Below are 226726 nucleotides of genomic sequence, written 5' to 3'. Positions count from 1 at the left end.
CGTGGAGGCCTGTCCCTTCACCGGCCCGCGCATATTCTTTGAAAACGCCGGTGGCGCGCTGACGCTGAAGTCCGTGGTGGAAACATCCGCCCGCTTCGCCGCCATTCCTGACAATCAGGGCCGCGACAACCCCGCCAGTCATGCTCTGGTCGAGGTGATCGACAAGGCGCGCGCCGATATCCGCCGGTTCTTCAACGCGACCGGCGGCGCGGTGGTCTTTGGTGAGAGCGGCACAGAACTGCTGTTCCGCCTCATCCGCGATGCCTGCCTCGGTGCAGGCCCGGGTGTCGTCCTTGGCTCCACTGTGGAGCACCCCGCCTCCCGCAGTGCCGCGGCGCGCTGGGCGGAGGTTTCTGACCGCAAGCACCTTCTCGTGCCACATGACGACGCCACGGGGCGGGTCACGCCGGAGGCCTACGCTGCAGCGCTCACGCCCGATACGGCGGTGGTCACCATCCTGCATACTTCGCCGGTCACCGGCATGGGCATGGATCTGCCCGCCATCGCCCGCGCGGTGCGGTCTGTGGCGCCCGATGCCCTGATCATCGTCGACGGCATCCAGCACGCCTGCCATGGCGGCATCGACGTGGCTGCGGCTGGCATCGACGGCTACGTGATCTCGCCCTACAAGGTTTTCTCCCGGCATGGCTACGGGGTGGCCTGGGCGTCCGACCGGCTGACGGCGCTGGCGCATGACGCGCTGATCGGTGGACCTGCCGGAAACTGGGAGCTGGGCACCCGCGACACTGGCGCATATGCAACCGTTTCCGACGTCGTGGCCTATTTCGAATGGCTCGGCGGCAAGGTGAGCGAATCCGACGATCCCCGCGCCCGCATCGAGGCGGCCGGGCAGGCGATCCACGCCCATGAGGCGGCGCTGACGCAGGCGATGATTCGCGGAACGGACAACCTGACTGGCCTTGCGGACCTGCCGGGCGTCACCATCGTCGGCGGGGCGGAGAATACGGCGCGCGAAGGGCTCGTCAGTTTCTGGTCCGACCGTCTGGCCGCGCCCGAGATCGTCGCCGCGCTGAACGCCGAGTCCATCCGCACCCACACCCGCAAGGCCGACCATTACTCGGGTAATATCCTGGCGCCCTTGGGGCAGCCACATTGCGTGCGCGTCAGCCTCGCGCATTACAACAGCCTTGACGAAGTGCGGCGGTTCCTGTCGGTCATGGCGGATATCCTTGGGTAGGGCGATGCAGGTCGATCTGAACGCGGACATGGGCGAAAGTTACGGCCCCTGGGTCATGGGGCAGGACGCGGAACTGCTGGAGGTAATCTCTTCGGCCAACGTCGCCTGTGGGTTCCATGCGGGCGATCCGGAGGTGATGGCCCAGACCATGCGGCGGGCTGCCCGAAACGGCGTGGGCATCGGCGCACATCCCGGATTTCCTGATCTGCAGGGCTTTGGCCGGCGGCGGATGCACTTGCCGGAGAAAACCCTGCGACACGCGGTGCAGTATCAGCTGGGCGCGGCTCTGGGCATCGCGCGTGCTTCGGGGGCCGAGGTGCGGCATCTGAAGCTGCACGGCGCGCTGGCCAACATGACTTCTGAGGATGTCGCGCTGGCGGAGGCCTGTTACGGCGCCGCGCTCGAGGTCATGCCGGACATCATCGTGATGGTTCTGGCCGCCACGGCGCAGCAGAGCGCGGCAGAGCGGCTGGCGTGTTCCTGGGCGGGCGAGATATTCGCAGATCGCGCCTACAACGCCGACGCCACACTCGTCGACCGCAGCCTGCCCGGCGCGGTGATCCACGATGCCGAACTGGCGGCTTCGCGGGTGGCGCGCATGGTGCTGGCGGGGGCGATCCTGCCCGAGGAGGGCGCACCGATCCCGGCGCCGGTGGACACGATCTGTCTGCATGGCGACGGACCGACCGCGCTGGCCATCGCCAAGGCGGTGCGTGCGCGGCTGGAGGTCGAAGGCGTGAGGATCGCCCGTTTCGAAGGGCGGCGCGGGGTCTTCGCCGGGTAGCGGCGCTGCTCCCCAACTTCTGCAGAGGTACCAATCCGCAGAGGGTCCTTCAAGCTTATTGGCAGGCGGGCCGCAGCGGTGAATGCGCCGCGGCCCTTTTGGTCTTATTGGTCAGCGCAGTCGGCAATGCGTTGCGCGATGTCCGCGATCAGGCCGGGATAGAGCGCCGGTCCCTGCGGCAGGGTGCCGCCCATGACGTCGATCTCCGCGCGGGGGATCGTTTCGGGTGCGACGGAGGCAAGCAGCGCCGCGTCGGTTCCCGGCTCTGTCAGGATGCAGGCGGGGTGCTGTTCGGCGAGACGATCACGCAGCGCGGCCACTCGTGCCGCCCCCGGTGCCGCATCGTCCCCGTCCGACAGCGCAGCGGTCACATTCAACCCGAAAGCGTGCTCGAAATACTGAAAAGCATCGTGCGAAACCGCGATGGTGCGGCCTTCCAGCGGGGTGAGGCGAGCGCGGGCTTCCTCCGTAGCGGTCGCGATGGCCGCCGCCCCTGTCAGGGCGTTCGCGCGGTATCTGGCAGCGTTGTCCGGGTCGAGGTCCGACAGCGCCTGCGCGATAGCCTCGAGCCAGAGGGTGGCGTTCTTCGGGTCGAGCCAGAGGTGTGGATCGAAAGCGTCGGCTTTGTTTGCGTGGCTGTCCTCTTCCGCGTCGTGGTCATCGGCGTGCTCGTTGCCGTGCTCTGCGTGATCATCGTGCGGCATCAGGCCACCCTCGCGAAACGGCAGGCGAAGGCTGGCTTCCAGATGCGCCAGCGCGATTGTCCCGGCGTCAGGAGCCAGCGCCCGGATCTGCCGGTCAAGCGCGGGCGTAAGCTCTGGCCCGATCCAGACCACCAGCGCCGCCTGCGACAGGCTGCGGGCCTGGCTCGGTTTCAGCGAAAACGTATGCGCCGAAGTGCCGGGCGGAAGCAGCACGACCGCCTCCGATCCACTGACCATCGACACCAGCGAAGCCACAGGGGGGATGTCGGTCACTGTGAGCGGCTCCGCCCAAGCGGGCAGGGCGGGGAGCATCATCAGGGCGGTACGGGCCGCGTTGCGGAGAAAAGCCATGGGGTGTCCTTCTTCGGTCGGTCTCAGGTCTTGTAGTGCGTTATAAGATAACATATCAATCCCCAAAGGCGGCGTGCATCGCATCGCCGGGTCCGGCCGGAGGTGAAGGGTTTGGAAATCAAGGGGTTTGAAGCGCACGACCACAAGGCGTGTATCGTCGACGGTATGGGCGTGGCCGAGGCGGTCTGCGCGGACCAGGGCCTACAGCTGACGCCGGTGCGGCGCCGGGTCCTTGAGATCCTGCTGTCGCATCACCGCGCCCTGGGCGCGTACGAAGTGCTTGATATCCTGCGCGCCGAGGGTTTGGGTTCGCAGCCGCCGGTTGCCTATCGGGCGCTGGATTTTCTTGTGAAGCACGGCTTTGTTCATCGGATCGAACGGCTCAATGCCTTCATCGCCTGCAGCGCCCCGACGGAGGACCACGCGCCCACGTTCCTGATTTGCCGGAAGTGTTCTGCCATCGCCGAAACGCCGGCGCGGCGCGCGGGGCGGGCATTGCGGAATACGGCGACCGAACTAGGCTTCGAAGTGGAACGGGTCGCGATGGAGGCCGAGGGGGTGTGCCCGGCCTGTCAGGAGGGCGCCGCGTGACCAATCTGATCGAGGCGCGGGGCCTGGGCGTGGAGCAGGGCAGCCGCCTTGTCTTGCGCGACGTCGATTTCGCCATACGTGCGGGGGAGATCGTCACCGTGGTGGGGCCGAACGGATCCGGCAAGTCGACGCTGCTGAAGGCGCTGATCGGTGCGCTTCCGCCATCGGCCGGGCGGGTGCGCCGCAAGCCCGGGCTGCGGCTGGGGTATGTCCCGCAGGGGCTGCGGCTGGATGCGTCGATGCCGATGAGCGTGGGGCGCTTTCTGGACCTGCCCAGACGTGTACCCGGTGAGGCGCGCCGCGCCGCGCTGGAGGAGGCAGGCGCCGGCGGGCTGGATGACCGGCCGCTCACGGGGCTTTCGGGTGGGCAGTTCCAGCGCGTGCTACTGGCGCGCGCGCTGCTCGACCGGCCGGAGTTGCTAATTCTCGACGAACCCACCACGGGGCTTGATCAGCCCGGGCAGGCGGCCTTCTACCAGCGGCTGGAAGAGGTGCGAAACGCCATGGGCTGTGCCGTCCTGATGGTCAGTCACGAGTTGCATGTGGTCATGAGCGCCTCCGACAGGGTGATCTGTGTGAACGGTCATATCTGCTGCGAAGGTCACCCGGAGGTGGTCGCACAGGCAGAGGAATACCGGGCACTTTTCGGCACCGGGACGGGGGGCGCGCTGGCGCTTTATCGGCACGAACATTCGCACCGACATGACGCGGGCTGCGACCATGACCACGATCACGCGCACCACGACGAAGGGCAGGCCTGATGCTGGACGATTTCCTCTTGCGCGCTGTTTTGGCCGCGGTTGGCGCGGCGTTGGCTGCAGCCCCCCTGGGGGTTTTCGTCGTCTGGCGACGGATGGCCTATTTCGGCGATGCCACAGCGCATGCGGCGGTGCTGGGTGTGGCGCTGGCACTGGCCTCTTCGCTGCCGATCTTCGCGGGCACCCTGGCGGTGGCTCTGGTCATGGCGCTGACAGTGGCGTGGCTGGCGGGGAGGGGACATGGCGCCGACATGGTCCTGGGCGTCGCTGCACATGGTGCGCTGGCCTTCGGCCTCCTGGCGGTCAGCCTCGTGGAGGGACCGCGACTTGACCTCGAATCCTACCTGTTCGGCGATATTCTCGCGGTGACGAAAGCCGACCTCGCGGTGATCTGGGGCGGCGGAGCGCTGGTGGCGGCCCTAATCCTCACGCGCTGGGGGCGGCTGGTGACGGCGACCGTGTCCGAGGACCTGGCCTGGGCGGCGGGAATAGATCCGCGCCGCGAACGCTTGGTGCTGATGCTGGCGTTGGCCCTTGTGGTGGCCGTGGCGCTGAAGGTGGTGGGCGCGCTGCTTATCGGGGCACTGCTTATCATTCCGGCGGCTGCCGCGCGGCCATGGTCGCGCACGCCCGAAGGAATGCTGGCAGGGGCCGCGACGCTTGGGGTTGCCTCTGCTCTGGGCGGGCTTTGGGCGGCGTGGGTGCTGGACACGCCCGCGGGCCCCAGTGTGGTCTGTGCGGCGGTGGTTCTTTTCGCGCTGAGCGTGGTCACGGGGCGGCGCTGAGCGCTGGCCCTGGAATGCAAGGCGTCGATTAAGCTATTGCGAAAATGATAGAAGCTGAGGGCAACCCTCGCTTCGACACCATCTTTTCAAAGGGAATAAGATGGTGGGCGACCTAGGAATCGAACCTAGCGTGCGTCTCCGCGAGGGAGTTACAGTCCCCTGCCACACCTTGCGGCCTGTCGCCCACCGTGCGCCCCGAACCGTGTCGACCCGTGGCGTGGGGCGCTGATTACAGTCCGAGTCCGGGGGCGTCAACAAGAAAAATTCTTGGAATCGGCGGAAGGCGCAGGCAAGAGGGGGGCCTGTGAAATCCGGTCCGGAAAAGGGTCCAGCAATGGCGAAGAAACCGAAGTGGGTGGTGGAGAAGGAACAGGCAAGGAAGGCTTCGGCGGCAGAGACCGTCTGGCTTTTCGGCCTGCACGCGGTGCGCGACGCGCTCCTGAACCCGAAGCGGGAGAAACTCCGCCTGATCGTGACCCCGAACGCACTGGAGAAACTTTCCGATGCGGTTGCAGAGGCGGGCATCGAACCTGAGGTCAGCGATCCGCGCCGGTTTGCCGCGCCGCTGGACCCGCAGTCCGTGCACCAGGGCGCCGCTCTGGAGGTGAAGCCGCTCGACTGGGGGCCGCTGGAGGATGTGGCCATTGCCGCCGAAGGGGCGCTGCGGCTGGTGTTGCTTGACCGCGTTACCGACCCGCACAACGTCGGCGCCATCCTGCGCTCCGCAGAAGTCTTCGGCGCTCAGGCGGTGATCGGCACCCGCCACCACGCCGCGCCCGAGACCGGCGCCCTTGCCAAGACCGCCTCCGGAGCGCTGGAACGCCAGCCCTACCTGCGTGAACGCAACCTTGCCGACACGATCGTGGCGCTGCAGGGCATGGGCTATCTCGTGCTGGGTCTCGACGGAGAGGCCGAGATGACCATCGAGGAGGCCGTGGCGGATAAACGTCACCTGCCCATTGCACTGGTCCTCGGGGCGGAGGGGCCAGGCCTGCGCCCCAAAACGCGCGAGACGGTGGACGCATTGGTGAAGATCCCCTTCGCCCGCGCGTTCGGGTCTCTCAATGTGTCGAACGCGGCCGCTGTGGCGCTTTACGCCGTCCGAGGTCAGGGCGAGGCGTGAAAAACCGCACGCCGCTCTGTTTCTTCTTGGCGAAAATATTCAATGCTCCCGAGAAGGGCATCGGCGGTGGCCTTGAAGGCACGGGGCGGCGCCCCCTATCTTGACTCCATGCCGAATACCAAAATCGCCACATGCTGCTATTGCGGCACGCGCGCCGCCCTCGTCCTCGACAAGAGGCGGCACGAACTCGCCTGTGCCTCCTGCGGAGCGCCGTTGCATGACCTGAAGAACCTGCGCGCCGGTGCCGTTGACCGCGCGGCCCATGCCCCTGTTCAAGAGGGCCGCAAGGGTAAGAGGCGGGCCGTGCATTCGCCGCTGGACGGGTTCGACGTCCTGCTGCGCGGACAGGAAAAAGGCCGCAAGAAACGCAAGAGGAAGAAAAAAGGGCGCTGGCACGAGGTCTTTGACCTGATCGAGGATATCTTTGACTGACCGCCCCCTGCGTCCCGCGCGCCCCGTTCCGCGCCCCGGCGTCACGGGGGCGGGCGCGGGGCTTTGCGCTCTGGCCTTTGTTGTCGTGCTGGCGTATCCCGCCCTGATGATGCCCAGATGAGAACCGAAGGCACGAGGCCATGACAGATTACGAAATCCCGGGCGAAGTCGAACGCGACTGGCGCGATGCGATCTCCTCGGTGGAGGAGATTATCGAAGACGCGCGCAACGGGCGCATGTTCATCCTTGTCGACCACGAGGACCGCGAGAATGAGGGCGATCTGGTGATCCCCGCGCAATGGGCGACGCCGGATGCGATCAATTTCATGGCGCTCTACGGGCGCGGGCTGATCTGCCTCGCGCTGACGGCGGAACGGGTCGAACACCTTGGGCTGTCGCTGATGTCGACGAATAATTCGTCGCGGCACGAAACCGCCTTCACCACCTCTATCGAGGCGCGCGAAGGCGTCACGACCGGCATTTCCGCCGCCGACCGGGCGCGCACCGTTCAGGTGGCGATCGATGCGTCCAGGGGACCCTCCGATATCGCCACGCCGGGCCACGTCTTTCCGCTGCGCGCAAAGCGCGGTGGCGTGCTGGTCCGCGCGGGCCATACCGAAGCCGCGGTGGACGTCGCCCGACTGGCCGGGCTGACACCCGCGGGTGTGATCTGCGAGATCATCAACGACGACGGCACCATGGCCCGCCTGCCGGAACTGGTGGCCTTCGGTCAGAAGCACGGACTGAAGATCGGCACCATTTCCGACCTCATTAAATATCGCCGCCGCAACGATAACCTCGTGAAGCTGCGCTCCGAAGAGGTCGTCGCCTCGGAATTCGGTGGCGACTGGGCGATGCGGATCTACACCGACGAAACCCATGGCGACGAACACATCGTCCTGACCAAGGGCGACATTTCCGGCGATGACCCGGTGCTGGTGCGAATGCACGCGCTGGACCCGCTGCTTGACATCATCGGCACCGGGCCTGCCGGTCGCGCGGATGAATTCCGCTCCGCGATGCAGGCGGTGGCCGACGAAGGACGCGGCGTGGTCGTGCTGCTGCGCGATACATCGGCCCGGCTGGCGGTGGGCGAGGACGTCTCTCCCCGGACGCTGCGGCAGTACGGGCTAGGCGCGCAGATCCTGTCGTCGCTGGGGCTGTCGAAACTGGTTCTGCTGACCAATTCACCCAAGCCCAAGGTTGTGGGTCTCGAGGCCTACGGGCTTGAAATTGTTGAAACCCGCAAGATTTCGGAGCTGGGCTGATGGCATCCAATGAAACACATTACACGCTTCCCCGGCCGGAGTTCGACAAGACAGTGAAGGTCGCCATCGTTGTGGCGCCCTACTACAAGGATATCGCCGACCAGTTGGTGGCGGGCGCAATTGCAGAGATCGAGGCCGTCGGCGGTTGGCACGAGATCATCGAAGTGCCCGGCGCGCTTGAGATCCCCACCGCCATAGGCATCGCGGAACGGCTGTCCAACTTTGACGGCTACGTAGCGCTGGGCTGCGTTATCCGGGGCGAGACCACGCATTACGACACGGTCTGCAACGACAGTTCGCGCGCGCTGACGCTGCTGGGGCTGCAGGGACTGTGCATCGGTAACGGCATCCTCACGGTGGAAAACTACGATCAGGCCGCAGTGCGCGCCGAATCGTCCGGTCAGAACAAGGGCGGCGGCGCGGCAGCGGCTGCACTGCACCTGATCGCCATCGCCCGCAAGTTCGGCGGCCAGCGCAAGGGCGCGGGTTTCCGGCCGCAGGGGGGCGAATACGAGCTTGCCGAAAGTGGAAAGGGCCCGGTCGCATGAGCGAAGACATGAACGAAGACGCGCCCAGGCGCGAGGCGCCAAAGCCGCTCTCTGGCAATCAGAAGCGCAAGATGCGCTCGGCATCCCGGCTTTATGCGGTGCAGGCGCTTTACCAGATGGAAGTGGGCGAGCAGGGGCTGGACAAGGTCCGCGCCGAATTCGTCAATCATCGGTTCGGCATGGTGACCGACGATGGCGACGAATATGTCGACGGCGATATCGATCTTTTTTCCAAGATCCTGCAGGAAGCCATCAACTGGCAGGCGAAGGTCGACCAGATGACCGACCGGGCGCTGGTGGCGAAATGGCCGATCGCGCGGATCGACTCGGTGCTTCGTGCGCTTTTTCGCGCGGCGGGGGCCGAATTGGTTGCCACCGACACGCCTCCCAAGGTGGTCATTGTTGAATACGTCGACGTTGCGGGCGCCTTTTTTCCCGATGGGAAAGAACCGAAGTTCGTCAACGCGGTCCTTGATCACATGGCCCGCGAGGCAAAGCCGGAGGCTTTCTGAAATCGGCTGGATCTCCAGCCTGTATACGCTAAGCGTGGTGGGGTGACCTGCCGCGCGTTTGCTTTTCAGTGGCGGGGTCCTGTCCGCTGACGCGGTGTCAGATATGGTTAACGCCGGGGTCGTATCCTGCGGCATGACGCGCGCTTGCCATGCGGCTGGGAAAATATATCTTGGTTTCTGAATGCAGGGAGGCACGTCATGCCGAAGCTCATCAGGATGTACATTACACAGGCACTGGCAGGGTTTGGGCTCTCGGCGGTCTTTGTCGCGGCCTTGCTTTATGGCAACGTGGCGAACCTGTGGCACCTCGTCAGCACTTCTCCGGTGGGCTGGATCGCGGTGGGGATGCTGTTCTTCGCCAATGGGATCGTCTTTGCCGGCGTGCAGTTTGCGATTTCCATCATGCGGATGGCCGAGGAGGAGACACCGGGGGGCGGTCGCCGTGTCCCTCAGAAGATGGTGGAGGCGATGCCGATTCCGGTGGCAGAAATCAAGCGCGACGTGTTGCACCGCCGGTAGGGTCGGGGCGGCACTCTTTCCTATGGAAAGTCGCCCGCCCGCCGACCCACAGGCCGCGCGGCGCTGGGGGCCAGGCTCCATTTCGGGAGATAATCAGCGGCGGGAACCATCGCAACCGTGTGGGAACTGCATTCCCGAGGACCTGTATATACAGGTGGGTGCCAGGTAGCATGACCACGGTCAAGCCAGAGCCAGCCCCCTCGGATTTGCTTAAGGCCACCGGAATGTACCCGTTCACGCGAAGGACAGAAGCCCGCCGCTGACTGAGGTAAGGCGCGGTGCTGCCGCTGGCAAGGGGTCAGCCCGCGTCATCTGTCACGAATTTGTAAAGTCGGAGTTCCTCGGGCAGGAGCACGTAGATGTCGCCCGCGGGCGTGGCAAGCGCATGGCGCATCACGCGCACGTCCAGTCCCATGTCGTCAAGGTAGGACATGACCTCGGCCTGGCCGCGCTGGATGTCGTCGATGGCGGTGAAGGCTGGCAGCAGGACGTTTTCGCCAAAGGAATGCTGATGGACGCCGAGGGATGCACCGGCTTCTGCATTCCGCGTTGTGCCGCCCGCAAACAGGTAGGGGCAGGCGGAATAACAGATTTCGCCCGACAGCACGGTGGTCTCTACGGCGCGGCTGCGCAGGTGGCGACCGATTTCGAGCGCATCACGTACCGAGCCGCCCGGGCTTTGCAGCACGAGCGCGTCGATCGGCGGTTCCGCACGGTCGAGCTGCGGGATGACGCGGGCGGCATCCTGCGGCGCGATGGTGCCTTCGAGCCGCCACTGCCCGCCCTCGCGCGTCAGTGTCAGCCGGTCGGGCAGCGTGCCGGGATCACGCGCAGGCTGGACCGACGGCCGGTCGCGGTCCGGCGCGTAGGTGCGCCGCTGGTCGCCGGGGCGGACGGGCTCTGACAGACGTGGCGAGTCGGGCGTGGAGAAGGGTATGGAAAATGGCGTCTCACGCATGTCACCGAGGATGAGGAGCGCGCCGATGCCCAGCTGGAACAGCAGAACGGCGGCAAGCGTGCGTGCGACGGGGCGGGCGGACTGTTCGCTCATGATCTGTCCTTGATGCGGGTGGACGGTGCAACGGGGGCGCTGCCCCCCGGCCTGCGGCCTCCCCCCGCGGTATTTGGCAACCAAAGAAGGAGCCTGCCGGTGATGGGGCCTTGACCAGAGCGATAAAAGCGAGGGGGCGGCGGCTTGTGCCCCATGGCGGTGGGCCAAGTGAGAGCCATCATTCGGCAGCTTCCTTCGGCGCCGCGTCCGGTCGGGGAGCGGGGGGGGGCATCAGCGGGCCTGGCACCGGCGTTTCGGCGGTGGGGGGCGGTACGGGTTGGGCCATCGCCTCCACGTCCCTCAGAGCTATGACGGCGGCGCGCAGTTCGGCCAGCGTCATGGTGTCCTCGATTCCCGCGCCTTCGCGTCCACCCCGGATCGCGCCGTGGGTGATTGCGAGGATGAAGACCAGCACCGCCGGCAGCAGGTCGATGGCGATGGCCCCGGCCCAGGACGGCACAAAATTGCGGGCGTAGAGAATCACCGCATCGGCGGAAGAAATCGGCGTGTAGGTGACATCGGTTGGGTGTTCCAGCGCCTGAACCGCCTGCGCAGCGCGCTCCAGTGTCGCCGCGCGCTGGCCCAGCACCTGCAGTACGGAGGTGATGGTGGCTGATTGGTCAGCGCGCCCCTCGGCTGTCGAACTGTCAAGCTCTGGCAGCACCACCGAAGCCGCGAGGTCCTGCGCGGCGCGCTCAACCAGTTGCGCGACCGAAAGTTGCCTTAACTGAGTGATCAGCCCCTGTAGGCGCACGGCGGCCTCGGAGAACTCCACCGCGCGGGCCTCCACGCTGCCGGGCTCCACCGTCAGGGCGCGCATCCGCGACAGGATCGTGTTTCCTTCGGAGAATGCGCTCTCCACGAGCGGGGTTTGCGACCGGATCTGGCTTTCCAGCGCGGTCAGCTCTGCCGCTTTCTGCCGCAGTACCCGGAAGACCGCGCCGCGTCCCGCCAGCCCGGACAGTGAGCCCTCCGCTTCCTGTTGGGAAAGATCCTCGAAACTCTGCCGCACGCGCGAAACGTCGCGCTCCAGTGCCTGCCCGGTCAACGCGATCTCATGGGCGCGTTCCAGTGACGACTGGTAATCCTGCACCGTCTTGGCGAGGTGCTGTTCCACCGCCGCCGAGCCGGCGAGCGCTGCGGCATTCAGCCAGGACGACATTGCAACGATGGCCAGCGATCCCAGCCCCATTGCCGCCAGCAGCCCGCCGCGCGCACGGTTGGTGCGCACCGCCGGGAAAAGCCGCATCAGGTAGGACCAAAAGACAAAGATTCCCACGGACACGGCGGTTGAATAGGCCACGGCGGCAAAGACCGACATGGCGCCGTCCTCGTCCAGCAGGGATGAAACGCCGAGGTACGTATAGATACCCGAGGCAACCGAGAGCACGCCGAGCGCCGTACCTGAGAAGGTGTCGAGCCATGTGACATGCCCCTCCAACTCGCGGGCGTAGCGGACGCCGCGCTCCATGCTGCGGGTATCTTCGAGGGGGGCGGCATTTGCATCTGGCTGCATCGTGACTCCGGGACTTGTCTCATGGAAGATGTAGACTGGGCGGAACATTGCAACAGTTCCCGCGCGGGGGTTGCGTTTGTTCATGAATTGTTCGTAGATTTGCCCCATGGTTCCATCAGACCCCTTTCAGGCCGACCCGGGCAACCTGTCCCTCATGCCAGGCCAGTTGCTGGCCCGAGGCGTCTGCCGTCACCTCGCCAGCCATGGCTTTGCGGTGATCGAGGAGTTCGTGCCCGATCGCGGCCTGCGCGTCGATGTGATGGGGCTAGGCCCGAAGGGTGAGCTTTGGGTCGTTGAATGCAAGTCCTCGCGCGCCGATTTCACCAGCGATGCGAAATGGGACGGTTACCTGGATTGGTGCGACCGTTTTTTCTGGGCGGTGGATGAGGGTTTTCCTACGGAACTACTCCCGCAGGGTAGCGGGCTGATCATCGCAGACGGTTACGACGCGGAGATCCTGCGCATGGGGCCGGAAACGAAACTCGCCCCTGCGCGCCGCAAGAAGACGATCCAGAAATTCGCCACCCATGCCGCCCGGCGCCTGCAGGCCCTGCGCGATCCCGGCGTCAGGGTCTCCTGGGCCTGACCTGGCGGCCACCCAAACGCCCCGCTTTTCGGCCAAAATGCCGTGGGCAGGTGTCCCGGTCACCTTGGCCGAATACCTTGGGGGGGCGTTAAACGGCGCGAGGTCAACGGTCGCAAGGATCGGCCTGGGGCGGCAGCGCCTGTCCATCTGAGGTTTCGGGCGCAGCCCGAGCGACACAGTCCGGTTCTATTTCTTGCCTTTGGACATGTTGCGCGCGGTCTCTGCGGCAGCGCGCAGTTCCTCTGCGATGTCGTCCGCTTCCTCCGGGTCGAAATCCATCGGGATTTCAAGATCGCCGGCATAGATGAAGAGCCGCACCATCCCCTGATCCGTCGGACCGATCTGGAGGTTTGCCTCGATGTCCTGTTCGTCGTTGATGCCCATGGTATTTCATCCGATGCTGCGAAAGGCGAAGCAAAGGGGTATCCGGGACGGCGCCGGTTTGCAAGGTTCGGCAGGGGGAGGCGCGTTTGATCGAACTGAGACATCTGGGACCGGGGGACGTGGACTGGCTGGTGGAGCGACACGCGCAGGATTACGCGCGCGACGAGGGATTTGACGCTTCCTTTGGCCGGTTGGTGCGCGAGATCCTCGAAGCCTTCGAGGCCGATCATGACCCCGCACGGGAACGGGCCTTCATCGCGTGGGAAGATGGTCAGCGCCTTGGCAGCGTATTTTGCGTCGCGGACGGGGCGCCTGACACGGCGAAGCTTCGGCTTTTCCTGCTGGTGCCCGAGGCACGCGGCAAAGGGCTGGGAAAGCGATTGCTTGCCGCCTGTACCGGCTTTGCCCGCGACGTGGGTTATCGACGCATGGTGCTCTGGACCCATGAAAGCCACCGCGCGGCTTGCGCGCTCTACGCTGCCACCGGGTGGGAACTGGTGCGGTCCGAGGCGACCGTCAGCTTCGGCATCCCGGTGGTGGAGCAGAGCTGGGAACTTGACTTGTCCCCGTGCCAGTGAAAAAATTCCGCTGTAACAGCTTGCATTCCCGCGGCGCAGTTTGTAAATCGCCGCCAGTGCCGCCTTAGCTCAGTTGGTTAGAGCGCCTGATTGTGGATCAGGAGGTCCCCCGTTCGAGCCGGGGAGGTGGTACCATTATCCCTTTGTCGCCGCGATGACGCTGCCACCTCTTGGTGGGGGCGTTTTTCTTATTGGGAACATGGTTTGGCGGGCGCAGCCATGCGTTCAGTCGGTATTTCCAGAGTTGTGGGTCGCGCCGAAGGGACAGGAAGGCCGCGATATGGACGGCGGAAATTTTGGTTGACCACGTTCTGCACATATTGTGCTTGCGCTTTTGCACTGACGCTGAGGCCGGGGTGAAGCGGCTGCGGTCCATGCCGTCTTTGGCGCTGGGTGCACTGGCTGGGGAAACTGAAATTCGGCCGGTGGCTTGTCAGTAAACCAACGGCTTTGCCCGGGCGGCAGAAGAGACCGGGCCGGAACCGGGGTCAAAGTCGGGGGGCAGATTCCTGAGAAAGTTGCTCCAGATCATGGTGGCGGCAGTTCCCGACCCCCATCTTTCAGTCAGGCAAAGGAGATGTCCCATGATCGAACTGATGACCCCGAAGGGCGTGACGCCCATGGAAATCCGCTTGTCGGGCAAGATCACTGACGACGACTACGAGGATGTGCTGGTGCCCGCGCTCGAAGCCGCCATAGAGGCGCACGACCGGGTACGCCTGCTGGTGGAGATCGCGGATTTCAAGGGCTACGAACTTGACGCTCTGGTCGAGGACGCACGCATCGGGCTGAAGCACTGGAACGGGTTCGACCGCGTGGCGGTGGTCAGCGGCGTGACCCTGCTGAATCGCGTCATCAAAGGCTTCTCGCTGCTCTATCCATGTCCCGTCGCCGTTTTCGCGCCCGGTGAAGCCGACGAGGCCCGCCGCTGGCTGCGCGAGAGCCTCGGCGCCATCCATCAGGAGGACCTGGGCGATGGCGTGCTGCGCGTGGCGCTCATGGGCAAACTCGAGGCTTCCGCCTATGAGGGCGAGGCGGAGGATCTGAATGCCTTTGTCCGGGCGCATGATGGCTTCAGGATGCTGCTTGACTTGCGCGAGTTCGACGGCTGGCAGGGACTGGGCGCCATCGGGCGGCACTTCCGGCTGGTGCGCGACCACAAGGCGGCGCTCAGGAAGGCGGCAATTGTGGGCGACGCGGGATGGCAGAAGCTGGCGGTTCGCGCTGGCCGCGAGGTGCTGGGCGTCGACGCGGAATTCTTCGACGCCGACAGCTTTGATGCGGCCGTGGCATGGCTGAAAAGCTGATGCCCCCGGTGCGGGAACTTTCCCGAAGGCGGCGCGGTTCAGTGACAGAGGGTCCGGCCCAGCCGCGCCGCGACCGGCACAGGAGCATGGCAGATGATGTTTACCGACATGATGAAAGCCGCCACCGACTGGCACTTGGCAGCCTTTGCCGGGGGGCGGATGGTCGTCTCGGCAGGGGTGGTGATCCAGACCCGCGTGGCGCAGATGGCGATGGGCGTGATGCGCCCGGAGGAATTTGTGCGCATGGTCATGGAAAAGCCGGCGGCCTTTGCCAGCGCCTCCGAGATGGCCGGGCGCGCGCTGGCAGCGAACAAAGGCTACGCCGCCGCATGGGGCGCGGCTCTTGCCCCGATCGAGGCCAGTGCCAGCGCCAACGCCCGACGGCTTTCACCGCGCAGCCACTTGATGATGGGCTTGCAGCCCCGGGGGCGCCGCCGGTAAGGGATTGAACCATACGGGCGCTATCCGCGTTGCCCCTGTCCAAAAGACGGAGACCCGGATGCGCCCTTATTTCAATGTTTTACCCCTTCTTTTCCCGCTTGCCCTTGCCGCGCCGGTGGGCGCCCAGCAGGCCCTCGACGGGTTTCAGGAGTTGCCCTCCTCAGCGCCGCCCGCCGATCAGGCTGCGGCACCGCCAGAGGCGCCGATCACGCCCGGGATGATACTGGCCGCAACCTACGAGGGTGGCCCGCTGCCCGACGGCCAGTCAGCGGTGACCTTCGTGGTGCAGGTGCTTCTTGACAGGGCTGGCATCTCTCCGGGCGTGATCGACGGTTACAAGGGGGGCATGTCGGAAAGCGCCCTCCGCGGCTTCGAGGAACGTGAGGGGCTGCCGGTGGACGGTGTCATGGATGCGGATGTCTGGGCCCTGCTCGGAACAGCCACGGTCCTGACCGATTACGCGATCACCGAAGAGGATGCCGCCAACCTTACTGATCGCATTCCCGACAACGTCCGCGACAAGGCGGCGATGAAAGAACTGGGTTACACCCGCGTAACCGAACGGCTGGCAGAGCGGTTCCATATGGACGAGGACGTCCTGCAACAGCTGAATCCCGATGCGACCTTCTCTGCCGGAGAGGTCATCATGGTGGCCGATCCGGGTGTCCCGATGCAGGGCGAGGCCGCGCGCATCGAGGTCCGCAAGGGAGCACGCCGTGCGGCAATCTTTGACGCCGCAGGCACGATGATCGCCAACTACCCTGTGGCCATCGGCTCCGATGACACGCCATCGCCCGTGGGTACCGTCGAAGTTACTGCCGTGGCGCTTGATCCGACCTACAGCTATAATCCCAAGGTCAATTTCGAGGCGGATGGCGTGAAGGAGTTCCTGACCCTGCCGCCGGGGCCGAACGGACCGGTGGGCTCTGTCTGGATCGACCTGTCGAAACCCACTTATGGCCTCCATGGCACGGATACGCCCGCGAAGCTGTTTCAACATCGCAGCCATGGATGCGTACGCTTCTCCAACTGGGATGCGCATGAACTGGCGCATATGGTGAAACCCGGCGTGGCAGTGGAGTTCACGGAATGACCTTGCGGCCCTTGGTTCTGGCCCTATCGTTGCTGCCTGCACTGGCGGCGGCCGGGCCGGAGAACTCGCTCCGCCCGCAGGCACGGCAAGAGGCGGCAGTCGCTACGGCACCCGAGGATGGCGATCCGAAGCCCGAGATTGCGTCGGTCGCCAAGGGGGGCGATGCGGCCAACGGCGAGGATGAGGCCACGGGATCGGAGGTCCAATCGGTAAAGGTGTCCGAAGTCCCCCTGCCGCCACCCGTGCGGGAGGAACTCGATCTGTCCGAGGCAGAGCAAGCGGCTTGCCTCGCGGTTCTCGACCTCATGCGGGTGACCTACACTGTTTCTGAACCGGTCATCCCCGGGGATGACCGCGATTGCGGCATCCTGCGCCCCGTCACGGTGACGGAAGTCGCGCCGGGCGTGGCGCTTTCGCCACCCGCGACGCTGCGCTGTCCGGCAGCGCAGGCACTGGCGCTCTGGGTGCGCGACTTCGTTCAGCCCGCTGCGGCGCGTCTTTCAGAACGCGGCGCGCTGACGGCGATCCGCAACGGCTCGGACTATGTCTGCCGCAGACGCAACAATGCCACGGAGGGCAAGCTCTCGGAACACGCCTTCGGCAACGCGCTGGACGTAATGGGTTTCGATTTTTCCGAGGGCCCAAACATCCCGGTAGAGCCGCGCGAGGCTCAGGGCAGCATGGCTGAGGCTTTTCAGGACGCCGTTCGCGCCTCTGCCTGCATGGAGTTCACCACTGTGCTTGGCCCCGGGTCGAACGCGGCACACGACAATCATCTGCATCTCGATGTGATCCGCCGCACGCGGGGCTGGCGGTTGTGCGAACAGGGACCAGGGCCGGAAGGCTGAGGTTCGGAAACTTGGTCAATGAGTAAGGCCCCGGCGGTGCGGTCGGGGCCTCTTGGCTTTCGGCCGCTCGGCATTGCTGGTATGGCTGGGGCAGGCCCCTGATGTGTCGGGGGAGATTGTTCGCACAGCGATCGCGGCGGGTATCGCCGCCGATGAGGGCGGGGCGCGTTTGCCCGGTATCCGAGATTTTTTGCCCGCCCGTCCGCCCTTTCCGAGCGTGCGACAGCCTGTGTCAGGGCGTTGCGTCGTCCCGCGACAGCTGGTCCTGCATGTGCTCGAGAAGATCCAGCAGGGTAGTGATCCGTTCCTTCCCCAGTTCTGTCTCGAGACGCTGATAGATGCGCGCGCTCTCCTGCGCGGCCTCGGTCAGCAATGCGTGGCCTTGTTCTGTCAAGGATACCCGCGTGCGGCGGCGATCCTGCGGGTGCTTTTCCAGGATGATGACCCCCCGCGTCTCCAGCACCTTCAGCACGCGTGTGAGCGAGGGCGCAAGGATTACCGCCTCCTGTGCGAGATGGCTCGGCTCGATTCCCGGTGCCTCCTGCAATACGCGCAAGACCCGCCACTGGGCTTCGGTCAGATCAATCTCGCGTAGCATCGGGCGAAAGCGATCCATGACCGCCTCCCTCGCGCGCAGGAGCGCGATGGGCAGAGTGCGGCGGGGACGCGAGAGGGGGAAGTCGGGCATGGTGTATCCTGCAGCAGGACGACGCAGGCGTCGCTTGACAGGCATGATAAAACTTAACATGTTAAATGTCAAAGGGGAGGATCCGGGATGCCACATCTTCGCTGTGAATATTCCGCCGGGCTGGAGTCACGCGTCGATCTCGCGGCGCTGGGCCACGCGCTGCACGGTGCGATGGTTGGGGCAGGCGTCTTCCCGCTGGCAGGTATCCGGGTGCGCTTCGTGCGCTGCGATCCTTGCGTGGTGGGCGATCCGGAGGGCGGCAATGCCTTCCTCGCCTTGGAACTGCTGATGGCACAGGGGCGCAGCGAAGAGGCGATCCGTGCCGCAGGCGAGCGTGTCTTCGCCGTGGCGAAGGGGGCGCTGGCGGAGGAGATCGCCAACGAGCGTTTCATGCTGTCGCTCGATGTCCGGGAAACCGATCCAAGACGCTCATGGAAGGCGAACGAGATACACGCGCGACTGGCGCGCCGCTGACGGGCGGCGCGTTTGGCATGGTGTGGTTGAGTAGTTGCAAAGAAAAGGCGCGGGGGGCGTGTAAGGGACGATGGCGGATCTGGCGGGAAACCTGAAAAAGGCGGAAGCGGCGCTGGCGCGATTTGCGTGCGGTGTGACGCATCGTATTGGCGGGGCGGATGTGGCGTCGTCCGAGCGGTTCGACACGCTGTCGCCGGTGGATGGAAAGGTATTGGCCACCGTCGCGCGAGGCGGACCGGCGGAGGTCGGTCAGGCGGTGACTGCGGCGCAGGCAGCCTTCGGCGACTGGCGCGCGCTGCCGGGGAAGGACCGTCGCGCGCTGTTGCACCGGGTGGCTGACGGCATCGAGGCGCGTGCGGAGGAAATCGCGCTGGTGGAGTCGATGGACACCGGACAGGCGATCCGGTTCATGTCCAAGGCCGCCGTGCGCGGGGCGGACAATTTCCGTTTCTTCGCGGACAAGGCGCCCGAGGCCTGTGACGGCCAGACTCTGCACGCGCCGGGGCAGGTGAACATGACCTCGCGCCGCCCAATCGGGCCGGTGGCGGTCATCACGCCGTGGAACACGCCGTTCATGTTGTCGACGTGGAAAATTGCCCCGGCGCTGGCGGCTGGCTGTACGGTGGTGCAGAAACCAGCGGAGTTCTCACCCCTGACCGCACGTTTGCTGGTCGAGATCGCGGAGGATGCGGGCCTGCCACCCGGCGTGCTGAATGTGGTAAACGGCTTTGGCGAAGATTGCGGACGGGCGCTGACGGAGCATCCGGGCATCCGGGCGGTGGCCTTCGTCGGCGAGAGTGCGACGGGATCGCAGATCATGCGGCAGGGGGCGGCGACGCTGAAGCGGGTGCATTTCGAACTTGGCGGCAAGAACCCGGTCATCATCTTCGACGACGCCGACATCGACCGCGCCGTGGACGCCGCGGTTTTCATGATATATTCGCTGAACGGCGAGCGCTGCACTTCGTCCTCGCGGCTGCTGGTACAGGATACCATCTACGACGAGGTCTGCGCGCGCGTGGCCGAGCGGGCGAAACGGATCACAGTCGGCCATCCGCTCGATCCGGAAACGGTGGTAGGCCCGCTCATTCACCCGGAGCACGAGGCAAAGGTGCTGTCCTACTTCGACAAGGCGCGCGAGGAGGGCGCGCAGATCGCGGCAGGGGGCGGAAAGGTCGGAACGCAGGGCTGTTACGTCGCGCCGACGCTGTTCACTACGGCGACGAACGGCATGGCCATCGCGCGGGAGGAGATATTCGGTCCGGTTCTGACGGCCATCGCTTTCCGCGACGAGGCCGAGGCGCTCGCCATAGCCAACGACACTGAATACGGGCTGACTGCCTACCTCTGGACGCGCGATCTGGAGCGCGCCTTCCGCATGACGGGCGGGCTGGAGGCCGGGATGATGTGGGTAAACTCCGAGAACCTGCGACATTTGCCGACGCCTTTCGGTGGCGTGAAGGCCAGCGGCATCGGCCGGGACGGAGGCGACTGGTCCTTTGATTTCTACATGGAAACGGTGAACGTCTGCTTTGCAACGACTGAACACCGCATCCCGAAACTCGGAGGGTGAGGAGAAGAGACCATGCCGATACCCGAGCCGACACTCTACCCGCCCTTCAATATCGTGCGCCTGAGCCATGTGGAATTCGGCGTGACCGACCTTGCGGCATCGAAGGCGTTCTACGTCGAAACGCTGGGTTTGCAGGTGACGGAGGAGACGGAGGATCACCTCTGCCTGCGCGCCTTGGAAGAGCGCGGGCATCACTGTCTCGTTCTGCGACGGGCCACGGAGGCGCGAGCACAGTATCTTGCCTACAAGGTCTACTCCGACGAGGATCTCGACCGGGCGCATGACTGGTTTGCCGCCGAGGGGCATCCGGTGAAGTGGGTGGAGCGGTCGCATCAGGGGCGAACGCTGCGGACCACCGACTGCTTCGGCGCCCCGATGGAATTTTATTACCGCATGGAACGTCTGCCCCCGATCCATCAGCAGTACAGACTGTATCACGGCGTGAAGCCGCTGCGGATCGATCACTTCAACTGCTTTGCGCCGGATGTGGATGCGGCGGTGGCCTTTTACGGACGGTTGGGGTTCCGGGTGACGGAATACACCGAGGACGATGCGTCAGGACGGCTTTGGGCGGCGTGGATGCACCGCAAGGGCGGTGTGCACGACGTGGCCTTTACCAGTGGCACAGGGCCACGGTTGCACCACACGGCCTTCTGGGTGCCGACGCCGCTCAATATCATCGACCTTCTGGACCTGATGTCGACCACCGGCTACCTCGCCAATATCGAGCGCGGACCTGGGCGGCACGGGATTTCCAACGCATTCTTTCTGTATGTCCGCGACCCGGACGGGCACCGGATCGAGATCTATTGCTCCGATTATCAGACGGTGGACCCGGATCTGGAACCGATACGGTGGGATCTGAAGGACCCGCAGAGGCAGACGCTTTGGGGAGCGCCCGCGCCGCTGTCATGGTTCGAGGAAGGGTCGCTATTTGCTGATGTGGACCCGCAGGAGGCCGTGCTGAAGGCGACCCCCATCGTGGCGCCGTGACAGGGAATGCCGGTGCGAAGGCGCACGGACCGGTTATCCGGCGGCCGCGCGTCCCGCGCGACAGGCAAGCGCACCGTAGGCGCGCCGCTTGGGGCGCTGCCCCCGCCGCCTGACGGCGGCTCCCCCGAGGTATTTGGAAACCGAGGAAGCAGGGGGCCAGAGGAAACGGGATTTTGACGGAAACGATGGGTGTGACTGATGGATTGGGATGAATTCGAGAGGTGGGGCGCACGGGCGGCGGAATTCGGCGCGGCCTATCATCGCGGGTTGCGGCAGCGCCCGGTGCGGCCCGATGTGCAGCCGGGGGATGCGGCGGATTTGCTGGCCACAGCGCCTCCCGAGACGGGCGAGGCGATGGAGGCGATCTGGTCGGATTTCCTGTCGGTCGTGCCCGATCGTCTGACACATTGGCAGCACCCGCGCTTCTTCGCCTATTTTCCGGCAAATGCCGCGCCGGTGTCGATGCTGGCGGAAATGCTGGCAAGCCAGATGGCACCGCAGTGCATGCTCTGGCAGACGTCTCCCGTGGCAACCGAGATGGAAGGCGTGATGGTCGACTGGCTGCGCCAAGCGCTGGGCCTGCCCAATGGCTGGGCGGGAGTTATCCAGGACTCGGCCTCTTCGGCGACGCTTTCCGCGGTTCTGACCATGCGGGAGCGCGCTTGCGCGTGGCGCGGCAATCGCGAGGGGCTGTCGGGGGCGGGGCAGTTGCGCGTCTATGCCTCGGCGCAGGCGCATTCGTCGATCGACCGGGCGGTCTGGGTCGCGGGGATCGGGCAGGACAATCTGGTGAAATTGCCGGACACGGGCGCGCCGTCGTTTGGCCTCGATGTTGCGGCACTGAAGGCCGCGATTGCCGCTGACCGGGCTGCTGGGCACGTGCCGGCGGGGATCATTGCCATCACCGGTGGCACCGGGGTTGGCGCATGGGACGATCTGGCCGCTGTGGGTGCCGTGGCAGAGGAAGAGAGGCTGTATCTGCATCTTGACGCGGCTTGGGCGGGGTCTGCGATGATCTGCCCGGAGGTCCGCGCCGCGATGTGGCCGGGGGTGGAGTTCTGCGACTCCGTCGTTTTCAACCCGCACAAATGGCTGGGCGCCCAGTTCGATTGTTCCGTGCAGTTCCTGAAGGACCCGGCGCAGCAGATCGATACGTTGAAAATCGAACCGGAGTACCTGAAAACAACGGGGACGGGGGTGGTGAACTATTCGGAATGGACGATCCCGTTGGGGCGGCGGTTCCGTGCTCTCAAGCTGTGGTTCCTGATGCGTTACTATGGTCTGGAAGGGCTGCGGGCGCGTATACGCAATCATGTCGCCTGGGCGCAGGAGGCCTGCGATGCCCTGCGGGCGCAGGGCTTTGAGATCGTCACGGAACCGATCCTGTCGCTGTTCACCTTTCGGGGGGGCGGTGACGACGGTGCGCAGCAGCGGCTGGTGGATGCGATAAACGCCGACGGGCGGATCTATGTGACGCAAGGGGCGCACAGGGGGCGCAAGGTGGTCCGTTTTCAGGTCGGGCAGTTCGACTGCACGCGTGACGATGTGATGCTGGCGGTCGACGTGATCGCGGAGATTTCGGCGAGGGAGGCGGGTGGGATGCACAATGGTTAAGTTCGTGAGCTTCACGCGGGAGGGTGCGGCTGGCTATGGGTTGTGGCAGGAGGATGGTATCCTCGACATGACCGGTTTTGACAACCATGCTGGCCTGCGCGAGGTCATCGCGGCAGGGGCACTGAAGGCGCTGGCGCAGGCCGCCGTCGGGCGCACCGCCTACCTGCCGCATGACGCGGTGACGCTGGAGATCCCGGTACGTGACCCCGAGAAGATCCTGTGCGTCGGCGTCAACTACCCAGATCGAAACGCCGAATACAGGGACGGGCAGGCGGCGGAGCGACCGTCGCTCTTTGTGCGGTTTGCGCGCTCCTTCGTCGGGCATGGCAGTCCGTTGGTGCGGCCGCCCGAGTCCGGGAAACTGGACTATGAAGGCGAGATCGCCATCGTGATTGGCCGGGGCGGACGGCGTATCGCACCCGAGGACGCCTATGACCACATCGTGGGACTCACGCTGTGCAACGAAGGCACGATCCGCGACTGGGTGCGGCACGCGAAATTCAACGTCACGCAGGGCAAGAATTGGGACGCTTCCGGCGCGATGGGGCCATGGATGGTGCCTTTCACGCATCCTTCGCAGTTGGACGACGTGGGACTGGAATGTCGGGTGAACGGCGAGGTGCGGCAGAAGGACCGGACCGGACGGATGCTGTACAATTTCAGGTACATCGTGAACTATGTCAGCACCTTCACAACGCTCGTGCCGGGAGACGTCATTGTCTGCGGCACACCCACCGGTGCGGGCGCGCGCTTCGATCCGCCGGTCTGGCTGAAGCCGGGCGATGTGGTGGAGGTGGAGGCCGAGGGTATAGGCATTCTCAGGAACGGGGTGGTGGACGAATGACCGAAGAAGAGATTCACGCCGCCGCGCGCGCCCTGATCGAAGCGGAAGGGTCCCGCAGCCAGATCGGCCTGCTGTCGCTGCAGCATCCAAAGATGAGCATGGACGACGCCTATGCCGTGCAGGCGGCAGGGATGGCGGCGCGGCTCGTCGCGGGGCGCAAGGTCATCGGCTGGAAGATCGGTCTGACCTCGAAGGCCATGCAGGATGCGCTGAAGATCGATACGCCCGACAGTGGCGTGCTTTTTGACGACATGGCATTCGAAAGCGGGGGGACGGTGCCTGAGGCCCGCTTCATCCAGCCGCGGGTAGAGGCGGAGATCGCCTTTGTCATGAAGGCGCCGCTGGAAGGTCGCGTTACGCGGGAACAGGTGATCGAGGCGACGGATTACGTCTGCCCCGCTCTGGAGATCCTCGACACGCGCATCCGCCGCACAGATCCGGGGACGGGACGCGGGCGGGTGATTACCGACACCATCGCCGACAATGCCGCCAATGCTGGGATCGTGCTGGGACAGGCGCAACACAATCCTCGGCTAATCGACCTGCGCTGGGTCGGTGCCATACTCGGGCGCGACGGCGCGGTGGAAGAGACCGGCCTGGGGGCGGGGGTGCTGAACGATCCCGTCATGGGTATTGTCTGGTTGGCGGAGCGCATGGCCGTCTACGGACAGGCGATCAGGCCGGGTCAGGTGATCCTGTCGGGCAGCTTCATCCGCCCCGTGGAATGCCCGCCGGGCAGCCATGTGCAGGCGGATTTCGGCAGTTTCGGTGCGGTCGAGATCAGCTTCGCCTGAGACACTGATGTCGCCCGCCTTTACCCGGAAGAGAGGAAGCCCCGCTTGCCAAATGCCGGTAGACGTAGAGGGTGGATCGCCACGGCACTCGCGAGGGGCAGTGCATTCAACGACGAGGAATAAGAGAAGGACGATACGGCGGCCCAGGCGAGATGTTGAGCACCAAAAACAGCCCCCCGCAAGCACTCAGGGCTTCGGTGCGGGACCCACAGCGATCGTCTTGCGGAGTTTGCCGGTGGCCCGGTCAAAGATCAGGATCTGGTTGCTTTGCGTCACGACCGCGTACCAGTCGACGCCCTGGGTATAGGCGGTGGCACGTTCGCCCGAGGGCAGCGTGATGACCTCTGGCAGCGGTGCCTGTGCCTTGCTATAGCGGTGCCAGATCAGGCCGAAGATTCCGACGATCCCGGCCATCATCACTACCATGAGCAGCGTCACCATCGCCTGCAGCACACGCAGGCCCCGGGGCTGCCTGAAGTTTTCAGGATCTGGAGCGTCCATGGATCGCCTTTGCGTCATCATCACGGCCAACCCGCCGCCGCGTCTTGATAAGGCGCTCGCGCGCGATGTGCCAGAGGAAGCGTCCCTGTCGCGCACCCGTCTGGCGAAACTCATCACCGAAGGTGCTGTAACCTGCAATGGCGCGGTGCTGCACGACCCAAAGGCGAAGGTCGCGGAGGGTGACGAGATCTGCATCGCGGTGCCGGAGGCGGTGGACTACGATGTCCTTCCGCAGGATATCCCGCTCGATATCGTGTACGAGGACGACGACCTGATCGTGGTGAACAAACCGGCGGGCATGGTGGTGCACCCGGCACCTGGCTCGCCATCGGGTACGCTGGTGAACGCGCTGTTGCACCATTTTGGTGGCAAGCTTTCGGGTGTCGGCGGCGAAAAGAGACCCGGCATCGTGCACCGCATCGACAAGGACACCAGCGGCCTACTGGTGGTGGCAAAGTCCGACCGCGCACATCACGGGCTGGCGAAGCAATTCGAAAAGCACACGGCGCGACGGGCCTATCTGGCGCTGGCGCATGGCGTGCCGGATGTGGGCGATCCGCGGCTGATGGGGACAAAGGGTATTTCCGCGTCGGGCGGCGGCGAGATCACCATCACCTCCGGCCTCGCTCGCCACAAGACGGACAGACAGAGGCAGGCAGTGTTCTTTGACGGGCAGGGGCGGCACGCGATCACCCATGCCCGGATGCTGGAAACCTTTGGCACTCCGCCTTGTCTGACCCTGGTGGAATGCCGACTGGAAACCGGGCGCACGCATCAGATCCGCGTGCACATGGCGCACGCGGGCCACGCTCTTGTCGGCGATCCGGTGTACGGCGGGCGGCGCAAGCTGAAGGAAAGCGCGCTCCCGGCGGCGGGCTTCGCCGCCGCCAATGCCTTTGACCGACAGGCGCTGCATGCCGCCGAACTGGGCTTCATGCATCCGGGGACGGAGGAGGAGATGCTCTTCGAGGCGCCTCTGCCGCCGGACATGGCGGAACTTCTGGACGCTCTCAGAGCCCCTTTGACCTGAGAAGCCAAATGCAAAGCGTGGCCTCCGTCAGGATGCAGAGAAGATAGGCCGGTTCGATGGTGGCGCTCCACCCGGGCGCCATCAGGCGGGTCAGGCTGCCCCCGATGTAGACCAGACCGGAGCCCGCCAGCATCGGAGAGAGCACGAATGGCGCGCGGGTCGGGCAGAGCAGTTGCGCCATGATCAGACAGTTCACGCCGAACAGGATAAGTCCCAGATCGTAGCCATTGGCGTGCAGTTCCACCAGGACCGGCGCAAGATCGCTGCCCATTGTCAACGGGACGCCGGAAAGCAGCACAAGGCCACCGCCGATAAGCCCGGCCTGCATCAGGCGCAGGACCATGGCAGCGAGCGCCTTGCTCTGGTTCACGCAGCGCAGCAGGCGATAGAAAACCACGGCGAGGCCGACGTCCGCCACCAACATCACGAGATCCGCCAGCAGGCTCAACCGCAGCGCCGGGATGTCGGCGGCGGAGAGGCCGTCAGTCAGAGCAGGGCCGCGCAGGGCCAGTTCGGCGCTGAGCCCTGACAGGATGATAATGAGATAAAGGCCGCCCGCTCGCCGCATCAGATTTGTGCGTTCTTGCACCGTGCTGTCGCTGATTTGTGGGGTGTGTGCATCGGTGGGCATCTGTTACTCCGTCCTTGACTGCTTTGGACAATAGACGTGGCGGAGATGCATGGATATTATCGAAATAACGATTTCAGATATGCATTTTCGTATGAAAATCCCAAGTTACGGCGACGGAAATTCCGCACGTATACGTGAAAAGCTATGTCAGGGGATGCACCTTGGCGGGTTCGGGCCTAGACCCGATACGTCAACGAAACCTTAACTGCACGTCAACGTTTGGGTGTTAAGGAACTTGAAACCACGACATGGACTCCCCATCTGGATGTTAAGCCATGTTACATGAAACATGAGAAGGGACAGACATGAGCAACTATGCAAATCTCCCGGCGCCTTCGCCGGAAGCCGGTCTGAGCCGCTACCTCTCTGAAATCCGGAAGTTTCCGTTGCTGGAGCCGGAAGAAGAATACATGCTGGCAAAGCGCTGGGTAGAAGACGAGGACAGCGCCGCCGCTCACAGGCTTGTGACCTCGCACCTGCGTCTGGCGGCAAAGATCGCCATGGGCTACCGGGGCTACGGCCTGCCGCAGGCGGAGGTGATTTCTGAGGCGAACGTGGGCCTGATGCAGGCGGTGAAACGTTTCGATCCCGAAAAGGGCTTCCGCCTCGCGACCTACGCCATGTGGTGGATCCGCGCTTCGATCCAGGAATATATCCTGCGGTCCTGGTCCTTGGTGAAACTCGGCACGACCTCCGCCCAGAAGAAATTGTTCTTCAATCTTCGCAAGGCAAAGGCGCGGATAGGCGCGTTGGAAGACGGCGACCTCCGCCCAGAACACGTGCAGCGGATCGCCACCGACCTCGGTGTGACCGAGGACGAGGTCATCAGCATGAACCGCCGCATGTCGGGCGGCGATGCGTCTCTTAACGCCACGGTGGGTTCCGAGGGCGAGGGGACCATGCAGTGGCAGGACTGGCTGGAGGACGAAGGCGCCGACCAGGCAGGCGATTATGCGGAGCGCGACGAGATGGACGCGCGTCGTGAACTGCTGGTTCAGGCGATGGACGTGCTGAACGACCGGGAGCGCGATATCCTCACCCAGCGCCGTCTGACCGAGGACACCGTCACGCTCGAGGATCTTTCGGGGCAATACGACGTCAGTCGCGAACGCATCCGCCAGATCGAGGTCCGCGCGTTCGAGAAACTGCAGAACCGGATGCGCGAACTGGCCCGCGACCAGGGGATGTTGATCCCGGCCTGATCTGCCGGTGTTCGAAAAGATGTCGGAACCCGCCCCGTAACGGGCGGGTTTCATCTATCCCGACGCCTCCATCGCGGCCGGTGACGAGAAGCGGTCGTCTCCGGATAGCCCGCGCGAACAAGATTTACCTCATGTGTTCGAATGGCCGAGGGTCGACCCTCTCCGGTACGTCCGGGGAGGGTCTTTTTTTGTGGTACATATGATTGCGTTCCTCGCACCCTGACCAATCCAACCCGTCGCGGATACCACTCTGCCGGAAAGGGCGGAGCTGTCGTCCTCCGTCCTTGCGGCGTGGGCATCTTGACCATTCACTCTCGTGACCACCTGCACTAGCGTGAGCGCAAACATAAGGAGGACACCATGGCCGATCACGTGAGATGGGGCATTCTGGGCGCGGCGAAGTTCGCGCGTGACCATATGGGACCGGCGCTGAACGCGGCCCGCCGGGGGCGACTGGCGGCGATCGCCACCTCGTCGGAGGAGAAGGCAGCACCCTTTGCGGCGCTGGCTCCCGGCCTCGCGGTGCATCTGGATTATGATGCGCTGCTTGCGGACCCGGACATCGACGCGGTCTACATTCCGCTGCCGAACCATATGCACGTGGAATGGACGCTGAAGGCGCTTGAGGCAGGCAAGCACGTACTCGTAGAAAAGCCGATGGCGATGCAGGCCGAGCAGTTCGATGAGGTCATCGCAAAGCGCGATGCCACAGGTTTGATCGCGGCGGAGGCCTACATGGTCGTGCATCACCCGCAGTGGGTGAAGGCCAAGGAGCTTTTCGAGGCTGGGGCCATCGGCAAGATCCGCCGCGTTTCGGTGGCTTTCTCCTATGACAACAGCGCCGACGGCGGCAACATCCGCAACCGCCCGGAGACAGGCGGGGGCGCGATCCCCGACATTGGCGTTTACGCCTACGGCACGGTGCGCTTCGTCACCGGGGAGGAGCCGGAGGACATTCTGTCGACCTGCATTGAACGCCAGAACGGCGTCGATGTCTGGTCGCATATCACCGCGCGGTTTCCGTCGTTCCATTACACCGGCGTGGTCTCCATGCGCATGGCGCCTTTTCAGGAGGTGGTGTTCCACGGCGATGGTGGCGTTATGCGGCTGACCGCCCCCTTCAACGCTGCTGTATATGGCGAGGCTGCGGTAGAGGTGCAGGACAACGCTCTTGAGGTGCGCCGGTGGCGTTTCCCTGCCGCGAACCACTACGTGCATCAGGTGGAGGCCTTCAACGCGAGCGTTCTGGACGGGGCGCCCTATCCCTGCCCACTGGAGTTTTCGAAGGGAACGCAGGAGATGATCGACATGATCTGGAAGGCTGATCGCGGCTAGGGGCAGTAGTCTTCAGAGAAAATTCGGACGGGCACTGGCCTTGCAGGGCCGGAAACCGTCGCGGTTTCCGGCTTCCGCCCTGGAGGCGCACGGGATCAGAGATCCTGAACGGTTATCACGACCTTTCCGGTGGAGCGGCGGTCACGCAGCATGTCGAGGCCCTTGTTCGCCTCTTCCAGCGGAAAGGTAGCAGAGACATGGGGCCGCAGCTTTCCTTCGGCGTGCCATTGCATCAGCGTTGCAAGGGAGGCGGTCAGCACATCGGGCCGAAAGGCGAGGTATCCGCCCCAGTAGACGCCCAGCACGGAGAGGTTTTTGACCAGCAAATGGTTGGTCTTGACCTGTGGCACATCACCGGACGCAAACCCGATGGGGATCAGCCGCGCCTCCGGGTTGCAGGCCCGAAAGGCGGCCTCCCATTGCTCACCGCCGACCGGATCGTAGACCACGTCGGCACCGCCAAGCGCCTTCACCTCGGCGCGGATGTCCTGCGTGCTGGCGTCGATCAGGTGGTCGGCCCCGGCAGCATTCGCCGCCTCGAGTTTCGCCGCGCCGCGGGCACAGGCGATGACAGTGGCGCCCATGAGCTTGCCGATTTCCACGGCGGTCAGACCCACGCCGCCTGCGGCCCCCAGTACGAGCAGCGTCTCGCCGGGTTGCAGCCGTGCCCGATGATCGAGAGCAAGGTGACTGGTGCCGTATGCAACCTGAAAGGCCGCGGCCTCGGTAAAGGGCATCGTATCCGGCAGTTTCACCGCCCGTGCGGCATCGAAACAGCCGAACTCCGCCAGCCCGCCCTGGCCGCCGAAAACCGCCACGCGGTCCCCCGGCGCGAAGCCTGTGACACCTTCCCCGAGCGAATCAATTGTCCCCGATACCTCCATCCCGAGGATGAAGGGGAGGGGGGGCGTATCCTGATAGGTGCCTTTGACCATCAACAAATCGGCAAAATTCAGCCCACATGCGGCAATTTTGACACGGATTTCACCCCTGTCCGGGAGCGGAATCGATGTATCCGTTAGCGTCGGCGCTATTCCGGGGCTTGACACTGTCAACGCACGCATGGGGGTCTCCTATCCTTTTGCGCTCGCCTCAAATCCGATTGCGGCGTGCCTTCGGGGGCGAGAATGACCGCGGTACAGCCGCACATCAACAAGGTCGGAATGATTTCAACTTTATGTTGAATCGGAAAATCGTTTACCATTATTAGGCGGTGGTGCGTCTTGATTTTTGGCACGGTTTTGCTGTAGCACATCAGGCCATACACGTGCAGGATGAGGCTGGGTTCGGGCGGTCACCAGATACCGGGTCGCTCATCGGGCCACACCCATAGAACAGGAAAACAAGAAGATGGCGCATCCCGTTGATGTACACGTTGGCAAGCGTATCCGGCACCGTCGCTGGCTGGTCGGCATGACCCAGCAGCAGTTGGCCGAAAAGGTCGGCATCAAGTTCCAGCAGATCCAGAAGTATGAGACCGGTGCCAACCGTGTGAGCGCTTCCCGCCTTTGGGATATTGCCGACGCGCTGGAAGTGCCGGTGTCCTTCTTCTTCGAGGGGATCGAGACAGAGAACGCCGAAGCGCAGTCCACCGACAGCGTCCCGGCTGACATCCTCGGCGACAAGGAAGCGCTGGACCTCGTGCGCTCCTACTACGCCATCCCGGAAAACCAGCGCCGCCGCCTGTTTGAACTGGCGCGCGTGCTCTCCGACGTGGCCTGACCCGGGGCTGACAGGCGTGTCGCCCCAGTCTGGGCCTGCCGCGATGCCGGGCTTGTTCGAGATACTGGCGCAACGGCCGCTTGAGCCCTTCGCCCGCCTGCGGTAGCCGGTGACGGGATCGGATCGGCGGAGAGGGCAGCAGAATGCAGATTGACACGGCGCTGGCGGGCGAGTTGATCGCCACCGCCCATGAACTGGCAGAAGCGGCAGGATCGGCGATCCTGCCGTTCTTTCGTTCCCAGGGGCTTGTGGCGGACAACAAGCTGACGCAGGGTTTCGATCCGGTGACGGCGGCGGACCGTGCCTCCGAACAGGCCATGCGTGCGGTTCTGGCGCGACGGCGACCCCAGGATGCAGTCCTCGGAGAGGAATTCGGGCAGACCGAGGGCACCACCGGCCTGACATGGGTGCTCGACCCGATCGATGGCACGCGGGCCTTCCTGTCCGGCACGGCCACATGGGGCGTGCTCATTGCCGTTTCGGACCAGAACGGCCCCCTGCTGGGCGTGGTCGACCAACCCTACACGAGCGAACGCTTTACCGGCGGTCTGGGACGTGCCGACTGGACCGGGCCGCGCGGCGGCGGCGCGCTGCGCACGCGCGGGACATCGCGGCTGGAGGACGCCATCCTTTTTACCACCTTTCCGGAGGTCGGCAGCGCCATCGAGCGTGCAGGCTTCGAGGCGGTGCGCGACCGGGTGAAACTGACGCGTTACGGCATGGATTGCTACGCCTACGCGCTGCTGGCGGCAGGGCAGATCGACCTCGTGATCGAGGCGGGGCTTCAGGCTTACGACATTCAGGCGCCATTGGCAGTGATCGAGGCGGCGGGCGGTATCGTTACCGACTGGCAGGGCGGGTCGGCACACGACGGCGGTCGCGTGCTGGCCGCCGCCAATACCACGCTGCACGCGCAGGCGCTGGAGATCCTGAAAACCTTCTGAGGTGCCTTCGCATGGCCGAGACCCTGATCCGCAACGCCCGTCACGTGCTGACCATGGACGACGCCGGGTCAGAACCCGAGGGTACCGACATTCTGCTGCGCGACGGAGTCATCGTGGGTATCGCGCCAGGGCTGACCACGTCCGGCGTGATAATCGATGCCGCGACCTGCGTCGTGACGCCGGGGTTGGTGAACACGCACCACCACCTGTACCAGACCCTGACCCGCGCGGTGCCCGGCGCTCAGGACGCTCTGCTCTTCGGCTGGCTGAAGACGCTCTACCCGATCTGGGCCAGGTTCAGCCCGGAGCACATGTTTGTCTCGGCTCTGGCCGGGCTGGCGGAACTGGCGCTTTCGGGCTGCACGATGACGTCCGATCATCTCTACCTCTATCCGAACGGTGCGCGGCTGGACGACACAATCGCGGCCGCGCGCGAGGTGGGGCTGCGGTTTCACCCCACGCGTGGCGCCATGAGCATCGGCGAAAGTGCGGGCGGCCTGCCGCCGGATTCACTGGTGGAGCGGGAGGACGCTATCCTCGAGGATTGTATCCGGGTGATCGACGCCTTTCACGACCCGTCGGAGGGCGCGATGGTGCGTGTGGGCGTGGCGCCCTGTTCGCCGTTCAGCGTCAGCCGGAACCTGATGCGCGACGCCGCGATACTGGCGCGCGACAAGGGCGTGATGCTGCACACGCATCTTGCAGAAAACGACGAGGATATCGCCTATTCCGAGGCGAAATTCGGCTGCCGCCCCGGCCAATACGCAGAGGAACTGGGTTGGACCGGTCCGGACGTCTGGCACGCACATTGCGTGAAACTCGACGGGTCGGAGATCGGCCTCTTTGCCCGCTCGCGGACGGGTGTTGCACATTGCCCTTGTTCCAACTGCCGCCTCGGTTCCGGCGTCGCTCCGGTGCGGGCGATGCGGGATGCGGGCGTGAAGGTAGGCTTGGGCGTCGATGGCTCCGCCTCGAACGACGCCGGCAGCCTGATGGGAGAAGCGCGGCAGGCGATGCTGTTGCAACGGGTGTCGAAGGGTGCCGATGCCATGAGCGCTCGGGAGGCGTTGCGAATTGCCACACGCGGCGGAGCGGAGGTTCTGGGACGCGCGGATTGCGGTCAGATCGCCGTTGGCAAGCGCGCCGATATCGCGCTTTGGGACGTTTCGGGTATCGAGAGTGCGGGAAGCTGGGACGTGGCGGCGCTGGTGCTGGCGGGGCCTGCACGCGTGCGGCACTTGATCGTCGAGGGGCGACAGGTGGTGCGCGACGGCGAGGTGGTGACAGTCGACCTGCGTGAAACTATCGTGAAGCAGAACAGCCTTGCCCGCGCTCTGGTCTGATGCGGGCAAGGCGGCGGAGGGTATGCAATGGGCAATTTGAATGCGGTGGTTTTCGGTCTGGCGCTGGTGGCCTTGCTGCCCGGCGCGGGGTCGGCACAGCCGGTGCGGCAGATGCTGAACGGCCTCCGGGCGGAGCAGGGTCTTGAACCGGTGGTGTCGTCGCCCCGGTTGGAGGAAGCGGCAAAGCGCCACGCACTCGACATGGCACGGCGGGGGTTCTTCGGGCACGAAGGTTCTGACGGGAGCGATGTGATGGCGCGGGCGCGGCGGCAGGGCTATGGCGCCTGCACGATCGCGGAAAATCTGGCGCAAGGCCAAAACACCCTGACGGAGGTGCTGGGCGCATGGGTGCAGTCGCCCGGCCACCGGGCGAACCTGTTGCACCCGAATATCAGGGAATACGGGCTGGTCCGTGCGCCCGGTGACATCTGGGTTCTGGTTCTGGGCGCGGATGGCTGCTGAGCCGCGGTGGCGTCACTTGAGCCGCTCTCCTGCCACCCAGGTGCCACTCATTGCACGGTCATCGCCCATCATGATGGTGGGGAAAAGCGCCTCCCAGATGTCCTCCGCCCGATCCGCACGCTGTGCAATGGCGGGGGTGGAGGCCAGATCAAGCGCGATGAAATCCGCATCCGCCCCCGGTTTCAGGCGGCCGATACGGTCGTCACGCAGAGTGTCGGCGGAACCTTCTGTTGCCAGCCACAGTAGTTCGGCCGGATGCAGGGGGCGGCCACGCAACTGTCCGATCTCGTAAGCCGCCGCCATGGTGCGCAGCATGGAGAAGGACGACCCACCGCCGGTATCCGTGGCGAGCCCGATCCGCTGCCCCTCGGCCATCAGTCCTGCCATGTCGAACAGCCCCGATCCGATGAAGGTGTTCGAGGTCGGACAATGAACCAGCCCGGCGCCAACCTCGCGCAGCCGGTCACGTTCGCGCGGCTCCAGGTGGATGGCATGACCATAAAGCCCGCCCTTGCCCAGCAACCCGTGCATTTCATATGTGTCGAGGTAATCGCGCGCCCGTGGGTAGAGCGATTTAACCCATGCGATCTCCTCCACCTGTTCAGACAGGTGGGTCTGCATGAGGCAATCGGGATGTTCTGCCCAGAGAGCGCCAAGCGCGCCGAGCTGTTCCGGCGTCGAGGTGGGGGAAAAGCGTGGCGTGATGACGTAGGAGGCTCGGCCCCTGCCGTGCCAGCGCGCCAGCAGTGCCTTCGAGTCGTCGTAGGCGGACTGTGCGGTATCCCGTAGCCCATCGGGGGCGTTGCGATCCATGCAGGTCTTGCCCGCAAAGACCCGCATGTTGCGCGCTTCGGCGGCGGAAAAAAGCGCGTCGACCGACTCGGGGTGGATGGTGCAGAAGCTGCAGACGCTCGTCGTGCCGTGGGCGATCAGCAGATCGAGGTAGCGCTCCGCCACCTCCGCCGCGTAGGCGGCATCGTCGAAACGCATCTCCTCGGGGAAGGTATAGCTGTTGAGCCAGTCGATCAGCCGTTTGCCCCAGCTGGCGATCATCCCGGTCTGCGGATAATGCGCGTGGGCATCGACAAAACCCGGCAGCAGAAGCCGCGCGCCGTGGTCGTGGATCCTAGCCTGCGGGTTCGCGTCACGAAGGGCTTCGGTTTCGCCCACCCGCACAATTGTGCCACTTTCGACAAGGATCGCGCCTGAACGCAGGTGCCGCCCCGCCGACACGCCGGAAAGAAACGGGTTTCCGTCGAAAAGGATCAACTGTCCAAGGTGCAGGTCTGCGGTCATGCGGTTCTCCTTCGGATGCAGGATATTTCTGCCAGAACGGAAGAACAATCGACCCTGTTTCTTGCCGTTGCGTTGCCTTAAGTTGCAGGCCAAGAAACGGCGGAGAGCAGGCAAATGGCGGAAACCGGCGAAGCGTCCACTCGGGATGAAATCCTCGACGACGGTTACGAACTCGACCGCAAGGCGGTGGCGCAGATCCTCTATGCGGTGGATCGCGAGGACCGTGAGACGCTTGTCGCGCTCATGGAGCCGCTGCACGCCGCGGACATCGCCGACCTTCTGGAGCAGATCAACGCCTTCGACCGCAGGCGGCTGATCCTGTTATACGGTCAGGAGATGGACGGCGAGATCCTGTCGGAACTCGACGAGACCCTGCGCGAGGACGTCATTGGAATCATGACGCCGCAGGTGCTGGCTGAGGCGGTACGGGAGCTCGACTCGGACGACGTTGTCGACCTGATCGAGGATCTCGACGAGGAGCAGCAGGGCGCGATCCTTGACGTGCTGCCTGAAAGCGAGCGCCTTGCCGTTCAGCAGTCGCTGACCTACCCGGAGTTTTCCGCCGGGCGCCTGATGCAACGCGAATTCGTCATGGCGCCGGAGCACTGGAGCGTCGGCGAGGCCATCGATTTCCTGCGGTCTTCGGAGAACCTGCCGGAGCAGTTCTATCACGTCATCCTTGTCGACCCGAAGCTTCGTCCGGTGGCGAATGTCACACTGGGCCGGATCATGTCATCGCGCCGCGACGTGACGCTCAAATCGATCGGGGAGGAGAGCTTTCACACCATCTCGGTGCTGCGTGAAGAGGGCGAGGTCGCCTATGCCTTCAACCAGTACCACCTGATTTCGGCCCCGGTGGTGGACGAAAACGAGCGGCTGGTGGGGGTCATCACCATCGACGACGCCATGGCGGTGCTGGACGAGGAAAACGAGGAGGACATTCTGCGCCTCGCTGGTGTCGATGGCGAAAGCCGCCTGTCGGACGCGGTGATCGACACCGTGAAACGGCGCATCCCGTGGCTGGCCGTGAACCTGGTGACAGCTGTGATGGCATCGCTGGTGATCGCGCAGTTCGAAGACGCCATTGCCACCGTGGTCGCGTTGGCGGTTCTCATGCCTATCGTCGCTTCCATGGGCGGTAACGCGGGCACGCAATCGCTGACAGTGGCGGTGCGTGCGCTCGCGACGAAGGACCTTACCGGCGCGAACCTCTGGCGTGTCATCCGCCGCGAGGGCGCGGTGGGTCTGATAAACGGGGTGACCTTTGCCGTCGTGATGGGGATCGTCGGGTTGATCTGGTTCGGCTCGCCCGCGCTGGGTGGGGTGATCGCCACGGCGATGATCATCAACCTCGTGGTGGCGGGTCTGGCGGGAATTGTCATTCCCGTGGTTCTGGACAAGGTCGGCGTGGACCCGGCGCTGGCCTCGGGGGCCTTCGTCACGACGGTGACCGATGTGGTGGGCTTCTTTGCGTTCCTCGGACTCGCCGTGGTGGTGTTGCTGTGATGACGCCGGAGGCGCGCAAGGCGGCGGCGCGCAAGGCGGCGGCGCGCAAGGCGGCATTCGCGGCACGAAAGGCCGCGTTTGAAGCCAGAGAACCCGGGCAGGCGGGACGATTGAGTGAGGTTCTCGCGGGCTATCGCGGTGTCCCGCTGAGTGGTTACATGGCAATCCGGACAGAGATCGACCCGTTGGCGGCCATGGCGGAGGCTGCCGCGCATGGCCCCGTCGGCGTGCCGGTGATAGATGGCGCAGGGCAACCGCTGAGTTTCGCTTGCTGGGAACCCGACTGCGCCATGGTCGAGGGGCCGTTCGGTGCCCGCATCCCGCTCTCTGGCGCGCGGATGGAGCCTGAAATTCTGATTGTACCGTTGCTGGCCTTCTCCCGTGGGGGGGGGCGGCTGGGATACGGCGGCGGCTTTTATGACCGGACGCTCGCAGCCCTGCGGGCGAAGCGTCCGACGCTCGCCATCGGTTTTGCCTTTGCTGCACAGGAGATGGACGATCTGCCTTTGGAGGAAACGGACCAACCGCTCGACCTGATCGTGACGGAGGCACAGATCATCGAGCCGGCAGGCTGAGATCTAACCGAAGGGAGGACGTCCATGCGTTTTCTGGTATTCGGGGCCTTTATGGCTTTCACTGGCTGTGCCACGTTGTCGGAGGACGAATGCCGCCTTGGAAACTGGCGTGAGATCGGTCAGCGAGACGGCGCAGACGGGCGGATGGCGGACTACGTCGCCCATCACGCGCGCGCCTGTGAGAAAGTCTCCGTTCTGCCGGATGTCGCGCGTTGGGAGGCGGGGCGGCAAGCTGGGCTAACGATCTATTGCACGCCCACACGGGCCTACCGCGAAGGACGCGAGGGGCGCGCGCTCTCACCTGTCTGCCCGGCGGGGAGCCTGCCCGCGCTGGCGGATGCACACGATCGCGGCACGCGGTACTACGAACTGAGCGAGACTATCTCGGATCTGAAGGACGAGGTGCGCGACCTGCGAACCGAACTCATCGCCGCCGACGATCCTGCGCGCCGGGCCGGAGTGATGCTCAGGATCAACCGCCTCGAGGCGCGGATCAGTCAGCTGAAGGCGCGCCGCATCCTCTACACGTCTTTCTGAAGCAGCGCGCGTCTCTGCAGCGGCTGGTGGTCAGGAGGGTGCGTGTCCGAGCTTCACATCGTTGGGTGCTTGCCGCTCCCCGAATCGGATCACAGGGCCCGCCAGCCGATGTCGCGGCGGCAGAACCCCTCGGGCCAGTCGATGGCATCGACCATGGCATAGGCGCGGTCGCGGGCTTCCTGAAGGGTGGCGCCACGGGCGGTGGCGTTCAGGACCCGGCCCCCGGTGGCGGTGACCGCCCCGTCCTTCGCCGTGGTGCCCGCATGAAACATGACAGTCATCGAGTCGTCGGAGATGGCTTCCAGTCCCTTTATCACGGTGCCTTTTTCGTAGGCATCGGGGTAGCCCTTTGCGGCCATGACGACGGTCATGGCGTGGTCGTCCGCCCAGTTGACACGGGCTTCGGACAGGCGGCCCTCGGCGCAGGCATGGATCAGATCGAGCGCCTGCGCGCCCAGGCGCAGCATCAGGACCTGGCATTCCGGATCACCAAAGCGGGCGTTGTACTCCACCAATCTTGGCTGGCCGTTCTCGATCATCAGCCCGACGTAGAGCACGCCCTGATACGGGGTGCCGCGCCGGACCATTTCCGCCATGCAGGGGCGTACGATGTCATCCAATGCCTTTTGTGTGACGGTATCGGTCATGATGGGGGCAGGCGAGTAAGCTCCCATGCCGCCGGTGTTCGGGCCGGTGTCGCCGTCGCCTACACGCTTGTGGTCCTGCGCGGTCCCGATGGGAAGACAGTCCTCTCCATCGACAAGGACGAAAAACGACGCCTCTTCGCCGGTCATGAACTCCTCGATCACCACCTCCGCGCCTGCGCCGCCGAAGGCACCGCCGAACATGTCGTCAACGGCAGCACAGGCCTCTTCCAGGGTTTCGGCGATGATGACGCCCTTGCCAGCGGCCAGGCCGTCGGCTTTTACCACCACCGGGGCGGTTCCTGCACGGATATAAGCCTTTGCGGCATCGGCCTCGGTGAAGTGGCCATAGGCTGCGGTGGGAGCGTGACAGGCGTCGCAAATTTCCTTGGTGAAGGATTTCGACGCTTCGAGCCGGGCGGCAGCGGCGGAGGGGCCGAAGACCGACAGGCCGGCTTCGCGCAGGCGGTCGGCCACGCCCGCCGCGAGCGGTGCCTCCGGGCCGATGATGACGAGCTCGATGGCGTTCTCTGCGGCGAATTCAGCCACGGTGCCGCCGTCCTCGATGTCGATGGAGGCGCATTCCGCGATCTGCGCGATGCCCGCGTTGCCGGGCGCGACGATGAGCTTGTCGCACTTGGGATTCTGCAGGGCGGCCCATGCGAGGGCGTGCTCGCGGCCGCCGCCGCCGAGGATGAGGATGTTCATGGGCCTGTTTCCTTCACCAGTCTAGGGAGGGGGCGCCGCCCCCCGTGCCTCCGGCGCTCCCCCCGGAGTATTTCTGCCACGAAGAAGCAGGGCGGGCGCTTTCGGATCCTTGAGGGGTGCTTTAAGGTCAGGCCGAGGCAAGGGCAAGGTTTGGCTGATGGACTTGATCGACGAGGCAGGCGAGGGGAACACGCCGGAATTCAGCGTCTCGGAACTCTCTGGGGCGGTGAAACGCACCATCGAGGGCGGTTTCGGACACGTTCGGGTGCGCGGCGAGGTGGGCCGCGTGTCGCGCCCGCGCTCGGGCCATGTCTATCTCGACCTAAAGGATGACAAGGCGGTGATCGCCGGGATCATCTGGAAAGGCGTCGCGGCACGGCTGCCCAATCCGCCCGAGGAGGGTATGGAGGTTGTCGCCACCGGGCGTCTGACCACCTTCCCCGGGCAGTCCAAATACCAGATCGTCATCGAAGACATGGTGCCGGCGGGGGCCGGTGCCCTGATGGCGATGCTGGAAAAGCGCAAGGCGAAACTGGCAGCGGAGGGACTGTTCGATGCGGGGCGCAAGCGGCCCTTGCCCTATCTGCCCGAAATCATCGGCGTCGTGACCTCCCCTTCGGGGGCGGTGATCCGGGACATCCTGCATCGGCTGCGCGACCGCTTTCCGCGCAAGGTGCTGATCTGGCCGGTCGCTGTGCAGGGTGCGAATTGCGCGGCCGAGGTCGCGCGGGCGATCGATGGCTTCAATCAGATGACGCCGGGGGGCGCGCTGCCGCGTCCTGACCTGTTGATCGTGGCACGCGGCGGCGGATCCGTCGAAGATCTCTGGGGCTTCAACGAGGAAGTCGTTGCGCGGGCGGCGGCGGCCTCCGAAATCCCGCTGATCTCCGCCGTGGGGCACGAGACGGATACGACGCTGATCGATTTCGTGTCGGACAAGCGGGCGCCGACACCCACCGCGGCGGCGGAACTGGCGGTGCCGGTGCGCATGGAACTGGCGGCGCAGGCGCGGGACATGGGATTGCGTGCGACGCGGGCCATGGCGCTGCGGCTGGAACATCGCGGCCAGCGGTTGCGTGATCTCGGTCGCGCCCTGCCACGCCCGGAGACCTTGCTGGACGGGCCGCGTCAGCGGCTCGACACGCTGACGGATCGTCTGCCCGCAGGCCTGTCGCGCGCGGTCGGCCTGCAGCGGCTGAAGCTGTCGGAAACCGCCGGTGCGCTGCGTCCGGGGTTGTTGCGAAGGATGCTGGAGAGCGAACGCAAGCGGCTGGAGGATCGCGCTGCGCGGCTGACGCCGCAGGCCATTATGCGGGAGGTCCGTCAGGGACGGGAGCGGCTCGACCGGCTGTCCGCCCGCATGTCCGAGGTCCAGGGTGCGCGGCTGGCGGATCTGAACCGCCGGGCGGAGGCGCTGGGGCGGTTGAATGAAACGCTTGGCTATCGCGCGACGCTGAAGCGCGGTTACGCCGTGGTGCGGGGCGACGGGCAGGTTGTAACAACCACGGCACAGGCGCGGGCAGCTCAGGCGCTGGAGATCGAGTTCGCCGACGGGCGCCTGGCGCTGGAGGGCGACGGTGCTGCAGCGCAGACAAAATCGCCCCGCGCGAAGACAAAGCCGAAGCCGCCCGAGCAGGGCTCTCTTTTCTGATCGCGAATCCTCGGGGAAAATGAATGTCCTAGCGGCAGGCTCTCAGACTCACAGGAGGCTTTTCTTTTGTTCTGCGCTCGCATAGGCTTTTCTGCAATCGCTGCATATGCCGGGGAGGGGAGCCTATGGCCAACCAAGAAAAACCATTGCTCATCAAACGCTACGCCAGCCGGCGGCTGTACAATACCGAGACCTCGGATTACGTGACCCTGGAGGATATCGCCGGTTTCATCCGCGATGGGCGGGATGTGCAGATCGTGGACCTGAAATCAGGCGACGACCTGACGCGGCAATACCTTCTCCAGATCGTGGCCGAACATGAAAGCAAGGGTGAATCGGTCCTGCCCATCAACGTGCTGACCGATCTCGTACGGAGCTATACGACGCAGGCCACCTCCACCGTGCCTCAGTTTCTTGCGCAGACCTTCGACATGTTCCGCGACAGCCAGTCGAAGTGGGTGGAGGGCATGGGGCAGGTGAACCCGAACCTCGCCAAGAGTTTCGAGGCGATGCAGGCGCAGCAGGAGGCGTTCCTCAAGGCGATGACCTCGGGCGTGCCGATGGGTTCCACCGGGCCGATGCCGGACGGGCGTCCCGAGGCGGCTTCCGGGGGTGATGATCTGGACGACATTAAGAAGCAACTCGCCGAATTACAGGCAAAACTTTCGAGAATGGGGAACTAGGCATCTGGCAGGCGCCGGTTCTGAGGGCGCGCAACAGGCGCGCCCTTTGTGTTTTCGCGTCTTTTCTCGCGGGGCGAGTCGGAAATTTCAGGCGCCCGGGGGATTACGTGCCGTAGGCCCGCGTTGGTGCCATGACCACTTCGGCTGCCCGAATCAGGATTTCTGCTACCGCGTCGCAGTCCGCCAGCGTCAGGCGTGCGGGCAGGCGGGTGTCGCAGGCGCACATCAGCATGGCGCGGGTTTGCGGCAGGTCCGGCATCTCGGCCAGGAAACCCCAGTTCCAATAGGCGCGGGCATTGTCCTCGGTCAGGCCGAACACCTGCACCTTCACGCCTTCGCGCGCCGCTTCTGCGACAAAGGCGCGGGTCTGGGTTTCATCCATGCCGCTGAGATTGAACTGCAGCGAGTCGGGTGCGCGTTCCTCCGGCGCGAGACTTGACGGTACCCAGATCCACGGCGAAGCATTGATTGCCGCGGCCACGCGGTCATGGTTGCGCCGGCCATCGGACACTCGGCGCGCAATTTCGGGAATTTGTGGGCGGATCACGGCGGCAGCAAGGTTTGACATGCGCAGGTTATACAGCGGCAGCCGGTTCTGCCAGCGCTGGAAGGCCTGCTCCAGCGCAGCGCCGTTGTCGCCGGGACGGAGGTGTTTGCGCCACATGTGTTCGTAAGCGCCAGAGAGAATCACGGCGCGGGCAACGACCTCCGGATCGTCGGTGATGAGAATGCCGCCTTCGCCGGCGTTCAACAGTTTGTAGGATTGAAAAGAAAAGCAGCCAATTCGCCCCAGCGTGCCGATCTTGCGGCCGTGCCAGGTGGTGCCAAGGCTGTGCGCCGCGTCCTCGATCACCGGGATGCCGCGTGCATCGCAAAGCGCCATGATGGCGTCCATATCCGAAGTATGCCCGCGCATATGGCTGACGATGACGGCCGAAACGGTATCCAGCTTTGCTGCGAAGTCCTCCATCACGATTCGGTAATCCGCCCCGCATTCGCAAAGTACGGGAACGAGGTCCGCGTGCACGATCGACGACGGCACGGCGGCAAAGGTGAAGCCCGGGATCATGACTCGTGCGTCCCGCGGCAGGTCGAGCGCCTTCAGCGAAAGGAACAACGCGGCAGAGCAGGAGGACACCGCAAGGGCATACTTCACCCCCATCTCGGCGGCGAACTCGCGCTCGAGCAGGGACACGGGTGCGTCCTCGGGGGCGGTGTAACGAAAGAGGTCGCCACTTTGCAGCAGGCGGTCGATCTCGGTACGGGCGGCTTCGGGGATCGGCTCTGCGTCATGCATGTTGGGGAGCATGGTTTTCAAAATCCTTAAGATCCGTTTTCGGAAGTCTAAATCGAACCTTGGATCGAGCAAAGCCGCTTTGCGTCGCGGCGGTTATTCTTTCCCTTGCAGTGCGGCGCTAAAGCCCCAGCCGGTCGCGCAGGGAGAACCACGTCATCGCCAGCGCAAGCAGCGGCGAGCGCAGGGCGCGCCCCCCGGGGAAGGCCGGCGCGGGCAGGGATGCGAAGGTGTCAAAGCCGTCAGACTGGCCGCGCACCGCTTCGGCCAGCAGCCGCCCCGCCTGTACGGCATTTCCGACGCCATGGCCGGAGTAGCCGGAGGCAGAAACCACGTTCGGACCGAGCCGCGCGAGGTGCGGCAGGCGCTTCATGGTGATCGCCAGCGTGCCGCCCCAGGCGTAGGGCAGTGCGGTATCCGAGAGATGCGGAAAGATGCGTGACAGCGGTTTACGCACGGTGGCGCGGATATCGGCGGGAAAACGGTAGCCGTAGGATTCGCCGCCACCGAACAGAAGGCGACCGTCCTCCGAGAGGCGGAAGTAATTGACCACAAAGAGATCGTCCGCCACGGCAACGTCCTGCGCAAGCACCTCCCGCGCCGCGTCGCCCAAGGGCTCCGTCGCGACGATGAAATTGTTGATCGGCATGACCCGCGCGGCCACCTGTTCGTTCAAACTACCGAGGTAGCCGCCTGTGGCAAGGATCAGGTGGTCGGCCTCGATCTCGCCCGCCTCGGTCCTGACCCGGACACGGGGGCCTTCGACGATCTCCTTCACGGGGGTGTTCTCGTAAATGCGGGCCCCGGCGCCGCTGGCCGCGCGTGCCAGTCCGAGAGCCAGCTTCAGAGGGTGGAGATGCGCAGCCCCCCGGTCGAGCATCCCGCCGAGGTAGGCGGGCGATGGGCAGACATCGGCAAACTGCGCGGCGTCCATGCCCTCGATCGCATAGCCATAGCGCGTCCCCATGTGCTCCGCGTAGCGGCGCATCCATTCGGCGGAGCCCTGAGAAGTCGCGGCCCAGGCCACACCGGGCTTCAAAGCGCAGTCGATGGCATGCCGCGCGCAGAGGTCCTTCACGAGCGCCTTGGCATCCTCGCCCAGATCCCACAGGATTTTTGCGCGTGCGTCCCCCAGCATCTTCTCCAGCGTCAACTGGTCCTGTCGTTGTCCGGATCCCAGCTGCCCGCCGTTGCGTCCCGAGGCGCCAAAGCCTACGCGGTGTGCCTCCACCAGCGCTACGTCAACGCCCTCTTCCGCCAGATGAAGTGCCGCCGAGAGCCCGGTATAACCGCCGCCCACCACGACTACATCCGCGCGCGCGGTGCCCTCGAGCGGCGCAAAGGGGGGCAGAGCCGGGGCCGTGGCGGCATACAGGCTTGCGGGGTATTCCCCGCGCCGATCATTGGAAAACAAGAGGTTCACCGGGAATCCCCTTCCTGCTTCTTCTTGGTGACAAACTCTCCGGGGTGAGCCGAAGGCGAGGGGCAGGGCCCCGCAGCGCGGCGTGCAATCCGATCAGACGTTGAGCAGAAGGTGCTCGCGTTCCCAGGGGGAAATCACCTGCAGGAACTCTTCGTATTCCGACCGTTTCACGATGCCATAGACGCGGCAGAAGTCCGGTCCAAGCACCTGGTGCAACTCGTGCGCCCCCTCGAAGAGATCGAGCGCGGAACCCAGTACCTGAGGGAAATCGCCGTCTCCCTCATAGGCGTCGCCCTTGAACTCATCCGACGGTTCCAGTTGCGCCATCAGCCCGAGGTAGCCGCAGGCCAGCGATGCCGCGATCCCGAGGTAGGGGTTGCAGTCCATGCCCGCCACGCGGTTCTCGACCCGGCGACTCTCGGGCGAAGCCAGTGGCACACGGATGCCCGTCGTGCGGTTGTCGCGGCCCCATTCGAGGTTGATCGGCGCCGCGTGATCCGGAACATAGCGACGGTAGCTGTTTACGTAGGGCGCCATGACCGCGATCGCCGCCGGCATGTGGCGCTGCATCCCGCCGATGAAATGCCGGAAAGCCGCTGTTTCCTCGCCGTTCTCGTCGGAAAACAGGTTCTTGCCGGTCTCGATATCCAGCACCGAGTGATGGATATGCATGGCCGAACCCGGTTCGTCCGCGATCGGCTTTGCCATGAAGGTGGCAAAGCAGTCGTGCCGCAAGGCGGCCTCGCGGATCAGACGTTTGAAATGGAACACCTCGTCGGCCAGCTTGACCGGCGATCCATGACGCAGGTTGATCTCCAGCTGCCCGGCGCCGCCCTCCTGCGTAATTCCGTCGATCTCGAATCCCTGCGCCTCGGCAAAGTCGTAAATATCGTCGATCACCGGGCCGAATTCGTCCACGGCAGTCATCGAATAAGCCTGCCGCGCGGCCGCGGGGCGGCCCGAGCGGCCGACCATCGGTTTGATGTCATGCGCGGGGTCGAGGTTGCGGGCGATTAGGTAGAATTCCATCTCCGGCGCGACCACCGGCTTCCAGCCTTGCTCGCGGTATAGTTCCACCACCCGTTTCAGTACGTTGCGCGGGGAAAACGGGATCGGCTCTCCGTGGCGGTCGAAGGCGTCGTGGATCACCTGCAGCGTCCAGTCCCCTGTCCATGGCGCGGCAGTGGCCGTGGTCATGTCGGGTCGCAGAATCATGTCCCGCTCGATGAAACCATCGGGGCCGGCTGCCTCCCCCCAGTCGCCTGTGATGGTCTGGTAGAAGATCGAATCCGGCAGGTGAAAGTAGGCCTGTTTGGCGAATTTCGACGCGGGCACGGCCTTGCCGCGGGCGATGCCAGGCAGGTCGGCGACGATGCATTCGACTTCGTCCAGCCGCCGCCCTTCGAGAAAGGCGCGCGCCGCTTCGGGGAGGTCTTGGAGATTGTCGGTCATGAGATTTCCTTCTCGCGGAAGAATTTGGCGAACATCGCCGCCATGGCGTCGCGGTCCAGCGCCTTACCCATGCGCCCTTGCGCCTCTGCCAGAACGTCGTCGGGCACGACCCCCTTTGCGCGGTGGTCCATCAGCCCCTGGATGAAACCGTCATCGAATTCCGGATGCGGCTGCACGGTGAAGGCTTTGCCCGGATAAAGCAGCGCCGCGTGTTCGCACATGTCGGAGTGGGCCAGCGTTACCGCGCCCTCTGGCGGGGCGATGACCTGATCCTGATGCCAGGCCTGGATGACGCGGGGGCCGTCGGGAAAATGGTAGACCTTCGGCCCGATGGCCCATCCGCCTGCGTATTTTTCCACCCGACCGCCAAGCGCCTGTGCGATCACCTGATGGCCAAAACAGACGCCGATCAGAGGCCGCCCCGCCGCAAAGATGTCGCGGATGCACTGTTCCAGCGGCGGCAGCCAGGGGTGGTCCTCGTAAACGCCGTGGCGGGAGCCGGTGATAAGCCAGCCGTCCGCATCCTCCAAGCTCTGGGGGAAGTCGCCATCGACCACGGACCAGACCTGAAAGTCGAAGCCGTAAGGCGCCAGCATCGCCTCGAACATGTCGTGGTATTCGCCGAAATCCGCGATCAGCGCGTCGGGTACGGGGCCGGTTTTGAGGATGCCGATTTTCATGGATGCACCATAGATCGTGTCATAGGTAGCCGCGCCTGCGCGGCGCGGCAAGGGAAAGCCCGAGGGCTTGGTGTCACACCGTATCGAGGTAGATGTCCACGCGCTCCTGCTCTGTCAGTTCTTCCATGTCGCGACATTCCTGACGCTTCAGCATGACAAAGTTTCGGATCATTTCGCGCGGGAAGATGCGCGGCAGGATCGTGCTCTTTTCGAAAGCGTCGATCGCGGACTCCCAGTCCGAGGGGATGCGGGGCAGGTCCTGCACATAGGCATTGCCCGTGATCGCGGGGGGCGGTGTCATGCCGTCCTCGATCCCCACCAGCGCGGCTCCGAGGATTGCCGCCAATGCGAGGTAGGGGTTCACGTCCCCGCCCGATACGCGATGCTCGATCCGTCGCGCCACGGGGCTGCCCGAGGGCACGCGAACTGCCACGGTCCTGTTCTCGTACGCCCAGCAGATCGCGCCGGGGGCATGAGCGCCTGGAACGAAACGTTCGTAACTGTTCATGTGCGGCGCATAGACCAGCGTGGAATCGTGCAGCGCGGCCATGCAACCCGCGATGGCGTGCTGCAGGGTGGTCGTGCCCTCCGCCCCGCCGTTGTCAAATACGTTGACACCGTTTTCATCCAGCACGGAGAAATGTGCGTGCATTCCCGATCCGGCATAATCCTCGTAGGGTTTGGCCATGAACGACGCGGCGAAACCGTGCTTGCGCGCCAGTCCCTTCACCAGCTGCTTGAACAGCCACGCATCGTCCGCCGCCTTCAGCGAATCGTTCTGGTGGAGCAGGTTGACTTCGAACTGCCCCAGACCCGCCTCTGAGATCATGGTATCCGCCGGGATATCCATTTCCTCGCAGTGGTCGTAGAGATCCGTAAAGAAGGTGTCGAAGGCATCCAGCGCGCGAATCGAAAGCACCTCTGCCATGTCGCGCCGCTTTCCGGAGCGCGGCGAGACCGGGACACGCAGCGAGCGACCCGAGTCGTCGATCAGGTAGAATTCCAGTTCTACCGCGCAGACCGGCGTCAGGCCGCGTGCCTTGTATCGATCCAGCACGTAGCTGAGCGCGTGGCGCGGGTCGCCGTCGTAGGGCCGCCCGTCCTCGTGGAACATCCACAGCGGTATAAGGGCCGAAGGCGCTTCCAGCCACGGCATGGGGACAAAGCCGCGTTCTGTTGGGAAGAGGGTGGCATCCCGGTCGCCGGTGTCGAAGACGAGTGGACTGTCCTCGATGTCCTCGCCCCAGATGTCGACCGAAAGAGCCGAGAAGGGAAAGCGGGTGCCGTCGGACAGAAGTTTGATGGCCGAAGGGATGGGCATCCGTTTGCCGCGGGCGACGCCGTTCAGATCACTGGCGGCGGCACGGATGGTGCGGATATGGGGATGCTCATGCAGCCATGTGGCGCTGGGGGCGGGCATGTTGGCCTCGTTATCGATTTTTGATCAAATTCAGAGATAACGAGATGCAGGGCAGAATGGCAAGGCTTGCCTGCTCAGGTAGGTAACAAGTAAGCCAGTGCTGCCAGCACTTCGAGCGGGAGCAGAACGATGGCGATGGCCAGGAAACAAAGCCTGCGCCGGGCCGGACGTGTCATTTCCTGATACGCCGGATGATGGCTGACGGTTGTGTAAGCTGCGGCAATAAGGCCGAGCCGGGCTGCGTAAAATATGACCGGAAGAGTGAATTCCATGGTTCTGTCCGTGTGAAATAGTTTGGGCAGTTGGGAGAAAGGCTTTTAACGGATGGGGGAACTATCTCTGTTTCCAGGATTCGGCGCAACGTTGATCTTTGCCCAAGTCCTCGCCTATCGAAAAGACCGCATCCGCCGCCGGGTGGTAGCGTGGATTTTTTGCACTGGCAGATTGCGGCTCTTCAGGGAGTAATCTTCGCTGGAACCACCCGCCCTGCTTAACGCATCAGGGGTGCCCGCAGTCGCATCCGCATCTTGCGCGCAACGGGCAGGTGACGGTTCAGTCGCCGGTTCACCAACCCGAAGACACCAATGATGACCAGTGTCACAAGGATGAAATAACCCGCGAGGATCGGGTAGGGGATGAAGGGGTTGAAGGTCTTGTCCGCAAAATAATTCGCGTAATAGAGCGCGTCGCCCTTCTGCTGCCGTGCCGGGAAGCCGGAGAAAAATACCAGCGTGGTCGCATGGAAAAGAAAGATCGCCTCATTGGTGTAGGCGGGCCACGCCAGCCGCAGCATGGTGGGCCACGTGATCTTGCGGAACCGCGCCCAGCCGGTGAAGCCATAGGCGTCTGCGGCCTCCATATCGCCCTTCGGCACCGACATCAGAGCGCCATGGAAAATTTCCCCGCTGTAGGCGGCGGTGTTCAGGAACAGCACCACCAGCGCCCCCATCCAGGCGGAGGAAAACGGATCGAACAGCGGCGAGAGCTGCTTTAGCGACAGGAAGGCGAAGTAGGCGAAGAAGAACTGGATAAACAGTGGCGAGCCCCGGAAGACGAAAATGAACCATTGCGCCGGTTTCCTCAGCCACAGCTGCGGAGATGCCTTTCCAAGCGCCAGCGCTGTGGCAAGAAAGAACCCCGCGGCCAGTGCCAGCACGCCGAAGTAGACATTCCACATCATGCCGGAACCGATCAGCGTCACCTGCTGACAGATGGTGAAATCGTCACGCGGCAGCAGCCGTTCGCCGTAGCCAAGCGAGCGCAGCGCGTACATCTGGACGGTGTCCCAGCAGCTCATAGAAACGCCCCTGCTTGCTTGATTCCCATATTCCTCCGGAGCGAGCGCGATAGCGCGGGGGGCCATGACCCCTTGGCGACAATCCTCATGCGGCCTTCCCCACGGTCTTGCGCTGGGCCTCGCCACCCACCGTTGCCTGCCCGTGGGTGAGCCGCGCCATGAGCCGGTTCAGGACCTTTTCCGACACCCAGGTAAAGGCGAGGTAGAAGACCAGCAACGCCAGGAAGTACCACATGCGCCAGTCGCCGTGCGGGTAATCGGTGAACTTCGCAGTCTTCGACCCGCCCAGCTCGCGCGCCCAGTAGACGATATCCTCGACACCCAGAAGGAACAGCAGCGGTGTGGCCTTTATCAGCACCATCCAGAGGTTCGACAGGCCGGGCAGGGCGTAGACCCACATCTGCGGCACGAGGATGCGCCAGAACGTCTGGCGCTGGGTCATGCCATAGGCCTCGGCGGTCTCCAGCTGGGCGCGGGGCACGGCCCGCATCGCGCCATAAAGCACATTGGCCGCGAAGGCGCCGAAGACGATGGCAAAGGTGATCACTGCGAGGCTGAAGCCGTAGGCCTCGTGGACCCATTGGGCGGAATTGTTCAGCGGCAACTTGGCGGCCGAACAGACCACGAAATCGTTGCCCTGCCAGACCGGCTGATCCCAGTCGGGGCATTTTACCTCGTGCCGCAGCCATTCGAAGAACTGATCCAGCGCGATCACGAAGAACAGGAAGAAGGCGATATCCGGCACTCCGCGCACGATCGCAATGTAGCCCCGTCCAAACCACGACAGCGGCCAGATGCGCGAGCGGGCTGCCATGGCCGCGGCAAAGCCGAACCCCAGCGCCACCGGCGCGGTCACCGCCAGCAGCAGCAGCACGGTCCCGAAAGAGCCGTAAAACGCCATGTGCTTGCCCGTGGTCAGGTAGCACACGAGCCAGCTGAGACCCGAAAGGGTCGACGGATCGGCACAGGCGGTGAGGATGGCTGCCTCCATCGAAACGGCAGATGCCGTGAAATACAAAAACACCCCGGCCGCGCAAAGGGGCGGCCGGGGTGCGGTGTCAGGGGATCAGAACTTCGGGCTGTCTTCGCCGAGGTGCTTCACGATCAGGGCATTGAGCGTGCCATCGTCCTTCATGGACTGGATCGCCGTGTCGAACTTTTCACGCAGCTCGGGGTCCGACTTGCGGAAGCCCATCCCGATGCCGCCGCCAAGCGCGACGTCTTCGCCTACAAAGCTCATGTCGCCGCCGGATTCCTCGACCACCGGGATCAGGAAGTCCTTGTCGGCCATGACGGCATCCGCTTCGCCGTTCTTTACCGCGGCGATGGTTTCATCGGGGTTGGCGAACTCCAGCAGTGTGGCACCGCCCATCGACGTGACATGCGCGGCCTGGATGGTGCCGGTCTGCGCCGAGATCACCGCCGACTCGAGATCCAGGTCCGCCGACATGGCGGCAAAGGCGGAGGGCGACGGGGGCGTGTAGTTCTGGGTGAAGTCGATGACGTCCTTGCGTTCGTCGGTGATCGACATGCCCGCGATGATCGCGTCGTAGTTACCAGACGTCAGGTTCGGGATGATCGAATCCCAGTCGTTGGTGGTCCACTCGCAGGTCAGTTCGGCCCGCTTGCACAGTTCGTCGCCCAGTTCGCGCTCGAATCCGTCGACCTCGCCCGCGTCGTTGATGAAGTTGTAGGGAGGGTAGGCGCCCTCCGTACCGAGGCGCACGACGGAGTGGCTCTCGGCCAGCGCGGCTGTGGCCAGCATCGCCAGAGCGGCGGTTCCGATCAGGATGTTCTTCATGCTTGTTACTCCCTGTTTTATGGGCGTTGTGCCCTTTGGACGGCTCCCCGCAGGGATGCGCCGCCTCATGCGTGGACGGTCGACCGCAGGAAGCCCTGCAGGCGTTCCGACTTCGGCGCGCCGAACAGAACGTCCGGCGGGCCCTGTTCCTCGATCTGACCCTGATGCAGAAACACGACGTGGTCGCTGACATCATGCGCCATTTTCATGTCGTGCGTCACAATGATCATGGTGCGGCCTTCCTCGGCCAGCGCCTTGATGACCTTTACCACCTCCTGCTCCAGCTCGGGGTCGAGCGCAGAGGTCGGTTCGTCGAACAACAGCGCTTCGGGCTCCATGCAGAGCGCGCGGGCGATGGCGGCACGCTGTTGCTGACCACCCGACAGTTGCGCGGGCCAGGCGTCGCACTTGTCGCCGATACCGACCTTGTCGAGGTAGCCGCGTGCGGCGGCCTCGACCTCGGCCCGGTCGCGTTTGAGGACGGTCAGCGGTGCCTCCATGACGTTCTGAAGGATCGTCATGTGTGCCCACAGGTTGAACTGCTGAAAGACCATGGAAAGGTTGGTGCGGATGCGCAGGACCTGTCTCGCGTCGGAAGGGCGCCGGTTGTGACCTTCGCCCTTCCAGATCACCGGTTCCCCCTTGAAGACGATCTCGCCCTGCTGGCTGTCCTCCAGCAGGTTGCAACAGCGCAGAAGCGTCGATTTCCCCGAACCCGACGACCCGATAAGCGAGATCACGTGGCCTTTGGGCGCGCTGATGTCCACACCCCTGAGGACTTCGAGGGGACCATACGCCTTGTGAAGATTACGGATTTCGATAACCGGCGTGTCGGTCACGGGCCCTCCGAATGGTTGATCGGTTGTCCAGATTTCGGGCATCAAACGCGCAATTTCTCCGCCAATGCAAGAGGGCAGGCGATTTTTCCATGCGTCGACGTCGGGTCAGGCCCCCGGTGCTGGCGGGATGGGCAACGCATGATAGAGCGTTTCGTCCAGAACGTGAAAGGACAGCGGCCCACCCATCTTTTGCGGATCCTCGGCCCGGAAGGTCCGACAGGCGAGGTCCATCGCCGCACGTAGCGGGGCAGGGTCGTTGCCCTTCGCGGTGATGAGCGCATGGCCGGGCGATGCGGTGCTTTCGCCGCCGACAGTGACGCGCGCGGCGTTCGGATCGAAGCGTTCGAGGATCCGCCATGTGATCGCATCGATCATGGCCACATCGGCACTCCCCTCCACAACGGCGGCCAGAGATGCCGCATGTGACCCGGTTTCAAGGGTTCGTGTTACCTCGGCCAGAGCTGGATGGTTGCGGGTGACCGCCCAGCCCGAATGCGAGAGCGGTTCGCTGTAGGCAAGGGTTACCGGATGCGTGACGTCGGGCCGGCGGATCACCTTCGACAGATAGTAGCCGGGTTGGTCCGTGACCGAATGGCCCAATGTGCCGACGTAGGTCACGCGGTCCTTCAGGACGGACCGAAAAGGCAGCGAACAGGTGGCCGACAGGATCAGGTCCTCCCGCAGCCAGTGGTCGGTCCATGGCTCCGGGATCTGGTCCGGCGGGGTCGGGTCGGGAAGGCCCGGGTGGGCTGTCTGAGCGTGGGCCCAGAACGCGCGCCAGAGGTCGGCGTTCTCCTCCCGCCAATACATTGGAAGGCTTGCGATCATGCCGTTGTTTCAACGCGTTGGCGCGCCAGTGCACTGTCCATGTCGCTGATGCCCAGCAGACTTGCGACCAGCCGCAGCAGGGAATCTTCGTGCTCGTCGCGGTCCGCATCGGCCAGGACCACGGTCCAGAGCGCCTCGATCACGGCGATTCGGTCCTCGAACGGAACGGCATCCTTGATCGCGCGGGTAAAGCGGACGGTATCGGGGGCCTGAGCCTCCAGGTCTTCGGCCTGCGCGCGCAAATCGGCCGTCGTGGTGGGCGAAAGGCCATATCGGGTCGCAATGATGCGGTCGATGCGGGCCTGCTCCGAGGGGGCGTACTCACCATCGGCGCGGGCGACCCGTACCAACAGGGCGGTCAGCGCCAGCCGCGCGTCGGAGTCGGCCATCGGATCGGGTTCGGGCGCCGTGAGGCGGCGGAGGAAATCTGCAAACATGGGGTGGTTATAGCGCCTCCCGACCCGCTGCCAAGCATCACGATTCGGTATTGCGTCTCAGGGGATTACGGCGGCGGCGCGGGCTTCCTCTGAATCCGCAGGCTCCACGCCGAGGTGGGTTTCGATGAGGTCGACCAGAGCCTCTTCGCGGTCGTCGGTGATGCCATCGGCCAGCGCCACTGCCCACAGCGCCTGCGCGGCCTCGAGCCGGTGAGCATAATCGACGTGCTGTCGGATCAGGTCGGCCAGCGCCTCGCTGTCGCCGGCACCCTGCGACAGGCGCTCGCAGGTGGCGCGCATCTTGGCGGCCTCGACCGGGTTGATGTCATTCCACGTCCCGAGGATACGGTCGATCTGCTCAATTTCCTCGAACAGATAGGCGTGATCGACCTGCGCCACCCGCACCAGAAGCGTGCCAAGCGCGTATTTCGCGTCCATGGGCGGCAAGGGCGCCCTGGCCGGCGTCTTTGAATGGAAGAAGTGTGAGAGCCGTTCGAACATGGATTTTACCGCCTGATTTGCCCCGATCATACCTTGCAGACAGTGTGGCCGGGTCAGGATTTCAGGCTTGAAAACAGGGTTTTCGAGAGGTGTTGCAGTTCCGCCTCCAGCCCCCATGGCGGGTTTATGGTGAACAGGCCCGACCCCACCATGCGGTGTCCCTCGCGCGCGGGGGGGAAGCGGACTTCGTGGCGCAAGCCCTCCGGGTGGGCCTGCTGAAGGGCCGCGAGCATGGGGGTGTGGGGGGCGTCAGTAAGGATCGGATACCAGATCATGATGATCCCCACATTCCATTTGCGGGCGATGGAGGCGACGGTCCTTGGCAGGGTCTGGTAGTCGGCCTTGACCTCCCAGCTGGGGTCGATCAGCAGCATCCCGCGGCGTGGTTCGGGCGGCGCGAGGGAGATGGCCATCTCGTAGCCATCCTGCTGATGGACGTGGACTTTCCTGCCGCGCAGATTGGCGCGCAGGGCGGCATTCTCCTGCGGGTGGAGCTCTGCGAGGTGCAGGGTGTCGCTGTCGCGCAGGAGGGTGCGGGCGATCAGGGGAGAGCCGGGGTAGGCATTGGGGCCATGTGTGTTGCGGATGGAATCGACCACCCGAAGATAGGGGTGGTCGGTGGGTAACGCCTTGAGAAGTCTGGAAACTCCCTGTTTCGCCTCGCCAGTCTTCAGTGCCTCGGTGCTGGACAAGTCATAGAGCGCCCGCCCAGCGTGCGTTTCCAGGTAACTGATCGGTTTCGGCTTTTGCGTCAGGTAGTTGAGCGTCCACGCAAGGGCTGCGTGCTTGTGGACGTCGGCCAGATTTCCGGCGTGATAGATGTGCTGATAACTGAGCATGGATGATCGGTAAGGCGGCATGCGGCGGGGGGCAAGAGGCGCGATGCGCATCTGTGTCAGAGGGGCGGCAAACTGTGTTGGCTGGCTTCGTAAAATGCAGGGTCGGCCAATATTTTTGCGCTTTGCCTGCGGCGGACGCCTGTCCTGCACCAGGGCTCCCGGCGTTTCTCCACGGTCTCGAAGAGCACGGCCCGCTGCGCATCGAAGAGGCCTATACAAAGGCTCGACAAATACTCGCAGCTATTCCTGGCGCTGAAAGCCCGGTTCGATCTGCGGCTTCGCCAGACGGCCGACCGTGTGGCGAGCCGCATCCGCATGGCCAGAAGCGACTTACCCGTCCCTGAGTATTCGCCCCCGAGCGCGCCGAGATCGACCCTGTGGGTTGAAGCCGAAGGGGGGTGGGGATACTCAGCCTGATTGCGGATAAGCGCACCAAGGTTTCGCCGACGGGAAAGAAACCGAATTCGCCGGCGATGAGCCATATCGACCCCAGGCCCCCGAGGGGCCGTGGGCGTGGTGGGCATGAGGCGGCACTTCGATAATCAGCAGTATGCCCCGCAGCCGCCGCATTTCAGGCCTGATTCGTAAGCGGTTTTCACCACAATTCGAAGACCTTCAACGGGTGATGCGTCATTGGAATGTGAAATGCAGGCAGTTTTCCCATTGGTTGTGGAGCCCGCGGGACGATCTGTGGCCTTGAAGCCATAGGGTGCGCCGGGTGTTGACTGGACGACCCGATATTCTTGCAACGCGTAAGTTGCCGGCGACGCAGGTGATCTGCCCAGATTTTGCCCTAATAGCCCGTGAAAAACAGGGAAACGGTAAGAAGGGCACTAGAAATGCAAAGCAAGCTCATTGATATCACGGTCTGCGGCGCAATGATCCTGGGCTTCACCGCAGGGGGTGTCCAGTCTCTGACACGTACCGACATGCACAACCTTGGCGCGTACATGATCACTTCGGTGGGCTTCGTCTGCGAGGACGTCGTGGGCATGAAGCCGGGCGGGGCCGAGGATGTCTTCGACGTCAGTTGCACGGCGAACCGGATGAAGATCGCCTACACGATCAATGCCCGTACCGGTGAGGTCTGGCGCGGCTGAGGTTTCATTCGCGCTGTCGGAAACACCCAGATCCGCGCCGCGCAGAGGGTTTGTCAACAGGCGCAACCGATACACATGCCGTCCACAACCCATGCACGCGCGGCATGCGGCGGACCGGACTGAACGCGGATGGGCGCTCGGTCCGGTGGGGAGAGGATTTTCTGAGGTTCCCGTAGGTGGGGAGCTTCGTTGAGCGGGGTCGGAGCGCAAGTCTCTCCAGAGCCGATCCCGCTCGGCGGGGCATTTGTCGCTCGGGAGCGGGACAAGGCCGAAGGATGAGGGGCGAATGGAATCGGTCCGGGGGACCGTTCCGACCTGAAGACTCCGTTCCCGACCTGGGGCGGTTGAACATGGTCCCTCAGGGCGCGGGACAAGGCCGCCGCGCCAGCGTCATGGCGGAGGCATGCCTTCGGCATGACGCCGGGGCGGCGCTTTGGTTGGGCTGGGGGTTGCCTCTGAGGTCCTTCGGATGTGTCGGGATAAAGCGCACCCGTTCAGTGGTCAGAGCGCCCGGGGCTTCGCCCGTTCCGACCTCAAACCGTCCATTGGACAGTTTGCCGCTGCGCGGACCGGTCTTCACCCCCGCGGGTCGGCGCAGACGCGGCTAGGTGGTTTAGGTTTACGTGGTGCATGCGAGCACGCCCCCTACCGCTTTCTGCGCTTTAGGACTTGCACATATCTGCGCTGATGAACTTGGCTGACACTTTAGCCGAGCCGTTGACAATGAAGCTAGCCCCAACGGTTACCTCGACGGTAAATTCGCTTGGTCGAACATTTGTCCCACAGTACTCGTCGTAGGCCGCACGCGCCATGAGCCTGAGATATTCTTGAGCCTGTTTTTGAGCCTCTTGAGAGATTCCAAGACTACGGAAGTTTGCGTCAACTCGACTGATACCGAAGGTATTATTTGGATTAGTCCAATTAGCAGGAGATGCATTCGACGGAACGGTAATCACAGCCGTTTGGCCGTCTTCACCTGTCACGACATAGTCACTATATTCGCCTGTCCCAATCGAATTTAGGATTTGATCGAAGGCACTCACGTGCATCGACGCGCCGCCTTGGTCGACTCGCATGTCTGGCTCCCCAAGCAGCTCTGTCTCTCCGGTTGCCATGGAACTTGTCTCATTGGGGGAAAGTGACACGCTTCCGTCATCATTGAACTGGACATTGAAGTTCAATGTTGGGATCGCTTCATTGATTTTCTCTTGAGAAAATACCGCGACAGGGAGCGAAGCGCTCAATATAATGCTTGCAGACACATGGCCAATTACATTCATTGTGCGCTCCTTCGGTGTTAAGAAAACTTTTGGATTAAACCAACCGCGACACCTCTTTCGCCGCCCGAACAAAGTCCCTGAAAAGCGGGTGCGGGTCAAAGGGTTTCGACTTCAGCTCGGGGTGGAACTGGACGCCGATGAACCAGGGGTGGTCGGGCCATTCGACGATCTCCGGCAGCTTGCCGTCGGGCGACATGCCGGAGAAGGTGAGGCCGCATTTCTCCAGCGGTTCCTTGTACTTGATGTCCACCTCGTAGCGGTGGCGGTGGCGTTCGTCGATGGTGGTCGTGCCGTAGATGCCTGCCACGCGGGAGCCTTCCTTCAGCACGGCGTCATAGGCGCCCAGCCGCATGGTGCCGCCCTTGGCGTCGTCGGGGCGGCGGTTGACCTTCTCGTTGCCCTGCACCCATTCCTTCAGGTGGTAAACGACGGGTTCAAACCGCTTTTCGCCGGCTTCGTGGTCGAATTCCTCGGAGCCGGCGTTCTTCAGCCCGGCGACATTGCGCGCGGCCTCGATCACCGCCATCTGCATGCCGAGGCAGATGCCGAGGTAGGGGATCTTGTGCTCGCGGGCGTATTGCGCGGCCTTGATCTTGCCTTCGGTGCCGCGCTCGCCAAAGCCGCCGGGGACGAGGATCGCGTCGTATTTTTCCAGGTAGGGGCCGGGGTCCTCGCGGTCGAAGAGTTCGGCGTCCACCCATTCGATGTTGACCTTGACGCGGTTGAACATGCCGCCGTGGGTCAGCGCTTCGGCGATGGATTTGTAGGCGTCTTCGAGCTGCGTGTACTTGCCGACGATGGCGACAGTGACGTCGCCCTCGGGGTTGAAGATGCGGTCGGAGACGTCCTCCCACTTTTCGAGGTTGGGGCGCGGCGCGGGGTGGATGCCGAAGGCGTCGAGCACCGCCTGGTCCATGCCTTCGCGGTGGTAGGCGATGGGCGCCTCGTAGATGGATTTGAGGTCCTGCGCGGCGATCACGCTGTCGGGGCGGACGTTGCAGAAAAGCGCCAGCTTCTCGCGCTCCTTCTGGGGGATCGGGCCTTCGGAGCGGCAGACAAGGATGTCGGGCGCGAGGCCGATGGAGCGCAGTTCCTTGACGGAGTGCTGGGTCGGCTTGGTCTTCAGCTCGCCGCTCGCCTTGATGTAGGGCAGCAGGGTCAGGTGCATGAAGATGCATTGGCCGCGCGGCTTGTCCTGGGAGAACTGGCGGATCGCCTCGAAGAAGGGCAGGCCCTCGATGTCGCCGACGGTGCCGCCGATTTCGCAGAGCATGAAGTCGACCTCATCCTCGCCGATAGAGATGAAGTCCTTGATTTCATTAGTGACGTGCGGGATCACCTGGATCGTCTTGCCGAGGTAATCGCCGCGGCGCTCCTTTTCCAGCACATTGGTATAGATACGGCCGGAGGAGATGGAGTCGGTCTTGCGTGCGGGCACGCCTGTAAAGCGTTCGTAGTGGCCGAGGTCCAGGTCGGTTTCCGCGCCGTCGTCGGTGACGAAGACCTCGCCGTGCTCGAAGGGCGACATGGTGCCGGGATCGACGTTCAGGTAGGGATCCAGTTTGCGCAGCCGCACGGAATAGCCGCGTGCCTGAAGAAGCGCGCCGAGCGCTGCGGATGCGAGGCCTTTGCCAAGCGAAGAGACCACACCGCCGGTGATGAAGATGAATCGCGCCATCTGGGAACCCCGTGTTCTTATGCCTGTATTGATCGCCCGGAACGGGCGAGCGCGCCGCCGGACAGGCGGCTTGTACCGCATGTGTCACCGGCTGCAACACGGGATTTGAGCAATAGCGGATTCGAGCCGGAAAGTCCAGTTCGGGCTCCGGGGCATGCCGCCATGGCGGTCTTCACCATCGGGCCATTCGCGGCAAATTTTCAAGGGCACGATTGCGGGAAATGCTCATGACGCCAGGTCAATCCGTCTGGGCGCCGGGTTCGCGCGCGGGCCGGTCGTGGTTCTGGCGGGGACCTACGGCGGGATGGTGGACATGAAAAAGGCGGCCTCGGGGGCCGCCTTCGGATGGTTCTGAGCGGGCTCGCGACCGCGCCTCAGTCCGCCTTCGGTGTGAGGGGCGCGCTGCTGCCGTCCGCTGCGGGCGGGGGCAGAAGGTCGTCGACATTCAGTTCCGTGCCGGGTGTGGTGGGGGCTGCGTCCGATGCCGGTTCTGCAGAGGGTGAGAGACGGTCTAGGATCGAGGTGCCCGCCGCGTTTTCGGCCGCGAAGATCGTCAGCGTGATCGAGGTGATGATGAAGCCTGCAGCCAGTACCCAGGTCACTTTGGCCAGCGGTGTCGTCTGGGCGCGTGCGCCCGCCGGGCCGCCGCCCGAACCCATGCCGAGGCCGCCGCCTTCGTTGCGCTGCAGCAGCACGACGCCGATCAGGCCGAGGGCGAGGAGAAGGTGGATGATGAGGACGACGTTCTGCATGGGACCTGCACGATCTGAGCTAATTCCGCCGCTGTCTAGGGGATGCGGCCCGGAGACGCAAGGCGGCAATGGAGCGGGAGGCGCGGGAGGGCAGGGGGCCCGCCCCGGCGGTAGCGGAAAGTGCGCGCCAGCCCCGTACGTGCCGCGCGCTATTCCTCCACGTCGTCGGTATCGACCTGGCCGGAGATGGCGCGGCGGATGATCGACCAGCTCATGCCGATACCCAAGACCAGCGAGCCCGCGAACAGGCCGAGCCAGGCCAATAAACCCGGGTCCGTAAGCGAGATCAGCCCGAAATCCGTCGCCACCCACAAGAGCGCGGCAAAGAACGCCAGAATGAAGACCGCGCCGCCAAGGCCGATAGAGCGCACCGTTGCGCGCAGGTAGATGACATAGCCCGCAACGAGGAGCAGGCCGGTCAGGGTGATGATCGATGGCACGTCGTTCCAATGGACCTGCGCGGCGCGGGTCCAGTTCCAGACCGTAGGGTTCCAGGTCGCGGCAAGGAGAAGGAAGGCAAAGAGCCAGCGCAGCAGGAAGGACATGAGGGACTCCGTTCGGGTTTGGACCCCTAGGTGGGACTTTGACGCGGAGCTGTCCAGTATTTTGCGGTTTCGCGTGGGCGCCGGGGGCTTTATACGGGCGCGGGTTTGAGGTCACCGAAAGGACTCGAGATATGGCAAACGTCGTGGTTGTCGGCGCCCAGTGGGGCGACGAGGGCAAGGGCAAGATCGTGGACTGGCTGTCGGAACGTGCCGACGTGGTCTGCCGGTTCCAGGGCGGACACAACGCGGGTCATACGCTGGTGATCGACGGAAAGGTCTACAAGCTGCACGCGCTGCCTTCGGGCGTGGTACGCGGCGGCAAGCTGTCGGTGATCGGCAACGGCGTGGTTTTGGACCCCTGGCACCTGCTCAAGGAGATCGAGTCAGTGCGGGCGCAGGGGGTGGAGATCACGCCCGAGACGCTGATGATCGCGGAGAACACGCCGCTGATCCTGCCGATCCACGGCGAACTGGACCGGGCGCGGGAAGAAGCTGCATCGAAGGGCACCAAGATCGGCACCACTGGGCGCGGCATCGGACCTGCGTACGAGGACAAGGTCGGTCGGCGCGCCGTTCGCGTGGCGGACCTGGCCGATGCGGCGACGCTGGAGGCCCGGGTGGACCGTGCGTTGCAGCACCACGACCCGCTGCGGCGGGGGCTGGGAATCGAGCCGGTGGACCGCGAGGCGCTTCTGGAAGCCCTGCGCGGGATCGCGGAGCAGATCCTGCCCTACGCGGCGCCGGTCTGGAAGATGCTGAACGAAAAGCGCAAGGCGGGCTCGCGTATCCTCTTCGAAGGCGCGCAGGGGGCACTGCTGGATATTGATTTCGGCACCTATCCCTTTGTCACCTCGTCGAATGTGATCGCGGGTCAGGCAGCGACGGGGACCGGAATCGGGCCGGGTGCCATCGACTACGTTCTGGGAATCGTGAAAGCCTACACGACCCGCGTTGGCGAAGGCCCGTTTCCGAGCGAGTTGGACGACGCGGACGGCCAGCGGCTGGGCGAACGTGGCCATGAGTTCGGCACCACCACCGGGCGCAAGCGCCGCTGCGGCTGGTTCGACGCGGCGCTGGTGCGGCAGACCTGCGCGACCTCCGGCGTGAACGGGATTTCATTGACGAAGCTCGATGTGCTGGATGGGTTCGAGACGTTGAAGATCTGCGTCGGCTACGATCTGGACGGCAAACGGCTGGACTACCTGCCTTTCGCCTCGGAAGAGCAGGCGCGCTGTGTGCCTGTCTATGAGGAAATGGAAGGCTGGTCGGAATCGACCGAAGGGGCGCGGTCCTGGGCCGACCTGCCGGGGGCGGCGGTGAAATACGTACGCCGTGTCGAAGAGCTGATCGGCTGCCCGGTGGCGCTGCTGTCGACTTCGCCGGAGCGTGACGACACGATCCTCGTCACCGATCCCTTCGCGGACTGATCCGATGGCGCTCAGCTACAAAGTGCGACGGACCCTGTCGCTGCTGGTGCTGGTGGTGGGGCTGCCGCTCTACATCGGGCTGGCGATCTGGGTGGTGAGCCTGTTCGACCGGCCGCCGATCTGGCTGGAATTCATCGTCTACGTCGTACTTGGCGTGCTGTGGATGCTGCCGTTGAAGGCGGTGTTCAAGGGGGTGGGTCAGGCAGATCCGGACGGAGAGCCGATCCGCTACGAGGATGACGGGCTGAAGTGAGAGAGAGGCGGCTCCCGCGGGGGCCGTTTTCCATTCAGACGCGGGGGGCGCAGGGCCGGGACGGTACTGTTCCGGCTGCGCCGGAAGGCGCCCGCCCGCCGGCCCATGGGGTGTGTGACTTTTCGAAAGACCATGTGCAAAGGCGCCCCGTGGGGCGCCTTTTTCGTTCAAATTGCCGTGGTCTGTGTGGGCAGGGCTTCAGCCTGCGGCGCGGTCAGGCTTGAAGCTGATGCGCTCGGAGGCGGTGAAGCGGCCGCCGGCGGTTTTCTTGATCTTGCCCTCGCGCAGGAGCTGGCCAAAGCTGCGCAGTCGGTCCTCGCGCGAGGATTCCTGCGCCTCCGCGAGGCGGACGGTCGACATGAGTTGCGGGCGCGAGAACTGATCGCGGCCCTCGACATAGGCCATGTAGGCGGCGGCGGCTTCGAGAAGTTCGGGCAGCTCGCTGGCACCGACCTGCTCTGCGTAAGCAACGAAGCCGTCGATGGCGGGGTCGACAGCCACCGGGGTCGCGACGCGCGGCGCAATGTCGGCGATACGCTGCACGCGTCGCGGACGCACCGGGACGGTGCGCGGCAGGTCGGACGGGGCCGGCGTGGGGCTGGCCACGCGCTGCGCGGCGACCAGCTTGAGCGGGGCAGGGCGCGATGCGGCGGCGGTCGGGCGTTCCGTGCGGGCCGCGCTGGCGGGGGCCTGGGGGCGGCGCGGGCGCACCACGTTGGCGAGATCCTCGCGGTAGGGTTCCTGTTCCTCGGCGGCGTCGGCCTTCCGGCCCAGCAGGCGGTCGGCCTTCGTCGCGGCTACGGCTGCGCGCAGGTGGGCGATCGCGGTACGGCGGCGGTTGCCCTCCGGTTCGTCCATTTCCGTGTCGGTCTGGTCCATCAGCCGCGAAGTGTCGTCGTCCTTGACCTCGCGCTCCGTCAGAAGGGCGCGGGCGGGGCTCGCCATCTTCACCGTCTTGCGGGCGGAATCGCGGATCATCGCCTCGACCGGGTCGTCGTGGAGGTCCTCGTCGCCGTCGTCCTGCGCAGTGGTCGTGTCGTCCTTTGCCATGGCAGTGTGGGCGGGTACCACCGGGTTATCGAGGCGCAGCGGCATCGGGTCTGCGAGGTCGTCGAAATCTTCGTCGTCGTCAAGGTAGGAGTCCGGGTCGCCCCAGCCGTCCGCGATGGCGCGGGCGCGGGCGTCTTCGGTCTCCCGCTGTTCGGCCGCATCGCTGCGGTCGTGGTCGGCGTCTTCCTCCGCAAGGGCGGTGGCAGGCTGCGGTTCGGAAGCGGACCACGGTTCGCCTGTCTCCTCGTCGGCCCAGGAGTCGAATTCGCCACTCAGCTCCGCCTTCACGGCAGCCAGTTCGCGGGCGAGTTCCTCCTCTTCCTCCGGCGAGAGCGTGCTTTCGTCAGCCAATGGCAGCGGTGCGGTGGCGGTCTGCGCGGCGTCTGCCTCCTCGTCGTCGTCGTACTCCTCAAGCTGCCCTTGTTCCACTGCGCGCAGGAAGTCGGCGCGCTTCACTTTCAACACGCGGGCGCGGGGAGCGGCGGAGGGCTCCGGAGACAGATCGGTTTCGGGTTCGCCGAAGCCGTCTTCGTCGGTCTCCGCGTCCACCGAAGGGGTGCTGCCGGTCACGGCGTCTTCGGCATAGGCAGGCTCGGCGAACATGTTGTCATCGGCGGCGGGGTGCGCCTCGTGATCGTCCTCGGACCCGACCGCGGCTTCGGTGTGCGGGGAGGCCGCTTCGGCAACGCCGTCGAAGCCATCACCCTCCTCACCGTAGAACTCGTCGGCTATGTCGTCTTCATCATCGGTCTCGTCAAAGGCTGCGAGGAGATCGTCCACGGCGTTATCCATGGCCGTATCCGGGGCCGTATCCGGGGCTGTATCGCCCGGGGCGGCGACGTCCTCCGGCGCGTCCTCGCGGGCCATCAGGCTGGCGATGCTGTCGGAAAGCGCGGTGTCGCTGAAGGCTTCGGCGACCGAGGCGCCCTGCGCGGCGGTACGCTCGAAGCCGTGCCCGGTATCTCCGGCCTCAAGCTCGCCCAGGAGGGCGGAGAGAGCTTCGTCGTCCACCTCGTCACCGGGCTCATTGTCAAAAAGCGATTCGCCTGTGGCGGCGATCGCAACCACAGAGGTCGCGGTAGCAGGGCGGGTCTGTGCCGCAGCGGGGGTGTCCATGGCCTTTGCTGCGACAACGGCGCGAATGCGGTCGAGCTTGGCCGCAACGCTATCCGGGTTGGAGGGTCGCGGAGCAGGCGCGACGTCCTCCACGGCGGACGTGCGGTCTGCCGGATCGGGGATGGCGGTCGAAACCGCCGAATTCGGATCGGTGGCCGGGGCCCGAGCGGCGGCGTGCTGAGCCCCCATCGATGCCGCATCAGGTACAGACGCAGGTTCAGGCCGTGCAGCGTCGGGCAGGGCAGAGTCCGCCCGCGCGGGTGCGGCGGGTGCGTCAGTCCGCGCGGGTGCGTCAGTCGCGGTCAGGTCTGCCACGCTCCCGGCCGCGTCCAGATCGACGGGACGTTCTGTGACGATGGCAGTCGCTTCGATCGTATCGTCATCGGGCAGGAGGTCGGAGGTCTCCCCGGCCATCGTGTTTTCGCCTGCGCGGCCCGGACCGGCGGCAAGCGCGGCAGCCAGCGCACCGGACGACGCGGCGTTGGGTTTGCCGGTGCCCAGCGTCAGCTTGCCCTCGTCGCCCTGCGTCCGGGCGAGGTGATTGCGCATCATCTCGGTGGCGAGATCGGCGTCGAACTGCGGCGGTTCCGCACCGAAGAAACGGTCATTGCTGACCACGGACCGAAAGAAGTGCGTCGTCTCCTTGACCACGGCAAGCGGATCCTCGAAACCCTCGGCGGTGCAAGAGAAGGTTCCGTAGGATACGGTAAGGATCTTGCTTGAACTCACCATGGTGCTGCTCACTTTCGTTCGTTATGCAACAGAATGTTTACCATGACCACTCGGACCAAAGCTGACCGAATCTGTGCCACTCAGCGTATCATTTCGTGGCGCGATTGTGGTCTGTTTCCCAAAGCCGCATTAATCTGACATGAATACTAAAATTGTTCAAAGCCGTTCCGAGGTGCTTCTGGTGGGGGGCGGGGCGCTGTCCGATGACGCGCTGGCGTTGGCACTGTCGGCGGCTGGGACGGTCGTCGCAGCCGACGGCGGCGCGGCGCGGGTGCTGGCGGCGGGGCGGATGCCGGATGCGGTATACGGCGACATGGACTCCCTGTCCGAGGCGGTACAGGCGCGGCTGGCACCCGGTGTCCTGCAGCGGGTGGCGGAGCAGGACTCGACCGATTTCGATAAATGTCTGCGCCATATCGAGGCACCTCTGGTGCTGGGCCTTGGTTTTCTCGGGGCGCGGCTGGACCACCAGCTGGCGGCGATGACGGTACTGGCGCGACGTCCGGATCGGCGCTGTGTGCTGGTGGGCGAGAATGACGTGGTCTGCCTGTGCCCGTCAAGGATCGTGCTGGATCTGCCCATGGGGGAGCGGTTCTCGCTCTGGCCGATGGCGGAGGTTCGAGCGCGGTCCGAGGGGTTGCGCTGGCCGCTGGAGGGGCTGGGATTCCGGCCCGACGGGATCACGGGAACCTCCAACGCGGTCATCGGGCCGGTGCGGCTTGAGATGGCTGCGCCTGCGATGCTGCTGATCCTGCCGGTGGCGCATCTGGGCGCGTTGCGGGCGGGGCTGGCGGCGGCACCGCGCTGGCCGGCGCAGGCCGGCGGAGGCGGTGTTCGCGCATGACGATATAGAGACCGGAGGCCATGGTCAGCGCAATCCCGAGGCTGGCCAGCGGTCCCGGCAGGTCGCGCCAGATCAGCCAGCCGATCAGGGTGGCGGCGGGGATCGAGGTATTGCATGGGCGCGAGCGTGCTGGCGGGCGCATATTTCAGCGCCCATGACATCGCCAGGTGCGCGAAAGTGCCTATCACGCTCATCACGGCGACGAGGGGCCAGAGGTCGGCGCCCGGATCGGTCCATGCGGTGGCGGCGGTACCGGCGGGCGCGACGGCCATCGGCGGCAACAGGATCAGCAATGCGATGGGTGCAGCGGCGGCCTGCTGCGCGATCGGGTCCAGGCGTGGCCCGAGCCTGCGGCTTAGCAGCAGGTAGAGAGTGAAGAGCAGCGCCACCCCCAGCGGCAGGAATGCGGCCGGTCCGGTTTCGATAAAGGCGGGTTGCAGCACCATCAGCGTCCCGGCAAAGCCCGCGATGCAGGCACCGATGCGGTGCGGGCCGACCTGCTCCGCCAAAAAGAAGCGTCCCAACAGCAGCGCCATGAAGGGCATGACGTAGATGATGGCGAAAAAGTCCGCCAGCGGCAGGGTGCGCAGGGACACCACGATCAGGCCGATGGCAGCGACATGCAGCACCGTGCGTGCGGTCAGCAGGGCCAGCGTGCCGGGGCTCATCCGCCAGGAGCGGCGCAGGAGGAATACGAGGGGGATCAGGATCAACCCCTGCGCGAGGAAGCGCAGGGTGGTTATTTGTCCGACGGAAAGATGTGCGCCGAGGATCTTGGCCAGCGCATCGGCAAGCGGCGCCGTCAGGCAGACGGCCAGCATCAGGGCGATACCGCGAAGCGGCTGGTCGGTCTGGGTCATGGACATAGGGCGTTAGCATGGTCTGGTCCGGCGGGGCTGTCCATCCACACGGATCAGGCGGGCGGAACGGGGCGCGCTTCCCTCTCGATCCGGCGTTCGCGGGCGATGGTATATAGCCCGGAGGCGATGATGATGGCGATGCCGAGGATGGTCAGCGGGGTGGGGAGGTCCCCGAAGGCGAGGTACCCCACGAGGGTGGCGCCGATGATTTCGAAATACTGCAGGGAGGAGACGAGCCCGGCGGGCGCCATGCGTAGAGCATAGGTCAGCAGAACATGGGACACGGTGGCGATCAGACCGACACCCGCGAGGGTGAAGAGGGCGAAGCCCGAAGGCATCACCGGGTCGAGGAAGGCGTTGCCGCTGCCGTCGGCCAGCATCACGGGGGGCAGGACAAGGACCGTGGCGGCGAGCGACGTGTGCGCTTGCACCACCAGCGGGTGGGCCTTTTGGGACATGGCGCGGGTCAGCAGCATGTACCCGGCAAAGAGCGCTGCGGTGGCAAGCGGCAGCAAGGCGATCGCGCCAAGGTCGCTAAAGCTCGGGCGGATCACCAGCAACGCGCCGCCAAAGCCGACGAGGCTGGCCGTGATGCGACGCCAGCCAATGGGCTCCTTCAGGAAGACCGCGCCCATGAGCGAAACGATGAAGGGCGAGACGAAGAAGATCGCGATGGCATCGGCAAGCGGCATGGCGCGCAGCGCAGTGAAGAAACAGAAAGTGGCGAGGATCAGCGTCAGGGCGCGGGCGGCGTGGAATGCGGCGGCGCGCAGGGTGGTGCGGGCCGGGAGCCGCATGGCCAGAAGCAGCGGGTAGAGCAGCGCCACCTGTATGCCGAAGCGGGCGACGAGGATCTGGGCGACGGGAACCTCGGGCGGCGTCGCCTTCGCAAAGGCGTCCATCACCGGGGCAAGGGCACAGAAGGCCAGCATGAAGAGGATGCCGAAGGTGGTGGAACCGGTCATGGGGCGTCTTTCGTCGTTGGTTGTGTCGGGCCGGGCCCGGTTACGGGCGCGGCGTCAATCCCGTCCGAGGTCTGGTCGCGCGGGTCCGGCGGGGCTGGCAGCGGTGGGCAGAGCCATGCGGTCATGGCAGGAGGGTCAGCCAGCCCCATGCGGTCAGCACGGATATGGTTGTGGCGACCAGCACACCCGAGGCTGCAACCCGCTTTGCCCTGCCGTACATGTTGGCAAAGACATAGGTGTTGATCCCCGGCGCCATGGCGGCGGTCAGCACGACCGACCGCATCGCGCCGGTGGACAGACCGAAAAGGTGGCCCAACGTCCATGCGATGGCCGGGTGCAGCACCAGCGAGACGGCGCAGATCATGGCAATGACGCGGAAGTCGCCTTCGGGCCGGTAGCGGTACAACACACCGCCCATGCCGAAAAGCGCCGCCGGCAAGGCGGTGCGGATCATCAGATCGAGCGCGTGGGCGGCGACGTCGGGCAGGCGCGCGTCGGCGAGGTTCGCCACAGCACCGAGCGCGATGGCGATGACCAGCGCATTGCGGAACATGGCGCGGGTCACCTTGCCCGGCAGATGGCGCGCGGCCAGACCGTCGCGGCGGGCGCGCACGATCTCCATCGCGGTGATGCCGATGGCGTAGCAGATCGGGGAATGCAGCGCGACGATGACGTAATTGAACTGCAGCGCCTCCGGGCCGTAGGCGCGTTCGGTGATTGGCAGGCCCAGCATGACCGTGTTGGCAAAAAGGCAGCAGAAACCGATGGCGACGCAATCCTCCCAGTCCCGGCCGAACAGGACACGCGCGCCCAGGAATCCCGCGGTAAAGCCCACAACGGAACCGGTGTAGAAGGCGACGATCAGCCATGGGTCGAAGGCCGGTCCGAGGTCAAGCTGCCAGATTCCGCGAAACAGAAGGCAGGGCACGGCGAAGTTCTGGGTGAACTGCATCAGCCCGTCGACGGCGCTTTCGGAAAAACCGCCCTTCCAGGCCGCAAGGTATCCCGCGCCGATAACGAGGAAGACCGGCAGGATGACGTCGATGAGCGCCTGCATCGGGGTCAGATGCCTCCGCTCGGGCGATGCCGCCCCGTCAAGGGCAGGATGCCTCCGACGGGAGTATGTGCACCAAGAAGAAACCGGGCACGCGCTTGAGCTTCTTCTTGGTGCAAATACTCTGGGTAGGACGCGCCACAGGCACGGCCGGGGCGGAGCCCCTCAGAGCGCATAGGTCAGCACCATGCCGTCGAAGGCCGGGGTGACATGGGCGGGCGTCTCCGCCGCCACCGTGTCGTGGTCGAGGTCGATATGCATATTGGTCAGTACCGCGCGGCGGGGGCGGGCGCGGTCGATCCATTCCAGCGCGAGATCGAGGTGCGCGTGCGTCGGGTGCGGCTTGCGGCGCAGCGCGTCGAGGATCCAGCAGTCGAGGTCTTCGAGGTGGCTCCATGCCTCCTCGGGGATCTTCGCGACGTCGGGCAGATAGGCGAGGTCGTTGATGCGGAACCCCAGCGCGTCGATGCTGCCATGGTTGACCCGAAAGGGCGTGAGGGTGATGTCGCCGCCCGCGCCGGTGACTGTAAAGGCACCGTCGATGGTGCGCAGGTTCAGGATTGGCGGGTACGGCGAGTCCTCCGGCTGGATGAACGCGTAGCCAAAGCGTGAGATCAGGTCGTTCTGGGTATCGCCGTCGGCCCAGACATCAAGGCGTTCACGGGTGTTGAACACGATCTGTCGCAAATCGTCGAGCCCATGGGTGTGATCGGCGTGGGCGTGGGTCCAGGCCACCGCATCCAGCGCTCCGATCCCGGCGGAGAGCAGCTGATCGCGCATGTCGGGGGTGGTGTCGATCAGCACGCGGGTGGTGCCTTTTACGGAAACGCGCTCGACAAGCAGGGAACAGCGGCGGCGCCGGTTCTTCGGGTTTCCCGGATCGCAGTTGCCCCAATGACCGCCGAGGCGGGGCACCCCGCCGGAGCTGCCGCAGCCGAGGATGGTGAAACGCAATTCGGTCATCCGGCCGCCGCAGCCGGAGGGGCGGGACGCCATGCGGCGGCCTTGGCAAAGAGCCGGTCGAAGTTCGCCTCTGTCGCGGCGGCGAAGTCCTCGTAGGACAGGCCGTAGACCTCGGCACCCTTCTGCGCGGTGTGGACAACGTAACCCGGTTCGTTGCGTTTGCCGCGGTAGGGCGGCGGCGCGAGGTAGGGGCTGTCGGTCTCCACCAGGATGCGGTCGAGCGGCGCGCTGGCAAAGATATCGCGCAGGTCCTGTGACTTTGGGAAGGCGGCGATGCCGGACATGGAGAGATAGAAACCGAGGTCGAGCGCGGTTTTCGCCAACTCGGACCCGGAGGAAAAACAGTGCATCACGCAGGAGTATGGTTTGGCGCGATAGCCTTCGGTCAGGATGCGGGCCATGTCGTCGTCGGCGGCGCGGGCGTGGATCACCAGTGGCAGACCGGTCTCCTGCGCCGCCTCGATGTGGGTGCGCAGCGAGGTCTGCTGAATTTCGGCGCTGTCGGCGGTATAGTGGTAGTCCAGCCCGGTCTCCCCGATGGCGACCATCTTCGGGTGCCGCGCGATCTTCAGCAGATCGTCGACAGAAAGCAGCGGTTGCTCGGCAGCGCTCATCGGGTGGATGCCGAACGCGTAGAAGATGGGGTCGTGGGCCTCCGCGATGGCGCGGACTTTCGGTTCGTTCTCGGACTTTGTGCAGATGGTGACCATGCGATGCACGCCGCTGCCTAGCGCGCGGGCGATGACGTCCTCGCGGCAGTCGTCGAAATCAGGGAAATCGAGGTGGCAATGGCTGTCGGTGATGCGCGTGGTCATGGGGACTCCTTTGTCGCCTTGGTATCTAGAAGGACATGGAAAGGGTCAAGACGACCGCACCCCGGCACGTGGCCTGAACGCCTGCCAAACCCGATGGCGGTCGGGGTGGGGCGTGGGTGCAGGGCAAGCCACTCATTTGGCAGTGATGCCGGAAGAGGGCGGTGAGGGCGTCTAATCGATGAGTACCCCTCCGTCCTCTGGGAGATGCGGACCAGCTTCTTTTCGGGAGGATGGCTGAGAACAGTCCTGTGAAAGAGGAGCAATTCGAGACCCGGATTGATCATCCACGCGGAGGTCTCCATGGCTCTTGGGAAAGAGGGGCCGCAGGCGTGTCTTCTGGCCCTTGGCAGCCTTAAAAGTCGTCCATCACTCAAATCTCATCAGGGAGCTTTGACCACGGTGACAGGTGGCAATCTCTGGGGTCCGATCCCAGTTACCACGCTGGTTTCACGAGATGGATTCCGTACCGCAAATATGTGGCAGAGCACCGGCGATCACATCGGCACGCTGCGATTGCGGTCCGCGCGGCTGGTAGTTGTGTCGAACAGGCGAGTGTTCGGCCGCATCACGCCCGTCGTGACGAAGGTGTCAGGCCTCCAGCCCCAGCGCTGCGCGCAACGGCGCCACGTCGCCCGCCCGGATACGCCCGTCGCGGTCGACGAAGACGCCGCGACGTTCGAACCCTTCGAGCAGCAATCGCTCGTCTTCGGTGACACGAAAATGCACTTCGAAGGTCCGCCCAGCCCAGTCGATCCTGTCCAGGTGGTAGCGGATGCGCTGGCCTTCTTGTCCGGGAGAGCGGAAGGCGACGTTGGTTTCCACCAGCCCGAAACCGCGCGACCCCAGCCGTGCACAGAGCGCCCGATGCCCGCCGTGGCCTTCGAGAAAGGCGTGGAAGGTACGGTCCATCCAGCGGAAGTAGTTCGGGTAGTAGACGATCCCCGCCGGGTCGCAGTCGCCGAAGGAAATCCATTGATCATGGGTGAAGAGTGTCATTCGAGACCTCGGATGTCATGCACTTTGGGCGCCTCCTCGCAGACCGCGCGGGCGATGTCGACCACGTGGCGGTGATGCGTCAGGTAGATCGCCTGACCCTGACGGCCAATCCGCTCCATCAGGCGACAGGCGGCACGGGTGCGGTCCTCGTCGAAGGTCTCGAAGATGTCGTCGCAGAAGAAGGGCAGGCGGCGGCCCTGCTGGACCAGTTGTTCATAGGCGGCGGCGCGCAGCGCGAGGTACAACTGAAAGCGCGTTCCCTTGGACAGGTCGGCGGCCATCTTGGCGGTGCCGGCTGCGTCGATCACCTGCAGGGTTTCGACGCCGTTTTCCACACGCGGCATGAGGCGGGTATAGGCACCATTCGTCAACTCGGAAAAGGCGCGTTCGGTGGCCTCCATCATGCCTGACCGGTGGTTGTCGCGGTAGCGGCGGATGGCCTCTTCGGCCAGCCGCAGGCCGAAATCGCACTCGAGGTAGTCGCGCGCCACGGCCTCCATCTGCAATTCCAGCGTGGTGCGGCGTTCGACCAGCCGGGCAATCGTGGCGTCTCCCGTTATGGCGCGCAGCGCGGTGTGCGCCTCCGCGCGGGCGGCAATGGCTTCGGTCAGGGCGGTCTCTGCGCGGGTGAGGTCGGCGCTGAGGCCTGCCGCCTCGGTGTCCAGCCCGCCGGCAGAGACCGCCTCCAGCCGCGCGCGGGCGGTCGCCAGATCGGGCGCGTCGAGGTCGGTCATCAGTGTCCGGTCGAGGTCGGCGAGGCGCTGGCGTCCGGCGATCACCTCGCGTGCCTCGCTTAGCGCCGCGCGCAGGACGTCGAGCGTTTCAGGCGCGCCGGGGAGCTGGGCGGCGAGGCTGCGTGTCTCCGCGTCGATGGCATCGAGCCGATCCCGCGCCGTGTCCAGTCGGACGGAGAGCGCCTCGCAGCGTGTCTCCAGTCGCTCGCGGGCCTGCTGCGCTTCCGCCGCCTTGCTGGCAAGCGAGTTCAGGGCCGCGTGTTGGTCGAGCGGCTGGGTTTCCGTCAGCGCATGAGCGGTGGCGAGGGGCGCCAGTGCCTCTCGCAGGAGGCGCTGATCCTCGATCATGGACTCCGCCTGATGTTGGGCCTGCGCGCGGCGGGCGTCTTCTTCGCGCAGGCGGCGCAGCGGGTCGAGAGAGGTGTCCAGCGCCTGCGGAGCAACGGCGCCGTCCAGGCATTCGGCAACACGGGCGTGCCACGCGGCGCGCGCCGTCTCGGCGGTGGCGGTCGCCGCGGCAAGGCGTTCGGCGCGGCTGTCGCGCTCCTCCGTAAGGCGCCGCACGTCCTCTTCGGCGGCCGTCAGGCGCTCAGCCTCGGCGCGAGCGAATTCAACCTGCTTTCGCGCGGCGTCGAGGGCTGACTCCAGATCGGGATTTTCCAGCGGCAGAAGCGGCCTCAACGCCTCCAGCAGCCGCGCGGCCCGGTCGAGCGTCGCAGCGTGTTGCGCCTCTGTCTTGTGCAGGGCACGCACGGCCGCTGCGGCTTCGGCATGGCGGTCTAGCCAGTCGCGGAACGCGGGCGGGGGCATCGGCGGCAGGCCCGCGCGGGTGGCAGCTTCCGCCGCTTGCGCCCACAGGGCATCGCGTTCTTCGGTGAGGGCCGCAAGACGGCTGGCAGCCTGCGCTGCGCGGGTCTCCGCTTCGGTGCGGGCGGCCTCCATGCTGCGCAGTTCACCCAACTCCCGGGCATGGGCGAGGCGCGCGGCGGCGATATCGTCGGCCTTGCGCAGCGCCGCTTCAAATGCCGCGGCGCTGGCCGCGTCCAACGCGCCCCGGTGCGCCCGCCAGAGTACGTCTCGTTCGGCCAGTGCGGCGCGGGCGTCGGTGTCGCTGATCGCGCCGGTGGCGCTCAGCCGCTCTGCTTGCGCGGCGTGGGCGGCGGCATCCTCCGCGTGGCGAGTCCGGTCGTCCGTCGTGCGGGCGATACGCTCGGCAAGGTCGGTGAAACGGTCGGCCAGAACCTCCGCAGCGGGCAAGTCCAGTGGAGCCTCCGGCAAAGTGTCGAAGGTCACGGCACCGTGGGCCAGCGTGGCCAGCGCTGTATCCAGCTGCATTCTCGCGCGCTGCACGTCGCTGCGCGCGGCGGCGTATTGCGGCGCGAGACGGTCAGCGTCGTGACGGGTCAGAAGCTCCGCCACCGGCGTGATCGGGGCCTGGCCGGCAATACGGTCGCGGGTGGCGGTGGCGTCCTTGAGGCGGGCGGACAGGGTTTCGATCTCTTCCGCTTCGCGGGCGCGGGCGGAGTCCGCGCTGCGCAAAGTGTCGCGAGCGGCTTCCAATCCGGCTATGTCAGTCAACGGCAGCACCAGTGCCTGCGGATCGGCCTCGGGCGCACCGAGGTCGCGGGCCAGCGCGGCCATCGCGGCGAGTGCCTCGTCCCGCGTCCGCTGGCGTTTCGGCAGATCGGGCACGGCGCTCAGGTAGCGCGTGCGCAGGGACGCGAGCGCGGCCAGCCGTTCTGCGAGAGAAAGGTGTTCCGGCACGTGTTCCAGCGTCTCCAATTCGGTCCGCGCCTCGTCGAGATCCTGCGAAAGCCGGTCGAGGTCGGTCTGCGCGCGGGCCCGGTCGGTGCCGAGGCGCACGAGGTGTTCAGGGTCGATGGAGATGTGCGCGGGCACGTTCTGTGCCGCCGCAAGGCGCGCCGCCAGCGAGTCGCGTTCCGCCAACAGGGGCAGGGCGCGGCGCAGGGTGGTGACCTCCGTCGCGCGGGCCTGCAAGGCGTCGCGCGCGACGCGGGCGCGGGCCTCGGTTTCCTGCGCCTCGGTCAGCGCCTTCTTCAGCGCCTTCAGCGCGGCGGCAGAGGTGTCCTGCGCGCGGATTTCCTCGCGCACATCCTCCAATTCCTTTTTCAGCCGTGCCATGTCCGTCGTGGAGGCGCGTTTCTTGTACAGTTGGGACGCCTCCGTCCGGGCCTGATCGAGCACGGTGGACAGATCGGCGATCCCGGCGGCGGCGGAAAACAGCAGGCGCCCGATATCGCCCTTGGCATTGGCGATGTCCTCGCCGCCGGTCTCGATTGTTTCGTCGTCGAGGCACAAAAGCGCGCGATATTCCGTCTCCGGCATCCCGATCAGCCCCTGCAGGGCGGCCTCCGGCAAGGCATTGCCGCTGGCGTCCTGCAAGGTCGATCCCCGGCCCGGCAGACGGGCAAAGCATTGCGGCGGGCCGTCGACCTCGATCAGACCGGAAACGCGCAGGTTCTTCTTCTGGTGCTGGAAATCGTAGGGCTCCCGGTGGCGGAAGCCGTAAAAGAGGCGCAGCGCGGCCTCCATCGTGGTGGTCTTGCCCGCTTCGTTCGGACCGTAGACGATATGAAAATCGCTTGCCCCCGGCGTCGGGGCGGGGCCGAAGTCATAACGGTGGGCCGTGAAATGGCCAAAGAAGTCGAGTGTCAGTTCCCGCAAACGCATCAGGCGGTGCCCTTCATCCGGGCGATGATCCGCAGGGCGCCGTCCTCCGCCAGACCGGCGGTCAGGCGGTCGGCGGCGGCCTCGTCCGGCAACAGGGCGGCGCGGCGCGCGGGCGGCAGGTCGGAAAGCAGTTGTTCGGCGTCGGCGCGCAGCGCGGAGTGGAACCCCGGCTCGGCGCGAATTTCAGCCATCAGCCGCGCGAGGTCGTCGACCGCAGACTTGGTACTGGTGCCGGCGGGCTCCGACAGATCAAGCGACAGTTTCTCCAGCCAGAGCCGCCCTGTGTCGCGGGCCAGCTGCGCCACGGTCTCTTCCCATGTGTCGCGGTCGCGTAGGATGGCCCAGCGCAACGGCGTGGCGCCCCTCAGGGTGACGCGCAGCAGGGCGGCGTCGCAGCCTGGTACTTCGGCCATGGCCCACAATTCGCGGCGCAGGACGTCGCGCAGCGCTTCGGCTTCTTCCAGCCCGGCGGCGTCGATCTCCACAACCGCGAATTCAACGGCGGCGGTAGGGATCTCGCCCACGCGCGTGATGAAGCGGGCATCGTCGTCGATCTCGATCAGCGTGGCGGAACGTGGTCCGGCCTCGCCGATGTCGCGGCCCTGCGGGCAGCCGGGCATGACGATCCAGGGTGTTTCAGAATGTACCTGTCGGCGGTGGATGTGCCCCAGCGCCCAGTAGTCAAAGCCCAGCGCGGCCAGTTCCGCCACTGTGCAGGGGGCATAGACGTCGTGCCCCTGCGAGCCTGCGAGCGAAGTATGCAGCATCGCCACGTTCACCGCGCCCTCGACGGGGGCGGCGAATTTCGGCAACAGGCTGTCCGGCGCCTGTCGCCCGGAGAAGCTGACGCCGTGCACCTGCACCGCTTCGTTCAGCGCCACGCGGCCACCGTGACCGGTAAAGACGTGCACGTTTTCCGGCAGGTCCAGGTCGCCGGTGATCGGGTTCTCCGCGTCGTGGTTGCCCTTGATGAGGAAAACCCGGATGCCCGCCACGCGCAACCGGTCCAGTTGGGCCAGCAGGAAGGCCGCAGTGCGGGCAGAGCGTTCCTGCCCGTCGAACAGATCGCCCGCGATCAGCACCGCGTCAACCGCCTCGGACAGGGCGGCATCGACAATGCGGGTGAGCGCGGTGCGGGTCGCGGCTATGACACGCTCGCGCAGGTCGGGGTCCTTCAGGGCCAGCGATTTCAGCGGTGAATCGAGGTGCACGTCGGCGGTGTGAATGAGTTTGGTCAAGCAGGGCTCCGCTAGGGTTGCGCGGACTATGGCCCGCGCGCGGCGGCGCTGCAATGGCCCCGGCGCGGCAGCGCTGCAATGGCCCCGGCGCGGCAGCGCTGCAATGGCCCCGGCGCGGCAGCGCTGCAATGGCCCCGGCGCGGCAGGGCGGAACCGGCCTCCACGCAGCCGGCAGGAACGGCGCCATGGCCCTGCGATTCGCGGCGCGGGCCTTGGTCAGGGGCGTATCTGCATTGCCGCAGGGGATGGCAGGGGGGCGGGCGGACTGCCTCATTTTGTGGCGCCGCGCCGCGGAGTGGCGGGACAAGCGCTGATTTATTCGGATACGCGGGGATCGCCGTTGCGCGCTTGCAGCATTACGGCGTACCCCTTTGATCAAGGTGACCGGATACGCCCGGTCCCCGCCGCAACGGCGCGGCATCTTCCGTCGAACGCCCCGACACACGTCGTCCGGGGCTGCAGCAATGGCGCTGCTTGTCCGCTCCCAGAGGGGGCCGTCGAGCGCGGGTCCATCCGCATCTGACCGAATTTGCCGCGACCCGCACCGCCGGTGTCGCTTGATACCGGAGGGACATCATGTCCAAACAGAAACTTGTCATCATCGGAAACGGCATGGCGCCGGGCCGGATGCTGGAGCATCTCTTCGAGGCCACCGAAGCGTTCGATGTGACGATCTTCAACGCCGAGCCAAGGGTGAACTACGACCGCATCATGCTGTCGCCGGTGCTGTCTGGGGAGAAATCCTTTGACGACATCGTGATCCATGACGACGCATGGTACGCGGAGCATGGCATTACCCTGCACAAGGGCGAAAAGATCGTGCACGTGGACCGCGCGGCACGCAGGGTCCGCTCCGAGGGCGGGATCGAGGCGCCTTACGACAAGCTCGTGTTCGCCACCGGCTCGACTCCATTCATCATCCCCGTGCCGGGCCACCAGCTGAAGGGCGTCTGCGCCTACCGCGACCTTGCGGATGTCGACCAGATGAAGGCTGCGGCAACGCAGGGCGGCCGCGCGGTGGTCATCGGCGGTGGCCTGCTGGGCCTCGAGGCTGCGGCGGGGCTGCGAGCGCAGGGCATGGACGTGACCGTCCTGCACCTGATGCCAACACTGATGGAGCGCCAGCTGGACCCGGCGGCGGGCTACCTGCTGGAGAAGGAGCTGGCCGGGCGCGGAATCGAGATCCGCTGCAAGGCCAACACCAAGGCCATCCACGGCGAGGGCCGCGTGGAGGCGGTGGAGCTGGAGGACGGCACCATGCTCGAAGCATCGCTCGTGGTGATGGCCGTGGGCATCCGGCCCAACGTGGCGCTGGCGCAGTGCTGCGGTCTGGAGGTGGGGCGCGGCATCATGGTGGGCGCCGATATGGTGACCTCCGACCCCGATATACTGTCGGTCGGCGAATGCGCCGAGGTCGACGGCATGGTCTACGGTCTCGTGGCGCCGCTCTACCAGATGGCGCGAGTCGCGGCGGCGACGCTGAGCGGCGGGCAGGGGGCCTTCCGCCACAACGAGACACCGACAAAGCTGAAGGTCACCGGCGTGAACCTCTACTCCGTGGGCGAGTTTGGCGAAGACCCGGCGCTGGAGGACATCGTGCTGCGCGATGCCCGGCGCGGCACCTACAAGCGCATCATCCTGCGTGACAACCGGGTCGTCGGCGCCGTGCTCTATGGCGATGTGGCGGACGGGGCGTGGTACAACGAGTTCCTCAAATCCGGCGAGAGTGTCGAGGACATGCGCGAGACCCTGATCTTTGGTCAGGCGCATCAGGGCGGGGTGGCGGCGGACCCTCTGGCGGCCATCGCAAACCTTGGCGACGATGCGGAAATCTGTGGCTGCAACGGTATCTGCAAGGGCCAGATCGCGCAGGCGATAACCTCCAAGGGGCTGACTTCGCTGGGCGAGGTGCGGGCCCATACGAAGGCCTCCGCCTCCTGCGGGACCTGTACCAACCTCGTCGAAGGGGTGATCGCGCTGACATTGGGCGACGCCTTCGAGAAGAAGGTGGAGGGCATGTGCGCCTGCACCGACCTGGGCCACGGCGACGTTCGCATCCTGATCCGGTCGAAGGGGCTGAAGTCCATCCCCGCCGTCATGCAGGAACTCGAATGGAAGACGCCAGAGGGCTGCGCCAAATGCCGCCCCGCGCTGAACTACTACCTCGTGTCCGAGTGGCCCGGCGAATACATCGACGACCAGCAGAGCCGTTTCATCAACGAACGCGTGCACGCCAACATCCAGAAGGACGGGACGTATTCGGTGGTGCCGCGCATGTTCGGTGGTCTGACCACGCCGGACGAACTGCGCGCCATCGCGGATGTGGCGGACCGTTACCAGATCCCCACGGTGAAGGTCACCGGCGGCCAGCGCATCGACCTGCTGGGCGTGAGGAAGGAGGACCTGATCCCGGTGTGGAAGGACCTCAACGAGGCGGGCATGATCTCGGGCGCGGCCTATGCCAAGGGGCTCAGGACGGTGAAGACCTGCGTCGGCACCGACTGGTGCCGCTTCGGCACGCAGGATTCCACCGGCCTCGGCGTGAAGCTGGAAAAATACCTCTGGGGATCGTGGTCTCCGGCAAAGCTGAAGCTGGCCGTCACCGGCTGCCCGCGCAACTGCGCAGAGGCCACCTGCAAGGACATCGGCGTGATCTGCGTCGATAGCGGCTACCAGATCGTCTATGGCGGCGCGGCGGGCCTGCACATCCAGGGCACGACCGAGCTGGGACTTGTCAAGACCGAGGAGGAGTGCATTCGCACCATCGGCGCGCTGACGCAGTACTACCGCGAGACGGGTTTCTACCTCGAACGCATCTACAAGTGGGCCGATCGGCTGGGCTACGACCACATCCGCGCCGTCGTTTTCGACGATCGGCAGCAGCGTAACGCCTATGCCGACCGCTTCGAGCACTCCCAGACCTTTGCGCAGGTCGATCCCTGGGCCGAGCGCGTGCAGGGCGCGGAGGCGCATGAATTCAAACCCATGGCAGACCTGACGCTGGAGGCCGCAGAATGAACGCCGAAGCCATCATCACCTTCGCCAGAGTCGAGTCCGACTGGCGGCTCGTCGGCCGCATCGAGGACATCCCCCGCCAGGGCGCGCGTTGCGTCAAGACCGGCGAAATGACCGTCGCGGTCTTCCGCACCTCCGACGACAGGGTCTTCGCGATGGAGGACCGCTGCCCGCACAAGGCGGGGCCGCTGTCTCAGGGCATCGTGCACGCGGGCTGCGTGACCTGCCCGCTGCACAACTGGGTGATATCGCTGGAAAACGGCAGGGCCCAGGGCGCGGACGAAGGCGCCACGCGGACCTTCCCGGTGAAGGTCGAGGACGGCAGCGTCTACCTGAAACTCTGATCCCCGGCGCGGGTAGAGATCGGATCACCCGCGCCGATCCCCCACGCCGACCACCGGCACTGTCAATGCCCGCCCCCGGCAAGACCTTTGCCGGGGGCCGGGCTCCCCTTGGCCGGGCTTCCGGCTCATCCATGCCCCGAAGGGCACCCAATATCCGAAAGGACCGACCCCATGTCATACGTCATGCCAAAGGAATTCGCGGCCAAGATGGTCGACGCCGGCGAATCCAAGATATTCATGTCCACCAAGGACACGCTCATCCGCGCCTTCATGGCGGGTGCAATTCTCGCGCTGGCCGCCGCCTTTGCCGTCACCATCGCGGTGCAGACGGGCAACTTCCTCGTCGCCTCGCTGCTCTTCCCGGTGGGCTTCTGCCTGCTTTACCTGATGGGGTTCGACCTGCTGACCGGCGTCTTCACCCTCGCGCCGCTGGCGGTCCTCGCCAAGCGTCCCGGCTGCACCTGGAAAGGCGTCTTCCGCAACTGGGGTCTCGTGTTCTGTGGCAACTTTGCGGGTGCCATGACCACCGCGATCCTGATGGCCGTGGTGTTTACCACCGGGTTCTCCGCCGAACCGAACGCGGTCGGGCAAAAGATCGGCTCCATCGGTGAGGCGCGCACGCTGGGCTACGCCGCCGCCGGGGGCGCGGGCCTGCTGACCGTCTTTGTCCGGGCGGTCCTGTGTAACTGGATGGTGTCGACCGGCGTCGTGGCGGCGATGATGTCCACCTCCACCTCCGGCAAGATCATGGCGATGTGGATGCCGATCATCGTCTTCTTCTACCTCGGGTTTGAACATTCCATCGTGAACATGTTCCTGTTCCCGAGCGGGATCATCCTGGGCGGCAACTTCACCTGGTTCGACTACTTCGCCTACAACGAGATCCCCGTCGTTCTGGGCAACCTCGTGGGCGGCCTGACGTTTGTCGGCGGCATGATCTACGCCACGCACTTCCGCGAAAGCCCGAAGCGCAACTCCACGGCGACGGACGCCTCCGCCACCCCGGCCGAATAAGCATGGCACAGGGCCCTGCCGGGCGGCGGCGGGGCCTTCCTCATTTCCGGAGATCAGAAAATGCCGAAGGACACCATGGATACGCTTGCCGTTTCTGTCGGGCAGTATTCTTCGGCCGGGTGCAAACCGGAAAACCAGGATTTCCACGGGGTCACCATCCCCGATGACGGGAGGCTTGCGCTGAAGGGCGTGGTGCTGGCGGTGGCGGATGGCATCTCCTCCAGCCGGGTCAGCCGCGATGCCGCGGAGATCAGCGTGCGCGCCATGATGACCGAGTATTACGACACGCCGGAGGTCTGGACCGTGCGCACCGCCGCCGAGACGGTTCTGAAGGCGACAAATGCCTGGCTGCACGGGCAGAACGCCTCTGTCGGAGACGTGAATCTCGGGCGGGTCTGCACGCTGTCGGCGCTGGTGTTGAAGGGGCGGCAGGGCCATGTGCTGCACGTAGGCGACAGCCGGGTGTCGCAGCTGACCGGTGCCTCGCTGGAGCCGCTGACAGAGGACCACCGCGTGGTCCTATCGGCGCAGGAAACCTACCTTGGCCGGGCCATGGGGGCGGAGGCCGGGGTCGCGATCGACTACCGGCAGATACGGCTGGCGGTCGGCGATGTCTTCGTGCTGACCACGGATGGTGTGCATGAACACGTCACGGGCCGCGTGGTGGCGGAGGCGTTGCGTCTGCCCGGCCTTGATGCGGCGGCCGAAGCAGTAGCGCACGCGGCGCTGGAGAATGGTTCTGACGACAACCTCACGGTGCAGATCGTCCGGGTGGAGGGGTTGCCCCCCGAGGGCGAGGCGCTGGAGACGGAAATGGCCCGCCTGCCGGTGCCGCCCTTGCCGAAAGCGGGCGCCGTGCTGGACGGTTTCAGTATCCTGCGGCCGCTGCACTCGACCGCGCGCAGCCATGTCTTCCTCGCCGAGGGACCAACTGGAAAGGTGGCGCTGAAGGTGCCGAGCCTCGAGATGGCACAGGACGCCGCCTACCTGAGGCGCTTCGCGCTGGAAGAATGGATTGCGCGGCGCGTGCGGTCCAGCCACGTCGTCGGCGCCGTTCCCGCCATCGGGCGCACGGCGCTCTATGTCGTGACGCAGTGGGTGGAAGGCGTGACGCTCCGCCAGTGGATGGTCGATCATCCGCAGCCCTCGCTTGATGCGGTGCGCGGCATCGTGGCGCAGATCGCCAGCGGCCTGCGCGCGCTCCATCGGCGCGAAATGATCCATCAGGATCTGCGCCCCGAGAACGTCATGATCGACGCGGACGGCACGGTGACGATCATCGACCTCGGATCGTGTTACGTTGCCGGGGTGGAGGAGGCCGCGCCCGGCACGCTGCCGCATATGCCCGGAACCTACCAGTACACCGCGCCGGAATACCTCTCGGGCGATGCGGGTTCCGTCCGTTCCGACCAGTTCGCGCTGGGCGTCGTCGCCTACGAAATGCTGACCGGGCGACTGCCTTACGGGGCAGAGGCGGGGCGCATCGCCTCGCGGCGCGATGCCATGCGCCTGACCTACCGGCCCGCGCGGGCCGCCGACAACGCGGTGCCCGACTGGATGGACGCCGCGCTGAAACGGGCGCTCTCGCCCGACCCCATTCTGCGCTACCCGGCGCTTTCGGAATTCGTGGCGGAACTGTCGCGCCCCGGAACCGCATACCGCGCCGACCGTCACGTGCCATTGGCCGAACGCAACCCGCTGCGCTTCTGGAAGGGCGTGGCGGGGCTGCTCGCCGCGCTTTGCATGGTGCTGATTTCGCTTTTGATCCAACCCTGAACAGGAGGCCCCTGACCATGAAAGACCTGATGACGGCTGACTATCTCGAAAAGGAAGACGCAACCGCCCTGATTCTCGCGGCAAAACGCCGGATGGGCCTGAGCTGGGAGAGCATGGCGGAGAAGATCGGCATGTCGCCGGTCTGGACGCATTCCGCCTGCATGGGGATGAATGCCTTTCCGCGGGAAAAGGCGGAGGCGCTGGCTGCGCTTCTCGACCTGCCGGAAACGGCGGTGCCCGCGCTGGTGGAAAGCCCGACCAAGGTTTGGGCGCAGACGGTGCCCACCGATCCCTGCATCTACCGCTTCTACGAGGTGGTGGGCGTCTACGGGCCCACCTTGAAGGCGCTGATCCAGGAAGAGTTCGGCGACGGCATCATGTCCGCCATCGACTTCGACATGTCGGTGACACGCATCGCCAACCCTAAGGGCGACCGGGTGGAGGTGAAGATGTCCGGCAAGTTCCTTGGCTACAATTCCTGGTAACAGGCCGGATCGAGGTAGGTGGCCGGGGCAGGGGCGTTAGCGCTTCCCTGTCCTGTGCGCGAGCCAGACGGTGGCGCCGCCGCAGGCACCATCGTTTTCTATGTGCCGCAGGACGCCGAAACCGTGTGCCAGAAGCAGGCTGCGGTACTCGGCACTGTCGAGGCTGGCGTGATAAAGCGGCTCGCCCCTGAAGTCGCCGATCACCTCGTCACACTCCGTGCCGCTCGTGAACATCAGCGGGGCGCCGGGACGGCAGAGCGCCGCGTAGACGGCGAACATCCGGCGCTGGTCCTCCGGGGGCAGGTGAAAGGCGCTGTGCCATGCCACGATCCCGTCGAAGCGGCCCAGCGGCGGCAAGGCCCGCATATCGGCCTCCACCCATTTGTGCCCGGGGAAACGCTGCCGCGCCGCGCAAAGCATGGCTGGCGCGGCATCCACGCCGCATATCCGACACCCGTTGGCGATCAGATAGTCCGCCACGGGTACGCCGGACCCGCACCCGAGGTCGAGCACCCGCGGGGAGCCGCACGGCAGGACAGCCAGAAACCTGTCGAGCCACGCTCGTTCCAGCACCCCCGCGCCGCGCAGGCCGCCCCAGGCGGAGGCATTCCTCTGGTAAAGGCCGATCACCGCGTTTTTCGCGTCTTCGGGCATCGTCTCTCTGTCGAGGGTCTGATCGAGGCTGGCGCTTCGAGGTTCTGCGCCTAGGCATCGTATCGCGTTGGATCGTTAACCGGAAGTCCGGCCCGAGGGTGGTGCCGGGTGGAGGAACTGAGGGGGGGGGCTGCCCGCACCCGTCTGCGGCGGACTCCCCCGAGGTATTTAAGGAACCACGCAGACAAGTTGGTGGCTTTGCATGGGTCTGATTGCGGATAATTGGACGTGTCGGAGGGTGGCCGGTTCGCTGGGGCCGCTGTGGCCGATTGCGCTCCGCCGCCGGACGGGCAATGGTATACCAGAATGGCAATGCGGGGAGACGGCAATGGGTGAGCGGCATGGCGGGCGGCTGTTGGTGGAATGCCTTGTGGCACTGGGGGCGCGGAAGGCCTTCGGCGTACCGGGAGAGAGTTACCTGGCCGTGCTCGACGCGCTGCACGATACCGGCGGCGCGCTGGACTTCGTGCTTTGCCGCAACGAGGGCGGCGCGGGCTTCATGGCCGCAGCCTGGGGCAAGCTGACGGGACAGCCGGGCATCTGCATGGTCACGCGCGGGCCAGGAGTCACGAATGCCTCCATCGGCATTCATACTGCGATGCAGGATTCCGTACCCATGCTGGTCTTTGTCGGGCAGGTGGGCACCGACATGAAGGGGCGCGAGGCCTTTCAGGAGGTCGACTACCGCGCCGTTTATGGCACCATGGCAAAGTGGGTGACAGAGATCGACCGGGTTGAACGCATCCCCGAGATCGTCAGCCGGGCCTGGACAACGGCGGTCAGCGGTCGCCCCGGGCCGGTGGTCGTCGCTCTGCCGGAGGACATGCTGTCGTCGCTCACCGAGACGCCTGCCATTGCCGGTCCAGTCCGGATCGCACGCCCGGCGCCCGATGCGCAGGCGGTGGTGGAGGCGCGTGACCTGCTGGCGAAGGCGGAGCGGCCGCTGATCTTCTTCGGCGGTTGCAACTGGGCCCCGGAAGGCCGCGCGGCGCTCAGGCGCTTTGCGGAGGAAAACCACGTCCCTGCAGTGGCGGTGTTCCGCTACAACGACATGATGGACAACCGCTCCGCAGCCTTTGCTGGGCACGCAGGGGTGGGGATGTGGCCGTCGACCCGCAAGCTGATCGAGGACGCCGACGTGATCCTCGCTGTCAATGTCCGTTTCGGCGAGAATTCCACCGGCGGATACAGCCTGCTGCAGGTGCCCGACCCGGTGCAGAAGATCATCCACGTTCATGCCAGCGACCTGGAGATCGGCAAGGTCTACCGCCCCGTGCTGGGCGTGCAGGCGGACCCTTCGGCCTTCATGCAGGCGCTTTGCGACACAGACGGGGCGGGTCGTGCCGAAGACAACTGGTTCCGCAGCGCGAAGGCGGCGTTCGAGAAGGGATTCGACCTGCCTGCGCAGCCGTCTCCGGTAGATATGGGCGTCGTGGTCCGCCATCTTGAGGGCGTGCTGCCCGAGGACGCGATCCTGACCAACGGCGCGGGGAATTTCGCAGTCTGGCCGGGGTATTTCTTCCGCTTCGGCGAGGGTCAACGACTGTTGGCGCCGCAGTCGGGGGCCATGGGATACGGCCTCCCCGCGGCGGTGGCGGCGAAGGTGGCCGATCCGGCGCGTACAGTTGTCTGCTTTGCGGGAGACGGCGATTTCCAAATGAATTGTCAGGAACTGGCCACCGCGCGGCAGGCCGGGGCGACGCCGATCGTCCTTGTTCTGAACAACGGCATTTACGGTACGATCCGCGCCCATCAGGAGCGTCACTATCCCGGACGGGTGTCCGGCACTTCCATGGTTTCTCCAGACTTTGCCACCTTTGCCCGTGCCTACGGAATGCACGGAGAACGCGTTGAACGGACGGAGGATTTTGCTGCCGCCTTTGACCGGGCGCTGGCCTCCGAAACCGGCGCGGTGCTGGATCTGGATATCTCCGAAGAGGCGCTTACTCCGCGCGTTACCCTTAGCCAGATGCGCGCGGCGGCACAGAAGACCGGAAAGTGAGCGGTCACTGATCGCGTGAAGGGTGTCCCGCGAAGCAAGTTGATTTTTTCCGCGCGACAATTCACGGTAAAGCCCATGGCAAGGAATGAGGTCGTCACGTCGACGTGGCGCGAAGAACGGATGCGCGCATGAGTGACGTGAAGATAAGAAATATGGAGGAATTCGCGGCGCTTTCCGGCATCTCGCGGCCGACCGTCTCGAAGTACTTCCACGACCCCGAAAGTGTGCGCCCCTCGACCCGCGCCCGGATCGAGGCCGCGCTGGAGCAATACGACTACCGGCCGAACATCTTCGCCATCAACCAGAACCGCAAGCAGACGAAGACGGTGGGCATCCTCGTGCCCTACCTCGCTGATCCGGTGTTTGCCGAATTCGCCCGCAACATCGAACAGCGCTGTGTCGACATGGGCTACCGCCCGACGATCTTCTCCGCCCATGGCGAGCAGGAGACGGAGAACGAGATCCTCGAGAACCTGCGTGCGCAGAAACCGGCTGGTGCGTTGCTGGCGCCTTTGGGGCGGGCTTCGGATGTCGCGGCAGTAAAGGCCTTCTGCAAGGATGTGCCCACGGTGCTTTTCGATTCGATCCTGCCCGACGTGGGCATGGCCTTCATCGGGTCGGACAACCCGCAGTTCACCCGGCTGATCGTTGACTACCTCTGCCGCACCGGAGAACCGCCCTGTTTCTTCGAGATGAAGACCCCGACCAACCCCAATGCCCGCAAGCGCCGACAAAGCTACCTGGACGCGATGCAGGCGCTGGGGCAGGAGCCGCAGGTGTTCAGCGTCGACGGCGCCGACTGGCACTTCGAGGAGATCGGGCGGCAGGGCGGCCACCAGGTGCTGCGCTCCGGCGAGATGAAGACCAACACCGTGCTGTGCTCCAACGACCGGCTCGCAATCGGTTTCCTGACCGCCTGCTACGAACTCGGCCTGAAGGTCGGCCGCACCGAGGATTGCGCGATTCGCGTTGCGGGGCAGGACGATCATCCGTTTTCGCGCTATACCTGTCCGCCCCTCACAACCATCGCGCAAGACTACGACAGCGTTTCACGCGAAGCGGTCGCCACCTTGTTCCGCGCCATCGAAGGCGAGGATTTTCCTTATTCGATTAAGCTGTTCGAGGGAAAACTTGTCATGCGGGAGTCCGCATGATGCCGCACGCTACCAACCGTTTTTTCTGCGAGTGCAAAGTAAGAATTTATCGCGCGTAAAAATTATATTGACGTCGCGACATATCCCCGGCTACGGTCCATTTGTCACATCTGTACCAAAGGGAGGAGCCGGATGTACCTTCGTAACGCACTTCGTGCGGCGACTGCGCTCGCGCTGATAGCAGGCGCCACGCACGCTGAAACCATTACCATTGCCACCGTGAACAACGGGGACATGATCCGCATGCAGGGTCTGTCCGACGAGTTCACGGAAAAGACCGGGATCGAGGTCGAGTGGGTCACACTCGAGGAGAACGTCCTGCGCCAGCGCGTGACGACGGACATCACCACCAAGGGCGGTGCCTTCGACATCATGACCATCGGCATGTACGAAACCCCGATCTGGGGCAAGAACGGCTGGCTGGTTCCGCTGGACGATCTTTCGGAAGAGTACGACGCCGAGGACATCCTGCCCGCGATGGCCGGCGGCCTGTCCTATGACGGCACGCTCTACGCCGCGCCGTTCTACGGCGAAAGCTCGATGATCATGTACCGCACCGACCTGATGGAGCAGGCCGGTCTGGAGATGCCGGCAAGCCCGACCTGGGAATTCATCCGTGAAGCGGCGGCCAAGATGACCGACCGCGACGCCGAGATCAACGGCATCTGCCTACGTGGCAAGGCCGGCTGGGGTGAGGGCGGCGCCTTCATCACCGCGATGTCGAACTCCTTCGGCGCGCGCTGGTTCGACGAGGACTGGAACGCCCAGTTCGATAGCGAGGCGTGGAAGGAAACGCTGACGTTCTTCTCCGAGATGATGAACGAAAGCGGTCCGGCGGGCTATGCCACCAATGGCTTCAACGAGAACCTCTCGCTGTTCCAGCAGGGCAAGTGCGGCATGTGGATCGACGCCACCGTGGCGGCGTCCTTCGTGACCAACCCGAACGACTCCACTGTGGCGGACAAGGTGGGCTTCGCCCTCGCGCCGCACAAGGACGGCGTCGAGAAGAACGGCAACTGGCTCTGGGCATGGGCGCTGGGCATCCCGGCGGGTACCCAGAAGGTCGACGCCGCGAAGCAGTTCGTCGAATGGGCAACCTCGAAGGACTACATCGAACTGGTGGCCGGGAAGGAAGGCTGGGCAAACGTTCCCCCGGGCGCGCGCACCTCGCTTTATGAGAACCCCGAGTACCAGAAGGTGCCCTTCGCGCAGATGACGCTCGACTCGATCCTCTCGGCCGACCCGAAAAACCCGACGGTCGACCCGGTGCCCTACACCGGCGTACAGTTCGCGGCGATCCCGGAATTCGCGGGCATCGCCACCGAAGTGAGCCAGGAGTTCTCGGCCGTCTATGCCGGCCAGCAAACGGTCGACGAGGCGCTGGAGAAGGCGCAGGCGATCACGAACGACGCCATGGAAGCCGCGGGCTACCGCTGATCTTCCTCCCGGGGCCGGGGAGCGGCACGTCTGCCCCCCGGCCTTTCTCAACCCAAAGATACAGATAACCTCGAAGGCGGGCCAAAAGACCCGTCAACAGGAAGGAAGCCTCCGATGGCCACCCAGCATTCCCGCTCGGCCGCCCGGCTGATGATGGCCCCGGCCGTCACCCTGCTGCTCGGCTGGATGCTCGTCCCGCTCGCCATGACACTGTATTTCTCCTTCAAGAAATATCTGCCGCTCCGCGGCGGCGATCTCGGCTGGGTGGGCTTCGAGAACTACGTGCGTTTCGTCACATCCTCCGCCTTCTGGCCCTCGATCCAGACCACTCTGGTCATCGTCGGCGGCGTGCTGGTCATCACCACGGTCCTCGGTGTGGCGCTGGCGCTGCTGCTGGATCAGCCGATGTGGGGGCAGGGGCCCGTACGCATCCTCGTGATCGCGCCCTTCTTCGTGATGCCCACCGTTTCCGCGCTGGTCTGGAAGAACATGTTCATGGACCCGAACTACGGCCTGCTTGCGGATCTCTGGCGCGCCTTCGGGGCGGAGCCGGTGCAATGGCTCAGCCAGGCCTCAGTGCCCTCGATCATCATGATCGTGGCGTGGCAGTGGCTGCCCTTCGCGACGCTCATCCTGCTCACCGCCATCCAGTCGCTCGACAGCGAACAACTGGAGGCGGCAGAGATGGACGGCGCCCCGTCGCCCAAACGTTTCTGGTACATCATCCTGCCGCATCTCGGCCGCGCCATCTCCGTGGTCATCCTGATCCAGACCATCTTCCTGCTGGGCATTTTCGCCGAGATCTTCGTCACCACCGGGGGCGCCTTCGGCACCAAGACGCTAACCTACCTGATCTACCAGCGCGTGCTCGAAAGTCAGAACGTCGGCCTGGGCTCGGCGGGTGGCGTCTACGCGATCATCCTCGCCAACATCCTCGCCATTTTCCTGATGCGTATCGTGGGGAAGAACCTTGACAACTGATCGCCCGAACCGCCCCGCAGAAACCCGCTCCACACCAACGCTCCGCGCTCCCTGCTTCTTTGGTTTCCAAATACCTCGGGGGTGCGGGGGCAGAGCCCCCGCCCGGTCGACGCGCGCCGCGGCATTCCCAACGAATGCCCGCGACGCGCGCCGAAACACCTCAGCCGAAAGGACCTGAGCCATGGCCCGTTCCGTCACCACCAGACGCAAGGCGTTCAACACCGCCGTCGCATGGGCGATCGGCCTGCTGATCTTCTTTCCGATCCTCTGGACCATCCTGACCTCGTTCAAGACCGAGGCGCAGGCCATCGCTGACCCGCCGGTATTCCTGTTCTTCGACTGGACGCTGGAAAACTACGGCGTCGTCATGGAGCGCTCCAACTACGCCAAATTCCTGTGGAACTCGATCGCCATCGCGGGCGGCTCGACGCTGCTTGGGGTGCTGATCGCGGTTCCGGCTGCCTGGTCCATGGCCTTCGTGCCCTCGAAGCGGACCAAGGACATCCTTATGTGGATGCTCTCGACAAAGATGCTCCCGGCGGTCGGCGTGCTTTACCCGATCTACCTCGTGTTCATCAAACTCGGCCTCCTCGACACGAAGTTCGGCCTGATCGTTGTGCTCATGCTCATCAACCTGCCGATCATCGTCTGGATGCTCTACACCTATTTCCGCGAGATCCCCGGCGAAATCCTCGAAGCCGCCCGCATGGACGGCGCAGGCCTGAAGGAAGAGATCATCCACGTGCTCACGCCTATGGCGCTGCCGGGCATCGCCTCAACGGTACTGCTCAACCTGATCCTCGCCTGGAACGAAGCCTTCTGGACGCTGAACCTCACGGCGGCGCAGGCTGCGCCGCTCACGGCTTTCATCGCCTCCTACTCCTCGCCCGAGGGGCTGTTCTTCGCGAAACTCTCGGCGGCCTCCACCATGGCCATCGCGCCGATCCTCATCCTTGGCTGGTTCAGCCAGAAACAACTCGTGCGCGGCCTGACCTTTGGCGCGGTGAAATAACGCCCTCAAGCAGCGCAGCGGCAGGGCACCCAGGACGCCCGCAGGCCGCTGAGTGGCAGGGCATTTAGTGAAGGGAGGTACAGATGGGACGCATCGTACTGGAGAAAGTCGTCAAGCGCTTCGGTCAGGCGGAGGTCATTCCGCCGCTCGACCTGACCATCGAGGACGGCGAATTCACCGTCTTCGTGGGCCCCTCGGGCTGCGGCAAGTCCACGCTGCTTCGCCTGATCGCGGGGCTGGAGGATGTGAGTTCGGGGCGCATTGTCATCGATGGCACCGACGCCACGGAACTGGCGCCCGCGAAACGCGGCCTCGCCATGGTGTTCCAGAGCTACGCGCTCTATCCCCACATGACCGTGCGCAGGAATATCGCCTTCCCGATGAAGATGGCAGGGATGGATCAGGCCGAGCAGGACCGCCGCATCGCCAAGGCGGCGGAGGCGCTGAACCTCACCGACTACCTCGACCGCAAGCCCGGCCAGCTGTCGGGCGGCCAGCGCCAGCGCGTCGCCATCGGCCGCGCCATCGTGCGCGAACCGCAGGCTTTTCTTTTCGACGAACCGCTGTCCAACCTCGACGCGGCACTGCGTGTCGGTATGCGGCTGGAGATCTCCGAACTGCACAAGCGCTTGAACACCACGATGATCTACGTGACCCACGACCAGGTGGAGGCCATGACCATGGCGGACAAGATCGTCGTTCTGCGCGCCGGCCATATCGAGCAGGTGGGCTCCCCGCTGGACCTCTACCGCACACCGCGCAACCTGTTTGTCGCGGGGTTCATCGGCTCGCCCCGGATGAACTTCATCGACGGCGCCGAGGCCGCAAAACATGGCGCGCACACCATCGGCATCCGTCCCGAGCACATGGAGGTCTCCAGTACCTCCGGTCTCTGGAAGGGCCGTGTCGGCGTGGCGGAGCATCTGGGCTCCGACACCTTCATCCATGTACACGACACCGGGCTTGCCGAAACCATGACCATCCGCGTCGATGGCGAGGTCGACCTGCACCATGGCGATACCGTCTACATGACCCCGCGCGAGGAGATGCTGCACCGCTTCGATGCCCAGGGCCTGCGTATGGCCGAGGTCGGCGTGCCCGCATGACACGCCTCGCGGGCAAGACGGCCCTGATCACGGGGGCCGCGCGCGGCATCGGTCGCGCCTTCGCCTCGCGCTACGTCGCCGAGGGCGCCCGTGTGGCCATCGCCGACATCGACATCGCCCGCGCCCGCGCGACGGCGGCAGAGATCGGCGCGGCGGCCATCGCGGTGGAGCTGGACGTCACCCGGCAGGACAGCATCGACGTTGCCGTGGCGGAGGCGGTGCAACGCCTCGGTCAGATCGACATCCTGATCAACAACGCCGCCATCTTCACCGCGGCCCCGATCACGCAGATCACCCGCGAAGACTACGACCGCGCCATGGCGATCAACGTGGCGGGCACGCTCTTTACGCTGCAGGCGGTGGCGAAACACATGATCGAGCGCGGCATAAAGGGCCGCATCATCAACATGGCCAGCCAGGCGGGACGGCGCGGCGAAAGCCTGGTCGCGGTCTACTGCGCGTCGAAGGCGGCGATCATCAGCCTGACGCAATCGGCGGGCCTGAACCTCGTCGCCCATGGCATCAACGTGAACGCAATCGCCCCCGGCGTGGTCGACGGCGAACACTGGGACGGCGTAGACGCCTTCTTTGCCAGGTACGAGAACAAGGCCCCCGGCCAGAAGAAGCGCGAAGTCGGCGCTGCCGTGCCCTACGGCCGCATGGGCCGTGCGGAGGACCTCACCGGCATGGCGGTCTTCCTCGCCTCCGACGACGCCGAATACATCGTCGCCCAGACCTACAACGTCGACGGCGGCAACTGGATGAGCTGACGGGGCCCGTGCGCCCCGCGAAGGACAGGACCATGAAGCTTTCTAACGCAACCCTAGCAGATCTGCCCAAGGGCATCGCGCGTCCGACCTACGACCGGGCGAGCCTGACCCCCGGCATCGTGCACATCGGACTGGGCAATTTCCACCGCGCGCATCAGGCGTGGTACCTGCATCGGCTGATGCAGCAGGGCAGAGCGCTCGACTGGGCGATCCTCGGCGCCGGCGTGCGGCCCTACGATGCCGCCATGCGCGACCGCCTGAAGGCGCAGGACTGCCTGACCACGCTTATCGAGCTGGACCCAAAGGGGCAGTCCGCCGAGGTCACCGGTGCGATGATCGACTATATCGAGATTGCGGAGGGTAACGGCCCGCTGATCGCGGCTATGGGCGACCAGCGCATCCGAATCGTGGCGTTGACCGTGACGGAAGGGGGCTACTTCGTCACCGCTTCGGGGGCATTCGATACCGCCCACGAGGACATTGCCCATGACGCTGCGCACCCGGATACGCCGCGCACGGCCTTCGGTGCCATCGTCGCGGCGCTGAAGGCGCGCCGCGCGGCGGGCACTGGCCCTTTCACACTGCAAAGCTGCGACAACCTTCAGGGCAACGGCGCCATTCTGCGCCAGACGGTCACCGGCCTCGCGCGGCTCTCTGACCCTGAGCTCGCGGACTGGATCGACACGCACTGCAGCTTCCCCAACTCCATGGTCGACTGCATCGTGCCCGCCACCGGAGCGAAGGAGATCGAACTGGCGCAGTCCCTCGGGATCGACGATGCCGCGCCGGTGACGCATGAGAATTTCCGCCAATGGGTGATCGAGGACGCCTTTTGCGCCGGTCGCCCGGACTGGGAACTGGCGGGGGCGACCTTTACCGACGCGGTTCACGCCTTCGAGGCGATGAAGATCCGCACGCTCAACGCGGGCCATCAGGTGCTGGCCAACGCGGGCGAGGTGCTGTCACTGCCGACCATCGCATCCTGCATGATGGACGCGGACGTCGCCGCCTTCTTTGCCAAGGTGGAGGCGGAGTGTATCGTTCCTTACGTCCACGCCGTGCCGGGGATGACGCCTCAGGCCTATGCGGACCTCATCGCGCGGCGTTTCTCCAACCCGATGATCCACGACACCGTGCGGCGCGTCGCCTTTGACGGTTCCTCGCGACATCCGGGCTTCGTGTTGCCGATCCTGCGCGATGCACTGGCTGCGGGCGGCCCGATCGACGGGCTGGCACTGGTCGAGGCGCTCTGGGCCCGCATGTGCATCGGACTGCGTGAGGACGGCACCCGGATCGATCCCAACGACCCTATTTGGCCCATGCTGTCGGAGGCCGCCATGGCCGCGAAGACCGACCCGCAGGCGTGGCTGGCGCAGGCGCAGATCTACGGCACCCTCGGGCAGAACGCGGCCTTTGCCGAGGCATTTGCCCGCTGGCTCGACGCGCTCTGGCAGAATGGTACCCGGGCCACCCTGCGCGCCTACCTCGCCGGGTGATCCGTCCTGACCCTGAGGAGCGCGCTTCGTACGCGCTCCATGGCTCTCCGGTCGCCCCAGGTTGCCGGGGACATGATGCAGTATCGGGCCTGCCACGCCCGCAGTCCCCGGGGGTCAAAGCGCTCCCCCTTCGGCTTCTTCTCGACGAAACCGCCTCACTCCGGGCGTGGCCAGCGGCCTCCGGACAATTCCGTAATCTCGCGGGCGGCCTCTGCCACCGTGGCCCCCAGCGACCACGCCCGATCAGGAGCGAAGCGCGCTGTGGGGCCGGAGACGGAAATACCCGCGCAGGGGTGGCCCTGGTCGTCATAGATCGCCGCTCCGATGCATGACATGCCGGGGTGGCGTTCCTCGCGGTCGTGCGACCAGCCGCGACTTGCGATCTTCTCCAGATCCGCCGCCAGCAGGTCCGGCGTGGCGAGGGTGGAGCCGGTATAGGCCTCGAAGGTGATCCGCGCCATGGCCCGAGCCCGCGCCTCCGGGGCGAGGGCGGCGAGGATCGCCTTGCCCGTCCCGGAGGCGTGCATCGAGGTCCGCGTGCCGGGCGGAAAGAACGCCCGGATCGGGTTCGGCGTCTCCACCTGCCCGATAAAGACCACTTCCGCCCCGGAAACCGTGATGTCCGGCACCGCGAGGTTCGCGGTCTCGCCGGTCTCCGCCATCAGGCGGCGCATCACCGGGCGCCCGACCTCCGCGACCGAGGTGCGGGCGAGGAAGGACAGCCCCGTCCGATAGGCTTCGATGCCAATGCGCCATTCCTGCCGTTCCTCATCAAAGGCGGTGTAGCGGCTGTTCTGCAGCGTGGTCAGGATGCGGTGTGTCGTTGCAGTCGGAATGTCCGTCTCCCGAGCCAGTTCCGACAGCGTGGCAGAGGTGCGCCGAGCCACGGTGGACAACAGCATCAAGGCTCGGTCGAGCGATTGCAGGGAGCCCGCCGAGCTTTCCTTGAACTGCGATTTCGGGCGGCCTCGGGGGCGCTTCTCGGGACTCATCTGCACACTCCTGGACGGGAAAATTGCGGGAAATCCGCGACTAAATCGGGGGAAATCGTCGCTGCGTTGCGGCGCGGATTAAAAGTGAGAAAAGGTTTGTCCAATGTCTTCAATCCATTAATCGCATTTTCCGCTCAGTGGAAACGTTTTTCAAGAAAATTGCAAGCGCGCCGCGAAACGCGCATCCTTGGGGCAACTGGAGGAGCATCCCATGAGCAATCAGAATCCCGTTTTCATTCCCGGCCCCACCAATATGCCCGACCGCCTGCGCACGAAGATGATGGCGCAGACCGTGGACCATCGCGCCCCTGACTTCGCCGGCCTGTTCAAGCCGATGCTGGACGACACGAAGAAGGTCTTCGGCACCACGCTCGGCACCGTGATCACCTTCCCCGGCTCCGGCACCGGCGGCTGGGAGGCGGCGGTGGCCAACACGCTGTCGCCCGGCGACAAGGTGCTGGTGGCGCGCTATGGCATGTTCTCCCACAAGTGGATCGACCTTTGCCAGAAGTTTGGCCTGGAGGTGCAGGTCGTCGAAACGCCCTGGGGCTGCGGCGCCCCGGCGGACCGGTTCGAGGAGATCCTTGCCGCCGACACCGCCCACACAATCAAGGCCGTGCTGGTCACCCATAACGAGACCGCTACCGGCGTGCTGTCCGACGTGGGCAGTGTGCGCCGGGCCATGGATTCGGCGGACCACCCGGCGATGATGTTCGTCGACTGCGTGTCCTCTTTGGCATCCGTGCCCTTCCACTTCGATGACTGGGGCGTGGACGTGGCGATCTCCGGTTCGCAGAAGGGCTTCATGCTGCCTGCGGGCATGGCGATCACCTGCGTCTCGCCCAAGGCATTCGCTGCGATGGAAACGGCGAAACTGCCACGCTGCTACTTCGACTTCCGCGACATGGCGGCCAACAATGGAAAGGGCGGTTTCCCCTACACGCCGCCGCTGCAGCTGATCTACGGGATGCGCGAAGCGCTCGACATGCTCTTTGAAGAGGGGCTGGAGAATGTCTACGCCCGCCACCATCGGCTGGCCGAAGGCGTGCGCCGTGCGGTTTCCGCTTGGGGGCTGGACCTCGTGGCGCAGGAGCCGGCGCTTTACTCCGACACGGTCAGTGCGATCCGCGTGCCGGAGGGCTTCGACTCCAACAGGCTGACCGACCACGCTTACACCGCCTACGGCGTCTCCTTTGGTGTGGGGCTGGGCGAACTGAACGGGAAGGCCTTCCGCATCGGCCACCTGGGCTCCCTCACGGATGTCATGGTGCTTTCGGGCCTTGCCACGATCGAGATGGCCATGGCCGATCTCGACTACCCCATCACCCTGGGCAGCGGCGTGGCGGCGGCGCAGGAGTATTACCGCCAGACTCGCGCGCAGGCCGTGACGCAGGGCAAAGAAAACCTGGCGGCGGAATAAGGAGGATCACCAGATGCTCGACGCAACCACACTGGCCGAAACGCTGACCATCGAGCACGTGCGCGCGGCCTATGACCGGATCAAGGGGCACGTGCGGCAGACGCCGGTCCTGCGGTCGGATTACCTGGACGAACTGACCGGCGCGCAGCTGTTCTTCAAGTGCGAAAACCTGCAGGAGGCCGGCGCCTTCAAGGTACGCGGCGCCTGCAACGCGGTCTTCGGGCTGGATGACGAAAAGGCGCGTCTGGGGGTCTGCACGCATTCCTCCGGCAACCACGCGCTGTCACTCAGCTGGGCGGCGGGGCGGCGGGGCATCCCCTGCAACGTGGTCATGCCACGCACTGCACCCCAGGCCAAGAAGGACGCCGTGCGCCGTTACGGCGGCACCATCACCGAATGCGAGCCTTCGACCTCCTCGCGCGAGGCGGTCTTTGCCGAGGTGCAGGCCGCCACGGGCGGCGAATTCGTGCATCCCTACAACGATCCGCGCGTGATCTGCGGGCAGGCGACCTGTTCCTACGAACTTCTAAAGCAAGTGGAGGGGCTGGACGCGGTGGTGGCGCCCATCGGTGGCGGCGGCATGATCTCCGGCACTTGCCTGACGCTGTCCAACCTCGCGCCCAACGTGGAAATCTACGCGGCCGAACCGGAGATGGCCGACGACGCGGCGCGGTCGTTCAAGGCTGGGCACATCATCGCCGACGACGCGCCGGAGACGGTGGCCGACGGGCTGAAGGTTCCACTGAAGGAGAACACCTGGCATTTCGTGCGCAACTTCGTGACCGACGTGCCGACGGCCTCCGAAGAGGAGATCGTCGACGCGATGAAGATCACCTGGAAGCACCTGCGCGTGGTGATGGAGCCATCCTCGGCCGTACCGCTGGCGGTGATCCTGAAGAACCGTGATCGTTTCGCGGGCAAGCGCGTGGGGATCGTGATTACCGGCGGCAACGTCGACCTCGACCGTCTGCCGTGGATGGCCGTGTAGGGCGGTCACAGCCCGCCCTACCGCCGCCCAGACCCGAATTTCGCCGCGAAACTTTTCGTAAATAACTGTAAATGAATGGAAAAGTTGACTGCTGTCAGCTTTGGGGAGACTGAGATGAAAGACGCAATTCACCTCGACGACTACGAAGTGGGCTTTGACATTCCGGCGCTGCCGGGCATGGACGAGGCGCAGGTCCAGACACCCTGCCTCGTGCTCGACCTCGACGCGCTGGAGCGCAACATCAAGAAAATGGGCGATTACGCCATGGCGCACGGCATGCGCCACCGGGTGCATGGCAAGATGCACAAGTCGGTGGACGTGGCCAAGCTTCAGGTGGAACTCGGCGGCGCCTGCGGTGTCTGCTGTCAGAAGGTATCGGAGGCGGAGGTCTTTGCCCGTGGCGGTATCAAGGACGTGCTGGTGTCGAACCAGGTGCGGGACCCGCTGAAGATCGATCGCCTGGCGCAGATCCCGAAGCTGGGTGCGCGCACGCTCTGCTGCGTCGATGACGTGGCGAACGTGGAGGACCTGAGCGCCGCCGCCCAGCGCCACGGCACCCAGATCGAATGCCTCGTGGAAATCGACTGTGGCGCGGGCCGTTGCGGCGTCACCACCACGCCCGAGGTGGTGGAGATCGCCAAGGCCATCGACGCCGCGCCGGGGCTGAAATTCGCCGGCATCCAGGCCTACCAGGGCGCCATGCAGCACCTCGACAGCTACGACGACCGCAAGGCGAAGCTCGACGTGGCGGTGGCCATGGTGAAGGACGCCGTGGACGGACTGAAGGCCGAGGGGCTGGAGTGCGACATCGTCGGCGGCGGCGGCACCGGCTCGTATTACTTCGAATCGACCTCGGGCGTGTACAACGAGCTCCAGTGCGGCTCCTATGCCTTCATGGATGCCGATTACGGCCGCATTCTGGATCAGGACGGCAAGCGCATCGATCAGGGCGAATGGGAGAACGCGCTGTTCATCCTGACCTCCGTCATGAGCCACGCCAAGGCCGACAAGGCCATCGTCGACGCGGGGTTGAAGGCGCAGTCGGTGGACTCCGGCCTGCCGGTCATCTTTGGCCGCGACGACGTGGAATACGTGAAATGCTCCGACGAGCACGGCGTGGTCATGGACCCCACCGGCGCGCTGAATGTTAACGACAAGCTGAAGCTGGTGCCCGGCCACTGCGACCCGACCTGCAACGTGCACGACTGGTACGTCGGCCTGCGCAAGGGCAAGGTCGAGACGGTCTGGCCGGTCTCGGCCCGCGGCAAGGCCTACTGAACGCGCGGCCCGGTCGGGCCACGGACATGACAGGGGCGGGTCGGAGCGCAAGCCCCGGCCCGCGCAACGCAGAATGGCACGGAGGACGGAGATGAAGGACGTGGAACAGGCACAGGGCATCCTGATCGTTGGCGAAGAGGCCTGCGCGGAACTGGTAGGCCGCAAGGAGGCCTTCGAGGCCGTCGAGGCGGTCTTCGGCGCCATGGCGTCGGGGGAGGCGCGCAACTTCCCCGTGGTGCGCGAGGCAATCGGCCACGCCGACGCGCTTTACGGCTTCAAGTCCGGCTTCGACAAGGCGGGCATGGTGCTGGGCGTGAAGGCGGGCGGCTACTGGCCAGGCAACGCGGACAAGGGGCTGACCAACCACCAGTCCACGGTCTGCCTTTTTGACCCGGACACCGGGCGGCTCTCGGCGCTGGTGGGGGGCAACTACCTGACGGCGGTGCGTACGGCGGCTTCCTCGGCGGTTTCGATTGCGCATCTCGCGCGCAAGGACGCGAAGGTGCTGGGCATGATCGGCGCCGGACACCAGTCCACTTTCCAGCTGCGCGCGGCCGTCGAACAGCGCACCTTCGAGAAGGTCGTCGCCTGGAACCCGCACCCCGACATGCTGCCCCGCCTGGGCGCCGTGGCCGAGGAATTGGGCCTGCCGTTCGAGGCCGTTTCGGCCGAAGAGGTCTGCGCGCAGGCAGATGCGATCATCACGATCACCTCTGCCTTCGAGCCCTTGCTGCTGAAGGACTGGGTCCGCCCCGGCACCCACATCGCCTGCATGGGCACCGACACCAAGGGCAAGATGGAGGTCGACCCCGCGCTGGTCGCCGCTGCCACGGTCTTCACCGACGAGGTGGCGCAGTCGATTTCCCTCGGTGAGGCGCAGCACGCAGTGGCCTCGGGCGCGCTGTCGCCAGACGCGATCACCCCCATCGGCGCGGTGATCAACGGCGCGCATCCGGGGCGGACCTCGGAGACGGAGATCACACTTTTCGACGGCACCGGCGTGGGGCTGCAGGATCTCGCGGTGGCCTCCGTCGCGGCCCGGCTGGCGGAGGAGGGCGGCCGGGCTACGCGCGTGGCGCTGTGAGCCGCGTCCCCCCGGCGGGCGCGCGCCCGGCGCCTGGGGGACGTGAGTATTTCGCAACGAGAAACCCCGGGGGGGGGCGGCGCGGCCGCTCCCCGTCTGGGCAGGGAGGAAAGGTATGGAGCGGGCAAAGGTGCTGGTGACACGGCGGTGGCCGGCGGCGGTGGAACGCCGGCTCGCCGAACGTTTCGATGTCACCTTCAACGAGGCTGACAGGCCAATGGATGTTGCGGCGCTGAGGGCGGCGCTGACGGAGTATGACGCGGTGCTGCCAACAGTGACGGATGCGATGGGTTCGGAGGTTTTCGACGGGCTTGCGACGCCGCGCTGCCGCCTGCTGGCGAATTACGGTGTCGGATTCTCGCATATCGACGTGGCGGCGGCGCAGCGTCTGGGGATCGCCGTGACGAATACGCCCGACGTTCTGAGCGACTGTACGGCGGATATCGCCATGACGCTTCTCCTGATGGCGGCGCGCCGCGCGGGAGAGGGCGAGCGCGAGTTGCGCGCCGGGCAATGGTCAGGCTGGCGGCCCACGCACCTGGTCGGCACCAAAGTCACGGGCAAGGTGCTGGGCATCATAGGCTACGGCCGCATCGGCCGCGAGATGGCGCGCCGTGCGCACCATGGTTTCGGTATGGCAATCACGGTCTACAACCGCTCTCCCATTGCTCCCGACCTTCTGGCACAATGCGGCGCGCGCCAACTGCCATTGGCAGAGACACTGGCCGGCGCTGATTTCGTTTCCCTGCATTGCCCCGGCGGAGCGGAGAACCGCCACCTGATCGATGCGTCCCGATTGGCACAGATGAAGCCCGGCGCCTACCTCATCAACACCGCGCGCGGCGAGGTTGTGGACGAGGCAGCGCTGGTGGCATCCATCCGCAAGGGCCACCTGCGTGGCGCCGGGCTTGATGTCTTCGAGGGCGAACCGCGCGTCAGCCCAGAACTGCTGGAGTGCCCCGGTCTCGTTCTCTTGCCGCACCTTGGCAGCGCCACGACCGAAACGCGCGAGGCGATGGGGCATTGCGCTATCGACAACCTCGCCGTCTTCCTCGACGGAGGCGATCCGCCGAACCGCGTCGCCTGACCGAACCCGCCTCCGCTCCGGCCTCGCCACAACAGTTTCACGCTGGGGGCACCACGCCCCTGCTTCTTTGGTTCAAAAATACCGCGATGGGGGGCCATTGGGCCCGTGGCCCAATGGCGTGGGGGAAGCAGCGCTTCCCCCGATTGCACGCGCCCGTCACGGGCGCGACGGTCGCCGGGGAAACGCCCGTTCCTTCAGCGCGGCATCGCGGGGCAGGGGGGACGCGGATCTCCTCCTTACGGCTTCCTTTACAAGAGACGCGGCGGCAAGGCATTGATTGGCAGACCGATCCCAATTCACAGGACACCCGCATCCCATGGCGATCACCGCGAGCATCCGTCACCTGACGCACTACAAGTACGACCGCCCCGTGCGGCTCGGACCGCAGATCATTCGCCTGCGCCCGGCGCCGCATTCGCGCACACGGGTCATCTCGCACAGCCTGAAGGTCGGGCCGGAACCGCATTTCGTCAATCACCAGCAGGACATCTACGGCAACTGGCTGGCGCGGTTCGTCTTCCCCGAACCCGTGACCGAGTTCCGCATCGAGGTCGACCTCGTCGCGGCCATGACGGTCTACAACCCCTTCGACTTCTTCCTTGAGGAAAGCGCGCGGGAATGGCCCTTCGCCTACCCCGACGAGATTGCCGCGGACCTCGAACAATACCGCACACCCGTGCCCCTCACACCCAAGGTACAGGCCTGGGTCGACTCGATTCCGCGCGACAAGACCGCCACCGTCGATTTCCTCGTCGACCTGAATGCCCGCCTCGAGCAGCAGATCGACTACCTCATCCGCATGGAACCCGGCGTGCAGACCCCGGAGGAGACGCTGGAAAAGGGGTCCGGTTCCTGTCGTGACACGTCGTGGCTGCTGATCAACATTCTGCGTCACCTCGGCTTCGCCTCGCGCTTTGTCTCCGGCTACCTGATCCAGCTGAAACCGGATCTGGAGGCGCTCGACGGTCCGTCGGGCACCGATCACGACTTTACCGACCTGCACGCCTGGTGCGAGGTCTACCTGCCCGGCGCGGGCTGGCTGGGGCTCGACCCGACCTCCGGGCTGCTGACCGGCGAAAGCCACATCCCGCTGGCCGCAACGCCACATTACGCCAATGCGGCGCCTATCGTCGGCGGCTTTACCGGGGATCCGGACACGCAGACCGATTTCGATTTTGCCATGGAGGTGCACCGCATCGCGGAACACCCCCGCATCACCAAACCGTTCAGCGAGGAAAGCTGGCAGGCGCTCGATGCGCTGGGTCGAGAGGTCGACATGGTGATGGAAGCCGAGGACATGCGTCTGACCATGGGCGGCGAGCCGACCTTTGTCTCCATCGACGATTTCGAGAGCGACGAGTGGAACACCGCCGCCGTGGGGCCGACGAAACGCGACCGCGCAGACCAGTTGATCCGTCGCCTGCGGGCGCGCTTTGCCCCGGGCGGTTTCCTGCACTACGGGCAGGGCAAGTGGTACCCTGGCGAGACCCTGCCGCGTTGGACCTTCAGCCTGTTCTGGCGCCGCGACGGGGAGCCGATCTGGAAGAACCCCGACCTTGTGGCGCCGGAAACGCAGACCGGCGCGACCAACGCGGATTCCGAGCGGTTCATGGAGACCTTCGCGGAGACGCTGGGGATCGAGGCCGACTTTGTGCGTCCCGCCTACGAGGACCCCGCCGAATGGGTCCTGAAGGAGGCGGGCCTGCCGATCAACGTCACCCCCGAGGACCCCAAGCTGAAGAACCCGGAGGCGCGCGCCCGCATCGCCCGCGTGTTCAACCGTGGCCTGACAGAGGCCGCTGGCCACATCCTGCCGATCCAGCGCTGGCAGGGGAAGGCGCGCAAGTCCAACTGGATTTCCGAACGCTGGAAGACGCGCCGGGGCCATCTGTTCCTGATCCCCGGCGACAGCCCGGTGGGCTTCCGGCTGCCGCTGGGTACGCTGCCGCATATTCCGGCGTCCTCCTACCCCTATACCTACGACGCCGATCCCAGCAGGCCTGTCACGGCGCTGCCGGATTTCCATCGGGAAATCGAACAGCGCCGGCGCCTGATCCTCGATGAACTGGAACGTATCGCCGCGGAAGAGGCCGAAACCCTGCCCGCCGTCAGCAAGGGGCATGATCAGCCGGTCTCCGGCATCAAGCCCGAGGACAGCGGTGCGCAGGCCCGGCAGAACCCCATGAGCATGGAGGGAAACGATCCGGGTCTGGGCCATGTGCGCACCGCCATAGCCGTGGAGCCGCGCGACGGGCGGCTGTGCCTCTTCATGCCGCCGGTGGGTGAACTGGAGGACTACCTCGAATTGCTCGCCGCCGCCGAAACAACGGCGGAGGAGCTTGGCCTGCCGATCCACATCGAAGGTTACGCTCCGCCGTCGGACCCGCGTCTGAACGTGATCCGCGTTGCTCCTGATCCCGGCGTGATCGAGGTGAACATCCACCCGGCGCAGGACTGGCAGGATTGCGTCGCGATCACCGAAGGCGTCTACGACGAAGCCCGCCAGACCAGGCTGGGCGCCGACAAGTTCATGATCGACGGGCGCCACGTGGGCACGGGGGGCGGCAACCACGTGGTCGTCGGCGGGGCGACCACCTACGATTCCCCCTTCCTGCGGCGCCCGGACCTGATGCGTTCGCTCATCCTGTACTGGCAGCGGCACCCGGCGCTGTCCTACCTCTTCTCCGGCCTCTTCATCGGCCCGACCTCCCAGGCGCCGCGCATCGACGAGGCGCGGCACGATACGCTCTACGAGCTTGAGATCGCGCTGGCGCAGATCCCCGACCCGGACGAGGACACCTCCCAGCCGCAGCCCTGGCTGGTCGACCGGCTGCTGCGCAACATGCTGATCGACGTCACCGGCAACACCCACCGTGCGGAACTGTGCATCGACAAGATGTTCTCGCCCGACGGGCCCACGGGGCGGCTTGGCCTGCTGGAATTCCGCGGTTTCGAGATGCCGCCAGACCCGCGCATGAGCCTCGCCCAGCAACTTCTGGTGCGCGCCATCCTCGCGCGGCTCTGGAAAACCCCGATCAAGGGCAAGCCGGTTCGCTGGGGCACGCAGCTGCACGACCGCTTCATGCTGCCGCATTTCGTCTGGGAGGACTTCATGGACGTGCTGCGCGACCTGCGCCAGCACGGCTTCGACATGCGCCCGGAGTGGTTCGAGGCGCAGCGCGAGTTCCGCTTCCCCTTTGCCGGCGAAGTCACCTACGAGGGCGTCACGCTGGAGGTGCGGCAGGCGCTGGAACCCTGGCACGTGCTGGGTGAACGCGGCGCCATCGGCGGCACCGTGCGCTACACCGACAGCTCGGTGGAACGGATGCAGGTGCAGCTGACCACGCTCAACCCCGACCGCTACATCGTCACCTGCAACAAGCGGCCCGTGCCGCTGGCGGCCACCGCGACCAGCGGCGTGAAGGTCGGCGGAGTCCGTTTCAAGGCCTGGCAACCGGCGGAGGCGCTGCACCCGGTGCTGGGCGTCGACGCCCCGCTGGTCTTTGACGTCTTCGACATCTGGTCGGGGCGGGCGCTTGGCGGTTGCACCTACCACGTGGCGCATCCGGGCGGGCGCAGTTACGACACCTTCCCGGTCAACACCAACGAGGCCGACGCACGGCGGCTGGCGCGGTTCGAGAAGTTCGGTCATACTCCCGGTTCCTACTGGCCCGCGGCGCAGGCCCCGCATCCGGAGTTCCCGATGACGCTGGACCTGCGCCGCTCGCCGGGGATCTGAGGCAGGCACGCGGGACAGGCAGATGGCGGACGGCGGCGGGGAGGACAGGACGGGCGCCGGATCGGCGGAGGGCGGGGGTGAGGACAGCCTCGCCGCGCGGCGCCTGTGCGACCTTCTGAAGGGCTACCGCCCGCCCGAGGGCGTGGCGGACGAACTGCTCTGCCCCGACGGATCTATCCGCCCGGTCTGGCAGCCCATGGTGGACCACCTCGCCGCCCGTGGGCCGGAGGCGCTGGCCGCAGATTTCGCGCGCGGCGACCAGTACCTGCACGACGCGGGTGTCTATTACCGCCAGTACACCGGCTCGGGGTCGGACGTGCGCGACTGGCCGCTCTCGCACCTGCCGGTGATGGTGGCGGAGGCCGAGTGGATCGCGCTGGCAGACGGGCTGCGCCAGCGCGCCGAACTGCTGGAACGCATCATGGCGGACCTCTACGGCCCCGCCGACCTCGTGGCGCAGGGGCTGCTACCGCCGCAGCTGGTGGCGTCGAACCCTGAATGGCTGCGCCCGCTGGTGGGGGTGAAGCCGCGCTCGGGCCATTTCCTGCAGGTTCTGGCCTTCGAGATCGGCCGCTCGCCGGATGGCTCGTGGATCGTGCTGGGCGACCGCACGCAGGCACCTTCGGGGCCGGGCTTTGCCTTGGAAAACCGCATGGCGACCGCGCGGGTCTTTCCGGAGCTTTTCCCGAAGGCTGACGTGCACCGGCTGGCGGGCTTCTTTCGCGGGCTGCGCGAAACGCTGCAGGGGCTGGCGGGTGCCCAGGGCAGGCAGGGGGCGGGACACGCCGCGATCCTGACGCCGGGTCAGCACACGGATACCTACTTTGAACACGCCTATATCGCGCGCTACCTCGGGATGCTGCTGCTGGAGTGCGGCGACCTGACGGTGACGCCGGAGGGGCTGATGGTGCGCACCATCGCCGGGCTGGAGCCGGTCAGCGTGCTCTGGCGGCGTATGGATTCGCGTTTTGCCGACCCGTTGGAACTGGACGAAGGCTCTGCCATCGGGACCCCGGGCATGGTCTCTGCCCTGCGCGCGGGGCAGGTCTCGATGATCAACGCGCTGGGATCGGGCGTGCTGGAGGCGCGGGCGCTCATGGCCTTTCTGCCGCGCATCTGTCAGCGCCTGACCGGCGAACGGCTGATGCTGCCCAATATCGCCACGTGGTGGTGCGGTCAGCCGCGCGAACGGGCGCATGTCCGCGACCACCTCGAACGCATGATGATCGCCCCCGCCATGTCGACCGCACTGCCCTTTGAAATGCACGGCACCACCGCGCTGGGCGTGCGGTCCCGCGATACCGCACGCGGGGCGGTGCGCGACTGGATCGATGCGGCGGGTGATGCGCTGGTGGGACAGGAGGCGGTGACGCTCTCGACCACGCCGGCGTGGATCCACGGGCGGCTGGTACCGCGTCCCATGGTGATCCGCGTCTTTGCCGTGCGCACGCCGCAGGGCTGGGACGTGATGCCCGGCGGCTACGCCCGCATCGGCCGCACCGAAGACCCAACCGCGCTGGCCATGCAATCGGGCGGTTCCGTGGCGGATGTCTGGGTGGTGTCCGAGGCGAAGGTCGCGCCAGACAGCCTTGCCCCGGGCAGCGACACGCCCTTTCTGCGGCACGCTCCGGAACAGCTGCCCGCCCGCGCCGCCGACAACCTCTTTTGGCTGGGTCGCTACGTCGAGAGGGCCGAACATACCGTGCGTACTCTGCGGGCCTACCATCAGCGGGTGGCCGAGGCGGGGACGGCGGCGGGCCTGCCGGAACCGGCGCTTTTGCCGCTGCTGCGCAAGGGGCTGGCCCGGCAGGGCATGGGGGGCGATTTGTACACCGCCACGGTACCGCAGGGGCTGGGCGCGTTGTTCGATGCCGCCCTCAATTGCGTCGGCACCGTGCGCGACCGTTTTTCCGAGGACGGCTGGCACGCTCTGAACGAGTTGCACGCGCTGGCGGACAGGCTGGCGGAGCGGCCGTTCAAACCCGACGACGCCGCCCGTGGCATGGGCGACCTGCTGCGCCATCTGGCGGGGTTCTCCGGCCTCGTGAACGACAATATGTTCCGCGCCTCCGGCTGGCGTTTCATGACCATGGGCCGTTCCGTCGAACGCGGCATCGGCATGGCGGCCCTGCTTGCCGATCTCGCCGACCCGAAGGCCGCGCCCGGCGCGCTCGACCTCGCCATCGAGATCGGCGACAGCGTGATGGCCTACCGGCGGCGGTATTCGTCGGTCACGCGGCGCGCGGCGGTGGTCGATCTGTTGGCGCTCGACCCGGACAACCCGCGCGCCATCGCCTTTCAGGTGGCGCGGCTTCTAAAGGATCAGGGCCGCTTGCCACGCCGCCACGACAGCACGCAGGTCAGCGAACTCGGCCGCGCTCTCTTGCGGCTGAACACCGATCTGACGGTCGCCCTGCCGGACGAACTGGACCGCGTCGCGCTGACCGATACGGGGCGGCGACTGATGGCGGTTTCAGACATGATCGCCCGTCATTACATGAGCTGAGCGATGATCTACGATCTCACCCTCGCGATCCGCTACCGCTACGAAAGCCGCGCCACGGCGGCGCGCACGCTGTTGCGGATGGTGCCGATGGACAACGCCCGCCAGCAGGTGCTGACGGCGCAGGTAAGCTGCGTGCCGGAACCGGCGATGCGCTCCGAAGAGGTCGATTTTTTCGGCAATGCCATGGTCGCAGTCACCTTTGCGGAGCCCCTGTCCGAAGTGACCTTCCGACTGAAGGCGCGGGTACGGCGGCACGAAGGCGAGGAAAGCATGGACCTTTCGCCGTCGCTGTCGCTGCTTGCCAATGACGTGGCGGCGGAGACATCGCTCGGGCCGGAGTCGCCACATCACTTTACCGCTGCGTCCGAACGGGTCAGCCTTGGCGGCGAGATCGGCGTTTTTGCCAGTCGCACCACGCAATCCGCGCCGACCGCGCTGCAGGCGGTGCGGGCGCTGTCCACCGCGCTGCACGACTGGTTCGAATTCGACGCCACCGCGACGGAGGTGACGACGGACCCGGCAGAGGCGTTCGCCCGCAGGCGCGGTGTCTGTCAGGACATCAGCCACGTGATGATTGCCGGACTCAGGTCGGTGGGGGTGCCGGCGGGCTATGTCTCGGGCTTCCTGCGGACCGAGCCGCCGGAGGGAAGGCCCCGGCTGGAGGGCGCCGACGCCATGCACGCCTGGGTGCGCGCCTGGTGCGGTCGAGAAATGGGCTGGATCGAGATCGACCCGACGAACGACATGGCGGTGGGCGAGGATCACGTGGCGGTGGCCATCGGGCGCGACTACGCCGACGTGGCCCCGGTGAAGGGCTCTTTGCGCAGCGCTGGCCCCCACACCACGCGCCACGCGGTGGACATGGTGCCGGAGGTGGAGGGTCGCTAACCGCCGAAGGCACCGCCCTGACGACCCCGCTCGTTGTATTCCATAGCGACTTCGGTCCCGAGTCGGTCCGATCGGTTCGACGCATCCGCCTGCGCCCCCCGCCCCGGACCTCTCGCCACCTAAGATTTCATGCGCGGCTAGTCGCCCAATCCGCTTGACCTTGCGCCCGGTCAGGGAAGCTCTGGCACAAAGTGCCTTTCCTGCCACAAAATCTGCGCCGAATTTGCGCCGGTTCCCGCCGAAATTGCGGAATGGCCCTGTGTTCGGGAACAAACTCCACTAGACTTACCGTCAGGAAAACCACGGCGAACGTGTGAGGGACTGGGGTGCGACGGAACAGGGTGGGGCAGACCTGCATGGCGGCGGCTTTGATGCTGTGGCCGATCACGGCGGGGGCCTTCGACGCGGTGAATTTCACATGGCCGGAGGAAGCGGCGCCGGAGGTGCGCGACAGCGTCAAGGCGGTGTCGGTGCTGGCCGAGCTGGAAACCCGCGAGGACGTGCAGGCGGCTGACGTGCTGGCCGCGGCGCAGGGCGATTACGCCCGCATCGTGGAGGCGCTCTATGCGCAGGGCTACTACGGCCCCGTTGTGCGCATCCTGCTCGACGGGCGAGAGGCGGCGACGATCCCGCCCTTCGAGGCACCCAAAGCCATATCTCGCGCACAGATCGTGGTGGAGCCGGGGCCGCGCTTCCGGTTCGGCACGGCACAGGTGGCGCCGCGCGCCAAGAGTACGCCCGAAACAGAAGGGTTCGACAGCGGCGAACCGGCACGCGCCACGGCGGTGCGGGCGGCGGCACAGGACGCGGTTGACGGCTGGCGGCAGAAGGGCCACGCCACGGCTGCCATCACCGGTCAGCAGATCACGGCGCGCCATGATGCTGCTGAACTGGACGTCGCGGTGCAGGTTGATCCCGGCCCGGTCTATACCTTCGGCGAGGTGCGGGTTGACACGCAAAGCGCGGTCAAACCCGCGCGCATCCGCCAGATCGCGGGCATCCCGCGCGGCGAAACCTTTGACCCGGACGCGGTCGAGAAGGGGGCCGAGCGGCTGCGCGCCACGGGAACCTTCCGCTCTGTCGTGCTGAACGAAGAGCCGAAATCCGACAGTACGCTCGATGTGCTGGTGGAAGTTACCGACCGCAAACCGCGCCGTCTGGGTTTCGGTGCGGAACTGAGTTCCACCGAGGGGCTGACGCTGTCGTCCTTCTGGCTGCACCGCAACCTGCTGGGCGGGGCCGAACGGTTCCGCGTCGACGCCGAAGTGCGCCAGCTTGCCGGAACGGCGGGGATGAATCCTGATTACGAACTTTCCGCCCGGTTCGAGAAACCCGCCGTCTATGGCGCTGACACGCTGTTCTACGCCACGGCGAAACTCGCCTACGAGGAAGAACCCGACTACATCAGCCGCAGCGTCAAGGTGGGGCTGGGCGTGAGCCAGGAATTCACCGACACGATTACCGGTGAATTGGGTTTCACCCTGTCCCGGTCGGAGATCACCGACCTTTACCTGCCCGGCGATCCCGTACGACGGCTGAACGTCTTCGCCATGCCCTCCGCTCTGACTTGGGACACGCGTGACAGCACCACGGATGCGACACTGGGTGCCTATGTCCGGCTCGATACGGAACCCTTTACGCTGCTTTCAGGCGGTAATGCGTCGGGGATGCATTTCACGGCGGATGCGCGCGGCTACAAGTCCTTCGGCAAGGATGACGGCGTCACCATGGCGCTGCGGCTCCAGCTGGGGTCGCTTTACGGCATCGACGCCGCCAATGCCCCGCCGGAATACCTGTTCCATTCAGGTGGCGGCGGCACCGTGCGCGGCCAGCCCTACCAGTCGCTGGATGCCACCTACGCGAACGGCACGCAGCTGGGCGGGCGGTCCTTTGTCGGCGTCTCGGCGGAGGCGCGGGTGGACGTGACGGCAAAGATTGGCGTCGTGGCTTTTGCCGACACCGGCTACATCGGACCGGAGTCTTTCTATGACGACAGCGGGTCGTGGCATTCGGGCGCGGGACTGGGCGTCCGCTACGCCACCCCTGTCGGACCCATCCGGTTCGACGTCGCGGCCCCGGTGGGCGGCGATACCGGCGATGGGGTGCAACTTTATATCGGGATTGGACAATCTTTCTGATGCGCTGGCTCATGCTTTGCCTGACCCTGCTCTGGCCGCTGACGGCGGCGGCGCAGGAGGACGACCGCGGATTCATCCAGGGACTGCTGGAGGACGCGTTGTCGAACGACAACATGACGGTGCGGCTGGAGGGGTTCCAGGGCGCGCTGTCGTCGCGGGCCACGGTCGATCGCATCACCATCGCCGACCCGCAGGGCGTCTGGCTGACGGCGGAGGACGTGGGCCTGCAATGGGACCGTTCCGGGCTGCTGCGGGGGCGGGTCGACATCAGCGAGATCTCCATGAAATCGCTGGACCTGCCGCGCCTGCCACAGGCACCCGCGCAGGCGCCCACGCCGGAGGCGAAGTCCTCCTTTGCCCTGCCGGACCTGCCGGTGGCGCTGGTGCTGGAGGAACTCAGGCTCGACAAGGTGACGCTGGGCGAGGCTGTCATGGGCGAGGCCGCCGTGCTGACGGTCACCGGCTCCGCCGCGTTGGCGGGCGGCGAGGGCGAGGCGAAGCTCCAGATCGAGCGTCAGGACAAGGGCGGAACCATCGCGCTTGACGGCCGGTACTCCAATGCGACGCGGGTGCTGGGTCTGGACCTCACCGTGGCGGAGCCCGAGAATGGCCTCGTGGTGAACGCGCTGGGGGTGCCGGGGCTGCCGTCAATGCAGCTGACCCTGAAGGGGGAGGCTCCGGTCGATGATTTCGAGGCGCAGATGGCGCTGGCGACCGATGGGCAGGAACGGCTTTCGGGTACGGTGGTTCTGCGTGCCGACGGCGCCGAGGGGGAAAAACGCTTCCGGCTCGATGTAGGCGGCGACGTGGCCGCGCTGGTGGCGCCGCAGTACCGCGAGTTCCTCGGCAACGATCTGCAACTGGCGGCCGAAGTGGTGCAGGAGCCGGACGGAACTGTGGAGCTGTCCGAGATGCGGCTTGCCGCGCAGGCGCTGGTGCTGGAAGGCTATGCCCGCGTCGGTGCCGACGGCTGGCCGGAGCGGCTGGACCTTCAGGGCCGCATCACCCCCCCCGAAGGCGATCGCGTGGTGCTGCCGCTGGCGGGTCCTGAAACAAGCGTCGAACGCGTCACCCTGACGGGGATCTTCGACGCGGCGAAGGGCAATGGCTGGCAGCTGCGGGCGCAGGTCGCGGGCTTCGAGAGGGCGGGCAGCCTGCGGATGGAGCAATTGGGATTCACCGGCGGCGGCGAAATCGCGCGCGAAACCGGGCAGGTGTCCGGCGTACTCGATCTTGATGCGCAAGGGCTGGTGCTGGCCGATGACGTGTTGTCGCGCGCTGTGGGCGACAGGCTGTCGGGCAAGCTGGGTTTCGATTGGCGGCAGGGCACACCGCTGACGCTGCGCGAGCTGGACCTTGCCGGCGCGGACTACGGGCTGACGGGTCAGGTCGAGGTTGCCGGTATCGACACGCTCGATATCGTCATCACCCCCGACGTCACCCTGAAGGCCGAGCGACTGGAGCGGTTTGCGGAAATCGCGGGCACGGATCTCGCCGGCGCCGCCGCGCTGGGGATCACCGGCCGGGCGGAGCCGCTGACCGGCGCCTTCGACATTGCGCTCGACGGGCGCACGGTGGACTTGCGCACGGGTATCGCGGCGGTCGATCCGCTGCTGACCGGCGTCGGCACGCTGCGGGCAGAGGCGCGGCGCGATGCGACCGGGTTTCATGCGGACCTCCTGCGGGTCGCCACCGGTGCCGCCCGGATCGAGGGAACGGCGGCGCTGGCCTCCGGGCAGGGGCGTGCCGATCTGGACGTGAAACTGCTGGACACGGCGTTGGTCCTGCCGGGGGTGGCGGGCGAAAGCGACCTGACCGTGAAAGCCCGACAGCAGGGTACGGCATGGACCGTGGACCTGAACGCCGCGATCCCTGATGTGGCGACGCTGGCCTTCGCGGGCACAGTCGACACGGCACGGCTGGACGGGCCGGACGTGTCCGGGCGGCTGGATGCGCAGGTCTCGCGGCTCTCGCCCTTTTCGCGTGTGGCGGGACGGGCGTTGTCAGGCGCGGCCAACCTGACGGTGACCGGGGAGGGGCGCGTCGGCGCGCGACTTTTCAACATCGCGGCAGAGGCGCGAACGGTCAACATGACGCTCGACGTGGCGGCGGTTGACCCGCTGCTGGACGGCGTGTCCGACCTGAGCTTCAAGGCGCGGCGCGGGCAGGATGAACGCTTTGTCCTGGAGGACCTCAACTTCCAGGGGCAGGGCACGGTTCGACTGGATGGCACGCTTTCGGGAACGGCACTGTCCGACCTTGCGGTGGACGGCCACCTGCGCGCCGATCTGCCAAAGCTTTCGCTGTTCTCCGGGGTCGCCGGGCACGACCTTTCGGGTGCGGTGGTTGCCGATGTGACCGCACGCGGCACGGTGATGCAGGGGCCGCTGGATCTGCGCGGCGAAGTGCGCACGCAGGACGTAGTCCTTTCCATGCCCGCCATCGACCCGCTTCTGGCAGGGCAAAGCCGCGTAGTGCTGGATGCGACGCGCGAAGAGGGCGGGCGCTACGTGCTGTCGTCCTTCGACTATCGCGGTGTCGGGCGGGTGACGCTGGATGGCACGGCCTCGGGCACGGGCCTCGACGATCTGGAAATCGACGGGCGCGTGCAGGCGCAACTGTCCGACCTCGCGCCGCTTTCGGGGCTGGCGGGGCGGTCGCTGTCGGGGTCGGCGCAGGCGGATGTGACCCTGTACGGCACGCTCATGCAGGGGCCTCTGGCGGTCTCCGGCTCGGCCTCCTCCCAGCAGGTGTCGGTTTTGATGCCCGCCGTGGATCCGCTGTTTGCCGGCGCGCTCGACCTCAGGATTTCCGCCGAACGCGACGCGCTGGGGCTGATCCGCGTGGACCGCCTCGCCCTCACCGGGCCGGTGCAGGCGGGTTTCACCGGAACCGTGGCGGGACTGACCAAGGGCCAGTTGCAGGTGCAGGGCCGCCTGACCGGGGAGGCGCCGAACCTTGGCGCGCTGCGACGGCTGAGCGGGCAGAACCTCTCCGGCTCGCTGCAATTCGACGCAGACATCGATGTGATGCAGCCTGATGGGCCGGTGGCGGTGAATGGTCAGCTGACGGCGGTGAACCTCGGGATCGGTAATCCGACACTGGACCCCTTCCTGCGCGGCACCACGCGGGTCGACCTCGATGTGCAACGCTCCGCCGGGGGCGCCCTCAGGATCGAGCGGTTGACCGTGGACGGCGCCAGCATCAACGGTGCCGTAAGCGGATCGCTGGCGTCGGACTCCGCCGCCCTCACGCTGAATGCCAGCGTGTCGGGCGTCGAACGGCTGATGCCTGACCTTCCGGGCACAGTCAGCCTGCGCGGTACGGCGGGGCATTCGGGCGGCGACTGGCGTGTGGACCTCGAAGGTTCCGGGCCGGGCGGCATCGGCGCGCGGGTCAACGGCACCATCGCGCAGAGCTTTGGCACCATGAACCTCGATATCACCGGCTCCGCCCCGCTGGCGCTGGCCAACGCGCGGCTCGCGCCACAGGTGGTGTCCGGCGTGCTGACCATCGACCTGGCAGTGCGCGGGGCGCCCGCCCTGTCGTCTGTCAGCGGGCGGGTTTCGACCTCGGGGGCGCGCTTTGCCGCCCCGGCCTATGACATCTCGGTCGAGGATCTGTCCGGCGGCGTCACCCTCGCCGGCGGGCGGGCGGACCTCGACCTTTCCGGACGGCTCTCTACCGGCGGGACGCTGCGCATTTCCGGCCCGGTCGGGCTTTCTGCGCCGTTCCCCGCGCAGCTGGTGGTTGACCTGGGCGACGCGGGCCTGCGCAAGGCCGACCTCTTCGAGACCACCGCCAACGGCCGCATCACAATCGACGGCGGGCTGACCGGCGGAGCCCGCATTGCCGGGCGCATCGATCTGGGTCAGGTGGAGGTCCGCGTGCCTTCCCTCGGGCCAAGCTACCGGTCGCTCGACGGGCTGCGCCACGAGGACATGCCGCAGGACGTGCAGCGCACGCTGCTCTTCGCCGGGCTGTCGAAAACGCAGAAAAGCACCAGTGCGCCGCTGCCGCCCTTCCCGCTGGACGTGACGGTCAGCGCCCCCAACCGGATCTTTGTCCGGGGGCGGGGCCTCGATGCGGAACTCGGTGGTTCGCTGCGGCTGCGCGGGACCACGGCGGATATCGTGCCGGTGGGCCAGTTCGACCTGATCCGCGGGCGGCTCGATCTGCTGGGGCGCAGGCTCGACCTGACCACAGGCGAGGTATCCATGCGCGGCAGCTTCACGCCCTATGTCAACTTTGCCGCGACCACGGTGGTGGAGGATACCGAGATCACCATCGCGCTCAGGGGGGAGGTCTCGCAGCCGGAATTGACGGTTTCCTCCTCGCCGGATCTGCCGCAGGACGAGGCGCTGGCCTTCTTCCTCTTCGGGCGCGGCGTGGACACGCTGTCGCCGTTGCAGGCGGTCCAGCTGGCTGCCGCCATCCGCACGCTTTCGGGCGAGGGGGGGCTGGGCCTGCAGGACAGCATCCGTTCCGGGCTCGGCGTCGACAATCTCGACCTCGGCACGGCGGATGATGGCACCGTGCAGGCCAGCGTCGGCAAATACATCTCCGAGAAGATCTATACCGAGGCGACGGTGGACGCGGACGGCAACAGCACGGTGAACCTGAACCTGACCCTGACTCCCAGCGTGACGGTGCGCGGGCGCGTGGGGTCAGACGGAACAAGCGGCCTCGGCGTGTTCTTCGAACGCGATTACTGAGGCCGGAGCGCATCGTCGAGGAAGGTCAGGAGCGCGCGACGCATGGCGGGTGTCTCCCGGTGCCCGCCTGCCTCGCGGTGCAGGTGCAGCCGGTCGGGCCGCGCGGCATAGGCGGTCCGAAGCGCGCGCAGGGCAGGGACCGTGGCCGCTGGCGGGGTCAGAGGGTCGGCGTCACCCAGTGCCACGAACTGCGGCCGGGGCGCGATCAGCCCGGCAATCGCGCCATTGGAGGCGACGTCGGGCAGGCCCGGAACCAGCATGTACAGTCCGTGCCGGTCATGCGCGCCGCTGGCGATGAGCGGCGCCAGATCCGCGAAACAGCACAGGTGCGCGACGGCGGCGGCGCGCGGCTCAACCGCGCCCAGCCAATAGGCGAGCGTCGCCCCCATCGACAGCCCGAAAAGCCCGACACGCGCCCCGTTCACCTGCGGGTGCCCCGCAAGCCAGTCAAAGGCGCTCGAAAGCTCCCCGATCATCTGCCCGGCAAGGCTCCGCCCCCGCCAGAGCGCCGCCTTGGCCCGCGCGCTCTCCGGCTCGTCGGCGCGCAGGCCGAAACCCGGCAGGTCGATGCAGAGCACAGCGAAACCCCGCGCGCACAACTTGGTTCCCAGCGGCGCCACCAGCGCCGGTCGCCCCTCGGTCAGCTCTGCCGCGCCAATATCGGGTCGGTTGCCGTGGGCGTGGATATACAGCACTCCGGGGTGCGGTCCGCGCCCCTCCGGCAACATCAGGCGCCCGCGTACCGGCTCGCCGCTTGCGGTGCCAAAGCTCATCTCGTGCAGGCCGGTCCCTTCCGGCACGGCCCCCCGGAGCGTCAGCGGGTGCCGGTCGCGCTCGAACAACGCCACCAGACGCCGGGGAAGGTCGCGCGTCATGGCGCGTTGCGCCTCGCTGCGAACCGACCTCGCGCGGGCCGGGGGAATTGGCCCCCGAACTCTTCACAAAAGGCAGGCTCAAGGGAAACGCTCTCGCGCCCGGCGTCCTCTTGGCACAAATACGCCCGGGGGGTCGGAGGCAGCGCCCTCAAGGCGTCCGCCCTCATTCCGCGTCCGGCTGCCGGGGCGGGGCGGCGCTGGCAAAGGCCTCTACCCCCTGCAGTGCGGCAAGGATGCGCGCGATGGTCGGCCAGCGGTCCGGCGCGATGTCGAAACGGCGGTTGTTCCAGCCCTGTGCATAGAGGCAACAATCAGCAAGGCCCGGTGCCTCTCCCGTGCAGAAGGTCCCGGTCTCCGGTGCCTGCGCCAGAGTGAGCTCCAGCGCGTCAAAGGTCTCCGTGATCCAATGGGCGACCCAAGCCTTCTGCGCCGCCTCATCGGCGCCGAACTGCGCGTTCAGCCGTTGCAGGACACGCAGATTGTTCAGGGGGTGGATCTCGCAGGCGATCATGTATCCCAGGGCACGGGCCTTTGCCCGCGCCACCGGGCCTTCGGGCAGAAGCGGCGGCTCGGGCTGGACCTCGTCGAGGTACTCGATGATCGCGAGCGACTGCGGCAGCATGGTGCCATCCTCAAGTTCCAGCACCGGAACCAGCCCCGCCGGGTTCTTCGCGAGGAACCCGGGGTCGCGATGCGCCTTCTCCTTCAGCGCATAGGCGGCGTACTCCGCCGTGATCCCCTTGAGGTTCAGCGCGCAGCGCAGCCGGGTGGAGGTCGACGAGCGGAAGTAGTTGTGCAGGATCACGCTGCCCCTCCCGCACGCGGGCCGATGGTGGTGGTCAGGTCCGGAAGGCCCGCGATGGAGATCACCATCACATCGCCGGGCGTGACGGCGCCGACGCCCGCCGGGGTGCCTGTCATGATCAGGTCGCCGGGCCGCAATGCCATTGAGCGCGACAGGATCGAAATGACCTCCGGGATGGACCAGATCAGGTCCTTGAGGTCGCCGTCCTGCCGCAGCGCGCCGTTCACCGTCAGCCGGATCGGCCCCGCGCAAAGGTGTCCGACCGCCCCGACCGGGTGCACAGGTCCCACCACGGCGGAGTGGTCGAACGCCTTGCCCCAATCCCAGGGCCGCCCCATGTCCTTTGCCACCTGCTGGAGGTCGCGGCGGGTGAGGTCGTTGCCCGTGGCATAGCCCCAGACGTGGTACAGCGCGTCTGCCTCCGCGATATCCACCCCGCCTCGTCCGATGGCGACCACCAGTTCGGCTTCGTAATGCAGGTTCTCCGTCTGGGGCGGGTAGGGGACCGTGGCGCCATTCTCCATGATCGCGTCGGCGGGCTTGGTAAAGAAGAAGGGCGGTTCGCGATCCGGGTCCTTGCCCATCTCGCGCGCGTGGGCGGCGTAGTTGCGCCCGACGCAAAAGATGCGGCGCACGGGAAAGCGCGCCTCGCTGTTGACAACGGGGAGCGAAGGCTGCGCGGGCGGATCGATTACGTATGACATGGTGGGGTCCCTGTATCTGCGCGGCGCAAGGGGCCGCGTTCTGGTTGACGCTTCGCCCTCCTGCGGGGCGACTCGCCCCGCACCTTAGGACGAGGACCCGAGGCTGTCGCGTGCTTCTACGCCCCCCAAATGACAAAGGGCGGGGCGGTCCCCGCCCTTGCCATCACTTTGCCCCGCAGGGCTCAGATCGCAGCGAGTTCGCCGGCGAGGTCCTTCATCTCCGTCCCGCCAGCCATCAGGCGCCGGATCTCGTCGTGGCTGAGTTCCCCCGCCTTGCCTGCGCCGATGACTTCCCCCAGCGCGAGGAAGGTGAAGCGGTCGCCCACCAACTGGCTGTGGATCTCGTTGTGGGTGATGAAGATGATGGCAATGTCGCCGCGCTTCTTCACCCGCTGAATGGTCTTCAGCACTTCCATCTGCTGCTTCTGTCCCAGCGCGGAGGTCGGTTCGTCGAGGATCAGAACCTTTGCGCCAAAGTAGATGGCGCGGGCGATGGCCAGCGTCTGGCGCTGGCCGCCGGACATGGTGCCGACCGCCTGCGTCGGGTCGCTGAAGTTGATGCCGATCTTTGCCATTTCGTCATGCGCGATCCGGTCCATTTCCGCCATCCGCAGGATCCCGAGCGGCCCTTTCAGCTCCCGTCCCATGAAGAAGTTGCGCGTGACGCTCATCAGCTGGTTCAGCGCGAGATCCTGATAGACGGTGCCGATCCCCGCCGCCGTGGCATCGCGGGGGCTGCGGAAATTCACCGGCTTGCCTTCGATGTACAGCTGGCCGGAGGTGGGGCGATGCACGCCGGCCAGCGTCTTGATCAGAGTCGATTTGCCCGCCCCGTTGTCGCCAAGAAGCGCGTGAACCTCGCCGGGGTAGACCGCGAGATTGACGCCGTTCAGCGCGGTGAAGGGGCCGAACTTCTTCACGAGGTTCTCGACCTTGAGATACGGAACAGCCACCTCAGATTCCTCCCGTGATGCGTTTGCGGATGCGTTCGTTGGCAAAGACCGCCGCCAGAAGGATGGTGCCGACGAAAACCCGGAACCACGACCCGTCGATCCACGGGATGAAGAACACCGCGTTGGCCACCAGCCCGACGGTGATGGCACCGAAGGCCACGCCGAGGATGGACCCGAAACCACCCGTCATCAGCGTACCGCCCACCACCGCGATGGCGATGGCGAAAAGCTCCAGCAGGTTGCCCTTGGCCGCGTCGGCTGTGTTGGTGTCGAACACCTGGCAGGCGGCGAACATGCAGGCGCAGAAGGCGGTGAACATGAAAAGCCCGATCTTGACCTTGTTCACCGGAACGCCGTTTGCGCGCGCGGCGTCCTTGTCATCGCCGGTGGCGTAGATCCAGTTGCCTATCTGGGTGCGCGACAGCACGAACCACGCCGCGCCCGCGATCACCAGCCACCACAGGAAGCGCGCGTCAAAGCCACTTACCCATTGTTCGCCCTTGCGGTTCAGGTTGCCCCCCAACGTGAACCAGATGTCATAGATCCAGCCAAAGACCTCGCCGCCCAGCATTTCGGCGAACCAGCTTTCCTGCTTGAAGTCCGGCAGGCCGGAGATCTGCGTCGACTGGTTGATGATGCGGAACGATGCCTCTGTCGCGCCGCGCAGGAAGAACAGGAAGGCGAGCGACACGATGAAGGACGACAGCCCCGACCGCACCACGATGGTGCCGATCAGCCAGCCGAGGCACAGCGCAGCCGTCATGGCGATCATGAAGGCGGCGACGGGCAGGCCCGGCGGGATGCCCAGCGGCGTGAAGCCGTATTTCAGCACCATCGCCATGATCATGCCGGTAAAGCCGATCATGGAGCCGATGGAGAGGTCGAATTCCCCCGCGATCATCAGCGCCGCCGCCCCGGTGGCGATAATGCCGTACTGCGCGATGATGGCGATGTTGTTTTTCAGACCCAGCGGGTTGAAGGCCTTGAAATCCGAGGCGAAGGCCAGCGCGACCACAATGACCACCATCACCGAGAAGGCGCCGATCTCGGGCCTGCGCAGAAGCCTCTGCAGAGTGCTTTCCTGCCTCAGCCTGTCCGCTTCGCTGCGATCAGACATGGGTTTCCCCCCTTTGTGTCCTGACGTGCGCCCCATGAAGGGCGGGTAATGCCTGTTAAAAAGGGGGACAGGCGTATCCGTCTGTCCCCCCGGCCTTGCCAGCCTGCGGTCCGCGCCTTTCGGGGACGAACCGGGGCGGTTGTCAGCGGTTCACGCCGGCCTGCTCGGCCACTGCAGAGGCATTCGAGCTATCCACGAAGCCCGGACCCGACGGCACGTTGACACCCGGCAGCATCCCTGCGTTGGTGTTGTAAAGATGCAGGAAGATGACCGGCAGATAACCCTGCAGGCGCTGCTGCTGGTCGATGGTGTACTGCACGGCACCGTCGTTGATCAGGTTGATCACGCCCGGACTCATGTCAAAGCAGGAGAGGTGCACGTCGGCACCGACCTCGGCCACCGCGGCGGCGGCAGCTTCGCAGACGTGCGGGCCGGTGGCCAGCAGACCGTCGATGCTTTCGTCCGCCTGCAGGGCCGCAGCGGTCCGTGTCTTGATCTGGGCCACGTCGTTCGAGACGTCGATCATGTTCAGCTCGGCACCCAGGCCGTCGAAGTAGCCCTGGCAGCGGTCGGCCAGCGCGGTGTTATAGGCCTCCTGGTTAAGGCAGAGCCCGTGGGTCACGCCCTCGGCTTTGGCACGCTCGCCGGCAGAGGTGCCCGCCAGCTTCTCCGGCTGACCGATGTGCATCAACGCGCCCACGTCCTTGGAGGCTTCGAGACCGGAGTTGATGGTGATGACGGGAATTCCCGCATCTACCGCGCCGCGAATGGCGCCGCCCAGCGCATCGGCGTCGGGCAGGGAGACGATGATGCCATCGGGCTGCGTGGCGGCGGCGGCCTCGATCAGCTTCGCCATACCGGACATGTCACCGGACGCATCATAGTTGTATTCCAGCTCCGCACCCACGGCGCTGGCGGCATCCTTGCCGCCCTTTTCCACGACGGGCCAAAAGGGGTCGGTGCCCTGAGTGTGGGTAATCATAACATAACGCTCTGCAAAAGCAGGCATTGCAAGCGCCGCGATCGCGGTCGCCGCCAAAAGCGCCTTTTTCATATTATCTCCTCCAAGTTGGACCGGCCCGTTGGTTCGGACCGGTTCCGTCCGCCCCTCCCCGGGCGGTCTGCGAAACGTTAGCCTCGCTGCGACACTCTGTCACCAGCGAATATGCTAACGCTAACGTGGCGCCTGCCACCCGTCGAGCCGCGCGAAAACCGCGCATGCAAGAATCTTTCATACCTGAGGGTATTTCCGTCCGCCATGATGGCGTCCCTCATAGATTGACCGGGCAAGGGTCGCGCGCGGGAAAGCCTTTCAAACCGGGGGCTTCTGGTATACCAGATCGACAAAGACCCGTACTGCGGGCAATCAACTTCGGGAGGATCCATGGCGGACCTGAAACTGGCGGCCGGCATGTCGCGGCTGGGAACGGAATCGGCCTTTGTCGTTCTGGCGCGGGCCGGGGCGCTCGCGGCAGAGGGGCGGGACATCATCAACCTCGGCATCGGGCAACCGGACTTCCGCACGCCCGATCACATCGTCGAGGCCGCCGTGAAGGCGCTGCACGACGGGGCCCATGGCTACACCCCCGCCAACGGCCTGCCGCAGCTGCGCGCGGCGGTGGCCGCCGACCTGCACCGCCGCCACGGCACGGAGGTGAACCCGGATCGTGTCGTCGTCGTCCCGGGCGGCAAGCCCACCATGTTCTTTGCCGCGCTGATGTTCGGCGAGCCGGGGGCGGAGATCATCTATCCCAACCCCGGTTTCCCGATCTACGAGAGCGTCATCAACTACACCAGTGCCACGCCCGTACCGATGGCCCTGAAGGAGGAGAACGGCTTTGCCTTCTCCGCCGAGGAGGTGCTGGCGCAGATCACGCCCGCAACGCGGCTCATCATCATCAATTCGCCCGCCAACCCCACCGGCGGCGTGACGCCCAAGGCGGAGATCGACAAACTGGTGGCCGGTCTGGCCGCGCACCCGCAGGTCGCGATCCTGTCGGACGAGATCTACTCGACCATGCTCTACGGCGGGCGCGAACATGTCTCGCTTCTGCAATACCCCGAAATCCGCGACCGGCTGATCGTGCTCGACGGCTGGTCGAAACGCTACGCCATGACCGGCTGGCGGCTGGGCTATGCCGTCTGGCCAGAAGCTCTGGTGCCGCATGTCACGCGGCTCTGCGTGAACGATCATTCCTGCGTGAACGCCGCGACCCAGTTCGCGGGCATCGCCGCGCTGGAGGGGCCGCAGGATGCGGTCGACGCGATGAACGCGGCCTTCGACGAGCGCCGAAAGGTCATCGTCGAGGGGCTGAACGCGCTGCCCGGCGTGCGCTGCGCCGATGCGGCGGGCGCCTTCTACGCATTCCCGAACATCGAAGCCACGGGCTTGACTGCGATGGAAGCACAGACAGCTTTCCTCGAGGAAGCGGGCGTGGCGACGGTCGCGGGCACATCCTTCGGCCGCTACGGCGAAGGCTACCTGCGGTTCTCCTACGCCAACTCAACTGACAACATCCGCGAGGCGCTGCGGCGCATTCGCGGGCTTTTGGAGGCACGACAATGACCAATCTGCTGATCGTCGGCAACGCATTCACCGAAGAGGAGCGCGCCCGCCTGTCCGGTGCCCACGCGGCGGCCCTCGTTGCTTCTCCATCCGACATTGCCGGGATGGACATGACGCTGCGCACCGAAGTCCGCGCGGTGGCCTTCAAGGGCCACGCACCCTTCGGCGCGGAGGCCATGCAGGCGCTGCCGAATCTTGGGCTGATCGCCAACTTCGGTGTGGGATACGACGCCATCGACGTGACCGCCGCCACGGCACGGTCGGTCGCGGTGACCAATACGCCGGACGTGCTGAACGATGACGTGGCGGACCTCGCCGTGGGCATGATGCTGGCACAGGCGCGGGACATGGTGCGCGGGCATCTGGTGGTGGCGTCGGGCAAATGGCCAGAGGGCAACCTGCCGCTGAACCGCAAGATGTCGGGCGGCAAGGTCGGTATCGTGGGCCTCGGCCGCATCGGTCGTGAAATCGCGAACCGCCTCGCGGCCTTCAAGATGGACATCCACTACACCTCGCGCTCCGAAAAGGAGACGCCCGGCTGGACCTACCACGCCGATCTCAAGGCGATGGCGCAGGCGGTCGACTGGCTGGTGGTGGCCCTCGTCGGCGGTCCGGAAACAGAAGGTCACGTCTCCCGCGAGGTGCTCGAAGCGCTGGGACCGCAGGGCGTACTGGTTAACATCTCGCGCGGCACGACAGTGGACGAAGCGGCGATGCTCGACCTGCTGGAAAGCGGCAAACTCGGCGGCGCGGCGCTCGATGTCTTCCTGAACGAACCCGACGTGGACCCGCGCTTCCGCCGGCTGAACACGGTGCACCTGCAGCCGCACCAGGGGTCGGGGACCGTGGAAACCCGCCGTGCCATGGCGGAGCTTCAGCTGGCGAATATCGACGCCTTCCTCGCAGGCAAGGATCTGGTGACGCCGGTCAACTGACCCGGGAAAACGAACAGGTCGCCGCCCCCATGCGGCGACCCATGCGGCGGCGGCCAAATCCTCTTCGGGCCAGCCACGGGGCACCTTGGCACGCGGACGCCCGAAACAGCCGCCCCCGCAAAATATCAAAACCTTAGGCGGAGTACTTGGCCTCTGCTTCTTTGGTTTCTCAAATACCTCGGGGGAGCGCCGCAGGCGCGGGGGCAGCGCCCCCCGCGTCCCCCTCAGATAGAACCCGCCTCCACCATATAGGCATTGGCCGTGCACATCGCGGCGTCGTCGGAGGCGAGGAACAGCACCATCCGCGCGAGGTAGACCGGGTCGATCAGGTCGGGCAGGCACTGGCCCTCGCGATGCTTTTCCAGTGCATCCGGCGTGGCCCACAGCGTTTTCTGGCGCTCCGTCATCACCCAGCCCGGCACCACGGTGTTGACCCGAATGCGGTGTTTCCCGAGGTCGCGCGCCATGGTACGGGTCAGCCCCTCCACGGCGGCCTTGGCGGTGACGTAGGCGGGCATGCCGCCCCCCGCTTCGTGCCACGAATTCGACCCCATGTTGACGATCGCGCCGCCACCGGCCTCGATCATCCCCGGTGCCACGGCCTGAATGGCAAAGAACATGTGCCGCAGGTTGGTGTTCTGCCGTTCATCCCAGTAATCGGGCGTCACCTCCTGCCAGCCGTGCCGATCGTCGCGGGCGGCGTTGTTGACCAGAACCTGCGCCGGGCCCAGCCGTTCCGCAAGCCGGGCAAAGGCTGCTTTTAACTGGTCGATGTCACGCAGGTCGCAGAATTCATAGGCGATATCGCCCTCGGTCTCGGCCACCAGCGCCTCGGCGGTGTCCCGGTCGAAATCCACGAACCCCACATGCGCGCCCTGCGCGGCAAAGGCCCGGGTGATCTCGGCGCCGATGCCGGAGGCCCCGCCGGTGATGAAGACGGTCTTGCCCCGCAGGCTGGGGTGGATGGCGAAGTCTGTCATGCGGTGTCCTTTCAGGGTGGGGAAGACTTTTCGGCGAAAAGTCTTCCCGAGGGCGGAGAGGTCAGTGAGAGGTCAGGCCCCGGCGGGGGCGGCTATGTCCTCTTCGAGGAAGTAACGGATGTTGTCCTCGAAGCTGTCATCGGCTTTCAACCCCAGACGCAGCGCTTTTTCGGGGCGGATGTCCAGCCGCCAGCCGGCGAGGATATCCGCGATTTCAGGCTGTTCCTGCCAGCGGATCAGCTTCGCCGGTTCGGGACCCGCGACGGCGGTCATGGCGTCGATCATCTGGCGGATGGTCCAGACCCGGCCCGGCATGGTCATCGTCGGGTTCTTGCCCAGGTCCTCGGCCGCGATTTCAGCACCCTTCACGAGGTTCAGCGCGCATTGCCTCGGGCTGAGGTAGAAATGCGGGAAATCCGGGTCCACAGGGCAGATCGCCTCCTGTCCCTGCAGCGGTTCGCGGAAGATCGAGGACATGAAGGACGATGCCGCCCGGTTCGCCACTCCTGGCCGCACAGAGATCGTGGGCAGCCGGAAACCGCGCCCGTCGATGAAGCCCTTTCGCGCGTAGTCGTTCACCAGCAGCTCGCCGATGGCCTTCTGCGCTCCATAGCTGATCTGCGGGTTCAGCGCGGAATGATCCGTGTAGGGCTGCGGGACCTCGCCGCCGAAGACGGCGATGGAGGAGGTAAAGACCAGCACCGGCTTCGTGCCCAGCGCGCGGCAGCGTTCCAGCACGTTCAGCGTGCCGAACATGTTGACCTTGTAGCCGAAGTCGAAGTCCTGCTCCGCATGGGCGGAGACCACCGCCGCCAGCAGGTAGATGACGTCCGTTTCTTCGGTGATGACCTGCGCGACCGACGCCGTGTCGGTGATGTTGCAGGTGGCGGCCTCGACGGGGAAGGGGGCCTCGATCGTGGGCGCCGCGTTCAGATCAGCCAGCGTGAGCTTCGTTATTGGCTTGCCGCGCAGGGTGCCCTGGGCGGCAAGCGCGCGGGCGAGTTTCTGGCCGACGACGCCTGCGCCGCCGATGATGAGGATGTTCATGTCCGGTCTCCCTTGAAAAGCTGCGGCGCCAGTGCGCCGGGGTGCTGGATGACGCGCGAGGCCAGGCTGGCAGCCTCGCGGGTCGCTTCCTTGAGCGAGGCGCCCAGGGCGTGCGCGGCGAGGAAGCCTGCCGCAAAGCTGTCGCCCGCCGCGGTGCTGTCGGTGACCGTTTCGACCTTCGGCGGTGTGACCGTGACATGGCCCTCCTGCACGCTCCAGGCGGTGACCGCCGCGCCGCCGTTCTTCACCACCACGCAGGTGGCGCCGCCATCGGCATAGCGGGTGACGGTGTCCTGCGGCGTGGCGTCGGGGAAGATGCTTTCCTCCTCGTCGAAGCTGGGCAGCACCGTATCCGCCACCGAGGCACCGAGCGTCAGCCCATCGCGCATGGCGTCCGCGCTTTCCCACAGGCGCGGGCGCAGGTTGGTGTCGAAACTCACCCGAGCGCCGGCCTCGCGCGCCTCCGCCAGCGCGGCGCAAAAGGTGCGGCGCGCCTCCGGGGCGAGAATGGCAAGCGTGATGCCGGAGAAATGGATGTGGCTGCGCCCTTCCAGCATCCGTGCAAGGCGGGCGGGGTCGTCGCCCAGTGTCTTTGCCGCCGACTGCCCGCGCCAGTAGGAAAAGCTGCGCTCGCCATCCTTGAGCGAGATCATGTAGAGACCCACGGTCCGCTCCGGATGGCGCGCGAGCGCGTCGGTCCCGATGTCTTCATCCGCGATGAAGGCGGCCATGGCGTCGGAAATCGCGTCCTCTCCGATCACCGTACCGTAGCTCACGCCCCAGTCGGCGGGCAGCAGGCGGCGGGCGTACCAGGCGGTGTTGAACGTGTCGCCGGCAAAGCCCTGCCGCATCAACCCGCCCGGCGCCGGGGCGAGTTCCACCATGATCTCGCCAAGAGCGAGAAAACGGCTCACAGCAGGTTCCTTTCGGCGAGGTTCTTCATCAGGGCGGCCACGCCGAAGGTCCACGGCGGGCATTCCGTGGACAGGCGCACGGTGTTGGTCAGCGTGCCGAGCTTTGGCTCTGCGATGGAGACCACGTCGCCCAGTTTGTGCGTAAAGCCCTGTCCCGGCGCGTCGCGGTCCTCTGTCGGCGCGAACAGTGTGCCGAGGTAGAGGAAGAAGCCATCGGGGTACTGGTGATGTGTGCCCAGCGTCTGGGCCACGATGTCGGCGGGCCTGCGCGAGATCTTGGCCATCGACGAACGACCGTTCAGGGTGAACCCGTCCTCGCCGGTGACCGTCAGCGTCAGTTCCGCCTGCTCCATGTCCGCCATGCTGTAGCTGTCGTCGAAAAGCCTCAGGAAGGGGCCGAGACTGGCGGAGGCGTTGTTGTCCTTGGCCTTGCCCAGCAGCAGGGCGGAACGTCCCTCCACGTCGCGCAGGTTGACGTCGTTGCCGAGCGTGGCGCCGACGATCCGCCCTTCCGAGGTGACGGCGAGCACGATCTCCGGCTCCGGGTTGTTCCAGTTCGAAATCGGGTGCAGACCGACGTCGGCGCCATGGCCGACGGCGGCCAGAACGGGGCACTTGGTAAAGACCTCCGCGTCCGGGCCGATGCCGACCTCGAGGTATTGCGACCAGAGCCCTTCGGCCTGCAGCACGCGCTTCACCTCCATGGCCTTGTCCGAGCCGGGCACGATCCCGGCGAGGCTGTCGCCGATGACGGAGGTGACTTTGCGGCGGATCGCGTCGGCGCGGTCGGCGTCACCCGCGGCCTGTTCCTCGATCACGCGTTCGACCATGGACTGGGCGAAGGTCACGCCCGATGCCTTTACCACCTGCAGGTCGCAGGGGGCGAGCAGGTGCACGCCGTCGGCCGACAGATCGGAGAGCGCGCAGAGGTCCGTGCCTTTCGCGGTGCGCACGAAAGCCAGCAGATCGTCGCGCTCCAGCAGGTCGCGCATGGTGGGCGCTTCGGGCGATGTGATGTCGGTCAGCCGGTCACCGTCGAGGCGGGCAATGACGGGGCCAAGGCCGGGACGCCATGCGCGGGCGAGGAAGGTGCCGGTGTGATCGGGGTTCGTCAGGGTCATGCAAGCTCTTTCCGTGGTACGAATGCGTCTTTTCGGCGAAAGCCGGAACCGGGTGCCTGGGCTTGCAGGCACCCGCGAAGGGGTCAGGCCGGCGGCAGCAGCTTTCCGGGGTTGAGAATGTTGGTCGGGTCCAGCGCGGTCTTGATGGCGCGCATGGTGGCTACGGCGGTGCCGTGTTCGTCGGCCATGAAGTGCTGCTTGCCGATGCCGATACCATGCTCGCCGGACACCGTACCGCCCAGCGACAGCGCCTTTTCACCCAGCGCGTGGGCGAAGGATTCGGCGCGCGCCATGACGGCCTTGTCCTCCGGGTCGACCGACAGTCCGACGTGGAAGTTACCGTCGCCGACGTGGCCGACAATTGTCGCCGTCAGCCCCATTTCGACGGTCTTCTCCTGCGCCCACGTCACCGCCTCCGCCAGCCGCGAAATCGGCACGCAGGTGTCGGTTGGCCAGACGTGGCCGCCACCCGCACCGGCGCCCAGCGCCGCCGACGCGTAATGCGCATTGTGCCGCATCGCCCAGAGCGCGTTGCGTTCCTCGGCCTGCGTCGCGGTTTGCCAGCCGCTGACGCCGAATTCCTCTGCGATCTCGCCAAAGCTGGCCATCTGTTCCGCCACCGCCGCCGAAGAGCCGTGGAACTCGAGGAAAAGATGCGGCACCTCGGGCAGGGCGCTTTTGGAATACAGGTTGAAGCCGCGCACCATGAACTGGTCCAGCAATTCGATCCGCGCCATGGGAATGCCGGACTGGATTGTCAGGATCACGCAGTTCACCGCCTCCTCCACCGATCCGAACCGGCAGGTGGCGGCGGCCACCGCCTCCGGCTGGCCGTGCAGGCGGACAGTCATCTCCGTGATGATGCCCAGCGTCCCCTCGGAGCCGATCATCAGGTGCGTCAGGTCGTAGCCCGTGGCGGACTTGCGCGCATGGCTGCCGGTGCGGATCACCGTGCCGTCGGCCAGCACCACCTCCAGCCCGAGGATGTTTTCCCGGATGGTGCCGTAGCGCACGGCGGTGGTGCCGGAGGCCCGCGTCGCCGCCATGCCGCCAAGGCTCGCGTCCGCCCCCGGATCGACCGAGAAGAACAGCCCCGTGGCGCGCAACTCCTCGTTCAGACGCTTGCGGGTGATCCCCGGCTGCACCACGCAAAGCAGGTCCTCCGGCGTCACCGACAGCAGGCGGTTCATCCGTGCCATATCAAGGCAGAGCCCCCCGTTCAGCGCCAGATGCTGCCCTTCGAGCGAACTCGCCGCGCCGTAGGCGGTGACGGGCAGGCTCTTGGCGTGGCAGATCTTCAGGATGGCAGAGACTTCCTCGGTCGTCTCCGGGTAGGCGACGGCGCTTGGCAGGGTCTCCGGGTACCATGTTTCGTTCTGCCCGTGCAGGCGGCGGTCGGCCTCGGTGGTGACAAGGCGTGGGCCGAGCAGGTCGGCGAGTTGGGCGAGTGCGTCAGGCATTCCTGATCCCGGAAATGAGGGCGAGGGCGACCACCATGAGCATGGATGCGGCCATCGCGAGGTTGATGCGGTGCTGTGCGCGCTCCGACAGGTTCAGCCGGTGCAGCGAGGCCCCTGCCCAGAGCCAGCCAAGGTGGATCGGAATCCAGATCGCGTTGACGATGACCAGCTTGGCCAATGTCTCGAACAGCAGGTTGTCGGGGGCAAAAGGGAAGCCCGCGTAAAGCGTCGTGTTGACGGCGTAGGCCTTCGGATTGATCGCCTGCAACGCGATCCCGGCCAGGATCGCGGGCGGGGCCTTGGCCTCGATGAACGCGATCCTTGCCCCGGCAAAGGCGATGCGCGCGGCAAGGTAGATGAGATACGCGATGGAGGCGGCCATCAGCACCCAGCGCACCACCGGCACCGACAGCACCACGGCGGCGACGCCGCTGACCACCGCCAGCGTCACGAGGTTGGTGCCGATGAACAGACCCGTGACGTACCGAAGCCCGGCGCGGAATCCGTAGGCCGCGCCGACCCCGGCGGTGGACAACACCCCCGGTCCCGGCGTCACGATCAAAAAGAACACCGCGGCCGCGAATGTCAGCATGCCGCTCTCCCGCTGCGGGCAGGCGTGCCCTCGGGGCTGGCCTGGTCTCTGGCCCGCTGTCTGCCGTGCGCTCCGCACCGCGCGCCGGCGGGCTCTGTGGCCGGTTCCCTGGCCGTCATCTGGTGAAGTCCTCCCTCGCATACTCCGGGCGCTTGCATCGCGCCTCAGATGGTATACCATTTTGAACAAAGCGGTTGCGACACCGGATGTCAACCGGATGAAAACACGAAGACGCGGGCGAATTTCGTGCCGCGAGGGGGGATCATGGGACTATTCGATCTGACAGGGCGGCGGGCGCTGGTAACGGGCTCGTCGTTGGGGATCGGCCTTGCGCTTGCGCGCGGGCTGGCGGAGGCGGGCGCCGCGCTGGTGCTGAACGCACGCAACGCGGACCGGCTGGAGGAGGCGGCTGACACGCTGCGCGCCGAAGGGGCAGAGGTCGCGACGCTGGCCTTCGACGTGACCGACGCAAATGCCGTGCGCACGGCGGTGGACGGCTTCGAGGCGGAGTACGGCGCCATCGACATCCTGATCAACAACGCAGGAATGCAGCACCGCACCGCGCTTGAAGACTTCCCGCCCGAGATCTTTGACCGGCTGATGGTGACGAACGTGAATTCGGCCTTCTACGTCGGGCAGGCCTGCGCGCGGCACATGATCGGCCGAGGCCGGGGCCGGATGGTCAATATCGCTTCCGTCCAGACGTTGCAGGCGCGTCCCGGAATCGCGCCCTATACCGCTTCAAAGGGGGCCATCGCGAACCTGACCAAGGGCATGGCCACCGACTGGGCGCCCAAGGGCCTGAACGTCAATGCCATCGCGCCCGGCTACTTCGACACGCCCCTGAACAAGGCGCTGGTTGACAACCCCGAATTCTGCGCCTGGCTTGCGGATCGCACGCCGCAGGGACGCTGGGGCCGGGTGGAGGAACTGGTCGGCGCGGCTGTCTTCCTCTGCTCCGAGGCATCGAGTTTCGTCAACGGGCACGTGCTGTTCGTCGACGGCGGGATCACCGCGCGGCTGTGACCCGCGCAGACATCACTGACATGGGAGAGAAGAGAATGACGAAGGCAAAGGTCGGCTTCATAGGTCTGGGTTACATGGGCCACGGCATGGCAAAGAACCTGCTGCAAAAGGGCCACCCGCTGATGGTGCGCGGGCATCGCAACCGCGCCCCGGTCGAAAGCCTGGTGGGCATGGGCGCGACGGAGGCCGCCTCGCCGCGCGAGATGGCGGAGCAGTGCGACATCATCCACACCTGCCTGTCGAACAGCCCGCAGGTGGAATCGGTGTTCCGAGGCCCGGACGGCATCCTCGCCGGTGCGCGGGAGGGGCTGGTGGTGATCGAGACCTCGACCGCCGACCCGGTATCGACGCTGGCGCTGGCAGAAGAGCTGGCGGCGAAGGGCGGCCATATGGTCGACGCGCCGCTGGGCCGCACGCCGAAGGAGGCCGAGGCCGGCACGCTCGACTGTATGGTGGGCAGCGACGCGGCGATCTTTGAACAGGTCTTGCCGGTGATCCAGTGCTGGGCGGGCAACATCAACCGCGTGGGCGAAGTCGGCGCAGGCCACAAGATGAAGCTGCTGATGAACACCATCTCCATGGGCTACGCCGCACTTTATGCGGAGGTTACGGTGCTGGGCGCCAAATCCGGCATCGCGCCGGAGACGGTCAGGCAGGTGATCGGCTCCTCGCGACTGGGCAACGGCTTCTTCGACACCTTCATGCGCTGCGTGGTGGATGGCGAACGCGACATCCACAAGTTTTCCATCGCCAACGCTTCGAAGGACCTGCGCTACGCGTCGAACATGGCGGCGGCGGCGGATGTGATGACGCTCTGCCTCTCGGCAGCGCGGCAGTACTTCGTCCACGCCGAGGCCACGGGTCATGCGCAGGATTACGTGCCCTGGCTCGCCGACCATGTGGCGGCGCTGAACGGCACGAAACTCGGGGAATGATCCCATCTGTCCGCCGCCCCCCAACCGGGGCGGCGGACCTTCTTTCAGGCGTTGCAAGGGGGAGGAGAGACCATGCTGAGCGCGGAAGAAAAGGCATTCTACGACCGGGAGGGCTACCTGCTGGTGAGGGGCGCGCTGACGCCGGAGGAACTGGCGCAGGCGCGCCGCATCACAGAAGACTGGGTCGAAGCCTCGCGGCAGGTGCGTGAAAGCAACGAGCTTTATGACCTCGACAAGGGGCATTCGGCCACCATGCCCCGGCTGACGCGGATCAAGCTGCCGCACCGCAACGCCCCCTTCTTCCGGGACCTGCTGCGCAACTCGCGCATCACGCAGGTGCTGACCGACCTGCTCGGGCCGGACACGGTCATCAACACGTCAAAGCTGAACTGCAAGGCGCCCGGCGGCGGCGCGGCGGTGGAATGGCATCAGGACTGGGCCTTCTACCCGGCGACGAACGATTCCCTGCTGGCCTTCGGCGTGCTGCTTGAGGACATGGATGAGGAAAACGGCCCCCTCATGGTCATCCCCGGCAGCCATCGTGGTCCGGTGCTGTCGCATCACCACGATGGCGTCTTCTGCGGCGCCGTCTCGCCGGACGATCCCGACTTCGACCGCGACAGAGCGGTGACGCTGACCGGAAAGGCCGGTGACATGACGGTGCACCACGTGCGCATCCTGCACGGGTCGGCACCGAATACCTCCACCCGCGCGCGCCGCATTCTCTTCTACGAATGCGCCAGCGCCGACGCCTGGCCGCTCCTGGGCGGGTCGAGCTACATCCACGCGTTGGGGCAGCGTCGCTTCCACGATGACCTGCTGGAGCGCGTCATTACCGGCGCACCGTGCTACCAGCCCCGGCTGGATTCCGTCCCAGTCCGACTGCCGCTGCCACCGGCGCTGGACAACAGCTCCATCTTCCGCACTCAGGAAGCAGGGGGCATGAAGAGCGCCTTCGCCTCCTGACAGCGAAGCGCGGTGGAGCATGCAACGGGGAAGGGGTCCAGCTCTGCCGTTAGCTGCAGCGTCCAGGGATGAGACGACGCGTCAAGCCGGGCATTCGAAACACCATCCTGACGCCGCCCCGGTTCGAAAGGGAGGAGGAGGCCCAGCACTGCCGGTATTTGCAGACCTCCCATGCCATGCCGGTGCCGGTCGAGCGACATGCGATTCTCTGACCGTACGTCGCCACGGTTCGAAACCGAGCAGGGGGCGCTGCCCCCATCGCAGCGGAGCTGCGATTCCCCCGCGGTACTTGCCGAACCAAAGAAGCAGGGGGAGCGGCGAGCCGGGGCCCGCGCGGCGCGTGCAGGGCGTTGCGGGGGGCGGGTCTGGGCCGTGTAGGTCGGGTGAAACCGGTTTTTAAACGAATAACGCCGCCCCCGGAGGCGGGGGCGGCGCGTGAGGCTTCGGCTGTGGGGGAGGGTCAGCCGTTGCCTTGGGTGGTGTCGGCGGCGGGCGCGTCCGCTTGTGCCTTGAACAGAGCGGCGATGCGGTCGTTGATGGATGCATCGGTCTGCATGGCGCGGCCGATCTCGTTGTAGGTGTCGACGTCCATGCCCTCGGTCGCCTCGACGGCGGCCTTCATTTCGGCCATGGCTTCGGTCTGAAGCTCGGTGGCGGCCTCCTCATTCGGGGCCTGCTTCATCTTCAGCATGTAGTTGGCGCGGATTTCTCCGACGGCGTTCACGGCGGCGACGAAGCTTTGCAGTTCCTCGTCAGTGAATTCGGTTTCAGCAACGGCCTGAGCGTCGGCTTCGGCGCCTGCTTTGGGCTGTGCCCCGGCTGTCGCGCCGTTTTGCGCCTGCGTCTGGACGCCGGTCCCGGCCTGCGTCTTCGCTTCGGCCTTTGTATCCATCGGTGCGGCAGAGTCGGTTCCGGTTTCTGCCTGAAGCTGCGTCTGGCCGGTGGCGGTTGCGTCCGCCCCTTGGGCGAAGGCGGGAGCCATGGGCGCGGCAAACAGGGCTGCGATGGTGGCGGTACCGAGGATCTTCGTCCGGATGGTCATGTCAGTCTCCTTTGCGGGCGTCTGGCGCGGCTGTCGCGCTGCCCGTGGTCAGGAGATGGACGCGCGGAGGCGCCGTATCAAGCGGGGGTCCGGGGCCGGGCGGCGGGCTGCCTAAACCGGGTTTTCGCGTCGGCGGGAAGGCGCGAGGGCGCGGCCGGCGATCCTTGAATGCCGGGGAACGAAGCCCATGGGCCGGGGGTTCGGAGGGTAACACACGATCCAATGGAGAGGAGGATGATCATGCGGGTATTCCTGACGGCGGTTCTTATGCTGACGTGGGGGCCTGTGATGGCCACGGCGGACCAGAACCTGAACTGGGTTGAGGCAGACGGCACCGTGGCAGAGGCTGCGGACCGGCTGGAGGGTGTGCTGGAGGAGGCGGGTGTCGCCGTCTTTGCCCGCATCGACCATGCGGTTGGCGCCAAGGAGGCAGGTATGGCCCTGACTGACGCGGAACTTGTGATCTTTGGCAACCCGACCCTGGGCACACCGGTGATGCAGGAGAATTTTCGCGCCGGGCTGATGCTGCCGCTCCGCGTGCTGGTGGTTGAGGACGACGGGCAGACGTGGTTCGTGATGCAGGACGTGGGCCGCATGATGGAAGCGGTGAACGTTTCTCCCGAGCTGGACAGCCTTGTGCCGCTCAAGGACGCACTGGCGACCCTGACCGAGAAGGCGGCGGCTGCCCTGCCGGAGTGAGGCCCGGACAGGGCAAGTGCGTCGGAACGCTTGGTCGAGGGGGGGGCGACCAGACGCAGGGCGATAGGGGGGCAGCGGGCGCGGACCTCTGTTGCGGCCGCTGCTGTGTTTTCGGGAGCGGCTTCTGGGGCGTGTTCGATTTACGACGCCGGTATTGAAAGATCAGGCCTTCAGCGCGGCGAGCGCCTGCTTCAGGTCGAGTGCGCCGTCGTACAGGGCGCGGCCCGAGATCGCGCCGTTCAGCGTCGCGCCGCAGTCGCGCAATGCCTCCAGATCCTTGAGCGAGGAAACCCCGCCCGAGGCGATCACGGGAATCGTCACGGCGCGGGCAAGCGCTGCGGTGGCCTCCACGTTGGGGCCTTGCATGGCGCCGTCACGGTTGATGTCGGTGTAGATGATGGCGCAGACGCCGTCGTCCTCGAAGCTGCGGGCGAGGTCGGTGGCGTCGACGTCGGTCGTCTCGGCCCAGCCTTTGGTCGCCACCTTGCCGTCGCGGGCGTCGATACCCACGGCGACCTGTCCAGGGAAGGCGCGGGCGGCTTCGCGCACCAGCGCGGGGTTCTCCACCGCCACGGTCCCGAGGATGACGCGGGCGAGGCCCTTGGACAGCCATGCCTCGATCGTGGCCATGTCGCGGATGCCGCCGCCCAGCTGCGCGGGCGTCCGGGTCTGGGCGAGGATCGCCTCGACCGCGGCGGCGTTCACCGGCTCGCCGGCGAAGGCGCCATTGAGATCCACGAGGTGCAGCCATTCGCAACCCGCCGTCACGAACTCCATCGCCTGCGCGGCGGGGTCGTCGTTGAAGACGGTGGCCTTCTGCATGTCGCCGCGCAGCAGGCGCACGGCTTTGCCGTCCTTCAGGTCGATGGCGGGGTAGAGGATCATGGTCAGCGGCCTTTCCTTCATCTCGGCACCCTGCCGTCCGGGCCGCGTGACGTTGCGACACGAGGGGGCGCGCACCTCGGGTCATGCTTGATCGCAGGACGGCGCGGGCGTCAAGGTGAGAAGAGGTCAAAAGGGAGGACTGACGTGATGAAATTCAAGGCTTTCGGACTTGGGGCGCGGGCAATGGGGCTGGCAACCGGGCTGGTTATGGCCGCAGGGCTTGCCGCCGCCGATCCGCTGGAGGGGACCTGGCAGACGGCGCAGGACGACAACGGTCACTTCGGCCTGATCGAGGTGAAGCCCTGCGGACCTGCGCTCTGTGGCAAGCTGGTGCGGTCCTTCGACAGCAGCGGCAAGCAGATCAAGAGCGCCAATACCGGGCGGACCATCATTTCTGAGACGGTGCCGTCGGGCAATGGCCAGTACAAGGGCAAGGTCTATTCGCCGGATCGCGACAAGACCTACAATTCGAAGCTGGAGTTGAGCGGCGACAAGCTGAAGGTCTCGGGTTGCGTTCTGGGCATCTGCCGCAATGGTGGGACCTGGGTGCGTCGCTAAGGCGCCGGTCATGTTCGGCGCGCCCCTTCGGGGGGGCGCGTCCACGTCAAACGCTTGGGGTCTGGCGCTTACGGGCCAGCGCTCTTACGGGCCGGTACTCAGGGGCGCCACGTCAGGAAGTTGGCGATCATGCGCAGCCCGGCGGCGGCGCTTTTCTCCGGGTGGAACTGGAACCCGATGCGCGTGCCGGAGCCCACGATGGCGGTGACATCGCCGCCGTAGTCCACATGCGCCAGCCGCTGCGCGGGATCGTCCATCCGCATCTGGTAGGAATGCACGAAATAGGCGTGTTCGCCGCTTTCGATCCCGGCCAGCACCGGGTGAGCGTGGTCGATCACCAGGTCGTTCCAGCCCATGTGCGGCACCTTCATCGCGGGATCTGCGGGGCGGATCTGCTCCACCGAGCCGTCGATCCAGTTCAGGCCGGGGGTCGCTTCGTATTCGTGGCCCTCGCGGGCCATCAGCTGCATCCCGACGCAGATTCCGAGGAAGGGGCGGCCGCGGACCTCCACCGCCTCCACCATGGCGTCGAAGCAGCCGGAGGCGCGCAGCGCCGCCGCGCAGGCGGGGAAGGCGCCGTCGCCGGGCAGCACGATGTGATCGGCCACGGCCACGGTTTCGGGGTCGGAGGTCACGACGACGGAGCCCGCGCCGGTCTCGGCCGCCATCCGTTGGAAGGCTTTCTCGGCGGAGTGCAGGTTGCCGCTTTCGTAGTCGATGATGGCGGTGAGCATGGGTCTGATCCTTGCGGGCTGGTCAGGCGCGGGCGGGCCGCGTCAGAGCGCGCCCTTGGTCGAGGGGATGGCGTCGGACTTGCGCGGGTCGGGTTCGACGGCCTCGCGCAGGGCGCGGGCCACGGCCTTGAAAGTGGCCTCCGCGATGTGGTGGCTGTTGAAGCCATGCAGGCGGTCGATGTGCAGGGTGATGCCGCCGTGGGTGGCGAGCGCCTGAAAGAATTCGCGCACGAGTTCGGTATCGAAGGTACCGATCTTCGACGAGGGCAGGTCAACGTCCCAGACGAGGAAGGGCCGGGCCGAGAGATCGAGTGCGCAGCGCACAAGCGTGTCGTCCATCGGCAGCAGGCATGCACCGTACCGGCGGATGCCGCGTTTGTCGCCAAGCGCCTGCACGAGCGCCTGACCGATGGCGATACCCACGTCCTCGACCGTGTGGTGATCGTCGATGTGCAGATCGCCCTTTGCGCGCACGGTCATGTCGATCAGCGAATGCCGCGAAAGTTGGTCCAGCATGTGATCGAAGAAGCCCACGCCGGTCTGCATGTCGTACTGGCCGGTGCCGTCGAGGTTGATCTCGACGGTGATCTCGGTCTCGGCTGTCTTGCGGGTCACGGTTGCGCGGCGCATGGGCGGATCCTTCGTGTTTTGCGGCGCTTATAGGCGGCGCAAACGGGCACGGAAAGGGGGCGGCGGCGTTTTGCGGGGGTGCTGTCGCCTGCCGGTCGCAGGCGGTTCACCGGTCCGCAGGGCCGGCGGAGGCTGGCGTTCAGCCAAGGGACGACTGCCTTTGACCTGCCAGACGACGGCCTGCCGGAGGGCGGCGCCTGATATTTGTTGATCGGATAAGTGTGACAACTGGAGCGGGCGAGGCGATTCGAACGCCCGACCCTAACCTTGGCAAGGTTATGCTCTACCCCTGAGCTACGCCCGCAAACCAGTCTGTCGCGCCGGGTTACCCGGCTTTTCACCATTTGGAGCGGGCGAGGCGATTCGAACGCCCGACCCTAACCTTGGCAAGGTTATGCTCTACCCCTGAGCTACGCCCGCTTACCAGATGGTGTGGAGGGGCGTATAAGGCTGCCGCGCGGGGGCCGCAAGCGGAAAAATTCGCCCCGCGCGAAAATTTCCGCGATCAGCCTGCCTTACTTGGCGGCAGGCTCGATAAGGTCCCAGCGGTTGCCCCAGGGGTCGCGGAAAACGGCCACGGTTCCGTAGGGTTCGTGGCGCGGGTCCTCTTCGAAAACGATGCCTTGAGTCGTCATCCGCGCGTGGTCACGGGCAAAGTCGTCGGTGGTCAGGAACAGCCAGACGCGTCCGCCGCCCTGTTGGCCAATGTGGTCGCGTTGCGCACCCACCGCGCGTGCGATCAGAATCGGCGTCTGGCCGTCGCGCCCCACGCGGACCCAGCGTTTTTCCGGGCCCATGGTGGTGTCTTCGAGCAGGTCGAAGCCCAGCGTTTCGGTGAAGAAGGCGATGCCCGCGTCGTACTCCGGCACGAGGAAGGCGAAGGCGGAGAGGGTCATGCTCATGCTGTCAGCCCCATTGCACGTCCTTTTCGACCGGACCGCCCTGTGTCACCCAGTCGGAGAAGCCGTCGCGCAGGTGCGCGGCCTCGAACCCCATGTCCTGAAGGGTGGCCACCGTCAGTGCGGAGCGCCAGCCGGAGGCGCAGTGGAAAACGTAGCGTTTGCCTTCGGCGAACACCGGTTTGTGGTAGGGGCTGTCGGGGTCGACCCAGAACTCGATCATGCCGCGTGGCGCGTGCAGGGCGCCGGGGATGTAGCCCTGTTTCTGGCGTTCGCGGATGTCGCGAATGTCGACGAAGACGGTTCCGGGGGCGTCGAGCAAGGCGATACCCGCCGCCGTGTCGATTTCCTCTATGCGGGCGCGGGCCGCGGCGACCATCTGCGCGGCGGTTTTCTTCAGCGGCATGGCGTCTCCCTGTATGTCCCCGGGACTTTTCCGAGGGTCTGGCACGCAGGCTAGGGCAGGGCGCGCGGCTTGGCGAGGGGGATCAGCGCCAGGCCTCCGGCATGGGATCGGCGGACAGCATGTCGCGGATCTGGCCCGCCTGCGTCCGGGTCATGGCGCGCATCAGCACGCGGGTGGTGTAATGCCCCGACATGCGGCCGTCCTCGCCCAGCACCGACCAATCGACGATCTGCGCCCGTCCAAAACGCACGCGGTCGCCCATCTGATGCCCCGGCAGGTGGGCGGGCTGGTTGGCAAGATGGCCGGTGTACCCCTCGCCGTCGCGCGCGATGCGGTCGACCCAGAGGACCTCGGAGTCGACGTCGAAGTGTTGCACGGGCAGCGCGACCTTCAGGTTCAGGGCCGGGTGGAGCCCGCCCTCCTCGCCGGTCAGGCGCGACAGCACCACGTCGAGATGGCTGCGCGCATCCATGATCGCGGCGCGCAGGGCGGGATCGTCCTCGGCGGTTTCCAGCGCCGCCTCCTGCGCGAGCAGCGGCGTGGCAAGGCAGGCGAGCAAAGCGAGGGGGCGGAGCGGCGTGAACAAGCAGGGTGCCTCCCGGGGCGGCGGATCAAGCGGTCGGCTTCGGGTATAGCGCAAAAGGCTCGCGCCGGAACCGGCGCACGGGCGGGCAGGCGGGATCGGGCCGATCCCTGCCCGGTACGCCGGGTAGGGGGCAACAGCTGGTCGGCCAGCCTTGACAAAAAGAAGGCCCGCACCGGGCGGGCCTTCGGGGTATCTCGCGCTGAGGGAGACTTACTCCAATTCGATCAGCAGGTCCTTCGCGTCGATCTGGGCACCGGCTGCGACGTGCACCGCCTTGACCGTGCCGTCGCGTTCGGCGTGCATCCCGGTTTCCATCTTCATCGCCTCGATGGTCAGCATGAGATCGCCGGTCTTCACCTTGTCGCCGGCCTTCACCCCGATGGAGGACACCACCCCCGGCATCGGCGCGCCGATGTGATTGGGGTTGCCGACCTCGGCCTTGGGGCGCGCGGCGGAAGTGGCCTTTGCCTTGCGGTCGGGCACGCGAATGGTGCGTGGCTGGCCGTTGAGTTCGAAGAACACGCGCACCTCGCCGTCGTCCTGCGTCTCGCCCACTGCCTGAAGGCGGATTTCCAGCGTCTTGCCGGGGTCGATCTCGGCGGTGATCTCGTCGCCCTGTTCCATGCCGTAGAAGAAGGTCCGCGTTGGCAGGGCGCGCACGGGGCCGTACATCTCGTGGCGTGCCGCGTAGTCGGTGAAGACCTTCGGATACATAAGGTAGCCGCTCAGATCCTCGTCGTCGATCTCGGCCCCGCCCAGCTGCTCGGACAGCGTCTTGCGGGTCTGTTCAATATCGACGGGCGCGGCCTTCAGGCCGGGGCGTTCGGTAAAGGGCTTCTCGTCCTTGAGGATCTTCTTCTGGATATTCTTCGGCCAGCCGCCCGGCGGTTGGCCGAGGTTGCCCTTCATCATGTCGATGACCGAGTCGGGGAAGGAGAGGTCCGTTTTGGGGTCCTCCACCTGTGCGCGGGTCAGGCCCTGCGACACCATCATCAGCGCCATGTCCCCCACGACCTTCGACGACGGCGTGACCTTCACGATGTCGCCGAACATCTGGTTCACGTCGGCATAGGTCTGGGCGACCTCGTGCCAGCGTTCCTCGAGGCCGAGGCCCCGCGCCTGCGCCTTGAGGTTGGTGAACTGGCCGCCGGGCATCTCGTGCAGGTAAACCTCGGAGGCCGGGGCCTGCATACCGCTCTCAAATGCCGCGTACTGGCCGCGCACCGCCTCCCAGTAGTTGGAGATCGCTCGGATCGCCGCCATGTCGAGGCCGGTGTCGCGTTCGGTGAAGCGCAGCGCCTCGACGACCGATCCCAGTGTCGGCTGGGAGGTGTTGCCGGAGAGCGCATCCATCGCCGCATCGACGCAATCCACTCCCGCGCGCGAGGCCTCCATGATGGTGGCGATCGCCGCACCGGAGGTGTCATGCGTGTGGAAGTGGACGGGCAGGCCGACCTCTTCCTTCAGGGCCTTCACCAGCGCATAGGCGGCGTTGGCCTTCAGCAGGCCGGCCATGTCCTTCAGGCCGATGACATGGGCGCCCGCGTCGCGCAGTTCCTTTGCCATAGCGACATAGTACTTCAGGTCGTATTTGGATCGGTCCGGGTCCAGCATGTCGCCGGTGTAGCAGACGGTGCCTTCGAGGATCTTGCCGGTCTCCAGCACCGCGTCCATGGCGACGCGCATGTTTTCCACCCAGTTCAGGCTGTCGAAAACGCGGAAGACGTCGACGCCGGTCTCGGCCGCCTGCTTCACGAAGAACTGCACCACGTTGTCGGGGTAGTTGGTGTAGCCCACGCCGTTCGCGCCGCGCAGCAGCATCTGCGTCAGCAGGTTCGGCATCCGCGCGCGCAGGTCACGCAGGCGCTGCCACGGGCATTCCTGCAGGAAACGATAGGCCACGTCGAAGGTCGCGCCGCCCCAGCATTCCATGGAGAACAGCTGCGGCAGGTTGTGCGCGTAGGCGGGTGCCGCGTGGATCATGTCGATCGAACGCATCCGCGTCGCCAGCAACGACTGGTGCCCGTCGCGCATGGTGGTGTCGGTGATGAGCAGCTTCTTCTGCGCCAGCATCCAGTCCGCGACGGCCTTGGGGCCTTTTTCCTCCAGCAGGGTCCGGGTGCCGGGGGCGATCTCCTGCGTGCGCAGCATGGGCGCGCGCGCGGGTTTCAGGTCCGGATGCGGCATGGCGCGGCCTTGCACCTCCGGGTGGCCGTTCACGGTGATGTCGGCGATGTAGGTCAGCACCTTGGTGCCGCGGTCGCGGCGCTTCTTGAAGTCGAAGAGCTCCGGCGTCGTGTCGATGAACTTCGTGGTGTACTGGTTCGACAGGAAGGTCGGGTGCTTTAGCAGGTTGATGACGAACTCGATGTTCGTCGTCACGCCACGGATTCGGAACTCGCGCAGGGCGCGGTCCATGCGCCGGATGGCCTGCTCCGGCGTCGGTGCCTTGGCCGTGACCTTCACCAGCAGCGAATCGTAATAGCGCGTGATCACCCCGCCCGCGTAGGCCGTGCCACCGTCCAGACGGATGCCCATGCCGGTGGCGCTGCGGTAGGCGGTGATGCGCCCGTAGTCGGGGATGAAGTTGTTGGTCGGGTCCTCGGTGGTGATCCGGGTCTGCAAGGCATGGCCGGTCAGGCGGATGTCGTATTGCGAGGCCTTGCCTGTGGCCTCGGCCAGCGTCTTGCCCTCGGCGATCAGGATCTGCGCCTGCACGATGTCGATGCCGGTGACTTCCTCGGTGACGGTGTGTTCCACCTGCACGCGGGGGTTGACCTCGATGAAGTAAAAGGCGCCCGTGTCCATATCCATCAGGAATTCGACGGTTCCGGCACATTCGTAGTTCACATGCGCGCAGATCTTGCGGCCAAGCTCGCAGATTTCCTCGCGCTGCGCCTCGGACAGGTAGGGGGCCGGGGCGCGCTCCACCACCTTCTGGTTGCGGCGCTGAACCGAGCAGTCCCGCTCGAACAGGTGGTAGATGTTGCCGTGCTGGTCGCCGAGGATCTGCACCTCGACGTGGCGGGCGCGGATGATCATCTTTTCCAGATAACCTTCGTCGTTGCCAAAGGCGGCCTGTGCCTCGCGGCGCCCCTCCAGCACCTTTTCCTTCAGTTCCTTGGCGTCGTTGATCGGTCGCATGCCGCGCCCGCCACCGCCCCAGGAGGCTTTCAGCATCAGCGGAAAGCCGATTTCGGTGGCCTCCTTGATGATGGCGTCCCAGTCGTCGGCCAGCACGTCGGTTGCGGGGATGACCGGAACGCCAGCGGCAACGGCCACCTTGCGGGCGCTGGCCTTGTCACCGAGCGCGCGCATCGTCTCGGCCTTTGGGCCGATGAAGGCGATGCCGTTGGCCACGCAGGCGTCGACGAAATCGGGGTTCTCCGACAGCAGGCCATAGCCCGGGTGGATTGCGTCGGCGCCGCTTTCCTTCGCCACGCGGATGATCTCGTCAATCGACAGGTAGGCCTGCACCGGCCCCAGCCCCTCACCGATCCGATAAGCCTCGTCCGCCTTGAAGCGATGGAGGCCCAGCTTGTCTTCCTCGGCGAAGACCGCGACGGTCTTCTTCCCCATTTCATTCGCCGCCCGCATGATGCGAATCGCGATTTCACCCCGGTTGGCGACAAGAATCTTTTCGAATTCGGCCATAAGCGCTGGTCCTCCGACGCATTATTATTGCTTGGTTGCGCAACATTATTACTTTGACGCTGTGCCGCGCCGCAGCGCAAGAGGGTTTGCAAATTAATTGTCGTCACGCGACGGGTTTGCAAAGCCATCGCGCCCGGCGTGGGCATCCGGCCGCGCGAGGAGGCACTGCACGTGCGGTCAGTCCCGGGCGGAAAGCGTGCGGCCGCGCAGGTCTACCGGTCGGGCTGCCCCCAGCTGCCCGATGCAGGCGGTCAGATCGCGGCGCAGGATCTCCACCAGATGGGCCGGGCCCGGCGGCCCCAGTGCGCAGAGCGCGTAGTGCCAGGCCCGCGCCATCATGACGAAATCCGCGCCCAGCGCGATTGCCCTGAGGATGTCGAGCGCCGACTCGATGCCGCTGTCATACAGGATCGGCAGCCGGGTCGCTGCACGGATCGCGGGCAATTGCCGCAGGGCCGCAGGGGCCGCGTCGAACTGCCGCCCGCCGTGGTTCGAAACCCAGATGCCGTCCACCCCAGCGGCCTCCAGCGGAGCGACATCCTTGGCGCCCAGCACGCCCTTCACGACCAGCGGGCCGGCCCATTCCGAGCGCAGCCATTTCACGTAGTCCATGTCCGGCGCGGTGCGCAGCAGGTAGCCCACATGCGCTGTCGGATCGCGCGCGCTGAAGTCCTGTGTGTAGGGCTCCAGCGTCTTCATCCGGGGCATTCCGGCGCGAAGGCGGGCCAGCGACCAGGCGGGGCGCTGCGCGCATTGCGCAAGGATACGCGGCGTGAGTCGCGGCGGCTGCGTCAGTCCGCCCTGTACCTGCGCCTCGCGCCGCGAGGCCACGGGCACGTCGGCGGTCAGAACCAGTACATGGAATCCGCTGTCCCTGGCGCGCCGCAGCATGTCGCGCCGCACGTCCGGGTCGCGCGGCGGATAAAGCTGGAACCAGCCGCGCCCGCCGGTGTGCGGGCCGACCTCCTCGGGGGTCATGGTCGCGACGGTCGACAGCGTATAGGGCAGATCCTGCGCGGTCGCAGTCTTTGCGAGCATGATTTCGGCACCAGGCCAGAGCAGACCGGAATGGCCGACCGGGGCCACGCCGAAGGGCAGGGGGTGGGTCTGACCAAAGAGGCGCGTGGTGAAATCCGGGGCCACTTCACCGTCCAGGATCGAGGGTGTGAACAGCACATCGTCCAGTGCCGCGCGGTTGCGGCGCGGCGTTGACTGCGTGCCGGTGGCGGTCTCCAGAAAGGCCCAGGCAAAGCCCGGCACCCGGCGGCGCGCGCCCGCGCGCAGGTCGGGTATGGTCATGTAACGGCGGTGCAGGTCCATTCCCGCATCTGGCGGGGATTCCTGCAAAGATTCCAGTGGAATGTTTCCGGCGCGGTTCGGTTTGACGGTCATTTATCTCAACTGTTCAACATATTTTAAGCGCCTTCGTCCAAATCTGGCTGCAGAAACCCGGGAGCTGCCCCAGGGTCATCAAACAGGAGAGCGCCATGCACGCCTTGCTACTGGACAGCCGCCCCGACCGCCTGGACCGTCTGCAGATCGCCTTCCTCGAAGCGGGCATTCACGTCACCGGATCGGGGAGCCTCGCGGTGGCCGAATGCTGCCTGCGCCGGGCCATGGTGGACTTGCTGCTGGTCGAGGAAACGGCCGCTGGCCAGTACATGACCGACCTTGTGTCGATGGCGGAGCGGCGCAATCCGAAGATAGCGACGCTGATGCTTTCGGACCGGGTGACCATGGCAACGGACCTGTGGTCGGAGCGGCTCGGGTCGCTCAATGCGGTGCTGGAGGCGGGCGCGGACCCGGCGCTGGTGGCGCGGATGGCACGCAGCGCGCTGGGCGGGCAGGGGGCGCAGGGTGCCTCTGAGGGTGCCACTGGCAGGGCGGTGCAGGATGCGCCGCAGACAATTTCCCAAACGGTGGCGCGGGCCCACGGTGCCGCCCCTGCGCGCGCTCCGCAGGACGTGGTGCAATCTGCGATTAAGACGCCCTCGCACGTCGTCGCACCGCCGCGCCCGCATCCTCAGGCCCCGGCGCAAACCCAGGTCCAGCCGCAAATCCGGCCAACGCCGCAAGCCCGCGCCCCGGAACCGCAGGCCGCCCGTCCGACCCGCGCAGCCACACAGGCGGAGCCTGTCCTGCAGGCCAAGGCCCGCCAGCATGCACAGCAACAGTCGGCGGCCGCTGCCGCGCCAGGGCAGGCGCCTGTTGTGGTCGCCGCGCCGCGCGCCGCAGAGGCCTATCCGGCGCTCAAGGTGCACCCCGCGCTGGCGGCGCAGCGCGCGGCGGAGGCCGATCGCGCCGCCGAACAGGCGCGCATGACGCAGGCGCGCGAACTCGCGCGGCAGCGGGCGCTGGAACATGCCGCGCGCACGCGCACCGCCGAGGCGCGGGAGCAGGCGCTGGCACAGGCCCGCATTCAGGCGGCACGGCAGGCCGCGCGTGGCCCTCAGCCGGAGCGGGTGCTGCGGGCAGAGCCCCTGTCGCGCGAAATCCGCGACCGCGTCGCCGCCCAGAGTACCCCGCGCGCGCAGGGCGCCCAGAGCGACCAGCGCCCGCAAGCCCCCTCGAGGCCGCAGACGTCCCCGCCGCCGCAGGCTTCGGCGGGGGGCAACCAACACATTCCTCATCACGCGCCGGAACCGGCCTGGCCCGCCACAGAGCCGCTGCCGCATCCCGCCGCTACTGACGGTGCGGCGCAGCCCCCTGCGCGCCGCCACCACCAGCCGGCCCATGCCCAGCCGCTCCCGACGCATCAGCCCGTCCAGCACCACCCCGAACCAGCGCGCCCGGCCACGCTGCAGACGCTTGCCCCGAGGCCCCAGCCAGAGCCGCGACACGTGCCTCATCGCGCACCGCAGGCGGCCCCCCAGCCCGCGCCACAGCAGGGGCAACGGCAGGCGCCGGGGCCGCGCGCGCTGCCGCCACGCCCGATCTACGACGACCCGGTGCCGTATCCTTCGCTGCTGGAGGAGCCGCCCACCCGCGCCGCAGCGGAGCCGGTTCCCTTTCCGCAGGTCCCGCCGCGCGCCGCTCCGCATCACGGTCAGCCACATGCTCAACACTACGCGCAGGCCCCCATCCAATCTCCCGCCCAATCTCCCGCCCAATCTCCCGCGCAGCCCGAAGACGATGGCCAGCCGATCTTCCAAAGCTCGCGCCGCCGTCTCGGGATCACCGCTGGCGATCTGATGAGCGCCTGACCGATGGCACGCTGCACCCCGTCCTGAGGCCGCCGGATCGCCTTGGGGCGTGGGTGGGGGGATGCACGGCTTCGCACAACTGCAAGAACATAGCGCGAACGCACCTTTCCCTCCGCTGCGCGAAGCGCTAGATTGGCGGCATGAGCAGTTTCGACGAATTCGATGCCTTCGAGGCCTCCTCCCTGTCCGCCCGTGCCATGGCTGCGCGGCCCATGCCTTATCTCGACGATCTGAACCCGGCGCAGCGCGAGGCGGTCGAATGCCTCGACGGCCCGGTGCTGATGCTCGCGGGCGCGGGCACCGGCAAGACGAAGGCCCTGACCGCCCGCGTGGTGCACCTGCTGAATACCGGCCGCGCCCGCCCGAATGAAATCCTGTCGGTGACCTTCACCAACAAGGCCGCGCGCGAGATGAAGAACCGCGTCGGCCGGATGCTGGGGCAGGTGGTGGAGGGGATGCCGTGGATGGGCACCTTTCACTCGATTTGCGTGAAGCTGTTGCGTCGCCATGCCGAACTCGTTGGGCTGAAATCGAACTTCACTATCCTCGACACCGACGACCAGTTGCGGCTGCTGAAACAGCTGGTGCAGGCGCGCGGCATCGATGACAAGCGCTGGCCGGCACGGATGCTGGCCAATATCATCGACGACTGGAAGAACCGTGCCCTCACGCCGGACCGCGTTCCGGCGGCGGATGCGGGGGCGTATAATCACGTCGGGCCAAAGCTTTATGCGGAGTATCAGGCCCGCCTCAGGGAACTGAACGCCTGCGATTTTGGCGACCTGCTGCTGCATATGGTGACGATCTTCCAGACCCATCCGGACGTGCTGGAGCAGTATCAGCGCTGGTTCCGTTACATACTCGTGGACGAGTATCAGGATACCAACGTGGCGCAGTACCTGTGGCTGCGGCTGCTGGCTTCGGCGCACAAGAACATCTGCTGCGTGGGCGACGACGACCAGTCGATCTACGGTTGGCGCGGCGCCGAGGTGGGCAACATCCTGCGGTTTGAAAAGGATTTTCCCGGCGCGCATGTGGTGCGGCTGGAACAGAATTATCGGTCCACCCCGCATATTCTGGCCGCCGCGTCTGGTGTGATCCGGGGCAACTCCAACCGGTTGGGCAAGGAGCTGTGGACCGAGGCTGAGGATGGCGAAAAGGTCCGGCTGATCGGCCATTGGGATGGCGAGGAAGAAGCGCGCTGGGTCGGTGAGGAAATCGAAAGCCTCTCTGAGGGCAGTTCGGCGATCGCAAAAAGGCGGCAAAACGCGCGATCAGAGCAATTGAAAAGAGAAATCCAACGCCTCGACGACCGAGACGCGTTACGCGGGCTGAATAGTTTGGAGCAGTTGTTCGAAAGATTGAAAAAACATGAGAGTTTTCTCGCAGACGAAACCAATAGAAATCTGTTGTGGGAATTGACTAGTAGGCAGCAAGAGGGTCTGTCTCTCGAGCCTGCTTTTAAGAAATTTTTTCTGGACGATATGGCGATCCTTGTCCGCGCCTCGCACCAGATGCGCGCGTTCGAGGACCGATTCCTGACCATCGGATTGCCCTACCGGGTGATTGGCGGGCCTCGGTTTTACGAGCGTTTGGAAATCCGCGATGCCATGGCCTATTTCCGCATGGTGGTCTCTCCCTCCGACGATCTGGCGTTCGAGCGGATCGTGAACACGCCCAAACGCGGCCTTGGCGACAAGGCGCAGCAGACCATCCAGCGCATTGCGCGGGAGAATGGAGTGCCGCTGGTGGACGGCGCGGCTCTGGCGATCGAACAGGGCGCCATCAAGGGCAAAGGCGCTTCGGCGCTGGGTCGCCTGATCACCGACCTCGCCCGCTGGGGCCGCATGACCCGCGCGACAGTCGCCGTCGAAAGTGACGATGACGTTGTCGAGGATCTCGCCCAGCCGATGCCGACGAATTCGGAGGTGAACCACGTCGAGCTTGCCCAGGTCATCCTCGACGAATCCGGCTACACCGCGATGTGGCAGAACGACAAGACACCCGAGGCCCCCGGCCGGTTGGAGAACCTCAAGGAACTGGTCAAGGCGCTGGAGAATTTCGAGAACCTTCAGGGCTTTCTCGAACATGTCAGCCTCGTGATGGACAACGAGTCCGACGACCACGGCGCCAAGGTCTCGATCATGACGCTGCATGCGGCCAAGGGCCTCGAGTTCCCTGTGGTCTTCCTGCCGGGCTGGGAGGACGGGCTGTTCCCCTCGCAGCGCTCCATGGACGAAAGCGGCGTGAAGGGCCTCGAGGAAGAGCGTCGGCTGGCCTATGTCGGCATTACCCGCGCCGAAGAAGTCTGCACTGTTTCCTTCGCCGGGAACCGCCGGGTCTTCGGCCAGTGGCAAAGCCAGATGCCCTCGCGCTTCGTCGATGAACTGCCCGAAGAACACGTGGAGGTGTTGACCCCGCCCGGTCTCTATGGCGGCGGCTATGGCGCCGCCGCACCGATGGGCGGCTTCGGTGGCGGCGTGAAATCGACGCTGGAAACCCGCGCGTCAGAGGCCAATGTCTACAACTCCCCCGGCTGGCGCCGGCTTCAGGCACGCAGCAGCGAGCGCCCTGTGAGTCAGCCGCGTGAAGCCGCGGGACAGGTCATCGACCTCACCGCCGTCTCGGCCTTCGAGGTCGGGGAACGCGTGTTCCACCAGAAATTCGGCTATGGTCTGGTTTCGGGTATCGAAGGCGACAAGCTCGAAATCCATTTCGAAAAAGCGGGTACCAAGAAGGTCGTGGCCCGTTTCCTCGTGGCCGCCGACGACGTTCCTTTCTGACATCATCGGCAGTCGCCCCGCGTCGGGGCGTCAGCGCCGTCCCCTGCTTCTTTGGTTCAAAAATACCGCGGGGGTCTGGGGGCAGAGCCCCCAACGCGCCGCAGGCGCGCGAGTCGCCTTGCCGCAATCCAGGCGAACCCTCATCCGGCGACCATGACCTCTGCCTTACCCATACCCTCCAGGGGGCGCATTCCGGCCCGCGCCGAGACGATCAGACTCCGCACCGGTTGCCCACGATCCGTCCGCAGTACGGCTTCGGTCATCACCACGGACGTAAAACCGGCGTCACTCAGCAGCCCGTCGATATAGGCCCGCGAATGGGTGAACCGTCGCGTCTCGTGCAACCGCACCGGCGCATCGCCCAGTTCGACCGAGAACGCCAGCAAGCCACCGGGGCGCAGCGCGTCGACGCACCAGGATACCACCCTCTCCAGCGCGCCGATATAGATGAACACATCCGCCGCCACGATCAGATCGTAGCCGTCCGTTTCAAGCGCCAGCGCAGAGATGTCGTACCGGGCCAACAGGTCGTAATCGCCGCGCATCGCCGCCTCGGACAGCATGCCCTGGGAGATGTCGTAGCCCGCCAGCCAGTCGGCGCGGGGCCGCAGCAGCGCGCCCATCAATCCCGTTCCACAGCCAAGATCCAACGCCCGTGCGGGTCGTTCCAGCCCGGCGTCCTCCAGCGCCTGCAAGATCAGTGCCGGACCGCGATAGCCGAGCTTTTCGCACAGCGACGTTTCAAACCGCGGCGCGTATTGATCGAACAGCGTCTCGACAAAGGCGGCGGGCATGGTTTCTGCGATTGGCACGGCGCGCAGCAGGTCGCGGTTGATCGTGGCGCCCAACGGGTCCGAGGGGTCGAGCGTCACCGCATGGGTCCAGGCCTCGGCGGCCTCGGTGTCGTCACCGCAGCCGTGCAGGTATTCGCCCATGCGGAACCATCCCGCGTACCAGCCGGGGGCGAGCGCGAGCGCCTGCTGCAGGATGTCGATGGCGGCGGTGAGGTCGCCGAGATGGGCCATGGATTCGGCGAAACCGGCGCGGCGATCGGCCGCGAGGTCGCCGGAGGACAGGAGGACTCCGGTCATGGGGGACGTCTTTCAAGGGCCCGCTTGTTTCCCGGCTAGCCGGTCCGCGGCGGGGGACACGATTCGCACCGATGTGTGCGTCTCGCGCATGTATGACCGCCGCGTGGCTGCGTCAATTCCTTCCGCAGTCGTTCCCGAGCGTCACGAAATCGGCAGGGGCGCATCGGCTTTGGGCTGGTCCATGACGATCTGCGAATGCACCCGCGCCACGGTGGGGTGGGCCAGAAGAACCTGATGGATCAGCACGTTCAGTTCAGGCAGATCGGCGCACCAGACGCGCAGCAGGTAGTCGGCCTCGCCGGTCATGGTCCAGGCAGAGGTAATCTCGGGCCGGGTGCGCAGCAGGCGGTTGAACTCCGCCCCCTGTTCGGTGCCGTGGCGCGCCAGTTGCACCTGAACAAAGGCCTGTACGTGCAGTCCGAGTTTGAGCGGATCGAGCCGCGCGCGGTAGCCCTGAATGGTGCCGTTTTCCTCGAGACGCTGGCGGCGGCGGCCCGCCTGACTGGCCGAAAGGTTCAGCGCCTCGCCAAGTTCCTGGGCCGTGGCATTGCCGCGCCGTTGCAGCCGGTCGAGCAGGGCGATGTCGGTCCGGTCCATCTGGGTGCGGTTTTCCTGCATGATGTTGCTCTCTCTTGCGGCGATTGCGCGAAATGTTTCGAAAACAGGCGCAGGATGCGCCCAAACCGCGCGGCGGTAAAGCTATCCTTGCCGCAGATCTTTCGCGCAAAGGAGAGACACATGGGCCCCTTCCCGCATGACGCGCCGCAATCAGTGATCACGGACCAGAACCCCGCCGGCACCGACGGCTTTGAATTCGTCGAATTCGCGCACCCCGATCCGGAGGAATTGCGCCAGCTTTTCACCCGCATGGGTTATGCCCATGTTGCCACCCATCGCGCAAAGCCGGTGGAGCTATGGCAACAGGGCGACATCACCTACGTGGTGAACGCCGATCCGGACAGTTATGCGGCGCGCTTCGTGGCAGAGCACGGCCCCTGCGCCCCCTCCATGGCCTGGCGCGTGGTCGATGCGCAGAAGGCGTTTGAGCACGCCGTGGCAAAGGGCGCGGACCCCTACGAAGGCCCCGGCAAGACCGTCGACTGGCCTGCGATCAAGGGGATCGGCGGCAGTCTGATCTACTTCACCGACCGCTATTACGACACTTCGCCCTATAATGACGAATTTGCATGGCGCGCTGAGAGCAAGCCGCGCGGCGTCGGTTTCTACTACCTCGACCACCTGACGCACAACGTGTTCAAGGGCAACATGGACAAGTGGTTCCGCTTTTATGGCGATCTGTTCAACTTCCGCGAGATCCGCTTTTTCGACATTCAGGGGAAATACACCGGGCTACGCAGTCGCGCGCTGACCTCGCCTTGCGGCCGGATCCGAATTCCGGTGAACGAGGATCGCGGCGAAACCGGGCAGATCGTGTCCTATCTCAAGAAGTACAGGGGCGAGGGCATCCAGCATATTGCCGTGGGCGCGCGCGACATCTACGAGGCCACCGATGCCATCGCGGCGCGCGGTGTCCAGTTCATGCCCGGCCCGCCGGATGCCTATTACGAGATGTCCTTCGACCGGGTTTCGGGCCATGACGAACCCGTAGACCGGATGAAGAGACACGGCATCCTGATCGACGGCGAAGGCGTTGTGGACGGTGGCGAGACAAAGATCCTGCTGCAGATCTTCTCGAAGACGGTAATCGGACCGATCTTCTTCGAATTCATCCAGCGCAAGGGCGATGACGGATTCGGGGAGGGGAATTTCAAGGCTCTCTTCGAGTCGATCGAACGCGAGCAGATCGAGAACGGCGAGATCGCGGCGGAGTAGACGCCCCCGGCTGTCGTCGGGACGATTTCTGTAACGCAAATGCGGTTCGACCACCGAGCGCAATGTGACGCTACAGATGCCGGGCGTTGCGCGGCCTCGTCAGCCGCGCGGCATCTGTAGCGTCACGTTGCGCCCGCCCTTCAGGTAACGCAGTTCCGATTCCCCGATGGCCGCGACCTTGCCGCCGTCGAGGCGGTCACCCACCTTCACTTTGACGTAGCTGCCATTGGCCAGCCGTACCAAGGCCCGCCGGTTGGCGGGCGTACCATAGACGCCGATCAGGTTGATCCGGTTGAGTTTGATCGCGTTGCGTACGGTGGCGGAGGACGCAACGGTGGCAGGGGAAGGCGCGGAGGGCTGAACCGTCTGCGGCACCACCGCGGCGGCCTGTGTGGGCACCGAGGGACGTTCCTTCTCGGCTTTTTCGACGATGGACGCGATGCTGCGCGGTCGCCCAACCGGCTGGAGCGAGTTTTCGACCGCTTGCTCTGTGGCGGAGGGCTGTTCTTCGGCCGCCAGTTCCTGCGCCGTCTCGGGGCGGCGAACGGGGCGGAAGCCCGCCAGTTCCTCGCGCGATATACCGCGCAGGGTGGCGCGTTCCTGCTGTTCGACCACATCGTCGGGACGCGCCTCGGGACGGAAACGGCTCAGCGGGTCTGCGGGCGCTTCCGTAGCGGCGGGATCTGCAGTCGGGGTCGTCGGATCGGCGTCCGGTGTGCCGGGATCTGCTGCATCAGGAGCAGAACGCGGGGCTTCGGGGGCATCCGACCCGGAAGCTGCGCTCTCTGTCGTGGCTGCCGCGGGGGTGACGGAAGCCCCGGCGGGTCCGCGCCTCGGCGGAACCACGGGCGGTGTCCCGGCAAAGACGCGCAGGCCCTGCGGAGTCAGCGCGCCCTCTGCGGTGGCCCGGACCACGCCGCGTTCGTCGATGTCGAAGGTCACGCCTGCGGGCGGCGGCAGTCCGGGATCGGCGTTATAGACTTCGGCGGTCGGGTCCGGCGCGGCGGGCAGGGCCACGGCGTCCGAGGACTGAACTGTCGGATCAATCGAGGCGACGTAGACTTCGTCCACCGTATCGCTGGCGGGCAACAGGGGGGCACCGGGCGCGCGCTGCCAGATACCATCGACGGCATAGCGCGTTTCCGCCTCCTCCCGGGTGAGAACGCGCGGTTCACTCACGATCTCCGGCGCCGGGGGGGGCGTCGCGTCAGCCGTTTGTGGTGCCAAGGGCTCGGGGGCGGGCTGGGACGCAGGGGGTGTGGGGGAATCCGGCTGGGTCGAGACAGGGGCCACGGTGGCGGAGGACTCGATTTCGGCGGAACGCTCGGGCGGCAGGAGCGCAATTTCGTCGGCAGGCGGTTGTCCGTCCTCATCAACGCGCGGTTCCGGCGCGGTCGCAGCGTCGGGCGCCTGCGTCGTGACCGTCTCGCCCCGATCGAGAAGGCCGGAAATCCCGTCCCCCGTGAACACGGTCGACCAAGCGCCGATGCCCAGTAGAACCAGCAGCAGGCCAGCGGTCAGCAGCAGCCCGAGATGACGCGGCCCCTCCGGCACGGTTTGTGCCCTGCGCGCGCCGAAGATGGTCAGGGCTTCGCGTTCGTCCTGCGCGGACCGTTTCGGGAGCTTCGCCTTCGAATCCGGGGTTACGCCGGGCGGGGCCTTGTCGGGCGGGGCCTTGTCGGGCGGTGGCTCCGTCGGCTGGGATGGCGGCAAAGGTTGCGCCTTGTCGCCGCGCTTGCCCGGCTTTGCCTTGGCGGGCGCGGTCTTCGGCTGTGCCACGGGTTCGTCGAGGAGCGGATCTGCGCGCCCCGCCTCTGCCGGCAGCGGCTTGAGATCGAGCGGTTTGATGTCGGAAGCCGGGTTCGTGGGCTCAAGGGCGCGGGCGGTCAGCGGGACAGTGATCGCCGCCGGTCCTGCGATGGTGGGCCGCCGCAGACTGGCGAGGCGCGCCAGGGGATTGCCGCCCGCAGGACGGGCAGGCGCCTCCGCAGATTGCGGCGCGGCGCTTGTGCCACCGCTGACGCGCGCCGGCGCGGCCGGTTGCACGGGAAGGTCGGAGGCGATGGGTTTGCGGCGCAACCCGATACGCATGGGACCGCGCCCCTTGCTGCGCGTCCTGTCCTTGGCCTTTGCATTGGTTCGGGGTGCTGCGGGCTTCGGCTCCACGGATTGCGCCTGCCGGGCGGCAGCCGGTTCCCCGACGGAGGCTGCGTCAGCGGGCGTCGCGGCGCCGGAAACCGTGTCAGTTGGCCCGCTGACCGGCGCACTTGGTGACGCGGCAGCCGAAGGCGTTTCGCTCGCCTCGGGCGACGCTGTCGCCGGACCCAAGGCAGGCCCCAAGGCAGGCCCCAAGGCAGGCCCCAAGGCAGGCCCCACAGCCGGGGTCGCGCCGGTGGCGTCGGCCGGACCCAGAGCCGGGGCCTGGGCGGCGGAGGGCACAGGGCTTGCGTCACGTTGCGCGGCGGGGGCGGGTCTTGGGGCCGGGGTATCGGGCAGGGCGGCCTTCGGCACAACGATGTTCCGGTCGCCGGAGGCTGCTTCGGAGGGTGCGGGGGGGGCGGCCTGCGGCATTGGCGCGGGCTTCAACGGCGCGCCGCCGGAACGGGTCAGCGGCGGCTCTGCGCGGGCGCTTGCATCGTCGGGCTGGATCACCGGGGTAAAGCGCGAGCGGACGGGCAAGGTGGCCTCCGGCGCCGTCAAGGACGGGCGCGGGGCAGGGGGCAGCACCGCCTCCGACCGCGCGGTACGGGTCGAGGCGAAGGCCATCGGCGGCTCGGGGGATGGCGCGACGGTGCCTGTCGCGCGCGTCGCGGTGTGGGGAACGGAGGCGCTGTCCGTCTCCGGCGCCTGATCCGACCGTCCTGCGTCAAGCGCGGCCTTCACCGGCAGATCTGGCGTCGATTGGGGCAGGTCCAGGCTGAATCCCTGATGCGCAGGCGCGATATCCGGAGCAACCGCCGGTACAGGGTCCGGTTCTTTTTCCGGTTCCGGGCGCGCGACGGGTGTCAGCGCCGCCTTTGTCGCTGCGACCACCTCGATCGGGCGGCCGGGGCGGTCGACCGCGCGCTTCCAGCCCGTTGCCTTGCCGAAGAACACAGCCCCGTCGAACTGCCCCTGCGCCGCGCGCGCCATGTGACAGATCGGCGTGAAGCCGTGTTCGCGTGCGAAGGTTTCCGCCTCTTGCAGCGTTTCCTCCGCCACGGCGGCGATCTGGAGCCTCCCGCCGGACACCACGTGATCCCAGCGCAGCGCATTCAGCGGATAGGGCGTGGCCCCGTCGAGTGCGGCCCGGATCGCCGTGTCGCGCACCGCGCCGTCAGAGCCCAGATGTGGCAGGTCCAGGTAGCGGATCTGTTCGTCCGGGATGAGGATCGCCACCTCGGCGCCCTTGGGGTCGAGGTCCTCGGCGCGGTCGCGCAGGGCGACGACCGCCACGTCGAGGTCGGGATGATCGATCGGCACCTCGTCGATCCGGGCCCATGATGAGCCCATGCGACGCAGGAGGCCGATGCCTTCGAAGGAAAGGGCGAGCGCGAAATTCGGTACCATGCCGGTGGTCTTACCAGTCCTGCCATGCTCGGGGGAGGGTTAATCCCTTTGCAACCGATGATACGGCAACTCTTTGCCGAGGAAAAGAAAGACCGCGCGCGGGGGATTGCCGGACGCGAGGCGATGGGGAAGGTTGTCAACCAAATATCAAACAAATTCGGGAGTTTGGTCATGCGTGTTCTGTCGATGATTCTGGGTGCCGCGCTGGCGGGCGCGATGGCCTTTCCGGCGCTGGCGGAGGAACCCGCGCGCATGACCGTCGCCGGCGAGGCGCATGTGGTGGGCGTGCCCGACATGGCGCGGGTCTCTCTCGGGGCGGAGGGGCGCGGCCAGACGCCGGTGGAGGCGATGGATGCGACCAGTGCCGCGTTGGAGGGCATCATTGCCAAGCTCAAGGCGCTTGGCGTGGCGGACAAGGACATCCAGACGCGCGGGCTTTCGGTCAACGAGGAGACGCGCTGGGACCGTGACAACAACACGGAAATCTTCATCGGCTACCTCTCGCGCAACACGGTGGAGGTGCGTGTGCGCGACATGGATCTGCTGGGGGAAATCCTCGGACAGGTCCTGACCGAGGGGGCGAATCGCCTGGACGGCCTCAACTTCGAGATGCAGGATGATGCGCCGCTGCGGGCAGAGGCCCGGCGTTCGGCGGTTCGCGACGCTGTGGAGAAGGCGACCCTTTTCGCGGAGGCAGCGGGCGTGCGCGTCGGGCGTGTCGTCTCCATCACCGACACGGCGACGCCGATGGTCGAGGGGCCGATGATGAAGACCCTCGAGCCGGCGATGGAGGCCGCGTCCGATGCCCGCGCCGTGCCCGTCGCCGTGGGCGAAGTCACCACACGGGCAGAGGTCACCATGGTCTTCGAGATTCTGCAGTAAGGGCGCAGTAAGGGCCTGGCGGGGAGTGGACCCGCCTTCGCCGCGGATCATGCGGGCCGGGGCGACCCCGGCCCGCCTTGTGTTTCGCCATGTTTCGTCTGCCGGCCTGCCGCGTGGATCAGGTGGAGGCTTTCTTCAGCGCCTGATCGAGATCGGCGATCAGATCCTTCGGATCCTCGATGCCAATGGAGATGCGCACCACGTTCGGCGCCGCTCCGGCGGCCGCCTGCTGCTCGGCCGAAAGCTGGCGGTGCGTGGTGGAGGCGGAATGGATAACAAGGCTGCGCGTATCGCCGAGGTTCGCCACATGCGAGAATATCTCGAGCGAATCCACGAACTTGATGCAGGACTCGTAGCCGCCCTTCAGCGCCACGGTGAACAGGCCTCCCGCACCCTTCGGGCAGATGCTGGCAACGCGCCCGTGGTAGGGGGAGGATGCGAGGCCCGCATAGGTCACGCCCTCCACCGCCGGGTGCGCTTCGAGCCAGCTGGCGATCTCGGTGGCGTTGGCGACATGTTTTTCCATACGCAGGGACAGCGTTTCGATACCCATCAGCGTGTAGTGTGCCGCCTGCGGGTTCAGGGTCATGCCGAGGTCGCGCAAACCGATGGCGATACCGTGGAAGGTGAAGGCCAGCGGCCCGAACGTCTCGTGGAACTTGAGCCCGTGGTAGGCCGGTTCCGGGGCAGAGAGAGAGGGGAACTTGTCGGACGCCGACCAGTCGAACTTGCCGGAATCCACGACGCAGCCCCCCGTCACCGTGCCGTTTCCGGTGAGGTATTTGGTCATCGAGTGGACCACCAGCGTGGCGCCGTGTTCGATCGGGCGGCACAGGTAGGGTGTGGCGGAGGTGTTGTCGACGATCAGCGGAATGCCCGCCGCGTCGGCGATGCCCGCGATGGCGTCGAGGTCGGTGATGTAGCCACCCGGATTGGCGATGGATTCGCAGAAGATCGCGCGGGTGTTGTCGTCGATCGCAGCCTGGACCGCGTCGGTGTCGTCAAAGTCGACGAAGGTCGCGGACCAGCCAAAGCGTTTGATGGTCTGGCTGAACTGCGTGATCGTCCCGCCATACAGGCGGGAGGAGGCGACGATGTTCAGACCCGGCCCCATCAGTGGAAACAGTGCCATGATCTGCGCTGCGTGGCCCGAGGAACAGCAGACCGTGCCGGCGCCGCCTTCGAGTGTGGCCATGCGTTCCTGCAGTGCCGCCACCGTCGGGTTGGTCAGGCGCGAATAGATGTAGCCCACTTCCTGAAGGTTGAAGAGCGCAGCCGCGTGCTCCGCATCGCGAAAGACATAGGCCGTTGTCTGGTAGATCGGCACCTGCCGCGCGCCGGTGGCCGGGTCGGGCCTGGCGCCCGCGTGGATCTGGAGCGTATCAAAGCCGTAGGTGGGGTCGTTCTGGGTCATCGCTTGCCTCCCTCAAGGTTGTGAGGGCGACGGTATGCCACTGGATTCCGCGCCACAAGGTGGGACAGCGGTCAATCGGAGGGACGATCCGGGGGCAGGTCCAGCCCCGCCATGGCAAAGTGCGGGGGCGCGCCATCCGCGCCGCGCTCGATCAGGCTGAACCGACCGTCGGTCTCAAGGACCACGGAATCGACGCGCGACGGGTCGGAGGGGGAAGCGCTGCGGATCACTCCCATCAGTTCCGCCTCCATCACGCGTTCGTCGCGTAGCGCGTCGTGCAGGATGCGTCCCCGATGCATCAGCAGCCTTGGTTCCGAACGGACAAAGCGCGCCACACGGTCGGACGCAAGCGAAGCGCGCGCCAGCAGGAATTGCAGCCCGATCAGCGTGATGAAGGCGGTCAGCCCCTCGGCCAGCGCCACCTTCTCCGACAGCAGGATGGTGGCGAGAACAGAGCCGATGGCCACCGTGACCACCAGATCGAAGGCGTTGAGCTTTGCCAGCGTCCGCTTGCCCGAGATCCGCAACATGCTGACCAGAGCAAGGTAGGCCAGCGTTCCCACCAGCAGCGTGCGCAGCATTCCCTGCCAGCCCTGGAACAGCATGTCGATGATCATTTCCATGCAGCCCAACCCGTCCGGGCGGTAGGGGTTCCGCTTTAAATTACCGCTTCCACGCAAAGCACCGTCGGCAGATGCGCCGCCAGTTCCTGCCAACTGTCGCCGGCGTCGAAACTTCCAAAGACGGAGCCGGTATTGGTGCCGAAATAAACCCCCGCTGTGTCATCCACCGCCATGCCCTGCCGCAGCACGGTGAAAAAGCAGTTCTCCTGCGGCAGTCCGGCGCGGCAGGCCTCCCACGTGTCGCCGCCGTCGCGGGACCGCCAGACGGCGGCGCGGGCGTCGGGCGGGAAGCGTCCCAGTGAATCGCCGTTCAACGGAAGCGTCCAAACTATGTCGGGGTCCTGCGGATGCACCGCGATGGGAAAGCCGAAGGTCGATGGCAGCCCCGCCGTGATATCCTTCCACGACCGGCCGCCATCGCGCGAGCGGAAGACTCCACAGTGGTTCTGCTGATAAAGCACATCCTCCGACCCCGGCGCCCGTACCATATTGTGCACGCAATGCCCGGTCTCGCCGTCCTTCGGCCCCGCGGGATGGTGATAATGTCCGCAGGCCCCGGCGTTCGACAGACGGTTGCGCCGTTCCCAGCTTTGCCCGCCATCCTCGGAGGCAAACACCCCGGCGGCGGAAATGCCGAGCCATAGCTTCCCTGGCTCGGAGGGGGCTGAAACGATGGTATGCAGCGTCAGTCCCGCCGCCCCCGGTTGCCAGCTGTCGGCTGACGGATGGCCGGTCAGGCTCTCCACCACGGCCCAGCTGCGCCCGTCATCGGTGGAGGCCAACAGCATCGCGGGCTTCGCTCCGGCATAAAGCGTGTCGCCCGCGCGTCCCAGCGACCAGACAGCGTCCATCCGACCGGTGAAGGGCGTGGGCTTGGCGGGCGTGATCCCCATGGTCGCCGCGAAAGCGGGATCGTTGCGCGCCCATTCGTCGATATTGCCGTCGGCGAGTTTGATCAGGTCCCAGGTTCCTCCACCGTCGGTGGACCGCCACACGCCCGCGCCAAAGAACGCGTGACCGCCGCAGGCCAGCAGCGTCCCGCCCGCGCAGAGGACATGATTGATCGGCCAGCCAAGGCAATGCGGACCGCTCACGTCCGAGCGCGCTGCCTCGCGCCGCAGCACAAACAGCCCCTTGGTGGTGCCGACGAGGAGGGTGACGGCGTTGGACATGGTTTCTCTTCTGTCGCTCGCCAAATCCTAGCACGCCTCTGCCGCTCGCGTCATGAACAAAGAGTTGATATCACCCTGTTTCCGAAGAAGGGGGGCCCTGCCCCCGGGCCTGCGGCCTCCCCCCGCGGTATTTCGCAACCGAAGATTCAAAGCGGTTCGCTCGCTCCTTTGGTTCAAAAATACCTCGGGGGAGTCTTCCGCAGGAAGATGGGGGGCAGCGCCCCCGGCCACCCTTACCGCATCCAGAACCCTTCGCGCCTGATCGTGTTGCGGATCGCTTGTTCGCGCAGGGGCAGGTCGTTGCGATCGAACAGCGCGCGCACTCTGGCGCCGCGGTGTTGGTAGATCATGCGCTTGAAGGGGTCGTATTTCTTGAAGATCTTCTTCAGCGGGTTGGGGGCCGTGACCGCCTCCAGCACTTCCACCACGCGGTCGTTCTCGCGGGCGTAGAGCAGCGGCAGCGTGCGGTAGTGACAGGTCACCGTCCCGTCGAGCAGCCCGCCAGGAAGGGTATCCCGCCCGCCGCCGAGGGCGTGGATCACCAGCGGCAGAGCGATCTGGTCCAGCCAGGGATCGAGCGACTGACAAATCAGTTCCGCAGGAGCGGCGTCGCGGATTTCGAGCGCGTAGTCTAGGAAGCACTGCCCGAAAACGCGCGGGCATTTGTAGAAGAAGAAACCGGCGTTGAAGTACAGGTAGCGCTGCCAGTACTCGTCCGGGTGTGACAGGTCGAGGGAGGTATGGAAGTCCAGCCCGAAACGGTCGTACAGCGCCTTCCAGATTGCGCCGTATCCTGGCCCGTAGAGTTCGGGTTTGGGCCATGTGCCTTCGCGCCGGAGCGATGCGGTGGGCCGGTCGAAATCGAAGGGGACGGAAGCGAGGTCATCCAGCACCAGCGTGTCGGTGTCGAAAAAGACGAAAGGCGCCCCCTCCGGCAAGGCCATCAGGGCCTCGATCTTGTTGCCTTGCGGGTAGCTGTGGCCAAAGTAGCGGTTTTCGAATGGCAGGAGAGTTGCGCCGAGGTCCGCGAGCGCGGCGCGCAGGTCGGGGTCGCTGATCGTCGGATCGCCCGTCCAGAGCGGCCCCTGCGGTTCAGCCACGTAAAGCCGGAATCCGTCATCCGGCGACCGCGCGGCACGCGAGGCGGCAAAAAGCAGAGCCTCGTAGGCGAGCCGCCCATTCTGGCCTATGATGAGGATGTTGACGTGGTGCGCGCCGTGCGTGCGGCCTGCCATGGTGCTGCTCGTAGGGTAAGTTTTCGGAATTTTCCCGGCACTATAGGCAGGGCGGCGCGGCGCAGGAAGCGATTATCGGGCGCAAGGATCGGGCTGAAGGCAAGGGATCGGAAAAGATGTTCGACATTTTTCTGCTGGCGATCTCGCTGGCGACCGGTGCGCAGGGGCATTTCGGTTCTCCGGGCGAAGCTGCGGTCGTCCGGCCGTCGGGCGCCGCACTGGCGCCTTACGTTGCGGAGGCTCAGGTCCCGACCGGGCGCTTCCTGACCGCACTGGAGGTGAAGCCGATCCTGACCGCCACACGCGCGAACTGGGTCGCGGTGCGCGTGCGGGAAGGGCAGGACCTCGTCTATCTCACGCACCTGTGGTCTTGGCGCTGCGGCTTGGTGGCGATCCGTGGCGCGGTGAACGGCGCGGCCCTTCGGCACTGGCCCTTGCCCGCCTGTCATGCGGAGACCGCCCAGCCCAACGCCATCCTCGACGGCGACGGGATGCCTTACCTGACCTATCCGCTGAAGTCCGTGGAAACGGTGACGATCGAGGTCATCTACGACGACCTGAGCACAGAGGCCGCGACCTACGACCGCGCGGGCGTCCTGATTCCGTGACACCGGGGTAACCCGGAGAAAGCTGTGGGCAGGGCGTCGCCCAAGTGTTGGCAGGTCGGAGATTGGCCCCGACCCGAAGTCCTACAGCGCGATGGGTTCCAGCACCTGCGGTTCGATCACCTGCACGCCGGGCAGTCCGGCGGCAAGTTTCTCCGCCGATTGCTCCAGCGCGGGGAAGGTGCGGTAGTGGCAGGGGATCACGGTTTTGAAGTCAAAGTATTTCTTGGCCGCCCAGGCCGCCAGTTCCATGTCCATGGTGAAATACCCCCCGGCGGAGAGGATGCCGATCTCGGGCCGGTAGTATTCCGCGAACCAGCCCATGTCAGCCATCGCTGTGGTATCGCCGGAATAATACAGCACGCGGCCCTCGCCCTTGATGATGAAGCCGCATTCCATGCCCATGTAGGTCAGGCGATCATCCACCTTCATCGACGAGGAATGCGAGGCGGGCACGAGGCTGACGCTGACCGCGCCAAAGTTCACGGTGCCGCCCTTGTTGAAGGCGTGGCCCTCCTTTGCCCCGGCGGCAAAAAGCGCGTGGCCGAGTTCGTAGATCGCCGAAACCGGCGCGCCGGTACGCTCGGAGACCTCGACGATGTCGGCGGTGTGGTCGAAATGCCCGTGGCTGACGAGGATCTGCGTCGCGCCGTCTATGGCGGCCGCCGTATCCTTGCCCTCCATCATCGGGTTGCCGTTGATCCACGGATCGATCAGCAGCACCTCGCCGCCGATCTCGATGCGGAAACTGCCGTGTCCCAGCCAGGTGATGTTCATGTGGTTTGTCCTCCTGTGCCGGCAGGCCGCTTGCGCCTGCACGAACGATGACGGGAAGCCTAGCACCGCAGGTCCTGAAGACCAGTGGGCTGCATTCAACACTTGATAAAGACATTGAAGGTAGACCGAGGCGGGTTCAGCGACAGAGGCGGGCGATGCAGACACAGCAGGCGGTGCAGACTCAGAAAAATGCGGTGGCGCAGCCCATGGAAACCCCGGAGGCGGAGGGCGCGAACGACGACAACGCCCGGCGCGCCCTGACCGACATGATCGGCGAATCGCGTTTCCGGGCCGTCCGCGTCGCCCTGTTCGCCGAGCTGCTTCATCGCCCCGACCCGGACGGGCTGGAGACTGACAAGGACCGTGCCGCCAACCTGACGGTCCTGCAGGAAACAGTCGGCTGGCTGGAGCGGGCGCAGACAATCCTCACGAAACAGAAAGACCCGTGGGATGAGTACCCGGATGCGCTCTGCGCCTCGCTGGAAGCCTACGCCCGGGAAGAGCCGGAGGCAGTCGGCCTGCTGTGCGAAATGGCGGAACTGTCGCGCCGCGTGGCCAAGGCTGCCGAAAGAGGCAGCGACGACCTTGGCGTCGCCCTGAGGGCGCATCACGCCCTGCGCCGTGGTCCCTTCATCGGCGAGATCACCAAGCTCTGCGGTCGGATCTGGAGCCGGATGGAACAGGATCGCGAAACCCGCATCAGCAATGCGATGGCGGCCATGCGCACGACACGCAAGGCACTGGAGCGGATGGAACAGATCGCCACCCACGTCCGACTGGTGGCGATCAACGCCGCGATCGAGGCGAACAAGCTGGGCGACGAGGGGCGTGGCATCGCCTTCATCGCGGCGGAGTTCAAATCACTGGCGGAAGAATTGCAGAACATGTCGGCCACGGCACGCGGTGACATCGCCACGCTCGGCAAGCAATAAACAGGCTCCGAGCTTCGCAGCCACCCCGGATTCGGAACGACGCGGAGCCATTTTGGCGCAGGGGGACACCAGGCGTTTAAGATCTGCCCGGAGCCAGGGCCCGGGCGGGTTGCCACAGGTGGCACTCTGCACATGCCGCAAGGCTGGATAGTCAAGGCGGGGCATCGTGGCTCCTTCGGAGCGACGGAACGTTGTTCGGTCTGAATAGCCTCGATAGATGCCGTGGGACCATCGCGAACATCGCTGTCGGACAGGTCGCGCCGCCTCGCATAGATTAGCCCTGACCATGGGGATGGGAGCGGTTCTGGCCGCATCCAGCGTTACGCTTGACAGGAAGCCCCTCCCGCCATCGCGCGAGGCTTCCGGAAACCCGCAGGGACCCCACATGGCCACGGCCCATCCGGCCCGTGGCCTCGGTCGGTTCCTCCGGCGCGCCGATGGGGAACCATGCTCCGCCGCAGGCACGCGGTCTTGCGACCGGGACGAGGGGGCGGTAAAGCGGCGCCTGACACATTTGCGAATGAGGCCCCCATGTCGATCGACATCGAGACTGCCGCCCGCGTTGCGAAACTCGCGCGGATCAAGGTGGAGCAGGACCAGCTGCCAGAGCTGGCACATGCCTTCAACGACATCCTCGGGTTCATCGAGCAGCTGAACGAGGTCGACGTCGACGGGGTGGAGCCGATGGTCTCCGTTACGCCGATGCGGCTGAAGCGGCGCGAGGACGCCGTGACGGACGGCGGCATGCAGGATCGTATCCTGTCGAACGCGCCGGACGCGCGGGAGGGCTTCTTTGCGGTTCCGAAGGTGGTCGAGTGATGAGCGAACTGACAAAACTGAAAATCGCCGAGGCCCGTGACGCGCTGCGCAAGGGCGAGGTGACGAGCCTCGAACTGACCGAAGCCTGCCTGACGGCGATCGAGGGCGCCGGCGCGCTGAATGCATTCGTGCACAAGACGCCTGAGATCGCGCGCGAACAGGCCGCCGCCGCCGATGCGCGGATCAAGTCCGGCGATGCGCCCGCGCTCTGCGGCATCCCGCTGGGGATCAAGGACCTGTTCTGCACGAAGGGCGTCGCCTCCCAGGCCGCCTCCCGCATCCTCGAAGGCTTTAGGCCGGAATACGAAAGCACCGTTACCAGCCAGCTTTTCGACGCGGGGGCGGTCATGTTGGGCAAGCTCAACATGGACGAATTCGCCATGGGGAGCAGCAACGAGACCTCTACCTACGGCGATGCGGTGAACCCGTGGCGGCGCGGCAATGATGACACGGCTCTGACCCCGGGCGGGTCTTCGGGCGGCTCCGCGTCGGCCGTGGCGGCGGACCTCTGCCTTGGCGCCACGGGCACCGACACCGGCGGGTCCATCCGGCAGCCGGCGGCCTTCACAGGCATCACCGGGATCAAGCCGACCTACGGGCGCTGCTCGCGCTGGGGGATCGTGGCCTTTGCTTCCTCGCTCGACCAGGCGGGTCCGATGACAAAGGACGTGCGCGACGCGGCGATCATGCTGCAGGCGATGTGCGGCCACGACCCGAAGGATTCGACCTCTGCCGACCTCGCGGTGCCGGATTTCGAGGTCATGCTGACCGGCGACATCCGCGGCAAGAAGATCGGTATTCCGAAGGAGTACCACATGGATGGAATGCCGGCGGAGATCGACGCGCTTTGGGCCGAGGGCCGCGCCATGCTGCGCGACGCCGGTGCCGAGATCGTAGACATCTCGCTGCCGCACACGAAATACGCGCTGCCCGCCTACTACGTGATCGCGCCCGCCGAGGCTTCGTCGAACCTCGCGCGCTATGACGGCGTGCGCTACGGCCACCGGGCCAAGCTGAGCCACGGCGACGGCATCACCGAGATGTACGAAAAGACCCGCGCCGAAGGGTTCGGCGAAGAGGTCAAGCGCCGCGTCATGGTCGGCACCTACGTGCTGTCGGCGGGCTTCTACGATGCCTATTACAACCGCGCTCGCAAGGTGCGGACGTTGATCAAGCGAGATTTCGAAAACGCCTTCGACGCCGGAATCGACGCGATCCTGACGCCCGCAACGCCCTCCGCCGCCTTCGGTCTGGGCGAAATGCAGGACGCCGACCCGGTGAAGATGTACCTTAACGACGTGTTCACCGTCACGGTGAACCTTGCCGGGCTGCCTGGCATCGCCGTGCCGACGGGGGTCGACAGTCAGGGGTTGCCGTTGGGTCTGCAGCTGATCGGCCGCCCGTGGGAGGAAGGCGATCTGCTGAATACCGCCTACGCGCTGGAACAGGCGGCCGGGTTTGTTTCCAAGCCTGCGAAATGGTGGTAAAGCGCCCCTAAAATGCGGGGTGCAATGCCCGGTGGACGGGACACGAGGCGGGGTCTGGAATGCGGTTTATTCTCTGTGGTGTAGCGATGATTTCGCTGGTGGCGTGTTCGCCCCGCGTACCGGACAGCGCGGCAGGCGTGGTAGATTCTGGGCAGGGCGTCGGTTTCGGCGACTACGACCAGTACCGCACGGCGCGTGAGGCCCAGCTTGACGGGCGCGCCGACGCGGGCGTCTCTGCCATCGAGGCCGCCGACAATCGCGATGATATCGCACGCCAGGCTGCGGCGGCGCTGAACTCCGGTGACGCCCCGGTAGAGGCTTCGCCGTCGAACGTACCGCCCGCCATTGTCGAGAATTCCGCCGGGATTTCGGGCGAGAACGACTTCAACGCCGTGTCCGCGCAGCGTGACATAGCGGAGGATCAGGCCCTGATCGCTCAGAACCGCGCGCAGTATCAGGTGATCCAGCCCACCGACCTGCCGTCCCGCCCGGGCACCAACCGCCCGAATATCGTGGAATATGCGCTGCGCTCCACGAACCCGGTGGGCACGCCGCTGTACAACCGGTCGTCCTTCCGGGCGGAAACCAAATACGCCCGCGCCTGTGGCTCCTTCGCCTCTGCCGACCTCGCGCAAGAAGAATTCCTCGCGCTGGGCGGGCCGGAAAGGGACCGCAAGGGCATGGACCCGGACGGCGACGGTTTCGCCTGCGGCTGGAACCCGGCACCGTTCCGCGCGGCAAAGGGCTGATCCCGCCCGCATGGCTGAAGACGACCTGACCGGGAGCCTCTGGCATCCATCGCCCAATTTCTCGGAGAGGCGCGGCATCACCGCGCCTCGTCTGATTCTGCTGCATTACACAGCCATGCAGTCCGCGGAGGCGGCGTTAGAGCGGCTCTGCGACCCGGCCTGTGACGTCTCCGCGCATTACCTGATCGCAGAGGACGGGCGGCTATGGCAGATGGTACGCGAGGAAGATCGCGCGTGGCATGCTGGCGCGGGTGCCTGGGGCGCGTGCCGGGACGTGAACTCCGCCAGCATCGGCATCGAGCTGGCCAATGCGGCCACGCACCCCTTCTCAGAGCGACAGATGGTGGCGCTTGAGGTGCTTTTGCGCGGGATCATGGACCGCTGGACGATTCCGCCGGAGGGCGTGCTGGGGCATTCTGACACTGCGATTGCGCGAAAGGTCGATCCGGGGCGGCGCTTCGACTGGTTGCGGCTGGCGCGTCAGGGGCTCGCGGTCTGGCCGCGCCATGGTCAAAGCGGGGATTTCCTGCTGGATGCCGCGCGCTTTGGCTATGACACGAAAAACACGACGGCGGAACAGGTGCTGCACGCCTTTCGGTTGCGCTTTCGTCCGCAGGCGCGCGGGCCGCTGGATGACGAGGACCGCCGCCTGATACACGATCTCGCGCAGCGATATCCCGCCAACCGCACCACGGCGTGACCTAGTCCAGCTTGTAGGGCAGGACGTCGCGGTGGTTCGGCGTGGTCGACAGCTTCTTTTCCAGCGGCGGGACAGAGCGTTGGTGGCAATGGGTCCGCTCGCAGATTCGGCAGGAAATCCCGATCGGCTCGAACGATGACGCCCGCGCCACGTCCAGATCGTCTGCATAGACCAGCGCCGCCGCGTGGCGCACCTCGCACCCCAGCGCAATGGCGTAACGCCGCACCGGCGCGCCGAAATGGCCGCCGGATTTCGACACGTCATGCGCGAGGTTGATATAGCGTACCCCGTCCGGCGTTTCCGCCAACTGGCGCAGGAAGCGCCCCGGCGTTTCGAACGCGCGGTGCACGTTCCACAGCGGGCAGGCCCCGCCGAAGCGCGCGAACTGCAAGCGCGTGGCGGAGTGGCGTTTCGTGATCGTGCCTGCCTGATCAACGCGGACAAAGAAGAACGGCACCCCCTTGGCGCCGGGTCTTTGCAGTGTGGACAGCCGGTGCGCCACCTGCTCGATGGAGGCGCCGAAACGCGCCGCCAACAGTTCAAGGTCGTGGCGCGTTTCCTGCGCGGCGGCGAGGAAGGCCTTGTAGGGCATCATCGCCGCGCCCGCGAAGTAGTTCGCCAGCCCCAGCTTCGCGATGGCACGGGCCTCATCGGTCTGGAAACGGGCGAGGTCCAGCGTCGCCTCCAGCAACTGGTTTTGCCGCAGGAGCGCGATCTGCACCATAAGCTGGAACGCCTGCGTTTCGGCGGGGTGCAGTGAGGACAGCACCATCTCTTTGCGCGCGGGATCGTATGTCCGCATTGGTGCGGCCTGAGCGAAGCGCACGGAGATCCCGGCCGTCTCCAGCCGGGCGACAGCGGCGGCGCGCAGGTCGCCGTCCCCCTTGAGTTGCGCCGCGAAATGCTCCGCCGCGCGGTCCACGGCGTCGATGTAGTTGTCGCAGTAATGAAAGAAGTCGCGCACCTCTTCCCAGGGGCTGGGCTGCAGCTGCGACCCCTCGCGTCCCAGCGCCTCGTCGAGCGAGGCGAGCCGTTCATGTGTCTGCCGGTAGGCGCGGTGCAGGGCAAGGAAGGCGCGCGCAAGCACGGGGGCGTTGGAGGCGGTCAGCCGCAGGTCGGCCAGTTGCGGCGTGGACTCGCCAAAGACCGGGTCGGCCAGGGCCTCACGCATGTCCGTCACCAGCCGTTCGGCGTCGCCCTGGCCCAGCTCGGTCACGTCAAAGCCGAATTCCTGCGCCAGTGCGAGCACCACCGTCGTTGAGACGGGGCGGTTGTTGTTCTCCATCTGGTTCAGGTAGGGTAGGGAGATGCCGAGCTTCGTGGCGAAGTCCTTCTGCGTCAGTCCCAGCCGTCCGCGGATGTCGCGCAGCTTTGCCCCGGCATAGAGTTTCTGCGTCGCCATCGCCTGCTCCCCACTGCGGGGCTTTGCAGCTTTGCGCCCCGGCACGGTGAGTTTTGCAATAGCGCTCCGCCAAGGTCCAGCCCCGCCGGAATGGCGCCGGTGTCTATGCCAGGTCCAGCCCCGGCAGGCGACGTTCACGGCGGATCACGAGGATGATCGCCAGCACGGAGGCCGCGCCGCTGCCGAACATCATCCACAAAAGCGGCCATGCGCCGGTCTCCGGGCGCAGCATGGTGCCCGCGATCTGGCTCAGGATCGCGCCGCCGCCCAGCATGATCGCCCCTGCCAGCCCGGATGCTGTGCCCGCGAGATGCGGACGGACCGACAACGCCCCGGCCGTGGCGTTGGGGATGGTCAGTCCGTTACCGAGGCCCACCAGCGTCATGAAGCCGAAGAAGCTCCACTGCGTCCCGAACCCGGCGGCGAAGGTCAAGAGCGACAGCCCCATGCCCCCGGTGACGATCATCGCGCCCCAGAGCACCATCCGGTTGATGCCGATGCGCGCGGAGAAGCGTCCCGAGAGGAAGTTTCCCAGCGCGTAGCCCACCGCCGGTGCGCCAAAGAAGAAGCCAAGCGTGGAGGCCGAGAGGCCGAAGACCTGCATGCCCACAAAAGACGCGCCGCCGACGTAGGCAAAGAATGCCCCGGAGGCCAGCGCGCAGGCCAGTGCGTAGCCCCAGAAGCGCCGCGAACGCAGGAGTTCGGGGTATTGCGCAAACTGCTGACGCAGGCTCAGACCGCTGCGGGTCGCGGTCTCTCCCAGATCCCGCCAGACAAGCCAGAACATGGCGATCCCCACGCCCAGCATCAGCCAGAAATTCGCGCGCCAGCCGAGGGTTTCCGCCAGTACCCCGCCGAGGATCGGCGCCACCATCGGCACCAGAGCCATGCCCATGGTCACGTAACCGATCATGGAGGCCGCCCGGTCCGGCGGATAGAGATCACGCACCACGGCGCGGCTTAGCACCATGCCTACGACGATGGCCGCCTGCGCCATGCGGAAGACGAGGAACACTGCCGCCGTGGGGGCGAGGATCGTGCCCAGCGTTGCCAGCAGGAATAGCCCCAGCCCCCAGAGGATCACCGGTCGCCGCCCGATCTTGTCCGAAAGGGTGCCGACGAACAACTGCAGCACGGCGTTCACAGCGAGGTAGAGCGAAACCGAAAGCTGCATCGTTGCGTAATCGGTTTGAAAATGATCCGCCATCAGTTGCAGGCTTGGGACGAAGATATTCATTACCAGAGCGCTCATGCCGGAGAGCAACACTAGCGTCATGATATGGGGCGGGGCGGTCCGGTCGAGGAACCGCTGGGAAGAAACTGGGCGCATGGGGTCATGCGGTAAGACGCCGCTTGGCCAGGGTCAATCACATACATGCCCTGAACATGCGAATATTCATTTTTGCAGTTAGCATGGGTGCATATTTCCATCGTTTGCAAATTTGCGAGGAAATACTTGAGGCAATGCGCGCGCACTGTATGTTCCGCGCAAACCAGAAGGGGCCCTTGCGATGAAAGACATCATTCAGGAACTGCACGACCGCCGCGAGAACGCCCGGCTGGGTGGCGGTCAGCGGCGCATCGACGCGCAGCACGCCAAGGGCAAGCTGACCGCGCGCGAGCGCATCGAGCTGCTGCTGGATGAGGGCTCTTTCGAGGAATACGACACCTTCGTGGCACACCGTTGCACCGACTTCGGCATGGAGCACAACCGCCCATACGGCGACGGCGTGGTGACGGGCTGGGGCACCATCAACGGCCGCATGGTCTATGTCTTTTCCCAGGATTTCACGGTTCTGGGCGGTTCAGTTTCGGCGACCCACGCGCAGAAGATCTGCAAGATCATGGACATGGCCATGCAGAACGGTGCACCGGTCATCGGCCTGAACGACAGCGGCGGAGCGCGCATCCAAGAAGGCGTGGACGCGCTGGCGGGCTATGCGGACATCTTCCAGAAGAACATCGAAGCCTCCGGCGTGATCCCGCAGATCTCTGTCATCATGGGTCCCTGCGCCGGTGGGGCGGTCTATTCTCCCGCCATGACCGACTTCATCTTCATGGTGAAGGACACCTCCTACATGTTCGTTACCGGTCCCGACGTGGTGAAGACCGTCACCAACGAGATCGTCACCGCCGAGGAACTGGGCGGTGCCTCGACACACACCAAGAAATCGTCGGTGGCCGACGGTGCATTCGAGAATGACGTTGAGGCGCTGGCCGAGGTCCGCCGCCTTGTTGATTTCCTGCCGCTCAACAACCGTGAAAAGCCCCCCGTTCGGCCCTTCTTTGATGAAGTGGACCGGGTAGAGGCCAGTCTGGACACGCTGATTCCCGACAACCCGAACATGCCCTACGACATGAAGGAGCTGATCGCCAAAGTGTCGGACGAGGGCGATTTTTACGAGATCCAGAAGGACTTCGCCGGCAACATCATCACCGGCTTTATTCGTCTCGAAGGCCAGACCGTCGGCGTCGTCGCCAATCAGCCGCTGGTACTGGCCGGAGTTCTGGACATCGACTCGAGCCGGAAGGCCGCGCGCTTTGTCCGTTTCTGCGATTGCTTCGAGATCCCGATCCTGACCCTTGTCGATGTGCCAGGGTTCCTGCCGGGCACCGCGCAGGAATACAACGGCGTCATCAAGCACGGCGCAAAGCTGCTGTTCGCCTATGGCGAGGCGACCGTGCCCATGGTTACCGTCATCACCCGCAAGGCCTACGGCGGCGCTTATGACGTGATGGCGTCAAAGCACATGAAGGCGGACGTGAACTACGCCTGGCCGACGGCGCAGATCGCCGTGATGGGGGCCAGGGGGGCCGCCGAGATCATCCACCGCGCTGACCTTGGCAATCCGGAGAAGATCAAGGCGCACGCCGACGCCTACGAGGACCGCTTTGCCAACCCCTTCATCGCGGCGGAGCGCGGCTTTATCGACGAGGTGATCCAGCCGCGCTCCACCCGCCGTCGCGTCGCCCGGGCCTTCGCCATGCTGCGCAACAAACAGCAGTCGATGCCGTGGAAAAAGCACAACAACATCCCGCTGTAAGGGGAGCGCCATGACGACGGGGGCAGAAATCCGACGCCTGCAGGGCGGCTGGCTGGAGCGCCGGTCCGCGGAGGGCTACGTGCTGGCCCGCCGCTGGCCGCCCAGCATGGACGTAAGCGCGGCGACCACGATGCCGGACCTGCGACCCTCGCGGCTGGCCCGTCAGGTGCGGCAAGATCTCTGGAGGGCATTGAAATCCGTGAAAGGTTTTTCTCCGGTGGTGCAAATTGACTTTACGGCAGAGGGTTTGACTGTTACTGCTGGCGGGCGCGTCGAAGGGCGCGTTCCCCACGGTCTCGAATCCCGCATCCAGGAGGTTCTGGATGATCCCGCACGCCGGTTGCGCTGGGCGAATTGCGCCCGGAGGGACAGATGAACCGTAAGATGGAACACCACGCATTGGGTGCGCCCGATGCGATCGCGGCCCCGGCGGGAGGAGCGGACGTTTTCGGACGGCCGTGCCGGGGCTGCGTCAGAATTTCCCTGCACAAAACCCTGAACGCGACGCTGTTGGTGTGCGCGCTGTCTGCCCCGGCAGGGGCGGGGACGCTCGCGTTTTCCGGTCTGGACTATGCATGGCACGATGAGATTGCCGAGGCCCCGACCTACCGCCTGCGCTACGTGACCCCCGGCCTGGCGGACGATAGCGTGAACTACACCGCCGTTTCGGACGACATGGCCGCGCTTTGCCAGTCCGACGCGTTGCCGCGCCTTGCCGGTCAGGGCGCAACCCCGCAACGCGTTGTCATCACGCTGATGGCGGAGCCGGTGGATTTCGGCGTCATGACCCCCGGTGTGCGGCAGTTCTTCGAGAGCTACGCCATCGAGGACGGTCTCTGCATCTGGGAGGCTTTTTGATGCGCACACAATATCTTGGGGCGTACCGTTCATGTGGACGCGTCGGAGTGGCTTCCGAGTCACAGGGGAAATACCTCGCGTGCGACGCGTATCCTTTTGCTGCGGCACCCGTTATTCTGTTACTCGATTGCAAATCCGCAATCGACACCCCGAACCGGGACCCCGGCGCGTCCGGCGTCCCGATCTTTGACAGGAGTAGAAGATGTCCAAGAGCATCAAGCTTCTTGCCATGCTGGGCCTCGTGGGCACGACCCTTGCGGCGTGCGCACAGCAGGAAGAGCAGGAATACGTGGTGGTCGATCCCGAGCCCATCTCGATCGAACCCGTGTACACCGGCAAGTACAAGTAAGAACCTATCGGGGCGGAGGATCTCCTTCGTCCCGACAGTCCTATCGAGCACGGCTGCAACGGCCCCGAACAAGGAGGGCCGAGCATGCTGAAGCATCGCGGCTTCCCCGGACGACTTCCGGGCACGGACTATCAATTCACGATCCGCCGCGCGAACCCGAAAGGGGCGACGCCGCTTATCGCGCGCGAGCGCTACCGCGACCGCCGCAACCCCGACAAGAAGGCCGACTGGGTCTTCATGTCCGCGCTGTGGTATCACTTCGGTGACCAGCCGTTCGAGCGCGGCAACCTCGATGGCGGCCGCCTGTCCTGGTTGTTCGGCCGCGAGGTGAAGCCCTACGACCCCGACACTTTTGATCCTGCCGACTACGAGGCGCTGCTGGTCATTGACGAGGCGCGCGCCCGCGCGTCCTTCCCCGAGGCCTTCGAGGAACAGGAACCCTGGGAGAAGTGATGCGCACGTCCCCGCCGATGGTCCCATGCGATGCGCGGTCCGCTGCCGATGGATTCGGCGGGGGGCTTTCGCGCTATGCAGGCGGGGGGGCATCTGCCACGGTCAGGTCAGGATGGGGGGCAAGGCTGCAATCGGCGCTTGGTTCCGCCCCTGTCCTATCCCCCAAGGGGCGGCCGACCTTGTCCCCGGAATGGCCGCCCCGCACCCGCCGTGACAGCGGGAGCGCGGATGATGCGAAAACGGTGGTCAGTGCGCGCGGGCAACAGTTTGGCCTGTCACTCTCAGACCGGATATTTTTCTGGAACGGAGCGGGGGATTACGTATCCTCGGCCTCAGAGCAGAAAAAAAACCTATCCGAGGCAACATCATGGCAAAGCCCCTTCAACGGCTTCGTATACCGTTTGCAATTGTCGCCCTGCTTTTCCTTGCCAGTTGCGGCGACACGCCTGGACAGAGTGCCGCGGTTGGCATGGCCGCTGGCGGCGCAGCGGCGATGGTCCTGGAGAAGGACATGCTCTCCGGCGCGGCCATCGGCGCCGGGGCGAACATCGCCTATTGCAGCCAGTTCCCGGCGCGCTGCTGACAGACGCCGGGCGGCGGGACGGATCACTGCTCGGCGCGCTTTCGCCGCGCCTGCGCGGGTTTTTGCGGTTTCTTCGCCAGTAGGCGGAACCATACTCGCTCTTTCCGCGTATGTGGGCATAATCCACGCACGGGGCATGACCCGGGACAGAGAGGACTTCACATGCGCATTTTCACCCTCATCGTTGCAGCCGCTTCCGCATTCAGCCTCGCGGCCTGCGAAGGCACTGACCTCGAGCGTGGCGTCATGGGCGCAGGCATTGGCGCGGCCACCGCGTCGGCAACGGGCCGCAACGTGGCGGCAGGCGCGGCCATCGGTGGCGCAGCGGGCGTTGTCTGCGACGACGTCACACCGCAGCTCTGCAACTGAACATGACGACGCGGCGCATGGCCCCTGGGGGCTGACGGCCGCACCGATCTTGATGAACGCCGTCCGGGCCGCGAGGCCTCGGGCGGCGTTTGCGTTTGAAAATGGCATGTGCGTAGGCGTGCAAAAGACGAAGGGACAGAGATGTTTGAGAAGATCCTGATCGCGAACCGGGGCGAAATCGCCTGCCGCGTCATCAAGACGGCGCGCAAGATGGGCCTCAAGACGGTTGCCGTCTATTCCGACGCGGACAAACACGCCCTGCATGTCGAGATGGCCGACGAGGCCGTGCATATCGGCCCCCCGCAAGCGAACCAGTCCTATATCGTGATCGACAGGATCATGGAGGCGATCGCGAAATCCGGCGCGCAGGCTGTGCATCCGGGCTACGGCTTCCTGTCGGAGAATGCGAAGTTCGCCGAGGCGCTGGACAAGGCCGGCGTGGCCTTCATCGGGCCCCCGAAGGGGGCGATCGAGGCGATGGGGGACAAGATCACCTCCAAGAAGATCGCGCAGGAGGCGGGCGTCTCCACCGTGCCCGGCTACATGGGCCTGATCAACGACGCAGACGAGGCGGTCAGGATTTCGCAGCAGGTAGGCTATCCCGTGATGATCAAGGCCTCCGCCGGGGGGGGCGGCAAGGGCATGCGCATCGCCTGGAACGATCGCGATTGTCGCGAGGGATTCCAGAGTTCGAAGAACGAGGCGGCGAATTCCTTCGGGGACGATCGCATCTTCATCGAGAAATTCGTCACCCAGCCACGCCATATCGAAATCCAGGTGCTCTGCGACGCGCATGGCAACGGCATCTACCTGAACGAACGCGAATGTTCGATCCAGCGCCGCAACCAGAAGGTCGTCGAAGAGGCCCCCAGCCCCTTTCTCGATGCGGCCACGCGCAAGGCGATGGGCGAGCAGTCCGTGGCCCTCGCTAAGGCGGTCGGATACACCTCGGCCGGGACTGTGGAATTCATTGTCGACGGGGATCGCAACTTCTACTTCCTCGAGATGAATACCCGTCTTCAGGTGGAACATCCGGTGACGGAACTGATCACCGGCGTCGACCTTGTCGAACAGATGATCCGGGTGGCGAGCGGAGAGCCGCTGTCCATCAGCCAGGACGACGTGAAAATCGACGGCTGGGCCATCGAGAACCGGCTATACGCAGAGGACCCGTATCGCAACTTCCTGCCCTCTATCGGGCGCCTGACCCGCTACCGCCCGCCCGCCGAGGGTCCGCTGGGTGACGGCATCGTGCGCAACGATACCGGCGTCTACGAGGGCGGCGAGATCTCCATGTACTACGACCCGATGATCGCCAAGCTCTGCACCTGGGCGCCGACCCGTGCACAGGCCATCGAGGTCATGCGCAATGCGCTGGACAGCTTCGAGGTCGAGGGGATCGGCCACAACCTGCCCTTCGTCGCTGCGGTGATGGACCACCCGAAGTTCATCGCGGGCGAGATGACCACCGCCTTCATCGCGGAAGAATACCCCGACGGCTTTGACGGTGTGACGCTGGAGGACGCCCACCTGCGCCGCGTCGCGGCGGCGGCGGCAGCGATGAACCGCGTGGCGGAGATCCGGCGCACGCGCGTTACCGGCACGCTGGGCAACCACGAACGCCGCGTCGGCAGTGACTGGGTCGTGTCGCTGCAAGCGAGCGAGTTCACGGTGAAGATCGCGGCCGACCACGGCGGTTCCACCGTGCGGTTCGAGGACGGGGCGGAGATCCGGGTCGAGGGCGCATGGACGCCGGGCATGAGCCTCGCGCGGATGACGGTCGACGGCGAGAGCCTCGTGCTCAAGGTCGACAAGATCACGCAGGGCTTCCGTCTGCGCACCCGTGGCGCCGATCTCAAAGTCAATATCCGGTCGCCGCGCCAGGCCGAACTGGCCCGTCTCATGCCTGAGAAACTGCCGCCCGATACCTCGCGGCTGCTGCTTTGCCCGATGCCCGGCCTGATCGTGAAAATCGACGTCGAAGAAGGGCAGGAGGTGCAGGAGGGACAGGCGCTGTGCACCGTGGAGGCCATGAAGATGGAGAACATCCTGCGCGCCGAAAAGACGGGCGTGGTGGCCAAGATCAACGCAGGACCGGGTGACAGCCTGGCCGTCGACGACGTGATCATGGAATTCGAGTGATGTGGAAGCGCACCGCCGCGATCTGGCTGATGCATAGTCTGGCGTTCGTCGCCGGGTTGGTGCTGTCTGGCGTCGTGGCGGTGGGCTTGTGGGCGGTGGTGCCGGTGACAGGGGCCAACTGGCTCGTCTTCGGCGGTGCGCTGGCGGTGTCGATCATTGCGGTGGGGGCAGGCTACGGGCTGTATCTGACGCTGGTGGGCCTGCTGCTCGATCTTAATCTGGGCTGGGCCTATTATCTGCTGGGTCCGGTGGTGGTGCTGGGCGTCATGGCGCTGGTCTTTGCCGGCGTCTACAGCCATATGCTGACGGTCGGGCAGGGCAGCCTTGGCGGTTATGCGGTGTTGTTCCTGATCGGCGGCGGGGTGATGACCCGGCGCGCCAGGTTGGGCCGCGAGAACGCGGAGATGCCCGAACAGGATGACCGGGCATGAAGCCGGTGTGGGACATGCGCCGCCGGGGCGGCGCAACGAAGTCTCAATCTCTTGCCGTTAGTCTCCGCCGCCATGCGATGCCTCATGATCCTCGGGAGGTTTGCGGCGCTCCTGCGCCTCGTGACGGGTTTCGCGGCCCTGTCGCTGCTGGCGTCGTGCATCTTCGCCCTGGACGAGGAAGAGGCGCTGCGGGTGGACCTCAAGCGCCTTGTATACCTTGCGCAGACGCGCAGTTTCACATCAAGGAGTACCTGCACGGCGGCAATCTTCGACCTCGCGTCGGATCAGGTGCGCAGTCAGGGGATGCGGATTGTATCCGACGTGCGGTCGGGCCTGCGGTTGGTGAAAGAGGGACGCGTGGTCGCCTTCGACGTGCCGGGGCTGACGCCGAACATGGTGTCGGAACAGGTCATGTCGATGAACCTCTACGCGGGGCTGGGTCTGATCTCCAGCTTCGTCGGGCCGTCGAAGGACTGCATGGACGACCAGTTTCAGGTGGATGTCTATTACGCGCTGATGACCCCGGACAGCCTGACCATCTACGATCCGGAGCGCAACGCGTTGCTGCTGCTGCACCGCCCGAAACGACTGCTGTTCTACCTGCGCGGCGACGTCTGACCGGGGCGCAATCAACGCAGGCCGGAACCTTGACGCCTTGCGGAGGAGCGGATCAAAACCCCTTGATCTCGTCCTGGCGCAGCGGAAGCTTGTCGATCTGGCGGGTGATTTCGCGCACCGACCACGGCCGGGGTTTGCGCGTCACGATGCTGCCATCCTTCGCCATGACCACCAGCGCAAAGCCGCGCGGGCGCAACGCCCGCCGAACCGCGCTTTGTGCGGCAGGGTCGCTATCGGCGATCACCACCACGTCGCGTTCTTCAAGCGCTGCGTACCGCTGGGTCAGCAATGCGATTTGTTCCTGGAAACGCGGATCGGCCGGATTGTCGGCAAAGACCACCACTGGCCGCTTGATCCAGAGCCATTCGTCCAGAGTGGTTTCCGTTCCCTGCAGAATGATCGGTGCGCTCGGTTCCTCTGTCCGGTCGGCTGCGTGGGCTGGCAGTTGCATGGATAGCAAGGCCAGCGAAGCGAGGAGGACGGAACGGCGCAGGACTTTGTTCATACATCCGAATATATGGGGCGCCCGTCCCCCTGCACAGGGGCGCCTCGCCTGCCACCGAGAAAATTTTGCCTTTAACCGCATCATCATCCGTCCCGGCGCACCTTCGCGCCGGGTCCCGGGACGCGCATGGGGTGCGCCTGGTGGCCTCTGGACACGGGAGACGCGGGCCGGAATGGAAATCATCCTGCATCTCGGGGCGCATCGCACCGCCACCACCAGCTTCCAGCATTACCTCCACGCCCATCGGGGAACACTTTGGGAACGGGGGCTCGGCTTCTGGGGGCCGCACCGGACGCGCGACGGGTTGCTGCAGGACGTGGCGCGAAACCCCGAGTCGCCACACAAGGCGCGCCGCGCCGCCGGTCGGCTGCGACTGGCGCTGGAGGGGGCGCGACGCTCCGGCACGCAGAAACTGGTGGTCACGGATGAGACCATGCTGGGGTCCGCCCGCCGTTGCTGGCGCGCGGGGGAGATGTATCCCGGTGTCGGCGAACGCATTGCGCGCCTGGCGGTGGGCTTTGGTCACGTGCGCACGATCTCGCTGCAAATCCGGCAGCAGGACCTGTGGTGGGCGTCCGTCGCGGCTTTGCTGATTCCGCGTGGGGAGGGGCTGGCGGAGCCCGGCCGCCTGGCGGCCATCGCGGCCCACCCGCGCGCGTGGCGGGATGTGATTACCGACGTCGCCTGCGCCTGTCCGGGGGCAAACATCGTCGTCACACCTTTCGAGCGTTTCGCCGACCGGCCCGACCAGTTGCTGGCTACGATGTCGGGCCTGACGCGTCCACCGTCCGTCCGGCCGGGGAAGTTCTGGCGCAACCGTCGGGAGGCTGCGAGCACTTTGCGTGAAATCATCGCGGATCGGGGCGAAGACCCCGACTGCATCCCGGAGGGCGCGGGGCGCTACATGCCCTTCGATGACCGCCAGCGCGCCGCGCTGCGGGAGGCTTATGCCGACGACCTGTTCTGGTTGGAAACCGGGGCGGACGGGCTGGCAATTCTGAAATCGGATACCGGCACTGCGCGCCGCTCGCTGACAGGCGGCGCGCATGGGCCGAAGGAGAGAGGACGACGACATGACCGACCTGCCTGACGCGTGGCGCAAGACTGCTGAGAAGGAACTGCGCGGCAAGCCGCTGGACGACCTGACCTGGGACACGCTGGAGGGCATCCCGGTCAAGCCGCTTTATACCGCCGAGGATACTGCCGATCTGCCGCACATGGGCAGCCTGCCGGGGCAGGAGCCCTTTACCCGCGGGGTCAAGGCGACCATGTACGCCGGTCGTCCCTGGACCATCCGGCAATACGCGGGTTTCTCCACCGCCGAGGAATCGAACGCCTTCTACCGCAAGGCCCTAGCCGCCGGGCAGCAGGGCGTCTCGGTCGCCTTTGACCTTGCCACGCACCGAGGCTACGACAGCGACCACCCGCGCGTGGTGGGCGACGTGGGCAAGGCGGGCGTGGCCATCGACAGCGTTGAGGACATGAAGATCCTCTTCGAGGGTATCCCGCTGGATCAGGTGTCGGTGTCCATGACGATGAACGGCGCGGTGATCCCGGTGCTGGCCAGCTTTATCGTCACCGGCGAGGAGCAGGGCCATGACAAATCGGTGCTTTCGGGGACCATCCAGAACGACATCCTGAAGGAGTTCATGGTCCGCAACACCTACATCTACCCGCCGGCGCCCTCTATGCGGATCATCTCCGACATCATCGCCTATACCTCGGATCACATGCCGAAGTTCAACTCGATCTCGATCTCCGGCTACCACATGCAGGAGGCGGGGGCGAACCTCGTGCAGGAGCTGGCCTTCACCCTCGCGGACGGCAAGGAATACGTGAAGACCGCCATGCAAGCCGGTATGGACATTGACAAATTCGCCGGTCGTCTGTCGTTCTTCTTTGCCGTCGGCAAGAACTTTTTCATGGAAATCGCGAAGCTGCGCGCCGCCCGCCTGCTGTGGCACCGGATCATGACCGATCTGGGCGCGCAGAACCCGCGCTCCAAGATGCTGCGGACGCATTGCCAGACTTCGGGCGTCAGCCTCGCCGAGCAGGACCCCTACAACAATGTCATCCGCACCGCCTACGAGGCGATGAGCGCGGTGCTGGGCGGTACGCAGTCGCTGCACACCAACGCGCTGGACGAGGCCATCGCGCTGCCGACCGAGTTCTCTGCCCGGATCGCGCGAAACACCCAGTTGGTGCTGCAGGAGGAAACCGGCGTGACCAAGGTGGTCGACCCGCTGGCGGGTTCCTATTACGTCGAGAGCCTGACCAACGAGCTGGCGGAGCGCGCCTGGGAGCTGATCCAGGAAGTCGACGAGATGGGCGGCATGACGAAGGCGGTTGAATCCGGTATGCCGAAGCTGCGCATCGAGGAGGCCGCGGCGCAGCGTCAGGCTGATATCGACCGTGGTACCGATGTGATCGTCGGCGTGAACAAGTACCGGCGGGAGAAAGAGGATGAACTCGAAATTCTCGACATCGACAACGCGAAGGTGCGCGAGAGTCAGATTGCCCGGCTGGAAAAGATCCGCGCCACCCGCGACGAGGCTGCCTGCCTGGCGGCACTGGAGGAACTCACCCGCCGGGCCAGGGACGGCGGCAACCTGCTGGAGGCGGCGGTCGAAGCCGCCCGCGCGCGTGCATCAGTCGGAGAGATCAGCATGGCAATGGAAAAGGAATTCGGCCGCCATCGCGCCGAGGTCAAGACCCTCGCGGGTGTCTACGGCGCTGCCTACGAGGGCGACGAAGGCTTTGCCGCGATCCAGAAATCGGTTGAGCGGTTCGCCGAGGACGAGGGCCGCCGCCCGCGCATGCTGGTGGTGAAGATGGGCCAGGACGGCCACGACCGGGGTGCGAAGGTGATCGCCACGGCCTTTGCCGACATCGGTTTCGACGTCGACGTGGGCCCGCTGTTCCAAACCCCGGACGAGGCCGCGCAGGACGCCATCGACAACGACGTGCATGTGGTGGGGATTTCGTCACAGGCCGCCGGTCACAAGACGCTGGCGCCGCAACTGGTGCAGGCGCTGAAGGATCAAGGCGCCGACGACATTCTCGTGATCTGCGGCGGGGTGATCCCGCATCAGGATTACGAATTCCTCTACAATGCGGGGGTGAAGGCGATCTTTGGCCCCGGCACCAATATCCCCGAGGCAGCGCAGGATATCCTGCGCCTGATCCGCGAGGCTCGGTCCTGAGAGGGTTTCGCCCCGGCGGATGCCGGGGCGACCGACGCGCGCCCTGACAGGCGCGCGCCTGCAGGTCAATACAGGCCGCAGGGATGGCGGTTGCGACGCTTCAAGCCCCGAGAATCCCGGGATGCGCGGCCCTCAGGGGCGCGATGGATAGATGCCCTCGACGGCAACGCACCAGTTCAGAACGAGGTAGGGCGGCCGGTTCTCATGCGCACTGCTGCCGCCGTTACTGCTGAGAGTTGCTGCGTTCATATGCACTGCGGTGCCGGTGGTGCCGTAGTAAACCGCGCCGCGCCCCGGCCCGACGCCGGTTGCCGGTGTCGCACCTGCCGGCGACGTCTGCGTGCCAGGCGACTGCGCGGCCAGCATCTGGTGAACGTGCATCGGCATTTGCGGGGTGGTCAGTGTCACCCGCGCCTCGCCGCCTTGCTGGCCCAGGGGGCGGTTGCTCAGGCCCGGACCCCGGCCGGTGCCAATTGGTGTGCGACCGTTCAGGTTTGGCAGGGCAAAAGTGCTGATCCCGTCGCCACCGTAAGTGGAGCCATAAAGCGAGAATAGCGCCGTATTCGACGCGATCGGCAGCAACTGGCCGCCAGCCAGAGCGAAATTGCGCGGGCACCAGTTGAAGGGGAATGCCTTGATCTCTCCGATATAGGTATCCTGAGCGGAGGCAGGCGCGGCAAGGGCCATCATCACCGCCAGCGTCGCTGCGGCACGGCGCGAAAGCCGCGTGGCCCGGGTGTTGGATGTCGTCATGAAAATATCCTTTCGAATGACTTGTTCGGGCCGTCAGTTGCGGGACGGGAAAATGCCTCGCATAGCGATACACCACGTGTTGACGAGGTAGGGCATCCTGTTTTCGTGCGGTTGCGATCCGCCGGCCGCCGATACCAGTCCCGAATGCATTGGCGCCGCAGCCGGGGGGGGCGCGTAGGTGGTGATGTCGCTGCCCGCGCTTTGCGATCTGGCAAAGACGGCACCCTGTGGTTCCGCGTTGGTGGCGATATCGGATAGCGCGGTCACAGCATGGCTGTGCGCAGGCATTTCGTTCACGGTCAGCGTTACGGTTTCGAGGCCGCCCTTCTGGCCGACGGTGTAAGTGTCGCTGCCTTGCTGACCCCAGCCGACGGCGGCACGGCCACGCAGGTCGGGCAGGGCAAAGGTGGTGCGCCCGTCACCACCGAACTGGGTGCCCAGCAGCGAGAACAGCGCCTGGTTCTGATTGATGGGCAGGATCTGGCCAGCCGCCTGATCCCAGCCCCTGGGGCAGAAGTTGAAACCGAAGGAGCGGAGTTCCGAGAGGTAAGGCTCCTGCGCCCCTGCGGGCTGGGTCAGGGACAGCGTGGCCGCGAGCGCGAGAATCGCAAGGCGGGAACCTGTCCGGAATGCATGACGTGTCATCGTGGAATGTCCTGAAATTAAGCTGGGGTCAGTTGCGCGAAGGATAGATGCCGACCAGCGCGACGCACCAGGTGATGGCCAGGAAGGGCGCCATGTTGTCGTGTGGCATGCTCGAACCTTCAGGCTGGATGGCATTCTGTCTCATCGCCGAATTTGGTGCGCTCGGCGTATAGAGATTGCCTTGGCTGTTCGACAGGTGAGGTTGTGCCAACACCCCGTCTTCGGGATCGCCAGTGGCCCCCTGCACGTCGTTTGCCATCATCTGGTGACTGTGGCCGGGAAGCTGCGTCTGCAGCAGGGTAATCTGTTCCGAGCCCGCCCGCTGACCCCAGGCGGCGGGCGTGAGGCCGGGACCCGCGCCGGTACCGATATTCGTGCGTCCGCGCAGATCCGGAAGGCCAAAGGTCGTCCGTCCGTCGCCGCCATAGGTTGTGCCATAAAGCGAGAAAAGCGCGTCGTTCTGGCTGATGGCCAGAAGCTGGCCCGCCGCATCCGTCCAGCCGCGCGGACAAAAGTTGTTCCCGAAAGAACGGATTTCGCCCACGAAGCCCTCTTGGGCATGAGCCGCGCCCGCCAGCCCTAGGCAGATAAGTGCTGCCACTGCCACGCTTCGGCGCGTGGTCTTGCAGTCCCCTGTCATAATGGATGTCCTCGAATACGTTGAATGTTTGGCCTGCCGAAGAATGCGGCGGACCGGAAATACAAAAAAATGTGCAACCTGATAACGGACCCATTGAATGGTTCCGTAGGGTCATCTGTCAACCGCAAAGAGTATATGGGGCGGGGCTTTCCCGCCGGCTGTTTGCAGCCGGCGGGAAGGGGGCGCGTCAGCCTGCGGCGGTCGCTGCGGGGGCGGTGGCCTTTTCCTGCGTCGACAGACGCAGCGCCACGAAACCCATGATGCCGGACAGGATCGAGCCCGAAAGCACACCAAGCCGGACCGCGTTCATCAGACTCGGGTCGGAGAAACTGAGCGAACCTATGAAGAGCGACATGGTAAAGCCGATGCCCGCGAGGCAGGCGATGCCGTAGATTTGCGCCCAGTTGGCGCCCGAAGGCTTGCGCGCAAGCCCAAGCTTCACCATCGCGAAGGTGACTCCGAAGACGCCGAGCTGTTTGCCGAGGATCAGCCCCAGAGCGATGCCCATGGGCAGCGGTTGCAGCAAGTCAGACCAGGCCATGCCCTTCAGCACGACGCCCGCGTTGGCAAAGGCAAAAATCGGTACGATCACGTAAAGAACGTAAGGCGACAGCCCGTGTTCCAGAGAATGCAGCGGGGATTTACCCCACTTGTCCTTCAGCGGGATGAAAAAGGCGGTGACCACTCCCGCGAGCGTCGCATGAACGCCGGACTTCAGCACCAGCACCCAGAGGATCACGCCAAGGATCAGGATCGGCGCCACCCGGTGCATCCGGGCCCGCGCCATCCACCACATCCCGACCAGCGGAATGACGGCGAGAAACAGGTAGTCGACCTTCAATTCGGCCGTGTAGAACAACGCAATGATGACGATCGCCCCCATGTCGTCGAGGATTGCCAGCGTCAGCAGGAAAACCTTCAGCGATGACGGCACCTTGTCGCCCACCAGCGCCAGCACGCCAAGCGCAAAGGCGATGTCGGTGGCTGCCGGGATCGCCCAGCCCCCCACGGTGGCGGGGTCGCCCCAATTGAAGGCGAGGTAGACCAGCGCCGGCAGCGCCATGCCGCCCACGGCGGCAACGCCGGGCAGAACCACATCGGAGGGGTTCTTCAGCTTGCCCTCCAGCAGCTCGGCCTTCAGTTCCAGCCCGATTAGAAAGAAGAAGACGGCCATGAGACCGTCGTTGATCCACAGGATCAGCGGCTTTTCCAGCCCGTCGCCGTTCAGCGTCACGGCAAAGTAGCTGCCGAGCACCCCGTCATAATGACCGGCAAGGCCGGAGTTGGCGACGATCATCGCCGCTATGGCGGAGAGCATCAGCAATATGCCCCCCGAAGCCTCGTGGCCGAAGAAGCGGTCCAGCGCGCGAAGCAGCATCCATTGTCCTCCTTAAGGATATCTTTGGAATGGAAAATTCATGAGCCCTTCAGTCCGAAATAGGCACGTTGGCGCGTACATCAATGCAAAGGGGCGGCTTTTCCGCTTTGCAGCGTGGTTTCCCTTGGTTACCGTGCTGCGACTGCACGGAAAGTTTCCTTCATGCCCCCGGTATCGCTGACGCTCGACCACATCGCCGTTCTTGGCGAAACCCTCGCGGAGGCCGTGGATCACGTGGAGGCGGCGCTGGGGCATCCCATGCGTCCCGGTGGCAGCCACGCACGGTTCGGCACGCACAATCAACTGCTCGGTCTGTCGCCCGATCTTTATATCGAAGCGATCGCCATCGACCCCTCGGCTCCCGGGCCCGGGGACGCGCGCTGGTTCGGGCTGGACACCTTCCAGGGGGCGGCGCGGCTGGACAAATGGGTCTGCGCGGTCGATGACGTCGCGGCCGCGATCGCGCTCCTGCCCATGGCGGGGCGGCTGGTGGAGCTTGAGCGCAACGGCTTGCGCTGGATCATGGCGGTACCGGAAGATGGGATGCTGCCATTCGGCGGGCTGTTTCCGGCCCTGATCCAGTGGAAGGTGCCGGTGCCGCCGGGCAAGGCCCTGACCCCGTCGGATTCGACTCTTGAAGCGCTGGTGGTGACCCATCCGGAGGCTCCGGCACTGGAGGCCCTGCTGGCGCCGGTTCTGGACGCGCCGTTGGTGCGGTTCGAAACCGGCACAGCCGGACTTGCAGCGTATGTGCGGCAGAAAGGCGCGACGGTCGTCCTGCGATGAGCCAACTTCGATGAGCCAAATTCGATGAGCCTGCGCATTCGTCCCGCGGGGCCCGCCGACGCGCCCGGTATCGCCGCGATCTGGAACGCGATCATCGTGGATACCGCCGCCACCTTCACCACCCAAACCAAGACCGAGGCCGGGCTGATCGCGGACATGACGCAGCGCGGCGCGGCCTTTCAGGTGGCGGAGGACGCGGGCCGTGTGCTGGGCTTTGCCACTTATGGGCAGTTTCGCGGCGGGCCGGGTTACGCCCATACCATGGAACATTCGATCCAGCTTGCCGCAGAGGCGCGCGGCAGGGGGACCGGCCGCGCCCTGATGACCGCCCTGGAAGATGTCGCCCGCGCGCAGGGCGTGCACAGCCTCTGGGCCGGAGTATCGGGCGAGAACCCCGGCGGTGTCACCTTTCACCGTCGTATCGGCTATGCCGAGATCGCCCGCCTGCCACAGGTCGGCTTCAAGTTCGGCCGCTGGATGGACCTGATCCTGCTGCAAAAAATCCTCTGATCGTCGGAAATTCCGCTCCTGACAGTCGCCCGCACAACGGTTATGATGCGCCCATGTCGATCTGGACCCGCATTACACAGGCGCTCGCTGCGCTGACCTCCGGCGAAGGGCTCTCCGTGCTCTTTGACCGGATGCGCACGCCGCCGGAACGCTCCGTGGGCTTTACCATCGCGGTGATCGCGCTGTCGGCCAAGATGGCGAAGGCCGACGGGCTGGTAACCCGCGACGAGGTCACCGCCTTCCGCGAGGTCTTTCGCATCGCGCCCGAGGACGAAAAGGACGCGGCCCGAGTTTTCAATCTCGCCCGGCAGGACGTTGCGGGTTTCGAGGACTACGCCAGCCGCATTCGGGCCATGTTCAACGCGGATACCTCGACTCTGTGCGACCTGATGGAAGGCCTGTTTCATATCGCCATGGCGGACGGCCGGTACCACCCTGCAGAGGATGCCTTCCTCGAACGGGTGGCGGAGCTTTTCGGCATGCCGGAGACGCGTTTCCGCGCCCTGCGCGCGCGCTTCGTGCCCGACGCGGCGGACCCCTGGGCGGTGCTGGGCGTGACACCCGACATGGAACTGCCAGAGATCCGCAAGCACTGGCGACAACTGGTGCGCGACAGTCATCCCGATGTGATGATGGCACGCGGCGTCCCGGAAGAAGCGGTGAAGATGGCGGAAAGACGCATGGCCGACATCAACCGCGCGTGGGAGGAAATCTCCGCCCGGCAGGCCGCCTGAGGCGCGCCGCCTTGCGCCTCGCCACCTACAACGTCGAATGGTTCGACTCCCTCTTTGACAATCGCGGGCGGCTGATGCTGGATGATCGCTGGTCCTCGCGCCACGACGTCACACGGCGGCAGCAGGCAGAGGCACTGGGTATCGTCTTCACCGCCATGGACGCTGACGCGGTCATGGTGATCGAGGCGCCCGACACCTCCTCCCGCCGCTCGACCACTGGAGCGTTGACCCGCTTCGCGGAGGCGTTCGAACTGCGCACCACCGCCGTGGTCACCGGCTTCGCCAACGACACCCAACAGGAAATCGCGCTGCTTTATGACCCGGAGCGTCTGACCGCCCGCCACGACCCGCAATCCGGAACCGAGGCGCCGCGTTTCGACGCCACGCTGAAGATCGACCTCGACATCGACGCGACACCCGACATCGTGCAATTCTCCAAGCCGCCGCTGGAACTGGAGGTGACCACCGTCACGGGTCGCGTCCTCCGCCTGATCGGGGCACACCTGAAGTCGAAGGCGCCGCATGGCGCGCGCGGCCATGATCAGATCATGCGCTTCTCCATCGCCAATCGCCGCAAACAGCTGGCGCAGGCGATCTGGTTGCGCCGCCGGGTGGACGCGCTTCTGGCGTCGGGTATCGCGACGATCCTCATGGGCGACCTGAACGACGGCCCCGGGCTGGACGAATTCGAAAGCCTTTTCGGCCGCTCCTCGGTCGAAATTTTGCTGGGAGACGGCGGTCCAAGGCTCTGGGATCCGCACGCGGCACAGGCGCTGGCCTCTAAAATCAGCGCCCAGCCCACCACGGCGCGCTTCTACATCGACAGCCAGAAACGCTACCTGCAGGCGCTTCTGGACTACGTGATGATCTCGCCGGACCTGATGCAGGCGAACCCGCGCTGGCGCATTTGGCACCCCTTCGATGACCCTGGCTGCTGGCGGGTGCCCGAATTGCACGAGGCGCTGCTGACCGCGTCCGACCATTTCCCGGTCACGGTCGACCTCGACCTGTGACGCGTCCCCTTGGCGCGGGTGCCGTCGGAGCCTACATTCAAGGGATGAAAAGCACCGTTGCCCTGCTGTCCCTCGCGCTCCTTGCCATGCCCGTCGCGGCGCAGGAGACCGACGAAAGTTCGAGCCTGATGGAAGAGGGGGCCCGGCTGTTCTTCCGCGGCCTCATGTCGGAGATGGAACCGACGCTGGATGAACTGGAAAGCACATTGCGCGAGATGCAGCCCGTGATGCGCAATTTCCTGACGGAGATGGGTCCGGCACTGCGGGATGTGCTGGAGATGGTCGAGGATTGGTCGCTTTACGAGCCGCCCGAAATGCTACCCAACGGCGACATCGTCATTCGCCGCAAGGAGCCGATCACACCGGAGAACGCCGAACCCGACGCGCCCGCTGAAATCGAACTCTGACGGCTTACATCCGCGTTTTTCACCCGCGTTGCCTGCTCGGGCCGGCCGGATCCCGCCTTCTGCTTTTTCTTGGCATGAATACTCACGGGGGGCCGGGGGGGCAATTGGGTGTCAGGGGGCAATGCGCCCCGCCGCGTAACATCGGTGAAACGGGATTACGTGGCGACCACCCCAAAATCCTCCGCGCCCAGCGCCTGCGCCAGCGACCGGAAGCGCGACCGCGCGACCTCGCCATAGAGGTCCATCATGTCCGGGTCGAGTGTCAGAGACAGAGTGGTCCCGTCCCAGCTCATTCGTGCGTGCCCGGCCGTGGCCTCCAGCGTCCAGAGCATCGCGCCAAGCCGCATCGCCTTGCCCAGGACCTCGGCCTCCTGCTGGTGCGCGGCGTCGAGAAGGGCGTAGAGATCCTCGAACCGGGTTCCCTCGCGTTTGTTCTTGTAGCGGTGCAGCAGTGACAGCCCGAGATAGACGCGTTCCCAATGCTTCAGCCCGCCGAGATTTGCGCGGGTCGCGTTATCGAATACCGTCTCGGCCCTGTAGTCCGGATGCGCCCGCCAGCTGACATCGTGCAGCAGGCAGGCGGCGTGGATCAGGCGTCGCCGCGCCTCCGAGGCTTCGGGGAAAAGCGGCATCACGAAATCGTACAACTGCCGCCCAAAGCCGGGAAGGCGGGCGTCCTTGGCCTCGGCGAAACGGCAGGCCTCGATCAGCGGGTCGCGGTCGCGCAGAGCCTGCGGCATCTGTTCGAACAACAATCCCTCGCGGATGCCGTAGGAGGAAATCGCAATATCCGAGGGCCGGAAGCAGTCCACCAGCCGTGCCAAAACCTCGGCGGCATAGGGCACCAGAGCCATCCGGGTTGAAGAAACGCCAGCCGCCTTGCGCAGCGCCTCATGGTCCTGCTTGCCAATATAGGCAAGTGTCTCACGCACCGCGTCTGCGTTCATGCGGTACTCGTGCAGGACGTGCAGCGGGTAATCCAGCCGCAGCATGTCGATCCTCGCGATCGCCCGCCAACTGCCGCCGACAAGGAAAAGCCGGTCGCGCTGCGTGCCCATGTATCCGGCGAGCTTTTCCAGCTCAGACTCGATGTGTTTCTCGCGCACCTTCGGATCGTCGCCCAGGTCCTTCAGCTTGTAGGGGCCAAGAGCAGAGGTCATGCGCCGCCCCACCAGCCCGTCCCCGATTTCAGCAAGTTCCATGGACGACCCACCGATGTCGCAGACCAGCCCGTAGGAGCCGGGCCAGCCCAAAAGGACGCCCTGCGCCGATAGCCGCGCTTCCTCCGGCCCGTCGATGACGTGCACGGTCAGCCCGGTCTCGGCCTCGATCTGATTACGGAACTCCGACCCGTCCTCCGCGTCGCGCATCGCCGCCGTGGCCACCACAGACAGGCCCGAAAGCATCATGCCTTCCGCCAGCAGTCGGAAGCGCCGCATGGCGGCAAGCGCCCGGGCGCGGCCCTCGGGGTTCAGCCGGCCGGTCTGCAACATGCCTTCGCCCAGCCCGCACAGGATCTTCTCGTTGAAGAAATAGGCCGGGCTGCGCGCCGCCCCGTCAAACACCACCATTCGCACGGAGTTCGACCCGATATCCACCACGCCGACGCGGCTGAGTGCGCGGGCCTGGGGATCGTTGAACAGCGGACGCCCGAAAGGGTCCCAGTGGCCGTGGCTGTCGTCGTGGCTGTTCATGGCGCATCTCCCCGGTCTTGCCTCTCCCTAGGCCCGCCTTCGAAGCGGGTCAAGAAAGGTCCGTCCGGAGGCCTACGCCTCAGCCACGGAAGAGTTGCAACAGGTACTGCGGCGCCTGGTTGGCGATCGACAGCGATGTGATGGACAATTGCTGCTGCACCTGCATCGATTGCAGCTTGGCGGCCGTCTCCTCCATGTCGGCATCGACCAGCGTTCCGATGCCCGATCGGAGCGAGGCCGAAAGCCCCGATACAAAGTCCCGTTGCGTTTCCAGGCGCATTTCGGCGGAACCGAGCGCGGCAGACGCGTCGATGGCTGTGTCGATCAGCCGGTCAATGTCGGCCAGGGCGGCATCGGCCCCCTTGGCTGTGGACACGTCGATGTAGGACAGGGCACGCAATCCGCCGCCGATGGTGCTGGAGGCGTCGGCCGCGTATTGATCCACCTGAAGGGAGAAATCCGCCCCCGTCTGATCGGAGCCGGTAAAGGTGATCTGATTGCCCTCCGCCACCGCCGCGATGCCGCCGGTCGCCGTAGCGCCAAGGTTGGCCTCCACGTAACGGTTATAGGCGGCGGCCATCGCGCGGCTGACGTCGGCCATGGTGTCGCCGTCGCGGGCGACGTAGTTGATTTCGTTGCCGGTCACGGTATCGGCGGGGGCCGTGGTGCCGCCGGTGCTGCCGGAAATCGAGATGGAGAAACCGGTGCCCGCCGCCACGGCCTGCGCGGAAGATGTGCCGAAGGTGGTGGTTCCGGTGGCGGGCGTCGCGTTGCCGTTCAATGCAGCCGCCGTGGCATCGCCAAAGCCCGTAACGTCGTTCGCCCCCGCCGCCAGCGCACTGAGCGCCGTACCGATGCTGGACAGTTCGATACCGAGATCCTGCTTCCCGACACGGATGTTGCGTGCCGTGACCGTCTCGCCATCGGCGTGGTCAAGCGAGGCCAGCACGTTGACGCCACCGCTGTCTTCGGTCTGCGTCTGGTTTGTGAGCAGGTTCAGCCCGTTGAACTGTGCAGCCCCCACCACCGCAACCACCTGATCCCGCAGGGCGGCGATATCGGTCTGTATCTTGCTGCGATCGACGTTTTCCTCCTGTGCGGAAACGACCTTTTCCTTTATCTGGACCAAAAGGTCGGTCACCGTCTCCGCCCCCTTGCGGGCCACGGCGACGCTTGACTGTCCAAGGTTGAGGCTGTCGGAAATGCGGGCAAAGCCCGAGACATCGGATTGCATGGTCTTGGCGATGGCCCAGACCGCGGCATTGTCGCGGGCGGAACTCACGCGCTTGCCGGTCGAGATCATGCCCTGGGTCTGGGACATGCTCCGGTTGACCTGTTTGAGGGTCTGCAGAGCGGTCATCGCGCCTGCGTTCGTCAAAATACTGGACATGGCTGTATCCTGGTCGCTTACCTGATCGCTCGGTCGAACTCTGAACCGTGTTTTTCGGACTGCTCCTGTCGGAAGATCCGTCACGCGGGGAAGACCCGCGCCCGGTTCCCTGGACTGGCATTCTGAACCTGGGACTGGCATTCTGAACCTGCGGTGTGCCTGTCGCGGCGCCGCGCCACCTCGGGTAAGTGCCTCTCAACACTAATGAACAAACCTTTATGGCCTGCAAAGATTCGCTCCGGCAGTCTTTGCTCGCGTTACAAAAGGTGACGGCCCGCAAGGAGGTTGCGGGCCGCAGCATTGGTGTGGGCGCGCCCATTGAGGGCGCGCGCCTGGGGGCGTTTAGCGGAACAGCGACAGCAGTGACTGCGGCGCCTGATTGGCGATCGACATGGCCTGAATGGAAAGCTGCTGCTGCACCTGCAGGGCCTGCAGGCGGGCAGAGGTCGCTTCCATGTCGGCATCGACCAAGGTGCCGATCCCGGAGCGCAGCGCGTCGGTCAGGCCGGTGACGAAGTCGGACTGCGTCTCGATCCGCATCTGGGCCGAACCGAAGGCGGAGGCCGAGTCGATGGCGATGTCGATAAGCCCGTCGATCGCTGTCAGCGCCGCATCCGCACCAGACTGCGTGGTGACGTCTACATCGCTCAACGCCGAGAGGCGGCCGCCGATGGTCGTGGTCGAGTCGGACGCATACTCGTTCACCGTCAGCGAGAAGTTCGGGCCAACACTGTCATGTCCGGTGAAGGTGATCGTGTTGCCGCTGGATACGGCACCGACCGAAGTGCTCGCGCCCTGATCTGCCGTAGCGTAGGCGTTGAATGCCGCAGTCAGGCCGGACACCACATCGGCATAGGTATCACCCTCGCGCGCCACGAAGGAGATGTCGTTGCGGCCGGCGGTGTTCGTGAGTCCACCGCCGGCAGAGCCGGAGATGGCGATGGAGAAGGCTGTGCCTGCCGCCACCGTGCCGGTCGCTGCCGTGCCGAAGGTCGTTGTCCCCGTGGGGGCCGTCGCCGCGCCGGTCATCAGGAAGGCCGCGCCGTCACCGTCGCCGGCCAGGTTGTTCGCGGCACCAGTGAGTGCCGTCAGCGCTGCGCCGATTTCGGAGGCACCGGTGCCAAGATCCTGCTTGTTCACGCGTATGTCGGTCGAAGAGACGCTGCCGTCGCTGGAACGGTCGATGGACGCCAGCACGTTGATGCCACCCGTTCCGGCGGTCTGTGAGGTGTTCTCCAGTAGGTACTGCCCGTTGAACTGGGACGCTCCGACAACGGCCGAGATCTGGTCGCGCAGGGCGTTGATGTCCGTCTGGATCTTGTTTCGGTCGACGTTCTCTTCCTGCGAGGCGACGATCTTTTCCTTTACCTGTGTCAGCAGGTCGGTCACCGTTTCGGCGCCCTTGCGGGCGACGTCGATGGTGGCCTGGCCGAGGGAGAGCGAGTCAGAGATGCGCTTGAAGCCTGCCACGTCGGACTCCATGGCCTTCGAGATGGCCCAGACTGCGGAGTTGTCCTTGGCGGTGGCAACGCGCTTGCCGGTGGAGATCATGCTCTGGGTTTCACCCAGCGAACGGTTGACCATCTTCAGGGTCTGGAGAGCGGTCATTGCACCGGTGTTTGTAAGAATGCTCGACATATCGAGTGCGCCTTTCATCATGGCATGGCGTGTTTACGCCGGTTGTGCCGACCTTCCGGCCAGCTTCGGGAAAAGCGTCTTCTGACGAATGCAGGTGGCTTGCGGGCGTTTTGGTGCCCTGGGCCCTGCGATACGACCACCCGTGTTCCGAGTGGTGAGCTCCCCGGCCCTTTATCGGGCCGGGGAAGCGTCCCCGGGTCCGCTGCCCCGCCCCGGCTTTCTACCGGGGGTGGGGCGCGTCCCGGGGACGCTTCATTCGGTTAGCGGAAGAGACCCAGCAGCGATTGCGGCGCGCTGTTGGCAATGCTCATGGCCTGGATGCCCAGCTGTTGCTGGACCTGCAGGGCCTGAAGCCGTGCCGAGGTTGCTTCCATGTCGGCGTCGACAAGTGTGCCGATGCCGGACTTGAGCGCGTCGGTCAGACCGGACACGAAGTCCTTCTGGCTTTCGATGCGCATCTCTGCGGAACCGAAAGCGGCGGCCGAGTCGATGGCGATGTTGATCAGCCCGTCGATCGAAGCCAGCGCCGCATCGGCACCCGCCTGCGTCGAGACGTCGACGTCGCTCAGGGCGGCGAGGCGGCCTCCGATGGTGGTGTCGGAGCTCGCCGCATACTCGTTTACGATCATCGAGAAGTTCGGGCCGGTGCTGTCGTGACCGGTCATGGTCAGGGTGTTGCCGCTGGCCGATGCCCCGACCGAGGTCCCGCTGCCGAGTTCCTCTGCCACGTAGGCATTGAACGAGGCGGCCAGACCTTCGACGACATCCGCATAGGTGTCGCCCTCACGGGCCACAAAGGAAATGTCATTGCGGTCGGAGGTATTGGTCAGACCACCACCGGCGGAGCCGGAGATCGCGATGGAGAAGGCCGTACCCGCCGCCACGGTGCCCGTCGCCGCTGTGCCGAAGGTCGAGGTGGCCGTGGGCGCGGTGGCAGCACCGGTCAACAGGAAGGCCGCGCCGTCACCGTCGCCGGCCACGTTGTTCGCGGCGCCGGTGAGCGCGGTAAGCGATGCGCCGATTTCGGACGAGCCGGTGCCGAGGTCCTGCTTGACCACGCGGATGTCGGAGGAGGTCACGCCGTCGAACGACCGGTCGATGGAGGCCAGGACGTTGATGCCGCCGGAGTTGGCCGTGGTCGAGGTGTTCTGCAGCATGTACTGGCCGTTGAACTGGGCCGCGCCGACGACGGCGGACACCTGATCACGCAGCGCCGCGATGTCCGTCTGGATCTTGTCGCGGTCGACGTTCTCTTCCTGGGCGGAGACGATCTTTTCTTTGACCTGGGTGAGCAGCTCGGTCACGGTTTCCGCACCCTGGCGGGCCACCGAGATGGTCGCCTGGCCAAGCGAGAGGCTTTCCGAGACCTTCTTGAAGCCCGCGACGTCGGACTCCATCGCCTTCGAGATTGCCCAGACGGCGGCGTTGTCCTTGGCGGAACTCACGCGTTTGCCGGTGGAAATTTGATTCTGGACCGTGCCCATCTGCCTGTTGATGCCTTTCAACGTCTGCAGGGCAGCGGTCGCGCTGTTGTTCGTGAGGATACTCGACATGTTTGTCGCCTTTCGGTTCTTGGCGCCTTTGCGCCGGGATGTGCCGGTCTTTCCGTTCCGGCTTTCAGAACCGTCCTTCTGACGCTGCGGACCACGCCCTGATTGGCATGTCCGCGCCACTTGTGGTGCAGGGGGGAAATTGCCCTCTGGCGCTTAAGGTCTATTTAACAATTTGCGTCCCTCTGGGGGTCATTTTGAGGCAGCAAAAAGGCGTCGCGCCCAGATGTTGCCGCAAGGCTTGCCAAGCCTGTAACCAGAACGCGTTAAGTGGTTGAATCAACCAGAAAAAACTTCTCTGAAAATTGGCGTAAAGACCCCGCACGATCGCGGTCATGCAAGGGCCATTCGATCCTGTACATGGTGTCCGGCCGTCCAACGCCTGGTCAAATCCGGCAAGGATGCCGAAAGCTTCCTTAATCCTCGGTATGGGTGAGCTGCGGCACGTCCTTCGCTCCCGCGGATCCGCGTCCCGAGAGCGAGGGGTTCTCCATGAAGAAGCGGTGGCAGTTGAAGGAAAAATCCCCCTCCGGCACTGCGTGGCGGGTGAACTGGCCCGAAGGCTCCATGACCCAGCTTTGCGCGGTGTCCGCGAGGTTGGCAGCCATGATCTGGCTGACGATCTGTGCCTTGACGGTGGGGTTCATGATCTCGACCCCGGTTTCGATCCGGCGGTTCAGGTTGCGCCCCATCCAGTCGGCGGAGGACATGAAGACGCGCGCCTTTCCATGCGGCAGACCATGGCCGTTGCCGAAACAGGCGATCCGCGAATGTTCCAGAAAACGGCCGATTATGGATTTGACGCGGATGTTCTCGGACAGGCCGGTAATCCCGGGCCGCAACCCGCAGATGCCGCGAATGACGCAGTCGACCCGCACCCCGGCCTGGCTGGCGCGATAGAGCGCGTCGATCATGTCGGGTTCGATGAGGGAGTTCATCTTCAGCCAGATCTGCGCCGGCTTGCCCGCGTGGGCGTGATCGATCTCTTTCTCGATCAGCTCGATCATGCCGGTCTTCAGCGTATGGGGAGAGATCAGGAGGTTCTCCAGCCCCTCGGGCATTGCGTAGCCGGACATGTAGTTGAACAGTTTCGCCGCGTCGCGTCCCAGTGCCGCGTCACAGGTGAAAAAGCTGAGGTCAGTGTAGATCTTGGCCGTGATCGGATGGTAGTTGCCCGTTCCCCAGTGGGTGTAGGTCACCAGCCGGTCGCCCTCGCGGCGCACCACCTGTGAAATCTTGGCGTGGGTCTTCCATTCGAGAAACCCGTAGACCACATGCGCGCCCGACCGTTCGAGCCGCCGCGACTGGCGGATATTGGCGGCCTCGTCAAAGCGCGCCTTGAGCTCGACCAGCGCGGTGACGGATTTGCCGTCCTCCGACGCCTCGCAGAGCGCGGCGACGATGGGAGAGTTCTTCGACGTGCGATAAAGCGTCTGCTTGATCGCCACCACGTCAGGGTCCAGCGCTGCCTGACTGAGAAAGCGCACCACCATGTCGAAGGTCTCGTAGGGGTGGTGCAGCAGCATGTCCTTTTGCTTGATCGCGTCGAACATATTGCCATCGTGATCCTGCACACGTTCGGGTACGCGCGGCGTGAATATCGGCCAGAGCAAGTCGGGCCGGGCGTCGAGCACCAGCTCCTTTGTATCCGCAGCGCCGATCATGCCGTCCAGCTCGATGACTTCCTCCGGCACAACGTGCAACTCGCGCATGACGATCTCGCGCAGCGCCTTCGGCGCGCCCGCAGAGATGGTCAACCGCACCACTTCGCCGCGGCGGCGCCGCTTCAGCGCGACCTCGAATTCGCGGACGAGGTCTTCGGCCTCTTCCTCCACCTCGAGGTCGCTGTCGCGCAGCACCCGGAATCCGAAGTGGTTCTTCTCGCGGTAACCGGGAAACAGGCTGTCGATGTGCAACAGCACGACGTCTTCGAGCAGGATGAACCGGTGTTGCCCCGCCTCGGAGGGCAGCGGCATGAAACGATCGATCTGCGCCGGAATCGGCAGCAACGCCTGCAACGGGCGCTTATCCCGGAGGCGTTCCAGCTGCAGCGCGAGGCAGTAGCCCATATTGGCGATGAAGGGGAAGGGATGCGCCGGGTCGATTGCCAGCGGCGAAAGAATAGGGAAGACCTGATTTAGGTATGCCTCGTTCAGGTGCTTGCGGTCGGTCTCTGTCAGGGCGTCGCGGGTGACGACGTGGATACCTTCCTCCGCCATCTGACGTTTCAGCGTGCCGAGAATGCGCTGCTGACCGGCCATCAGCCGGCGTGCGTCCTCGTCGATCAGGACCAGTTGCTGGGCAGGGGTCAGCCCGTCGGCGGCGGGGGTGGTATTGCCGTTGTGCGCAAGTTCGCGCAGGCCCGCCACGCGGACAGTGTAGAATTCATCGAGGTTGGTGGCCGAGATTGACAGGAAGCGCACCCGTTCCAGCAGAGGGACGCGGGGGTTTTCGGCCTCTTCCAGCACGCGCCAGTTGAACCCCAGCCACGAAAGCTCGCGGTTGAAGAAGCGCCCCGGCCCCTCGCGGTCGAGGTCGGGAAAATCGGTGGCGGGCGGCAGCGGGGACTTCAGGAAATCGGCGATGGTCATGGCGGGCTTATGATTGGGGCATGCAAAGGTTTAATGACGTCTCCCTCTTGTTGTGCGCCCGATTGGCGGCGGGAGCAAGGGAGGCAACGCTGCCTGCGATCGCGTCGGAGACTTTGTTCCCGACAGACAAATATTCCCCTTGGCGTATTCACCAGCCGTGCGGTCAATCGGGGCATGGATCGGGCATCACCCTCCGAGGGGTTTTCCTGAAGCTGACAAAGGCGCGCGGCGAAAGATCGTAGGGCGGGCAGGCCGGAGGGAAAGTCAGTGCGCCGAGGGTCCGGTGAGCTGTGCCAGAACCTCGGCGGCCAGCGCGCGGGTCACGCGCCTCCGGTGGGCAAGGCTCGCCTCATCGACAGCAGCCACCACGGCGCGGGCCATGGCCTGGCTGCGCGGCATGTTCCGGGTCAGCCACATCAGGACGTCCGGTGTCGGCATCAGCTGACGGTCGGCGAAAAGCTTTGCCATGACCGCCGTCAGAAGCGCATCGTCCGGGGCACCGAGGTGCGCGACCTGCGCGCCCATCATGCGGCTTTTCAGGTCCGGCAGCACCAGCGGCCAATGCGTCGGATCGCGCCCCGCGGTCAGCAACAGCGCATGGCCCTGCGCCAAAGCGAGGTTGTGCAGATGAAACAGCGCCTCTTCCGCCGGTCGGTCGCCGGCGATGGCTTCGATATCCTCGATGCAGACCGGGGCGGCGGCGAGCGCGGGAATATCCGCCTGCAACAGGCTCTTGGCCGCGATGATAGGCGCACCGGTCAGCCGCGCCCAGACGTGGGCCAGATGGGTCTTGCCAGACCCCTTCGGCCCGCAGAGCACCATCTTGCGGGCGGGCCATTCCTCCCACCGTTCCACCAATGCCACGGCCAGCGCATTGGCGGAACTGACAAAGAAATCCTCACGCCCCAGCGCCTCGCGGACGGGCAGGGGCAGCGGCAGCTGTTCGGGGTGTGTCATGCCTGAGGGTCGCTTCCTGTCGGGTCCGTGATCCCGAGGTACAGCCGGGAGCCGCGGTAGCGATCTGCGAGGAAGCGCACGATGACGCCGAGCGCGGCGGCCAGCGGCACCGCCACCAGCAGGCCGATGAAACCGAAGAGCGTGCCGAAGACCGAGAGCGCGAGCAACAGCCAGACCGGATGCAGGCCGACGGATTCGCCCACAAGGCGGGGGGTGATGATGTTGCCCTCGATGAACTGGCCGGACTGGAAGATCGCCCAGACTGCAACGATCCACCACCACTCGCCCCAGAACTGGAAAAGCGCCAGCCCGAGCGCGAGGCCGCCGCCGACAATGGCGCCGACATAGGGGATGAAGGTCAGCAGCCCCGCGACCACGCCCACCACCAATCCGAACTGCAGGCCGACGGCCCAGAGGGCGACGGCGTAGTAGGTGCCGAGGATCAGCATGACGGACCCCATGCCACGGATGAAGCCCGCCAGCACGGCGTCGATCTGGCGCGCGATATGGCGGATGGTTTCGCGGTGGTCGAGCGGCACGAGGCCATCGATCTGGGCGATCATGCGGTCCCAGTCCACCAGCATGTAGACCGCCACCACCGGCACGATCAGGAACAGCATCAGCACGTTCAGCACGGAGCCGACGGAGGTCAGCGCGGTTTCCACGACAGCGCCGCCCTTGGCCTTGATCGCGTCGCCGATGGAAACAAGCGTGTCCTGCACCACGTTGCCCTCGAGCATGAGCGAGGGGAACTTCGTGGTCAGGAAACCCTGCAGGTCGCGAAAGAGTTGTGGTGCCGTTTCAAAGAGTTGCAGCGTCTGGTTGACCAGCAGCGGCACGATGGCCAGGGCCAGAACAACGAAAAGCAGAACCGCCACAACGGTGATGATGCCCACGGAGGCCCCCCGCGAGAAGCCCGCCCTCTCCAGCCGGTCGGCGACGGGGTCGAGGCAGTAGGCAATGGCACCGCCCAGCACGAAAGGCAGCAACACGTTTCCCAGTAACCACAGCACCACCGCGAGGATCGCAAAGGCGACCCCCCAGTACTTCAGCTGTTTCCTGACCGGCAATGCCATGGCGCGCGCTCCTGTTGCCCCTGTTTCGCCCGTGCAGCATTGCGATGCAAGAGCCGCGATTCCGTGGAGGCGCAATGCGTGCACAACCGATGCGCAATCCATGCATATCGCATGCGCAGAAAAGGCCCCGGATTCCGCTGCGCGTGGGCGCTGACCTTTTGCAGGGCAAAAGGTCAGCGCCCACACGGGAGCCATGCCGGGTGCCGGTCCGAAGGCGGACGGGTGGGGATAGGGAGGGTTGTCTGGGGAGAGGAAAAAGCAGGAAGGTGGGGCCCCGGATCAGGGCTTCGGGTCGGGTTCAAACCTGTGTTGCGGCGGGGGCGGCGGGGTATAGCCCTCGGGATCGGCCTGCCACTTGCGCCATTCGGTATCGAAGGCGTCGCCGAGATCGTGGGCGGGCCAATGGGCGGGGCGATCCATTCGCTCAGGTAGACGCACTGTTGCGTCTCCGAAGGCGCCGGACAGGTCTGCGTTGACAGTGGCTTCCTCTGCAAGCCGAACATCTTGGAACGCGGTATTTGAAAGCGGACCTCCGTCAAAATTAATTTCTGCCGTCTCAGTTTCGTAAAATGTCGAGAATTCATCCAATTGAAGACCACGAACACGCGCCCCGGCAAGACGGCAATAAGCAATATGGACATTGTCCGACGTTGTGACGTCAAAACGTGAATTGTTCAGGTTCAGAAATACCATGTACCCCGCAGAGTGAATGGCAAGAAACTCGCTGCAAGAATAGATGCCCGAGTAAAAAAGACAACCTTGTAGAATATTTCCTAAGAGCCTGAGGTTGTGGGCATTGCATTTCACAAATGAGCAAAAAGCTATATCGGCGAACTGTAGATTCGCACTGGCAAGGCTCGTGTCATGAAAGCGTGATTTTCCCAGGTCCGCGTCAAAAGGTCAGCTTGTGATAGGTCTGCTGCTCCAAAGTGAGAAAAGGACAGGTCCGCATGACTGAAGTCCATTCCTTTAAGTGAATATCCTTGAAAGTTTACGCGAGATAAGTCGAGTTGATACCTTGCAGTTTGGATTTCCCTGAGTTGCTTGATTTTGTCCCGGACGTGGATATCTCTTGGATTTTTAATCAATTGCGTTCGTAGTGCGTCTGCGGTCTCTCTGAACTCAAGCAATTTTTCCGCCGCAGAACCCCTTTCTATCGCTATAACGTTTTTTGATCGCTTTCCTAAAATGTTCAAAGCAATCTGGATGTCTTCTCGAAAATTTGATCGGATTCTGTCCCGCCATTCCACGCTGCGGTTTTCGGCGTTTGCTATACTCTGGCTCTCCGATCTTACAGCGTCAGCATACGCATCGATGAACTTGCTTTTTTGCTCAGGTTTTTACTGAAAGCTGTAAACAGCTCTTCGTACGGATGCCAGGATACGGCCCCTTGTGCTGGGCTGTTATTTCTGATGTAGGCGCAAATGATTTCCATGACGCGGATATGGTCGCGGCCCTTGTCGTAGGCCGCCGAGTCCTGCGAGATGCGTTCGAGGGAGAGCAGGCCACCGATGCGGACCTCGATTTTGGGGACGGTGCGGCTGAAGTTCTTCCAGTCGCCTTCTGCCGCGATGGTCTCGTACGGTTCGAGCTTCGGCGGAGTGTCTTGCCATTCGATCACAGTCCTCTCCGCGGGCCATGTGGTGACCGGCCAAAACGGTCCGGTATCAATTGTATCAGTTCCAGGGTCGTATCTGGCTTCCGTGTCACGTTCGCCAATCCGCGTGCGCGGGTAGTTCTTGAATGGGTCAATGACGCTGTTATGGATTATCAGTTCCTCTGGCTTGCCGGTCCAGATTGTGACCGGCCTTCCGATGCGGCTTTCGGTCTTTTCTGCGCCAAGGTGTTCCACGGCCTTGGAGATGCGGTCGGTCAGGTGGCCCTGCTCGGCGGTGCGGGTCTGGCGTTCGGTGGTCCAGACCCGGATCAGGGCGAGGGGGGGCGGAGACGAGCGCGCCGAGGGCGGTGATGAGACCGACGAAAGCCAGCACGTGCCAGCGCAGGTCGGCGCCTTCCTCGGTGCCCTGCCGGCTCGGGTCGAACGCGAGCGCGAGGGCCACCAGCGCGTAGAGAATATGCGCGACGATGAGGAACCAGATCGGCGTCAGCAGCCAGGTGAAGACACGCAAACCGGCGAGGGTCCCAGGCTCCGGTTCGTTCCTGTGGCGCGACCTGTCGCGGAACTGGAGGAACATGAAGGCAGCGAGGGCCGCCCCGACGACCGCGAGGCCCACGGTGAGGACGAGAGGTTCCGCGAGGAATGGCAACAGGTCGGCGAGGTTGCGGCGCAGCGGGATTGTGGTGTCGTTCATGGGGTACTCGTGACGGGACGTTGCCCACACCATGCCGTGCAAGGTGCCCCCCGGGGAAGGGGCTTGCGCAGGCGGTGCCTTGCCAAGGCGTGGCTTATCCCGCAAAACGCCACGCAAACAGAGCTTCGCGAGGTTCCCATGCGCCTGTCCCGCTACTTCCTGCCCGTTCTCAAGGAGACGCCCGCCGAGGCGCAGATCGTCAGCCACCGCTACATGCTGCGCGCCGGCATGATCAAGCAGGCGCAGGCGGGGATCTATTCGTGGCTGCCGCTGGGCTACAAGGTGCTGAAGCGAATCGAACAGATCGTGCATGAGGAACAGCAACGCGCGGGCCACATCGCCATGCTGATGCCGACGCTGCAGTCGGCGGACCTGTGGCGCGAGTCGGGGCGCTACGAGGACTACGGGCAGGAGATGCTGCGCATCAAGGATCGGCATGATCGTGACATGCTGTATGGTCCGACGAACGAGGAGCTGATCACCGACATCTTCCGCTCTTACGTCAAGTCCTACAAGGAGTTGCCGCTGACGTTGTATCACGTGCAGTGGAAGTTCCGCGACGAGGTGCGGCCGCGCTTTGGCGTCATGCGGGGGCGCGAGTTCCTGATGAAGGACGGCTACAACTTCGACCTGACGAAGGAGGACGCGCTGCACGCCTACAACCGCCACCTGGTGAGTTACCTGCGGACTTACGAACGGATGGGCCTGCAGGCGATCCCGATGCGCGCCGACGGTGGGCCGATCGGCGGCGATTACACGCATGAGTTCCTCGTGCTGGCAGAGACGGGCGAGTCGGAGGTCTTCTATGACAGCGAGATCACCGACCTGAGCTTTGGCGACCGGCAGATCGATTACGATTCGGTCGAGCAGTGCCATGCCGTTCTGGAGGAGTTCACCTCGCGCTACGCCCGCACGGACGAGACGCATGAAGAGGCGCTCTTTGCGCAGGTCCCCGAAGAGCGGCGGCGCACGGCGCGGGGCATCGAAGTGGGGCAGATCTTCTACTTCGGCACGAAGTATTCGGAGGCGATGGGCGCCGTGGTGCAGGACCAGTCCGGCGCGCAGGTGCCGGTGCACATGGGGTCGCACGGGATCGGGGTCAGCCGCCTGCTGGGCGCGATCATCGAGGCAAGCCACGACGACAAGGGGATCATCTGGCCGGAGGGGGTGACGCCTTTCCACTGCGGTATCGTGAACCTGAAACAGGGCGATGCGGAGGCGGATGCAGCCTGCGAGGCGCTCTATGCCTCGCTCGAGGCGCTCGGGCTGGAGCCGCTTTATGACGACCGCAACGAACGCGCGGGCGGCAAGTTCGCGACGATGGATCTGATCGGCCTGCCGTGGCGGATCACCGTGGGTCCGCGTGGGCTGAAGAACGGCGTGGTGGAGGTCACCAGCCGTCGCACCGGCGAAAGCGAAGAGATGCCGCCCGAACAGGCGGTGGCGAAGATCGCGAAGATCTACGGCAAGGCTCTCTGATAACCGCACGCCGGACCAGGGACAGCGGCCCGGTGGAAACGCCGGGCCGTTTGCGTTTGAGCGGGGGCGTTGGCCTTGCGGGCTGGCCCTGCGCCGACACCACGCTATCCTGCGGGCTGAAATGGGTGAGGGAGAGGAACATGATCCTGCGCGTGCTGACGCTTGCGGGCGGGCTGGCCGGAGGGCTGGCAGCCTCGCAGTTCCCGGAATTTTCGCAGCAATACATGCAACGGCTGGGCGGCGCCGTGGACGAACTGACGCGGCAGGTGCAGCGCTTCGAGGCGGACGCGGCGGCGGTCGGTCTGGAACTGCCCGCCTACCTCGACCGGCTTGCCGCCGAAGGCCCGCTGGCGGAACGACAGGCCGAAAACATGGCCCACGATATCGCGCGCCGGGACCGGCTGGCAGCGGACCTCGCGGCCCTGGCGGAGGCGGGGCCCTTCATGCGGGCAAGGCTGGCCACGCATCTGGGCGACCCCCGGATCTGGGCGCGTGCACGGGAAACGTTCAAACCGGCGGTACCCGCGACCTTCGAAGGGGTGAGTTTCGCCGGAACGGGCTTCCTCGCGGGGTGGGCGGGGCTGAGCCTTGTTTTCGGTTTCCTTGCCCGGCTTTGGCACACGCTGCGCCGGTCGTTCCGGCGGGCGGTCTGAGGCTATGCCCCGCGCAGGTCAGGGGGCAGGTCAGGGGGGCGCTAAGGCTTTTCAATGAAAAGCCTTGACGGGTGAAGAGCCTTCGACGAAGGCTCTTCGGCCCGCGTTCAGGCGGCGGCGGTTTCGACTTCGGCCACGATGCCGTCCACGAGGGACACAAGCAGTGCGTCGTCCTCGCATTCCGCCATGACGCGGATCAGCGGTTCGGTGCCCGACTTGCGGATCAGCAGACGGCCCTTGCCGAGCAGTTTCTCTTCGGCGTCGCGGATCGCCGCCATCACGCGGGGGTCTTCCAGCGGCCGGGCTTCTGCACCGTAACGGACATTTTTCAGAAGCTGCGGCACCGGGGCGAAGTTGCGCGTGAGTTCGGAGGCGGCGCGGTTGGTGCGAGCCATTTCGGACAGCACCTGCAGGCCCGCCATCAGCCCGTCGCCGGTGGTGGCGAAGTCGGTCATGACGATATGGCCCGACTGCTCGCCACCGAGGTTATAGCCGCCCGCGCGCATCCGTTCGACCACGTACCGGTCGCCGACCTTGGTGCGTTCCAGCCGCAGGCCCCGCGATTGCAGGAAGCGTTCCAATCCGAGATTCGACATCACGGTGGCCACCAGCGCGCCACCCTTCAGGCGATCCTCCTCGGCCCAGCGGGCCGCGAGCAGGGCCATGATCTGGTCGCCATCGACGATCTCTCCGGTCTCGTCGATCACGATGATGCGGTCGGCGTCCCCATCGAGGCAGATACCAAGATCGGCACCATGGGTGCGCACGGCCTCAACTGCCTTGGCCGGATGGGTCGAACCGCACTCCGCATTGATGTTCAGCCCGTCCGGCACGGTGCCGATGGCGATGACGTCGGCGCCGAGTTCCCACAGAACCTCCGGCGCGGTACGGTAGGCGGCGCCATTGGCGCAGTCCACCACGACGCGCAGCCCGTCCAGGCGCAGGCCCGAGGGCAGGGTAGACTTCAGCCGTTCCTGATAGCGGAAACGCCCGTCGTCGATGCGCTTAGCCCGACCGATGTTGCCGGGCTTTGCAGGGTCGACTCCCTCTGCCACCAGCGCCTCGATCTCCGCTTCCATCGCGTCGGACAACTTGAAGCCATCGGGGCCGAAGAACTTGATCCCGTTGTCGGCCGCGGGATTGTGGCTGGCGGAGATCATGATGCCCAGATCCGCCCGCATGGAATTGGTCAGCAGCCCCACGGCAGGCGTCGGCACCGGACCCAGCAGCAGCACGTTCATGCCGGTGGAGGTCAGGCCGGCGGTCAGTGCATTCTCGAACATGTAGCCTGACAGACGGGTGTCCTTGCCGATCACGACACGGTGCACGCCGGTGTGTTCATTGCGGAAATAGCGCCCCACGGCAGCGCCGAGGGAGACGGCGAGATCTACCGTCATCGGCCATGTATTGGCGGTGCCGCGCACGCCGTCGGTGCCGAATAATTTGCGGGTCATCAAAATTCTCCGTGGGTAATAGCATTCCAGACCGAAAGCGCCTGCGCTGTCTCGACGACATCGTGTACGCGGACAATCTGCACGGCTTGGGCTGCCATGGCCAGTGCCACGGCAACAGAGCCTGCCATACGGTCGGATGCCGGGTTGGCGCCGGAAATACGCCCGATGAAGCCTTTGCGCGAGGCGCCCACGAGCAAAGGGCAACCCAGTCCGTGGAACAGCGATACACCGTTCAGGATCGTCAGATTGTGGGTGATGGTCTTCCCGAAACCGATGCCGGGGTCGACAACGATGCGGCCCCGCGGCAGGCCTGCGGCCTCCAGCTTCTGCACCTGTGTGTCGAGGAAGTCGTAGACGTCCAGCAATACATCGTCGTAGCGGATGTCGTCCTGCATGGTCTCCGGCCCGCCCAGCGTGTGCATGACGCAGACCGGCAGGCCTTCGCGCGCGCACCAGCCGGCAAGCATCGGATCGTATGTCAGGCCCGAGACGTCGTTGACCAGCCGTGCACCCGCCGCGACGGCGGCCTCCGCCACGCTGGATTTGCGTGTATCTATGCTGATCGGGGCGGCGATTTCCGTGGCGATGGCGCGGATCACCGGCTCGATCCGGGCGATTTCAGCCTCGTATGGGACGGTCTGTGCGCCGGGTCGGGTGCTTTCGCCGCCGACGTCGATAATGTCGGCCCCGGCGTCCACCATGCCATGCGCCTGCATCAGCGCGGCGGCGGGGGACTGGTACTGTCCCCCGTCGGAGAAGCTGTCCGGTGTGATGTTCAGGATGCCCATCACACGCGTGCGGTCAAAGACCATGCCCGCAACGGCAGGCCGGGGTGCGGTCAGCCGGATGCGCCAGTCGTCGGGCAGGGCGTCAGGGGTGACAATGCGCGGCTCTGTGCCGCGGCGATGCTCCGCGAGGTGGACGAACCAGCCCGGTCCCCCGGCAAGCGGCAGCGCCTCGGGCGGGCGGGGGCGGTCAAAGCGGACAAGGGGGCGGTAATAGGCAGTCATGCGCTTTCCCTGACCCATTCGCCGGGCCATTTCAAGCAGGTAGACCGCGGCGGCGGGGCCGCTCAGAACAGCGGGTCGCCCACCTCAACCGCACGTTGCGGGGTGTCCGTCTTTTCCGGCAGGTCTCCGCCGACGGCCAGCAGCTCGCAGGCTTCCATTTCGGTGGCGAACCAGGCGCTGAGCGCGGCGCCCGCGCGCGGGCCGACGCCGGGGCCTTCGGTGGCGTCGAGTACGATTTTGGACGGCGCCCAGACGCAGATCTGCCCGTTCCGCATCGCCCAGTCGAGCTCCGTCCGCGTAGAGACGACCTTGCAGCGCAGGTCGCGCGCCGCCAGCCGCCAGCCGTTCTGTTCGATCGCCAGCAGGTCGACGCGGCGCTGGGTCATCCTGTGACCGGTTTCCAGCGGCGGCTCCGGCGGCAATCCGCAGCAGAGGATGACAGGCGCCTTGCGCGCCGCCAGTGTGTCAATCCACGCGCAAAGGTCGGGGTGTGCGATGGCGGCGTTCGACAGGTAGACGACACGAGGGTGCGGTCGTTCCGAAGCGATTTCCTGCGCCAGGGTGTTGAGATGCGCCGCCACATCGGCGCGGGCGCGGACGATCTCCACTCCCAGCGCGCCGGGACCACGATCCAGCTTTTCGATCCGGACAAAGGCGCGCAGCGCCTGCGGTTCCAGCAGGATGCGTTCGGCGATGCGTTCAGCCAGGGTTTCCAGAAGGTTCAGGCGCTCGGCGGCCAGTTCATGGGCGATTGCCTCCGTCACCCGGTCGTAGGAAAGGATGCGGTCCACGTCGTCTTCGATCTCGCCGGTGAAGGGCGCGACCTCCACCACGACGTTGAAACAGACGCGCTGTTTGGTGCCGCGCTCGGCCTGAAAGGCGCCGATTTCGACTTCCACAATATGATCTCGGAGGGAAATGCGGTCTCGTGGGGCGTCGCCGGCCGTGGCGATGGCGCGCTCCGAAGGATGAGCGAAGGCAAGGCGGATCTCAGAGGCCATCGGGGCTCCTTCCGGGTCGTGTCAGGCCTCATATAGGGCAGGCCCCTGCGGAAAGGTAGCGACAATGCGGCGCGGGGAGGGGGACGGCGCGGCGTCTGGGCGGTGGTCCCGGTGGCCGAAACCGTCACCTACCGCGGGTTGCGGTAGAACAGGTGGTCGCCGATGCTGGCCGTCTGAGTGAAGGTGCGCGACCATTTCGGCGCGACGGCGTTGGTGTGGTAGTATGTGGCGCCCCGCGTCAGGCCGCGGGGGGCGCCGTCCAGCATCATCTTTGCCACCTTGCCGACGCGGGACCATGCGGCGGGTTCGCCGACCGCCTCGGGGTGGCCGTCACAGGTGTAGCTGAACTGACAGCCCCGGCCGTTGCTCTGGTGCACGACGCCGCAGACAGAGTTCGGAAACCGCTGCGAGGAAACCCGGTTCATGATGACCTCCGCCACGGCGAACAGGCCCTCCACGCGCTCGCCGCGCGCCTCGAAGTACAGCGCCTGGGTCAGGCATTCCCACTCCTTGCCACCCTGCGCCTTGGGCTGCGCGGCGAGAAAGGCGGCGTCGTAACGAATCTTGCCCGCGCCGCGTACGGCCGCGGGGTGCACCAGACTGCTGAGCCGGGCATCGCCGGCCCGCGCCAGCACCTTCGTTTCGAGGCTCACGAGGGTCTGCGCCTTGCGGATGGAATCGGCAGAGGCAGGGGCAGTCAGCGAAACGCCCACAAGCGTCAGGAACAGGCAAAGGCTGCGGATCATGGTGGCGGTCTCTTTTCAAGGGAATCGTCGACCCGGGATGAACCCAAAGCCATTCCGGGGCGGGGCGATCTGTAGAAAATTGTGCGCGTTTCGTAAACGGAATCGCCGGTTGGCGCCAAGTCCGCGATTTTCGCACAGGCGTGAATCTGCCCAAAATGACGTGCGAGACATGCGCGTCAAGGTTGAAACGTCAATAAGTATCAGAGCCTGGCTGGCCGTTGGACGCCGGTTTCCCGCAGGGCTATATGGGCGGCGGCCAGCCGCGCGACCGGCACGCGGAAAGGAGAACAGCTGACATAGTCCATGCCGACATCGCGACAAAAGGCGATGGATTCGGGATTGCCGCCGTGTTCGCCGCAGATCGACAGGGTGATTCCCGGTGTCGTCGCACGCGCCCGGTGCGCGCCCGTGGCGACCAGTTCACCGACGCCGTCGACGTCGAGAACGTGGAACGGGTCCTCGCTGAACACGCCCTGTTGCACGTAATCCGACATGAACCGCCCGGCGTCGTCGCGCGACAGACCATAGGTCATCTGCGTCAGGTCGTTGGTCCCGAAGGACAAGAATTGGCAGTGCGGCGCGATCTCGTCGGCGCGCAGGCAGGCGCGCGGGGTTTCCGCCATCACACCAAGACGGTAGGTGAACGAACGCCCGCGTTCGGCGCGCACGGCGGCGGCAACCGCGTCGATCCGGGTACGCACCAGCTCGACCTCACGGCGGGCACTGACGAGCGGCAGCATGATCTCCGGCACCACCGGTGCGCCTTCGCGCGAGGCATCCAGCGTCGCCTCGAAGATGGCCCGCGCCTGCATGTCGTAGATCTCGGGCACCGTAATACCGAGGCGGACACCGCGCAGGCCCAGCATCGGGTTGTATTCCGCGAGGCTTTCGACGCGCCGGGTCACATCGGACACCGGCAGGTCCAGCGCCTCCGCCAGATCGCGTAGCCCCGCGCGATCCTGCGGGAGGAATTCGTGCAGCGGCGGGTCGAACAGCCGGATGCAGACCGGCAGCCCTTCCATGATACGGAACAGTTCCGTGAAATCCGCGCGTTGCATGGGCAGGAGCACGGCCAGAGCCGCTTGCCGGTCCTCCGGCGTGTCGGCAAAGATCATCTCGCGCATCGGCGTGATGCGCTCCGCGTCAAAGAACATGTGCTCCGTCCGGCACAGGCCGATCCCCTGGGCTGAAAAACGACGCGCGGTGTTGGCATCGGCCGGCGTGTCGGCGTTGGCGCGGATGTCGATGTCGCGCGCCGCGTCGGCCCATCCCATCAGTGTCTGAAATGCATCGTCGAGCGCCGCCTCCACCGTTTCGGGGCTACCCTCCAGCACCGCGCCCGAGGTGCCGTCGAGCGTGATCACGTCGCCCTCGCGGAACACGCGGCCGCGTTCGCCGACAAGGGTCTTCTTGTGGATTTCAAAATTCATGCGCGCGGCCCCCACGACACAGGGCAGGCCCAGGCCGCGCCCGATGACGGCGGCGTGAGACGTCATGCCGCCGCGCTCCGTCAGCACTCCCACAGCGGCATGCATCCCCCGGATGTCCTCCGGTGAGGTTTCGCGGCGCACCAGAATGCAGGCCTCGCCCCGCGCGGCAGAGGCCTGCGCTTCGGCCGAGGAAAACACGATCCGACCCGTCGCCGCGCCGGGGGAGGCGGCGATGCCACGTCCGATCACAACGCGCTGCGCATTCGGTGCCACCTGCCGGTGCAGCAGTTCGGAAATGGCGCGCGGTTCGATCCGCATCACCGCCTCCTGTTCGGAAATGATGCCATCCTCGGCCATCCGCACGGCAATGCGCAGCGCCGCACGCGACGACCGTTCGACCCGCACGCCGTCAAGGATATGCACCGCGCCGCCCCGGATGGTGAACTCGATCTGCATTTCCTCACGCAGCCGGCGCCGCATGAGGTGGGCATATTCGATAAGCTGCTCAAAGGCTTCCGGTGCCTTGTCCTGCAAGGACGGCCCGCGCGGGTCGCGTTCGAGGTAAAGCGACCGGTGCCGCTGGCGCAATGCGTCGCGGCCCTGACTCTGGCTCAGGTAGCGCCCGGTCAGTTGCGGCTGCCCCGTTTCGGTGTTCACAAGGTGCAGCACGCCCGACCCGCATTCGCCGCGCCCGATCCCCAGTGCCATTTCCTGCACCACCAGCCCCAGTCCCGCGTCCACCGGCGCGCCCTTGGCTTGCCTCAGCAACCGCGCCGTCGTCCCTTCCCAGGCGCGCGCCATGGACCGCAGCACCTCGCACAGCTGCACTGCCGGGTCCTGCGGGAAAGGCTCCTCGGCCTCTTCTTCGTAGGCCCCCAGCGCCGCCGACAGGCCGGCCTGCCCGGTCTCGTCGATCTCGTCGAACTGGTCGGGATCGAGCCGCGCAACGTGGATCGCGTAGGCCTGCACAAAGCGCAGATAAAGCGCCGCCGCCGCCTCGTGTCCGATCTCGTCGGACAGTGCCACGTAGCGTGCATCGTTCATGCCGATGTTGAGGATCGCGCTGGGGCCGCCCCAGTCCGGATCCTCCGAAGACGGCCGCACGCAAAGCAACGCATCCTCATCGAAGGAGGACAGCAATCCGTTCATGTCCGGCAGATCCCCGGACGCGATGCGATGCACTGCGTCGAATGACAGCGCCACGGTGCGCGGCACCGGCAACTCCAGCCGCACCAGACGCTGCAGACATTTCGCCCGCCCGCCATGCGTCGGCGCCTTCATCGGTGCTGAGGGCGTGATCAGCGTGATGTCGCGGTCATGGGAAAGAGCTTTCTGCACTGCGGCGTCCTTTGCGGGTCCGCGCGCAGCATACGCCGTGACACCCGTGTGACAAGATGGGAAACCGTCGCGCCGACGCCCTTGCCCCCCTCCGGCACGCTCCGCCGACATCGGCGCCGCCGCCCTGCTTCTTTGGTTCTCAAATACCGCGATGGGGGCTTGGGGGAAGCTGCGCTTCCCCCAATCGGCTTGCCCTTGCCCCGCACCTGGCTGGCGCGAAACCAGTCAGCCGTATCAGCCCTCGAGCTTTGTCAGGTCCGCCACCTGCAGACAGGTCTGGCGGATGCGGGACAGGAGGTTCAGGCGGTTGCGCCGCACCACGTGGTTCTCCGCGTTCACCTGCACCGCATCAAAGAATGCATCGATCGGCGCGCGAAGGGCGGCCATGGCCTCCATCGCCGATCCGAAATCCTCCGCCGCCATGGCGGGAGCGATCTGCGCCTCGGCGGCGGCGAGCGCGGCAAAGAGTACGCGTTCCTCGTCGGTCTCCGCGAACTTCACGTCGGCGCCGAAGGAATACTCCACGCCGTCCTTCTCCTCCGCCTGCGCGAGGATGTTGTTCGCCCGCTTGAAGCCCTGCACAAGGTTGGTGCCGTCCTGCGTCTCGATCATGGCCGACAGCGCCTCGGCCCGTTTTACCAGCAGCACGAGGTCGTCCTGGCCCGGCATGGCGAGGCAGGCGTCGATCACGTCGTGCCGCACGCCCTGGTCGCGCAGGTGCACCTTCAGCCGGTCGTGGAAGAAGGACAGGAGGTCCATGGGTGCTTTGACCTGCCATATTTTAAGGGCTTCTAGGCGGTCACTGACGTCTCGCATTCCTTCGACGAGCGCCGTCAGACGTACCTCCTTATCCTCTCGTGTTCCCGTAATTAGTGTACCCTTGAAATTTGGGTCTGCCAGTTTCTTTTCAATGTCCAATTTCTCATCGGCCATCGACTGGAGATTCGCTTCTACCCATAAGTTAAACGGGCAGTTGTGAATCGATTGATCGAAAATCGGCACAAGGTTCAGCCGCAGCCGGTTGGCCAGCACCAGGCGGATCACGCCGAGTGCTGCGCGGCGCAGGGCGAAGGGGTCCTTCGAACCGGTGGGCTTCTCGTCGATGGCCCAGAAGCCGGTCAGCGTGTCGAGCTTGTCGGCCAATGCCACGGCGACGGAAACCGGCGCGGTGGGCACGTCGTCCGACGGCCCGAGCGGCGAGTAGTGTTCCTGCGCAGCCACGGCGACCTCGGCGGGCAGGCCCGCGGCCTGGGCGTAGTAGCGGCCCATCAGGCCCTGGAGTTCGGGGAACTCGTAGACCATCTCAGACGACAGGTCGGCCTTCGCGACCTGCGCCGCCTGTTCCGCCAGGGCGGGGTCGGCCTCGACCTTCGGCGCGAGGTCCGTCGCCAGCGCGGCGATGCGGGCGATGCGCGCCTGCTGGCTGCCCAGTTTGTTGTGGAAGGTGACGTTCGACAGGCGCTCCGTCCAGGCGGTCAGCCCCTCGCGCTGCGCCACGCGCAGGTCGTTCTCCCAGAAGAACTTCGCGTCGGACAGGCGCGCGGCCAGCACCTTCTGGTTACCCGCGAGGATCGTCGCGCCGTGGTCCGCCGTCTCGACATTCGCCACGGTGATGAAACGCTCGATCCGCCCCGTGGCCGGGTTCTTCACGGAGAAGAACTTCTGGTGCTCCTTCATGGAGGTTTGCAGCACCTCCGGCGGCAGCCCGAGGAAGTCCTCGCCGATCTCGCCCATCAGCACCACGGGCCATTCCACTAGCCCCGCGACCTCCGCCAGCAAGCCCTTGTCCTCGACCACCTCGAGCCCCAGCGCGAAGGCCGCGTTGGTGGCGTCGTGCCAGATGTGCTCGGCGCGTTCCTCGGCGGACAGGATCACCTTGGCGCGCTTCAGCTTTGCCGCGTAGTCCTCGAAGGATGTCACGTCGAAGGCACCACCGCTCATGAAGCGATGCCCTTCGGTGCTGCGGCCGGAGCGGATTCCGTCGACGTCCAGATCGACAACGCGCTCACCGCCTTCGTCGGTGAGGATGCACAGGATGCGGTGCAGTGGGCGCACCCAACGCAGGCTTCCCGCGCCCCAGCGCATGGACTTCGGCCAGGGGAAGGTCCGGATCGCCTTTTCCAGCACCTCGGCCACGATCGCTTCGGCCTTGCGGCCCGGCGTCACTACGGTGGCATAATAGAAGGCGCCTTTCTTGTCCTCGCGTTCCTCCAGCTGGTCGCGGGTGACGCCTGCGCCGCGCATGAAGCCTTCGAGCGCCTTGTCGGGTGCGCCGACTTTCGGGCCGCGGCGCTCTTCCTTCTGGGTGGGTGATTCAGCCGTCAGCCCTACGACCGTCAACGCAAGGCGACGGGGCGTGTGGAAAGCGGCGGCAGACGCATAGGTAAGCCCGGCCTCGACGAGGCCGTCGGTCACCATCTTCTTCAGGTCCCCGGCAGCGCGGGCCTGCATCCGTGCGGGGATTTCCTCGGAAAAGAGTTCGATCAGAAGGTCCGGCATCGTCTCACCACAGCTTTGCCCACGCCTGTCCCTGTCGGGGGTGTTCCCAAGGGTGGCGCGGACGGGTCCAGTTGGCGTGGTGTCTAGCGGCGCAGGGCCGGGGTCGCAAGCGCCCCTTGCTCGGGCTGAGCGCGGGCAGGGCGCAGGGAAAAAATGTGCACCGCGCCGGCAGGTCAGTCCGACGTCAGGCCGTCACTTCGTCGAGCTTGCCCTCGGCCCGGAGCTTGGCACGCTTTGCCAGCGTCAGGACATCTGCGCCATCATAACGGGGCAGCACGCGGTAGGCTCCTTCGACGGCATTTTCCACGGCGAACCCGACGAGGCCCAGCCCGACAAGCGCCAGCAGGATGCGCCCGAAGGCCATGGAGCGCAGGTGATGCAAGGCCTCGCCCAGCCCCCCGGCCTGACTGGGATCGGTGGTGAGCGCGGCGTAGGTTACGGAGAGGCCGATGAGGCCCACGACCACGCCCTCGGCGATGCAACCGGCCTTCATCACCGGGGCGAGCCGCTGGGCGGTGGCGGTGACGCGGATGTGCTCCTTGTAGCTCTCCTTGATGCCTTTGCGGATGTAGTAGGCCCCGGCACCGATAGTGATGAGGCCAGCCAGCCCGACGAGCCACGGCCCCGCTGGCATGGTCATGAGCTTTTGCGTGGCAGTCTGGGTGCCGCTGCCCCCGCCGCTGTCGCCCCCAAGCGCGATGGCAGCGACAGAGGCACCGATAGCGGCGTGGATCAACCCGGTGACAACCAGACCGGCGCGGGCGAACAGCCCCTTCGCGTCAGAGCCATAGCAATCGAGGTCGAGTGCGGCATCCACCAGCCGCCAGATCATGTAGGCCCAGAGCCCCAGCGCAATGAGCCAGAGCGCAATCAGGCCGCCGGGATGTTTTTGCAGGTCGGCCAGCGCGTCGGTTGTGCCCTGCGCGGCGCCACCCTGAATGGCGGCGAAAAAGGCGAGGCCGCCAACCACGGTATAGACCGCGGCGCGGGCGAAATAGCCGGTGCGCATCACGGGCGCGACCCATGCGGGGGCTTTGTCGGGCATAATCTGGGTCCTCTCCTGCATGAGGGATAAGCGCCCGAGGCCCGGGTTTGGTTCCCTCCGTGAGTGGCGAGAGGCTTCGGCTCGATAACACAAGCCGATTGGCGCGCGAGCCGAATGCCCGCCCGGTAGAGGTGGAGCGCTCACTCCGAAAAGTGATTTTCAAGAAACTGAAGGGGGAGGTCGCGTTTCATGCGCGGAAGGTGGCGGGCGGGCGATCGGTCCGGCGCCACTTTTCTTCTTGGGCAAAAATACTCCCGCCGGAGGCAAACGGCCCCGAAGGGCCGAAACTGCGTGCCGGAGGCACTCCGCTGGAGCGCTCCCGCAGGGGGCTAGGTCGCGTGGCCTCAGTCGCGCTCGGGGCAGTTCTCGCCCAGTGGGGTTCCGTCGTAGGCCTTGTCGCCGCAGTCGTTGATTTCTTCCCAGACATAGCCTTGGCCGCCGTCGGTGATCGCCACCACGCGGTCGATTCCGTATTCGATATTTCGCTGGCTGGTGAAGACATGCGCCGTCCCGGCCTCGATCTGCGCCCCGATGGCGGCGGCGTCGAAGCAGGAGAACCAGTCCGGCGCGTTGCGGGGGGCTGAGCCCTCGTACATCTCGTAGGTTTCGGTCAGCATCGGGATCGAGAGCGGCGTGGTAAAGCACGCCCGGTAGCGGATCGGAGAGGAGGTCGCGTCGATGGCCGTGAACCCGTCGTAGGCGATGGCCTCAGGTTCGCCGGTGGCGAGGCTGGTCAGCATCACGTCGGTGCTGCCGTCGGCCTCAACCGTTTCATAATAATAGTAGACCTGCGTGTAGTAGACCACCGCGCCAAAGATCAGTGCAACCGCGACGATGGCGAGGCTGAGGAGCTTGCCGCTCATGCCGGGACCGCCTCCGGCGTCCAGCCGCCGGCCTCGGTGGTGACGAAGGCGTCGGCGCACATCCTGGCCAGGGCGCGCACGCGGCCGATGTAGGCCTGCCGCTCGGTGACAGAGATCACGCCGCGCGCGTCGAGCAGGTTGAAGATATGCGACGCCTTGATGCACTGGTCATAGGCGGGGTGCGCCATGACGATGCGCTTGCCGGTTTTCGGATCTTCCGCATCGCGCGACAGGATGGCGCCGCACTCGGCTTCGGCCTCTTCGAAGTGGCGCAGCAGGGCCGCGGTATCGGCAGTGTCGAAGTTGAAGCGGGAATATTCTTCTTCGGTCTGGCGGAAGACATCGCCGTAGGTCAGCGGGATCGGCGCGTCGGGCGCATTGAACGGCATCTCCATGACGTGATCGACACCCAGCACATACATGGCAAGGCGTTCGAGCCCGTAGGTCAGCTCTCCCGACACGGGCGAGCAGTCATGCCCGCCGACCTGCTGGAAGTAGGTGAACTGTGAGACCTCCATGCCGTCGCACCAGACCTCCCAGCCCAGTCCCCATGCCCCCAGCGTCGGGCTTTCCCAGTCGTCCTCCACAAAACGCACGTCGTGCAGGGCCGAGTCGATGCCGATCGCTTCGAGCGATCCGAGGTAGAGCGCCTGCAGGTCCGGCGGCGATGGTTTGATGATGACCTGATACTGGTAGTAATGCTGCAGCCGGTTCGGGTTCTCGCCGTAGCGCCCGTCGGTGGGGCGTCGCGAGGGCTGCACATAGGCCGCCGTCCAGGGCTTCGATCCCAACGCCCGGAGCGTCGTGGCCGGGTGAAAGGTTCCGGCGCCCACCTCCATGTCGTAGGGTTGCAGGATTGCGCAGCCCTTGGAGGCCCAGTAGCCTTGCAGGCGCAGGATGATCTCCTGGAAGGAGCGGGGTTTCGGCAGCGTCTCGGACATGTCGGGCCTCCTGATGGTCGCCGGATGGCCGCAGGTCGGAACCGGGCACGGCGGATCGGGGCCTGATTAGGCGGCAACAGGGGCGGGGTCAATCGGCGCGCGGCTTCATTTTCGCGTGCACGGACGGCATGATCTGCTAATACACCTATCGATTATGCTTTAGTTCCAAAGGTCCGTGACACCCATGCCGAGCCAGTTGAAAACCCTTGCCTTTGCGCTGATCCTTGCCGGTCAGGGTGCGTTCGCCCAAGACGCCGGACCGGGGGGCGACCCCGCCGGAGAGCAATTCTTCATCCAGGTAGAGGCACGGACCTCGCTGGCCGGGGCGCAATCCAGCGTGCGACAATTTGGACAAGGGTTGAACAACGTCAATGGCTTCTCGCTGGGGGGCGGCTGGTACGGCGTGGCGCTGGGGCCCTACGCCAGCCGGGCGGAGGCCGAGGCCTTTCTGGGAGAGTTCCTCGGCTCGGGGGCTGTGCCGCCGGACAGCTACGTCGAAAGCAGCCGGGTCTACGGTCGTCAGTTCTGGCCGGTGGGCGCAGCGGTCGATCAGACCGCAACGCAGGCTCCGCAGGTGCAGGACGTGACAACGGCCGACCCGGCCTCCGATGTGGCGGCACTGCGCGAACAACTGTCCGAGGACGGCCTGTCGCCACAGGCGGAGGCGGATACGCAGGCGGACGCGCCCAGCGGGACCGCGGCCCAGCCGGGGGCCCCGGAGACGCCGGCGGCGCCCGAGGCCGCGCAAGCACCCGAAGCGATCCCCGAAACCACTCCCGAAACCACTTCCGAACCGGCGGCCGACACCGGTCCGGCGGTGATCGACGACGAGACCCCGCGCGAGGCGCGCGCTTCCGAGGGGCTGCTGACGCGGGAAGAGCGCGACATGCTGCAGGTCGCGCTGCGATGGGCAGGCTTCTACGAAGGCCGGATCGACGGCGCCTTTGGCCCCGGTACGCGGCGCTCAATGGCGGCGTGGCAGGAGGCCAGCAACCTTGAGCCGACCGGCATCCTGACCACCATGCAGCGCGCGGAACTGCTGCGGCAGTACAATGCCGTGCTCGATGGTATGGGCATGGCCGAACGCGTCGACGGTCGCGCGGGCATCGCCATGCAGATGCCCATGGGTGTCGTGGCCTTCGACCGCTACGAGGCGCCCTTTGCCATCTATCAACCCACCACCGACCTTGACGTGCAGGTGCTGCTGATCTCTCAGCCGGGCGATGCGCGCACTCTGAACGGGCTTTACGAGATCATGCAGACGCTTGAGATCGTGCCTGTTGAAGGCGAGCGCCGCCGCGACAGCCGGGGTTTTCTGCTGACTGGCGCAAACGACCGCATCGTGTCGCACACGGAGGTCGGGCTGCAAGACGGCGAGATCAAGGGCTTTACCCTGATCTGGCCCGCCGGGGACGAGGAGCGCCGCAGCCGCGTTCTGGCGCTTATGCAGGACAGCTACCAGCGGATGCCCGGTGTGCTGGACCCGGCGGCGGTCAGCGACGCGGGGCAGGCGGTGGATCTGGTTTCAGGGCTGAAGGTGCGCACCCCGAAAGGCAACGGCTCGGGCTTCTTCGTGGACGCGCGCGGCACGGTGCTGGCGGCCAGCGCCACGACGGATCAATGCGAACGGGTGACGATCAACGGCACCTATGATGCAAGGGTTGTCGCCTCGGACGCGGGCCTTGGCGTGTCGCTCCTGCAGCCGGTGGACCCGCTGGCGCCCAGGCGCGTGGCGCCTTTCACCACCGACACCCAGCGTCTGCAGTCGGAGGTGGCCGTTGCCGGCTACAGCTTTGGCGGGGTGTTGACCGCGCCGACGCTGACCTTCGGCACGCTGGAGGACACGCAGGGGCTGAACGGCGAACAGGGCGTGAAGCGGCTGGCGGTCGATGCCAAACCGGGCGACGTCGGCGGCCCGGTCTTTGATGCGGGCGGCAATGTCATGGGGATGCTGCTGCCGCGCGACGCGGCCAGCGGACGGCAGTTGCCCGATCAGGTCAGCTTTGCCGCGAAGGGCGAATTGATCCTGAATTTCCTGCGCGCTAACGGGGTGCACGCCTCCGCCACGATGGATGGCGCACCGCTGGCGCCGGAGGACCTGACGGCACTGGCGGTGGACACGACGGTGCTGGTGAGCTGCTGGTAACCCAGGGCCGACCCAAGCGGTCCCAGGCGACGCGGGCCGGAAACCATCGGGTTTCCGGCCCGTTTCATTTTCCGGCTCTTGTCGGTCCCCAGCCATGTGGCCTATGCGGTGCGGTGGCCCCCGAACAGGCGGCGAAGCGCGCCCCACTGGCTGACAAAGACGCCGGCGAGGATCAGGACCATGGCGGCGATCAGGTTCAGGTGCAGTGGCTCTCCGAGCACGAGGATTCCGAGGATCACCGACCAGAGCGGCACCTGGTAATTGGTCAGCGTCATGAACACCGGCCCGGCGGAGCGCACGACCAGGACCCGCAGCAGGTTTGCGCCCGCCGTGGGCAGCAGGCCGAGAATGGCCACCACCAGCAGCGTCGTGCTGTCGGGCATCACGGGAGCGCCTTCGCGCAGCCATGCCATCGGGATTACCAGCGCGGACCCGATCACCAGCGGCACGGCAGCCAGCCCGATGGGGTCAACGGGGGGCAGGCGGCGCATGGTCACCGAACTGACCGCATAGCACCCGGCGGCAGCGAGGCAGGCGACGCGGCCCCACGGCTCCAGCGGGTCGCCGGATGAGGCGAAGGCTTCCGGCCCGATCAGCACCGCCACGCCGGCGAACCCGATCACGAAACCGATCAGGCGGCGCAGGGACATGCGCTCTCCCGGGACGAAGACATGCGCCAAAGGCAGCACCATCAGTGCCACCGCCGCCATGGAAACCCCGGCAAAGCCGGAGGTTACGTATTGCAGCCCCCAACTGAGCAGCATGAAGGGCACGGCCGTGGACAGGAGCCCGATGGCCGTCAGCGCGCCCCAGGCGCGGTCCCCCGTCAGGAACAGGCGGCCCCCGGTAAAGCGCCAGATCGCCACCGTCAGAGCGGCGGCAAAGCCAATGCGCCAGGCCGCCAGCCAGAAGGGCGTCATGCCGCGAAGCGCGATTTCCATGAAGAGGAAGGTGGCGCCCCAGACAAGGCCAAGCGCGCCCACCATGGCCCAGCTACGGGGCGTGATTTCCGGTGTCATGGCGCAGCCGTAGCCCCGCTCGGGGCCGGACGCAATCGGGCAAGACGCGGGTTTTAAAGGGTTTGTTTCGTGTACAAATGTATGCTATTGAAATTAAAAACAAAAATCTTGCAAATGGCGGTGTCGTGCGGCATTCACCGGCCCGTATTGCGCCGCGACGGGCTGTTCGCGGCGAAAGGAGCGATCCCGACATGACCCAGCGTATCCTGATCCTCGGCGGCGGTTTTGCCGGTCTCTTTGCCGCGCGTGAACTGCGCCGCAAGCTGCCGAAGGCGGAGATCGAACTGATCAACGCCGAGAACTACTTTGTCTTCCAGCCGTTGCTGCCGGAGGTCGCCGCCGGGGCTATTACCGCGCCCCATGCGGTGACGCCGCTGCGCTTCCTCCTGAAGGGTGTGAAGGTCCGCAAGGCCCGCATCCACGATGTCGATGTTTCCCGCAAGGTGGTCACCATTTTCCAGGGGGTGCAGCGCCGCCCGACTGAGGTCGGCTACGATCAGCTTGTCGTGGCGCTCGGGCAGGAAACCGACCTGTCGCGGATGCCCGGCCTCGCCGACCATGCCCTCACCATGAAGACGCTGGAGGACGCGCGCCGACTGCGCGCCCACGTGATCGAACGCCTCGAGCACGCCGACATCACCCGCCTGCCGGAGGTCAAGAAGGAGGCGCTGACCTTCTGTGTCATCGGCGCCGGTTTTTCGGGTGTGGAGACGGTCGGCGAGATGAAGGAGCTGATCGACCGCTCGTTGAAATACTACCCCAACGTCTCGCGCGGGGAGGTGAGCGTCAAGGTGGTGGAATTCGCGCCACGTGTCTTGGGCGAACTGCCCGAAAGCCTTGGGCGCTACGCCGCGAAGCAGCTGGAGAAGCGGGGCATCGAGATCCTGCTGGGCGTCGGGGTGAAATCCGCCACCGGCACGCGGCTGATCCTGTCGGACGGCACCGAGATCCCCACCCGGACCATCGTTGCCACGATCGGCAACGCGCCCTCGAAGGTGGTGCAGGCCATGCCGCTGGCCCACGCTCACGGCCGGATCAAGGTCGACCGCATGCTGCGTTGCGAGGGGCAGACGGATGTCTGGTCGCTGGGCGACTGCGCGATGATCCCGATGAAGGAGGGCGCCAGCGCGCGCACTGACTTTGCCCCGCCCACCGCGCAATTCGCGGTGCGCGAGGCGCGCCAACTGGCAGAGAACATCGCCGCAAGCCTCTCCGGCAAGGCGCTGAAACCTTTCAACTACAAGAGTCAGGGTGCGCTGGCGTCGCTCGGTGCCCGGCGCGGCGTGGCGGAGGTCTGGGGGATGAAGCTTTCTGGCTTCCCCGCCTGGCTGCTCTGGCGGGCCTACTACGTCGCCTTCCTGCCTGGCTTCGGGACCAAGGTGAAAGTGCTGTTGAACTGGGTGATGGACGCGGTTTCGCCGCGCTCCACCGTCCAGATGCGCAGTGAAGCGCCGCCCGCGGCGCGCTACGTGCATTACCGCGCGGGCGACCGGATTTTCGAGGCGGGGACGCGCGCCGACGGGTTCTACACAGTCATCGAAGGCGCGGTGGAACTGACCTATCCCGACACCCACACCGGGGAACCGGTGACCAAACGGGTGACACCCGGCCAGCACTTTGGCGAGCGGATGGTTCTGGGGCAGGAGCGGCGTTCTGGCACGGTGCACGCGCTGGAGGATACAAAGGTGCTGGTGCTGGACCGCGACGCGTTTCTCAAGATCGCGGACGCCTTTCCGGTCATGCGGTCGTACTTCCAAGGGTACATGAAGCAAACCTACGACATAGACTGGCCGACGCCGACCCCGACGCAGACGCAGACGCAGGCCCCGACCACGGGCCGCGAGGGCTGAACCGGGCGGGCAACGTCCGGCAGCGGTGGTGCGGACATGAAAAGGGCGGCCCGTGGGCCGCCCTTGGCAGTTTTTCCGGTAGGATCAGTTCTTCGACTTGTCGACCATCTTGCCGGCGGAGATCCACGGCATCATGTCGCGCAGTTTCTGACCGACCTGCTCGATCTGGTGCTCGTCGTTGGCTCGGCGCGAGGCCTTCAGCGTCGGCTGGCCCACGGCGTTTTCCAGCATGAAGTCACGCACGAACTTGCCCTGCTGGATGTCGCTCAGGACCTCCTTCATGCGCGCCTTGGTCTCGGCGTAGGGCAGGATGCGCGGGCCGGTCACGTACTGGCCATACTCGGCGGTGTTGGAGATCGAGTAATCCATGTTGGCGATGCCGCCTTCGTAGATCAGGTCGACGATCAGCTTCACTTCGTGGAGGCACTCGAAGTAGGCCATTTCCGGTGCGTAACCGGCTTCGACCAGCGTCTCGAAGCCCATACGGATCAGTTCGACAAGGCCACCGCAGAGCACAACCTGCTCGCCAAAGAGGTCGGTTTCGCACTCTTCACGGAAGTTCGTCTCGATCACGCCGGAGCGGCCGCCGCCGATGGCGGAGCAGTAGGACAGGCCGATTTCCAGCGCCTTGCCGGTGGCATCCTGGTGTACGGCCACGAGGCAGGGCACGCCGCCGCCCTTCACATATTCGCCGCGTACGGTGTGGCCCGGACCCTTCGGCGCCATCATGATGACATCGACGCCTTCGGGCGCCTCGATCAGGCCGAAGTGGATGTTCAGGCCGTGGGCAAAGGCGATTGCGGAACCGGGCTTGAGGTTGTCCTTGATGTGCTTGCGGTAGGTTTCCGCCTGCAGTTCGTCGGGCATGGTGAACATGATCACGTCGCACCATGCGGCGGCTTCAGCCAGACCCATGACGGCAAGGCCCTCTGCCTCGGCCTTCTTGGCGGACGGCGAGCCGTCGCGCAGAGCGACGGCGATGTTCTTTGCGCCACTGTCGCGCAGGTTCAGCGCGTGGGCGTGGCCCTGGGAGCCATAGCCCAGAATCGCGACCTTCTTGTCCTTGATCAGGTTCACGTCGCAGTCGCGGTCGTAGTAAACGCGCATGTCTTCTCTCCTCGTTTGAAAGTTGCCTGCAATTTACGCAAGCTGCAGCGAGAGTGTTTGCGTATTTCGAGTATTTTCGCCAAGAAGAGGCAAAATCATTCGCAATATTTGTGGAGAGTGCGGAAATCATGCTCGACGATACGGACCGGCGCATACTGCGCTACTACCAGGCGGCGCCGGATGGCGGGATGGCAGAACTGGCAGAACAGGCCGGGGTGACCGGGTCCACGCTGGCCCGTCGGTTGGAACGGCTGCGCGAGAAAGGCGTCTTGCGCGGCTTGCGCGGAGTGATCCACTGGCCAGCCTTGGGGTGGGAGGTGGAGGTATCGCTGCGGGTGACGCTGGACAAGACGCAGCCACGCGCCTTTGACGAATTCATCGCCGCCGCGCGCGAGGTTCCGGAGGTGCTGGAGATCCAGACCTTTCTCGGGCAGACCGACGTCCGGCTGGCGGTCATCGCGCGCGATATGGGACATTACCAACAGCTTTATCGCGAGCGGCTGCTGTCGCTGCCGCATATCTCCGACATCGAGGCTCTCATGCATGTGGCGCGGGTGAAGGACACGGAGGCACTGCCGCTATGATCCGCCTCGACGACACCGACCGCGCGCTCGTGCGGGCTTTCACAGAGGATGCGACTGCCTCCGCCGGGGCGCTGGGGCGTCGGTTCGGCCTCTCGCAACCGGCCTGCTGGCGCCGTATCAAGCGGCTGCGTGAGGGAGGCGTGTTCCGCGACTCCCGTCTGGACGTGGACGTGGCGGCGCTGGGGTTCGGGGTGACGGTGTTTCTCGGCGTGAAACTGGCGACGAAGGGGCGCGTATCGCTGGAGGACTTCGAACGCGCGGTCTCGGCCATCCCGGAAGTGCAGGTGGTGGAACATGTTCTGGGGCTGTTCGACTACCGTCTGCGTGTGGTGGCGCGCGACATTCCCGATTTCGAACGGGTGCTGCGGAGGCGGATCATGACGCTGCCCGGGGCGGGCAACATCGAGGCCAATGTCCTGCTCTCGGAGGAGCGCCGCCCTGGGCCGCTGGACCTGCTCTAGATGGCGGGACCCGCAACAACTTTATGAAAATGCATATCATTCCGTAAAGCTTCGTTGATGATTTCCTAACCGATTCGTGCCACCTTTGAGCCATCAACCGCTTCGGGGCACAGGCAAGAACACCGGGCAAGAACACCACCCCGCGTGGGAAGGCCATCGGGTGCATGGAGCGCCCGTGGAGGCGACAGTCGGATCGCAGCCTGAATGGCGGCGGAGGGATCCCGGACAGGATAGTCAGAACGGCACCGGCACCGGCAAGTACGGGTAGCGTGAAATGGACCGCACCAAGGGGTATTTTCTGGTCGCCGCCGTTATTCTGGCGCTGACGATCAATGTCCTTGTCACGCATGCCGCGGTGGTGGGGATGGAACCACTGCCGCGCGGAGAGAGCTTTCTCGTCGGCGTCGGATTATCCGCCACCATCATCGGGCTCTTTACGTGGACCCTTGCGTATCAGGCCCAGCAAAGCGCGCAATCGGCAGCGGAACTGCGCCGCCTTGTTTTTCGCGACCGGCTGACCGACGTTTCGACGCGGGATTTCCTGTTCGACCGGGTAGGGCGCGACCGCGTCGTCGAAGGGATCGTGCTGATGGTGGATATCGATCATTTCAAACGGGTGAATGACAGTCTTGGCCATTTGGCGGGGGATGCGGCGCTGCGCAGTGTGGCGGCGCGGCTGCGGGACCGTTGCCGGGAGGAGGATATCGTCTGCCGCTTCGGTGGGGAGGAGTTCCTGATCTTCCTCGCGGGGTCGGATCGGGCGCGCGGGACGCGGGTCGCCGAAGGCCTGCGCCGCGCCGTGGCGGGGGCCGCGATCACGTGGGAGGGGCGGTCTCTGGACCTGACGATCTCGGTGGGTGCGGTGCAGAAAACACGCTCCATGCCCTTCGAGGCCGCGATCCGGAGCGCGGACGAGGCGCTCTATGCCGCGAAGCGGCTTGGCCGTAACCGCTGCGTCCTCGCATGGGAAGGCGCCGGGCCTCAGGTTCCGCAGGCTACCATTGCCAGGTGTTGCCCGTGTCAGGCAGGGTCCGGCAGTGCACAGACCTCCTGACGGCTGGGGGCGTGGGGGCGCGGGGGATGCGACTTTTTGATCGTTCCGGGGCCGCGGTCAATGTCACGTCCGGGGAAAGCGCCTTCGATGCCTCACAGCGGGGTAGAGGCTGTTTTTCGGGCAGCGCTTGCCAAAGGCGCACCAGACCGAAGGCGAATCTGTCACCGGCTCGCCTGATCAGAAGAGTAGGTCGCGATGTCGTTTTCGAGCCGATTGGGCACCAGTAGCGACTCCATCCAACGCTGTTGCGCAGTATCCGTGATCCTGACAGCCCAGAGGCGCGGGACTCTGGATGCGAACCTTTACACGGTCATCCGCCCACAGCGTATCCGTGGTGCCGGGGCCGGAGGGAGTTTCGATCGGCGGGGCACGCCGGTTGTCTTTGCCAAGGCCGCGACGCTGCGATAGGTCGTGGACAAAGAAGGAGAACTCACATGGCTGCACTGCTCGATAGCGTCGATCCGTCAGGGCTCGACGAATTTTCGGTGGTCTTCACGGACCGCTCGCTGAACCACATGTCCGCCGCCTTTCAGCAGGTGATGCGCGACATCTCGGAGATGCTGAAGGAGGTCTACAACGCCGACGCGGTGGCGCTGGTGCCGGGCGGCGGGACCTACGGGATGGAGGCCGTGGCGCGACAGTTCGGGCAGGGCGCGGATGTCATCGTGGTGCGCAATGGCTGGTTCTCTTATCGCTGGTCGCAGATCTTCGAGGCGGGCGGCTTCGGCGGCGTTACTACGGTGATGAAGGCCCGTCAGACCGGCAATGCGGTGGATGCGCCCTTCGTCCCCGCCCCGATCGAGGAGGTCGAGGCGAAGATCCGCGAGGCCAGGCCTTCGCTGGTCTTTGCCCCGCACGTCGAGACTTCGGCCGGCATGATCCTTCCTGACGACTACATCACCCGTCTGGCTGCGGCGGCGCATGAGGTGGGCGCGCTGATGGTGCTGGACTGCATCGCGTCCGGTTGCGTCTGGGTCGATATGAAGGAGACCGGCGTGGACGTGCTGATTTCCGCGCCCCAAAAGGGCTGGTCGTCGACGCCCTGCGCGGGCCTGGTGATGCTGTCCGAGCGGGCGCTCGCGCGGATGGAGGAGAGCACCTCCGACAGTTTCGCCGTGGATCTCAAGAAATGGCACCAGATCATGAAGGCCTACGAGGACGGCGGCCACGCCTATCACGCCACGATGCCCACGGACGGCCTCCGCGCCTTCCGCGATACCATGGCGGAGACGAAGGAGCACGGCTTCACCCGTCTGAAAGAGGCGCAGTGGGCGCTGGGCAACGGCGTACGCGCGATGTTCGCCGAAAAGGGCGTGAAGTCGGTCGCGGCCGAAGGGTTTGGCGCGCCGGGTGTGGTTGTTTGCTACACCGAGGATCCGGCGGTGAAGTCGGGCAAGGCCTTTGCCGAGAAGGGCATGCAGATCGCGGCGGGTGTGCCGCTGGCTGTGGACGAACCGCAGGATTTTTCGACCTTCCGGATCGGGCTTTTCGGGTTGGACAAGCTTTATGATGTGGACGGCACTACCGCGCGTCTGAAGCGCGTGGTGGACGCGGTTCTCTGAACGGTTTCGCCGCCTGACGGCGGCGACCGGCGCGGGCTTTGCCCGCGCAAGAAGGGGAGGCAGGGCTTCCCCCTGACCCCCATCGTGATATTTTTGACCATAGAAGATGAAACCGAAGCGCGCGAGTTCTTCGGGTTCAAAATCACCTAAAGGAACCGAATTCGGACGGCCTCTCCAAGGCTTCGTTAATCGGATGCGCCGAGCCCCAACTTCATCAGCGAGGCGCGCACCGGCTTCAGGCTGTAGAGCATATCCAGCCCCTTTGCGCGCATGTCTCGCAAGGGGTGTGCGGACATCTGGCTGACACGGTTTAGCGCGGTGATGCCCGCCACGCGGGCGCGGATGTCGGTGACGCGGCGGCGATGATAGGCGTCCAGCATCCCGGCATCGCCCAGCCGGTCGGGGGCATCGAGCGCGAGGTCGCGCAGCACTGCCATATCCTTCAGGCTCATGTTCAGGCCCTGCGCCCCGATGGGCGGGACCACATGTGCGGCTTCGGCGACCAGTGCCAGTCGCTGCCCTGTCAGGCGCTCTGCCTCCTGCGCGATGATCGGCCAGAGAGTGCGGCGGGATGCCAGCGCGAGTGGACCGAAGAGGTGGCAGGACCGCTCCGACATCTCCGCCTCGAATGCCTCGGGGCTCAGCGCCATGCGGCGGGCCTGTTCCGGTCCCGCATCCATCCACACCACGGCGGAGGACGGGCGTCCCTGGTGATCGGGCAGCGGAACCAGAGTGAAGGGGCCGCCGGTCCGGTGGATTTCGGTCGAGACGTTGTTGTGGGGGATCGCGTGGGTGACCGCGAAGGCCAGCGCCTTCTGGCCGAAGCGCGTTGTCTTCACCCGGATGCCAGCGGCCTGGCGCATCGGGGAGTTTCGCCCGTCTGCGGCGATGACCAGCCGTGTGGTCACGCGCGACCCGTCGGAGAGCGAGACGCGCGCCTCGCCTTCGCGGGTGAAGAGGCCGGTGGTGGCGGTGCCGGGGCGGAAATCCACCTGCGCCAGCTCGCCCAGCCGTGTCGCCATCTCGCGCCGTAACAGCCAGTTGGGGAGGTTCCAGCCAAACGGCTTGTCCGAGATCTCGGAGGCGGCAAAATCCTTCACCGCGCGGGCTTCGGCCGTTTCGCCGCCGGCATCGACGATGCGCATGGTCTGAAGCGGCATCGCGTATTCCGCCAGCCGGGGCCACAGTCCGACCTCTTCGAGGAAGCTTTGTGCCGGTTGCAGGAACGCGGTTGAGCGCAGATCCGAGCCTTCGGCCTCGCGCTCCGTAACCGGCGGCGCGGGGTCCACGACAAGTGTGCGGAATCCTGCTTGGGCAAAGGCGGCGGCCGCAGTCAGTCCCGCGATACCGCCGCCCGAGATCGTGATGTCATAATCCATGGGCTGCGCCTCCTTGGTCCCTATCTAGGGCGGGGCGGGGCGGAGCGCCATGAGACTTTGGCGACCGGACGGGACCGGGCCTCGGGTTTACTTGCCCACGGTGATGAGCAGCAGCACCGCGTACATCACCGGGACGCAGGCCAACGCGATCATAGCCAGCGCGGGCAGGCCCCAGGTCCAGGTGGCCAGCGCGACCAGTGCCACAAACAGCGCGACGGCCATCAGGATGGTGCGTTCGATGCTGGCGGGGCTGGTTTCCGTTTGGGCGGCGGGGGCGTGGGTCATGGCGTGGGCTGCGGACATCGGCGTCTCCTGTCATTGGTCAGGAGGCAAATATAGAGTTTTCCGCACATGAAAACGGGCGTTCTGTCGCAGAGTTTAGGAAAGCCGTCGTTTGCCACAGAAGATGCGGCAATTCGCCTGCGTTCTGACGCGATATCAGTGCCTTGCATACCTTAGCACATCGGATAGGAAACCGTTCAAATTGTCGGCATGATGGTGGATATGGTCGACCTCCAGGCGCGCGGGGGCGACGTGAACGGTAGTCATACCCAGCGCGTGCGGCACCCTCAGGTTGCGCGGATCGTCCTCGAACATCGCCGCCTGACCGGGGTCGAGCCCATCCTGGGCAAAGACCCTGTCAAAAGCCGTGCGCTGCGGTTTTGGCGCGTAGCCCGCGTGTTCCACGCCGTAGATCGCATCGAAGCACTTTTCCAGTCCGCGGGCCCGCAGAACTTGCGTGGCATAGGGGGCGGAGCCGTTGGTGTATACGATCCGCCGCCCCGGGAGTTGCGCGATAAGCTCGGCCAGATGCGGGTCGGGCGCCAGCGCTTCGAAGGAGATGTCGTGGACCTCGTGCAGGTAGCCTTCGGGATCGACGCGGTGGTGGTGCATCAGCCCTGCGAGCGTTGTACCGTGTTCTGCCCACCAGTGCTTGCGCAGGCGGTCGGCCTCCTCGCGCGCGACCCCGGCGGTGCGCATGACAAAATCCGTCATCTTCACCTCGATCTGATCGAAGAGGCGCATGGCGGGCGGGTAGAGCGTGTTGTCGAGATCGAAGACCCAGGTCCTCAGGCGTGCAAATCGGTCCATGGCTCTCGGATACTCCTCCCTGCGGCAATAGCGCAAGCCAAGGCGCTTGTCTGCGCTTGCGGCATAGGTCTATCGTGCGCGGACTTTTCAAGCCAGGACAAGGAACCCGCATGGCCCAGCCGAAGACCGCCCAGAAGGATGCCTATTCGCTGATCCTCGACGCCATCGATTCCGGCGTCTACCGGCCAGGCGACCGTCTGGTGGAGAGCGAGCTGGCCGACCGCTTCGGCGTGTCCCGGACGCCTATCCGAGAGGCGCTTCAGCGGCTCGAAACGCAAAGCCTGCTGACGCGGGACGGGCGGTCGCTGATCGTGGCCTCTCTGGATCACAACCAGATGGCGGAACTTTATGCCGTACGGACCGAGTTGGAGGGGCTGGCGGCGCGACTGGCGGCGCGGCACGCCACGGAGGAAGAGGTGCGCGTACTGCGCGACATGGTGACGGAGGACCGCCAGCTGATGGGCGACCCGGCCGCGCTGGCGCGGGCGAACCGGCGGTTTCACAAAATGATCCATTTGTCATCGCACAACCGGTTCCTGGTGCAGCAGCTGGACCTCGTGCATCGCTCGATGGCGCTGATGGGGGCGACGTCGCTGGCCGCGCAGGGGCGCGGCGAGATCGCCATGGCAGAGCATCAGGCCATTGTCGACGCCATCGCACGGCGCGACGAGGATGCCGCATACAAGGCGCTGAAGGATCACATCTCTGTCGCTTTCGTCACACGTCTGAAGCTGGAGAACCGCGACCCTTTGGCGACCTGAATCGCGACCCGGTCAATTCAGACGCGGGTATCTGGCGGCAGGTCCGCATCCGGGCGGTCCGGAGCGGAGCGGCCGTGCTGGGTCTTCTCCCAGTAGAACGGGCGAGCGGCGATTTCCCACAAGGCTTTGTAGATCGCCATCGTTCCGAGCGGGAAATAGGCCACCAGTGTCGGCACCCAGTGGTACATGGCGCGGTGCGGGCTGCGTGCAAGCCCGGTGATGCCGACGGCCAGCGATCCGGCTTCCACCGCGAGAAACAGACCGGACATCACCAGGATACCGCGTTCGTCCAGCCATCGGTCCAAAGGGTGCGGCAAGCCGGCGAAGATCAACCAGAACGACCACAGAACCGGCGCGAGGGCAAATTGCATCAGCGTCCCCAGCAGCAGCACCTGCAGGCCGACGAAACGTTTCGTGCCCAGGTCGCGCCAGAGCCTGATCGGCCGGCGGCTGTGAACCCACCATGTGATGGCGTAGCCCTTCAGCCAGCGTGACCGCTGCTTGACCCAGGGCCAAAAACGATTGTTGGCCTCTTCGCGGGTGACGGAACGGATCAGTTCCGTCCTCCAGCCACAGCGCGCGAGGCGCATGCCAAGGTCGGCGTCCTCCGTCACATTGTGTGCGTCCCAGCCCTGCACCGCTTCCAGCACTTCGCGGCGGAAGAACACCGTGGTGCCCCCCAGCGGCACGGCAAAACCCAGCCGGGCGAGGCCCGGCAGCAGTACCCGGAACCAGCCAGCGTATTCCACGGTGAAGCATCGCGAAAGCCAGTTGGCGCTTGGGTTATAGTAATCGAGGATGCCCTGCAGGCAGCCGACGTCCGGTGCAGCGCGGGCGAAATGGGCGACCACCTGATCGATCTGGTCCGGTGCAGGGGCGTCCTCTGCATCGTAGATGCCGACTATGGCGCCACGGCTGAAGCGCAGGGCATAGTTCAGCGCGCGCGGCTTTGTCTGGATGCGACCGGGCGGCACGGTGACGGTTCGAATCCAAGCCGGCAGCGGCGTGCGCTGCAAGGTGGCGCGTGTGGTATCGTCCTGCGCCTCGAGCACGAGGATCACATCAAGCAGCGACTTTGGATAAGTCAGCCGGGAAAGACGCGCCACGAGCGTTGAAGCGATGTCTTCCTCCCGGAACAGCGGCACCAGCACGGTGACAAGCGGCGG

205 protein-coding genes, 4 tRNA genes and 1 pseudogene (2 of these 210 cut by a window edge) are annotated in these 226726 nt (G+C 65.6%); 106 read left to right on the top strand and 104 right to left on the bottom strand.

All coding sequences use genetic code 11. From position 1 onward, the window contains the following. Both J5474_RS02090 and J5474_RS02085 read left to right on the top strand, forming a co-directional pair. Nucleotides 1-1198, top strand: the 3' portion of a protein-coding gene (locus J5474_RS02090; protein WP_209358836.1) for an aminotransferase class V-fold PLP-dependent enzyme. 47 nt of this gene lie to the left of the window's left edge; only the last 1198 of its 1245 coding nucleotides appear in the window; its start codon lies beyond the left edge, outside the window; the stop codon is at nucleotides 1196-1198. A gap of 4 nt (nucleotides 1199-1202) precedes the next feature. Continuing rightward, entirely contained in the window at nucleotides 1203-1982 is a 780-nt protein-coding gene (locus J5474_RS02085; RefSeq protein ID WP_209358834.1) for a LamB/YcsF family protein, read from the top strand. Nucleotides 1983-2086: 104 nt separating this feature from the next. Here the strand turns inward: J5474_RS02085 and J5474_RS02080 are convergent, their stop codons facing one another. Further along, a complete protein-coding gene (locus J5474_RS02080; RefSeq protein WP_209358832.1) occupies nucleotides 2087-3037 on the bottom strand; it encodes a zinc ABC transporter substrate-binding protein in 951 nt (316 codons plus the stop codon). A gap of 111 nt (nucleotides 3038-3148) precedes the next feature. Here J5474_RS02080 and J5474_RS02075 point away from each other — a divergent pair, with 111 nt between their 5' ends. From J5474_RS02075 to J5474_RS02065, 3 genes are read left to right on the top strand one after another with little or no spacing between them, the layout of a single operon-like run. After that, nucleotides 3149-3628 carry a Fur family transcriptional regulator gene (locus tag J5474_RS02075; RefSeq protein ID WP_209358830.1) on the top strand — a complete coding sequence of 160 codons (480 nt, stop codon included), beginning with the start codon at nucleotides 3149-3151 and terminating at the stop codon, nucleotides 3626-3628. Beyond that, nucleotides 3625-4389: an ATP-binding cassette domain-containing protein gene (locus J5474_RS02070; RefSeq protein WP_209358828.1), complete on the top strand. Its 765-nt coding sequence runs from the start codon at nucleotides 3625-3627 to the stop codon at nucleotides 4387-4389. Before J5474_RS02075 ends, J5474_RS02070 begins: the two co-directional genes overlap by 4 nt. Next, nucleotides 4389-5171 carry a metal ABC transporter permease gene (locus J5474_RS02065; protein ID WP_209358826.1) on the top strand — a complete coding sequence of 261 codons (783 nt, stop codon included), beginning with the start codon at nucleotides 4389-4391 and terminating at the stop codon, nucleotides 5169-5171. Before J5474_RS02070 ends, J5474_RS02065 begins: the two co-directional genes overlap by 1 nt. A 101-nt stretch (nucleotides 5172-5272) precedes the next feature. Here J5474_RS02065 and J5474_RS02060 read toward each other — a convergent pair. Next, nucleotides 5273-5356, bottom strand: a tRNA-Tyr gene (locus J5474_RS02060). A gap of 149 nt (nucleotides 5357-5505) precedes the next feature. Here J5474_RS02060 and rlmB point away from each other — a divergent pair. The 6 genes from rlmB to J5474_RS02030 all read left to right on the top strand — a co-directional run bounded on the left by rlmB (nucleotide 5506) and on the right by J5474_RS02030 (nucleotide 9573). Next, on the top strand, nucleotides 5506-6294 hold the full coding sequence (gene rlmB, locus J5474_RS02055) for a 23S rRNA (guanosine(2251)-2'-O)-methyltransferase RlmB (protein ID WP_209358824.1): 789 nt from the start codon (nucleotides 5506-5508) through the stop codon (nucleotides 6292-6294). A gap of 108 nt (nucleotides 6295-6402) precedes the next feature. Next, complete coding sequence (locus tag J5474_RS02050; RefSeq protein WP_209358821.1) at nucleotides 6403-6726, top strand: hypothetical protein; 324 nt, start codon at nucleotides 6403-6405, stop codon at nucleotides 6724-6726. Between the two features lie 140 nt (nucleotides 6727-6866). Further along, on the top strand, nucleotides 6867-7994 hold the full coding sequence (gene ribB / locus J5474_RS02045) for a 3,4-dihydroxy-2-butanone-4-phosphate synthase (RefSeq protein WP_209358820.1): 1128 nt from the start codon (nucleotides 6867-6869) through the stop codon (nucleotides 7992-7994). Next, nucleotides 7994-8542, top strand: a complete 549-nt coding sequence (locus J5474_RS02040) for a 6,7-dimethyl-8-ribityllumazine synthase (RefSeq protein ID WP_209358818.1) — start codon at nucleotides 7994-7996, stop codon at nucleotides 8540-8542. The genes ribB and J5474_RS02040 overlap by 1 nt, the downstream gene beginning before the upstream one ends. An 8-nt stretch (nucleotides 8543-8550) precedes the next feature. After that, nucleotides 8551-9054 (top strand): transcription antitermination factor NusB, encoded by a 504-nt coding sequence (gene nusB, locus J5474_RS02035; protein ID WP_209359489.1) that lies wholly within the window; start codon nucleotides 8551-8553, stop codon nucleotides 9052-9054. 198 nt (nucleotides 9055-9252) lie between these two features. Further along, entirely contained in the window at nucleotides 9253-9573 is a 321-nt protein-coding gene (locus tag J5474_RS02030; protein WP_209358816.1) for a hypothetical protein, read from the top strand. A gap of 298 nt (nucleotides 9574-9871) precedes the next feature. Here the strand turns inward: J5474_RS02030 and J5474_RS02025 are convergent, their stop codons facing one another. Further along, nucleotides 9872-10624 (bottom strand): COG3904 family protein, encoded by a 753-nt coding sequence (locus J5474_RS02025; RefSeq protein ID WP_209358815.1) that lies wholly within the window; start codon nucleotides 10622-10624, stop codon nucleotides 9872-9874. Between the two features lie 178 nt (nucleotides 10625-10802). Continuing rightward, a complete protein-coding gene (locus J5474_RS02020) occupies nucleotides 10803-12140 on the bottom strand; it encodes a hypothetical protein (protein WP_245216189.1) in 1338 nt (445 codons plus the stop codon). Between the two features lie 106 nt (nucleotides 12141-12246). Between J5474_RS02020 and J5474_RS02015 the strand changes: the two genes are divergently transcribed. After that, nucleotides 12247-12726, top strand: coding sequence for an MmcB family DNA repair protein (locus J5474_RS02015; RefSeq protein ID WP_245216188.1), 480 nt, complete (start codon nucleotides 12247-12249; stop codon nucleotides 12724-12726). A 186-nt stretch (nucleotides 12727-12912) separates the two neighbouring features. Here the strand turns inward: J5474_RS02015 and J5474_RS02010 are convergent, their stop codons facing one another. Continuing rightward, entirely contained in the window at nucleotides 12913-13110 is a 198-nt protein-coding gene (locus J5474_RS02010; protein WP_209358813.1) for a DUF6324 family protein, read from the bottom strand. A gap of 86 nt (nucleotides 13111-13196) precedes the next feature. On the opposite strand from J5474_RS02010, the gene J5474_RS02005 reads away from it, so the two are divergent. The 6 genes from J5474_RS02005 (at nucleotide 13197) to J5474_RS01980 (ending at nucleotide 17377) form a co-directional block, all read left to right on the top strand. Beyond that, nucleotides 13197-13688: a GNAT family N-acetyltransferase gene (locus J5474_RS02005; protein ID WP_209358811.1), complete on the top strand. Its 492-nt coding sequence runs from the start codon at nucleotides 13197-13199 to the stop codon at nucleotides 13686-13688. Between the two features lie 58 nt (nucleotides 13689-13746). Beyond that, nucleotides 13747-13823 (top strand) — tRNA-His (locus tag J5474_RS02000). Between the two features lie 449 nt (nucleotides 13824-14272). Then, the gene (locus tag J5474_RS01995; RefSeq protein WP_209358809.1) at nucleotides 14273-14995 is read left to right on the top strand and encodes a SpoIIAA family protein; all 723 of its coding nucleotides are present in this window, start codon (nucleotides 14273-14275) and stop codon (nucleotides 14993-14995) included. A 93-nt stretch (nucleotides 14996-15088) separates the two neighbouring features. Next, complete coding sequence (locus J5474_RS01990) at nucleotides 15089-15436, top strand: hypothetical protein (RefSeq protein WP_209358807.1); 348 nt, start codon at nucleotides 15089-15091, stop codon at nucleotides 15434-15436. A 58-nt stretch (nucleotides 15437-15494) separates the two neighbouring features. Further along, nucleotides 15495-16529, top strand: a complete 1035-nt coding sequence (locus J5474_RS01985; protein WP_209358805.1) for a L,D-transpeptidase family protein — start codon at nucleotides 15495-15497, stop codon at nucleotides 16527-16529. After that, nucleotides 16526-17377, top strand: coding sequence for an extensin-like domain-containing protein (locus tag J5474_RS01980; RefSeq protein ID WP_209358804.1), 852 nt, complete (start codon nucleotides 16526-16528; stop codon nucleotides 17375-17377). Before J5474_RS01985 ends, J5474_RS01980 begins: the two co-directional genes overlap by 4 nt. A gap of 232 nt (nucleotides 17378-17609) precedes the next feature. Here the strand turns inward: J5474_RS01980 and hpaR are convergent, their stop codons facing one another. Then, complete coding sequence (gene hpaR / locus J5474_RS01975) at nucleotides 17610-18065, bottom strand: homoprotocatechuate degradation operon regulator HpaR (RefSeq protein WP_209358803.1); 456 nt, start codon at nucleotides 18063-18065, stop codon at nucleotides 17610-17612. Nucleotides 18066-18152: 87 nt separating this feature from the next. Between hpaR and J5474_RS01970 the strand changes: the two genes are divergently transcribed. The 6 genes from J5474_RS01970 to hpaH all read left to right on the top strand — a co-directional run bounded on the left by J5474_RS01970 (nucleotide 18153) and on the right by hpaH (nucleotide 24357). Then, a complete protein-coding gene (locus J5474_RS01970) occupies nucleotides 18153-18539 on the top strand; it encodes a 5-carboxymethyl-2-hydroxymuconate isomerase (protein ID WP_209358801.1) in 387 nt (128 codons plus the stop codon). 70 nt (nucleotides 18540-18609) lie between these two features. Next, nucleotides 18610-20112, top strand: a complete 1503-nt coding sequence (gene hpaE, locus J5474_RS01965; protein WP_209358799.1) for a 5-carboxymethyl-2-hydroxymuconate semialdehyde dehydrogenase — start codon at nucleotides 18610-18612, stop codon at nucleotides 20110-20112. 12 nt (nucleotides 20113-20124) lie between these two features. After that, a complete protein-coding gene (gene hpaD / locus J5474_RS01960) occupies nucleotides 20125-21105 on the top strand; it encodes a 3,4-dihydroxyphenylacetate 2,3-dioxygenase (RefSeq protein ID WP_209358797.1) in 981 nt (326 codons plus the stop codon). Between the two features lie 198 nt (nucleotides 21106-21303). Next, entirely contained in the window at nucleotides 21304-22719 is a 1416-nt protein-coding gene (locus J5474_RS01955) for a pyridoxal phosphate-dependent decarboxylase family protein (protein WP_209358795.1), read from the top strand. Continuing rightward, nucleotides 22712-23563: a fumarylacetoacetate hydrolase family protein gene (locus tag J5474_RS01950; protein ID WP_209358793.1), complete on the top strand. Its 852-nt coding sequence runs from the start codon at nucleotides 22712-22714 to the stop codon at nucleotides 23561-23563. The genes J5474_RS01955 and J5474_RS01950 overlap by 8 nt, the downstream gene beginning before the upstream one ends. Continuing rightward, nucleotides 23560-24357: a 2-oxo-hept-4-ene-1,7-dioate hydratase gene (hpaH, locus tag J5474_RS01945; protein ID WP_209358791.1), complete on the top strand. Its 798-nt coding sequence runs from the start codon at nucleotides 23560-23562 to the stop codon at nucleotides 24355-24357. The genes J5474_RS01950 and hpaH overlap by 4 nt, the downstream gene beginning before the upstream one ends. A gap of 186 nt (nucleotides 24358-24543) precedes the next feature. Here the strand turns inward: hpaH and J5474_RS01940 are convergent, their stop codons facing one another. Beyond that, nucleotides 24544-24858, bottom strand: a complete 315-nt coding sequence (locus tag J5474_RS01940) for a DUF6476 family protein (protein WP_209358789.1) — start codon at nucleotides 24856-24858, stop codon at nucleotides 24544-24546. Between J5474_RS01940 and J5474_RS01935 the strand changes: the two genes are divergently transcribed. Continuing rightward, the gene (locus J5474_RS01935; RefSeq protein WP_209358787.1) at nucleotides 24857-25888 is read left to right on the top strand and encodes an RluA family pseudouridine synthase; all 1032 of its coding nucleotides are present in this window, start codon (nucleotides 24857-24859) and stop codon (nucleotides 25886-25888) included. The two genes, J5474_RS01940 and J5474_RS01935, sit on opposite strands and share 2 nt — an antisense overlap. Here J5474_RS01935 and J5474_RS01930 read toward each other — a convergent pair. Beyond that, nucleotides 25869-26519 carry a DUF4386 domain-containing protein gene (locus tag J5474_RS01930; RefSeq protein ID WP_245216187.1) on the bottom strand — a complete coding sequence of 217 codons (651 nt, stop codon included), beginning with the start codon at nucleotides 26517-26519 and terminating at the stop codon, nucleotides 25869-25871. The two genes, J5474_RS01935 and J5474_RS01930, sit on opposite strands and share 20 nt — an antisense overlap. Before the next feature lie 305 nt (nucleotides 26520-26824). Here J5474_RS01930 and rpoH point away from each other — a divergent pair, with 305 nt between their 5' ends. Then, nucleotides 26825-27721 (top strand): RNA polymerase sigma factor RpoH, encoded by an 897-nt coding sequence (gene rpoH / locus J5474_RS01925; RefSeq protein WP_209358785.1) that lies wholly within the window; start codon nucleotides 26825-26827, stop codon nucleotides 27719-27721. Between the two features lie 360 nt (nucleotides 27722-28081). After that, a complete protein-coding gene (locus tag J5474_RS01920; protein ID WP_209358783.1) occupies nucleotides 28082-29056 on the top strand; it encodes a Gfo/Idh/MocA family protein in 975 nt (324 codons plus the stop codon). 95 nt (nucleotides 29057-29151) lie between these two features. Here the strand turns inward: J5474_RS01920 and J5474_RS01915 are convergent, their stop codons facing one another. Further along, nucleotides 29152-30120, bottom strand: a complete 969-nt coding sequence (locus J5474_RS01915; RefSeq protein WP_209358781.1) for an NADPH:quinone oxidoreductase family protein — start codon at nucleotides 30118-30120, stop codon at nucleotides 29152-29154. 286 nt (nucleotides 30121-30406) lie between these two features. On the opposite strand from J5474_RS01915, the gene J5474_RS01910 reads away from it, so the two are divergent. The 4 genes from J5474_RS01910 to J5474_RS01895 all read left to right on the top strand — a co-directional run bounded on the left by J5474_RS01910 (nucleotide 30407) and on the right by J5474_RS01895 (nucleotide 33527). Next, nucleotides 30407-30778 (top strand): helix-turn-helix domain-containing protein, encoded by a 372-nt coding sequence (locus J5474_RS01910; protein ID WP_209358779.1) that lies wholly within the window; start codon nucleotides 30407-30409, stop codon nucleotides 30776-30778. A gap of 143 nt (nucleotides 30779-30921) precedes the next feature. Beyond that, nucleotides 30922-31722, top strand: coding sequence for a histidinol-phosphatase (gene hisN, locus J5474_RS01905; protein WP_209358777.1), 801 nt, complete (start codon nucleotides 30922-30924; stop codon nucleotides 31720-31722). A gap of 11 nt (nucleotides 31723-31733) precedes the next feature. Continuing rightward, the gene (locus J5474_RS01900; RefSeq protein WP_209358774.1) at nucleotides 31734-33065 is read left to right on the top strand and encodes an 8-oxoguanine deaminase; all 1332 of its coding nucleotides are present in this window, start codon (nucleotides 31734-31736) and stop codon (nucleotides 33063-33065) included. Between the two features lie 27 nt (nucleotides 33066-33092). Then, the gene (locus J5474_RS01895; RefSeq protein WP_245216186.1) at nucleotides 33093-33527 is read left to right on the top strand and encodes a CAP domain-containing protein; all 435 of its coding nucleotides are present in this window, start codon (nucleotides 33093-33095) and stop codon (nucleotides 33525-33527) included. Nucleotides 33528-33539: 12 nt separating this feature from the next. Here the strand turns inward: J5474_RS01895 and guaD are convergent, their stop codons facing one another. Further along, nucleotides 33540-34823 (bottom strand): guanine deaminase, encoded by a 1284-nt coding sequence (guaD, locus tag J5474_RS01890; protein ID WP_209358772.1) that lies wholly within the window; start codon nucleotides 34821-34823, stop codon nucleotides 33540-33542. A 114-nt stretch (nucleotides 34824-34937) separates the two neighbouring features. Between guaD and mgtE the strand changes: the two genes are divergently transcribed. Genes mgtE through J5474_RS01875 form a run of 3 tightly spaced genes read left to right on the top strand, consistent with a single transcriptional unit; the run spans nucleotide 34938 to nucleotide 37441 of the window. Next, nucleotides 34938-36329, top strand: coding sequence for a magnesium transporter (mgtE, locus tag J5474_RS01885; protein ID WP_209358770.1), 1392 nt, complete (start codon nucleotides 34938-34940; stop codon nucleotides 36327-36329). After that, nucleotides 36329-36904: a 5-formyltetrahydrofolate cyclo-ligase gene (locus J5474_RS01880; protein ID WP_209358768.1), complete on the top strand. Its 576-nt coding sequence runs from the start codon at nucleotides 36329-36331 to the stop codon at nucleotides 36902-36904. Before mgtE ends, J5474_RS01880 begins: the two co-directional genes overlap by 1 nt. A 24-nt stretch (nucleotides 36905-36928) precedes the next feature. After that, the gene (locus J5474_RS01875) at nucleotides 36929-37441 is read left to right on the top strand and encodes a DUF2799 domain-containing protein (RefSeq protein WP_209358766.1); all 513 of its coding nucleotides are present in this window, start codon (nucleotides 36929-36931) and stop codon (nucleotides 37439-37441) included. Between the two features lie 89 nt (nucleotides 37442-37530). Here the strand turns inward: J5474_RS01875 and purD are convergent, their stop codons facing one another. Continuing rightward, on the bottom strand, nucleotides 37531-38793 hold the full coding sequence (purD, locus tag J5474_RS01870) for a phosphoribosylamine--glycine ligase (RefSeq protein WP_209358764.1): 1263 nt from the start codon (nucleotides 38791-38793) through the stop codon (nucleotides 37531-37533). 157 nt (nucleotides 38794-38950) lie between these two features. Here purD and xseA point away from each other — a divergent pair, with 157 nt between their 5' ends. Beyond that, entirely contained in the window at nucleotides 38951-40444 is a 1494-nt protein-coding gene (gene xseA, locus J5474_RS01865; RefSeq protein WP_209358762.1) for an exodeoxyribonuclease VII large subunit, read from the top strand. Nucleotides 40445-40569: 125 nt separating this feature from the next. Continuing rightward, the gene (gene phaR, locus J5474_RS01860) at nucleotides 40570-41127 is read left to right on the top strand and encodes a polyhydroxyalkanoate synthesis repressor PhaR (RefSeq protein ID WP_209358759.1); all 558 of its coding nucleotides are present in this window, start codon (nucleotides 40570-40572) and stop codon (nucleotides 41125-41127) included. 103 nt (nucleotides 41128-41230) lie between these two features. On the opposite strand, the gene J5474_RS01855 is transcribed toward phaR, so the two are convergent. The 14 genes from J5474_RS01855 to J5474_RS01790 form a co-directional block, all read right to left on the bottom strand. Continuing rightward, nucleotides 41231-42436, bottom strand: coding sequence for a DegT/DnrJ/EryC1/StrS family aminotransferase (locus J5474_RS01855; RefSeq protein WP_245216185.1), 1206 nt, complete (start codon nucleotides 42434-42436; stop codon nucleotides 41231-41233). A gap of 106 nt (nucleotides 42437-42542) precedes the next feature. Continuing rightward, complete coding sequence (locus tag J5474_RS01850; RefSeq protein ID WP_209358757.1) at nucleotides 42543-43844, bottom strand: NAD(P)/FAD-dependent oxidoreductase; 1302 nt, start codon at nucleotides 43842-43844, stop codon at nucleotides 42543-42545. A 93-nt stretch (nucleotides 43845-43937) separates the two neighbouring features. Further along, complete coding sequence (locus tag J5474_RS01845) at nucleotides 43938-45296, bottom strand: glutamine synthetase family protein (protein WP_209358754.1); 1359 nt, start codon at nucleotides 45294-45296, stop codon at nucleotides 43938-43940. Further along, nucleotides 45293-45976 carry a type 1 glutamine amidotransferase gene (locus tag J5474_RS01840; RefSeq protein WP_209358752.1) on the bottom strand — a complete coding sequence of 228 codons (684 nt, stop codon included), beginning with the start codon at nucleotides 45974-45976 and terminating at the stop codon, nucleotides 45293-45295. Before J5474_RS01840 ends, J5474_RS01845 begins: the two co-directional genes overlap by 4 nt. Before the next feature lie 73 nt (nucleotides 45977-46049). Further along, nucleotides 46050-47396 (bottom strand): glutamine synthetase family protein, encoded by a 1347-nt coding sequence (locus J5474_RS01835; protein ID WP_209358750.1) that lies wholly within the window; start codon nucleotides 47394-47396, stop codon nucleotides 46050-46052. A gap of 74 nt (nucleotides 47397-47470) precedes the next feature. Beyond that, a complete protein-coding gene (locus tag J5474_RS01830; protein ID WP_209358748.1) occupies nucleotides 47471-47668 on the bottom strand; it encodes a hypothetical protein in 198 nt (65 codons plus the stop codon). A gap of 218 nt (nucleotides 47669-47886) precedes the next feature. Next, a complete protein-coding gene (locus J5474_RS01825; protein ID WP_209358745.1) occupies nucleotides 47887-48693 on the bottom strand; it encodes an ABC transporter permease in 807 nt (268 codons plus the stop codon). 85 nt (nucleotides 48694-48778) lie between these two features. Further along, nucleotides 48779-49684, bottom strand: a complete 906-nt coding sequence (locus J5474_RS01820; RefSeq protein ID WP_245216210.1) for an ABC transporter permease — start codon at nucleotides 49682-49684, stop codon at nucleotides 48779-48781. 75 nt (nucleotides 49685-49759) lie between these two features. Then, entirely contained in the window at nucleotides 49760-50494 is a 735-nt protein-coding gene (locus J5474_RS01815) for a transporter substrate-binding domain-containing protein (protein ID WP_209358744.1), read from the bottom strand. 65 nt (nucleotides 50495-50559) lie between these two features. Next, nucleotides 50560-51375, bottom strand: coding sequence for an ABC transporter ATP-binding protein (locus J5474_RS01810; protein ID WP_209358742.1), 816 nt, complete (start codon nucleotides 51373-51375; stop codon nucleotides 50560-50562). Nucleotides 51376-51438: 63 nt separating this feature from the next. Further along, nucleotides 51439-52161: a PhnD/SsuA/transferrin family substrate-binding protein gene (locus J5474_RS01805; RefSeq protein ID WP_209358740.1), complete on the bottom strand. Its 723-nt coding sequence runs from the start codon at nucleotides 52159-52161 to the stop codon at nucleotides 51439-51441. After that, nucleotides 52158-52598, bottom strand: coding sequence for a tellurite resistance TerB family protein (locus J5474_RS01800; RefSeq protein ID WP_209358738.1), 441 nt, complete (start codon nucleotides 52596-52598; stop codon nucleotides 52158-52160). Before J5474_RS01800 ends, J5474_RS01805 begins: the two co-directional genes overlap by 4 nt. Before the next feature lie 57 nt (nucleotides 52599-52655). Next, nucleotides 52656-53099: a tellurite resistance TerB family protein gene (locus tag J5474_RS01795; RefSeq protein WP_209358736.1), complete on the bottom strand. Its 444-nt coding sequence runs from the start codon at nucleotides 53097-53099 to the stop codon at nucleotides 52656-52658. Nucleotides 53100-53152: 53 nt separating this feature from the next. Further along, on the bottom strand, nucleotides 53153-53938 hold the full coding sequence (locus tag J5474_RS01790) for a 23S rRNA (adenine(2030)-N(6))-methyltransferase RlmJ (RefSeq protein ID WP_209358734.1): 786 nt from the start codon (nucleotides 53936-53938) through the stop codon (nucleotides 53153-53155). A gap of 839 nt (nucleotides 53939-54777) precedes the next feature. Here J5474_RS01790 and J5474_RS01785 point away from each other — a divergent pair. Beyond that, the gene (locus J5474_RS01785) at nucleotides 54778-55038 is read left to right on the top strand and encodes a hypothetical protein (protein ID WP_209358732.1); all 261 of its coding nucleotides are present in this window, start codon (nucleotides 54778-54780) and stop codon (nucleotides 55036-55038) included. 662 nt (nucleotides 55039-55700) lie between these two features. On the opposite strand, the gene J5474_RS01780 is transcribed toward J5474_RS01785, so the two are convergent. The 4 genes from J5474_RS01780 to J5474_RS01765 all read right to left on the bottom strand — a co-directional run bounded on the left by J5474_RS01780 (nucleotide 55701) and on the right by J5474_RS01765 (nucleotide 59293). After that, on the bottom strand, nucleotides 55701-56318 hold the full coding sequence (locus tag J5474_RS01780) for a hypothetical protein (RefSeq protein ID WP_209358730.1): 618 nt from the start codon (nucleotides 56316-56318) through the stop codon (nucleotides 55701-55703). 34 nt (nucleotides 56319-56352) lie between these two features. Next, nucleotides 56353-57996 (bottom strand): CTP synthase, encoded by a 1644-nt coding sequence (locus tag J5474_RS01775; protein WP_209358728.1) that lies wholly within the window; start codon nucleotides 57994-57996, stop codon nucleotides 56353-56355. 374 nt (nucleotides 57997-58370) lie between these two features. Further along, a complete protein-coding gene (secG, locus tag J5474_RS01770; protein ID WP_209358726.1) occupies nucleotides 58371-58748 on the bottom strand; it encodes a preprotein translocase subunit SecG in 378 nt (125 codons plus the stop codon). A 149-nt stretch (nucleotides 58749-58897) separates the two neighbouring features. After that, nucleotides 58898-59293 carry a DUF6524 family protein gene (locus J5474_RS01765; protein ID WP_209358725.1) on the bottom strand — a complete coding sequence of 132 codons (396 nt, stop codon included), beginning with the start codon at nucleotides 59291-59293 and terminating at the stop codon, nucleotides 58898-58900. 131 nt (nucleotides 59294-59424) lie between these two features. Here J5474_RS01765 and J5474_RS01760 point away from each other — a divergent pair, with 131 nt between their 5' ends. After that, nucleotides 59425-60720 carry an adenylosuccinate synthase gene (locus tag J5474_RS01760; protein ID WP_209358723.1) on the top strand — a complete coding sequence of 432 codons (1296 nt, stop codon included), beginning with the start codon at nucleotides 59425-59427 and terminating at the stop codon, nucleotides 60718-60720. 4 nt (nucleotides 60721-60724) lie between these two features. After that, entirely contained in the window at nucleotides 60725-60973 is a 249-nt protein-coding gene (locus J5474_RS01755; RefSeq protein WP_209358720.1) for a DUF2842 domain-containing protein, read from the top strand. A gap of 198 nt (nucleotides 60974-61171) precedes the next feature. On the opposite strand, the gene J5474_RS01750 is transcribed toward J5474_RS01755, so the two are convergent. Continuing rightward, nucleotides 61172-63871: a hypothetical protein gene (locus J5474_RS01750; protein ID WP_209358718.1), complete on the bottom strand. Its 2700-nt coding sequence runs from the start codon at nucleotides 63869-63871 to the stop codon at nucleotides 61172-61174. A 139-nt stretch (nucleotides 63872-64010) separates the two neighbouring features. On the opposite strand from J5474_RS01750, the gene J5474_RS01745 reads away from it, so the two are divergent. Next, nucleotides 64011-64715, top strand: a complete 705-nt coding sequence (locus J5474_RS01745; protein ID WP_209358716.1) for a thiamine diphosphokinase — start codon at nucleotides 64011-64013, stop codon at nucleotides 64713-64715. 497 nt (nucleotides 64716-65212) lie between these two features. On the opposite strand, the pseudogene J5474_RS23085 reads toward J5474_RS01745, so the two are convergent. The 8 genes and pseudogenes from J5474_RS23085 to J5474_RS01705 form a co-directional block, all read right to left on the bottom strand. Next, nucleotides 65213-65536: pseudogene (locus J5474_RS23085) on the bottom strand (EamA family transporter); the annotation flags it as partial. A gap of 92 nt (nucleotides 65537-65628) precedes the next feature. After that, entirely contained in the window at nucleotides 65629-66540 is a 912-nt protein-coding gene (locus J5474_RS01735; RefSeq protein WP_245216184.1) for a DMT family transporter, read from the bottom strand. Between the two features lie 121 nt (nucleotides 66541-66661). Continuing rightward, nucleotides 66662-67597, bottom strand: coding sequence for an AEC family transporter (locus J5474_RS01730; RefSeq protein WP_209358714.1), 936 nt, complete (start codon nucleotides 67595-67597; stop codon nucleotides 66662-66664). Between the two features lie 162 nt (nucleotides 67598-67759). Next, nucleotides 67760-68557 (bottom strand): MBL fold metallo-hydrolase, encoded by a 798-nt coding sequence (locus J5474_RS01725; RefSeq protein WP_209358712.1) that lies wholly within the window; start codon nucleotides 68555-68557, stop codon nucleotides 67760-67762. Next, on the bottom strand, nucleotides 68554-69372 hold the full coding sequence (locus J5474_RS01720) for a TatD family hydrolase (protein ID WP_209358710.1): 819 nt from the start codon (nucleotides 69370-69372) through the stop codon (nucleotides 68554-68556). The genes J5474_RS01725 and J5474_RS01720 overlap by 4 nt, the downstream gene beginning before the upstream one ends. Nucleotides 69373-69960: 588 nt before the next feature. After that, nucleotides 69961-70368 (bottom strand): acyl-CoA thioesterase, encoded by a 408-nt coding sequence (locus J5474_RS01715; RefSeq protein ID WP_209358708.1) that lies wholly within the window; start codon nucleotides 70366-70368, stop codon nucleotides 69961-69963. Next, a complete protein-coding gene (locus J5474_RS01710; protein WP_209358706.1) occupies nucleotides 70365-73793 on the bottom strand; it encodes an AAA family ATPase in 3429 nt (1142 codons plus the stop codon). Before J5474_RS01710 ends, J5474_RS01715 begins: the two co-directional genes overlap by 4 nt. Further along, entirely contained in the window at nucleotides 73793-75031 is a 1239-nt protein-coding gene (locus J5474_RS01705; protein ID WP_209358704.1) for a metallophosphoesterase family protein, read from the bottom strand. Before J5474_RS01705 ends, J5474_RS01710 begins: the two co-directional genes overlap by 1 nt. Nucleotides 75032-75607: 576 nt before the next feature. Between J5474_RS01705 and nirB the strand changes: the two genes are divergently transcribed. The 5 genes from nirB to cynS all read left to right on the top strand — a co-directional run bounded on the left by nirB (nucleotide 75608) and on the right by cynS (nucleotide 81665). Further along, complete coding sequence (nirB, locus tag J5474_RS01700) at nucleotides 75608-78049, top strand: nitrite reductase large subunit NirB (protein WP_209358702.1); 2442 nt, start codon at nucleotides 75608-75610, stop codon at nucleotides 78047-78049. Beyond that, nucleotides 78046-78390, top strand: coding sequence for a nitrite reductase small subunit NirD (gene nirD, locus J5474_RS01695; protein WP_209358700.1), 345 nt, complete (start codon nucleotides 78046-78048; stop codon nucleotides 78388-78390). Before nirB ends, nirD begins: the two co-directional genes overlap by 4 nt. Before the next feature lie 171 nt (nucleotides 78391-78561). Beyond that, a complete protein-coding gene (locus J5474_RS01690) occupies nucleotides 78562-79404 on the top strand; it encodes a formate/nitrite transporter family protein (RefSeq protein ID WP_209358698.1) in 843 nt (280 codons plus the stop codon). Nucleotides 79405-79464: 60 nt separating this feature from the next. Next, nucleotides 79465-81180, top strand: a complete 1716-nt coding sequence (locus tag J5474_RS01685; protein ID WP_245216183.1) for a bifunctional protein-serine/threonine kinase/phosphatase — start codon at nucleotides 79465-79467, stop codon at nucleotides 81178-81180. A 17-nt stretch (nucleotides 81181-81197) separates the two neighbouring features. Beyond that, entirely contained in the window at nucleotides 81198-81665 is a 468-nt protein-coding gene (gene cynS / locus J5474_RS01680) for a cyanase (protein WP_209358696.1), read from the top strand. A 36-nt stretch (nucleotides 81666-81701) separates the two neighbouring features. Here the strand turns inward: cynS and J5474_RS01675 are convergent, their stop codons facing one another. Beyond that, entirely contained in the window at nucleotides 81702-82319 is a 618-nt protein-coding gene (locus J5474_RS01675) for a class I SAM-dependent methyltransferase (RefSeq protein WP_245216182.1), read from the bottom strand. A gap of 328 nt (nucleotides 82320-82647) precedes the next feature. On the opposite strand from J5474_RS01675, the gene J5474_RS01670 reads away from it, so the two are divergent. The 8 genes from J5474_RS01670 to J5474_RS01635 all read left to right on the top strand — a co-directional run bounded on the left by J5474_RS01670 (nucleotide 82648) and on the right by J5474_RS01635 (nucleotide 92277). Then, the gene (locus J5474_RS01670; protein WP_209358694.1) at nucleotides 82648-84321 is read left to right on the top strand and encodes a thiamine pyrophosphate-dependent enzyme; all 1674 of its coding nucleotides are present in this window, start codon (nucleotides 82648-82650) and stop codon (nucleotides 84319-84321) included. A 128-nt stretch (nucleotides 84322-84449) separates the two neighbouring features. Then, complete coding sequence (locus J5474_RS01665; RefSeq protein ID WP_209358692.1) at nucleotides 84450-85475, top strand: LacI family DNA-binding transcriptional regulator; 1026 nt, start codon at nucleotides 84450-84452, stop codon at nucleotides 85473-85475. 132 nt (nucleotides 85476-85607) lie between these two features. Continuing rightward, a complete protein-coding gene (locus tag J5474_RS01660) occupies nucleotides 85608-86912 on the top strand; it encodes an ABC transporter substrate-binding protein (protein ID WP_209358689.1) in 1305 nt (434 codons plus the stop codon). 114 nt (nucleotides 86913-87026) lie between these two features. Continuing rightward, nucleotides 87027-87893 (top strand): carbohydrate ABC transporter permease, encoded by an 867-nt coding sequence (locus tag J5474_RS01655; protein WP_209358687.1) that lies wholly within the window; start codon nucleotides 87027-87029, stop codon nucleotides 87891-87893. 181 nt (nucleotides 87894-88074) lie between these two features. Further along, on the top strand, nucleotides 88075-88905 hold the full coding sequence (locus J5474_RS01650; RefSeq protein WP_209358685.1) for a carbohydrate ABC transporter permease: 831 nt from the start codon (nucleotides 88075-88077) through the stop codon (nucleotides 88903-88905). Nucleotides 88906-88988: 83 nt separating this feature from the next. Next, a complete protein-coding gene (locus tag J5474_RS01645; RefSeq protein ID WP_209358683.1) occupies nucleotides 88989-90011 on the top strand; it encodes an ABC transporter ATP-binding protein in 1023 nt (340 codons plus the stop codon). Further along, nucleotides 90008-90781: an L-iditol 2-dehydrogenase gene (locus J5474_RS01640; RefSeq protein ID WP_209358681.1), complete on the top strand. Its 774-nt coding sequence runs from the start codon at nucleotides 90008-90010 to the stop codon at nucleotides 90779-90781. The genes J5474_RS01645 and J5474_RS01640 overlap by 4 nt, the downstream gene beginning before the upstream one ends. Before the next feature lie 32 nt (nucleotides 90782-90813). After that, on the top strand, nucleotides 90814-92277 hold the full coding sequence (locus J5474_RS01635) for a mannitol dehydrogenase family protein (protein WP_209358680.1): 1464 nt from the start codon (nucleotides 90814-90816) through the stop codon (nucleotides 92275-92277). 155 nt (nucleotides 92278-92432) lie between these two features. On the opposite strand, the gene J5474_RS01630 is transcribed toward J5474_RS01635, so the two are convergent. Further along, nucleotides 92433-93269, bottom strand: coding sequence for an IclR family transcriptional regulator (locus J5474_RS01630; protein ID WP_209358679.1), 837 nt, complete (start codon nucleotides 93267-93269; stop codon nucleotides 92433-92435). Between the two features lie 211 nt (nucleotides 93270-93480). On the opposite strand from J5474_RS01630, the gene bhcA reads away from it, so the two are divergent. The 10 genes from bhcA to J5474_RS01580 all read left to right on the top strand — a co-directional run bounded on the left by bhcA (nucleotide 93481) and on the right by J5474_RS01580 (nucleotide 113112). Continuing rightward, nucleotides 93481-94689 (top strand): L-aspartate--glyoxylate aminotransferase BhcA, encoded by a 1209-nt coding sequence (gene bhcA / locus J5474_RS01625; protein WP_209358678.1) that lies wholly within the window; start codon nucleotides 93481-93483, stop codon nucleotides 94687-94689. Between the two features lie 13 nt (nucleotides 94690-94702). Then, a complete protein-coding gene (gene bhcB / locus J5474_RS01620; RefSeq protein ID WP_209358676.1) occupies nucleotides 94703-95677 on the top strand; it encodes a beta-hydroxyaspartate dehydratase BhcB in 975 nt (324 codons plus the stop codon). A gap of 114 nt (nucleotides 95678-95791) precedes the next feature. Then, nucleotides 95792-96955, top strand: coding sequence for a 3-hydroxy-D-aspartate aldolase BhcC (gene bhcC, locus J5474_RS01615; RefSeq protein WP_209358674.1), 1164 nt, complete (start codon nucleotides 95792-95794; stop codon nucleotides 96953-96955). A 91-nt stretch (nucleotides 96956-97046) separates the two neighbouring features. After that, the gene (gene bhcD / locus J5474_RS01610) at nucleotides 97047-98039 is read left to right on the top strand and encodes an iminosuccinate reductase BhcD (RefSeq protein WP_209358672.1); all 993 of its coding nucleotides are present in this window, start codon (nucleotides 97047-97049) and stop codon (nucleotides 98037-98039) included. 115 nt (nucleotides 98040-98154) lie between these two features. Beyond that, on the top strand, nucleotides 98155-99126 hold the full coding sequence (locus tag J5474_RS01605) for a 2-hydroxyacid dehydrogenase (RefSeq protein ID WP_209358670.1): 972 nt from the start codon (nucleotides 98155-98157) through the stop codon (nucleotides 99124-99126). 316 nt (nucleotides 99127-99442) lie between these two features. Continuing rightward, nucleotides 99443-102865, top strand: a complete 3423-nt coding sequence (locus tag J5474_RS01600; RefSeq protein ID WP_209358668.1) for a transglutaminase family protein — start codon at nucleotides 99443-99445, stop codon at nucleotides 102863-102865. Between the two features lie 22 nt (nucleotides 102866-102887). Continuing rightward, on the top strand, nucleotides 102888-105371 hold the full coding sequence (locus J5474_RS01595; RefSeq protein ID WP_209358666.1) for a circularly permuted type 2 ATP-grasp protein: 2484 nt from the start codon (nucleotides 102888-102890) through the stop codon (nucleotides 105369-105371). Between the two features lie 3 nt (nucleotides 105372-105374). Beyond that, on the top strand, nucleotides 105375-106259 hold the full coding sequence (locus tag J5474_RS01590) for a transglutaminase family protein (RefSeq protein WP_209358664.1): 885 nt from the start codon (nucleotides 105375-105377) through the stop codon (nucleotides 106257-106259). Nucleotides 106260-106630: 371 nt separating this feature from the next. Then, nucleotides 106631-108397, top strand: coding sequence for an autotransporter assembly complex protein TamA (locus tag J5474_RS01585; protein ID WP_209358661.1), 1767 nt, complete (start codon nucleotides 106631-106633; stop codon nucleotides 108395-108397). Beyond that, complete coding sequence (locus J5474_RS01580; RefSeq protein ID WP_209358658.1) at nucleotides 108397-113112, top strand: translocation/assembly module TamB domain-containing protein; 4716 nt, start codon at nucleotides 108397-108399, stop codon at nucleotides 113110-113112. The genes J5474_RS01585 and J5474_RS01580 overlap by 1 nt, the downstream gene beginning before the upstream one ends. On the opposite strand, the gene J5474_RS01575 is transcribed toward J5474_RS01580, so the two are convergent. The 6 genes from J5474_RS01575 to J5474_RS01550 all read right to left on the bottom strand — a co-directional run bounded on the left by J5474_RS01575 (nucleotide 113106) and on the right by J5474_RS01550 (nucleotide 118620). Then, complete coding sequence (locus tag J5474_RS01575; protein WP_209358656.1) at nucleotides 113106-113987, bottom strand: alpha/beta hydrolase family protein; 882 nt, start codon at nucleotides 113985-113987, stop codon at nucleotides 113106-113108. The genes J5474_RS01580 and J5474_RS01575 overlap by 7 nt on opposite strands. A 163-nt stretch (nucleotides 113988-114150) precedes the next feature. Then, nucleotides 114151-114792 carry a maleylacetoacetate isomerase gene (gene maiA, locus J5474_RS01570; protein WP_209358654.1) on the bottom strand — a complete coding sequence of 214 codons (642 nt, stop codon included), beginning with the start codon at nucleotides 114790-114792 and terminating at the stop codon, nucleotides 114151-114153. Then, nucleotides 114789-115496, bottom strand: a complete 708-nt coding sequence (locus J5474_RS01565; RefSeq protein ID WP_209358652.1) for a fumarylacetoacetate hydrolase family protein — start codon at nucleotides 115494-115496, stop codon at nucleotides 114789-114791. The genes maiA and J5474_RS01565 overlap by 4 nt, the downstream gene beginning before the upstream one ends. 182 nt (nucleotides 115497-115678) lie before the next feature. After that, a complete protein-coding gene (locus J5474_RS01560; protein WP_209358650.1) occupies nucleotides 115679-116449 on the bottom strand; it encodes an ATP-binding cassette domain-containing protein in 771 nt (256 codons plus the stop codon). Nucleotide 116450: 1 nt separating this feature from the next. Then, nucleotides 116451-117566, bottom strand: a complete 1116-nt coding sequence (locus J5474_RS01555; protein ID WP_209358649.1) for an ABC transporter permease — start codon at nucleotides 117564-117566, stop codon at nucleotides 116451-116453. Nucleotides 117567-117708: 142 nt separating this feature from the next. Beyond that, nucleotides 117709-118620 (bottom strand): sugar ABC transporter substrate-binding protein, encoded by a 912-nt coding sequence (locus J5474_RS01550; RefSeq protein ID WP_209358648.1) that lies wholly within the window; start codon nucleotides 118618-118620, stop codon nucleotides 117709-117711. 330 nt (nucleotides 118621-118950) lie between these two features. Between J5474_RS01550 and J5474_RS01545 the strand changes: the two genes are divergently transcribed. Together J5474_RS01545 and J5474_RS01540 are read left to right on the top strand one after the other, a co-directional pair. Continuing rightward, complete coding sequence (locus tag J5474_RS01545; RefSeq protein WP_209358647.1) at nucleotides 118951-120132, top strand: pyridoxal phosphate-dependent aminotransferase; 1182 nt, start codon at nucleotides 118951-118953, stop codon at nucleotides 120130-120132. Beyond that, nucleotides 120129-121067, top strand: coding sequence for a 2-hydroxyacid dehydrogenase (locus tag J5474_RS01540; RefSeq protein WP_209358645.1), 939 nt, complete (start codon nucleotides 120129-120131; stop codon nucleotides 121065-121067). The genes J5474_RS01545 and J5474_RS01540 overlap by 4 nt, the downstream gene beginning before the upstream one ends. Before the next feature lie 224 nt (nucleotides 121068-121291). Here the strand turns inward: J5474_RS01540 and J5474_RS01535 are convergent, their stop codons facing one another. From J5474_RS01535 to J5474_RS01510, 6 genes are all read right to left on the bottom strand, one after another. Then, nucleotides 121292-122047 carry an SDR family NAD(P)-dependent oxidoreductase gene (locus J5474_RS01535; protein ID WP_209358643.1) on the bottom strand — a complete coding sequence of 252 codons (756 nt, stop codon included), beginning with the start codon at nucleotides 122045-122047 and terminating at the stop codon, nucleotides 121292-121294. A gap of 72 nt (nucleotides 122048-122119) precedes the next feature. Further along, on the bottom strand, nucleotides 122120-123094 hold the full coding sequence (denD, locus tag J5474_RS01530; RefSeq protein ID WP_209358641.1) for a D-erythronate dehydrogenase: 975 nt from the start codon (nucleotides 123092-123094) through the stop codon (nucleotides 122120-122122). Beyond that, nucleotides 123091-124008, bottom strand: a complete 918-nt coding sequence (locus tag J5474_RS01525) for a sugar kinase (protein WP_209358639.1) — start codon at nucleotides 124006-124008, stop codon at nucleotides 123091-123093. The genes denD and J5474_RS01525 overlap by 4 nt, the downstream gene beginning before the upstream one ends. Further along, entirely contained in the window at nucleotides 124005-125129 is a 1125-nt protein-coding gene (locus J5474_RS01520) for a fumarylacetoacetate hydrolase family protein (RefSeq protein ID WP_209358637.1), read from the bottom strand. Before J5474_RS01520 ends, J5474_RS01525 begins: the two co-directional genes overlap by 4 nt. A gap of 83 nt (nucleotides 125130-125212) precedes the next feature. Further along, nucleotides 125213-126589, bottom strand: coding sequence for an FAD-binding oxidoreductase (locus J5474_RS01515; RefSeq protein ID WP_209358635.1), 1377 nt, complete (start codon nucleotides 126587-126589; stop codon nucleotides 125213-125215). Continuing rightward, the gene (locus J5474_RS01510) at nucleotides 126582-127181 is read right to left on the bottom strand and encodes a LysE family translocator (protein WP_209358634.1); all 600 of its coding nucleotides are present in this window, start codon (nucleotides 127179-127181) and stop codon (nucleotides 126582-126584) included. Before J5474_RS01510 ends, J5474_RS01515 begins: the two co-directional genes overlap by 8 nt. 264 nt (nucleotides 127182-127445) lie before the next feature. Here J5474_RS01510 and J5474_RS01505 point away from each other — a divergent pair, with 264 nt between their 5' ends. The 3 genes from J5474_RS01505 (at nucleotide 127446) to J5474_RS01495 (ending at nucleotide 130108) form a co-directional block, all read left to right on the top strand. Further along, entirely contained in the window at nucleotides 127446-128207 is a 762-nt protein-coding gene (locus tag J5474_RS01505) for an SDR family oxidoreductase (RefSeq protein WP_209358630.1), read from the top strand. Nucleotides 128208-128227: 20 nt separating this feature from the next. Further along, a complete protein-coding gene (locus J5474_RS01500; protein ID WP_245216180.1) occupies nucleotides 128228-129142 on the top strand; it encodes an NAD(P)-dependent oxidoreductase in 915 nt (304 codons plus the stop codon). Nucleotides 129143-129214: 72 nt separating this feature from the next. Further along, a complete protein-coding gene (locus J5474_RS01495) occupies nucleotides 129215-130108 on the top strand; it encodes a phytanoyl-CoA dioxygenase family protein (protein ID WP_209358628.1) in 894 nt (297 codons plus the stop codon). A 460-nt stretch (nucleotides 130109-130568) separates the two neighbouring features. On the opposite strand, the gene J5474_RS01490 is transcribed toward J5474_RS01495, so the two are convergent. Beyond that, the gene (locus J5474_RS01490) at nucleotides 130569-131150 is read right to left on the bottom strand and encodes a DUF4168 domain-containing protein (protein WP_209358626.1); all 582 of its coding nucleotides are present in this window, start codon (nucleotides 131148-131150) and stop codon (nucleotides 130569-130571) included. A gap of 240 nt (nucleotides 131151-131390) precedes the next feature. Here J5474_RS01490 and J5474_RS01485 point away from each other — a divergent pair, with 240 nt between their 5' ends. Beyond that, complete coding sequence (locus J5474_RS01485) at nucleotides 131391-131849, top strand: DUF302 domain-containing protein (RefSeq protein WP_209358624.1); 459 nt, start codon at nucleotides 131391-131393, stop codon at nucleotides 131847-131849. 162 nt (nucleotides 131850-132011) lie between these two features. On the opposite strand, the gene hisA is transcribed toward J5474_RS01485, so the two are convergent. Next, entirely contained in the window at nucleotides 132012-132734 is a 723-nt protein-coding gene (hisA, locus tag J5474_RS01480; RefSeq protein WP_209359479.1) for a 1-(5-phosphoribosyl)-5-[(5-phosphoribosylamino)methylideneamino]imidazole-4-carboxamide isomerase, read from the bottom strand. Between the two features lie 147 nt (nucleotides 132735-132881). On the opposite strand from hisA, the gene J5474_RS01475 reads away from it, so the two are divergent. After that, a complete protein-coding gene (locus J5474_RS01475) occupies nucleotides 132882-133292 on the top strand; it encodes a DUF2147 domain-containing protein (RefSeq protein WP_245216179.1) in 411 nt (136 codons plus the stop codon). Nucleotides 133293-133390: 98 nt separating this feature from the next. Here the strand turns inward: J5474_RS01475 and hisH are convergent, their stop codons facing one another. The 9 genes from hisH to J5474_RS01430 form a co-directional block, all read right to left on the bottom strand. Further along, nucleotides 133391-134026, bottom strand: coding sequence for an imidazole glycerol phosphate synthase subunit HisH (gene hisH, locus J5474_RS01470; RefSeq protein WP_209358622.1), 636 nt, complete (start codon nucleotides 134024-134026; stop codon nucleotides 133391-133393). A gap of 42 nt (nucleotides 134027-134068) precedes the next feature. Further along, the gene (hisB, locus tag J5474_RS01465; RefSeq protein ID WP_209358620.1) at nucleotides 134069-134656 is read right to left on the bottom strand and encodes an imidazoleglycerol-phosphate dehydratase HisB; all 588 of its coding nucleotides are present in this window, start codon (nucleotides 134654-134656) and stop codon (nucleotides 134069-134071) included. A 229-nt stretch (nucleotides 134657-134885) separates the two neighbouring features. Further along, nucleotides 134886-134960: transfer RNA gene (locus J5474_RS01460), tRNA-Gly, on the bottom strand. Between the two features lie 41 nt (nucleotides 134961-135001). Next, nucleotides 135002-135076: transfer RNA gene (locus J5474_RS01455), tRNA-Gly, on the bottom strand. A 95-nt stretch (nucleotides 135077-135171) separates the two neighbouring features. Further along, on the bottom strand, nucleotides 135172-135558 hold the full coding sequence (locus J5474_RS01450; protein ID WP_209358617.1) for a VOC family protein: 387 nt from the start codon (nucleotides 135556-135558) through the stop codon (nucleotides 135172-135174). A 4-nt stretch (nucleotides 135559-135562) separates the two neighbouring features. Beyond that, nucleotides 135563-135961: a rhodanese-like domain-containing protein gene (locus tag J5474_RS01445; protein WP_209358615.1), complete on the bottom strand. Its 399-nt coding sequence runs from the start codon at nucleotides 135959-135961 to the stop codon at nucleotides 135563-135565. 82 nt (nucleotides 135962-136043) lie between these two features. Continuing rightward, nucleotides 136044-136547 carry a DUF2314 domain-containing protein gene (locus J5474_RS01440; protein WP_209358613.1) on the bottom strand — a complete coding sequence of 168 codons (504 nt, stop codon included), beginning with the start codon at nucleotides 136545-136547 and terminating at the stop codon, nucleotides 136044-136046. Between the two features lie 210 nt (nucleotides 136548-136757). After that, a complete protein-coding gene (locus J5474_RS01435; RefSeq protein WP_209358611.1) occupies nucleotides 136758-140201 on the bottom strand; it encodes a pyruvate carboxylase in 3444 nt (1147 codons plus the stop codon). A 177-nt stretch (nucleotides 140202-140378) separates the two neighbouring features. After that, nucleotides 140379-141521 carry an alpha-hydroxy acid oxidase gene (locus J5474_RS01430; RefSeq protein WP_209358609.1) on the bottom strand — a complete coding sequence of 381 codons (1143 nt, stop codon included), beginning with the start codon at nucleotides 141519-141521 and terminating at the stop codon, nucleotides 140379-140381. A gap of 167 nt (nucleotides 141522-141688) precedes the next feature. Between J5474_RS01430 and J5474_RS01425 the strand changes: the two genes are divergently transcribed. Both J5474_RS01425 and J5474_RS01420 read left to right on the top strand, forming a co-directional pair. Further along, nucleotides 141689-143404 (top strand): hypothetical protein, encoded by a 1716-nt coding sequence (locus J5474_RS01425; RefSeq protein ID WP_209358607.1) that lies wholly within the window; start codon nucleotides 141689-141691, stop codon nucleotides 143402-143404. A gap of 140 nt (nucleotides 143405-143544) precedes the next feature. Then, nucleotides 143545-146187: an ATP-dependent helicase gene (locus J5474_RS01420; protein WP_209358604.1), complete on the top strand. Its 2643-nt coding sequence runs from the start codon at nucleotides 143545-143547 to the stop codon at nucleotides 146185-146187. A 140-nt stretch (nucleotides 146188-146327) separates the two neighbouring features. On the opposite strand, the gene J5474_RS01415 is transcribed toward J5474_RS01420, so the two are convergent. Continuing rightward, the gene (locus J5474_RS01415; protein ID WP_209358601.1) at nucleotides 146328-147278 is read right to left on the bottom strand and encodes a class I SAM-dependent methyltransferase; all 951 of its coding nucleotides are present in this window, start codon (nucleotides 147276-147278) and stop codon (nucleotides 146328-146330) included. Between the two features lie 141 nt (nucleotides 147279-147419). After that, the gene (locus J5474_RS01410; protein ID WP_209358598.1) at nucleotides 147420-147896 is read right to left on the bottom strand and encodes an Lrp/AsnC family transcriptional regulator; all 477 of its coding nucleotides are present in this window, start codon (nucleotides 147894-147896) and stop codon (nucleotides 147420-147422) included. 120 nt (nucleotides 147897-148016) lie between these two features. On the opposite strand from J5474_RS01410, the gene hppD reads away from it, so the two are divergent. Beyond that, nucleotides 148017-149111, top strand: a complete 1095-nt coding sequence (hppD, locus tag J5474_RS01405) for a 4-hydroxyphenylpyruvate dioxygenase (protein WP_209358596.1) — start codon at nucleotides 148017-148019, stop codon at nucleotides 149109-149111. A 99-nt stretch (nucleotides 149112-149210) separates the two neighbouring features. Here hppD and J5474_RS01400 read toward each other — a convergent pair whose 3' ends face one another. Next, nucleotides 149211-152660 carry a hypothetical protein gene (locus tag J5474_RS01400; RefSeq protein WP_209358593.1) on the bottom strand — a complete coding sequence of 1150 codons (3450 nt, stop codon included), beginning with the start codon at nucleotides 152658-152660 and terminating at the stop codon, nucleotides 149211-149213. 171 nt (nucleotides 152661-152831) lie between these two features. Between J5474_RS01400 and J5474_RS01395 the strand changes: the two genes are divergently transcribed. Continuing rightward, on the top strand, nucleotides 152832-153542 hold the full coding sequence (locus J5474_RS01395; RefSeq protein ID WP_209358591.1) for an SIMPL domain-containing protein: 711 nt from the start codon (nucleotides 152832-152834) through the stop codon (nucleotides 153540-153542). Between the two features lie 118 nt (nucleotides 153543-153660). Here the strand turns inward: J5474_RS01395 and J5474_RS01390 are convergent, their stop codons facing one another. From J5474_RS01390 to J5474_RS01375, 4 genes are all read right to left on the bottom strand, one after another. Then, nucleotides 153661-154956 carry an O-acetylhomoserine aminocarboxypropyltransferase/cysteine synthase family protein gene (locus tag J5474_RS01390; RefSeq protein WP_209358589.1) on the bottom strand — a complete coding sequence of 432 codons (1296 nt, stop codon included), beginning with the start codon at nucleotides 154954-154956 and terminating at the stop codon, nucleotides 153661-153663. Between the two features lie 71 nt (nucleotides 154957-155027). Continuing rightward, nucleotides 155028-155573, bottom strand: a complete 546-nt coding sequence (locus J5474_RS01385) for a DUF421 domain-containing protein (RefSeq protein ID WP_209359477.1) — start codon at nucleotides 155571-155573, stop codon at nucleotides 155028-155030. A gap of 41 nt (nucleotides 155574-155614) precedes the next feature. Then, complete coding sequence (locus J5474_RS01380) at nucleotides 155615-156751, bottom strand: sialidase family protein (RefSeq protein ID WP_209358586.1); 1137 nt, start codon at nucleotides 156749-156751, stop codon at nucleotides 155615-155617. A 233-nt stretch (nucleotides 156752-156984) separates the two neighbouring features. Then, nucleotides 156985-157986 (bottom strand): hypothetical protein, encoded by a 1002-nt coding sequence (locus J5474_RS01375; RefSeq protein ID WP_209358584.1) that lies wholly within the window; start codon nucleotides 157984-157986, stop codon nucleotides 156985-156987. A 116-nt stretch (nucleotides 157987-158102) separates the two neighbouring features. Here J5474_RS01375 and J5474_RS01370 point away from each other — a divergent pair, with 116 nt between their 5' ends. Then, nucleotides 158103-158594 (top strand): hypothetical protein, encoded by a 492-nt coding sequence (locus J5474_RS01370; protein WP_209358581.1) that lies wholly within the window; start codon nucleotides 158103-158105, stop codon nucleotides 158592-158594. Between the two features lie 81 nt (nucleotides 158595-158675). Here the strand turns inward: J5474_RS01370 and J5474_RS01365 are convergent, their stop codons facing one another. Further along, nucleotides 158676-159368, bottom strand: a complete 693-nt coding sequence (locus J5474_RS01365) for a metal-dependent hydrolase (RefSeq protein WP_209358579.1) — start codon at nucleotides 159366-159368, stop codon at nucleotides 158676-158678. 155 nt (nucleotides 159369-159523) lie between these two features. On the opposite strand from J5474_RS01365, the gene J5474_RS01360 reads away from it, so the two are divergent. From J5474_RS01360 to J5474_RS01340, 5 genes are all read left to right on the top strand, one after another. Continuing rightward, a complete protein-coding gene (locus tag J5474_RS01360) occupies nucleotides 159524-160300 on the top strand; it encodes a methyl-accepting chemotaxis domain-containing protein (protein WP_209358577.1) in 777 nt (258 codons plus the stop codon). A gap of 531 nt (nucleotides 160301-160831) precedes the next feature. Beyond that, on the top strand, nucleotides 160832-161119 hold the full coding sequence (gene gatC / locus J5474_RS01355) for an Asp-tRNA(Asn)/Glu-tRNA(Gln) amidotransferase subunit GatC (RefSeq protein ID WP_209358575.1): 288 nt from the start codon (nucleotides 160832-160834) through the stop codon (nucleotides 161117-161119). After that, the gene (gene gatA / locus J5474_RS01350) at nucleotides 161119-162606 is read left to right on the top strand and encodes an Asp-tRNA(Asn)/Glu-tRNA(Gln) amidotransferase subunit GatA (protein ID WP_209358573.1); all 1488 of its coding nucleotides are present in this window, start codon (nucleotides 161119-161121) and stop codon (nucleotides 162604-162606) included. The genes gatC and gatA overlap by 1 nt, the downstream gene beginning before the upstream one ends. A gap of 59 nt (nucleotides 162607-162665) precedes the next feature. Beyond that, entirely contained in the window at nucleotides 162666-163355 is a 690-nt protein-coding gene (locus J5474_RS01345; RefSeq protein WP_209358570.1) for a hypothetical protein, read from the top strand. 10 nt (nucleotides 163356-163365) lie between these two features. Next, complete coding sequence (locus J5474_RS01340; RefSeq protein ID WP_209358568.1) at nucleotides 163366-164055, top strand: N-acetylmuramoyl-L-alanine amidase; 690 nt, start codon at nucleotides 163366-163368, stop codon at nucleotides 164053-164055. A 1-nt stretch (nucleotide 164056) separates the two neighbouring features. Here the strand turns inward: J5474_RS01340 and J5474_RS01335 are convergent, their stop codons facing one another. Together J5474_RS01335 and J5474_RS01330 are read right to left on the bottom strand one after the other, a co-directional pair. Then, complete coding sequence (locus J5474_RS01335) at nucleotides 164057-165457, bottom strand: helix-turn-helix domain-containing protein (protein WP_209358566.1); 1401 nt, start codon at nucleotides 165455-165457, stop codon at nucleotides 164057-164059. A gap of 103 nt (nucleotides 165458-165560) precedes the next feature. Beyond that, nucleotides 165561-166787 (bottom strand): multidrug effflux MFS transporter, encoded by a 1227-nt coding sequence (locus J5474_RS01330; RefSeq protein WP_209358564.1) that lies wholly within the window; start codon nucleotides 166785-166787, stop codon nucleotides 165561-165563. Between the two features lie 181 nt (nucleotides 166788-166968). Here J5474_RS01330 and J5474_RS01325 point away from each other — a divergent pair, with 181 nt between their 5' ends. The 10 genes from J5474_RS01325 to J5474_RS01280 all read left to right on the top strand — a co-directional run bounded on the left by J5474_RS01325 (nucleotide 166969) and on the right by J5474_RS01280 (nucleotide 174304). Further along, nucleotides 166969-168501, top strand: coding sequence for an acyl-CoA carboxylase subunit beta (locus tag J5474_RS01325; RefSeq protein ID WP_209358561.1), 1533 nt, complete (start codon nucleotides 166969-166971; stop codon nucleotides 168499-168501). Between the two features lie 10 nt (nucleotides 168502-168511). Beyond that, on the top strand, nucleotides 168512-168877 hold the full coding sequence (locus J5474_RS01320) for a hypothetical protein (RefSeq protein WP_245216178.1): 366 nt from the start codon (nucleotides 168512-168514) through the stop codon (nucleotides 168875-168877). Next, nucleotides 168874-169359 carry a DUF6497 family protein gene (locus J5474_RS01315; RefSeq protein WP_209358559.1) on the top strand — a complete coding sequence of 162 codons (486 nt, stop codon included), beginning with the start codon at nucleotides 168874-168876 and terminating at the stop codon, nucleotides 169357-169359. Before J5474_RS01320 ends, J5474_RS01315 begins: the two co-directional genes overlap by 4 nt. 202 nt (nucleotides 169360-169561) lie before the next feature. After that, a complete protein-coding gene (locus J5474_RS01310) occupies nucleotides 169562-169708 on the top strand; it encodes a hypothetical protein (protein ID WP_209358557.1) in 147 nt (48 codons plus the stop codon). A gap of 84 nt (nucleotides 169709-169792) precedes the next feature. Further along, nucleotides 169793-170161, top strand: a complete 369-nt coding sequence (locus J5474_RS01305; RefSeq protein ID WP_209358555.1) for a hypothetical protein — start codon at nucleotides 169793-169795, stop codon at nucleotides 170159-170161. Between the two features lie 367 nt (nucleotides 170162-170528). Then, nucleotides 170529-170744 carry a hypothetical protein gene (locus J5474_RS01300; RefSeq protein WP_209358552.1) on the top strand — a complete coding sequence of 72 codons (216 nt, stop codon included), beginning with the start codon at nucleotides 170529-170531 and terminating at the stop codon, nucleotides 170742-170744. Nucleotides 170745-170906: 162 nt separating this feature from the next. Further along, nucleotides 170907-171113 (top strand): hypothetical protein, encoded by a 207-nt coding sequence (locus J5474_RS01295; RefSeq protein ID WP_209358550.1) that lies wholly within the window; start codon nucleotides 170907-170909, stop codon nucleotides 171111-171113. A 141-nt stretch (nucleotides 171114-171254) separates the two neighbouring features. Then, nucleotides 171255-173255, top strand: a complete 2001-nt coding sequence (locus J5474_RS01290; protein ID WP_209358549.1) for an acetyl-CoA carboxylase biotin carboxylase subunit — start codon at nucleotides 171255-171257, stop codon at nucleotides 173253-173255. Further along, nucleotides 173255-173686, top strand: coding sequence for a hypothetical protein (locus J5474_RS01285; RefSeq protein WP_209358548.1), 432 nt, complete (start codon nucleotides 173255-173257; stop codon nucleotides 173684-173686). The genes J5474_RS01290 and J5474_RS01285 overlap by 1 nt, the downstream gene beginning before the upstream one ends. 84 nt (nucleotides 173687-173770) lie before the next feature. Further along, nucleotides 173771-174304, top strand: a complete 534-nt coding sequence (locus J5474_RS01280; RefSeq protein WP_209358547.1) for a hypothetical protein — start codon at nucleotides 173771-173773, stop codon at nucleotides 174302-174304. A gap of 52 nt (nucleotides 174305-174356) precedes the next feature. Here J5474_RS01280 and J5474_RS01275 read toward each other — a convergent pair whose 3' ends face one another. Then, nucleotides 174357-174809: a DUF4174 domain-containing protein gene (locus J5474_RS01275; protein ID WP_245216177.1), complete on the bottom strand. Its 453-nt coding sequence runs from the start codon at nucleotides 174807-174809 to the stop codon at nucleotides 174357-174359. Nucleotides 174810-174981: 172 nt separating this feature from the next. Between J5474_RS01275 and J5474_RS01270 the strand changes: the two genes are divergently transcribed. Beyond that, nucleotides 174982-175899 (top strand): hypothetical protein, encoded by a 918-nt coding sequence (locus J5474_RS01270; protein ID WP_209358546.1) that lies wholly within the window; start codon nucleotides 174982-174984, stop codon nucleotides 175897-175899. Then, on the top strand, nucleotides 175883-178012 hold the full coding sequence (gene scpA / locus J5474_RS01265; RefSeq protein WP_209358545.1) for a methylmalonyl-CoA mutase: 2130 nt from the start codon (nucleotides 175883-175885) through the stop codon (nucleotides 178010-178012). The genes J5474_RS01270 and scpA overlap by 17 nt, the downstream gene beginning before the upstream one ends. Before the next feature lie 132 nt (nucleotides 178013-178144). Here the strand turns inward: scpA and J5474_RS01260 are convergent, their stop codons facing one another. The 4 genes from J5474_RS01260 to nhaA form a co-directional block, all read right to left on the bottom strand. Next, nucleotides 178145-178765, bottom strand: a complete 621-nt coding sequence (locus J5474_RS01260) for a phage tail protein (RefSeq protein ID WP_245216176.1) — start codon at nucleotides 178763-178765, stop codon at nucleotides 178145-178147. A gap of 33 nt (nucleotides 178766-178798) precedes the next feature. Next, nucleotides 178799-179410 carry a phage tail protein gene (locus J5474_RS01255; RefSeq protein WP_209358544.1) on the bottom strand — a complete coding sequence of 204 codons (612 nt, stop codon included), beginning with the start codon at nucleotides 179408-179410 and terminating at the stop codon, nucleotides 178799-178801. A gap of 28 nt (nucleotides 179411-179438) precedes the next feature. Continuing rightward, nucleotides 179439-180050: a phage tail protein gene (locus J5474_RS01250; protein WP_209358543.1), complete on the bottom strand. Its 612-nt coding sequence runs from the start codon at nucleotides 180048-180050 to the stop codon at nucleotides 179439-179441. 187 nt (nucleotides 180051-180237) lie between these two features. Next, entirely contained in the window at nucleotides 180238-181428 is a 1191-nt protein-coding gene (nhaA, locus tag J5474_RS01245) for a Na+/H+ antiporter NhaA (protein ID WP_209358542.1), read from the bottom strand. Nucleotides 181429-181590: 162 nt separating this feature from the next. Here nhaA and J5474_RS01240 point away from each other — a divergent pair, with 162 nt between their 5' ends. Genes J5474_RS01240 through J5474_RS01220 form a run of 5 tightly spaced genes read left to right on the top strand, consistent with a single transcriptional unit; the run spans nucleotide 181591 to nucleotide 184878 of the window. Beyond that, nucleotides 181591-182214, top strand: a complete 624-nt coding sequence (locus J5474_RS01240; RefSeq protein WP_209358541.1) for a VOC family protein — start codon at nucleotides 181591-181593, stop codon at nucleotides 182212-182214. A 30-nt stretch (nucleotides 182215-182244) separates the two neighbouring features. Then, nucleotides 182245-182724 carry a GNAT family N-acetyltransferase gene (locus J5474_RS01235; protein WP_209359473.1) on the top strand — a complete coding sequence of 160 codons (480 nt, stop codon included), beginning with the start codon at nucleotides 182245-182247 and terminating at the stop codon, nucleotides 182722-182724. 53 nt (nucleotides 182725-182777) lie between these two features. Continuing rightward, nucleotides 182778-183458, top strand: a complete 681-nt coding sequence (locus J5474_RS01230; protein ID WP_209358540.1) for a molecular chaperone DjiA — start codon at nucleotides 182778-182780, stop codon at nucleotides 183456-183458. 11 nt (nucleotides 183459-183469) lie between these two features. Beyond that, nucleotides 183470-184471, top strand: a complete 1002-nt coding sequence (locus J5474_RS01225) for an endonuclease/exonuclease/phosphatase family protein (protein ID WP_209358539.1) — start codon at nucleotides 183470-183472, stop codon at nucleotides 184469-184471. Nucleotides 184472-184515: 44 nt separating this feature from the next. Then, a complete protein-coding gene (locus J5474_RS01220; protein ID WP_209358538.1) occupies nucleotides 184516-184878 on the top strand; it encodes a hypothetical protein in 363 nt (120 codons plus the stop codon). A gap of 155 nt (nucleotides 184879-185033) precedes the next feature. Here the strand turns inward: J5474_RS01220 and J5474_RS01215 are convergent, their stop codons facing one another. From J5474_RS01215 to J5474_RS01165, 11 genes are all read right to left on the bottom strand, one after another. Then, nucleotides 185034-186572: a Ppx/GppA family phosphatase gene (locus J5474_RS01215; protein WP_209358537.1), complete on the bottom strand. Its 1539-nt coding sequence runs from the start codon at nucleotides 186570-186572 to the stop codon at nucleotides 185034-185036. Between the two features lie 79 nt (nucleotides 186573-186651). Beyond that, on the bottom strand, nucleotides 186652-187962 hold the full coding sequence (locus J5474_RS01210) for a flagellin (protein ID WP_209358536.1): 1311 nt from the start codon (nucleotides 187960-187962) through the stop codon (nucleotides 186652-186654). A 342-nt stretch (nucleotides 187963-188304) separates the two neighbouring features. Continuing rightward, nucleotides 188305-189600 (bottom strand): flagellin, encoded by a 1296-nt coding sequence (locus J5474_RS01205; RefSeq protein ID WP_209358535.1) that lies wholly within the window; start codon nucleotides 189598-189600, stop codon nucleotides 188305-188307. Between the two features lie 260 nt (nucleotides 189601-189860). Then, complete coding sequence (locus J5474_RS01200) at nucleotides 189861-191153, bottom strand: flagellin (RefSeq protein ID WP_209358534.1); 1293 nt, start codon at nucleotides 191151-191153, stop codon at nucleotides 189861-189863. Between the two features lie 413 nt (nucleotides 191154-191566). Continuing rightward, on the bottom strand, nucleotides 191567-193741 hold the full coding sequence (locus J5474_RS01195) for an RNA degradosome polyphosphate kinase (protein ID WP_209358533.1): 2175 nt from the start codon (nucleotides 193739-193741) through the stop codon (nucleotides 191567-191569). A 264-nt stretch (nucleotides 193742-194005) separates the two neighbouring features. Continuing rightward, the gene (locus tag J5474_RS01190; RefSeq protein ID WP_209358532.1) at nucleotides 194006-194698 is read right to left on the bottom strand and encodes a P-loop NTPase family protein; all 693 of its coding nucleotides are present in this window, start codon (nucleotides 194696-194698) and stop codon (nucleotides 194006-194008) included. Continuing rightward, nucleotides 194695-195774 carry an AI-2E family transporter gene (locus J5474_RS01185; RefSeq protein WP_209358531.1) on the bottom strand — a complete coding sequence of 360 codons (1080 nt, stop codon included), beginning with the start codon at nucleotides 195772-195774 and terminating at the stop codon, nucleotides 194695-194697. Before J5474_RS01185 ends, J5474_RS01190 begins: the two co-directional genes overlap by 4 nt. Before the next feature lie 279 nt (nucleotides 195775-196053). After that, nucleotides 196054-196467: a hypothetical protein gene (locus J5474_RS01180; protein ID WP_209358530.1), complete on the bottom strand. Its 414-nt coding sequence runs from the start codon at nucleotides 196465-196467 to the stop codon at nucleotides 196054-196056. 128 nt (nucleotides 196468-196595) lie between these two features. Next, nucleotides 196596-197024, bottom strand: a complete 429-nt coding sequence (locus tag J5474_RS23215; protein WP_209358529.1) for a pentapeptide repeat-containing protein — start codon at nucleotides 197022-197024, stop codon at nucleotides 196596-196598. A 41-nt stretch (nucleotides 197025-197065) separates the two neighbouring features. Further along, on the bottom strand, nucleotides 197066-197395 hold the full coding sequence (locus tag J5474_RS01170; protein ID WP_209358528.1) for a hypothetical protein: 330 nt from the start codon (nucleotides 197393-197395) through the stop codon (nucleotides 197066-197068). A 139-nt stretch (nucleotides 197396-197534) separates the two neighbouring features. Beyond that, nucleotides 197535-198086, bottom strand: coding sequence for a hypothetical protein (locus J5474_RS01165; protein ID WP_209358527.1), 552 nt, complete (start codon nucleotides 198084-198086; stop codon nucleotides 197535-197537). 138 nt (nucleotides 198087-198224) lie between these two features. Between J5474_RS01165 and proS the strand changes: the two genes are divergently transcribed. Together proS and J5474_RS01155 are read left to right on the top strand one after the other, a co-directional pair. After that, nucleotides 198225-199565, top strand: a complete 1341-nt coding sequence (gene proS / locus J5474_RS01160) for a proline--tRNA ligase (protein WP_209358526.1) — start codon at nucleotides 198225-198227, stop codon at nucleotides 199563-199565. Between the two features lie 140 nt (nucleotides 199566-199705). Then, complete coding sequence (locus tag J5474_RS01155; RefSeq protein WP_209358525.1) at nucleotides 199706-200218, top strand: DUF2937 family protein; 513 nt, start codon at nucleotides 199706-199708, stop codon at nucleotides 200216-200218. 107 nt (nucleotides 200219-200325) lie between these two features. Here the strand turns inward: J5474_RS01155 and glmM are convergent, their stop codons facing one another. From glmM to J5474_RS01110, 9 genes are all read right to left on the bottom strand, one after another. Continuing rightward, nucleotides 200326-201672, bottom strand: coding sequence for a phosphoglucosamine mutase (glmM, locus tag J5474_RS01150; RefSeq protein ID WP_209358524.1), 1347 nt, complete (start codon nucleotides 201670-201672; stop codon nucleotides 200326-200328). Further along, the gene (gene folP, locus J5474_RS01145; RefSeq protein ID WP_209358523.1) at nucleotides 201672-202682 is read right to left on the bottom strand and encodes a dihydropteroate synthase; all 1011 of its coding nucleotides are present in this window, start codon (nucleotides 202680-202682) and stop codon (nucleotides 201672-201674) included. Before folP ends, glmM begins: the two co-directional genes overlap by 1 nt. Nucleotides 202683-202744: 62 nt before the next feature. Then, on the bottom strand, nucleotides 202745-203683 hold the full coding sequence (locus J5474_RS01140) for a dihydroneopterin aldolase (protein WP_209358522.1): 939 nt from the start codon (nucleotides 203681-203683) through the stop codon (nucleotides 202745-202747). 128 nt (nucleotides 203684-203811) lie between these two features. Then, nucleotides 203812-204429: a cell wall hydrolase gene (locus J5474_RS01135; protein ID WP_209358521.1), complete on the bottom strand. Its 618-nt coding sequence runs from the start codon at nucleotides 204427-204429 to the stop codon at nucleotides 203812-203814. A gap of 200 nt (nucleotides 204430-204629) precedes the next feature. Next, a complete protein-coding gene (locus tag J5474_RS01130; RefSeq protein WP_245216207.1) occupies nucleotides 204630-207140 on the bottom strand; it encodes a putative PEP-binding protein in 2511 nt (836 codons plus the stop codon). 291 nt (nucleotides 207141-207431) lie between these two features. After that, nucleotides 207432-209696, bottom strand: a complete 2265-nt coding sequence (gene glyS, locus J5474_RS01125; RefSeq protein ID WP_209358517.1) for a glycine--tRNA ligase subunit beta — start codon at nucleotides 209694-209696, stop codon at nucleotides 207432-207434. A gap of 184 nt (nucleotides 209697-209880) precedes the next feature. After that, a complete protein-coding gene (locus J5474_RS01120; RefSeq protein ID WP_209358515.1) occupies nucleotides 209881-210741 on the bottom strand; it encodes a DUF1206 domain-containing protein in 861 nt (286 codons plus the stop codon). Between the two features lie 344 nt (nucleotides 210742-211085). Continuing rightward, nucleotides 211086-211604, bottom strand: a complete 519-nt coding sequence (locus J5474_RS01115; protein WP_209358514.1) for a DUF6446 family protein — start codon at nucleotides 211602-211604, stop codon at nucleotides 211086-211088. Further along, nucleotides 211601-212545, bottom strand: coding sequence for a glycine--tRNA ligase subunit alpha (locus tag J5474_RS01110; RefSeq protein ID WP_209358513.1), 945 nt, complete (start codon nucleotides 212543-212545; stop codon nucleotides 211601-211603). Before J5474_RS01110 ends, J5474_RS01115 begins: the two co-directional genes overlap by 4 nt. Nucleotides 212546-212729: 184 nt before the next feature. On the opposite strand from J5474_RS01110, the gene J5474_RS01105 reads away from it, so the two are divergent. Further along, nucleotides 212730-214691 carry a trypsin-like peptidase domain-containing protein gene (locus J5474_RS01105; RefSeq protein WP_209358511.1) on the top strand — a complete coding sequence of 654 codons (1962 nt, stop codon included), beginning with the start codon at nucleotides 212730-212732 and terminating at the stop codon, nucleotides 214689-214691. A gap of 101 nt (nucleotides 214692-214792) precedes the next feature. Here J5474_RS01105 and J5474_RS01100 read toward each other — a convergent pair whose 3' ends face one another. Continuing rightward, nucleotides 214793-215710, bottom strand: a complete 918-nt coding sequence (locus J5474_RS01100) for a DMT family transporter (protein ID WP_245216175.1) — start codon at nucleotides 215708-215710, stop codon at nucleotides 214793-214795. A gap of 191 nt (nucleotides 215711-215901) precedes the next feature. Here J5474_RS01100 and J5474_RS01095 point away from each other — a divergent pair, with 191 nt between their 5' ends. Beyond that, nucleotides 215902-217560: an FAD-dependent oxidoreductase gene (locus J5474_RS01095; RefSeq protein WP_209358510.1), complete on the top strand. Its 1659-nt coding sequence runs from the start codon at nucleotides 215902-215904 to the stop codon at nucleotides 217558-217560. Between the two features lie 84 nt (nucleotides 217561-217644). On the opposite strand, the gene ilvC is transcribed toward J5474_RS01095, so the two are convergent. Continuing rightward, nucleotides 217645-218667, bottom strand: coding sequence for a ketol-acid reductoisomerase (ilvC, locus tag J5474_RS01090; RefSeq protein WP_209358508.1), 1023 nt, complete (start codon nucleotides 218665-218667; stop codon nucleotides 217645-217647). Between the two features lie 128 nt (nucleotides 218668-218795). Between ilvC and J5474_RS01085 the strand changes: the two genes are divergently transcribed. The 4 genes from J5474_RS01085 (at nucleotide 218796) to J5474_RS01070 (ending at nucleotide 222328) form a co-directional block, all read left to right on the top strand. Beyond that, nucleotides 218796-219251 carry an Lrp/AsnC family transcriptional regulator gene (locus J5474_RS01085; RefSeq protein WP_209358507.1) on the top strand — a complete coding sequence of 152 codons (456 nt, stop codon included), beginning with the start codon at nucleotides 218796-218798 and terminating at the stop codon, nucleotides 219249-219251. Beyond that, nucleotides 219248-219712, top strand: coding sequence for an Lrp/AsnC family transcriptional regulator (locus J5474_RS01080; RefSeq protein ID WP_209358506.1), 465 nt, complete (start codon nucleotides 219248-219250; stop codon nucleotides 219710-219712). The genes J5474_RS01085 and J5474_RS01080 overlap by 4 nt, the downstream gene beginning before the upstream one ends. 274 nt (nucleotides 219713-219986) lie before the next feature. Beyond that, nucleotides 219987-220766 carry a GGDEF domain-containing protein gene (locus tag J5474_RS01075; protein ID WP_209358504.1) on the top strand — a complete coding sequence of 260 codons (780 nt, stop codon included), beginning with the start codon at nucleotides 219987-219989 and terminating at the stop codon, nucleotides 220764-220766. 434 nt (nucleotides 220767-221200) lie between these two features. Continuing rightward, on the top strand, nucleotides 221201-222328 hold the full coding sequence (locus J5474_RS01070; protein ID WP_209358502.1) for an aminotransferase class V-fold PLP-dependent enzyme: 1128 nt from the start codon (nucleotides 221201-221203) through the stop codon (nucleotides 222326-222328). Nucleotides 222329-222513: 185 nt separating this feature from the next. Here the strand turns inward: J5474_RS01070 and J5474_RS01065 are convergent, their stop codons facing one another. The 3 genes from J5474_RS01065 to J5474_RS01055 form a co-directional block, all read right to left on the bottom strand. Further along, on the bottom strand, nucleotides 222514-223707 hold the full coding sequence (locus tag J5474_RS01065) for a UbiH/UbiF family hydroxylase (RefSeq protein WP_209358501.1): 1194 nt from the start codon (nucleotides 223705-223707) through the stop codon (nucleotides 222514-222516). A gap of 87 nt (nucleotides 223708-223794) precedes the next feature. After that, entirely contained in the window at nucleotides 223795-224010 is a 216-nt protein-coding gene (locus tag J5474_RS01060) for a hypothetical protein (protein WP_245216174.1), read from the bottom strand. Nucleotides 224011-224145: 135 nt separating this feature from the next. Beyond that, a complete protein-coding gene (locus tag J5474_RS01055; protein WP_209358500.1) occupies nucleotides 224146-224799 on the bottom strand; it encodes a pyrimidine 5'-nucleotidase in 654 nt (217 codons plus the stop codon). 110 nt (nucleotides 224800-224909) lie between these two features. Here J5474_RS01055 and J5474_RS01050 point away from each other — a divergent pair, with 110 nt between their 5' ends. Beyond that, entirely contained in the window at nucleotides 224910-225560 is a 651-nt protein-coding gene (locus J5474_RS01050) for a GntR family transcriptional regulator (RefSeq protein ID WP_209358499.1), read from the top strand. Nucleotides 225561-225577: 17 nt separating this feature from the next. Here J5474_RS01050 and J5474_RS01045 read toward each other — a convergent pair whose 3' ends face one another. Beyond that, nucleotides 225578-226726, bottom strand: the 3' portion of a protein-coding gene (locus tag J5474_RS01045; RefSeq protein ID WP_245216173.1) for a glycosyltransferase. Its footprint extends 744 nt past the window's final position; only the last 1149 of its 1893 coding nucleotides appear in the window; the start codon falls outside the window, past its right edge; its stop codon occupies nucleotides 225578-225580.

The sequence above is a fragment of the Sagittula salina genome (genome assembly GCF_017813235.1).
Lineage (GTDB): Bacteria > Pseudomonadota > Alphaproteobacteria > Rhodobacterales > Rhodobacteraceae > Sagittula > Sagittula salina.
The sequence above is the reverse complement of the archived record's forward strand: the minus strand, read 5'-3'. Positions and strand labels throughout refer to the sequence as shown.

Excerpts from the sequence above, each read along its gene's own strand:
- J5474_RS01095 (WP_209358510.1), top strand. The coding sequence starts at position 215,902 with ATGACCCAGCGTATCCTGATCCTCGGCGGCGGTTTTGCCGGTCTCTTT.
- nirB (WP_209358702.1), top strand. The coding sequence starts at position 75,608 with ATGTCCAAACAGAAACTTGTCATCATCGGAAACGGCATGGCGCCGGGC.
- J5474_RS01190 (WP_209358532.1), bottom strand. The coding sequence starts at position 194,698 with ATGACACACCCCGAACAGCTGCCGCTGCCCCTGCCCGTCCGCGAGGCG.
- J5474_RS01325 (WP_209358561.1), top strand. The coding sequence starts at position 166,969 with ATGAAAGACATCATTCAGGAACTGCACGACCGCCGCGAGAACGCCCGG.
- purD (WP_209358764.1), bottom strand. The coding sequence starts at position 38,793 with ATGAACATCCTCATCCTCGGCGGCGGCGGCCGCGAGCACGCCCTCGCA.
- J5474_RS01835 (WP_209358750.1), bottom strand. The coding sequence starts at position 47,396 with ATGCCCGCCCCCAGCGCCACATGGCTGCATGAGCATCCCCATATCCGC.
- J5474_RS01555 (WP_209358649.1), bottom strand. The coding sequence starts at position 117,566 with ATGTCTGATCGCAGCGAAGCGGACAGGCTGAGGCAGGAAAGCACTCTG.
- J5474_RS01670 (WP_209358694.1), top strand. The coding sequence starts at position 82,648 with ATGGGTGAGCGGCATGGCGGGCGGCTGTTGGTGGAATGCCTTGTGGCA.
- guaD (WP_209358772.1), bottom strand. The coding sequence starts at position 34,823 with ATGACCGCAGACCTGCACCTTGGACAGTTGATCCTTTTCGACGGAAAC.
- cynS (WP_209358696.1), top strand. The coding sequence starts at position 81,198 with ATGAAAGACCTGATGACGGCTGACTATCTCGAAAAGGAAGACGCAACC.
- J5474_RS01650 (WP_209358685.1), top strand. The coding sequence starts at position 88,075 with ATGGCCCGTTCCGTCACCACCAGACGCAAGGCGTTCAACACCGCCGTC.
- xseA (WP_209358762.1), top strand. The coding sequence starts at position 38,951 with ATGGACTTGATCGACGAGGCAGGCGAGGGGAACACGCCGGAATTCAGC.
- J5474_RS01795 (WP_209358736.1), bottom strand. The coding sequence starts at position 53,099 with ATGTTCGAACGGCTCTCACACTTCTTCCATTCAAAGACGCCGGCCAGG.
- bhcA (WP_209358678.1), top strand. The coding sequence starts at position 93,481 with ATGAGCAATCAGAATCCCGTTTTCATTCCCGGCCCCACCAATATGCCC.
- J5474_RS01605 (WP_209358670.1), top strand. The coding sequence starts at position 98,155 with ATGGAGCGGGCAAAGGTGCTGGTGACACGGCGGTGGCCGGCGGCGGTG.
- J5474_RS01510 (WP_209358634.1), bottom strand. The coding sequence starts at position 127,181 with ATGCTGACATTCGCGGCCGCGGTGTTCTTTTTGATCGTGACGCCGGGA.
- J5474_RS01505 (WP_209358630.1), top strand. The coding sequence starts at position 127,446 with ATGGGACTATTCGATCTGACAGGGCGGCGGGCGCTGGTAACGGGCTCG.
- J5474_RS02085 (WP_209358834.1), top strand. The coding sequence starts at position 1,203 with ATGCAGGTCGATCTGAACGCGGACATGGGCGAAAGTTACGGCCCCTGG.
- J5474_RS01655 (WP_209358687.1), top strand. The coding sequence starts at position 87,027 with ATGGCCACCCAGCATTCCCGCTCGGCCGCCCGGCTGATGATGGCCCCG.
- J5474_RS02030 (WP_209358816.1), top strand. The coding sequence starts at position 9,253 with ATGCCGAAGCTCATCAGGATGTACATTACACAGGCACTGGCAGGGTTT.
- J5474_RS01645 (WP_209358683.1), top strand. The coding sequence starts at position 88,989 with ATGGGACGCATCGTACTGGAGAAAGTCGTCAAGCGCTTCGGTCAGGCG.
- J5474_RS01240 (WP_209358541.1), top strand. The coding sequence starts at position 181,591 with ATGCCCCCGGTATCGCTGACGCTCGACCACATCGCCGTTCTTGGCGAA.
- J5474_RS01515 (WP_209358635.1), bottom strand. The coding sequence starts at position 126,589 with ATGCCTGACGCACTCGCCCAACTCGCCGACCTGCTCGGCCCACGCCTT.
- J5474_RS01370 (WP_209358581.1), top strand. The coding sequence starts at position 158,103 with ATGTTCGACATTTTTCTGCTGGCGATCTCGCTGGCGACCGGTGCGCAG.
- J5474_RS01330 (WP_209358564.1), bottom strand. The coding sequence starts at position 166,787 with ATGCGCCCAGTTTCTTCCCAGCGGTTCCTCGACCGGACCGCCCCGCCC.
- J5474_RS01115 (WP_209358514.1), bottom strand. The coding sequence starts at position 211,604 with ATGAGCGGCAAGCTCCTCAGCCTCGCCATCGTCGCGGTTGCACTGATC.
- J5474_RS01550 (WP_209358648.1), bottom strand. The coding sequence starts at position 118,620 with ATGAAAAAGGCGCTTTTGGCGGCGACCGCGATCGCGGCGCTTGCAATG.
- J5474_RS01275 (WP_245216177.1), bottom strand. The coding sequence starts at position 174,809 with ATGAACAAAGTCCTGCGCCGTTCCGTCCTCCTCGCTTCGCTGGCCTTG.
- J5474_RS01760 (WP_209358723.1), top strand. The coding sequence starts at position 59,425 with ATGGCAAACGTCGTGGTTGTCGGCGCCCAGTGGGGCGACGAGGGCAAG.
- hisB (WP_209358620.1), bottom strand. The coding sequence starts at position 134,656 with ATGCGCCGCGCAACCGTGACCCGCAAGACAGCCGAGACCGAGATCACC.
- J5474_RS01500 (WP_245216180.1), top strand. The coding sequence starts at position 128,228 with ATGGGAGAGAAGAGAATGACGAAGGCAAAGGTCGGCTTCATAGGTCTG.
- J5474_RS02065 (WP_209358826.1), top strand. The coding sequence starts at position 4,389 with ATGCTGGACGATTTCCTCTTGCGCGCTGTTTTGGCCGCGGTTGGCGCG.
- hisH (WP_209358622.1), bottom strand. The coding sequence starts at position 134,026 with ATGCTCACCGCCATCATCGACTACGAAAGCGGCAACCTGCACTCCGCC.
- J5474_RS01050 (WP_209358499.1), top strand. The coding sequence starts at position 224,910 with ATGGCCCAGCCGAAGACCGCCCAGAAGGATGCCTATTCGCTGATCCTC.
- J5474_RS01185 (WP_209358531.1), bottom strand. The coding sequence starts at position 195,774 with ATGGCATTGCCGGTCAGGAAACAGCTGAAGTACTGGGGGGTCGCCTTT.
- J5474_RS02050 (WP_209358821.1), top strand. The coding sequence starts at position 6,403 with ATGCCGAATACCAAAATCGCCACATGCTGCTATTGCGGCACGCGCGCC.
- J5474_RS01995 (WP_209358809.1), top strand. The coding sequence starts at position 14,273 with ATGATCGAACTGATGACCCCGAAGGGCGTGACGCCCATGGAAATCCGC.
- J5474_RS01805 (WP_209358740.1), bottom strand. The coding sequence starts at position 52,161 with ATGATCGCAAGCCTTCCAATGTATTGGCGGGAGGAGAACGCCGACCTC.
- hppD (WP_209358596.1), top strand. The coding sequence starts at position 148,017 with ATGGGCCCCTTCCCGCATGACGCGCCGCAATCAGTGATCACGGACCAG.
- J5474_RS01920 (WP_209358783.1), top strand. The coding sequence starts at position 28,082 with ATGGCCGATCACGTGAGATGGGGCATTCTGGGCGCGGCGAAGTTCGCG.
- J5474_RS01075 (WP_209358504.1), top strand. The coding sequence starts at position 219,987 with ATGGACCGCACCAAGGGGTATTTTCTGGTCGCCGCCGTTATTCTGGCG.
- J5474_RS01660 (WP_209358689.1), top strand. The coding sequence starts at position 85,608 with ATGTACCTTCGTAACGCACTTCGTGCGGCGACTGCGCTCGCGCTGATA.
- J5474_RS01105 (WP_209358511.1), top strand. The coding sequence starts at position 212,730 with ATGCCGAGCCAGTTGAAAACCCTTGCCTTTGCGCTGATCCTTGCCGGT.
- bhcC (WP_209358674.1), top strand. The coding sequence starts at position 95,792 with ATGAAAGACGCAATTCACCTCGACGACTACGAAGTGGGCTTTGACATT.
- J5474_RS01135 (WP_209358521.1), bottom strand. The coding sequence starts at position 204,429 with ATGATCCGCAGCCTTTGCCTGTTCCTGACGCTTGTGGGCGTTTCGCTG.
- J5474_RS01575 (WP_209358656.1), bottom strand. The coding sequence starts at position 113,987 with ATGACGCGCGACCTTCCCCGGCGTCTGGTGGCGTTGTTCGAGCGCGAC.
- J5474_RS01690 (WP_209358698.1), top strand. The coding sequence starts at position 78,562 with ATGTCATACGTCATGCCAAAGGAATTCGCGGCCAAGATGGTCGACGCC.
- J5474_RS01195 (WP_209358533.1), bottom strand. The coding sequence starts at position 193,741 with ATGACCATCGCCGATTTCCTGAAGTCCCCGCTGCCGCCCGCCACCGAT.
- J5474_RS01725 (WP_209358712.1), bottom strand. The coding sequence starts at position 68,557 with ATGACCGAATTGCGTTTCACCATCCTCGGCTGCGGCAGCTCCGGCGGG.
- J5474_RS01385 (WP_209359477.1), bottom strand. The coding sequence starts at position 155,573 with ATGATCATCGACATGCTGTTCCAGGGCTGGCAGGGAATGCTGCGCACG.
- J5474_RS01820 (WP_245216210.1), bottom strand. The coding sequence starts at position 49,684 with ATGGAGGCAGCCATCCTCACCGCCTGTGCCGATCCGTCGACCCTTTCG.
- hisN (WP_209358777.1), top strand. The coding sequence starts at position 30,922 with ATGCAGATTGACACGGCGCTGGCGGGCGAGTTGATCGCCACCGCCCAT.
- J5474_RS01430 (WP_209358609.1), bottom strand. The coding sequence starts at position 141,521 with ATGGACCTGCACCGCCGTTACATGACCATACCCGACCTGCGCGCGGGC.
- J5474_RS01930 (WP_245216187.1), bottom strand. The coding sequence starts at position 26,519 with ATGCCCACCGATGCACACACCCCACAAATCAGCGACAGCACGGTGCAA.
- J5474_RS01255 (WP_209358544.1), bottom strand. The coding sequence starts at position 179,410 with ATGACACGTCATGCATTCCGGACAGGTTCCCGCCTTGCGATTCTCGCG.
- J5474_RS01745 (WP_209358716.1), top strand. The coding sequence starts at position 64,011 with ATGAATACTAAAATTGTTCAAAGCCGTTCCGAGGTGCTTCTGGTGGGG.
- J5474_RS01205 (WP_209358535.1), bottom strand. The coding sequence starts at position 189,600 with ATGTCGAGCATTCTTACAAACACCGGTGCAATGACCGCTCTCCAGACC.
- J5474_RS01935 (WP_209358787.1), top strand. The coding sequence starts at position 24,857 with ATGGATCGCCTTTGCGTCATCATCACGGCCAACCCGCCGCCGCGTCTT.
- J5474_RS01520 (WP_209358637.1), bottom strand. The coding sequence starts at position 125,129 with ATGACCCTGACGAACCCCGATCACACCGGCACCTTCCTCGCCCGCGCA.
- J5474_RS01365 (WP_209358579.1), bottom strand. The coding sequence starts at position 159,368 with ATGAACATCACCTGGCTGGGACACGGCAGTTTCCGCATCGAGATCGGC.
- J5474_RS01815 (WP_209358744.1), bottom strand. The coding sequence starts at position 50,494 with ATGAAGAACATCCTGATCGGAACCGCCGCTCTGGCGATGCTGGCCACA.
- folP (WP_209358523.1), bottom strand. The coding sequence starts at position 202,682 with ATGACTGCCTATTACCGCCCCCTTGTCCGCTTTGACCGCCCCCGCCCG.
- J5474_RS01720 (WP_209358710.1), bottom strand. The coding sequence starts at position 69,372 with ATGACCACGCGCATCACCGACAGCCATTGCCACCTCGATTTCCCTGAT.
- scpA (WP_209358545.1), top strand. The coding sequence starts at position 175,883 with ATGACCGACCTGCCTGACGCGTGGCGCAAGACTGCTGAGAAGGAACTG.
- bhcD (WP_209358672.1), top strand. The coding sequence starts at position 97,047 with ATGAAGGACGTGGAACAGGCACAGGGCATCCTGATCGTTGGCGAAGAG.
- J5474_RS01415 (WP_209358601.1), bottom strand. The coding sequence starts at position 147,278 with ATGACCGGAGTCCTCCTGTCCTCCGGCGACCTCGCGGCCGATCGCCGC.
- J5474_RS01495 (WP_209358628.1), top strand. The coding sequence starts at position 129,215 with ATGCTGAGCGCGGAAGAAAAGGCATTCTACGACCGGGAGGGCTACCTG.
- rlmB (WP_209358824.1), top strand. The coding sequence starts at position 5,506 with ATGGCGAAGAAACCGAAGTGGGTGGTGGAGAAGGAACAGGCAAGGAAG.
- J5474_RS01875 (WP_209358766.1), top strand. The coding sequence starts at position 36,929 with ATGCGTTTTCTGGTATTCGGGGCCTTTATGGCTTTCACTGGCTGTGCC.
- J5474_RS02015 (WP_245216188.1), top strand. The coding sequence starts at position 12,247 with ATGGTTCCATCAGACCCCTTTCAGGCCGACCCGGGCAACCTGTCCCTC.
- J5474_RS01635 (WP_209358680.1), top strand. The coding sequence starts at position 90,814 with ATGAAGCTTTCTAACGCAACCCTAGCAGATCTGCCCAAGGGCATCGCG.
- J5474_RS01065 (WP_209358501.1), bottom strand. The coding sequence starts at position 223,707 with ATGGATTATGACATCACGATCTCGGGCGGCGGTATCGCGGGACTGACT.
- J5474_RS02080 (WP_209358832.1), bottom strand. The coding sequence starts at position 3,037 with ATGGCTTTTCTCCGCAACGCGGCCCGTACCGCCCTGATGATGCTCCCC.
- J5474_RS01360 (WP_209358577.1), top strand. The coding sequence starts at position 159,524 with ATGCAGACACAGCAGGCGGTGCAGACTCAGAAAAATGCGGTGGCGCAG.
- nusB (WP_209359489.1), top strand. The coding sequence starts at position 8,551 with ATGAACGAAGACGCGCCCAGGCGCGAGGCGCCAAAGCCGCTCTCTGGC.
- J5474_RS01785 (WP_209358732.1), top strand. The coding sequence starts at position 54,778 with ATGCAAAGCAAGCTCATTGATATCACGGTCTGCGGCGCAATGATCCTG.
- J5474_RS01200 (WP_209358534.1), bottom strand. The coding sequence starts at position 191,153 with ATGTCGAGTATCCTCACGAACAACAGCGCGACCGCTGCCCTGCAGACG.
- gatC (WP_209358575.1), top strand. The coding sequence starts at position 160,832 with ATGTCGATCGACATCGAGACTGCCGCCCGCGTTGCGAAACTCGCGCGG.
- proS (WP_209358526.1), top strand. The coding sequence starts at position 198,225 with ATGCGCCTGTCCCGCTACTTCCTGCCCGTTCTCAAGGAGACGCCCGCC.
- J5474_RS01445 (WP_209358615.1), bottom strand. The coding sequence starts at position 135,961 with ATGCCGCTGAAGAAAACCGCCGCGCAGATGGTCGCCGCGGCCCGCGCC.
- J5474_RS01335 (WP_209358566.1), bottom strand. The coding sequence starts at position 165,457 with ATGGCGACGCAGAAACTCTATGCCGGGGCAAAGCTGCGCGACATCCGC.
- J5474_RS01630 (WP_209358679.1), bottom strand. The coding sequence starts at position 93,269 with ATGAGTCCCGAGAAGCGCCCCCGAGGCCGCCCGAAATCGCAGTTCAAG.
- denD (WP_209358641.1), bottom strand. The coding sequence starts at position 123,094 with ATGAACATCCTCATCATCGGCGGCGCAGGCGTCGTCGGCCAGAAACTC.
- J5474_RS01100 (WP_245216175.1), bottom strand. The coding sequence starts at position 215,710 with ATGACACCGGAAATCACGCCCCGTAGCTGGGCCATGGTGGGCGCGCTT.
- J5474_RS02040 (WP_209358818.1), top strand. The coding sequence starts at position 7,994 with ATGGCATCCAATGAAACACATTACACGCTTCCCCGGCCGGAGTTCGAC.
- J5474_RS01765 (WP_209358725.1), bottom strand. The coding sequence starts at position 59,293 with ATGTCCTTCCTGCTGCGCTGGCTCTTTGCCTTCCTTCTCCTTGCCGCG.
- J5474_RS01345 (WP_209358570.1), top strand. The coding sequence starts at position 162,666 with ATGCGGTTTATTCTCTGTGGTGTAGCGATGATTTCGCTGGTGGCGTGT.
- J5474_RS01400 (WP_209358593.1), bottom strand. The coding sequence starts at position 152,660 with ATGGTACCGAATTTCGCGCTCGCCCTTTCCTTCGAAGGCATCGGCCTC.
- J5474_RS01640 (WP_209358681.1), top strand. The coding sequence starts at position 90,008 with ATGACACGCCTCGCGGGCAAGACGGCCCTGATCACGGGGGCCGCGCGC.
- J5474_RS01790 (WP_209358734.1), bottom strand. The coding sequence starts at position 53,938 with ATGCTCAGTTATCAGCACATCTATCACGCCGGAAATCTGGCCGACGTC.
- J5474_RS01420 (WP_209358604.1), top strand. The coding sequence starts at position 143,545 with ATGAGCAGTTTCGACGAATTCGATGCCTTCGAGGCCTCCTCCCTGTCC.
- J5474_RS01315 (WP_209358559.1), top strand. The coding sequence starts at position 168,874 with ATGAACCGTAAGATGGAACACCACGCATTGGGTGCGCCCGATGCGATC.
- hpaR (WP_209358803.1), bottom strand. The coding sequence starts at position 18,065 with ATGCCCGACTTCCCCCTCTCGCGTCCCCGCCGCACTCTGCCCATCGCG.
- mgtE (WP_209358770.1), top strand. The coding sequence starts at position 34,938 with ATGGCGGAAACCGGCGAAGCGTCCACTCGGGATGAAATCCTCGACGAC.
- J5474_RS01490 (WP_209358626.1), bottom strand. The coding sequence starts at position 131,150 with ATGACCATCCGGACGAAGATCCTCGGTACCGCCACCATCGCAGCCCTG.
- J5474_RS02020 (WP_245216189.1), bottom strand. The coding sequence starts at position 12,140 with ATGCAGCCAGATGCAAATGCCGCCCCCCTCGAAGATACCCGCAGCATG.
- J5474_RS01895 (WP_245216186.1), top strand. The coding sequence starts at position 33,093 with ATGGGCAATTTGAATGCGGTGGTTTTCGGTCTGGCGCTGGTGGCCTTG.
- J5474_RS01685 (WP_245216183.1), top strand. The coding sequence starts at position 79,465 with ATGCCGAAGGACACCATGGATACGCTTGCCGTTTCTGTCGGGCAGTAT.
- J5474_RS01475 (WP_245216179.1), top strand. The coding sequence starts at position 132,882 with ATGAAATTCAAGGCTTTCGGACTTGGGGCGCGGGCAATGGGGCTGGCA.
- J5474_RS01845 (WP_209358754.1), bottom strand. The coding sequence starts at position 45,296 with ATGACCGACAATCTCCAAGACCTCCCCGAAGCGGCGCGCGCCTTTCTC.
- glyS (WP_209358517.1), bottom strand. The coding sequence starts at position 209,696 with ATGCCGGACCTTCTGATCGAACTCTTTTCCGAGGAAATCCCCGCACGG.
- glmM (WP_209358524.1), bottom strand. The coding sequence starts at position 201,672 with ATGACCCGCAAATTATTCGGCACCGACGGCGTGCGCGGCACCGCCAAT.
- J5474_RS01300 (WP_209358552.1), top strand. The coding sequence starts at position 170,529 with ATGGCAAAGCCCCTTCAACGGCTTCGTATACCGTTTGCAATTGTCGCC.
- secG (WP_209358726.1), bottom strand. The coding sequence starts at position 58,748 with ATGCAGAACGTCGTCCTCATCATCCACCTTCTCCTCGCCCTCGGCCTG.
- J5474_RS01830 (WP_209358748.1), bottom strand. The coding sequence starts at position 47,668 with ATGGAATTCACTCTTCCGGTCATATTTTACGCAGCCCGGCTCGGCCTT.
- J5474_RS01590 (WP_209358664.1), top strand. The coding sequence starts at position 105,375 with ATGATCTACGATCTCACCCTCGCGATCCGCTACCGCTACGAAAGCCGC.
- hpaH (WP_209358791.1), top strand. The coding sequence starts at position 23,560 with ATGACCGAAGAAGAGATTCACGCCGCCGCGCGCGCCCTGATCGAAGCG.
- hpaE (WP_209358799.1), top strand. The coding sequence starts at position 18,610 with ATGGCGGATCTGGCGGGAAACCTGAAAAAGGCGGAAGCGGCGCTGGCG.
- J5474_RS01750 (WP_209358718.1), bottom strand. The coding sequence starts at position 63,871 with ATGGTGAGTTCAAGCAAGATCCTTACCGTATCCTACGGAACCTTCTCT.
- J5474_RS01585 (WP_209358661.1), top strand. The coding sequence starts at position 106,631 with ATGCTGTGGCCGATCACGGCGGGGGCCTTCGACGCGGTGAATTTCACA.
- J5474_RS01580 (WP_209358658.1), top strand. The coding sequence starts at position 108,397 with ATGCGCTGGCTCATGCTTTGCCTGACCCTGCTCTGGCCGCTGACGGCG.
- J5474_RS01595 (WP_209358666.1), top strand. The coding sequence starts at position 102,888 with ATGGCGGACGGCGGCGGGGAGGACAGGACGGGCGCCGGATCGGCGGAG.
- J5474_RS01990 (WP_209358807.1), top strand. The coding sequence starts at position 15,089 with ATGATGTTTACCGACATGATGAAAGCCGCCACCGACTGGCACTTGGCA.
- J5474_RS01410 (WP_209358598.1), bottom strand. The coding sequence starts at position 147,896 with ATGCAGGAAAACCGCACCCAGATGGACCGGACCGACATCGCCCTGCTC.
- J5474_RS01775 (WP_209358728.1), bottom strand. The coding sequence starts at position 57,996 with ATGGCGCGATTCATCTTCATCACCGGCGGTGTGGTCTCTTCGCTTGGC.
- phaR (WP_209358759.1), top strand. The coding sequence starts at position 40,570 with ATGGCCAACCAAGAAAAACCATTGCTCATCAAACGCTACGCCAGCCGG.
- J5474_RS01155 (WP_209358525.1), top strand. The coding sequence starts at position 199,706 with ATGATCCTGCGCGTGCTGACGCTTGCGGGCGGGCTGGCCGGAGGGCTG.
- J5474_RS01900 (WP_209358774.1), top strand. The coding sequence starts at position 31,734 with ATGGCCGAGACCCTGATCCGCAACGCCCGTCACGTGCTGACCATGGAC.
- J5474_RS01940 (WP_209358789.1), bottom strand. The coding sequence starts at position 24,858 with ATGGACGCTCCAGATCCTGAAAACTTCAGGCAGCCCCGGGGCCTGCGT.
- J5474_RS01085 (WP_209358507.1), top strand. The coding sequence starts at position 218,796 with ATGCTCGACGATACGGACCGGCGCATACTGCGCTACTACCAGGCGGCG.
- J5474_RS01320 (WP_245216178.1), top strand. The coding sequence starts at position 168,512 with ATGACGACGGGGGCAGAAATCCGACGCCTGCAGGGCGGCTGGCTGGAG.
- rpoH (WP_209358785.1), top strand. The coding sequence starts at position 26,825 with ATGAGCAACTATGCAAATCTCCCGGCGCCTTCGCCGGAAGCCGGTCTG.
- J5474_RS01165 (WP_209358527.1), bottom strand. The coding sequence starts at position 198,086 with ATGAACGACACCACAATCCCGCTGCGCCGCAACCTCGCCGACCTGTTG.
- J5474_RS01210 (WP_209358536.1), bottom strand. The coding sequence starts at position 187,962 with ATGTCCAGTATTTTGACGAACGCAGGCGCGATGACCGCTCTGCAGACC.
- J5474_RS01220 (WP_209358538.1), top strand. The coding sequence starts at position 184,516 with ATGAAAAGCACCGTTGCCCTGCTGTCCCTCGCGCTCCTTGCCATGCCC.
- J5474_RS01260 (WP_245216176.1), bottom strand. The coding sequence starts at position 178,765 with ATGACGACATCCAACACCCGGGCCACGCGGCTTTCGCGCCGTGCCGCA.
- J5474_RS01565 (WP_209358652.1), bottom strand. The coding sequence starts at position 115,496 with ATGTCATACGTAATCGATCCGCCCGCGCAGCCTTCGCTCCCCGTTGTC.
- J5474_RS01305 (WP_209358555.1), top strand. The coding sequence starts at position 169,793 with ATGCTGAAGCATCGCGGCTTCCCCGGACGACTTCCGGGCACGGACTAT.
- J5474_RS01340 (WP_209358568.1), top strand. The coding sequence starts at position 163,366 with ATGGCTGAAGACGACCTGACCGGGAGCCTCTGGCATCCATCGCCCAAT.
- J5474_RS01295 (WP_209358550.1), top strand. The coding sequence starts at position 170,907 with ATGCGCATTTTCACCCTCATCGTTGCAGCCGCTTCCGCATTCAGCCTC.
- J5474_RS01290 (WP_209358549.1), top strand. The coding sequence starts at position 171,255 with ATGTTTGAGAAGATCCTGATCGCGAACCGGGGCGAAATCGCCTGCCGC.
- J5474_RS01390 (WP_209358589.1), bottom strand. The coding sequence starts at position 154,956 with ATGACCCAGAACGACCCCACCTACGGCTTTGATACGCTCCAGATCCAC.
- J5474_RS01060 (WP_245216174.1), bottom strand. The coding sequence starts at position 224,010 with ATGTCCGCAGCCCACGCCATGACCCACGCCCCCGCCGCCCAAACGGAA.
- J5474_RS01180 (WP_209358530.1), bottom strand. The coding sequence starts at position 196,467 with ATGGTATTTCTGAACCTGAACAATTCACGTTTTGACGTCACAACGTCG.
- nhaA (WP_209358542.1), bottom strand. The coding sequence starts at position 181,428 with ATGCTGCTTCGCGCGCTGGACCGCTTCTTCGGCCACGAGGCTTCGGGG.
- nirD (WP_209358700.1), top strand. The coding sequence starts at position 78,046 with ATGAACGCCGAAGCCATCATCACCTTCGCCAGAGTCGAGTCCGACTGG.
- J5474_RS01710 (WP_209358706.1), bottom strand. The coding sequence starts at position 73,793 with ATGCGTTTGCGGGAACTGACACTCGACTTCTTTGGCCATTTCACGGCC.
- J5474_RS01545 (WP_209358647.1), top strand. The coding sequence starts at position 118,951 with ATGGCGGACCTGAAACTGGCGGCCGGCATGTCGCGGCTGGGAACGGAA.
- J5474_RS01955 (WP_209358795.1), top strand. The coding sequence starts at position 21,304 with ATGGATTGGGATGAATTCGAGAGGTGGGGCGCACGGGCGGCGGAATTC.
- J5474_RS01435 (WP_209358611.1), bottom strand. The coding sequence starts at position 140,201 with ATGGCCGAATTCGAAAAGATTCTTGTCGCCAACCGGGGTGAAATCGCG.
- J5474_RS01055 (WP_209358500.1), bottom strand. The coding sequence starts at position 224,799 with ATGGACCGATTTGCACGCCTGAGGACCTGGGTCTTCGATCTCGACAAC.
- J5474_RS01310 (WP_209358557.1), top strand. The coding sequence starts at position 169,562 with ATGTCCAAGAGCATCAAGCTTCTTGCCATGCTGGGCCTCGTGGGCACG.
- J5474_RS02025 (WP_209358815.1), bottom strand. The coding sequence starts at position 10,624 with ATGAGCGAACAGTCCGCCCGCCCCGTCGCACGCACGCTTGCCGCCGTT.
- J5474_RS01270 (WP_209358546.1), top strand. The coding sequence starts at position 174,982 with ATGGAAATCATCCTGCATCTCGGGGCGCATCGCACCGCCACCACCAGC.
- hisA (WP_209359479.1), bottom strand. The coding sequence starts at position 132,734 with ATGATCCTCTACCCCGCCATCGACCTGAAGGACGGCAAAGCCGTGCGC.
- J5474_RS01800 (WP_209358738.1), bottom strand. The coding sequence starts at position 52,598 with ATGTTTGCAGATTTCCTCCGCCGCCTCACGGCGCCCGAACCCGATCCG.
- gatA (WP_209358573.1), top strand. The coding sequence starts at position 161,119 with ATGAGCGAACTGACAAAACTGAAAATCGCCGAGGCCCGTGACGCGCTG.
- J5474_RS01810 (WP_209358742.1), bottom strand. The coding sequence starts at position 51,375 with ATGCCCGAAATCTGGACAACCGATCAACCATTCGGAGGGCCCGTGACC.
- J5474_RS01780 (WP_209358730.1), bottom strand. The coding sequence starts at position 56,318 with ATGAATGTAATTGGCCATGTGTCTGCAAGCATTATATTGAGCGCTTCG.
- J5474_RS01250 (WP_209358543.1), bottom strand. The coding sequence starts at position 180,050 with ATGACAGGGGACTGCAAGACCACGCGCCGAAGCGTGGCAGTGGCAGCA.
- J5474_RS01450 (WP_209358617.1), bottom strand. The coding sequence starts at position 135,558 with ATGAGCATGACCCTCTCCGCCTTCGCCTTCCTCGTGCCGGAGTACGAC.
- J5474_RS01110 (WP_209358513.1), bottom strand. The coding sequence starts at position 212,545 with ATGTCCGAGACGCTGCCGAAACCCCGCTCCTTCCAGGAGATCATCCTG.
- bhcB (WP_209358676.1), top strand. The coding sequence starts at position 94,703 with ATGCTCGACGCAACCACACTGGCCGAAACGCTGACCATCGAGCACGTG.
- J5474_RS01395 (WP_209358591.1), top strand. The coding sequence starts at position 152,832 with ATGCGTGTTCTGTCGATGATTCTGGGTGCCGCGCTGGCGGGCGCGATG.
- J5474_RS01285 (WP_209358548.1), top strand. The coding sequence starts at position 173,255 with ATGTGGAAGCGCACCGCCGCGATCTGGCTGATGCATAGTCTGGCGTTC.
- J5474_RS01840 (WP_209358752.1), bottom strand. The coding sequence starts at position 45,976 with ATGAAAATCGGCATCCTCAAAACCGGCCCCGTACCCGACGCGCTGATC.
- J5474_RS01915 (WP_209358781.1), bottom strand. The coding sequence starts at position 30,120 with ATGCGTGCGTTGACAGTGTCAAGCCCCGGAATAGCGCCGACGCTAACG.
- J5474_RS01755 (WP_209358720.1), top strand. The coding sequence starts at position 60,725 with ATGGCGCTCAGCTACAAAGTGCGACGGACCCTGTCGCTGCTGGTGCTG.
- J5474_RS01825 (WP_209358745.1), bottom strand. The coding sequence starts at position 48,693 with ATGAGCTGCTGGGACACCGTCCAGATGTACGCGCTGCGCTCGCTTGGC.
- J5474_RS01950 (WP_209358793.1), top strand. The coding sequence starts at position 22,712 with ATGGTTAAGTTCGTGAGCTTCACGCGGGAGGGTGCGGCTGGCTATGGG.
- J5474_RS01380 (WP_209358586.1), bottom strand. The coding sequence starts at position 156,751 with ATGTCCAACGCCGTCACCCTCCTCGTCGGCACCACCAAGGGGCTGTTT.
- J5474_RS01675 (WP_245216182.1), bottom strand. The coding sequence starts at position 82,319 with ATGCCCGAAGACGCGAAAAACGCGGTGATCGGCCTTTACCAGAGGAAT.
- J5474_RS01985 (WP_209358805.1), top strand. The coding sequence starts at position 15,495 with ATGCGCCCTTATTTCAATGTTTTACCCCTTCTTTTCCCGCTTGCCCTT.
- J5474_RS01735 (WP_245216184.1), bottom strand. The coding sequence starts at position 66,540 with ATGACCGGTTCCACCACCTTCGGCATCCTCTTCATGCTGGCCTTCTGT.
- J5474_RS01425 (WP_209358607.1), top strand. The coding sequence starts at position 141,689 with ATGCACGCCTTGCTACTGGACAGCCGCCCCGACCGCCTGGACCGTCTG.
- J5474_RS01980 (WP_209358804.1), top strand. The coding sequence starts at position 16,526 with ATGACCTTGCGGCCCTTGGTTCTGGCCCTATCGTTGCTGCCTGCACTG.
- J5474_RS01215 (WP_209358537.1), bottom strand. The coding sequence starts at position 186,572 with ATGAACAGCCACGACGACAGCCACGGCCACTGGGACCCTTTCGGGCGT.
- J5474_RS01130 (WP_245216207.1), bottom strand. The coding sequence starts at position 207,140 with ATGAAGGCGCCGACGCATGGCGGGCGGGCGAAATGTCTGCAGCGTCTG.
- J5474_RS01880 (WP_209358768.1), top strand. The coding sequence starts at position 36,329 with ATGACGCCGGAGGCGCGCAAGGCGGCGGCGCGCAAGGCGGCGGCGCGC.
- J5474_RS01535 (WP_209358643.1), bottom strand. The coding sequence starts at position 122,047 with ATGACAGACTTCGCCATCCACCCCAGCCTGCGGGGCAAGACCGTCTTC.
- J5474_RS01855 (WP_245216185.1), bottom strand. The coding sequence starts at position 42,436 with ATGCTCCCCAACATGCATGACGCAGAGCCGATCCCCGAAGCCGCCCGT.
- ribB (WP_209358820.1), top strand. The coding sequence starts at position 6,867 with ATGACAGATTACGAAATCCCGGGCGAAGTCGAACGCGACTGGCGCGAT.
- J5474_RS01120 (WP_209358515.1), bottom strand. The coding sequence starts at position 210,741 with ATGCCCGACAAAGCCCCCGCATGGGTCGCGCCCGTGATGCGCACCGGC.
- J5474_RS01280 (WP_209358547.1), top strand. The coding sequence starts at position 173,771 with ATGATCCTCGGGAGGTTTGCGGCGCTCCTGCGCCTCGTGACGGGTTTC.
- J5474_RS01665 (WP_209358692.1), top strand. The coding sequence starts at position 84,450 with ATGAGTGACGTGAAGATAAGAAATATGGAGGAATTCGCGGCGCTTTCC.
- J5474_RS01080 (WP_209358506.1), top strand. The coding sequence starts at position 219,248 with ATGATCCGCCTCGACGACACCGACCGCGCGCTCGTGCGGGCTTTCACA.
- J5474_RS02010 (WP_209358813.1), bottom strand. The coding sequence starts at position 13,110 with ATGGGCATCAACGACGAACAGGACATCGAGGCAAACCTCCAGATCGGT.
- J5474_RS01485 (WP_209358624.1), top strand. The coding sequence starts at position 131,391 with ATGCGGGTATTCCTGACGGCGGTTCTTATGCTGACGTGGGGGCCTGTG.
- J5474_RS01140 (WP_209358522.1), bottom strand. The coding sequence starts at position 203,683 with ATGGCCTCTGAGATCCGCCTTGCCTTCGCTCATCCTTCGGAGCGCGCC.
- J5474_RS01375 (WP_209358584.1), bottom strand. The coding sequence starts at position 157,986 with ATGGCAGGCCGCACGCACGGCGCGCACCACGTCAACATCCTCATCATA.
- J5474_RS01070 (WP_209358502.1), top strand. The coding sequence starts at position 221,201 with ATGGCTGCACTGCTCGATAGCGTCGATCCGTCAGGGCTCGACGAATTT.
- J5474_RS01730 (WP_209358714.1), bottom strand. The coding sequence starts at position 67,597 with ATGCAGGCGCTCATCGACGTCATCCTGCCGGTCTTCCTCGTTATCGGC.
- J5474_RS01715 (WP_209358708.1), bottom strand. The coding sequence starts at position 70,368 with ATGACACTCTTCACCCATGATCAATGGATTTCCTTCGGCGACTGCGAC.
- J5474_RS01600 (WP_209358668.1), top strand. The coding sequence starts at position 99,443 with ATGGCGATCACCGCGAGCATCCGTCACCTGACGCACTACAAGTACGAC.
- hpaD (WP_209358797.1), top strand. The coding sequence starts at position 20,125 with ATGCCGATACCCGAGCCGACACTCTACCCGCCCTTCAATATCGTGCGC.
- J5474_RS01540 (WP_209358645.1), top strand. The coding sequence starts at position 120,129 with ATGACCAATCTGCTGATCGTCGGCAACGCATTCACCGAAGAGGAGCGC.
- ilvC (WP_209358508.1), bottom strand. The coding sequence starts at position 218,667 with ATGCGCGTTTACTACGACCGCGACTGCGACGTGAACCTGATCAAGGAC.
- J5474_RS01970 (WP_209358801.1), top strand. The coding sequence starts at position 18,153 with ATGCCACATCTTCGCTGTGAATATTCCGCCGGGCTGGAGTCACGCGTC.
- J5474_RS01230 (WP_209358540.1), top strand. The coding sequence starts at position 182,778 with ATGTCGATCTGGACCCGCATTACACAGGCGCTCGCTGCGCTGACCTCC.
- J5474_RS01910 (WP_209358779.1), top strand. The coding sequence starts at position 30,407 with ATGGCGCATCCCGTTGATGTACACGTTGGCAAGCGTATCCGGCACCGT.